Raw genomic sequence first — 230,686 nt, 5'->3', positions numbered from 1 at the left:
CTGATAGGCGGCGGTGTACAAGCCGAAGAAGATGACCTTCAGCGATGGCTTCAGGTACTTGGCGGCGATGACCAGGAACACGGAACCGGCCACCTGCTCACCAGCGGTCTGCAGTACGCGGGCGATGATTACGGTCCAGATGTTCGCGGTGAAGAAGAAGTTCGCCACGAAACCGAACAGGGAACCGACCAACAGGGTCACGAGACCGGCGACAACCAGTCTCTTCAGGGAAACGAAATCGCCGAGCGAGCCGTAGATGAAGCAGACGATACCGAGCACCAGTGATGGGAATGCGGTGATCAGCGAAGCCTGGGCGGGAGCGCCTACATCTTCACCAACCTGGGTGAACACCAGGTTGAAGCCCTGCAGGCACAGGGTGCCGAGGATGAAGGTGATCAGCAGCAGGATCAAGGCCTTGATGGCCATCTTGTTGCTGGTTTCCGGATCGGACCAGGGATCGGCAACCGCGGTGGTAGTGGTTTGTGTCATTATTTGTTCTTCCTTCTTCTTTCTCTCTTTTGCGGGAAGTCTCAAACGTGCCACTTAGGCGTTCTTGGCGAGCGTGGTGATGCGGGTCATGAATTCGTCAAGGAAGCGCGGCACGTCGACGTCGATGGCGGCCTGCATGGTTTTGACCGGATCGTTCATGCGCGTGTTGTCGCCGATGGTGCGACCTCGGGTTGGACCTTCGACATCCACCTTCATGTTGATGGGCAGCGTGGTGACCAATGTGGGGTCGACGGCCACGCCGACGGCGAGCGGATCGTGCAGGCCGCAGCCACCGAGGTGTGGCGATGTGGTCTCATAGGCCTTGATATAGAAGTCGGTCATGTCGGCAAGGAAGTTACCGGCCTTGGTGCCAAGGTCACGCCAGGTCTGGGTTTCCTTGTAGGTCAGCAGGGTCTGCAGCGTGACGTCAAGGCCGACCATCGTGGCCGGAGCGCCGGAACGGAACAGTTCGTTCGCGGCTTCCGGATCCTGGGAGATGTTGGCTTCCTCCCAGCCGTTCACATTGCCGCATACGGTCAACGCGCCGCCCATGAGTACGATCTTGCCGATTTCATCCTTGATTTCGGGCGCCTTCTTCAAGGCAGCAGCAATGTTGGTCATTGGGCCGGTGGGCACGTAGATCAAATCCTTGCCGTAGGTCTTGACCGCATCGATGATGAAATCCACCGCGGATTCGGCTTCCGGTTCACGGTCCGAATCCGGGATATCCACATCGCCGATGCCGTTCTTACCGTGAATGAACGCGGAAATGTCAAGTACTTCGAAGGAATCAGTGGTGCTGGAATGTGGCAAACCTTTGTACACCTTGACCTCCGGGTGACCAAGCAGGTCAGTGATAGCCAGAGAGTTACGCACACCCTGTTCGAGCAATACGTTGCCATAGGTGCCGGTGATGCCGATGAGTTCGACTTCCGGACTGCCGAGCGCATAGGAAATGGCAAGGGCGTCGTCCACACCGGTGTCAAGATCCAGAATGAGTTTCTTTGTCATGGGAGTGCCTTTCCCTGTGTTGCCATCAATAGTCGATTGGCTATTGATTTACCTCGTTAATATTAACGGGAATGTGGCAAACCTCGTGAGCATGGGCGTGGCACAATCATGTAACTTGATCAACGAAAAGAAGCCTGACTCCCTATGCATATGGGAGCCAGGCTTCCTATCTGTGATGCAGCCGCTGATGCGAATGTGCTATGCGGCTAGATCATTCAGGCCTTCTTCACCTCGACAGCGAGCTCGGCGCCTTCTTTGACTTCCAAGGAGGTGGCGAGGGTTTCGTGAGCGATGAGGTCCTTGAACTGTTCGGCCTTGGCCACGTCGGCGGCCGGCACGGTGAGCGTCAGAGCGATACGGTCGGAGATTTCCAGACCGGCGTCCTTACGGGCATCCTGCACGGCACGGATGGCGTCGCGGGCGTAGCCTTCGGCCACGAGATCGTCGTTCAGCGCGGTGTCAAGGATCACGAAACCACCGGTCGGCAGAGCTGCGGACACGGAAGCGGCAGCCTCCGCGGCGTTCTCCTCTTCCACGCGGTTGATGAGCTCATATTCGCCTTCAACCAGAGCCACGTCACCGTTCGGAGTCTCCACCACCGGAGCGCCGGAGGCATCCACATGCCAAGCGCCGGTCTTGGATGCCTTGATGGCGAACTGCACCTGCTTGCCGAGGCGCGGACCTGCAGCACGGGCGTTGACCTTCAGCTGGTGCACGATCTTCAGGCCCTGGGAGCCGGCGTCCTCCATCGTGCAGAACTCGATGTCCTTCACGTTGAGCTCGGACTTCAACACCTCAGCGTACGGCTTGACGTCATCCACATCCTCGACCACCACGGTGAGCTTGGACAGCGGCTGGCGCACGCGAATCTGGGAGGCCTTGCGCAGGGACAGGGTACCGGAGACGACCTCGCGCACCTTCTCCATGGCGTTGACCAGCTTCGGATCGTCGACCAACACGCGGCCGAGTTCGGTGGTTTCGCCGGTCTTCTCATCCACGACGAACGGCCAATCAGCCAGATGCACGGACTCACCGCCCGTGAGACCACGCCACACGGATTCGGCTTCCATTGGGGCAAGCGGGGCGAGCACGCGCATGAACACCTCGAGCACGGTGTACAGCGTGTTGAATGCGTTCGCGTCCTCGCTCCAGAAGCGGTCACGAGTGTTGCGGATGTACCAGTTGGTGAGCACGTCGATGAAGTCGGAGGCTGCATCGCAGGCATCGGAGATGGCGAACTCGTTGAGCGACTTCTCCACCTTCTCCACCAGGCGACGGGTACGTGCCAGCAGGTAGCGGTCCATCTCCGGCAAACCGGCGACTTCGTCAGCGTTGAGGTGACGAGCATCGAAGCCCTTGCCGCCGTTGGCTGCGTTGGCGTACAGCGTGAAGAAGTAGTAGGAGCTCCACACCGGCAGCATGACCTGGCGGACCGTGTCACGGATGCCTTCGGCGGTGACGATCAGGTTACCGCCACGAAGAATCGGTGAAGACATGAGGAACCAGCGCATGGCGTCGGAACCGTACTTGTCGAACACACCGTTCACGTCCGGGTAGTTGCGCAAATGCTTGGACATCTTCTGGCCGTCGGAGCCGAGCACGATGCCGTGGCAGATCACGTTCTTGAAGGCCGGGCGGTCGAACAGTGCGGTGGCCATGACGTGCAGCAGGTAGAACCAACCGCGGGTCTGGCCGATGTATTCGACGATGTAGTCGGCCGGGAAGTGCTGTTCGAACTTCTCCTTGTTCTCGAACGGGTAGTGGAACTGCGCGAACGACATGGAACCGGATTCGAACCAGCAGTCAAGCACATCCGGGATGCGATGCATCGTGGACTTGCCGGTCGGATCGTCCGGGTTCGGGCGGGTCAGGTTGTCGATCCACGGACGGTGCATGTTGATGTTGCCGTCCTTGTCACGCGGGTAGTCGCCGAAGTCGTTCTTCAACTCTTCGAGCGAGCCGTAGACGTCCACACGCGGGTACTTCGGGTCGTCGGAGACCCACACCGGGATCGGGGAGCCCCAGAAGCGGTTGCGGGAGATGGACCAGTCGCGGGCGTTGGCGAGCCACTTGCCGAACTGGCCGTCCTTCACGTTCTCCGGAATCCAGTTGATCTGCTGGTTGAGCTCCAGCAGGCGCGGCTTGATCTTGGTCACGGAAACGAACCAGGAGCTCACCGGCTTGTAGATCAGCGGGGTGGCGCAGCGCCAGCAGTGCGGGTAGGAGTGCACGTAGCTCTTCTCCTGGAAGAGGATGGCGCGCTTGTCTTCGTCGATCTGGGCGAGCGGGCCGTCACCGGCACGCAGGTTCCTGAGGATCGGCAGGTTGGCGTCGAATACGAACATGCCTTCGTATTCCGGGCACTGGGAGGTGAAACGGCAGCCGGCATCGAGCACGTCGGTGCTCTTGATGCCCTTGGCGTTGAGCGTGTTCATATCGTCTTCGCCGTAAGGAGCCTGGTGCACAAGACCGGTACCTTCAACGGTGTCGACGTAGTCGGCGGTGAAGATGGTGTAGCCGTTCGGACCAGGCACGTTGCCTTCGGTCTCGGCCTTTTCACCGGCGAAGTACGGGAAGACGGGCCAGTAGCGGCGACCAGCCAGTTCGGAGCCCTTGAGCTCGCGCACGACTTCGTAGTTCTCGCCGAGTTCCTTGGTGTAGTGGCCCAGCAGGTCCTTGCCGAGATAGAACTTCTTGCCGGCGAACTTGCCTTCGGTGGGCTGGACTTCCACGTAATCGATGTCGGCGCCGACCACGATGGCGAAGTTGGTGGGCACGGTCCACGGGGTGGTGGTCCAGAAGACGGCATAGGCGTCCTCGTCGCGCAGCTTCACGGCCACGGAGACGGTGGTGTCCTGACGGTCCTGGTAGACGTCGGCATCCATGCGGAGTTCGTGCGCGGAAAGCGGCGTGCGATCCTTCGGGCAGTACGGCAGCACGCGGTAGCCCTGGTAGGCCAGGCCCTTGTCGTACAGCTGCTTGAAGGCCCACATCACGGATTCCATGTACGGAATGTTCAGGGTCTTGTAACCGTGCTCGAAGTCCACCCAGCGGGCCTGACGGTGCACGTAGTCCTGCCATTCATGCGTGTACTTCAGCACGGATGCACGGCAGGCATCGTTGAACTTATCGATGCCCATCTTCTCAATCTGATCGACGGAGTCGATGCCGAGTTCCTTCTGTGCTTCGAGCTCTGCAGGCAGACCGTGAGTATCCCAACCGAAGACGCGGTTGACTTTGCGGCCCTTCATGGTCTGGTAGCGCGGGATCACGTCCTTGGCGTAGCCGGTCAGCAGGTGGCCGTAGTGCGGCAGGCCGTTGGCGAACGGCGGACCGTCGAAGAACACGAATTCGTTCTGGCTGTGGTCGCCGGAGGGGTTGCGCTCCACGGACTTCTGGAAGGTATCGTCCTTATCCCAGTAGTCGAGAACGGTTTCCTCCATGTTGGGGAAGCTGGGGTTCGGCGCCACGTGTGCGGTTTCGCCGCCCTCGTTCGCCTTGGGATATACGTTTTCGCTCACCGTAAATCTCCTAGTAATACTGTGCTGGTCCTTGCAGGAACGGTATTGACTGAGATTCCGGGAATTCATGTGCACCAACTGAGTGCGATATACTCATCGCCTCGCTGTTGGAACTCATTATATTCCCCGGAACGGCTCTACATGCCATTCCTACCTACGAGGACGATGATGGGCGCTATGTTCGCGCTCCGCACCGCGGTACCACCTCGCTTATCGTCACGCTTCGCATGCCTGATTTCGATGGATTCGAAACCGTAACGGCTTTGCGATTCGTGCGATCGCTTGCGTTCGGCTGTCTCGGGCCGATCCCGTCGGTTCTACTGAGCGGCTGCGGCCATATATCAGGCCAAGAACCGCTGTTCTTCCGAAGGCTCCCCGCTGATAACGGATCAACGCCTAACAACGGTGCACATCGTAGCACGCCGCTGGGTCAAAGACTCACGCCGTTTCACTCGCCTACAGTCGTGCGCATTCCTAACCGAGGTGCATCTTCATGGAACTACCCCTCAGTCGGCTTCGCCGCCAGCTCCCCTGACAAGGGGAGCCAAGAAAAACACATAAATGAACAGGGAAGCCTCTCAACCAGATGCTGAGAGGCTCCCCTGTTGCATACGTTACCGAAAGCAGTCCGTCTTACTCAAGCTCCACGGCACCGGTATACAGCTGGTAATACTCGCCCTTCTGCGCGATGAGCTCATCGTGCGAACCGCGCTCGATGATGTTGCCATGGTCGAGCACCATGATCACATCAGAGTTGCGCACAGTGGAGAGACGATGGGCGATCACGAAGACCGTGCGGCCCTTCATCAAGGCGTCCATGCCGGCCTGCACCACTTCCTCGGTACGGGTATCGATCGAAGAAGTAGCTTCGTCGAGAATCAGAGCCGGGGAATCGGCCACGGCGGCACGTGCGATGGAGATGAGCTGGCGCTGGCCTTGGGAAAGACCGGAGCCGTCACCTTCAAGCACGGTCTGGTAGCCCTGCGGCAGCATGCGTATGAAGCCGTCCGCGTTCACCAGCTTGGCGGCCTCGATGCATTCCTCATCGGTGGCGCTCAGGCGGCCGTAGCGGATGTTGTCCATCACGGTACCGGTGAACAGGTTCACGTCCTGCAGCACAATGCCGAGCGAACGGCGCAGATCAGGCTTACGAATGTTCTTCACATCGATGCCGTCGTACAGGATCTGGCCTTCCTGAATGTCGTAGAAGCGATTGATCAGGTTGGTCACCGTGGTCTTGCCGGCACCGGTGGCACCGACGAGCGCCATCTTCTGGCCGGGCTTGGCGAACCAGGTGATGTCGTGCAGCACCGGCTTGTCCGGGTTGTAGCCGAAGGTCACGTTGGTGAAACGCACATCGCCCTGCAGCAGCGTCAAGCGGCCGTCCGATGAGGTGATCGCCTGCTCCTTGGCCTTCAATGCCACTTCGCGGGCGGCGCCATGCAGTTTTTCTGCGGCCTTCAGCGAACGCGTGCCGTCGTCGCCTTCCTCACGCTTCCATGCCCAGTGGCCGGTCTCATGATCGACTTCGGTCATGGTTCGACCGTCCTCGCCCAGCGCCACGTTGACCAAGGTCACCGTACCGTTGTCCGATTCAATCGGTTCATCCATCAGCGCGAAGATACGGGATGCACCGGCGAGCGCCATCATCACCATGTTGAGCTGCATGGATACCTGGCCAAGCGGGTTGATGAACGAACGGGACAGGGTCAGCAAGGAGATCAGCGTGCCGAGGGTCAGCGGACCGAAACCGTTCAGGCCCACGTTGCCCACGCCGGCGAGCGCCATGGCACCGCCCACGATGGCGAGCAGGATGTAGAGGATGTAGCCCATGTTGCCCACCACCGGCATCGTGACGTTGCCCCAGGTGTTGGCTTCGGCGGCTGCCTCGAACAGTTCCTCGTTTTTTTCATCGAAGGTCTTCTGCGTGGCTTCCTCATGGTTGAAGACCTTGATGACCTTCTGTCCGTTCACGGATTCCTCCACGAACGCGTTCACGTCGCCCAGCCAATGCTGTTGCTTGACGAAGTAGCGGCCCGCACGGCCGACGATCGCCTTGACGATGAAGAACAGCATCACGGTGAACAGCAGTACGAACACGGTGATCGGAATGGAGAGCCACAGCATCGAGATCACGGCGGCGACCGCGGAGATGCCGGCGGCGAACATCTGCGGGAAGGACTGCGAGATGGCCTGGCGCAGCGTATCCGTGTCGTTGGTGTAGCGGCTCATGATGTCGCCATGCTCATTGGTGTCGAAGTAACGGATCGGCAGACGCTGTTGGTGGGCGAACATGTCGTCACGAATCTTCTTTAGCGTGCCTTGTTCCACGGTCACGATCAGCCACTGCCAGAGCCAGCTGGCCACGATACCGGCCACATACAGGCAGCCCATCAGAGTGATGGCTTCAAGCAGCGGGCCCCAGTTCGGATTCTTGGCGCCGACCATCGGCAGGATGTAGGTGTCGATCAGCGACTGGAGAAACAGCGCGGAGCCGGCCTGGGCGGCGGCACCTACGAGGATGCATGCCACGATGGCCACCACGCGCCATTTGTATTGCATGATGTAGCCGAAGATGCGCTTGGTGGTGCCAGGAGCCGGCTTGCCCATGGCGGGTTTACGGTTCTTGAAACTCTGCTTGTCGCTCATCGTGCCTCTCCTTCCTCAGCTGCGTTCTTCATGCGTTCGGCTTCTTCGGCCGCGGCCTGTTCGATTTCGGCCTGGCCTGCTGCGGTGTTCTTGGTTTGGGATTCGTAGATGGAACGGTATTCATCGCAGGTCTCGAGCAGTTCGTTGTGCGTACCGCGAGCCATGATGCGGCCTTCATCCATGACCAGAATCATGTCGGATTCCTGCACCGAGGCCACGCGCTGGGCGATGATAATCTTGGTGGTGTCCGGAATCTCATGGTGGAAGGCTTCACGAATCAGCTTGTCGGTCTTGGTATCGACTGCGGAGGTGGAGTCATCCAGAATCAGGATCTTCGGTTTCTTGAGCAGCGCACGGGCGATGCACAGGCGCTGGCGCTGGCCGCCGGATACGTTGGTACCACCTTGTTCGATGTAGGTGTCGTACTTATCCGGGAATTCCTGAATGAAGCCGTCCGCCTGAGCGAGCTGGCATGCGTGGCGAATCTCCTCGTCGGTGGCATCCGGGTTGCCCCAGCGCAGATTCTCAGCGATGGTGCCGGAGAACAGCACGTTCTTCTGCAGTACCATGGCCACTTGATCGCGCAGGACTTCGAGATCGTAGTCGCGCACATCGCGGCCACCGACCTTGAGCGAACCGGCGGAGACATCGTAGAGGCGGGGAACCAGCTGCACCAGCGAGGACTTGGCGGAACCAGTGCCACCGACGATGCCCACCGTGGCTCCTGAAGGAATGGTCAGGTTGATGTCGTCGAGTACTGGCTTTTCGGAGCTATCGGAGTAACGGAAGGTGACGTCATCGAATTCGATGGAGCCATCCGCAACGCTCTTGACCGGGTTCTCCGGGTCCACCACGGTGCTCTTTTCCTGCAGCACCTGGCAGATTCGCTCGGCGGAGGCCTGGGAGATGATGAACATGACGAAGATCATCGACAGCATCATCATGGCCATCAGAATCTGCATGGCGTAGGTCACGAGAGCGGTGAGGTCACCGGTAGTCAGGCCCATTGCAGCGTTGTTGCCGGACGCCACGATCTGCTGAGCGCCCATCCAAGAAATCAGGATCATCGAAGCGTAGATGCAGAACATCATGATCGGGCTGTTGAAGCTCATGATGCGCTCGGCCAGCGTGAAGTCCTTGAAAATGCGCTTGGAGATGCGGTCGAACTTGTGGATTTCGAAGGATTCGCGGTTGTAGGACTTCACCACGCGGATGCCCTGCAGGTTCTCGTCGACCACGTTGTTCAGCGCATCGTAGGTATGGAACACGCGCTCGAACACCGGGTGCACCAGCACCGCGAGACCACACAGGCCGATGGCCAGGATCGGGATGCAGGCAAGGAACACCATGGAAATCGATGGGCTGATGCGGAACGAGAAGATCCATGCCACAACCACCATAATCGGGGCGCGCACACCCATGCGGACCATCATGCCGTAGGCCATCTGCAGGTTGGTCACATCAGTGGTCAAACGGGTGATGATGGAGCCGGTGGAGAATCGGTCGATGTTGGTGAAGCTGAAGCGCTGCACCTGTTCGAACTGGTCGCGACGCAGGTTCTTGGCGAAGCCGGCTGCGGCGATGGCGGCGTACTTTCCGGCCAGGAAGCCGCAGGCCAGAGAGACCAGCGAGCATACTAGCAGAATCAGGCCGAATTTGATGATGGCCGGCATGCTGCCGCCGGTGATGCCCTGGTCGATCAAGGTGGCCATCACCGTAGGAATCACGATTTCCAGAATGGCTTCGATGAACACAAACAGCGGGGCCAGCAGGCTTTCCTTGGTGTATTGGCGCATCGATCCCAACAGCGTGCGGATAATGTGCTTCGGGCGCTCGGGTTCGACGGCTTTGCGCGAACGTTCAATGGCCGCTTCAGTGGCAGCTGCGCTGTCTTCCGCCGTCATATCGCCGGCTGAGGCACTGCGCTTGGTTGCGGTATCGCTCATTTGCTCTCCTCCTTCATATCGTGTTCGTATTCTCGTTGTGCGGCATCGATGTTCGCTCGCATGCGTCTGACGCCATCGCGCAGTGCTGCTTGCTCTTCCGCGGACAGCCCCTCGACCAGCAGACGCTCCACACGCTCCCCATTGGCTTTGAGATCGGCCACAATGGAATCGGCCTTGTCGGTGAGCACGATGCGTTTGAGTCTGGCATCATGGGCCACCGGCTCACGCACGATCAACCCCTTCTTCTCCATCAGCGTCAACACACGGGACGCGGTGGATCGGGTGATGCAGAATTTCTGCTCGATGGTGTGCTGGTAGATATCGCGGCCGCGATTGCGTGCCAGGAAGATGATGATATGGGCATTGCCGCCGGTGGCGATACGCGCGGATTCCGGCATGCTTTCTCCCAAATATCGGTCCACGGCCTTGCTCAGTGAGCGCATTTCGATGCTGAGGGCATGATGATCCATGGTTCTTCCCCCATTCGATTGCCTAATTGTTTTCGATACTTACGTCGCATGTGCAACTGTTGTATATGCAACGAAACAGTGTAATGCGCACCACATACAACAGTTGCACATGCAACAATCAGCGTGTCGCACGACGCAAAAAAGCTCCCCTCTTTGAGGGGAGCCAAATCGCGCATTCCTTACTTATGCAGTTCGGCGTAGCCGTCGAGCAGGAATTTGGTGACGTCCTTGCCGGCCTCGCCCATCAAGGTAGGCAGCGAGTTGATCGGCATGGAGTTCAGGAACATACGCATCATGGCGTTATCGGTGAGCTTTGGCAGTTCGCCCTTTTCACCTGCAGCAGCCAAGTCCTCGACCACCTTGGAGCCCACCGGGTCGGCGGACCATTCGCCGAAGGTGGACCATTCGGTCAGCGGCTGGGTCTTGCCGTCGCCGTCGAGTTTCACGCTCACCGTTGCGGCAATGTCGCGGGAGCTCACGCCGACTTCGATGCCATACTCGCCGGTCTCCACATGCCAGTCGTTGAACTTCTCGGACCAGTAGGCGAACGCGCGCTCGTCGAGGTCGATGGTCACGGTCTCGGATTCGCCGGCCTTGAGGAACACCTTGGCAAAGCCCTTGAGCTCATGCACCGGGCGGGCAACATCGGCCTTGCCCGGAGCCACGTAGACCTGCACGGTTTCGGCGGCGTCCACATCGGAGGTGTTGGTCACGGTTGCGGTCACGGTTGCAGTATTATCGCCGGTCTTGGTGGCCTTCACATCGGAGATTTCGAACGTGGCGTAGCTCAGGCCGTAGCCGAACGGGTAATCGACCGCCTTGTTATAGGTGTCGTAGTAGCGATAGCCCACGAATACACCTTCGCCGTAGTCCACATGGCCTTCCTCGCCTGGCCAGTTGAGCATACTCGGGTCATCGTTGATATCCAGCGGGATGGACTGGGCGAGCTTGCCGGAGGGGCTCACTTTGCCGAAGATCACGTCGGCGAGCGCCGGGCCGCCGGCCTGGCCGAGCAGCCAGGATTCCAGAATGCCCTTGGCGTACTGGGCCCAGGGGTGCACGGAGACCACGGAACCGTTGGAGAGCACCACGGCCACGTTCGGGTTCACTTCGGCGACCTGGCGCAGCAGCTCAATTTGCTTGGCCGGCATGTCGAGGTTCTCGCGATCGAAGCCTTCGGATTCGGCGGCTTCCGGAAGCCCCAAGAACATAAGCACCTTGTCGGCGGTTTTGGCTGCCTTAATGGCTTCGGCTTCCAGTGCCGGATCGGCAGGCTCGAGGTCGAGCGTGAAGCCAGGGGCGAAGCTGGCTGCGATGCCGCGCTCGGCAAGGGTGTCGAGGAAGCTGGTCATCTTGGTGGGTGTGATATGCGAGGAGCCGCCGCCCTGGTAACGCGGAGTGCGAGCGAACTCGCCGATGACGGCGATCTTCTCGCCCGCGCTCGGGTCGAGCGGCAGGATGGCCTCATCGTTCTTGAGCAGCACCATGGATTCCACGGCGGCCTGGTGAGCGGTTTCATCGTGCGCGTCCACGTCGAAGCGGTAGCCTTCGATGCTCATGGCGGCACGGGCCTTGTTGGTCAGGTCGATCATGCCCTGAGCCATGCGGTCAAGCTGAGCCGGGCAGATACGGCCGTCGCGAGCGGCATACACCACGTGATCGTCGGTGTAGCTCGGCGGCATTTCGAGGTTCAGTCCGGCGTTCAGAGAGGCCACGCGGTCATGGTCGGCACCCCAGTCGGACATGACGATGCCTTCGAAGCCCCATTCGTTGCGCAGCACGTCGGTCAACAGCCAGTGGTTCTGGGCGGAGTGCACGCCGTTGATGCGGTTGTAGGAGCACATGATGGTCCACGGCTGGGCGGTTTTGACGATGTGCTCGAATGCCGGCAGGTAAATCTCACGCAGGGCACGCTGGCTGATGCGAGCGTCCACGCGCAGACGGTCGGTCTCCTGATTGTTAGCAGCGAAATGCTTCAGGGAAGCGCCCACGCCCTTGGACTGCACGCCGGCGACGATGCCGACCGCTTCATGGCCGGCCAGATACGGGTCTTCGGACCAGTATTCGAAGCAACGGCCGCCGAGCGGATTGCGCTTGATGTTGACGCCGGGGCCCAGGATTACGGCCACCTTCTCCTGAATGCATTCCTCGGCCATGGCCTCGCCGACCTGATGGATGAGTTCCGGGTTCCACGAGCTGGACAGACCGGCGGCCGGCGGGAAGCAGGTGGCCGGCACGGAGTCGTCAAGATCGGTTTCGCCGGTGCTGGAGGCCAGGGATTTCCTCAGGCCGTGAGGGCCGTCGGTGATCATGTAGCCGGGGATGCCTTTGGATTCGACACCCTGCAGATGCCATGCGTCGCCGCCCGAGGTGAGGGATGCTTTTTCTTCGAGGGTCAGGTCCTTGACGGAAGGGTATGTCTGCTCGCTCATGGGAACCTCTTTCTTTGAGTTGTGCGATCTCAGTCGGTCTGTGCGGTTCGGAGCCAAGCACCGTCATGCGACGCTTCATCATCCGTGGAATTCATCTGCGAATTCAGCAGTGAATCCCCAGCCATGAATTCCAGGTCGTTTTCTCTCGACCAACCGGTTGGTAGGTAGATTATCAAATTCAGAATCACAACACGCCATAATCATTTGAAAACACTACTAACCGACCGTAAGGTTACCTTCATGAGCAGCACCTCCCCTAACACGCAGACAGATGACCGTCGCAACGCCATCATCGAAGCCACCGTCGAATCCTTCGGCAAACTTGGCTACTACGGCACCTCCCTGCAGCGCATCGCCACAGAAGTGGGACTCACCAAAGCCGGCGTATTGCATTACGTGGGCAGCAAAGAGGGGTTGCTCGAGCTAGTACTTGGCGAGGTATACGACAAGGAAACCATTGCTCTTACCGCTGGCATGGTGACCGAGGACCGACCTCTGATACCTGATATGCTGCGCCGCGTGGTGGCCGTCAACGCGAAGCGCCCCTCGTTGGTGCACATGTTCTCCACGTTGAGCGCCGAGGCATTGGATTCCGGCCACCCCGCGCACGCTTATTTCGCCGACCGCGAGCGGCAGACCGTGGCCAATGCGCAAAACATCAATTGGTCTGTGCCGAACGGCGTAAACGTCGAGCATGTCTTGCAGGCCGCCTTTTCGATGATGGACGGCATCCAGCTGCGTTGGCTGCGCTCCCCCGGACAGGACCTCAACGTCATGTGGACGGATTGCGAGGAGGTGCTGTTCCCGCTGCCGATTTGGAATGGGTATCGCTGACTGCGACGCCTAGCCACTGTTCGCAATCGTACGATTGCACGACATCCCGCGTTGCCACTCAGAGCATCCAACCGGCATGCCAAACGTGGGTGAGATCCCACGGGTCAGGATGTGCGATGGGTGAATCGCCGCGCAGCCGATAGCTCCAGTAAATCTGGCCGGCGGAAGCATCCCATGCTTTGCGCTGTATGGCGGCAACCTGACGATAGATGGCGTCACTCCACCTCCTTGAACCGGTCCTTCCGAGCCGATTCACCAGATTATTGGCCACGCACCACTCCCCTACAATCACCGGCGTATACCGGGCGGCAAGACGGATGCGCAGCTCGCTCCAACGCACGAACAATTGATAAAAGTCCATCATCCTCCGCTCGGGAATCATGCGAAGCAGTGGGAATTGCTCAGCCACGACCAAGTAGATATGCGTATCGAGCATGACACCTTGCATGCCTTCGCGTATAAACCAGTCCCGCCAACGGCCTAGCCGGAAGCCGTCATGGAACACGATGATTTGACCCTCCGTCAGAACCGGACGCAACCGACGATACGCTTCGCGATAGAAACGCTTGAGGAACGCCATCGGAATTGGCCCACTTCCCCGCGCTTCGGACCGGTCTTTCGCCTGCCTGCTCGACGGCGACATCACATAGGTGAGCCAATCAATCGGCTCGTTCAATACCTCGATGCCGAACAACGCCTCGCGATCGTGGTATCGCTTGGCCAGACAGGTCAACACCTCCAACGCATAGGCGACCGCACGTGGACTGTGATGCCAGCGCACCACACCAGTGAGTCCACCGTTATCGAATCCGTTCTGCGAGCCGGGCACCGTGTGCAAGTCAATCAGAATCCCGAGCCCCGTTTGTTCGGCCCAATCAAACGCCTTGTCCAGATATTCGACGCAGCCCGGGTGGCCTGGAATATCACCGAATACGAAATACGGCACAGGGATGCGCACCAGATTGCAGCCATGCGCGGCAATATTGCGAAAATCAGCTTCCGTAATGTACGTGTCGCGATGGCGCCGCAACAAAGCCTCGAGCTCGGCCGGTTCCATGGCCCGGTGCAGCCACATTTCGTCCGTTTCGCCACTCGGCTCGAATAACTTCGGCTTCATCCACCGTTCCAGCACCAGCCAATTGCCGAGGTTCACTCCATTGATTCGCTCGACTATTCCCATGCTGTTATTCATACATCATTATTTCGATACGGGATACCAGGAATTTCTTCAGCCGGTCAAGGGTGCCAGTTTTCGGAAACAACCTCGCCCATCAACATAATGGAGGCCCCCGTTCGAGGGCCTCCGAAACATCGCGTCAGATTACCGACGGAAGAGGCAGTGGCTTTCCGACGCCCCTGCGCACTATGCCACGGTGAACGTGGTGCGCTTCAGGTCTTCACGACGGGACGAGTGGCCGATGAGCAGTTCGAATTCACCGGGCTCAACAATGCGGTTGGCCTCGGAGTCCACGATGGTGCAGTCAGCGACAGGAATCTCGAAGGTGACGGTCTTGGTTTCGCCGGGCTCGAGTGTCACGCGCTGGAAGGCCTTCAGTTCGCGGTCGGTCCAGCTGTAGGAGGTCACGATGTCGCCGATGTAGGCCTGCACGACTTCAGTGCCGGCAACATCACCTGTGTTGGTCAGGGTGATTTCAGCGTGTACGGTATCAGATTCAGTGAAGGTACCGTCCGTGTTGGTTGCGCCGCCGGTGATGACCGGCTCACCATATTCGAAGGTGGTATAGCTCAGACCCTCGCCGAATGCGAAAGCCGGATCCTGTGTGAGGTCGGCGTAACGGTCGCCATGCTGACCGCGCACCTGATTGTAGTAGACCGGCAGCTGGCCGGCGTGACGCGGGAATGTGACAGGCAGGCGACCGGACGGGTTGGTCAGGCCGAAGATGATTTCGGCGATGGCCTGACCGCCCTTCATGCCTGGATTTGCGGCCCACAGAATCGAGCCGGTGCCGGTTTCAGGGTCGCTTACACGCTTGGCGAACACGCCATTTTCACCCACGATGGATGCGGGCAAAATCTGCGGCTTGGAGCTCACCAGTACGGTGACCATCGGCTTGCCGGTTTCCTTGGCCACGGCTGCGAGCGCATCGAGCAGCGCGTTCTGGCCGCCGAGCAGTTCGAGGGTGGCGGTGGAGCAGGTTTCACCAGTGAGCTGCACGGTATCGCCCACTACAGCCACAATCAGGTCGGATTGGCGAGCGTTGGCCACGGCTTCGTCGAGCATCGCCTGATCGACTGCGGCGGAGACACCGATCTTCGGACGGGGCTGCCCATCCGGATAGAGTTCGCCAGCCGGATCGGTGACGAGGTCAACGATGTTGGCACCGCGAGAGTACACGACTTCAGTGTTTTCGCCGGCAAACTGCTTGATGCCGTCGAGCACGGTGGCGATCATCTCACGAGGCTGGCCGTCAGGCATCCAGGAGACCTGGCCGGAGTTGCCGGTCCAGTCGCCGAGCTGATTCTGCGCGTCATCGGCAAGCGGGCCGACCACGGCGATGCGCTTGGCCTTGTTGGCAGCGAACGGCAGGTTGCCGTCGTTGCGCAGCAGAGCCACGGCTTCGCGAGCCAGTTCAAGGTTGATCCGCTGGTGTTCTTCGGAGCCGATGACAGTCTTAATGCGTTCGGCATCAGGCAGACGTGGATCTTCGAACAGACCAAGGCGGAACTTTAGAGCCAGAATACGGGCGACGGCTTCGTCAATCAGGGATTCGTCCAGAAGTCCGGTCTTCACCGCTTCGATGGCACCCTCGTAGAACTGCGGGGTGGTCATGACCAAATCGTTGCCGGCCTTGACCGCGTCCGCTGCAGCGTGCACATAATCCGGCTTGACCTTCTGCTCCCAGACGGAGCGGCCGACATTATCCCAGTCGGTGATCAGCGTGCCGTTGTACTTCCATGCACCGCGCAGCTTGTCGGTCAGCAGCCACTTGTTGAAGGTGACCGGCACACCGTCGATGGATTCGTAACCAAGCATGAAGGTACCGCAGCCTTCCTTGGCCACACGTTCAAATGGCGGCAGGAACCATGATTCAAGCTTGCGGTGGGAAAGGTCAGCTTCGGAAGCGTCGCGTCCGCCCTGGGTTTCGGAGTAGCCAGCGAAATGCTTGGCGCAAGCCAAGATCGCATCCTTCGGCAGCTTCTCGCCGGCCTTGGCACCTCCCTGGTAGCCCTTGACCATGGCGGAGGCGAGCTCGCCGATCAGCATCGGGTCTTCGCCGAAGGTTTCATCCACACGGCCCCAGCGGGTGTCGCGTGCGATACACAGCACCGGAGAGAAGGTCCAGTGCACACCGGTGCAGGAGACTTCCTCAGCGGTGGCGCGGCCTGCTTGACGCACCTTTTCGGCGTCCCAGCTCAGTGCCATGCCGAGCTGCGAGGGGAAGATCGTGGCACCGGGCCAGAAGGAGTAACCGTGGATGCAGTCATCACCGATGACCAGCGGGATGCCGAGGCGGGTTTTCTCATTGACGGTTTTGACCGCGCGCGGCAGATCCTCCGGGCTGGTGTGCAGGATGGAACCGACGTGCTTGTTGACGATGAGGTCGTCCAGGTCGCCGCCACGGGCGTCAAGCTGCATCATCTGGCCGACCTTCTCCTCCAGCGTCATGCGGGAGAGCAGGTCTGCGATGCGTTCGGATGCAGGCAGTTCAGGGTTCTTGTAAGGCAGGGGTGTTGCGGTTGCGGTGTTTGCGGTCATGGCGGTTTCGCTTTCCTCGATGAAATCGAACATCTTTAATTACCAATTGGTAGTTTACCGTGGCCTGCGTCGCAACACGCGGAAAACAGCGATGGTTTTACCCTAAGGGGCAGTAACTGCGCGCAGCAATGCAACACCTGCGCAGTTACTGCCGGTTTCCGAACCAAAACAAGCAGTAACTGCGCGGCCTATTCGTTCACACGCGCAGTTACAGTCTGTTTTTCCGGCAAAACAGGCAGTAACTGCGCGACCGGGATACGGACGAAGCGCAGCCGGGTACAGTCGAGGGGCAGCTGGAGGCAGCTAGCCTCAGCGATAGCCATCCCACAATGGCGACGGGAACAGCAAGGGCTCGAATTCGGCCCATTCCTCGTTCAGATCAATGGCAGGTTCGCGCAGCCAACGCAGTTGGATGCCATCCATGACCTCCAACGCTTTGCGCACAGTGGGTCGAATCTCATCAAATGAGGAGAATGACGGAGGAATGCGCCAGTCGAAACCGGAATAATATTTCCAAATCGAATTCTGACGATCGGCGAACTCCTTATGCAGCGGATGATCGGGGTTGAAGGTTTCCACCTGCAGCACGGAGAACAGTTGCACCAACATACGCCGCTGGGAGTTGTAGTGAACCAGATAGCGCAAATAGGCCGGCAGGCGAAGGTCATCGGCCGTGGAGCCCGGCAAACCAGAAGCCTTGAAGTCGCTGACATTGCCACCCACATTGTAGTTATCGAGGTACACCATCGAAAGCATATTGTCCTTGCTGCCAATATATCGCAGCACGCCCTGCTTGGTGACGCCTACTGCATCCGCCACATCCTGCACCGAAATGCCGTTGTATCCACGCTCGGAGATCAGGCGCACTGCGGCGTCGAGAATCTCACGTTTGCGTTCAAGCGGCGATTTACGGACTCGTTTGTGATTGGAAGTGGTTTCTGCGGCCATAGCTGCCTAGTGTATCCCACTTCATTACCAAGCGGTAACAAAGGGCTCCCACTGCGGGATGCGATGGGAGCCACCGGCCATGAATCGCCGCGGATTCGATCACGCGGTGCGAAGTAGCGGCTCAGCCACGGCTTGAATCACTGAAACCGGCATATGCGAATCATCGAAGTCATGACGCGGATGGCTGCTGGCGTGGCTTTCCAACGTATGCAAAGCACCCAATGCACCGGCACCGTTCTCGCGAATGAGCGAGTATGCGCGTTCCTTAGTGAGGTAGTCGATCTGTGCATCGTAGAGCACACGGAAGGCGTCTTCGATGGCCGGATCATCTGCGATAGCCAATGCACCCGAAATCACGACTTCCGCGGCAATCGGCACATTGGCGACGGTGACCGACAGGCCGAACGTGTCCGCATCATACGAGATCCGCGCTTCGACAGGCTCGCCGTCCACAGTAACCGCAAGATCGGTTCGTGCCACGCCTTGGAAGGTAATAGTCCACGTACGGCATTCGGGAACAGCCGCGGTATTGCCCGACACCGGTGCGATGACAAACCTGGACAGGTCAGCGGTTTCGCCGGCAATGGCTGTATTTTCCCCTCCCCCATGCCAGGTAAAGGTCATGGATGTGGAGGCCAAAGCCGATGTGTCCGGACGGGCCTGATTGGAGCCATCGTCCTCCTTGAGCGTAAACGCGCCAGAAGCACCGGGGAATATCAATACCTCGAGATGCACCGGATTATCGACGGAGTTCTCGCGGCCGTTCAGTTCATCCAGTTGCTGCAGCGGCACGATACCGCCTGCCTTGGCGAACACCGGCATGCTGTCGAGCCCGCGCCATACCTCGAATTTACGACCGTTGGCCGAACGAGATTCATAGCGGCGTCCGGTGAAGAAATCGAACCATGTGCCCCGCGGCAACCAGACGTCCGCTTTTGCCATCTGCACATCGCGATCGGCGGGCGTCACGATAGGCGCCACAATCAGCTCGGTTCCGAAGCGGAATTCCTGCTCCACGCCATAGGCGTTCACGTTTTCCGGCGACTGCCAGTACATCGGTTCAACCAGCGGACGGCCTTCGACGGCGGCTCGCCAATTCATCGTGTACAGGTATGGCAGCAGCATGTGGCGAAGCCGCAGCGCCATATCCATCGCCGCTTCCGTCTGTGCGTGGAAGTTCCACGGTTCCTTGCCATTGAATGGCGAATCAGTAGAGTGCAGTCGGTTGATAGGGCTGAACGTGCCGAGCTGATACCAGCGCGCCTCAAGTTCCTCATCGCGGTAGCCGAACATGTGGCCGCCAATGTCGTGACTCCACCAGCCATACCCGATGTTGGATGCAGTCGAAGTAAAGTAGGGCTGGAATTTGAGCGATTCCCATGTGACCACCGTGTCGCCGGAGAAACCGACCGGATAACGATGCGAGCCCGGGCCTGCATAACGCGAGAAGGTGAGCGGCCAATGGCCGTCGCGTCCTGAATCGAGGTAATGCATGTGGTTGAGCATCCATAATGGGTCGAGACCCTTCTGACGGGTCACACCGCCTTGCTGCCAGTCAAGCCACCAGAAATCAGTACCCATGGCTTCGAGCCTGTGATGGAGTTGGAAGTAGGCATTCATGAAGCGCGGGCTGGTCAGATCGAATTCCACCGGCTCTTCGCTTTTAGGGTCAAGCCCCATGGATTCGGCCACTTCGTCGTATCCATCTTCGAAGGCACGAATACCGTCACGCGGGTGGACGTTGAGTGTGGTTTTGAGGCCGTGCTCGTGTAGCGTGCGCTGGAATCGTTCTGGATCGGGGAAGAATTTGCGGTTCCATGTGTATCCGGTCCAACCGGATCCATATTTGGGGTCCACGTCATCCACGAGATGCCAATCCATGTCGATGACGGCGGTGGTGAACGGCAAGCCTTCCTGTTCGAAGCGGTCCACCAGCTCCAGATATTCGGCCTCGGTGTAGCGATGGTAGCGACTCCACCAGTTGCCGAGGGCGAAGCGCGGCAATAGCGGAGTTGGGCCGGTCAAGCGGTAGAAGTCCTGCACGGCTTCGATGAACCGATGACCGTAGCCGAAGAAGTACAGATCGATGCCATCGTTGTCACGTGGGACGACCCAAGTACCGAATGGATTGGTCTCGCCCTTGACTTCGGCAGCTTCGGCACCGTCCACGATGATGTTGGAGGCGGAGTCGTCGATGACCGCCCATCCGTCATGGGAGATCACGCCAAGGCCAAGTTCCGTCTCGCCATTCACTTCATCCAACGTTCGGGCGGTGCTCCTGAGATTGCCACGCTGCACATCGCCGTAATGCCAAGTGTTCATCTGGGAGTTGGCCACGCCTTTGACCACGATGCTCAGGCCTTCCTTGCTGAAGGGCTGCATGTCATAGGTCAGGCGCAAAGCCGGCGTATCGACAATCAGCAACCCATCGCGAACAGTCTGAGTAAACCGCGGAGTCTCACCGGCGAAATCGCGGTCCACAACCATCTGCGTAGCATGGTCTTCGAAGTGACCATCCCCCTGCCATTCGAGGCGGATGAGTGATTCGGTAAGCACGCCGACGCGCCAGCGGTCGCCTTGAATCACCGACGCCGGATTCATGCCGGGGTTGGTTGCCAGTTGCGGGAAAGTCATGCCGTGCTCCTTTGCGTGGGGTGCCACCTGTCGTTCATGACAACGATATCATCAGCAGCCACCAAACCAGAGTCGAAGCATGAATTCCCAGACGAAAAGCAACCTGCCCGGCAGTCACGATACGGCAGATGCCTAATAACGCAAGACTCCCCTCATCATGTGCGATTGAGGGGAGTCTGCTAGGCCAACCGAAATCAATCAGTCAAGCACGAAGGTGTTGAAGGAGCGCGGGGCGAGCGTCGCCTTGAGGCCGCGGGATGCGTTGGCCGGGTCGGCGAACTCGAACGGCATCTCGTTCTCCAGCGCGTTCTGGGCCACGACGACCACCGTGCCGTCCGGGTTGCGGAAGGCGATGGCCATGGAGTTGAAGTGACCGGTGGTGCCGAGCACCTTGGCACCCGGGCGCACGTACTTGGAGAAGTGACGCATCACGTAGTATTCGGGGTTGCGACGCACTTCGTGGGTGTCGGCGGTGATGGTGAACAGAGAGTTCTGCCACCATCCCCAAGTGGAATCCTGATCATCCAAGATCATGTTCCAGTAGGTGTATGCGGTGGCACCGTTGCGGAAGTAGTGGTTGATCAGGTGGAACACGTATTCGGCGTATTCCCAGGTGTTCTGACCGTCACCGCACTCGGATTCGGACTGGATGAGCTCGATCTCCGGCCAGGATTCGTGGGTGCGGGCGATGCAGTTCTGGCCGGCCCACTGGTAGGCGATGCCCTTGATGTAATGGCGGGCGCCGTCATCGAAGAGGATGTTGTCCACGAAACGGTTGTAGTTGTTCAAGGCCATGCCATAGCCACCGCCGGTCCACTTCATGTCTTCCGGACCGTTCAGGGTGCCCAGCCAGATGTCGGTGTCGAGGCCGGCTTCATCGAAGGCAGGGCCGAGGTAGTCGCGGATGAAGACCTTGAGGGCTTCGGCGTCCCACAGGGCGCTCGGGAACTTCTGGTCGGCGAACACCTCGTTCTGCACGTGCAGCTGGTTCACGGTGATGCCGTGTTCGGCGTAGGCCTGGATGTACTTGACCAGGTACTTGGCGTAGGCCTTGAGGTTTTCTGGGGTCTGGATGAGACGGCCGTAGTTGTAGGCCTTCGGGCGCTTCATCCAAGTCGGCGGGGACCACGGGCTGGAGAACAGACGCATATCCGGCTGCCATTCCTGAGCACGGTGGATGTAAGGGATCAGGGTCTCCTCGTCACGTTCGACGGAGAAGTGCTCCATGTCGTAGTCGCCTTCGACCTCGTCGTAGCTGTACCAGTGGTCGGCGAAGTCGTTGGCGGCCACAGGCGCGCGGTTGAACGTGAAGTTCATCTCTTCAGGGTCGAAGAGTTCCTTGATGATCTGATCGCGTTCGGCTTCGGTCACGGTCTGCAGCGGTAGCCAGCCGAGTTCGTTGAAGCAGCCGCCGAAACCACGCAGCGACTGGTATTCATTGCCGTCGAGCTGCAGGTCCGGGGCCGCGGTGGCTCCGGTTGCCGCGATTTCAGCCGAACGGTCCACAAGCTTGGCGCCTGGGGTGGTGGCGATCCATGTGGTCATGATGGATTTCCTTTCTTGGGATGGTTGCGCGGTTGCTCCAGCCGCGTTGCTCTTCATTGAGTTATGCATCTTCGTTGTCAGGCGATTTCTTTATCTAACAACTACTAGATATATAATAGTGCAAGATATGACTTGGAAACACCGACATATATCAATTATTGTGAATATCTTATGAGTTATTTATCTACTTTCTAGTAGTTACTGAATACCACATACGCTGTCGTACACAGCAAAAAGGCTCTCCCTCGAGAGAAGGAGAGCCAAAATCACCATCATCAATCAATGATGACAGCCAGGTTCCAACGCGGAATCGTCAGCTCCTCGCCAACCTGCACATTCTTGCCTGGGCGCACGGCGAGCGAGACGGACGCCGCCTCATCAATCGTGCCATCCGCCCCGATAATCTCAGGCGCCACGACCACCGAACCGGCCACCGGGCTTGGGAACGTGACCTCATCGGCTGAATAGTTGAGCAGGTAGGTCACGGTTTCACTGGCCTTATTCACACCCTGGCGCACGGTGACGGTACCAGCGAGCGGCAAGCCGACCGGCTTGAGACCAGCATGTTCCACGGCCTCGCGAACCACGGCACGCATCGTATCGGCATCCAGCAGGGTGCCGATCCATTCGGCGCTGCCTTGGCCGAATTGGTGACGGGTCACCGCCGCGTAGGATTCCCACGCATAGTGACCGTAGCGGGCGAGCACTTCGGTGTTGGCGGCGGCATCCACTTTCAGCAGTTCGATCAGCGCCTCGGCCTGAGTCTCCGCGGTGCCGGCGAGCGCGGCATCATCCGCGAATTGCACGGCCACTCGGTTCTTCGGGCGGGTGAACTGGTTGTAGGTCAGGCCAAACACGTCCGTGAGGTTGTGCGGTGCGCGATCATCCCAAACCGTGACCTCATCATCGGTGACGAACGATCGCATTGTGGAGAACAGATGGCCGCCGTTCGCCACGAAATCACGCAGGCGCACGATGGTTTCCTCCGGCGTGCAGTAGAGTGCCGGGGTCACGATCATGGCGTACTGCGCAAGACGTTCGGCGGGCGCGTCCACCGGCAGAAAGTCGCATTCCACGTTGAGTTGGAAGAAGGCATCGTAGACGCGGCGCACAATATCGTTGTAGTTGACGCCCACACCATCCGGGAAGCCGGTTTCCACACGGAACCATTCCAGCGCGGAGAGGGCCTCGTTGGAGACCATGATGGCCACCTTGTTGCGCTTGGCGAGATGTACCAGACGTCCGCCTATGGCAATGTCCGCAACCTCGCGACCGAATACGCCGGCCTCTTCGTAGGTGGGGTTTGGCTCCATGTCGTGGCTCAGCAGACCCTTCCAATAGGTTTCGAAGGAGTTATGGATGGAATGCCAATGCCAGTATTCCACCATGTCCGCGCCGGAAGCCAGGTGGGAGTACGCTTGCAAACGCAGCTGACCGGGGAATGGCACCCAGCCGTGCTGACCTTGAGCCTCGGTTTCCAAGACCAGGTAGTTGGCGCCATTCTTGGTAGAGCGGGTCACGTCGCCGCCGAAGGCGATTTCGGTGCCGGTGAGCTCGTCCTCGGTGGGGTGGTAGATGTCCGCGCCGGTGATGTCCACGGCCTTGGAGGCCTTGAAATGGTCGACGGCCGGCTGGATGCCGTAGGAATAGCCACGCCATTCGAAGTCGAAGTTCTGGGTGACGAACTGATCCTCACGAGCGTATTCGCGCACGATATCCGCCTGCCATGCGAGGAATTCGGCCACCTGCTCACGGCGGAAACGGTCGAATTCCCCGCGCAACGACTGGTTGATCGTGTTGGTCACATCCGGGAAATCCTCCCAAGCATCCACGCGATTAGACCAGTAGTCGAGCCCAAAGTGAGCGTTCAACGCATCCAAATCATCATGGAACTTGCCGCGCAGGTACTTGATGAACAATGCCTGCATATCAGGGCTCACGGAATCGTAATACTTGGTTTCGTTATCCACCTGATAGCCGATGACCGCCGGATGGTCGGCTACATGCTCGATCAAGCGGCGGATCACGCGCTCGCCATAATAACGGTAGGAAGGGTTGACGATATCCATGATCTGGCGCGGACCGTATTTGCCCGGTCCCGCTGGGGTATCGGCCAGCACATCCGGATGCATCTTGACCAGCCATGCGGGCACCGCGTACGTAGGTGTGCCGACGATCACGCTGATGCCGTGGCGATGGGCGGCTTCCAGCGCACGGTCCACATGGCTGAAGTCGAATACTCCCGGCTGCGGCTCGCACGTGCTCCACGTGGATTCGGCAATGCGAATCACATTGATGCCTGCAGCATCCATCATGCGCATATCGGTTTCGATGCGGTCTTTGCCGGCGGGCATGTATTCGTCGTAGTAGGCTGCACCGAACAGGATGCGGTCAACGCTGGTCTTGCTCATCGTAAGGTCACTCCCCTGCTGTGTCTGGGTTAGGCTGATTGCCGATTTATTGAAGTTGTTGTCGAGTTTTCATTGGTCTGCCCCTCAGCCGGCTCTGCCGTCAGCCTCCCTGTCAACAAGAGGAGTTGGAAGGAACCGAGAGCGCTCATATGGAAACGGCCGGCCCACTGGATTTGATTCAAGCGGACCGGCCGCAGCCGAGAGGGTTTTGCATGATGTCGCGCACCGCGCGAGGCTTACTTGACGCCCTTAATCATCATGATGAACACGCAGCCGAGCAGTGCGAACACGATGGAGATCGGGAAGGCGGCGGCGTAGCCGAGGGTCATGGTGATCACGGACATGAGCACCGGGCCGAGCATCTGGCCCAAGGTGGTGGCGAGGTTCAGCACACCGAGGTCCTTACCGGCCTCTTCCTTGTTCGGCAGCACGTCGACGTTCAGGGCCTGATCGACGGAGGAGTAGACGCCGTAGCCGAGACCTGCGATGCCGGCGTAGAGGAACATGCCCAGCGTGGTCGGCATAATCCACGGCATGGCCATACCGATGGCGAACAGCACGGAGGCGGCAACGACCGGAATCTTACGGCGGCCGATGAGGTCGGAGATCGGGCCGGCAACCACGGAGCCGCCGAGGGAGACGACCATGGTGATCACGGACATGGTGGCCATTGCGGCACCGGCGGCGGTGTCATCGAGGCCGATGTACTTCTGGAAGATGAGCAGCTGGTAGACGGTGATCATCTGGTAGCTCAGCAGCATACAGATACGGCCGGCGAACGCCTTGTAGAAGTCGTGAGCGGTGGAGAACTTTGGCGGGATGAAGCTGCGGAGCACATCGGAGGCCTTGCCCTCGTCCTTGGGCAGGAAGTCTGCGGAGGATTCCTTCGGCACGATGATCACGGCGACGATGCCGCCGAGGAACATCAGGACGCCGGCGAGGATGAAGCCCGGGAACGGCTTCAGGATGAAAGCAGAGCCGATGAGGGTGCCGATCGGGGCGCCGCAGGTCTGGCCGGCACCGAAGAAGGCGGACATGGTGCCGCGCACGTTCATCGGGATACGGTCGGAGATCATGGCGACCAGCGGGGCGATCATGGCGTTCAGGCCGAACATGCACAGGCAGTAGATGATGGTGATGGCCACGGCGTTGGTCACCATGCCGGTCAGGAACAGGGTTACGCCGCCGAGGATGGCGCCCAGCACGATGAACGGAGTGCGACGGCCCCACTTGGAGCGGGAGCGGTCGGACAGGGTGCCGAACAGCAGGTTGGAGACCAGGGATGCGACTGCGGTGCAGGCGTTGATCACACCGGTCAGTCCTTCAACGTCCGGGCCGAAGATGGACTGCAGATGCTTGGTAAGCAGCACGGCGGAAACGATGGCCAGACCGCTCATCCACAGCAGGCCGAAGACCAGGAAGCCGGCGCCGAAACGAATCAGCGTGACCTTGTCCATCTGCTTGCCGGTTTCGGGAGACAGCGACGGATCCTTATCCGCCGCTTCGATGTTCGCATTGAAAGCCGCCAGACGCTCGTCTGCGGGGATTGCGGTTGAAGCACTCATCCTTGAACCTCGTGTTTCTTATTCGCCATTGTCTGCTTTGACATGTATCTAACATGCATTAGATATGCCATTAGCATAAAGCCGAACGCATTCTTTGTCAAATTGTTATATAACAACTATTAGATACACTAAATCGCTTATATTTCAACGTTTTACAGCCACCAACAGCTCATTGCGACACGCGGGAACATTTTTATCTAGTTATGACTATGCAAAGCCGCGAACAGCGTAAACCCGTGCCGCCAACGACGTTGTCGGCGGCATGCAGCATATCAGGAATCACAGCATCAGCGATAGTTGTCCCACAGGGGCGAGGGGAAAATCATCGCCTCGAAGTTCAGCCACTCGTCATAAAGGTCCACCGGAGGCTGGCGCATCCAGCGCAGCTGCACGCCATCCATGGCTTCAATGCATAGACGGACTATCGGTTTCATGGAGTCCTCCCACGAACCCAATTGCGGAGGAATAACCCATGGATAGCGCGAATAGTGATCCCACACCGCTTCCGGGCGGTTTTCGAAGTATTCGAACAGCGGATGCTCCGGGCTGAACGCCTCGGACTCCAGGTTCATATACAGGCGCACCATTTCACGTCGCTGGGCATTGTAACGAACCAGGTAGCGCAGATACGAGGGGAACAGCAAACGCTCCGGATCGCTGCCGGGCAACCCCGATGCCATGAAATCATCCGGAGTTCCGTAGGTGTCGTAGCTGTCGGTGATCAGCATCGACAGCAGACCTTCCTTGTTGCCGATGTAATGCAGCAGACCAGGCTGGCTCATGTCCACCGCATCGGCCACGTCTTTCAGGGACGTGCCATAATAGCCCTTCTCCCCCACCAGACGCACTGCGACCTGCGCAATCTCATTGCGTCGCTCTTCAGGGCTTTTGCGCACTCGCTTCTGCTTCGCTGCTACCATGCGAGCTATTATATCGAATGTTCATTCGATAAGATGCATTCCTCATCTCCTATACGTACTTTTCGCGCGAAAAGTACGTTTCCGGCCCAAATCTGGTCACTCTACCGCACTTTTCGCGCGAATCGGACGCAAAAGGACCAGTTTGAGCCCTCGTAGCGTACTTGTCGCGCGAAAAGTACGAATAGCACGCTACAGACGCACGAGTTCACCGCCGTCCGCCGCCTGTTTGACGGCGTTCAGCACTTCCAACGTCTTAATCGCGTCCTCGGGAGTGACCAGCGGTTCTTCCTCCCCGCGAATCACGCGTTCAAAATGCTTCAACTGCAAGCGGTGTGGCAATCCTTCGCGCACGCCCTGCACCTCGCAGACGAACGGCTTGGTCCAATCGCTCACGCCGCCGGCATGCGAGAACAGATGCAGTCGCGGTAGTGAAAGCGAGGCTTTGGTGCCCATGATGTAGTAGGCGTCGGTGTCGTATGGTGCAAAGAACGGGTTCTCACGCGCGGTGGATTCCCAGTTCCACGGACTGGCCGCTGAATCCGACAAAGTGATGGTGCCCAATGCACCGTTGGCGAATCGTACGGTGGCCACGGCGGAATCCTCTACTTCAAAGCCACGCGCGGAATTCGCGGACATGCCCTGAATCTCCACCGGCTCTCCGATGAGATAACGCATGAGGTCCACATCGTGCACCATGTTCACCAGAATCGGGCCGGCGCCTTTCTGCCTGCGCCACGGAATGTCATAGTAGGTGTCCGGCTTGTACAGGTTGTACAAGATCGCCACGGTCACGATTTTGCCGAGGGCTTCGGATTCGATGATCTCCTTGGCACGACGCACCTTGGGATTATGGCGGCGATGCTGGCCGACCAGCACGGGTACGCCGGAGGCACGCGCTTCGGCCGCGAACGCGCGGGCGTCATCCAAATCATCGCTGATTGGCTTCTCCACCAGGGTCGGAATGCCGCGTTTTACGGTTTCGCGCGCCATCGGCACGTGCAGATGGTTCGGCGAGGCGATCACTACGCCATCCAGCGCAGTGCAATCCAGCATCTCCTGGTAATCGGCGAACCACGGCACGCCGGCATCCTTGGCCACCTGCTCAGTGGCCGGCATCGGATCTGCGATGGCCACCAATCGCGCGTCGGCATCGTCCTGAATATAGCGGATATGATCGCGGCCCATGGCTCCAGCGCCAATAACAGCCAGTCGAAGTTGTTCTGTCATTATTTACTCCTTGATTGGTTACTTCTTTGCCGGCATCATCGTGCCGGCCTTCTTGACTCGGGCGGCAAGAAACAGCACGATCACCAGGCCAAATACAGTGACGCCTGCCGCCGCATAGAATGCGATGCGGTAGCCATACGCTTCGGAGTGCAGCCCGGTGGCCAGACGCGGGCCGATCCATGCGCCAAGCGCATAGCCGAGGAACATGATGCCGTAGTTGACGCCGAGATGCTTGGTGCCGAACGTTTCTCCGGTCAGCGGCGGGTAAATCACCAACAGCGCACCGAAGGCGAAACCGAGCACAATCACGCAAATCACGAAGAACACGGCATTGTAGGCGAACGACATCGCGATCATGGCGAGCGCAGTGACCATCAACATCAGCGACAGGCATTTGAATGCGCCGAATTTGTCGTACAGCGCACCGAATGTCAAGCGTCCCAGGAAGTTGGAGATGGTGGAGATGGATACGGCCATCGCTCCGAATGCGGCGGCGGTCATCGTGCCCACGGCCCCCACATGCTCCTGCGAGATGGAGGAGACGGCACCCACCAGCATGGTGCCGGAGGATGCGGCCATCGCGTAGACGGCGAGCAACACGTAGAAGCGCGGCGAAGCGAGCATGGCTTTGAAATCGAAACTGCCGTCATCGCCGGTAGCGGCAGCGATGCCTGTGGGCTTGTCGGCGACTGGAGGCTCCCAGCCCTTCGGTCGGTAATCGGCAGGTGCCGGATGAACGAACAGCGAGCCCAAGGTGATGGTCACCCAGAAGGTGACGCCGAGAATCTTCAGCGCATTGGAGACGCCGAACGCGCTGGATAGGGCGTTGGCCACCGGGGCGAGTGTGGCCGGGCCGATGGCGGCAGCGGCCAAAAGGATGCCGGACGCTTTGCCTCGAATATCCGGGAACCAACGTTGCGCCGTGGTGAGGGCCGGGTTGTAGACCAGACCATTGCCGACAGCCGCAATCAATCCATGGCAGATATACAGCATTGGCAGGCTGTCTGCGATGCCGGTCAGGAACCAGCCAAGACCGAAGACGAAACCGCCGACGAGCATGACCGTGCGCGGACCGAATTTATCGGAGATACGCCCGGAGAAGATGCCTGTGACGGCCATCACCGTCTGGAAAATGGAGTATGAGAGGCTGACTTCGGCGGGCGTCCACCCGTGTTGTTCGGACAGTGGATTGAGGAAGACGCTGAACAGGGCGATGGATGCCACGAAGAACATGACCACGAATGCGGCGGACAATACGCCGTATCGGTTGGGTTCATGTTTGGCAGCCGCATTGGAGCCGGAAACTGCGGTAAGGGAAGTCATGAATGATCCTTTCTGCACTGTGATGGAACTGCGATCCAAGCGCTGAATTTGGCCGATTACAGCAGTCCGCGCTGCTTCAGTGAATTGATGGCGAACTGGCGGCGACCGCCCGGCTTGGGCGTGAGGTCTCCCATCATGAGATGGAATCCGCCATCCACGCTGATTTCGTCGCCGTTGACGAAATCGGAGCGCTTGGAGGCAAGGAAGGCCACTGCATTGGCGATATCCTGCACTTCTCCGATACGACGGGAGGCGATCAGACGTTCGCGTTCCTCGGTCACCTTGGGGTCGGCGTAGAAAGAGGCGCTCATCGGGGTCTTCACAAAGCATGGGCATACGCAGTTGGAACGGATGCCGAACGGCCCCCATTCGGCGGCGATCATCTTGGAGAGCATGCCAAGGCCGGCTTTGGCGCACGAATACGCGCCGGAGAAGGTTTCCGGCGAATGCGAAGCCACCGTGGAAATGTGCACGATACGGCCGGTCTTATGCTCCAGCATCACTTTGCCGAAGGCTTGCGAAAGGATGAATGCGCCGGTCAGGTTCACATTGATGACGTCTTTCCAATCGGAAAGCGGCAGGTCCTCCAGCGGAGCGAAACGCAGAATGCCGACCGTGTTGACGAGCACGTCCACAGTGCCGAAATCCTTGACGACTTTATCTTTAAGAATCTCCACATCATCGGCATCGGAGACATCGCAACCATAGCCGCGCGCTTCAACACCATATTCGTCGGCAAGTTGAACCGCATATGCCGCGGTATGTTCTTCGCTGATATCGACCAATGCCAGTCGGGCTCCGGCGTGAGCCAGCTCAGCGGCGATGGCGGTGCCCATGCCACCAACCGCTCCGGTGACTACGCATACGTCACCGAATAATCCCAACCAACTATTGTCTTTGCGCTCATCCATGAGCGAACCTCCTATGCTCGCTGTTCGCGGTACCACACACATCGCTGTGCGCTTATGCACCAGGCTCGGCCGCATCCCCGTTGATGCCGCCGGGCTTGGTAGCTGCGATGCTAAACTTTGCCCCGAGGGTAAGGTCAAATTCACGAGGATGACAAAGGAGTGTCATCGATGCGCGAGGATGATGAGCTGCTGACCATCGGTGAGGTCTCCAAGCTTGATGGCACGAGTGCCAAAGCATTGCGCTATTACGATGCACACGGTATTTTGACGCCGTTCGTAACCGATTCGCGCACTGGCTACCGGTATTACACGCCCGATCAGATGCTGGAAATGGATGTGATTCGGCTGTGCTTGGATGCCGGAGTTCCCCTAGATTTGATTGAATCATTCCGCGAAGCCGATGGATCGCTTGATTGGCGAGCGTTGATGGAAACCGGACGCGAGCGTGTGGCGCGGGAAGTGACTCGCTTACGCACGCTGGAGACAAGTCTGAATGATTATTTAGGTGAAGTGACGCGTAAGGCACGTACGCCCGATGACGGCATCGTGCGTTCCGATCTGCCGGCCACATGGATGCTGGGCAAATCATGGCCTTATTTTGGCGACGTTTTTCAACTCAAGCCGTATCTGCGGGCGATGACCGCGTTACGCGCGGCCGTGCGGGATTCCGGTTTGCCGCGTCTGTTGCGGCGAGGCATTCTGGTGGACTTGTTGGAGCATAAGGCATACGCATACCAGCAGTTCGAGCCAAAGATTGCAGACGGCTCGTCTACTGGCAGCAAGCCCGCGGACGCTGATTTCGGCTTCGATGCCGCTCTGACCGTTTTCCATCCGGATGGCGGACCGGCAGAAGGCCAAGTTATCGAGCGGGAATCCTTAACCGCATGCTTCGATGAAGCGCTGGCGATGGCCATGCAATTCGATTCCAATGAATGGCGGCATGTCACCATTTGCGAAATCTGGGGCAGTCATACCACTGAAGGCTCGATGCGCGTAAGAATGACCCGGCACCATTGCGACGCCGGGCGCATGTAGTAATCATGCTTCGCATGATACCGCATGATATAAGCCTCTCCCTTCGCCATTGCTAGCACAATGGCAGCTCCCTCATCAGAGGGAGGCTCGTTTCCATCGGCTCCCTCTGATGAGGGAGCTGGCCGCCACAGGCGGACTGAGGGAGAGACCGCAATCGAAGATTGCTTAATAATCATCAGCCTCAGGCTGATTCCTACTCCTGGAATACGTCCGGGTGATTCGGGTCGCCGGGGATGTCCGCGAGCAAACCTTCGAGCCCCAGGAATTCCTTCCAGAATTCGAGTGGCTGACCGTATGGGGAAGCCTGACGGCCATGAGCCTGAATGTTGGCCTTGGCCTCGAACACCTCCTCTTCGGTGATGCCATCGAAGTAGCTTTCGAGGCGTTCGCGGTTCTCCGGAACATAGAACAGGGAAGCCACGATTTCGGTCAGACGCTCCGCACGCTCGATCGGCAGTGAATCCCAGTGGCGCAGCTCCACAAAGTTCTTCAATCGCACATCATTGAAATGCGTGGAGATGATGTGGTTAATCTCGTATGGGTTCAATTCACGATCCGGATACACGTCGCCGGCATTCTCACGGAAGGCCGGGCGGTGCAGTTCCTTCGGGCTGGCACCGGAGGCCACTGCTTCGGGCGTATGAGTCAGATCGGCGAACATCAGCGGCGTGGAAAGCACGTCAATCGCATAATCCTCCCAGCCGAAGCGTGGGTCGAACAGTCCTGGAATCACATTCGTGCGCTGGAAGTCAAGGTAATCCCACATGCGCTGACGAAGTAGCGGCCATGGGTTCGTCTCGCCTTCGAAATAGGGGGTGTTGCGGAAGAAGTACGCCAGAATCGGGCCAATCACCGTACCCAGACGCATCTTCTCGATGGCGTCGTGCTCATCCACGAAGTCGATGCTGACCTGTGTGGATGCGGAGCAGCGCATCATGCATGGACCGAACTGTCCGACGCGGCCGAGGTAGTCGGTCATCGCATCGTAGCGATCCTTGGGGTTCACTGGCACATCCGCGAAGCTGGACTTGGGCTGGTAGCCGTAGTTGACCAAGCGGAAGTCGAGGTCCTTGAGAATCGGATCGGCTTCACGACGGAACTTAGTGTACAGCGTGATCAAATCGCTGGGCTTCTTCAGGATGCCGATTGAAGTCTCCACCTGGCCACCGGGCTCCAGGGAAACCGAGACTCCGGGGCGCGCGAGGCCTACGAGATGGCCGTTCTCCCAGTATTCTTTTGCTTCGTCATAGTAGGGAGCAAGCCGTTTGAGCAGCGTCTCGATGCCGTTCGGTTCGTAATAGCTGACGGCCGTATCGCTGCCGTTATGCACAGGCAGATGCTCGATTTCCACACCGAATCCACCGGTGCCGCGCTGGGCGCGACCGCTTTCGAAGAACTTCAGCAGGCTTTCGACATGCTTGGGGTTCGGCTTGGCGAGCAAATGCGCATAACTAATCCTCGGAGTAACCATAAACGGTATCGTATGCGAGCCAGTCCTCGGCCGCGCCCGAATGCCCGCCAATCGGCTATATAAAAAACCGATAGCCGGCGATTGCCTCGCATGTCACAAAGCCATGCCACAAAGCCAAACTGCAAAGCGCACATTACCGATATGGAGTGTTTGGACGGCAGGTGACGTATTCAGACCGTAAGCTTGGCCGAACGGCCTTGAGTGTGTCGGAATGCGTTACCTGCCGTCCAAACACGGTTACGTTACCGTACCATTTTCACATCAGTCAGCGGATGTAAAGCCCTGCGGCTCCCCAGCTTCCGAGAACTTGGCCAGATGCGCCTTCTTTGCGGCTGCGATCATCAGCTTGATGCGGTTGAGCTGATTGGCTTCGGAGGCACCAGGATCGTAATCGATGGACACGATGTTGGCTTCCGGATGCAGTCGACGAATCTTGCCGAACATGCCGCGGCCGGTCACATGGTTCGGCAGGCAGGCGAATGGCTGCGCGCAAATTACGTTCGGGCACCCTTGTTCGATAAGTTCCAGTATCTCGGCCGTAAGCAGCCAGCCTTCGCCGGCCTGCACACCGATGGAGGTGACTTCGCCGGCCTTCTGGACCAGTTCAGGCATTGGATCGTCCTGCTTGAACTTACCGTGAGACAGTGCAATGGCCTTCTTGATCGGCGCATTGTACATGTCGAGCCCCCAGCGCATCAGCGCATAGAGCTGCTGGTTGCCGCCCATGCCAAGGTTCTTCTCGTTCCAGTCGGTGATGTAGGGGCGTGTGGTCATGAATTCCATGATGCCGGGCACCACGGCCTCGCAATCCTGGGATTCGATGACATCCACCACATGGTTGTTCGCATCCGGCTGGTACTTGACGAGGATCTCACCCACCACGCCGACGCGCACCTTGCGCGGAATATCCTTCAGGGGCAGCGCGTCGAAGCTCTTCACGATCTCCTTGGCGAGCGTGCCGTAGGGCAGATATCCCTTCTTCAGCCACGGGGTCTTGGCCGCGGTCTTGGAGAAGCCGTGATGCTCGATGGTTTCACGGATGATAGTGTCCCACTGCTCATAGAGACGGTTGGCCGCACCCTTCTCCACCTCGTATGGACGCACACGGTAGAGGCACTTCATCAGCAGATCGCCCAGAATCAATGCTTTGATGGCGCGATGCAGCATCGGCACCGTGGCCTTGAAGCCCGGATTATCCTCCAAGCCTTGCGTGGAGATGGCGATGACCGGGATCTGCGGGTATCCGGCGTCGATCAGGGCCTTGCGAATCAGGCCGAAATAGTTGGTCGCGCGGCACATGCCGCCGGTTTGGGTGATGGCCAGAGCCACGTGATCGGGATCGTACTTACCTTCCAGAATCGCATCGATAAGCTGCCCAATCACCATGATGGCCGGATAGCAGGCGTCATTGTTCACGTATTTCAGGCCGGTTTCCACATCGCCGCGGCTGGCGTGCTTCAACACGTCGAACTTGTATCCGCCGGAGCGGATGACCGCTTCCACCAATGAAAGGTGGATCGGGCTCATCTGCGGAGCGACAATGGTATAGTCCCGCTTCATGTTCTTCAGGAACTTCTGGCGATGGGCGTAGCGGCTCATCGTGGCGTTGTTATGCGCGTTCTTCTTGGTGGTCTTGCCCTGCTTGGAATCCGGCTGATCAACGGTGCCGTTCGAGCCCGCGAGCACGTTCTTGGCGTTCACTGCGGCATCGAGGTCACGCTGCGCGGCCTTCTTGGAAGCCTCGCGCATAGCCTTGGTGAGCTTCGGATTGGCTGCCATTGTGGTGTCGAGCAGTACCTGACGGCCGGGGGTCGGCGCCTTAGAACCGGTTTTACGGAAGCCCATCGGCTTGGGGCCGGCTGCCGGTTGTGCTTCGGACTGTTCCGCCTTGACTTTGGCTTCGGCGGCTTCGACTGCGGCCTGCGCTTCGGCAAGCGCTGCCTTGGCGGCGGCCAAATCGGCTTCGGCCTTGGCCTTGGCGGCTTCACGAGCCTTGGCTTGTGCCGCATCTTCAGCCTGAAGAGCTTCTGCCTTGTCAGCCGCCTGCTGGTTTGCGGCTTGGGCTGCAGCGGCTTCACGAGCCTTATTGGCTTCACGCTCCTCGACTGCGGCCTTCAGCGAACGCAGTCGAATCTTTGCGGCACCAAGGTTGGAGACCTCATCGATCTTGAGCAGCGTATACACATCGGCCTTATCGGCGAGGATTTCAGCCACCTGATCGGTGGTGATGGCGTCGAGGCCGCAGCCGAACGAGTTGAGCTGCACAAGTTCGAGTCCCGGGTAAGAGGCAACGAAGTGTGCGGCCGCATACAGACGGGAGTGGTATGCCCACTGGTTGGTGACACGCAATGGCATCTTGGTCACCGTACGGTCGCCGACATGGCGGAAGCCAGCCGCATTCTTGGAGCGTGGGTCCTGCTCACCTTCGGCAAGGAAGGCAGTAAGGTTGAGCTTCTCCCCCGGCTGCAGTTCACAGATGGAATCCTCGGAAAGCACCACCATGCCGAGCGAGCAGATGGTCTCCGGGATGCCGTGGTTGATTTCAGGGTCGATGTGGTACGGACGGCCGGCGAGCACGATGCCCCGGCAGCCGTGCTCCTTCATATAGGCGAGCGCGGCAAGACCTTCCTGCTGCACGTCGTGCTTGAACACCTTGTCTTCGGCGTAGGCGGCCTTGACTGCGGTTTCGGCCTCCTCACGGGTCACGTTGGCCCATGCAAATTCCTCGACGATGCGGTCGACCATCAGCTCATGGTTGGCAAGGTTGAAGTACGGGTGCATGTAGCGCACGCTTGGGTCGCGCAGTTCGGGCATGTTCGCACCGACGACCAGTGGATAGTTGGCCACCACCGGGCAGTTGTAATGGTTGTCGGTGTTGGGGACCAGATTCTCCTCGTAGCTCACGCAGGGGTAGAAGATGGTTTTGACGCCCTTGTTGAGCAGCCACTTGATGTGGCCGTGCACCAGCTTGGCCGGGTAGCAGATGTTCTCGGACGCAATGGATTCGATGCCGGTTTCGAACAGCTCATGGGAGCTGCGACCGGAAATCATCACCTTGAAACCGAGGGAGGTCAGCAGCGTGAACCAGAACGGGTAGTTCTCATACATGTTGAGCGCACGCGGAATGCCGATTTCGCCACGGGTGGCCTTCTTATCGGTCAGGCGGCGGTAGGCGAAGCAACGCTTGTACTTGTAGTCATAGAGGTTCGGGCGGTCGGAGCGCTTCTTCTTGGCGTCGCCGCCGCGTTCGCAACGGTTGCCGGTTACGAAGCGGGAGCCGTCGGAGAACGTGGTGATGGTGAGCTTGCAGTGGTTCTGGCACAGCTTGCACACGTCACGTTCGGTGGTCATCGACATGTTGTCGAGTGCTTCGCCGGTCAGGATGGAGCTGGCGGTATGGGCCACGCCATCGATGACGACCGTATGCGCTTCCGAGGCGTTTGCTTCAGCAGAGCCGGTCTTCTTGAAGCCTTCGGCTTTGGATTCGCCGGCTGGCTGCGGTTTTTCTTCGGTGCCGTCAGCTTTGACCACTGTATCCAGATGATCGGCTTCGTCCTGATAATGCATGCGGGCAGTCAGAGCCGCGCCGAACGCGCCCATCAGGCCAGCGATGTTCGGGCGGGTGACTTCACGCTCAGTCAGCAGTTCGAAGGCGCGGAGCACGGCGTCATTCAGGAATGTGCCGCCCTGCACCACCACGGTGTCGCCGAGTTCGCCGGAATCACGCAGTTTGATGACCTTGTACAAGGCGTTGCGCACCACGGAATAGCACAGACCGGCCGCGATGTCTTCAATCGAAGCGCCTTCCTTCTGTGCCTGCTTGACCGAGGAGTTCATGAACACGGTGCAACGGGAGCCCAAGTCCACCGGATGGGTGGAGGCGAGTGCCTTCTGCGTGAATTCCTGAATCGTCAAGCCCATCGACATGGCGAAGGTCTGCAGGAATGAACCGCAACCGGAGGAACAGGCCTCGTTGACGGCGATGGAATCAATGACGCCATCGGTGATGGCGAGGTACTTCATATCCTGGCCGCCGATGTCGATGACGGCGGTGACGCCGGGGCTGACCATTTCGGCACCGCGGTAGTGGGCCATGGTTTCCACCACGCCCTCATCCAAATGCAGACCGGTGGTGATGAGTCCTTCGCCGTAGCCTGTGGCGCAGGAACGTGCGATCCAAGCGCCTTCAGGCAGTTCGGATTGAATCTTCTTGACGATGTTGATGGCTGCGGTCAGCGGGCTGCCTTCATTGTTGGCATAACTGGACCAGACGATTTCGCGATCGTCATTGACCAATGTGGCCTTAATGGTGGTGGAGCCTGCATCGATGCCGAGGAAGTGCGGACCGTGCGCACCTTCAAGCGTGCCGATGTGGATGTGTTCCTTATGGTGGCGCTTGTTGAACGCCTCACGGTCCGCCTCCGTGGGGAACAACGGCGGCATGGTGGGCGTATTGGAGGGCAGGTTTTCAAGCTCTTCCAAACGCTTCAAAATCTCAGCGCAGCTGTGCGCTTCGAAATGGTGGCCTTCATCGTCGGCATCGATATCCGCCTGCAATGCGGCACCATAGGCCACGTACAGGTGGGCGTTGGTGGGCACGATGAATTCGTCCACCTTGCCTTCGAGCGCACGCTGGAATGCGGCGCGCAACTCGGACATAAAGAACAGCGGGCCACCGAGGAAGATCACGGTGCCGTGAATCGGGCGGCCGGAGGCAAGACCGGCGATGGTCTGCGTGGCCACTGCGGTGAAGATGGAGGCGGCGAGGTCCGGCTTGGCGGCACCATCGTTGATGAGTGGCTGCAAATCGGTTTTGGCGAACACGCCGCAGCGGGATGCGATCGGGTACAGATTCTCGTAACTCTTGGCCATCTCGTTGAGGCCTGCGGCATCCGTGTCCAGCAACGTGGACATCTGGTCGATGAACGCGCCGGTGCCACCAGCACAGGAACCGTTCATGCGCTGCTCGGGAGTCGGCTTCAAGTAAGTAATCTTGGCATCTTCGCCACCAAGTTCGATGATGACGTCCGCCTGCGGATATTCCTTATCGATGGCTTCGGTTTCGGCGATGACCTCTTGAATGAACGGCACATGCATGTTGTCCGCCAAGGCCAGACCACCGGAGCCGGTGATGGCCAAACGAATCGGCTCATCGCCACGGCCAAGTTCTTCAAGCTTCTTATGAATGTCTACGAGCAGACCGGCCACGGTGGCACGCACGTTCGCATGGTGACGGCGATAATCGGAGAACAGGGTGGATTTGAGGGAGTCGGATTGATCGAGCACCACTGCTTTGACGGTGGTGGATCCAATATCCAATCCCACGCGCAACGGTTTGATGTTTTCTGATACGGCTGCTGCGGCCACATTCGTGTCCGACGCGGTATTCGCATTCGCCTGCGTATCTGCGTGGGCAATGCGGGCGTCGTCCGCGGTCACGTTCGATGCGGTATCAACCATGTGTTCCTCTTAGCTTCGGCCTCCGGGATAACTGCCTGCACAAGCCGCAAGGGAACCAACGACCGCCTCGGACGGCTGGCAGGCACCCTGCGGACGGCTTCGCCCGGCTACTTCTTCGGGTTAGCTTAGTCTGACCACCTGCCCAACATGGCACTCTTCATCGTGATTTCGCTCACGGAAAGCATGTTTCCCAACACTTTTCAAGATATTGCCTGTGTCGTGCACATAATATTCATAACCGCAATGCTTCTCGTCTGGGCATCTCGGCACGCGTTTGTATGTTCACGCATTTACCAATCCCTCGAGAACATACAAACGAATTCATAAACCTCGTTTCAGGACGCCTGCGAACCCTCGCCGGCCTCACGGTCCTTCAGGTAGATCTCGGGAATGTCGCGTTCCTGGTCATGAAGCTTGGCCCAGATGACCGGCTTGCCGGCTTCGAGGGACTTCGGTACATCGAGAATACGCTGGTTGGCGGAACCGCGGAACTGCAGCAGGGAGTTTTTCTGATTCTTCAAGTATCGGCCGTCCACGAGGATGTCGATGAGGCGCAGGAGCTCGAGCTTGTCAGGCGTCTCGCCGGGGCGCATGAGCTCCTCCCATGTGTATCCGGTCCAGCACCAGATGTCTTTGGCATGGCCGAATTCTTGGCGGATGCGCTGTGCGAGCGGCACCAGCACGGGGGTGTTGAGCAGTGGCTCGCCGCCAAGGAACGTGATGCCCTGCACCCATGGGGCTTTGAGATCCTCGATGATCTTGTCTTCGAGCTTCTGGGTGTATTCATGCCCGGCTTGGAAGTCCCAGATGGAGGCGTTGAAGCAGTCCACGCAATGGAACGGACAACCGGAGACATACAGGGAGTTACGCACGCCTTCGCCATCGGTGACGATGAAGGTCTTGTAGTCGGCGATCATGCGCTTGGACATACGCCGCCCATCCCATTGGCCGGCTTTCGGATCATTGGCTAGCCCATGCGAGGGGACGGAGGGTCCTCGACCGGTCTCTCCTGCCGCAAAGTCATGGCGCTTGATTTCGCGCATCATGGATATCCTCCATTTTCCCGCTTCCGCCTAACCGTAACGTTGAGCTGGAAGCCAAGTGAGGGTCTCCCCGATGTGTTGCAAGACCGTAAGCTCGGCCGAACGGCCTTGAGTGTGTCGAACAACATATCGGGGAGACCCTCACGCCCCACGCTAACGATTACTTAGCTTCTTCGAACCACTCGCGCGTGGTGCCGTCGTTCAAGGTCACGCGACCGGTTTCGCCGCTCATGTGCTTGACGCGGTGGGCAATCTCCTCGTGACGACCGTGCACCATCGGGCGCTGGACCGGGCTGCCAAGGTAGCCGCAGGTGCGCTTGGTCACGTTGCACTTGTCCGGATCGGAGTTGCCGCACTCCGGGCACTTGAAGCCTTCCTCAGTGGGCTCGAAGTCACCTTGGAAGCCACATACGAAGCAATGGTCGATCGGGGTGTTGGTGCCGAGGTAGCCGATGCCGATGTTGTAGGCGTAATCCCACACGGCTTCGAGAGCCTTCGGGTTGTCCTGCAGGCACGGGTACTCGCAGTAGTTGATGAAACCACCGGAAGCGTAGTACGGGAAGTCCTTCTCGTAGTTGAGCTTCTCCATCGGGGTCGGCTGCAGCCACACTGGGTAGTGGAAGGAGTTGGTGTAGAAGTCGTGATCGGTCACGCCTTCGATGCGGCCGAACTTCTCGCGATCCATGCGGTTGAAGCGGTCGGTCAGGGACTCAGCCGGAGTGGAGTACACGGAGTAGTGGTAACCCTCGGCCTTGCTCCACTGCTTGCACAGCTCGTTCATGCGCTTGACGATGGAGAGTGCGAATTCCTTGCCTTCCGGATCCCATCCGTGATCGCGAATCCAGTTCTTGCCGTAGAAGACCGCGGTGGTTTCGGCGAGACCGATGTAACCGAGGGATACGGTGGCACGCTCGTTCTTGAACAGCTGGTCCACGTTGTCGTTGGCACCGAGACGGCCGAACGCGCCGAAGCGGAACAGGGTCGGAGCATTGACCGGAGTGGCTTCCTTGCAGCGCATGATGCGGAACTGCAGGGCCTGATGCGCCACTTCCATACGTTCGTTGAACAGCTTCCAGAAACGTTCCTTGTCGCCATGGGATTCAATGGCGATGCGCGGCACGTTCACGGTCACCACACCGAGGTTCATACGGCCATCTTCCTCATCCTTGCCGGTTTCAGGGTTGATCCAGCCCTGCAGGAAGGAACGGCAACCCATCGGGGCCTTGAAGGAGCCGGTAATCTTGATGATGTTCTCGTAGAACACCACATCCGGGTACATGCGCTTGGTGGCGGATTCCAAGGCAAGCTGCTTCAGGTCGTAGTTCGGGTCGCTCGGGTCGCAGTTCACACCACGCTTGATAGTGAACACCAGCTTCGGGAAGATAGCGGTGTGATGTTCCTTGCCGAGGCCACGGATGCGGTTCAGCAGGATGGCGCGCTGAATCTCACGAGAGAACCAATCGGTACCGAGACCGAAGCCCACGGTGACGAACGGGGTCTGGCCGTTGGAGACGCGGTTGGAGTTGATCTGGTACTCCATGGTCTGCATGGCGTCGTAGATAGCCTTGCGGGTACGAATCTTGGCGAGAATCTCACGCTCCTGCTCAAGCTCGTCTACATCAGTGTGGAACGGAACGTCCATCGGCAGCGGCGCACGGTTGCCGAAGTGCAGCTTGGAGGGCTCGTTCTTCTTGGCGTTCTCCACCTGGCGGCGGGCGAACTCGACCGGCATGCCGTCCGGAATGGTTTCGCGAGCTTCCTCAAGGAACTTCTCGTAATCCTTCTTGGCGTACTGGGCAAGGTGCTCATCGGCGCGGTTAGCGGTCTGGCCACCGTACTGGCTGGAGGCCACATCCTTCATAATCTGGGTGATCTGGGTGGCTGCGATGGCGATGGACTTCGGGGAGGCCATCGGAGCGTTACCCAAAGTGAAGCCATTGGCCAGCATGTCCCAGAAATTCGGCAGGGAGCAGTTGGACTGTGCGGTGAATGGCGAGTAATCGGCGTCGTGGAAGTGGATATCGCCCTTCATGTGCGCGTTGGAGACGGCCGGCGGCAGCATGTTGAATGCGGCGGCCTTGGAGACGGCACCGGCCAGTAGGTCGCGCTGGGTGGCGTAGACGTTGGAATCCTTGTTGGCGTTCTCATGAATCAACGAAGGATCGTGATTCATGAAGCGGGCCACAGCCTCGTTCACGTCGGTTGCTTTGGCACGCTGGATATCCTTGTCCAGACGGTAGTTCGTGTAGGCACGAGCCACGTCATACAGGTGAGCGCCGATAAGGGCGTGCTCCACCAGGTTCTGGATATCCTCAATCTTGGCGGGACCTGCGTAACGTTCCTTGATCTCGCCTTCGACCTGGTTGGCGAAGCCGCGAATCATGGCTTCCTCTTCCGGGCCGACTTCTTTGTCCAGATCTTTGAAAGCGGACTTGACCGCAGAGATGATGTTGATCGGATCAAAATCGACCACACGACCATCACGCTTCTCCACGAGCACCACGCCACCACGGACAGCGCCTCTCGCCTCATGCTTGGTGGCGGTCTCTTCCATCACCTGTGCGCCCATCGGGCACCCCTTTCATCTCTAAACACACAACTCACAGACACTCGTTTTTGGCCGCGCTTACGCCAGCCAAGCAGAATTACATGGGTGTCGTTTTCTTGAACCTCTAGAACAATACGGCAACCCCACCCCTATATCTAGTACCCCGTAGAGGCGTGTTGGACTATTTATAGTGGTTTTCGGCTATTTTCCGCCAAAACTACAAGTGTGTGATTACCGTGACAGTTTTCATCTGGCGTGTCATCCACAGACTTATCCACCGCATTGACATTCCTCCATAAATTCGTCGACAACGTATCTGCAGTATCGCATGACTTTTCAGGCAGGGTAAATTTTTTCCCTCTTCGTTTTTCGCACTTATAGTGGAGAGCATGACTACAGCAATGGGGTATTCTCACACAGGCGCGGCACCTACCGCCGCTTCACTGGCAGCTGCCGGTTTTGGCCCGAGGCAAGCTGCCGGCACAGGGCAGACAAACGGCACCATTAATCTGCCGGACGGTCCGCGTCCAGCGGACCAGTTGCCGGCACGCGCCGCTGAAACCACCGCACAGAATCCATGGCCGGTGAGTGTGCTCAGCCAAAAGTTCTATGGCGCGGTGGAACGGTGGCCTTCGGCCTGGGTCACCGGACAGATTACGCAAATCAATACACGTCGAGCCGGTTCAGCATATATCACCTTGCGCGACGACTTCGAAGACATTGCCATGGAGGTCAATGGCTTCGGCCGATTTGCCCAAGCAGCCAGCGAATTCGTGCAGGGCGATCGCGTGGTTATTCATGGCAAACCGAATCTGTGGATGAAGCGCACGTCACTGTCGCTGCGCGGCGACACTATTTTGCGCGTTGGAGCAGGCGGAAGCCTCAAGGCCATGATCGACGAATTGCGTAAGAGGCTCAAAGGCGAAGGTCTGTTTGATGCTGATCATAAGCTGCCGCTGCCTGAGTTCCCGAAGACCATCGGTCTAATCTGCGCACCACAAGCCCGTGCCGAAGGCGATGTGATTACCAATGTGAATTTGCGTTGGCCAGCCGTTTCATTCAAAGTCGTTCACGTTCATGTGCAAGGCGAGCAATGCCCAGCAGACGTGGTGCAAGCCATTCAGCAGCTTGATGCCGATCCGCAAGTAGACGTCATCATCGTGGCACGCGGTGGTGGTTCCTTCGAGGATTTGATGGGCTTCTCGGATGAACGTGTGGTACGTGCGGCTTATGCCTGCACCACACCGCTCATCTCCTCCATCGGGCATGAAGATGACTGGACACTGCTTGATTTGGTGGCCGACCTACGCGCCTCCACACCTACCGATGCAGCCAAGCGCGTTGTTCCTGACGTCTTCGAGCAATCGCAGCTCATCGAAGGCGCCATCGACCGCATACGTCTGCGTATGCGCTCACGCGTAGAAAATGAAATCCGGCTGGTCGAAGGTTATGCCAACCGGCCAAGCCTCACCCAGCCACACACCATGCTGGAACCACATCAGCGACTGATTGACGACTCGTTGCAGCGGCTCGACATCGGACTTCGACGCATTGTGGACGACGCTCAGCTCACCATTGAGAAGGCTCACGCCTCGCTGACGGCGTTGAGCCCGCAATCCACATTGAATCGTGGCTATGCCGTGGTTCAATCCACTGACGGCCATGTAGTGGATGACGCCAGTACCGTCAACGCCGGCGACAATTTCACCGTGACGTTGAAGAAGGGCGTCATCACCGCAACTGCCACATCAGCAACCGAATAATCATCACCAGCACATTATTGACATAACACTTATATAAAAGGAGAACAGCATGACCGACAAGAACACCACCCCGGCTTCGTCCTTGACCGACGAGGAGCGCAAGCTCATCGCACAGATGCCCTATGAGGAGGCTCGAGACAAGCTCATTCAGGCTGTGCAGGCACTGGAAACCGGCGGATTGAACCTCGACCAGTCAATGCGTCAATGGGAAATCGGCGAAGCGCTGGCCCAGCGCGCACAAGGCCTGCTCAATGACGTACGCGCCAAGCTCGACCAGGCACAAGCTAACCAGGCCGCCAACGAAGCCACCGCGGGAACTCAATCCAATCTGGATTGAGTTCCCCGTCGCGGCACAGCCGCTCCCCTCGCCTACAGGCAGTCCACCGGACTACCCGTTACACGGCTCAGCCCAATCCAATCTGGACTAAGTTCCCCGTCGCGGCACAGCCGCTCCCCTCGCCTACAGGCAGTCCACCGGACTGTCCGCTACACGGCTCAGCCCAATCCAACTTAGACTGAGTCCTCCTCGGCGAGGGGAGCTGGCAGCACAGCTGACTGAGGGGAGCTGCATCTGTGGGGTCCTTTGCATGCACAAAGAACCCCACAGGTGCAGCCGTCAATCGACGGAGCCCTCTACTTCTTCAATGGAACGTAAATCACATTGTCGATGAGTTCGCGGTAGTGCTTGACAATCTGAGCACGCCGGGTCTTCAGGCTCGGGGTCAGCATGCCGTTGGCCTCGGTGAACTCGTCCGGCAAAATCTCGAACTTGCGAATCGACTCGGCACGGGATACACCCTCATTGGCGGCGTTCACCGCACGTTCCACCTCGGCATGCACAATGGCGTTCTTGGCCAGCGCAGCCAAATCCGGCTCGGGCTTGGCACCTTGCGCTTCAAGCCATGCGTTCGCATCCGCGAAGTCCAACGTGACCAAAGCAGCCACGAACGGCTTCTTATCACCAATCACCAGGCACTGGTTCACCACCGGAGAGGTCATCACCGAAGCCTCCAACAGGCCCGGAGAGACATTCTTGCCACCAGCGGTGATAATCAGATCCTTCTTGCGGCCGGTGATGGAGATGAAACCATCCTCGTTGATATCACCCAAATCGCCGGTATGCAGCCAACCATCGGTAATCTGCTGGGCGGTGACCTCCGGATTGTTGTGATACCCCTTGCACACCAGTGGCCCCTTGACCACCAGTTCGCCATCCTCGGCGATACCGGCGGTGATGCCACACATCGGCATGCCAATGGTTCCGATGCGGTTATCCTCAGGCAAGCTCACACACACCGGACCGCAGGTTTCGGTCATACCATAGCCTTCCAGCACCGGCATGCCAATGCCGTTGAAGAAGTGTGAGAGCTCAGAATCCATTGGAGCGCCACCGGTGATGGCGAAGTCGGCATTCGGACCGAAAATGGTGCGGATCTTCTTGTACACCACCTGCTCGTAGAAGGCATGAGCAATGCGTCCGAAAAGTGGCAGCTTCTCCCCTTGCTGCTCGGCACGGGACCATGCGCGCGCATTCTCAGCGGCACGGGCAAACATCTTGCCCGCAAAACCGGTGCCGGCACGCTGGGAAGCGGCGTTGTAGACCTTCTCGTACACACGCGGCACAGCAAGCAGCAGCGTCGGCCCAAAGGTTTCAAAATCCTTGACCATGGTCTTCATATTGGAGCTCAATGCGAGCGTAATGGTGCCGCCGAAGCTGAAGAATTCCATGAATCGCGCGAACACGTGGCTCAACGGCAGGAAGAGCAGCAGTCGGCGATCCGGCCAAGCGCCAGCGCGAGGCATGTATTGCAAGGCGGAGAGCACCAGGAACGCGAAGTTGCGATGCGTAAGCTCCACGCCCTTCGGAGTGCCTGTGGAACCGGAGGTGTACACGATGGTGGCCAGGTCATCGCCATGGGAAGCATTCTTGTATTCCCAGAATTCGGCATCGGTCACTGATTCGCCATATGCCTTGATGGCATCCAGACCACCAGCTTCAATAACAAACACATTGCGTAGCGTCGGCACTTCATCGCGTACGGATTCGATCTTGTCGCGCTGCCCATCATCCTCGGCAATGGCGATGGTCACTTGGGAATCATTGAAAATCCAGCTGACCTGACTGGCGGAATTCGTCTCATACACCGGCACGGTGAGCGCGCCGATAGACATAATCGCAAGATCCAGTGCGGTCCATTCCCAACGAGTGTGGGAGACGATAGACACTGAATCCCCCTTATGTACGCCGAGCCCAATTAGACCTTTGGCCAAATCAATGACCATGCGGCGGAATTCTTCGGCGCTATACGGATGCCAAGCGCCATCTTCGCCCTTGTACTCGATCATCGATCCTTGAGGGTCGCGCTCAGCACGGCGATCGAGTAGATCGAACAGATTGATGTCGCTGTCAATCGGCTCCTTGACCGGGTTGGTGAACTGCTTGACGATTGTGGTGTCATTGTGTGCCACATCAGCGATATTTTCAGTCATATTCACTATGTAACTCCACGGCTGTTACAAATGGCCACATCCTCTCGACATCCAGCAGTCGAAAGAATGTGGCCATCACATCACCACGAGAAGATCGAATTTATTGATCGGCGGCGGCGGTCTCAATGCAGCGAATGGCGTTCAGCGTGCGAGGGTATCCAATGAACGGCATCACAGACGAAGCGACCTTCAATAGGAACGCCTTGCCGTTGCCGATACGCATGTTGGCTTTCGCATGGGCAATGAGCTGCGGCTCCACGCCGCCCTGCGCCGCCAGGTAGCAGTAGGTGATCATTTCACGTTCGCGCAAATCGAGTCCGCCACGCGTGTAGTAATCACCGAAACAATTGGCGGCCAGCCAACGATTTATCTGCGGATATTCCGGATTGCCAGATGTAGCGAAACCCTTCATGCCTTTGCCGAAGATATCAACCTGAGCTTGCTCACCGGCAGTGACACGGCTTGCAAAGTCCGGCTCAGTGGTTGCCTGGGGTTTGAGCGGCAACGCGACACCGCGTTGAGTCAGCACCTCATTGGTAACGTCGAAGAACGGAAACACACGGCCGATACCAAGATAGGCAACCGCCTGATACACGATTTCCTTGGCCTCGCTAGGAGTTACGCCCATATCCAAGGCTGCGCCCAGCATTACACGGAATTGATCAACGCCCTGGCACCCCAGCAGAGTGGCGAGAATCGCAATGAATCGAGTCCGGTCATCCAACGGATCCTCACCGTCGGGCGCACCACCGTTAACCACCTCATCGAACGCGAAGTTATCGAATCGCTCGGTGAATTCCGGATCGGTTTGCGGCAGAGAAGGAACATCATCATTGGGGAACATGCGAGCGAGATATTCGCTGGCGGCATGAGTCAGGTGAGGTTCATAAGCGTTATCTGTTTCATCGGCTTGCATATCGGTGGTTTGCGCAGTCATCAGAAGTTCCTTTCCATGAAATCCCTTCCATGGAACCGCGCAATAGCTCAGCAATCAAATACCTTTTATCTGTAACGCTCCATACATCACACGCATGGCCAAACGTAAACTGCCCCGATCCGGGACTCAACCCGAATCGAGGCAGTACGTAAGCCTATGCCGTCCACTGAAGCACGGCAATGCACAAGTCAGAATTGAATGTAATCGATTTCCGTATGTTCTCCGGTTTCCAGATATTTGGCCACATCATCCGGACCGGCAAACACCATATTTACCGCCTGCGCCACCATCAGATTCACGCGATCCATCGGGGTCAGGCCTTCATAATAGCCATAGACCGGCATACCCAGCGCGTGAGCATAACCGATTTCGAACATGGTTCCCGCATCCTCGTCCATGAGGTTGGCGATAACCGCTTTGGCGGAGTTGATGCCATGAATATCGTCGTTGAAGCAGCCTTCCGGACCGACTTCTTCGATCTGGCTGACGAATCGTGGCTTGAACAGCTTCTTGCCGTGATCTTCCAGCACCTTTTCCAGACGCTCCATGCTTGCGGTCTGCTCAGGGTCGAAGAACGGGCCAGCCACGTAAAAGTCATATTCCTTTTCGCTCATGGTTCACAGTCATAGCGCAGCACCACTCGCTTTCCAGCAAATAGTTCATTTTTTGAACACTGTTTCATATGGTGAACAAATCAGCCTATTTGCTGGAAAACCGTGGATAATGCCGCACCATACCGCTCAGCCGCGATTCACAATCTGCATGGCACGACCATCTTCCATCAGATGGAATCCGTGCTTCTGGTAGAACGGCGCGTTCTTGCTTTCCTCAGGCATCACTTCAAGGAATAGGTAATCGTGATACTTGGCCTTGACCAACTCAACCAGATGGCCGCCGATGCCATGGCCGTGATAGGCGGGGTCGACCAGCACCCAATGCATATACGCCACCATCTCGGTATCATCCAGCACACGAACCAATCCGGCCAGATGATCGCCATCCCATGCGCTGATCACCGTATCGGAATGCTGCAGTGCCTTGAACAGTCGCTCAGGATAATTCGCCGACTCCCAACCAACCGAGCGGAACAAAGCCTGAACTTGATCTTGGGTAAAACGCTTTTCTTCGGTGTATTCAATAGCCATGGCCGCTTATGTTAGCCTTCACATTCCAGTCAACCGGCCATGATTTCGCATATTGGCAAACGAAGTGCCCGAGATCGGATTCGAACCGACGACACCCGCTTTAGGAGAGCGGTGCTCTATCCACTGAGCTACTCGGGCAACGACGTTTCATTGTACACGGACTTAAGCCCAGCCGGCAATTCGTACAAATCGTGCCGGTTTGGTGCGAACCAGAACCGATATTCCCCGAATTCACCAAACCGCACAGATGCGACCGCTACAGTGGCAACTCGCAGATATTCGTTCAAAGGAAGGGCATGATGGCACGAGCGACATCCGCCAACAAACGCAACGCGTACCGCGGCAAGCGCACGGCGGCTGCCGCAAAGTCGCGCCCATCAGCGAAGCCCTATACCAAAGAACAGCTCAAGCCGCATAAGAAGCATCGTTTCCTCGGATTCCTCGCCTGCGTATTCGCTCTTCTGACGCTGTTCGCCACGGCAGCCCGAGCCCTTCCGGCCGATTTGCAGGAACTGCCATATGTTCCCATCCTGATATCCGCAACCCCATGGTTCATGCTGTTGGGATTGATCGCACTGCTGCTGGCCATTGTGTCGCGCAAAATACTGGCCGCGTTGATTGCCATTGCCGCAGTGGCCCTCAACGGCTATTGGCAGTACCCGTTCTTCTACTCGACCACGCCGCTCCCCCAAGCAGCGCACAATGCGGTGGCATACAACGAGGCAAACACCTCGGACGCTTTCGCCAGAGTCATGACCTTCAACGTTTACAAAGGCCAAGCCGACGCGCAATCCATCGTCGAAACCGTGCGCGATCAGCGCGTCGAAGTGCTCGCACTGCAGGAGACCACCGACGGATTCGTCAAAAAACTCAAGGACGCCGGCATCGAACGCTATCTGCCGTATTCGAATATCTCATCTTCCGATGGCGTATACGGCAATGGCCTATGGTCCGCCACGCCGCTCGCCCAGCCGGTGGATGACGAAGTGAATTCCAGCGCTTCCTTCATGCCGGCCGGCACGGTGGATATGGGCGGAAACTCGATTCGATTCGTCTCCGTGCACACCACTGCGCCCGTGCCCGGCTACTGGCGGCAGTGGAAACGTTCACTGGACGAGCTCGGCCTCATGCAATCACACACCGACAACCGGTACATTTTCATGGGTGACTTCAACGCCACCTACGACCATGCGCCATTCCGCGAATTCCTTGGCACCAGATTCTATGATGCCGCACGAATCTCCGGGCATGGATTCACGTTCTCCTGGCCGACAAACCGACCGGGACTGCCGATGTTCGCCGGCATCGACCATGTAGTAGTCGATCAAGGCATGACGGCCGGCCAGTGCAAGGTGGTGAAAATCGCCGGGTCAGACCATGCGGCACTGCTGGTTACTGTGGATGTGATGCAGTCTTAGAAACCGAGACGAGTGCGACCGAACTGGTCGAGCCAGCGCAGAATGGCACCTTCACGCAATGCCCACGGGCAAATCTCAACTTCCTGAATGTTGAGCGCTTTCATGATCTCGTCGGCCACCACGGCACCACCCACGATCTGCATCGTGCGCTCCGGCGTGATGCCCGGCAACGCCACACGCTGCTCCGGTGCGATCGCAGCCAGACGAGGAATCCAATCCTCCAACTGTTCACGCGTCATAATCGACGTATCCTCGCGACCCGGCTGGCGCACCACGGCACCGCATAGGCGGGCAAGCGAGCGGAAGGTCTTCGAAGTGCCCACTGCATGGTTCGGATGCTTGGACTGCGGGAACACCTTGACCATCGGTTCAAGAATCTTACGCACGTTCTTGCGCACGTCCTCCAACTCATCCGGAGTCGCCATGCCAGAAGGCAGGAATTCGGTGGTCACGCGTCCTGCGCCAGCCGGCACGGACAGCGCCACAGTCGGCTCCTCATCGGAGCCCATGGCCACTTCCAGGGAACCGCCGCCGATATCCAGCACCAGCAGACGGCCCGCATCCCAGCCATACCAACGACGTGCGGCCAGGAAGGTCAGTCGAGCCTCATCAGTGCCGGACAGCACGGTCACGCCCTGACCTATCATTTCCTCGATCTTGTGAATCACCTTGTTGCCGTTAGGCGCCTCACGCAACGCGGACGTAGCCATGACCAGTAGCTGGGTGATGTCATATTCCTCAGCAAGCTTCATGCAATCGGACACCGCTTCGAGAATCGCTTCGACGCCGGCCTTCTTGATCGACCCATCTTCCTTGAGGTACTTCATCAAGCGCACGGTGGACTTGGTGCTGGCTTCCGGATCAGGGCGTGCGCCCGGTGCCGCATCCACAATCAGCATATGAATGGTATTCGAACCGATATCGAGCACACCGAGTCGGGTGGTATGCGCACGAAGATTGACCATGATTCCTGCTCTCATTCCCACTGTGACGCACCGGCATCAATCAGCCGGCAATCGCAGCAATTCCTATTGCCTTGGCGCTCGACCTGCACGCGCCCAGTTCCATCACCGCATACCGGGCACGCCGTCGGCGCAAACGTGATTACTGTACACCAATGCGGCGCATCACAGCGATTCCACGAATTTGCCCAAACGCTCAAGACCTTCGCTCAACGCTTCACGAGATGCCGCATAACTCAAACGCACATGCGTATCGGCGGTTGCGGCACCGAAATCGCGGCCTGGCGTCAATGCCACATGGGCTTCATCCAGCGCGCGTTCGCAGAAGGTCCATGCGTCCAAGCCGGTGCGGGAAATGTTGAAGTAGGCATAGAATGCGCCGTTCGGCTCCACTTCAACCGGCAGGCCGATGCGCTGCAGTCCATCAATCACGATGCGGCGGCGGGCCAACAGCTCCTGACGACGCGCCTCACATTCGGCAAGGCTTTCCGGCGTGAAGCATGCGAGCGCCGCATGCTGGGTGGGCGTATGGGCGCAGAGGTAATAATTGGTGGCCAAATCATCCACAGCCTCCAGCACGGTTGGATCGTCCGGCAGAATCGCCCATCCCAAACGCCAACCGGTCATGCCGAAGAACTTGGAGAAGCTGTTGCACACGATGGCACCCGGGTCGCAGGCCAGCACGGACTTCACCTCCGTACCATCCGGCTCACGGTCAGCCAAGTCCAGATAGGTTTCGTCCACGATGCGCCACGCGCCGCGAGAAGCCGCCAGCTGGCATACATCGTTCAGCACGTTGAAATCAATGGTGGTGCCGGTGGGGTTGGATGGCGAAGTAATCATGACCGCCTTGGTGCGCTCGGTCCAATACTGCGAGCACAGTTCGGCGTTCAGATGGAACCGAGTTGCGGCCGAGGTTGGCACATCAATCACATTGCCTTCGAACGAGCGCACAAGCTCGCGGTTGCACGGGTACGAAGGGTCGGCTACCATCACATCGTCGCCGGGATCCACGGTGAGTGCGGTTGCCAGCAACAGTGCCGCCGAACCTCCAGCCGTCACGCAGATGCGCTTGGGGTCAATCTCAAGATCATGGCGTTCGCGATAGAAATCGGCAATGGCCTGGCGCAGCTCCGGCAAGCCCATCGCAGCGGTATACGGCAGCGCACGACCGTCATATTGTTCACGCATGGCGTCGCGCACAGCAGGCGGCGCACCAAAGTCCGGCTCGCCAAGGCTGAGCTTGATGACGCTGATGCCGGAGGCAATCATCTTATCGGCTTTTTCACCAAATACCATGGCACGGAATGGATTCGCTTCACGCGCGCGACGAGACATAACCGGCGTGACAGACTGCAACACTACTTCATTAACCATATTTAGGTTCTATCCGTCTGTTGGGACAACGGTATCTCGCTTAGAAGGGGTTGATTCTCACCTCACGGAACATCTATCTGCCTTACGAGGGGTTGCTCATCAAGTACCATTCACCGCAAAATGGCGAAATGACGGTACGGAATCTCCATGAATACTTGCAATACCATGGATTAGGAACCCCTCGTAAAGCAGATAGATGTTTCCAAAACCACGAATCAACCCCTCCTAAGCGAGATATCCATCCAAGATGCCGAATTCACATTGAAAAACCACGCGCATTTATAATTTCATCAGAACATGCATCCAATAACCCCATATTCAAGGAGGAATAATGAGCCGATGGAACGGCAAGCGCGCCGAATTCGAGGCGAGTGGAGCGAAAATCAATGTGGCTATTCTGGGAGCCGGCAATATTGCGCACACTATGGCCGACACCTTGACGCAAATGGCCGAAACCCCAATGTATTCCTCATGGATTCACCCGTATGCGGTGGCGGCCCGCAGTTTGGACCGCGCTCAGGCTTTTGCCGACCAGTGGCATCTGGATAAGGCATACGGCTCTTATGAGGAGCTTGCCGAGGACCCGAATGTGGATTTGGTGTATATCGCCACCCCGCATAGCCTGCACGCCGAGCACGCCATCCTGTGCATGAAGGCCGGCAAGAATGTGTTAGTGGAAAAATCGTTCACCGCGAACACTGAACAGGCACGCCAGACCCTTGATGTGGCCAAAGAAACCGGCATGCTGTGCACAGAGGCGATTTGGACGCGTTATATGCCCAGCCGCAAACTCATCAACGAGGTTATCGATTCCGGCGAAATCGGCGAGGTGAAGTCCGCGAGCGCGAACCTCTGCTATCCCGTGTGGAAGGTGCCGCGCATGACCGATCCCGCTTGCGCTGGCGGTGCTCTGCTCGATGTTGGCGTTTATCCGCTGAACTTCCTCGATATGGCGATCGGTGCCAACCATGGCCGCACGGTTGAACGCATAGCCACATCGATGGTGCCGTACGAGACCGGTGTGGACGCTCAGAATTCCACCACGTTGTATTACAACGACGGCACTATGGGCGTGGCAAGCAGCTCAATGCTGGTTTCCTCGGACCGTGGCGGCTATATATGGGGTACCGAAGGCTATCTGGAAGTCACCAATATCAATAACCCTGAGGCCATTGATATCTACGACAATGACCATAAGCCTGTTCGCAGCATTGCAGTGCCGCCGCAGCTGACCGGCTACGAGTACGAGGTGGCGGATGCGGCGAACGCGCTGCTCGACGGCAAGATCGAGTGTGAGGCGATGCCTCATGCGGATACGATTCGCATCATGGAATTGATGGATCAGATTCGTGGCGAGTGGGGCTTGAAGTTCCCGTTTGAGGCGTAGCCGTTTTCCCGGCTCCTCTTGTCAGGGGAGCCGGCGGCGAAACCATCTGTGGAGAGTCCAACGAATATGAATTCTCCACAGTGACTAAACTGGCCGACTATGGGAAATCTTACGATTCGCAGGGCCACGGCGGCCGATATGCCACGCATCAACGACCTGTTGTTCCAGGTGGCTGAAGTGCATCATCACGGCCGCCCCGACCTGTTCAAAGGTGGCGCCAAGAAGTACACAGACGATGAGCTCGCAGCCATTCTCGCCGACGACAAGACTCCAGTGTTCGTGGCCGCCAACGCTGAGGGCACAGTGCTGGGCTACGCGTTCTGCGTATTCCAGCAGCATCACAACAACCATGTGCTGACGGATGTCAAAACCCTGTACATTGATGACCTGTGCGTGGATGAGCAGGCTCGCGGCGAGCATGTAGGCTCCACACTCTACCGTTATGTGCTGGATTTCGCGCGTAAGTCCGGCTGCTATAACGTGACGCTGAACGTGTGGTCCTGCAACCCCAGTGCCAAGCAATTCTACGAGCGCATGGGATTGACGCCTTACAAAATCGGCATGGAGCAGATTCTGTGAGGCGTCTCAGCCCAGCAGATCGAGCAGATCGTCGCGGGTCAGCGAGGCGATTGACGGCGAACCGGATGCACTGGCACCAAAAGCACCGGTTTCATCGGCATCGAGCGACGCATCAGTGAACTGTCGAGCCAGTTCGCTCTTGGTGTGCTGAAGCTCAAGAATGCGCTCCTCGATGGTGTCCTTGGCCACCACCTGATACACGTTCACATCTTCAGTCTGCCCGATGCGATGCGCGCGATCGGTGGCCTGGTCCTGGGCCGCGGCGTTCCACCACGGATCGGCATGAATCACCACACTGGCACCGGTCAGGTTCAGACCGGTGTTGCCGGCCTTCAGCGAGATCAGGAACGCCGGCGTATCGTCCGCGTTGAAACGGTCCACCAGTGCCAGACGCTGCTTCTTCGGCGTAGAGCCGGTAATCGTGTAGTAGTGCAGCCCTTGCTGGTCGAATCGTGCGGCGATCAGTTCGAGGAAACTGGTGAACTGCGAGAAGATCAGCGCCTTTTTGCCTTCGTTCACACAGGTTTCCACGAGCTCGGCAATGGCCGCCAACTTGGCCGACTGGTCCTTGGCATCGGCATATACGAGCCGTGGATCGCAGCAGATCTGCCGCAAACGGGTCAGTTCGGCGAGAATGCGAATCTTCGACGTGTTGAAATCCGCTTCCTCGCTATGTTCCAGCTGCATACGCAACCGCTGCTCGTGTGCGGCATACAGTTTGCGCTGCTCGCCTTCCAACTGTACGGTCAGCGTATTCTCCAGCTTGTCCGGCAAATCGGTGAGTACTTGTTTCTTCAACCTGCGTTTGATGAACACACCCACCAATGCCTGCAATTTATGCGCAACGCGCGCCGCCTCAGGGTTGACTTCAGCGGCGGCACGCCCCTCAGCGGTCGTGCTGTCCGCGGCGCGCGCGTTGGCGATGGGCAGCTCGTAGCGTTCACGGAACCGCTTATAGGAGCCTAATAATCCCGGCATGAGGAAGTCGAAAATGCTCCATAGCTCGGAAAGCCGGTTTTCGATAGGGGTGCCGGTCAACGCGAATCGATGATCGGCGGCCACTGATTTGACCGCTTTGGCGATTTTCGTGGTGTGATTCTTGATGTACTGGGCTTCATCCAACGCCATGATGGCACAGCACCGGGCACCGTCAGTGCCGCTCCCCTGGTCGATGCTGCCTGAATCATCCGCCGTATATTCCTCCACGTCACGACGAAGTAAATCATACGAGGTGATCAGCACGGTAGGCTCGTCCGCATGGAATGCTCGGGCGATGGCGTTACGGCGTTCGGTTTTGGTACCGGCCACCACTACCGCATTGAAGCTGGGCGCGAATTTCGCAAACTCGGCGGCCCAGTTGTACACCAGAGAAGCCGGGCAGACAATCAGTGAAGGCTTCAGCTGTGCAGTGGCTTCCGCTTGCGCAGCTCGCTGATATCTGGAAAGTATCAGGGCAATGAGCTGCACTGATTTGCCCAAGCCCATCTCATCGGCAAGAATGCCGCCAAAACCTTTGTCGCACAACGTGCTCAGCCAACGGAAACCATCTGTCTGATATGGGCGCAGTATTGACTTGAGATTATCCGGCACCTCATAGGAGTTCGGATCGATGACCGCCAAGTCATCAATGTATTGAGTGAAGGACGCATCCTTGACCACGTCCGAGCCATCATCGGGCAGTTCGCCGTCCAGCAGGAACGCCTGGTTGCCAGGCAATTCGATGGTTCCTGCATCAAGCTGCTTCTCACTCAGATCCAAATCGGACGCCAGTTTGTCCAACGTGCTTAGGTCAGCACCATCGAGGCGGACCAGCGTACCATCCTTCAACTGGTGGAAACGTTGCTTGCGTCGATATGATGCCAACAATGCACCGACCTCATCCGGCGGCACTTCGTCCGCAATCGGCGAGATTTCCACCAGATTGCCTTTGATGGACAGTCCCACTTTGACGCTGGGTGCTTTGGGGGCCACCAGTCGATCAAACGCTGGTGTGGTGAATACGCTACCGACCTCGTGCAAGGCCTGCAGGCCTTCATCGAACAGACGCACGATTTGTGTGGTGTTGTCTCGATCGATGGTGGCAGCCCCGGACTGCTTCGCCCGCGTTCGAGCGGCGGCGCGTGCGGCGGATGCACGAGCCGTTTTGGTTCTGAATCCTCGCGCCGAGCTTTCCGATGCGGTCACCGCCGCACCAGCTTTGCCGATTCCGGGCATGTCAAAGAATTCACGCACTACATCCATAGCCAGATGTTCGGCATCAAAATCACGACCGACAACGGCTTGCGCCGGAGCACTGCCATCAGCGTTCATCGTCGGCCCGGCTGGCACCAGCGGCACTACGACATCACCGTAGCGAGCTTTAATCTCACATTCCACGCCGTATTCGGTACGGTCAAGATAGAATTCACTGCGACATTCAACGGGATTCAGCTCAGCCAGTTCGCGCGGGATATCATGGCCGTCGAGCAGCCCGGAAGCAATCAGTTCCGGCAGCAGAGTTCTGGCGAACAACGCCATGTCGTCGCCGGCAATGACCTGTCCCTCGCTTTGCGGAGCGAACAGTTCGCCGATGAGCCCACGGATGGAGGCCAACGATTTCGGGCAGCGTACAAAGCGGCATCCCGCTGCGCTTTTGCGCTGTGATTGGCGCATCATCGGGGAAGTGAATGCCGTCGGCTGTGTAGCGGCTAGCAATAACCATGACTGACTGCCGGCATCTACCACGGTTTCAATGCCGGGTTCGCCTTTGAGCAGATATCCTGCGTCTGAGCCATACACGCGATAATCCCGGCGCATAATGCGCATGGTCAGTTCCGGGTCGCCACCATCCACTGGCACTGATGCGGGTTGGCCTGCAAACCAGGTGTCCAGCACCAGCTGTACGCCCTTGCCTTCGCGCAGCGACAGCAGTGAGGCGGCCTCCTGCTCGGAGAGCGTAAGGCGTCGGTCAATGGCGATGTGCCCATAATAACGGCCCTGCTGTTCCGCAGCATGGCGTACAGCGAGCGCCGAACTCAAGAATTCGTAGAGCGGCTCGGACTCGGCGTCCAACATTTCCGGCGTATGCGTGAATGCCAGTTTTTTGCCATACTCCACGTATTCCCCATGCTGCATAGCCAACACGAATTGGGGGATCGCTTTCATCACATAGTTGGAGCCGTCCATTATCGAGCCTATTTTGAACTCCACGCTCCACGTGCCATCGATAAAGCTCAATATGGGCGTAAGTTGCACTTCTCCCGGCTCAACGGTTTGCGGAAGGCCTTGATATCCGCTGCGGCTTTGGGTGTTACGGCGCGAAGCCAAGCCGGTACGGCTCGCTGATTTCACATTGCCGAAACGCTGCAAAATAGCGGTACGGCGGCGTTCTTTGGCTTGGGTTTGACGCTTGTCGAGCCGTTGCATGTAGTCAAGCATGGCTTTTGAGGGGCGCACGGCTCCGGCATGGTAGCCGTCAAAGCGTTGCGGATCATCACAGAACGCGAGTGCGATTGCTACCATGTGCTTGCACATGCCATAGCCTCGCCCATATGCCGGGCACGTGCATGAGCCGCCGGTAAGCTCACCGTTGTCAAGCGAAAACAGCACTTCGACGCGGTATCGGCTGGAGGGACTGGTCGTGCCGCGCATCGTGGCGTTGAGCTGCGCGTATCCGATACGCTCATTGCCGCTGTAGGTGGGTCCAATCATCATGATGCCGGCATTATTCGCAATGGTACGGGCACGTTGCATCACCGCACGGGATGTGGAGGTCTCAACATCACGGCGCAATGCGTCAATCGGGAGGGGATGCTGCTGTGCGCCAACGGCAGCCGTTGAGCGCGTAGCGCTAGCATCGTCGTCATCGAACCACACTGCATGCGTGGCATTGCGGGCGAAATCCTTATATTGCTCGTATGGGACCGGAATATCATCGGCGGTGAGCTGATCGCCAGAGCCGAACACCGCGGATTCGTCATCGTCGGTGAGATGCCCTGCTTGGGGATTGCGCCTGCGTTGAATCCATCGGCGTGCGGAATCATCGAATTCGTCGCCCAGCGCATCGTCATAGGCGAATTCGTCAGAGGCGCCTGAATCGTCAAACCCATCGGAGACATGCCCGAATACACCGTATCCATGTGCCATGAACGCATCTCCTTTCCCGTACAATCCGCATTCCCGCGATGAAGAAGTCGCCGATTATCGCAAGAAGCCCAACATTCCTATCCTAGACGAATCCGCGGTAGCCTTGGCAGTATGGATGCAGAACATGCAGATTCAGCCAAACGCAAGACGTATGCGGGCAATAGCGCTTTGGAAATCTTCGAAGTGCTGTGGCGGCACAGCTATTTCGGGCATGGTTTATCCGTACGCGAAATTCTCGATGAACTGGCGAAATTGCATCATGTGGATGATCCCAGCGAACTGCCGACCGCGAAAACCGTACGCAATCAGCTGCGCAAGTTGACCACCAGCGAATTTCTCGGCCGGCGTATCGGATACCTGACCGAAGCTGATGTCGCCGGTATCGAATGCAAGAACCCGCAACCCGGCTGGTATGTGGATGCGTTCCTTTCCCCGGCTGAAATGCGCTTGCTGGCGGACAGCCTGACGCTCTCCCGCATCAGCCTCGATACACTGGATGAGCTCATCGGCAAAATCCGTGAACTTGCCGGAGCGGCCGGTGATTCCATTGATTACTTGGACCATGTGACCACCTACACGCATATCAACAGCGAGTTCCTCTCCACCATTGATCAGCTGAATCAGGCCATTGAAGACAATCACGCGGTCACTTTCCAGTATTGCGATTACGGTCCGGACGGCACCATGGTGCCGCACACGAGTCACACTAGCGGGCGAGCCGGCACCTACACGGTGGACCCGTATCAAATGGTGTACAAAAATGGTCGATATTACCTGATCTGCCACCTGCATGGTGAAGACAATCTGCGCATTTTCGTGGTCAATCGCATTGCGGACGTGAGCACCCAAGGCCCTAATGGGCCAATTCCCATCGAGCAGCCCGCTCCAGCCGACTTTGATGCCGTGGAATTCATGCGGCATCGTCCCTATCCCGTGGCCGACGATCCGGTGCGCATTCGCATGGCCATTCGCGATAAATCGATGCTCAACAACGTGTTCGAATGGTTCGATGATCCGCAGATCAAGCATTCACGCGACGGCGAACAGTTCGAAGTCATCGTGAATGCGCCCGAGCGCGCTGTGTTCTGGTGGGCGTTGCAGTATTCCTGGGATGGGCGCGTGGCCATCATCGAACCGGAATCACTGCGTAACCGGCTCTATGATGCCGGAGTCCGCATGGCCACCATCTACAAGCCCGCGCCATAGACCACCATTTTGGCTCCCCTTGTCAGGGGAGCTGGCAGCGCAGCTGACTGAGGGGTAGGCATATGTTGCATGCAATAAATCGCGCGCCATAACCTGAAAACCGTATGCGACCGTGCTGTACCACCCATTAAGCTTAGAAATCAGTGATTACTTCACGTTACGCGAAAGAACACGCGCACAATATAAGGAGCAATACATGAGCGAAGAGCGCACTGCATGGGGCTGGGGTCTGGCCAGCATTGATGCTGCCGGCAACACCCTGGATGTCTGGTATCCGGAACTGACACTCGGCGAGGCACCGGCCGAAGCCGATCGCCCGAACCATAACTTCGGCACTCTGGTATACGACGAGCCTGATGCCCGCGGCATCCGCCGCATTCCGGTTTTCACCGTCAGCCAGCTTGATGAACCGATCAACTCCGCCGCCGATGCCTACCTGAAGCTGCACCTGCTGAGCATGCGCATGGCTCAGCCGAATACGCTGAATCTGGACGGCATCTTCGCCCAGCTCAACAATGTGGTATGGACCAACTACGGCCCGTTCGCCGTCGAGGACTTTACCCTGCGCAAGGCCGATGTGGAGCGTGCCGCCACCGATGCCGCTCTGGCTTTCGCCACGCAGGCCGGTCTTCCTGCCGCTGCCCCAGCCACCACCGTCAACGTGTTCGGCGTCGACAAGTTCCCGCGCATGATCGATTATGTTGTGCCCACCGGCGTTCGCATCGGTGACGCCGACCGTGTGCGTCTGGGCGCCTACCTATCCGCCGGCACCACCGTGATGCACGCCGGCTTCGTGAACTTCAACGCCGGCACCCTCGGCGTTTCCATGGTCGAAGGCCGCGTCTCCCAGGGCGTTGTGGTCGGCAATGGTTCCGATATCGGCGGCGGCGCCTCCATCATGGGCACCCTCTCCGGCGGCGGCAAGCTACGCAACTCCATCGGCGAGCATTCCCTGCTGGGCGCCAACGCCGGCATCGGTATTTCCTTGGGCGACAACTGCGTGGTCGAAGCCGGCCTATACGTCACCGCCGGCACCAAGGTGACCATTTGGGATAAGGCCAAGGCTGCAGCCGGCGAGCCGCTCGAGGTAGTCAAGGGCGCGGATCTTTCCGGCAAGGACAATATCCTCTTCATCCGCAACTCGGTGAATGGCCGTATCGAAGCCCGCTATCGCAAGGTGGGCATTGAACTCAACGCCAAGCTCCACAAGAACTGAGCAGATAATCATAAAAACACATACGAAGATGCCTCACTTGATACTTCAGCGAGGCATCTTCGTATGTCACTCGAGGTTTTGCTTCACTGAGCGCATATCCACCGGGGCAAAACCTCGGCTCAATAGGCACATTGCCTCAGTAAGCTCTCTTAACGCGGCACATCCACAACAGACTCGAAGATTTGACTCACTAAACACCCACCCAGTGGGGCAAATCCTCGGGCTAATCGATATTCCCCCACGCAACGCACCACATATTGAGCAAATATCATCCATATCCTAGAAGCATGCCAAATCACTGTTAGCGTTCGTCGAGCGGCACATAGTTGCGCTCGACGGGGCCGGTGTAGACCTGGCGCGGGCGGCCGATCTTGGTGTTTGGATCGGCGAGCATCTCACGGTACTGGGCAATCCAGCCGGGAATGCGGCCCAGAGCAAACAGCGTGGTGAACATGGCCGGGTCGAAGCCGATGGCGCGGTAAATCAACCCAGTGTAGAAATCCACATTCGGATACAGATTACGGGATACGAAATATTCGTCGCTTAGCGCGATACGTTCCAGTTCCACGGCCACATCAAACAATGCGCGCTCGTCAGCCGGTAGCTTGGAGGTATCCTCACGTTCCATGATCTTTTCCAAGTACTGCTTGGCGATGGCAGCACGCGGATCGTAGGACTTGTAGACGCGGTGTCCGAGGCCGGAGATCTTCTGACCGTTCTTCTTGGCCTCTTCCACGAACTCCGTAACCGTCTTGCCGGAGTCGCGAATTGCCTTCAACTGGCGCAGTACAGCTTCGTTCGCACCACCATGCAGCGGTCCGGAGAGCGCATTCACACCGGCGGCCACGGCGGAATACAAATTGGCGTGCGCTGAGCCAGCGATGCGCACCACGGAGGTTGAGCAGTTCTGTTCATGGTCGGCATGAATAATCAGCAATCGTCCAAGCGCATGCACATACAGTGGGTCGGATTCGAATGGCTCGTAGGGTACGGCGAAGCACATGCGCAGGAAATCATCTACATAACCGCGTGCATAATCCGGGTAGAGCATCGGCTCATCGCGGCGACGGCGGAAGATGTAGGAGACAATCGTGCGCACCTTGGCCATGATGATGATTGCAGCCTCATCGAGTTGGTCGGAATCGGAAATATCCGTGGTATCCGGGTAGAACGTGGCGAGCGCGTTGATGGCGGAGGCGAGCACGCTCATCGGATGCGCGGTACGGGGGAACGAACCCATGAACGTACGGAAGTCCTCACCCACCATCGTGCGGTGGTTGATGTCGGAGACGAATTTCTCGTATTGTTCCTTGCTGGGCAGCTCGCCGTGACGCAACAGCCAAGCAACTTCAAGGAAATCGGACTGATCGCAGAGTTGTTCAATCGGATAGCCACGATAACGCAGAATCGAATGCTTGCCATCGATGTAGGTGATTTTCGACTCGCACTGTGCGGTGGTCAAAAAGCCGGGGTCAAGCGTCACCCAGCCGTCGTTGCGCAACTTTGAGACGACGATGCCGTCCGCACCCGCCGTCGCCTTCACCACAGGCAAGGTGTATTTGCTGTCATCCACATTCAGCTGGGCTGTTGCCATACTTGTTGCTCCCTATTACATACGAGCTGATACCGATGGATATGCCATTCGGTTCAAAAGTATGGCTCACTATATGGCACGAGTGTTTCAATGCAAGTTGCTGTCTCAAAAACGCATATTATTACGCCGCAATAATAAAAAAACTCCACGGTGTGGCAAACAACACTATGACCATTCCGCTAAAACCGCAGAAATAAGCCATTTTTCGTTTACCACACCGTGGAGGAATCGCCACACCGTGGGTGGGCGATGCAGTATAAGGCTGCTTAGGCAATCACAGGTTGGTGCGATCGGTGAAGATGATCGGGCCGTTTTCGGTGATGGCGATGGTGTGCTCGGAATGAGCGCCACGGGAACCGTCTTCGGAGCGCAGCGTCCAGCCGTCCTTCGGATCCTGGTAGATCTCATCAGTGGTCTTCAGGAACCACGGTTCGATGGCGATGACCAGACCTTCACGCAGCTTGTAGCCGTGGTGAGCCTTGCCGTCATTCGGCACATGCGGGTCGCCGTGCATGATGTGGCCCACACCATGACCGCCGAATTCGAGGTTGATCGGGTAACCGTAGGTACGGGCAACGTCGCCGATGGTGCTGGAGATGTCACCAAGGCGGTTGCCCGGCTTGGCCACGTCGATGGCGGCGGCCAGCGCCTCTTCGGTGCACTTGATGAGTCGCAGGTCTTCCGGATCAGGATCCTTGCCGACCACGAAGCTCACTGCGGAGTCGGCAACCCAGCCGTCCACGGAGATGGCGAGGTCGAGAGAGACCAAATCGCCGTCCTTCAGGTTGTAGTCGTACGGAATGCCATGCAGCACGGCATCGTTGACGGACGTGCAGATGTAGTGGGCGAACGGACCGGTGCCGAAATCAGGAGCGTAATCCACGTAGCAGGATTCCGCACCCTTGCGATCGACAATCTTCTTGTGAACGAATTCGTCGATTTCCAGCAGATTGGTGCCGACCTTGGTGGTTTCCTGCAGTTCCTTCAAAATGCCGCCGACAAAACGGCCGGCAGGCTTCATTTCCTCGATTTCACGAGGGGTTTTCAGTTCGATCATGCCTGCCAGCCTACTCACAGCGCCCTACTTGCGCGGTTTTCCAAAGGTGAACGCGCGAATCATGGCCGTGATGCCCATCACTATCATCGCGCAACCGCCGAAGATAATCATGAAAACCGTGGAGCTTAACGGGCTCATCAGCACCACGAAACCGGCGATGATGGAGATAATGGCGTAGGCGATGGCCCAACCGGAGCGTGGGATGCGCCAGGATTCCACCAGCGCCATCACGCCTTCCATAATCCACCCGAAGCCCACCATCAAAGTGACGAGCAAGGCCAGAGTCTGGCCGGTCAAACCGTAATTGCGCACGACCACTACACCACCGAAGGTAAGCAGTATGCCTATGAGCACGTCCAGCACGCGCCAACCTCCTGGTAAGGCCGGCACCACCAAAGCGCTGACAATGCGCACCACGCCAGAAATCACAAAGTAGATGCCCAGTAGCAGTGCAGCCAACGCCAATGTTTTATTCGGCGAAATCAGCAGTGCAGCACCGAGGGCAATGGCGGCGACGCCTACTACGCCGTAAATCACGCGGATGGTGGACTTGGCGCGCTGCGGCAGCCATTCCTCGATCAGACGGAACGGGTTGAAGTCGCCGGCATACCAATTTGGCTGACCAGCAAAAGGATCGAAGTCCTGACCATCATCGGTATTGTTGGGCGTGGATGCATTGGGTTGGCCGTAGCCGCTATAAGGCTGCTGACCGTATGGTCCGTACTGACCATACGGCTGCCCGTTGGGATTGGTGGCATACGGACCGTAGTACGGGTTCTGGTTGGTCTGATTCGCGTTATTCTGCGGCGGGTATTGACCGCCGTGATTGGTGTCGTATGCGCCGTACTGAGGCTGCCCCGACTGCGAGGCATCCGGGTTCTGGTTGTTGAAATTCGGGTCGCTCATCATGGCTCCTTTCACTTCATGTTCCAGTCACCAATTTTAGACAAACTGCCTAATTCACACCATATGCACAGGTAGTCATGGTGTCTAATTATTGAGTTGCGAACTACGAAATAAGCCCACAGCCCAATACAGTGAGACGAACCCGCCACATCATGGTCTAGGCTGGAGGGCATGACTAACGAAACCGCAACAACGAAGTCGGGCATCGACCCATCATCGTTCTCATCCACCATCAAGCCGGTCAATGATCTGTTCCGTTATGTAAACGGACCGTGGATCGACACCTACCGGTTACCGGACGACCGTTCTCGCTACGGCTCTTTCGATAAGCTCGCCGAGGATGCCGAGAACCAAGTACGCGAGATCTTGGAGGATAGCGACTCCCCCGCCGCCAAATCTCAGGCGCTGTATCGTTCGTACCTCAACACTGAAGCCATTGAGGAAGCTGGACTTGACCCGATTCGCGACGAATTGGATCTGATTGATTCCGCCATCGATAAAGCCGCACTCACCCGCGTGCTCGGCACCATCAACCCTGCCGGCGGACCGGACCTGTTTGGCCTGGCCGTATATGGCGACCCTGGTAATCCCGATCTGAACATTGCACACATCGAACAGGGCGGCATCATGCTTCCCGACGAGGCCTACTACCGCGAAGATCATTACGCCCCCGTGCGTGAGGCATATGTGGCGATGGTGGCCGCGCAACTGGTAAACGCCGGTTATGCGCCCGCCGCCGAATCCAATGGCGGCGATGAACTGCCGCTATCCGCCGAAGACAGCAGCGACGAGGCACCGACAGTGACGCCGAGTGAAGCCGCACTGGCCATGGCCCGCCACTTCCTTGAAGTGGAGACCAAAATCGCCGCCAACCATTGGGATAATGTGGCCACTCGCGACTCGGTGAAAACGTACAACCCCACCGATTACGCTGACCTCGCCGCAACGCTGAGGAACTTCGATTTGGACTCCTGGATCGGCGCATGGCAATCCGCATATGATGCGACCACCGCCGCGAAGGTCCAGCCCATCGATTTCAAGTCCGTGTTCGCCCGCACGATCGTGCACGAGCCGAGCTTCCTAACCGGTCTTGACCAGTTCTGGGCTGATGCCGACTTGGCTGATCTCAAGCTTTGGGCCCGCGTACATGCCATCGTCGGCTCCGCCAGCATGCTTTCCCGTGTGTTCGACGCCACCAACTTCGACTTCTTCGGTAAGGTGCTTTCCGGCGCCAAGAAGCAGCGTGACCGCTGGAAGCGCGGCGTGAGCCTGGTCAACGGTATCTGCGGTGAAGACGTAGGTCAGGAATATGTGCGCCGCCACTTCCCGGAAAGCTCCAAGAAGCGTATGGAACAGCTTGTGGCGAACTTGATCGACGCCTATCGCGTGTCCATCACGAACTCCGATTGGCTGGGCGAGACCACCAAGGCCAAGGCTCTCGAAAAGCTTTCCAAGTTCACACCGAAGATCGGCTACACCAACCATTGGCGCGACTACTCCGCATTGGACGTTTCCGCTGATGCCGTGCTCGCCGACAACGCCAAGGCAGCCAACCTCTATGAGACCGGCTATCAGCTGGCTAAGGTGGGCAAGCCCGCCGACAAGGACGAATGGCTGATGAACCCGCAAACGGTGAACGCTTACTACGAGCCAAGCATGAACGTCATCGTGTTCCCGGCAGCCATCCTGCAACCTCCGTTCTTCGACCCCGAAGCCGATGACGCTGCTAATTATGGCGGCATCGGTGCCGTAATCGGCCACGAGATCGGCCACGGTTTCGACGATCAGGGCTCCCAGTACGATGGCGACGGCAAGCTCAACAACTGGTGGACCGACGAGGACCGCAAGAACTTCGAAGAACGCACCAAGGCGCTTATCGAGCAGTACAACGGTTTTGTGCCGCTGCAGCTGGCCGAAAAGTACGCCGATGAGCCGGATAAGGCTCCGCACGTCAACGGCGCTTTGACCATCGGCGAGAACATCGGCGACTTGGGCGGTGTGAACATCGCACTCAAGGCCTATGCGTTCGCACTCGGCAAGGCCGCAGGCACCATCACCAACGATGGCGACGAAAATGGCTCTCCAGCCGCCATCAAGGCGCTGCTGGACACTGCTCCCGAAATCGACTGCTTCACCGGATTGCAGCGTTTCTTCCTGAGCTATGCCTCCATCTGGCGCACCAAGAACCGCGATGAGCTGGCCGAGCAGTACCTGCAAATTGACCCGCACTCCCCCGCCGAATTCCGCACCAATGGCATCGTCAGCAATGTGGACCTGTTCTACGATGCGTTCGGCGTGCATGAGGACGACGCCATGTGGCTCGCACCTGAGCACCGCGTACACATCTGGTAGCACTATCGGTATTCTGCGGTGACTATCGCACTGAATCCAGTAACTGGTGGGGCGTAAATCCAAGGTTGATTTACGCCCCACCACCGTATTTCCTTATATTCCAGGGCTATTTTCAAAATCATCGTCAACTGGCGCATCCTGCCGCTGATTCGGTTCCTCCTCCGAACGAGTTTGGAGTGTGACGCCTTGAGCCGCGGTGTTTTCAGTTTTATTCTCCTGATTAGCACGCGGCACCTTGGTCAACGTGGTCGTCGCGTAGTTGAAATCGTGGCCGATGTTGCTGGCCTCGAGCACCATCCGACTGCGCGTCTCACCTTGCTCAGTTTTCCATTGTTCAGTGGTCAGCGTTCCAAGAACGATGAGCTTGTCCCCTTTGCGGATGGATTTGTGAGTGTTTACCGCCAACGCCCGAAAAGCTTTGACCGGAATCCAGCATGAGCCGAGATCCTTCCACTCCCCTGTAGACATGTCAAGACGCGATCTGTTCGATCCAACACGGAAATTCAGCACGGAAAAATTCGGCGTTTCCTTCAGTATGGGATCGGTCGCCACGAAACCGGTTATTGTAACCGTTGCCTGTTGTATTGCCATGATCAGTCCTTTCATTCATCACAATGCCGTGGACCGCCAAATCATCCGCTGTCATCATCGATCGGCGAATTTGGCGGTATCTCCACTGTGAGGCACAGCGGTTCAATAGCACAAGGGCGACTGGCAAATGTGGATACTGTGACGGGGTTTGCAGCGCTGTGGATAACTTTCGGTTATCCACAAGAACACAACAAAAACAAAAAAACGCCACCCTGCAGATAAGCAGGATGGCGTTCGTCACAGGCAGCTCAGCGCAAGCCTTTACAGACGCTCGAGCAGGGTCTTCACCGCTTCGTCGGCCGGCACGGCGACCTTGTTGTCACCATTGCGGTCACGAATCTCAATCGTGCCGTCGTTGACGAAGTCGCGGCCCACCACGGCGATGGTCGGCACACCGATGAGCTCGGCGTCCTTGAACTTCACGCCCGGAGAAACCTTCTTACGGTCATCGTAGATGACCTCGACACCGTTGGCTTCGAGCTCCTCGACCAGCTTCTCGGCACCGTCGAACGCCTTGGCGTCCTTACCGGTGGCCACCACATGCACCTGGGCCGGGGCGATCACGGACGGCCAGGCAAGGCCGGCCTCATCGTGATGCGTTTCGGCAACGCATGCGAGCACACGGGAAACGCCGATGCCATAGCAGCCCATCCACACCGGCACGGCCTTGCCGTTCTGGTCCAGAACCTTGAGGTCCAAAGCCTTGGAGTACTTCAGACCCAGCTGGAAGACCTGGCCGATCTCCACGCCGCGCTCGAAGCTCAGCGGGCCGGAGCCGTCCGGGCTCATGTCGCCGTGGCGAACCTCGACGGCCTCCACTACGCCGCTGGCCTCAAAGTCACGGCCGTACACCAGGTTGTAGTAATCGACCTCGTGCTCATCGGCACCGGTGAACCATGCGGAGCCCTTGACTACGTGGGCGTCCACGAAGTAACGCAGCGGTTCCTTGACGCCGGCAGCCTCAGCCTGCGGGCCAAGCACCATCGGTCCAATGTAGCCCGGCACAAGTTCGGGATGCTTCTTCAGGTCCTCTTCGGTAGCCTCTTCCAGCTCGGACGGAGCAAACTGCGCTTCGAGACGCTTCATATCGACCGTACGGTCTCCCGGCACACCGACGACAATCAGCTCGCGCCACGGTTCGTCATGCTCCTCATCCTCAGGATGCTTGACGGCGATGACCACGTTCTTAAGGATGTCGGAAGCGGCCCATTCGCGGCCATCGGTACGCGGATGGTCAGCATTCGCACGCTCAATCATCTTGTCGATGGTCTTGGCATCCGGCGTGCTTTCTTTAGTGGCGGCCGGAGTGTTGGAAGCGTCGATTTCCGGCAGTTCCGGAGTATGCAGAGCTTCGACGTTCCAAGCCTTGCCGGAAGGAGCCAGCGCGAAGGTATCCTCGCCAATAGGCATCGGAGCCAAGAACTCTTCGGATGCGGAGCCACCCATCGGGCCGGACATGGCGAACACCGGCACATACTTGAGGCCGATGCGCTGGAACACGCGCTCATAGGCGCCACGCTCATCCATGTATGCCTTACGCATGCCCTCTTCGTCCACGTTGAACGAATAGGCATCCTTCATCACGAATTCGCGGCCGCGGATCAGGCCGGCGCGCGGGCGGAATTCATCACGGTACTTGGTCTGGATCTGGTACAGGGTGACCGGCAAATCCTTGTAAGAGGAGTACATGTCCTTGACCAGGAGGGTGAACATCTCCTCATGGGTGGGAGCCAGCAGATAGTCGGCCTGATGACGGTCCTTCAGACGGAAGATGTTGTCGCCGTATTCCTCCCAGCGATGAGTGGCCTCATACGGTTCACGCGGCAGCAGAGCCGGGAAGTGCACTTCCTGGGCGCCGATGCCGGCCATCTCTTCACGGATAATGGCCTCAATCTTATTGAGCACGCGAAGGCCGAGCGGCAGCCAAGTCCAGATGCCGGGGGCGGCCTTGCGGATGTAGCCGGCACGCTGCAGCAGCTTCGCGGAATCAACGTCCGCGTCCGCCGGATCTTCGCGCAACGTGCGCAGGAACAAAGTAGACATACGAAGGGTATTGGAAGTCATAGGTTCCAAGATATTCGCGTGAACCGACAAGCCCGAATAGTCGCAACATTTACGCTTCACCATGCACTGCACCAAAATACAAATTTCGCACTGTTTTTTGTGGACTTCCCTATCTTGGCTTTCCCTATCCGCCATGCGAGAATTGTGGGTACGAAGGGGCAGGAGGGCACGATGACGCAGCCAACCGGGCATTGGGGAAACAAGCAGCAGGCACAATCACAAGTGCAGCCGCAACAGGTGCGGCCACAGCCGCGAATGCAATCGGCGCCGCCGGCATGGCAGCAGCACAATACACCATCGATGCAATCGATGCCGCAGTATTCACCATTCCAGCCGAATCCATATGTGCAGCCGAATCAGCCCAGTCAGCCGAATCAGCCCAGTCAGCCGAATCAACCCAAGCATTCCAGCATCCAAGTATTACTGCTGGTTCTTGGCGTAGCTCTCGTAACCATTGCCGTATTCGCATTTGCTTCGTTTGCCTATGGTTTGCTCGGCGACATCGGCCGCGCAGTATGCATCGGCGTCGTCGGCATCGCGGCACTGGTCATCGGCATGCTGCTCACCAAGCGTCTGCGCGTCACCGCTGAAGGTCTGACCTGGGCTGGTCTTGCGGCTCTTTCCATCGATGCCGTGCTCATTAGCGACATACCACCGATAGCACAGGCGATTCCCGAAGGTTATTTCTCAGGCATCATCATTCTTTGCATTACCGCTCTGGCGTATGCCCTGCGTGCGATGGCAACGCATATTCCGGAACGAAACACTCAGCCAATAGCGTCGCCCACATCGTCATTGTCGCTCAGAGCCACCACGCTGTACGCCATGTGCGCATTGCCGTTCGCATTCATGTCATTCATTTCAGCCATGCCCATCCCCAATCATGATGTGCAATGGGTGCTAGGGCTTTCCGTCGGCGCACTGGCATCCATAACGTTCGCCGCCATTGTGCGTGTTCCGCAGCAGGCCCGCTATGCCGATTTCGAATGGATGGCATCGATTATTGCGGCAATGGTTGCATTGGGCGTTGTTTCCGTATTTGGCTACACATCCATCGATGGCGCCGATCCGTTGTGGCTCACCGCTATCGCCGGTTTCATTCCTCCGGTGTTATGGACGGCGATTCTCGTCATACTGCATAAGAAGCCTGCCATTCACACAGGCAAGTTACTGCATCCGGCACATCGCATAGCGCCTGTGCTGGGATTCTTCTGGTCGTTGACGATTGCCGTGGAATCATTGTTACGCCACATCTTAAGCGATGTGATGAGCAACGACCAGGCTGCACGCACGATTGCTGACTTTGCTGCGATTGCCATTGCTGGTTTCGCTCTTATCGCTGCCACGTTGCTCATGCGTCGCAGCACAGCCATCAGCTCGCAGGAACGCATATCCGCCGCTGTTATGGGATCGTGGATGCTGCTGATTCTTATCGCCGGCGACTTTACGCACGGCAGCCCGTTGCCGATGGTGGCTTCCCTCGTGGGATATGTCATGATGCTCGCGATATGCGTTGTGTTCTGGATTATCGCAGCGCAAACGGCATATCAGCCGGCCACTGCCGTGCCGATCGTTCCACGCCCTGCGAGCACACAGACAGCACAGTTCGCATCATCGACATTTGCGCCATCGCCGTTCATTCCAGTACGAAGTACACAACCGCACCCGGAATCATTGCGCCCTCGTCCTTATCCCCCAGCGCCGGAACCAACGTTCCCGCAACCGCAAATCCGCACCATTCCACAACCGGTTGTCGCACAGCAACCACATGTCTCTTCAACATTGCAGACCTTGAAATTGCTTACCGCTGCACAAATCGTCGTGACCTGCTTTACCGCGGTCACTGGCATCGTGCTGCTGTTCCTGGCATGGACCGATCCGCAACCGTATGCGCCGGTGGATCTTATCGCCATGGTGTCGGGTGCGGCTACGCTGATTGTCGGCGTTCGTTGGCTGCAGGTCAAACCGACCGCACGCAGTTGGCCGACATTATGGCCGGCTTTGACGTTGCTTATGGTGCCATCGTTGCTGATCAGCTGCGTGGAGCCGCCTTCGCTGCCGCGTATGCTTGCCCTGTTTGCCATGTCACTGTGCGCATTGCTGCTGGGTGCCGCGTTGGGGCTGCAGGCGCCGCTGATCTATGGGACCGTGATTCTTGTCGTGCATCTGCTGATTGTGGTGTGGCCGTGGCTTGCCGAGTTCTCCCGCCATTATTGGTGGGCGTGGCTGCTCACCGGTGGCGTGATTCTCATTGCCGCCGCGGCACGGTATGAGGCGAGCCTCAAATCCGTGCGCACGTTGGCTTCGCGTATCAGTGATTTGCGCTAGTCGTTGCGATATCCCTTAGCGATGGACTCACCATCGCCCGGCGATAATCGTGCCGCATTCCGGACATCGCCCATCGGTACCGCTGAGTCGGTCATTGATGATGCGATACCAGTCACGTTCAATGAGTGCTGCATGGCATTGCGGATTCGGGCAATACGTGGTGTCACCTTCACGATTATGCACATTACCGGTGTATACGTAGTGCAATCCTTCGTTAAGTGCGATTTCGCGCGCCCGGGTCAGCGTTGCATGCGGAGTTGGTGGAACATCCTGCATTTTCCAAGCCGGATGGAATGCGGAGAAATGCAATGGCACATCAAGGCCGAGATGTTCACGAATCCATGTGCATTCGGCGTGCAGTTGGGCGTCGTCATCGTTGAGCCCAGGAATCAGCAATGTGGTGAGTTCCACCCATACATGATTGCCGTCTGGCGTGCGCGCCTCGTTCACCGCATAATCGATGGTGTCGAGTACATCCTGCAAATGCGTGCCGGTCACCTTCCAGTAGAAATCCTCGGTGAAGCCTTTCAGGTCGATGTTCGCCGCATCCATCGCCGCATAGAAATCCGGTCGCGCCTCGGCACTCATGTATCCAGCGGTAACCGCAATCGGATGAATGCCTCGTGCACGACAGGCTTCAGCCGTATCAATCGCATATTCGGCGAACACAATCGGATCATTGTAGGTGAACGCCACCGAATCGATGTCACGGTCCGCCGCCACTTGTGCAATCTTCTCCGGACTGGCCTCCACACCAAGCCTGTCGAAGTCACGGGCTTTGGAGATATCCCAGTTCTGGCAGAATCGACATCCGGAATTGCAGCCAGCCGTGCCGAAACTCAGCACACTGGAGCCTGGGTGGAAATGGTTGAGTGGCTTTTTCTCCACCGGGTCGATTGCGAATCCCGAGCTGCGACCGTAGGTATCCGAAACGATGACGCCATCATGATTCGATCGGACGAAGCAGAATCCACGCTGGCCGGGCTTCAGCACACAGCGGCGTGGGCAAAGTTCGCAGCGAGCGCGACGAGTGCCGTCATTGAATTTGGTTTGCCAGCGTCCGATGGCGGCAGGCGTCACTGTGGCGAGTCCTGCATCTGGTTCTGATGTCACTGCACTCTGCCCCGAGCGAGAAACCACCCTAGTGCTCGGCATATGCGGTCACCTCATATCGCTCACATTCGATTTCCCCATTATTCCAGTCAAGAGATGCTTGGATGCCGGCTTTAGCCAACAAATGCGAGACGAAATCATGCGGAGCCGGCAATTGCTCCCAGACTTGCGGCAGGAAGGTGGCGCTGCGGCCGTGTTGGTCAGTCAGGATAAGGCCATCCTTGCCGGGTTGCAATGCTTGCTCAAGTGCTGCTCGCGAGCGCACCGGCATCGGCATCGGCTTGCCCAGCACCGAGACTTCCACCTCAAGCAGTGGATATTCTTCCGGTGAGACAGGGAGAAATCGCGGATCGTGCGCAGCTGCGTCAACGGCATGGTCGGATACATCCTTGCCAAGCGAGCGATAGGTTTTCAACGTACCGATGCACCCGCGCAATTGGTCATGTTCGGTTAGCGTCACGAAGCTGGCACCGGGCTCATCCAGCCAAGGATTTTGCTCGATGATGGCGTCTGGCGTATTTCCCGGCTCGTTATCAATGCCAAGATGCTGGCGAATTGCCGCACGGGCGAGGTTCAGCAGCACACCACCGCGGTCTTCCGGTGTAGCGATGCCGGTATTCCGTGCAGTTTCATCGCCAATACCAGTATTCGTATTCTGCCACATGGCAAACGATGCATATCCAACCACAGGTTCATCCGGATCGTTCATATCCGAGCGCGGCTTGCCGGCGAGCGATACGACGCCGTCATCGCCGGAGGTACTGCGGCCAAGAAGTCGAAGGTCGAACTGTTCGGCTGCGAATGTGCGACAGGCTTCCCCCTCCTCATTAGATGTTTCACGTATCGTTTCACACTGTGCTGACTTGAGCCCATGTACCAGCACATCGAGCAACCCGTTAATCGGATATGCTCCACACGCTCTACGCGGATGAATCGGCATTCTCGAATGTGCGATGTTGCCTATCGTCTCATCATCCAATTGCCGCGCATAAGCCTCAGGATGATAATGCGACAAATCGGAGCTGATGATGATTACGGTTTCCGGGCCACCCCACAGCGCGCGCAGCACGTCACCTACTTCTTCAGGGCTTGCGTCCCCTGCATTCAGCGGCACAATGGTCAGATCCGGACCGAACACCGTCTGCAGAAACGGAACCTGCACCTCTACCGCATGTTCCTGCGCATGAGTGGGGTCATTAACGATGAGCACACTTGATGCCTTGCGCTCCGCATCCACATCCACCGGCACCGCACCCAACGGGGTTTCAAAGGCCACCGCATGCGAGCAGGCAACACCCCGAACAGGCACACGATGAGTCGGGCCTACAATCACCGCACGCTTTACCGTTCCACGCCCGCGTTCCAGCAATGCGTAGGCAAGCGCAGCAGTCGTACCGGAATAGACATATCCGGCATGCGGCACAATCACCGCTTTCGGCACTCCTGCAGGCAGCTGCGGCTCCAACTGTTTGAGCAGCGAGCGTCCATAATCGAGTTGCGTGTTAATCAGCTGCTTGAGCCGCGTTCTATCCGCCGGGTAGAACGCACCGGCCACCGCTGCCGGGCGCACATATCCTTGCCCAGTTGTGCCACCTTTATTGCCACGAACGTCACTGTTCTCATGGAATATATCGAAATGCACCATAACGACCACCCCCTACGCACCATGGTAGTCGTCGCAAATCATTCAGAACAAAGCTTCCTGGGCGAAGTCGTCGTCGGTATCGTCAAGTGCAGTGGAGGATGGTTTGAATGCGGTGGAGCCTTCCTGGGCGAGCTGATCAGCAGCTGCAGCAGAAGCTTCGCGTAAGGCACCATCGAGGACAACGGCATCCGGCGAAACCAGGAACATGCGCTCATTGACGCCGGCCAGATAAAGCCCGCCCAGCGATTCCACACGGGATAATGCCACGTATCCCATGCCGGGTGCGAAGGTCCGTCGCAGGTCCATGACCGCACGGTCAAGCGTCATGCCCTGGGACTTGTGAATGGTGATGCCCCATGCGCAACGCAACGGCACTTGCGAAACCGAAGCAAGCACAGTTTCGCCATCCATCATTTCCCAAGTGGCTGGCCTCATCGTCACAATATTGCCGTTCTCGAATTCCACAATCGGCCAGCCGCCCTTGGCCTCCGGAGCGAACGCGCGCACCGTGCCGAGCGAACCGTTGACGAACTGGCGATCGGCGTCGTTGCGCAGGGCCATGACCGCAGCACCGACTTTCAGCACCAGATGCTCCGGGGCAAGCATGTTTTTCTTAAGCCTGCTTACCAGATTCACCGGGCCTGCAGTTTCGGCGAAGAATTCATGTCTTTCATTTGGAATCTGCCGCAATCGCAAATCGTTCAGCCCATCGGCCTGGCGATTCACCGGGAACAAGTGCACTGCCACTTTGCCGGGTTCGGGCATGACTCCCAAACGAGTCACCAATACGTCACGGTCGTTTTGGGTTACGTTGCTTTCGCGGATATCGGTGAGCACGGTGAGCAAATCACCGGTATCTTGCCTGTGCTGTTCAGTCAGATAGCAGATGGCGGGGTTCAGTTCATCCCAAACCAGTGATTCGGTGACGAATCCTTCCGGATTCTTTCCAGCCTTGGCATACTGCTCACGGGATGCCACGAATTCCGGCGTCGGCGCAATCACATCATTGTTGCGACCGGACACCGAAACCGGTGGCAGTTGGAAGAAGTCACCGGACAGCACCACTTGGATGCCTCCGAAGGGCCTTGGATCCCGGCGAACGGCACGGCAAACCTGATCGACCATGTCGAACAGCCATGCGTGCAGCATGGACACCTCATCGATGACGAGGATGTCAGTGGCCTGAATCTTGCGTTTGCGACGGGTTTTGATGAGCTTCAACAGATTGGAGGTCAGGCTTGTGGCTACACCAATACCACTCCACGAATGAATGGTCTGCCCATTGATATGTGTGGAAGCTATGCCTGTGGATGCGGTGACGGCCACATCAGCGCCGTCAGCCCTGGCCTGCCGAATGAACTCGTTGAGCATGTAGGTCTTGCCGGCACCTGGAGCACCGGTAAGAAAAACATTGGCGCCAGCATTCAAAATGGCTAAGGCTTCGCTTTGACGCATAATCTCTCTTATTCCGGCTACTTATTCAGCAGGCTAGTGGCCACGATTTCAGCGGAAATCGCCTTAGCCTGAGCATCATCCGGGCCAGGGACCGGAGCCATGAACGCCTTGCGGTAGTAGCGCAGCTCATCGAGAGATTCGATGATGTCTGCGAGCGCACGGTGACCGCCGTTCTTCGGCGGGCGATTCTCGTACACGGCAGGATACCAACGGCGGGCGAGCTCCTTCAGCGTGCTCACGTCCACGCTGCGGTAGTGCAGGTGGCTCATCAGGTTCGGCATATAGTGGTCGAGGAACTTCTTGTCGGAGCCGATGGTGTTGCCGGCGAGTAGCGGCTTCACGCCTTCCGGAGTGAAACGCAGCACATAATCCGTGACCTTCTTCTCGGCTTCTTCGAGGCTCAGGCCGTTTTCCCACTCGTTGATTAGGCCGGAGCGGGTGTGCATGTTGCGCACGAAGTCGTTCATATGGTCCACAGCCTTCTGGCTCGGCTTAATGACGAAGTCGACGCCTTCATCCAACACGTTCAGGTCAAAATCAGTGGGGACCACGGACACCTCGACCAACTCGTCGCCGCCGAAGATATCCAGTCCAGTCATTTCGCAATCAATCCAGATCAGGCGCGAATCCTTGGCGCTGTATGTCTCTGCATCATGGCTATCGACCATGCCCATGCCTCTTTTCTTCATTTCACCCATTAATTAAGAACAGTTCAGACTATACCGCGACGCCTACATACTGCTTCCCGGTTTTCTTATTGCCTACTTTTCGCACGAAAAGTACTAAAAAGCTCCTTCTAAGCCCCATTTTGCGTACGATTCGCGCGAAAAGTGCAGGGAAAGCCCCCATATATGCGAAAAGGGCCCGCATAAGCGAGCCCTTTCGGCAGTAATCAGTCCTGACCCAAGTCAGGAATCAGATCAGTTGTGGAAGCCGGAGTAGTTCGGAGCCTCCGCGGTCATCACGATGTCGTGCGGGTGGGATTCGCGCAGACCAGCGTCAGTGATGCGGATGAACTGGCCACGTTCCGGCATTTCGGCAATGTTGTGGGCGCCGATGTAGAACATGGACTGGTGCAGGCCACCGAGCATCTGGTAGAGCACGGCGTTCAGCGGTCCGCGGTACGGCACTTCACCTTCCACGCCTTCCGGCACGACCTTGTCGCTGGAGGTCACGTCGGCCTGGAAGTAACGATCCTTGGAGTAGGACTTCTTGCCACGCGGAGCCATGGCGCCGAGGGAGCCCATGCCGCGGTACAGCTTGTACTGCTTGCCGTGCAGGAGCACCTTCTCGCCCGGGGCTTCCTCACAACCTGCAAGGGCGCCACCGAGCATCACGGAGGATGCACCGGCGACCAAAGCCTTGGCGATATCACCGGAGTAGTGGATGCCACCGTCGGCGATGCACGGCACGCCAGCGGCACGGCAGGCCTGAGCGGCCTCGTACACGGCGGTGAGCTGCGGCACGCCAACACCGGCGACCACGCGGGTGGTGCAGATGGAGCCTGGGCCGATACCGACCTTCACGGCATCAGCGCCAGCGTCGATCATGGCCTGGGCGCCGGAACGGGTGCCGACGTTGCCGCCGATGATCTGAACGTTGTCGAATGCGGAGTCGTGCTTCAGACGGGAAATCATGTCGAGAGCCAGGCGAGCCTCGCCGTTGGCGGTGTCGACCACGAGCACATCAACGCCGGCTTCCATCAGAGCGGAAGCGCGCTGCCAAGCGTCACCGAGGAAGCCGACGCCGGCGGCCACGCGCAGGCGGCCCTGCTCATCCTTGGTGGCATCCGGGTACTGCTCGGTCTTGACGAAGTCCTTCACAGTAATCAGGCCGGTCAGGTGACCTTCGGAGTCGACCAGCGGCAGCTTCTCGACCTTGTGCTGGGCGAGCAGACGGTGGGCGTCATCCTTGGAAATGTTGGACGGACCGGTGACCAGGTTCTCCTTGGTCATCACATCCTTGACCTTCAGGGTGTCGTAGTCCTCGGAGGCGATGAAGCGCATGTCACGGTTGGTGATGATGCCGACGAGCTTGTTTTCCTTGTCGACAACCGGCAGACCGGAGATGTGGAACTTGCCGCAGAGCTTGTCGAGATCAGCCAGGGTGACTTCCGGGCTGACGGTCAGCGGGTCGGTGATCATACCGGACTCAGAGCGCTTGACCACATCGACCTGAGCGGCCTGATCGTCGATGGAGAGGTTGCGGTGGAGCACACCAATGCCGCCGTTACGAGCCATGGCAATGGCCATCTCGGACTCGGTCACGGTATCCATGGCTGCGGAAAGCACCGGGGCCTTCATCGTGATCTTGCGGGTCAGATGGGTGCTGGTATCCACCTCGGAAGGAATGACATCCGTCTCGTTCGGCAGCAGCAGCACATCGTCATAGGCAAGACCGAGCTTGGCGAAAATCGGGGGAAGGGGGGCGTACGCCGATTGGGCGTTCAATTCATCAAGGTTTGTAGCCATGTAAACACTATATGAACATGCGCTGACCTAACGCGACACACTCCTGTTAGCGGTCACAATATTGCCAAGATTAACCCATGTAAGCCCGGGCTACTTGCGTGATTCCATACTCTGGCCCGAGTTTTGATCCGCACTTTGGCGATTCACCTGGCCATGCTGTTCACCAGACTCAGCCTCAATCGTCGGCTTTCCCGGCTTCCCAGACGGCATCGCCGCATGCTGCGCGCCTTCGCGTGCCGCTTCCATGGCACGATTCTCCGCCTGCATTTCAGGAATGCGATGTTTGAGATACGGATACATGGTGGCCACGGTCAGCACCACCACTGCCACCGCCATGCCAATCAACACATATCGCGCCCTGAAGAACAGAATCATCAACGAGCCGAAAGCAATAAGCGCAGCCCAGCCCCATAGAATCGTCACGGCGCCACGCACCGAGTGACCAATGCGCAGCATACGGTGATGCAAATGCATGCGGTCGGGGTGCATTGGCGACTGCCCCTTGGCCAGTCGTCGCACAATTGCCAGGCACATATCCAGCACCGGTAGGAACAGCACCAGAATCGGCAACAGAATCGGCATAAACACCGGCAGATAGATACTGGGGTGAATGGATGCTGGATCAAGACGACCGGTCATCACAATCGAAGCGCAGGTAATGAGATACCCCAGCAACATCGAGCCGGAATCACCCATGAACAATTTGGCGGGATGCCAATTATGCAGAATGAAGCCCACGCAGATGCCGACCATCATCACATCAATCAACGTGGCCAGCGACGCATAGCTGGGCGAATAGCGCGCGATGATATAGGAGTAAATCGCGAATGCGATGCCGCCAATGGCCACAATGCCGGAAGCCAAGCCGTCAAGGCCGTCCACAAAATTCACGGCATTGATGGATGCCACAATCAGGAATGCGGTGATCGCCATCGACAAGCTAGGCGAAGCGGTAATCAGCGACCCACCGAGCGGCAGGGAGATGATCTGCAGACCACCCCACGCTACAAACACTGAGATGAGCAGCTGACCGGCGAGCTTGAGCATCCAGTCCAAATCCCACAAATCATCGGCCATACCGAGCAGGCTGATCATAATTCCACCGGCCAGAATCACCCACATCTGGTAATTTCCGGTAAACAATCCAGACAAAAACATCGTTTTACTGGCGAAAATGGTGGCCACCGTAAAACCAATGAGCATGGCGAGGCCACCCATGCGAGGCGTCGGAATCGTATGCACATCGCGTGCACGCACCTCACCCACGGCCCCGATTTCAATGGCCACATGGCGAATCAGCGGCGTCACCAGCCAAGTCACGCCGCCCGCAATAGCCGCAATCAGCAGATAGATTCTCACGCGCCCAGTCCTCCGCCGTTCAGGTGAAGAGCCTTGCGAATCACGCTTTGCGCAATGACTCCCTCACGCAGGATTTCAATGCCGTCACGCCCATACGGGTCGGCCTTCACCACAGTGCTGGACACGTGCCCTGGGGTAGGGCCGCCGTCCAGATACAAATCAACATCATCGCCGAATGCCCGCTTGGCTTCTTCGACGCTTTGCGCGCTTTCCTCGCCCGAACGGTTCGCGCTGGATGCGGCAAGCGGACCAGTGGCGCGCAGAATATCGAGGCACAGCATCGAATTGGGAATACGAATGCCTTGGGTTCCCGGCCGCCCATCGCCGGTATCAGCCAAAGTGGCCAGCGTGCAGTCTGGACGGGCCACGGCGATCGGCGAGAACGCACCAGGCAGGAAAGCCGCGGACAGACGGTTCAGCGGCGACGGCAAATCAAGTCCAAGTTCATCAAGCTGATCAATGGACGCCAGCAGCACCTGCAATGCCTTATACCTCGGGCGATGCTTCAGTTCATACACGCGGCTGATGGCTTCACGGTTGCGCGGATCGCAGGCCACACCATACACGGTATCCGTAGGAATAACGACCAGTCCACCTTCACGCACAACACGCGAGGCCAATGCCAGCGACTCATCCGTGACTTTCAATGTTTGCGTGGACACCATGTTCCTACCATCTCCGTTCACTACCGTATGCAACAATCTACCATTGCATCATCGAACCACGACGTGCGTCAAGCATACGCACCCTGGCGCCTTATATGTTCCCAGCCCTAGCGCTCCATCACACGGTCAGTAAATCGCCGCCACTCCCCTACGTCTATACAATGGACTCGATTTTTGTTTCTCAAGGCAGATAAAGGAGTGACGCTGTGAGCATTGAATCCTCGAACGAATTGCCTCCCGTCGAGCCACGCATGCCGCGTGCCAGCGAACGTGAGGAAATGCTGGCCGGTAAACTGTACAATCCCGCCGACCCTGAGCTTGTTGCCCTGCGCGACAAGGCAGCCGACCTCTGCACGCGGTTCAACGCCACTTCTCGTGCCGACCATGCCACCCGTAACGCAATACTTGACGAACTGCTGCCTGGCCATGGCAAGGGACTGGATGTGCTCGGCCCAATCTTCTTTGATTATGGCTGCAACACCACTATCGGCGAGCGCGTATTCGCCAACTTCAACTTCACCGTGCTCGATTGCAATCCGGTGACCATCGGCGACGACGTGCTCTTCGGCCCGAATGTTTCCCTGCTACCGCCGATGCATCCGCTGCGCTGGCAGGATCGCAATGTGCGTCAGGCTGCGGATGGTTCGATGTATGACTATGAATATGGCAAGCCGATTGTGATTGGCTCGAACTGCTGGTTCGGCGGCAACGTAACGGTAATTGGCGGTGTGACAATCGGTGAGGGCTGCGTGATCGGCGCTGGATCTGTGGTGACGCGCGATATTCCGCCGCACACAGTAGCCGTGGGCAATCCCGCACGCCCAATCAAGGAAATCACCGACAAGGATGCATCCGTTCTGCAGTATTACGCGCAGTGAGCGTTCATATTCAACGATAATTGTGGGATGCAATTGCATTTTTGGCATAAATGCAATTGCATCCCACTGCTATAACGCGATACTTATTGGCACTCATCTAAAGAATGGCGGATTTCCAATGATTTCTCTAGTGAGCGTGTGGGACGTATATGCAAAAACGCTCGGATTGCGGCTGCATCCCGTTACTCCGTGGGATACAACCGCAATCCAGGCGATAATGCGCTTGCGTCCCATAAAAACCCGCACATAATACAAACGTGGAGCCAGCCGAGAACCGCTACCTCTGCGCAAACAGGTACCGGTCGCGACCAGTCCAATCCTTGCCGGTGGAGGCGTTGACGAATCCGGTGGCCCGTGCATAGGCCACGAGTCGGTCGCCTTGGCTGATGTCGTGCTCCATAACCAGTGCACCTCCAGGTTTGAGCAGGCGGAAAGCCCGTTCGATGATGCGTTCGGGAATCAATGTGCCATCCGCAGAACCGCCATATAACGCCAATTCCGGATCCCAATCGCGTACTTCAGGCTGCTCGGGAATATCAGTTTCGGGAATGTACGGCGGATTGGTGATCACCATATCCACCGTGCCATCAAGCTGAGCCAAAGTAGTCAATGACGTGGCGTCGCCGATTTCCAGCTGATAATTCGAGGCGATAGAAGGACACAGCTTCGCCGTACGCACCAGATTCTTCTGCGTCCACTCGGCGGTCCGCGGCGAGAGCTCCACAGCCCACACCTGACTACCCGGTACTTCGGTGACCACGGCAAGGCCAATCGCACCGGAACCGGCACATAGGTCGACTACACGCGGATGCATGAGCCCATGCTGGGTCATCCAATCAAGTCCGGCCTGCACTACGGTTTCGGTTTCCGGACGTGGGATGAACACACCGGGACCCACTTCCAAATCCAAATATCTGAACGGCGCATGGCCCACGATATATTGCAACGGCTCACGTTTGGCACGGCGTTCAATCATCGCTTGGAATCGAGCATCGTCAAAGTCGACCGGCTCCCCCATCAACAGCGACTTGTCAATATCGCGCAACTCAACGCCTGCAGCCTCTGCCAGCAGCAGCTTCGCATCATGCTCGGGCGTTTCAATGCCCGCGTCACGCAGTCGAGCCGCCGCCTCATGAATCACATCGCTGGTGGTCACAACCGGTTCCTTCCCGAATATGGAACTACGTTATTCGGCAAGGTTTTGGCTGACATATGTGATGTCCGACCGTAAGGACTTGGCCTGAGCGGCCCGGAGCGTGTCGGGCATCATATATGTCAGCCAAAACCGCACATCGATTACTTCTGATTGGCCAGACGCTCGGCTTCGTCAGCTTGGATGTCCGAATCGATGACAGCTTGCAGATCACCATCGAGCACGGCATCCAGATTGTATGCCTTGTAATTGGTGCGGTGATCGACGATACGATTCTCCGGGAAGTTATAGGTGCGGATTCGCTCGGAGCGGTCCAGTGAACGCACTTGGGAGTGGCGCATATCGGCCGCTTCGGCGGCTTCCTGCTCATGTTTCATGGCGAGCAGGCGGCTCTTCAGCACACGCAGGGCGGCAGCACGGTTCTGGATCTGCGACTTCTCATCCTGCATGCTTACCACAATGCCGGTGGGAATGTGGGTCATACGCACGGCGGAATACGTGGTGTTCACCGACTGACCACCAGGGCCGGAGCTCATGAAGATATCGATCTTCAGGTCCTTCGGATCGATTTCGATCTCATCGTCGTCTTCATCGGCTTCCGGGAACACGATCACGCCAGCGGCGGAGGTCTGGATACGGCCTTGCGATTCGGTGACCGGCACGCGCTGCACTCGATGCACGCCACCTTCATACTTCATCGACGCCCATACACCGTCTTCCGGAGCAGGGGTTCCCTTGGCGCGGATGGCAATCTGCACATCCTTGACACCACCAAGTTCGGTGGTGTTCTCGGACTGAATGTTCACGGTCCAGCCACGCTTTTCGGCGTAACGGGTATACATGCGCAACAGGTCGCCGGCGAACAGTGCGGCTTCCTCACCACCGGTACCGGCCTTGATCTCCATGATGGTGTCGCGCGCATCGTCAGGGTCTCGAGGAATCAATGCGGTGCGCAACTTCTCTTCAGCAGCAGGCAACTCACCTTCCAAGCGCTTGGCTTCCTCGGCGAAGTCTGCGTCTTCACTGGCCATTTCCTGAGCGGCTTCAAGATCGTCCCTGATCTGCAGCCATGCTTTGTAGGCGCTCACAATAGAGCCGAGTTCGGCATGACGACGACCCAGCTTGCGCAACTTATCGGGATTGGACACGATTTCGGGGCTGGCCATCTGTTCTTCGATGGACTGGTACTCCTCGAGTGCGGTTGCCGCCGCCGGGAACTGTTCGTCTGCCATAACGTTTCTTTCCAAAGTCAACAATCAACTAACAATAATCAGTCAGCAATTACTGCTCAACGGTTTTCAGATGCGTATAGATACAAAAACGCCAGTCCTTGGAAAGCATGCCGAAGCATGCCAAACCCATCGGACTGGCGTAAAGTATGCTACTTGCTCTTCTTGCCGTAGCGCTTCTCGAAGCGAGCAACACGACCACCGGTGTCGAGAATCTTCTGCTTGCCGGTGTAGAACGGGTGGCACTGAGAGCACACGTCAACGAACATGTGATCTTCCTTGCCAGCGGTGCGGGTCACGAAGGTGTTGCCGCAAGAGCAAGTCACCTCAACGGGGTGATAATCAGGATGAATACCCTGCTTCATTGTACGTCTCCTATGGATTCGGGGGACCCGGGTCGCAATGCCCCTATGGCATAGCGTGAACCGGAACCTGACAGATAATACTCGCGTACATGGACGTGCGCCAGTCACATGTGCGATAAGTGAAAATGAGTGGGGCCGCAGGGGCTTGAACCCTGGACCGGGCGATTATGAGTCGCATGCTCTAACCGACTGAGCTACGGCCCCACATTGGTTTGCATCGGCAAAAGCCAACTTGGATAGTGTAGCACAAGCCCGCTGCCCAACAGTCATTACGCTTTGGAATCCGTTTCGATGTACGCCAGCGGATTCTCGATAAAGCGTCGTAGACCCATTTCCGCCGCACCATATAACGACGGATGTTCCGCCACCGGCGGCACCGACACATGAATCTTCACATTCGGATATCCCAGAATCTCGGAACGAAGTCGGCCTTCCAGAATATTGCTCAGTTCATCACCGAAGTGCGTCCATAGACCACCGAGCAACACAGTATCCACATCCATCATGTTTACAGCCGAAGCGATGGCGGAAACCAATGCGTCCGCAGCCTGCTCCACCACTTTGGATACGACCGGGTCGCCCATGCGCCAGCGACGCAGGAACTCCGCGATGCCCTCGGCAGACGTAGCGTCCTCATCTTGGGCGATTCCCGCGGACTCCACCAACGCGCGGCGGCCGGCAAACGCCTCCAGACACCCATGACGGCCGCAACGGCACAGCGGCCCGTTCATGGATACCGACAAATGGCCTATTTCCCCGGCAAATCCGTGCGAACCGGTGACCACGGCGCCATCGCGCACCACAGCGCCGCCAATACCGATGTCAGTCGAAAGATAGATGAACGAATCCATGCGATCGACGACGTTCAGGAAATCCGCCCTTTCGGTGGCATAGCCCGGAATCTGGGCGATAGCAGCCATTTTCGCCTCATTGCCCGCCACCACATCGAGCCTACGGACCACATTGAATCGGGTCAGGTTCACATTTTCCCAGCCAAGGTTACGAGCCACGAGCAGCCACATGTCATCCGTGACAATACCCGGCAACGCGAGCCCCGCGCCCACCACCTTGCAACCGCGGCGCTTGAGTCGGCGTTCAATGGGAAAAGTCATCGCATCGAGCTTGGCGAATATCTCATAAGGATCAGTGCCGGTCATATCCTCGCTGACCCATTCCTGACCCAAGGTATCGCCGTTGAGGTCAAGGGCAAGGCATCCGTAACCATCAGTGTTGATCTGCAAACCTATGCCGGCCACGCTGCCGCCGCGAATCCTCAATGGCGTGCTCGGGCGTCCATATGCGGTAGACACCACCGGTTCACCTTCATAGATGATATTGCCATCGAGCAACATGGACGACAGCAACGACATTGTCGCTTTAGTCAGACCGGTCTCCTTGGCCAAATCAGCACGGCTCATCGGATGATCGGCCCGCAACAGGGCATCAAGCGTCACCGAGAGATTATGGTTGCGCAAATCTTCCTGATTGATTCTGCGTAGATTCGCCATCGTTACCTCACCTCTTTGTCGCCCGCTGATAGAACCGCCCGTGAGCGTTCACAGTTACTTGTCCAATATGTATTATGCGCCATCGAGCACATTCGAGACCGCACCATTGCGTGTTCCCGTTTGCATTCAAGCGTTGCAATACAGTATAGTTTAATCGTCTAACTTATTGATCAGGACGCGCCGAATACAAGCGCTTCAGCCTCATCGAGGAGGATTTTATGGCAACTACATTGGTCGCCGGCGTTGATACGTCAACCCAATCAACAAAAGTTCGTGTTACGGACGCCGCAACCGGCAAACTCGTTCGCTTCGGCCAAGCCAAGCATCCGGACGGCACCTCGGTCAACCCGGAATTCTGGTGGAAGGCATTCCAGGAGGCCGCCGAACAGGCCGGCGGGCTGGACGACGTGGCAGCTCTGGCCGTGGGCGGCCAGCAGCATGGCATGGTAATTCTGGACAAGCAGGGCAACGTTATCCGTGACGCCATGCTGTGGAACGACATCAGCTCTGCGCCACAGGCTGCAGCACTGATTGAAAAGCTCGGCGAGGCACCGGCCGAGGACGGCGAACCTGAAGACGTGGTCGCCCGCGGCAAGCAGCGTTGGGTCAAGGCTGTCGGCTCCTCCCCCGTGGCCTCCTACACCCTCACCAAGGTGGCTTGGGTGGCCGAAAACGAGCCGGAGAACGCCAAGAAGATCGCAGCCGTCTGTCTGCCACATGACTGGCTGAGCTGGCGCATCGCCGGTTATGGCCCGGTGGCCGAAGGAGAGGACGCCCATCTCGAGGCTCTGTTCACCGACCGTTCCGACGCTTCCGGCACCATTTATTACGATGCCGCTCACAACGAGTACCGCCGTGACTTGATTGCCATGGTGCTTGCCGCCGCCGAAGGCGAGGAAGCCGCCAAAGCCCATGCCGACGCCATCGTGCTGCCCACTGTGCTTGGCCCGACCGAGGCCGCAGCAGTCAAGGCTTCTCCAGCCATCGCCGGTAAGAATGTTGAAGGCGGATGCATTCTCGGCCCCGGCGGCGGCGATAACGCCATGGCCTCCCTTGGCTTGGGCATGGCCGTCGGTGATGTCTCTATTTCTCTGGGTACTTCCGGCGTCGCTGCTGCCATCGCCGAGAACCCGGTCTATGACCTGACTGGTGCCGTATCCGGCTTCGCCGACTGCACTGGCCATTATCTGCCGCTGGCTTGCACTATCAATGGCTCTCGCATCCTGGACGCCGGCCGCGCAGCCCTCGGCGTGGACTACGACGAGCTGGCCAATCTGGCCTTCAAGTCCGAGCCGGGTGCCGGCGGCATCACGCTGGTGCCATACTTCGACGGCGAGCGCACGCCGAACCGCCCGGACGCCACCGCCTCCCTGACCGGCCTGACCCTGCACAACACCACCAAGGAGAATCTGGCCCGCGCATTCGTAGAGGGTCTGCTGTGCTCCCAGCGCGATTGCCTCGAGCTGATTCGTTCGCTCGGCGCCCAGATCAGCCGCATTCTGCTGATTGGCGGTGGAGCGAAATCCGTGGCCATCCGCACGCTGGCACCCTCCATTCTCGGCATGGAGGTTACCCGCCCGGCCACCGACGAGTACGTGGCCATCGGCGCTGCCCGTCAAGCTGCTTGGGTACTTTCCGGCGAGGCTGAGCCGCCGACCTGGGAGCTCAATATCGAAGGCGTGGAAACCGGCGAACCGACCGAGGCCGTGTACGAGGCCTACGCGAAGGCTCGCGGCTGATCACAGCGTTGCATGCGGCCTTCCCTGCAAGATAAACTGAACACGCTACCGCCGTGGTGGGCAACCGTTAACAGCTCGGTTGCCCGCCACGGCGGTTTTGCGTTCGGCTGCTAGTCACTTGGCGTCGTCACAATCCATCAAACTCGCTATAATCAATGCGTTTGAATAAGTCTGGAGATTCTTATGAATAATCGCTCCCGTATGATGTTGTACGCCCTGACCTCCGTGGCTTGTGTGGTTTGGATCTATCAGTCCGTGAAGGAATCCATGTTGGACGGCACCATCATCAGCACATCTAACATCATCTTCCTCATATGCATCGGCATCGCCGCCATCTACTGCGCCGCCAACGCATTGATTATCTGGTGGCGTCAACCAGGCAAGGATGATGACGAAGAATCCGCAACAGACACCGAGGAAGACGAGGAATCCACGGAGGCATCCAAAGACTCCAAGACGGATTCTTCCACTGCAGAGCATTCTTCTCACATCGACAATAAGTAACTATTCACCATAAAACGGCAGGTACCCCATATGGCGGCCTGACGCTTTACTAGCATCGTTTTCAGGCACAACACGGCATAGAAACATAGAAGTCTGTGTACCTTACACAAGGAGCATCAATGGAAGCAACCGCAACCATGTCAATCATCATTAGCATCGTATTGGGCGTTATCTGCATTCCCTGCGGCCTGTTCCTGGGGCTTATCCCAATGAAGGCCGATCAGGTCACCGCCAAGCAATCCAAAGCATCGCAGATGATGTGCTTCGTCATCGCCCTGGTGTTCATTGGCCTGCTGGTCGCCGGCCGTGACCTCGAAACCTGGGGCATCGTCATCGGATTGGTCATCGGCTTCGCCATCGGTAAGATTCCGGCGCTGCACACCTGGGCCGTGAACAAGTGGCCTTTCCTTGAGCCCAAGAAGCCCGCTGCCAAGCCGAAGCGCGTCAAGAAGACCAACAAGAAGTAATCGTCTTCCTTCATACCTTTCAATAACCAATAACCGGCGCTATGTATGCGGCCCGACGAAGACCCCGCATACATAGCGCCGTTTCTATTGCTTTAATCCTCACTATGTATGCGATGCACTGGTTCCACCGCATACATAGTGAGGATTGCGGGCTCACAGACCGCATGCAAGGGCGCGCATGCACGGAAAAAGGGACGTCACATTCATGACGTCCCTTTCGGAGGAGGAGGGAACCAAGCAAGTTCCTATCCCCGTAGTAGCCGGGCGCACACCCCGGCTACCAGGTGCAACATCAGCCCTTCTTCTTCTTGGAGAGCAGATCGTAGGCCACAGCAGCGATCACGACGAGACCCTTGATGGTCTTCACCCAGGCGGCATCCACGCCCATGATGGACAGGCCCTGGTTCAGAACACCCATGATGAGTGCGCCAACCATAGCGCCCGGGATGGTACCAATACCACCGGTAACGGCCGTGCCACCGATGAAGCAGGCGGCGATGGCGTCCATCTCGAACTCCATACCGGTCTGGGCGGAAGCGGAAGCCAGGCGGGAGAGGGTGATAATGGAGGCGATGGAGACCAGGAAGCCCATGTTTAGGAAGATCTCGAAGTCGACCTTCTTGGTGTCGATACCGGAGAGGATGGCGGCCTTGCGGTTGCCACCAACGGCGTAGACATTACAGCCGAAGACCATGCGGTTCAGGACGAAGTAGTACACGCACACCAGCACACCGATGATCACGAGCACGATCGGGATACCACCCTGGGTGGCGTTGCCGGACATAGCCAGCAGGTAGGTCACGTAGCCAATGGCGAGGGCGGCGACCACGCACTTCAAGATCACAAAGCTCATCGGCTGGGCCGGCAGACCGTTCTTGACGGCCTTGGCGCGCTTGGTCAGCTGGCTCCAAATCACGAGCACGATGGCGGCGATACCGACGATCAGTGCGGTCAATGCGAATGGTCCAACGAAGATGGTCGGGATGTAATCCTTGGAGATGGAGCGGAATGCGGCGTTGGAAACCGGGATGGATTCGCCGGCGACGACGGTGGCGAGACCGCGGAAGATGAGCATGCCGCCCAAGGTGGTCACGAAGCCAGGGACTCCGACGTAGGCGACCCAGAAGCCATGCCATGCGCCAATGGCCAGACCGATGACAATCATCAGAAGGATGGCGGCCCACCACGGAACGCCATGTTTCATGGCCAGTGCGCCGACGCCGCCGATGAAGGCCACCACGGAGCCCACGGACAAATCGATGTGGGTTGCGATGATGATCATCAACATACCGATGGCAGCGATAAGCACGTATGCGTTCTGCTGGAACAGTGCCACCACGTTATTCGGGTTCAGCAGACGTCCACCAGTCAGGATCTGGAAGACGACGATCACCAGCACGAGGGCCAGGTAGATGCCGTAGGAGCGCATGTTGCCCAGCAACAGGGACTTGAGGCTCTGTTCCTCTCCGCCCTTCTTTGCGGCGGGGGTTGCGGTTGCAGTAGACATTTTCAGCAATTTCCTTTCAAAGAACGTTATTCCGGGCGCGCGGTCAGGCGAACACCTGATCCTTGGGCAGCGGGGTTGCGGAGGTCATGTAGCGCATGAGCTCTTCCTGGTTGGTGGTCTTGGCGTTGAAGACACCGGTGATCTGGCCTGCGCTCATCGTGTAAATGCGGTCGCAGATACCAAGCAGCTCGGGCAGTTCGGAGCTGATGACCACCACGGCGGAACCGGAGTCGGCGAGCTGGTCGATGATTTCGTAGATGTCGTACTTGGCACCGACGTCGATACCTCGTGTGGGCTCATCCAGAATCAAGACCTTCGGATCGGTGGCCATCCACTTGGCCAGCACGACCTTCTGCTGATTACCACCGGAAAGGTTGCCTGCCGGCATTTCGATGGTTGGGGCCTTGGTGCGGAATTCCTTGCGGTATTTCTCCGCGACCTGCTTTTCCTTGGTTTCGTTGACCACCCCGAACTTGTTGGAGAGTTCTTTGAGGCTTGCGAGGGATGTGTTCTCACGAATGGTCTTCATGAGGTTCAGACCGTAGACCTTACGATCCTCGGTGGCGTATGCGACGCCGTGATCGATGGCCGAACGCACGGTCGGGAAGTGGACTTCCTTGCCTTCCACGAAGATCTTGCCGGAAGCGTTCACACCGTATTGGCGGCCGAACACGCTCATCGCTGTCTCGGTGCGGCCCGCACCGATCAGGCCCGCCAGGCCGACAATCTCGCCTGCACGAACGTTGAAGCTCACGTTCTTGGCGACCAGTCGGGCCTCATCGAGCGGATGGTGCATCTTCCAGTCCTCGATGCGGAACATCTCCTTGCCGATGTGGCTCTCGTGCACCGGGTAGCGGTTGGTGAGCGGGCGGCCGACCATGTCTCGAATCAGCACATCCTGGTCGAGCGGATGTGCGGCGTCGATGTCGATGTGGCTGATGGTGTGGCCGTCTCGAATCACCTGCACGGCATCTGCGGAGTAGGCGATTTCGTTGAGCTTGTGGGAGATGATGATGGCGGTGATGCCCTGTTCTCGGCGCAGACCGTCAATCAGGTCGAGGAGGTTCTTGGAATCCTCGTCGTTCAGTGCTGCGGTCGGCTCATCGAGGATGAGCAGCTTCACGTTCTTGGTCAGGGCCTTGGCGATTTCGACGAGCTGCTGCTTGCCGACGCCGATGTTGGAGATCAGGGTGTCCGGATTCTCGTCCAGTCCGACCTTCTTCATCACGTCGTAGGCGATGCGGCGCTGTTCGTCGGCATCGATCGCGATGCCCTTCTTCTTTTGGTTACCCAGGAAGATGTTCTCCTGAATGGACATATAGGGAACCAGTGCGAGCTCCTGGTGGATGATCACGATGCCCTTTTCCTCAGAATCGCGAATCGTCTTGAACTTGCAGGTCTCGCCATTGTAGATGATGTCGCCCTCGTAGGTACCGTACGGGTACACACCGGAGAGCACGTTCATCAGTGTTGATTTTCCAGCGCCGTTCTCACCGCAAATCGAGAATATCTGGCCCCTTTTGACCGTGATATTCACGTCGTTCAATGCGGTGACCGGGCCGAAGCGCTTGACGATATGACGCATCTCCAAAATCACGTCATCGTTTGTAGCCACAGTTACCTCCTCCGATAATTTCGTCACTGTGCATGATGAAGGCGCCGTACCGCAACATTGCAGTGCGGCGCCTCCTATCTATTTGATTCGCTTGTTACTGGTCAGTTGGTTAGTGTGCGATCACAGACCAGCGTCGGCAGCGGAGATGTAGCCACCATCAACGAGGACTTCCTTCAGGTTGTCCTTGTCCACGGTAACCGGGGTCAGCAGCTGAGACGGAACATCCTTGACACCGTTGTTGAAGGTGTCGGGAGCCTTCGGCTCCTTGCCGTCGACCAGAGCCTTGATCATTTCAGCGGTGGCCTTGGCGAGCTCACGGGTGTCCTTGTAGACGGTCATGGACTGCTTGCCCTGAACGATGGCCTGGACGTTAGCCTTCTCAGCATCCTGGCCGGTGATGATCGGGTAGTAGTCCCAGCCAGCGGCTTCCACGGTGTTGTAGGTACCGGTTGCCTCGGCGTCGTTCTGTGCAAGGACCGCGTCGAGCTTGGTGCCGTCGTTGTAGAAGGAGTTGATACGGTTCTCCATCTCGTTCTGGGCCTTCTGACGATCCCAGTTGTCGATGCCGATGGACTGCCAATCATCTGCGGAGGCCGGAACCTTGCCGGACTTGGACTGCAGCACGCCGGACTTGAAGTACGGTCCGAGCACGTCCCAGGCACCCTTGAAGTAGTAGCCTGCGTTGTTATCGGTCGGGGAACCGGCCATCAGCTAGACGTTGAACGGACCCTTCTGTCCATCCTTCAGGCCGAGCTTCTGCTCGATGTACTCGCCCTGCATACGGCCGACATCCTCGAGGGAGAAGGTGGTGTAGTAGTCAACGGCGTCGGTGTTCATGACCAGACGATCGTAGGCGATGACCTTGCCACCGTTGGCGGCGACCTGCTCTGCGGCTGCACCGGTTGCGGTGCCATCGATGGATGCGATGACCACGTAGTTCATACCGTTGTTGGCCATGTTCTGAATCTGAGAAGTCTGCAAATCGGTCTTACCATCCGCGTACTGCAGGGTGACGTCATAGCCATAGCCCTCGAGCTGCTTCTTCAGGTTCTCGCCGTCGATCTTCCAACGCTCGAGCATCTGCTCAGGCATGGAGATACCGACCTTGACGGTGTCCGAGCCGCTGCCACCGGCAGTGGTGGCGCCACGGGATCCGCCGCAGGCGGCCAGCGGGACAAGCATGGCGGTTGCAGCAATAACGCCCAGAGCCTTGGTCCACTTGTTCATGGGATATTCCTTTCGTCACTGAATAGGAACTTTTGATTTCCTCTTCCTTGGTTCCGGCAACTCTGCCGAACCTGATAAAAATATACCATATAGTTTTTCGATTTAACAATTACCAATTGGTGACTTTCCTTGAAATGACGCCATTTTTGACAGATTTGATTCATTCGGCTAACTAATTGTGAGCGATAACAATGACAGAACATCAACGTTTTTAGTTCAAGAAAGTATATATCTCATCGATGAGAAAAACGCGACACGCCGATACTCAGTCAACTCTAAGATTTGCCAGAAGTGCAACATTCTCAAGCAAAAGAACACATCATTCAATCAAAAACGCACATATTTATTTCGCATGTACGCGAATCGCATCACCTTCAAATAAAAAAGCCACCCTGCCCATAAGCAGAGTGGCATTGTCAGGCCGAGCACAAAGCGCGACCATACGATATCCGCATAACCGTCAGTCCGACTCCCCTAGCTCAAAAAGCGCCAGGAACTTCGGCCGCCAGGCATACCGTGTGGAAACCAGCACCAATCCCGCGGCCGTCAGCACGGCGCCGAGCGGCGCAGCCACAGGGGCGACGAACAGTAGCGCGGCGTAAGCCACAGCTAGCAGTGCCAGCGAGAATAACAGCATTCGATGTGCGTGCATAGCAGTATCTCCATTGACGTTGCGCAAGTACGCAGAGTGGATGTGATTATTTAGTTTAATGATTTAACCATATACCCGTTACGTTACGAACGCAAATCAAAAAACACTTCGCTTCGACCCAAGACTTCACTCCCCGGAATCACCACGTTAAGCTCGCATACCTTGAACACTGCAACTTCCACCGCTATGCGCATTGCACGCTTATGGCGGAAACACTTTCGCATAATCAGCAACGTTTAATGTTCCACCTGAGCTCTTTGCTCGGGCGTCCAATCCTCAGGTACTTGGCCAATCACGTGGCATGGATTGCCCACGGCAATGGAATCCGCGGGAATATCGTGGGTCACCACAGCCCCCGCACCGATGATGGTGTTGTCGCCAATGGTTACGCCCGGGCAGATCACCGCATTGCCACCAATCCAGACGTTATCGCCGATGGTCACATCTTCGTTATGCTGCCAGCCCTCAAGTCTTGGTTTGCGCGCGATGGCATGGTTCGGCGTATAGATGCTCACCCGCGGCCCAATCAGGCAGTCTGAGCCGATGGAAATCGGGCCACCGCCCACAATCAGGAAGTCCATATTGATGAACGTGCGGTCACCGATTTTCAGACCTAATCCGTAATCCAAGCGAATCGGCGGCCGAAAGTCCACGCCCTTCCCCGCTTCCGGCACCAGTTCGCGGAACAAACGCTCGGCTTCAGCGGTGTCCTCGAAATAAATACGATTGATGCGATCACTGATTTCCTGCGATTCACGCGTCAATTCGGGCAAAATCTTCGATTTGCGATATTGCAACCAGTCATCGGCAAATAAAGCCCTTACATCCGGATAATCGCGCTTGAGCTGTTCGAGATCGTGTGCCATGACGTTACCTCTGCATTCATGTTTCATGGTGATTGATGCGCCTGTGCGCACATACCAGAATGCCGCTCGGTGCGCCATTGCCCCGAGCGGCATTCCAGTGGAAGGAGAAGAAAGAAAAAGGAAGGTGGATAAACTGCCCTCAGGCATGTGCGCACCTGAGAACAAGCATGGATAGCAGCGATGGATACTCAAGGCGCGAGGTTCACCAAGCGCGCCCCGCGCCTCGAGTAATCATCAGTCAGTCATCGGTTCACTTGACTTCAGCCAGAGCGTCGATGATGTAGTTGTTGATGGTGGCCTTGACGGACTCCAGGTGATCGGACTTGGTAGCGGCGATCAGCTCGGACTGCGGCTTGTCGAGGCTGTAGGCTTCGAGGTCGGCCAGGGTCACGTTGCCGTCCTCGATCTCCTTGCCGATGCCGGAATCGTAGGAGCTGTAGCGCTCGGCCATGAGATCCTGGATGAAGCCATCCTGGTTCATCTTGTCGGCGACCAGCAGGCCTGCGGCGTAGGAATCCATACCTGCAACGTGAGAACGGAACAGATCCTCAGCGTAGAAGGAGGTACGGCGCGGCTTGGCGTCGAAGTTCAGACCACCGCGCGGGCCGATGGAGCCGGCCTGCAGGACTTCCCACATCACGGCGACGGTCTCGTACAGGTCGGTCGGGAACTCATCCATATCCCAGCCGATGAGCTTGTCGCCCTGGTTGGCGTCGAGAGAGCCCAGGAAGCCGGACTCGCGAGCAACGCGAATCTCGTGCTGGTAGGTGTGCCCGGCCAGGTTGGCGTGGTTGCCTTCGAGGTTCAGCTTGAAGACGTCGGTCAGGTCGTGCTCGCGCAGGAAGTTGATGGCGGTGGCTGCATCGAAGTCGTACTGGTGCAGGGTCGGCTCCTTCGGCTTCGGCTCAATCAGGAACTGAGCGTCAAAGCCGATTTCCTTGGCGTAGTCAGCGCACAGGTGGAAGAACTGAGCGATGTGATCGGTCTCACGCTTCATCTCGGTGTTCCACAGGTTCTCGTAGCCTTCACGGCCACCCCAGAACACGTAGTTCTCAGCACCGAGGCGCTTGCCGATTTCGAGGCTCTTCTTCAGCTGGCCGCCGGCGTAGGCGTAGATGTCAGCGAACGGAGAGGTTGCAGCACCGGAGACGAAGCGCGGGTTGGTGAACAGGGAGGAAGTGTTCCACAGGAGCTTGACGCCGGTGGCCTTCATGTTCTCTTCGATCTTGTCGACAACCTTGTCCAGGTTGGCGTCGGTCTCACGCAGGGTGTCGCCTTCAGGGGCGATGTCGCGATCGTGGAAGCAGAAGTACTCAACGCCGAGCTTCTGGAACAGTTCGAAGGCGTAATCAACCTTGGCCAGAGCCTGATCCATCGGATCGGTGTACTTGTAGTACGGACGGTGAGCGGTGCCGGTGCCGAACGGATCGACAAGTTCCTGGTTGAAGGTGTGCCACCAAGCGACGCCGAAGCGCAGCCAATCCTTCATCTTCTTGCCGGCAACGACCTTGTCAGCATCGTAGTAATGGAAAGCGAGGCCTTCCTTCGGTCCCTTCTCGCGACCGACGTACTCGACCTTGTCAACATCCCACAGACCCATTTGGGCGCTCCTTTGCAGTAGTGGTTCAACGGATTACGGGATAAATAATAAAACGAATGAACTATGTTTGTCAAATGATTGAATTAATACGTACTCGTACAGCGTGTTGCCTGTAATTGCAGCGGTTTTCACACCGGCAGACAAACTCGACTGCTCGCAATCAAATAAAAATGCGGCGGATTATTCCCCTGATAATCCGCCGCTGGATGGAGCCTTCCCCCATACTGTTGTCACGTTATGCGCAAATCCGGTTCAGAAAGCGGTCGAGCATACTGGTGTTACGGCGAGATACCGCATCCTCCCAACCAAGACCGGTGTCCTTGGCCCGCCCATAGAAGAAACGCACCAGGCCCACGAAATCAGGCGTGTACCCGGAATCTCGGAACAGTTCGACGGCCTCCACCCCTGCGGCTTCCGAATCGGGGCGGCGAGCCTCATACAATGGTATGGCGCACGACCTCCACATTCCACGATTGTGGGCAATGCGATTGACTATCATGCCTCCCCTCGCCCCGTCATATTGAGATGCCGCGCGCGGGTCGAACACCGAATAGAGCTCGCCGTGCAGCAGGTCTTCCACCATCAGACGGCCGCTTGCCGCATGCGCATCACGAATCCAGAAAATCGAAGCGAAATTGGTGTCATTCACCTCGCGTAAATCCTGCACCGCATGTTCATCAATACCATCTTTCCCGCAGTCGGCGTGAAGGTATTCCCCGATGGCCAGAAATGGCGAGATGCCACGGTTGGCGTCATACTCCAATTCAATGCGCAGATCTTCCGATTCATCACCGGTTATTCCTGAGGCGCTTACCAGGCAATCGAATGAGAACCAGTCTTGAAACGACCAGTCCAGCAATTGAAGCACATACTGGGAGTGGGGTTTGAACGGGTTGAGATTCACCTTCCGAAAGAATTCACGCCGCGCTTCGGCATACACGGCAAGATTGCGGCGCTTGAAGATGTCAGCAACATCCCTCGAGCTCAGCATCGCCGGCAAATCGGAATCCCCGATTGCAACGCTCGTCATAGTCATCACAGCCTCCTTGCTAGTGGACGGCGGGCTTCATTGCCCGCCGTGAGGCACACTGTAGGAGTCTGCCGGCAACGCCCGCAAGTCACATTCGCGAATCAGTGGATAAGTGGATAAGTCAACGCACCGTGGACGGTGAACGGTGCATAACCTACCTGCCCACCGGTGGATAATGAGGCATATGCCATGGTTATCCACCGCAACAGCCATTACTTATCCACAGAGGACTTGTAGATGCTGCGGCTTCGGCGTGTCTTCATTACGAGTGGTTTGACACCAAATTGCTGCCAAACCCGCTACGCAAATCGGCAACCAGCATTCAGATGATTTCAGATGATAATACCGTTGCAATGATCCACTTCATGCTGGATGATCTGCGCGGTCCAACCGGTAAACGTGGCATGACGAGCATGGAATCGGCGATCCTCAAAATCGACTTCGATACGACGGTAGCGCATCGTGCGGCGTTCGCCGGTCAGGGACAGGCAACCCTCTTCGGTCTCGAAAGCCCCGTCGCAGGACGTGATGTTCGGGTTGTACATTACCGAAATACGACCGCCAAGATCTTCATCCACAAAAGCGATGATGCGCTTGTTCACGCCAATCATGTTAGCGGCCATGCCCACACAACGAGAGCGATTGGCCTCCAATGTATCCACAAGATCGCGCGCCGTGTTCTCATCCCCCGGACCGGCAGGCTCTCCCGGCATGCGCAGGAATGAGCGTGATGTCATAATCGGTCGCTGCATGTCAATCTCTTTTTCTTCTATTTCAGTGCTTTTCTCAGCAGAATAGCAAAACGGCTCTGGCGAACAGTCGCACAGAGCCGTTAGCAGTGGTTTACTAGCGTCAGCGCAGGGCCAGGTTGGCGGCGCCAATCAGGCCGGCATCCTGACCGGCGGTTGCAGCCACGATCTCGGCATGGCCGCGATAGGCGCTGCCTTCCAGGAAACGTGCGTAGTTGTAGCGAGCCGGCTCGAGCAGGATGTCGCCGACGGCCACTACGCCGCCACCGATCACGAACAAATCCGGGTCGAGCACGGCGGAAACGGCGGCCATCGTGCGGCCGAGCCATTCGCCGATCTTGCCGAAGGCGTACAGGCCGAGCTCGTCGCCTTCCTGGGCGGCCTGGGAAACCATCGGGCCTTCCAGCTTGGTCACGTCCCCACCGCACAGCTCCAGCAGTCGCTTGGCATCCTGCGGACGACGGCGCACAGCGGACTTAGCGAAGTTCTCCAAGGAAGTGCCGGAAGTGTAGCGCTCGGCGCAACCACGCAGACCGCAACCGCAGTGATCACCATCCGGGACCATTGGCAGGTGGCCGATTTCAGCTGCCATACCGAAGGAACCGCGGTACAGCTCGCCATTGATCACGATGGCGCCGCCGAGGCCGGTGCCCACGGTCAGAGCCACCATGTTCCGGCTGCCCTGACCGGCACCATGAACATATTCACCCCAACCGGCACAATTGGCATCGTTCTCCACAACCACCGGCACGGCGTGATCAATCAGCGCGCCAACGTGCTCGGACAGGTTGTAGTCGATCCAAGCCGGAATGTTAGCGGCAAAGGTCAAGGTCTTGCGGTCGGCGCCAACATTGCCGGCAGCGGAGATGCCAATGGCCTGAATGTCGGTATGGCCTGCGGCAACGGCTTCGTTGTACACATTGGCGATGTGTTGGTTGATGGCGTCCGCATCCATTGGCGTGGGCACGCGCCAACGCTGAACGATGTTATCGTTTTCATCGCACACGGCGGCGGCGATTTTGGTTCCTCCGATATCCACGGCAAGTGTGGTCATAACTCGCTCCTTGAGTATGAATATGTCAGTTGAGATACTGAAATCATAACGAAATGGGATGACTTAACTACCAATAGGTACATAAATTGTTCGCTGCGAAACATGTTTTGCACCGCAATCGTTGTCATGACATTTCCAAGCGATATAAGGATTGTTAGCGCAAACGTTGGCATCCGTAGGAACATTACGTCAATCGTTCTATTGGCGTGTCGGCAGCAGCAAGGAATCAAGCCGCGATATCAGATAGATGACAATCAAACGAAAAACAAAAAAGCTCCCGAATCCATCGGAAGCTTGGTGGCGACCCCGGCCGGACTTGAACCGGTGACCTCCGCCGTGACAGGGCGGCGCTCTAACCAACTGAGCTACGGGGCCGTTGTGTTTCTCAATGAAGCACGAGAGGTTATATTACATGGAACATGAACGTTCTGTCATCTTCGGCGTGTCGCAAACAAGTAGGCGGCAGAACAACACAGGGTCACGAGCCAAACGACATGCCACAATACATGCCTGAAAAATAGCCTGAATGTATGCTGAACCCCAGAACCCTCTACAAGGGCAACGTTACAGGCAAAGGAGACGATCATGCGTGAACTCAATTGGGCTACGCTAGGATGCGGTGTCATCGCCAACCAGCTCGAACAAGCATTGGAGGGTGAAGGTCGCAAACTCTATTCGGTGGCGAACCGAACCCATGACAAAGGCGTGGCATTTGCCGAAAAGTACGGCATCGGCAAGGTGTACGACACCATCGACGATGTGTTCGCCGACCCGGATGTGGACGTCATCTATATTTCCACGCCGCACAACACGCATATCAATTTCCTACGTAAGGCATTGAGCGCCGGCAAGCATGTGCTGTGCGAAAAATCCATCACTTTGAACAGCGAGGAACTCAATGAGGCCGTAGCCCTCGCCGCCGCCAATAATGTGGTGCTCGCCGAAGCCATGACCCTGTATCATATGCCGCTGTATAAGAAGCTCAACGAAATCATCGCTTCCGGCAAACTCGGCGATCTGAAGCTTATTCAGATGAACTTCGGCTCCTACAAGGAGTACGACATGGCCAACCGCTTCTTCAACCGCAACCTTGCCGGCGGCGCCATGCTCGACATCGGCGTCTATGCGCTCTCCTTCGTGCGCTGGTTCATGAGCTCCACTCCAAATCAGATTCTTTCGCAGGTTAAACTCGCCCCGACCGGAGTCGACGAACAGGCCGGCATCCTACTGACCAACGCGGACGGCCAGATGGCTACGGTTACCCTGTCGCTTCACGCCAAGCAGCCCAAGCGCGGACTGCTGTCCTTCGATAAGGGCTATGTGGAAGTCTACGACTATCCTCGTGGCGAACGCGCCACCATCACCTATGTGGAGGACGGTCACACTGAGGTCATCGAGGCCGGCGAAACCGCCAAGGCATTGGCCTATGAGGTGACGGATATGGAAGCCGCCATCGCGGGCGACCGCTCTATCATGCACTTGGATTACACGCGCGACGTGATGGATATGATGACCCTGATTCGCCGCGCCCAGTGGGGTTTGAGCTACCCGGAGGAAGAGCAGGAATAGTAGCCCGTTAAATCCGCACTGCAACGTGCCTAGCGGTACTTAACGCCTTAACACACGGGCTACATCACGGTTTTCAACCAAGCCGCAACCACTATGATGGCGATGAATCCGATGGATATCAACGTGTAGCGCACGAACACACTGCGTTCGCGTTTCGCGCGCACCATATCCAATCCCCATCCCTCGGAGGCGACTTGCGATTCGGCTCTCGCACGTCGGGCGATATCCTGTTCGATGCGCTCACGATACCTGGGCATGGTCACGGGCCCCGGCAAGGCGATGGTCCCCAACGAGCGCAATGCCCGAACGAACGTCTGCGATGCTCCGTACACCATCGCGATGGTGCCACCTGCATACAGGTACGAATCGTGCGAGAGCCAACCAATCATCAATAGACCGAGCAGACCGGAGCCAAGCAGCGCCCACCCCATCCACCTGAGCGCCCGAATCTTACCTTCAGACGGATGTACGGCGAACACGAAACACCAAATCGCCAAAACGGCGAACGGCAATGCCGAGAACGCAAACGCTACCAACAGTCCCGACGCCGAACCAAGACCACCGAGCAGCCACATCACCACCAGCATGGCAATGAAAGCCACCGCCGCGCACAACAGCATCACGCCCAGAACAACGACCTTGCGCCGCTCCGACGATGGCCTGACCGGCGGAGTGGCCCACCACCATTCGACCGTTCCCAGTTGCGGCCCCCGCTTTAGATAGGCAATGGCGATGGGGTCGCCGGTATCGGCATCGCGTATCACGCTCGCAGCTCTACGCCACCCCAGCGTATAGGTGAGCGCCACACAAGCCAATGCGAGCGCCGCACATGCAAGCCACGGATATGCTCGGCTTAGCATGGTGAGGTTGCTGACGCCCTTCAGTGATTCATATACTTCGCCATTGAATACATAGATCTGCAACCGGTCGCCCACATGGTAGGCATATTGTGAATGCGTACGGTGACGGAACGGATATTCAACGCCGTTCACCTCGACCATAACCGAATTCTTGGCTGTGTCCACCCTGGCTACCGTACCGGTCACCTGCTCACTGACCGCCGGGCCACCGCTGCGATCCGTACCGGCGACAACTGCTGCAATCAGCGCAACCAGGAATATCGTCAGCCACACGAATGCCTTGAATCGGATCCTGGCAACAGCAGCCCGCTCTGTATCCAGCACAACAGTTGACGATGCACCACCATTGGTCTGACTTGCATCCTCAACATCATCAAACGATCGTTGAAACGAGGCACTCATAACGCCATTGTGTCATCTCTCGTCAAGCGCAGCCGGGGATTTGAGTGAACAGCAAATGAACCATCAAGCCACTTCGGTCAGTTCGGGCGGGCGACGCGTGGAATAACGGAACATCAGCGCCGCGAGCAGCACACCGACCACTGCCATGCCACCAATCGCCCACATGCTTTGAGCGAATGCATGCACATATGCGGCAGTCGCGCTCTCCCCCGCCGACCCTCGGGCCGCGGCGAATTCGGTGATCAACGCGCTGGCTACAGCCGTACCCATCGCACCGGCCATTTGCTGCACCGTGTTCATCACCGCCGAACCATCAGCGTTCAACTGACGCGGCAGCTGGTTCAGGGCATGGGTTTGATCAGGTACCAGTACGAATCCGGAGAATGCCATGAACACCGCGTATATCACAGCGATCACCCACACATTATCGGTGAACACAATGAAGATTGCGTCCATCACCGTGACCACGGCAAATCCAATCACAATGAATTTCGGCGGGAAATGACCCTTCAACGAGCCGCCAATCACCGGTGCCGAAATAGCGCCGACTACAGCGCCTGGCAGCAATGTCAGCGCCGCGACAAGGCTTCCCATACCAAATCCACGCTGCAGCAGAATCGGCAGCAGGAAGTTCAGCCCGAGAACGCCTCCTGAAGCCATGAGAAGAATCAGCATACCCAGCGAGAATCCCGGGTAGGCGAATACGCGAACCTGCACCAACGGTCTGCTCATCTTCAACTGCGCCGCCACGAACACAGCCAGCACCGCTATGCTGGCCACCAATGTCAACCAGAAGCGCCAGTCACCCTGCCAGCTGGCGAAGAAGCTGACAGACACGATCAGACCCGCCAATCCGAAAGCCACCAGGATCATTGACGGCACGCTGATATTCGCCTGCTCTTTATCTCCGGCATGCCGAATTTCCGGCACCGTGATCATACCCAGCAGGAAGGAAAGCACCAGGAACGGCAGCATCGTGTAGAAAATCCAATGCCAGTTGAGGTATTCCATGACTATGCCGCCGAACACCGGACCGATGGCCGGCGCCGCACAGGTCACCAGGCTTACGATGCCAAGCATCGCGCCACGTTGTTCAAGTGGCGCTTTTTCCAGAATGATGTTGGTAATCAGAGGCAGTGAGATGCCGGTGCCCAGTGCCATCACCAAACGTGCGGCGAGCAGTAGAGGAAAGTTCGTCGCGAACGCGCCAAGTACCGTGCCTGCTGCGAAAATAACTACTGCTGCGATAAACAACGCTTTCGTGGCAAATCGGCGCACCATGAACGGCGAAGCTGGAATCGCCACCGAAAGCAGCAGAAGGTAACCGGTGGTGAGCCATTGCACCACGGATGCATCAATCGCGAACTCCTGCATCAATGTGGAGTAGGCGATGTTCAGTGAGGTCTCCGAAAGGATGCCCAGAAAAGTCAGAATCGCCAATGAAACCACCGCAATAACCAGCCTTGATTGAACAGGCTGTTTGCCGCCATTGGGCAGTCGATCGGATGACTGGGCAGACGCACTGCGTTCGTTCATAGGACTCCGTTCGCCTTGGACTGTTGCATATCAAACAACATGGTTATCCTATAGACGAATGTTTCACGAAACTGCATAGGCGCTCGTTGCCGCTGATGCGACGAGCTAACACCCCGTGGTGCACCAAGATTGGCGCATCACACCAGCGGCTCGCAGGCGTGCAACTCGCAGATAATACCGGTTTCCTGCCGGATCCATTCAGCGGCCTGAAGCGCCGCGATATTCCATAGGGCGTGTGGGATGCCGCCGAAATCCGGTTGCGCGGACCAGAACGTCAGGTCATCGGGGAATGCGGTGAGCGCCGTACCCTCTTGGGCCGGCATGACCGTGCGATACAGGCGTTTGGCAAGCGTTGCCACGAATTCGTTGGCTGCGGCGAACGTGTCATTGAGATGTTGTTCGGCCACGACCGGCGGACCGACGATCTCCCATGATTCCACGTCAGAGGCATCCCATTGCGCGGATTCTCCATCTACCTTGCGTTCCAGTGTGACGAACAGCTTGGCGAACTCCCCCGAAGTCAGTCCGGTGACTCGCCTGCGCGTGGCCAGTTCAATTGGTGTCATTGCGTCATTCACCTCAATTCCAACAACAAGTGTGGGACGCAACCGCATTTTTCGCCAATGTGCAGTTGCGGGCCACGGCCTTTACCTATCTCCTATAGTAGGGCAGCACACAAATGGCTTAATTCCGCCATTCTTACCAATGATGGTGCGGAATACAACGGGTAGATAACGGGATACAACTACAAAATAGGCCGTTATGCGGTTCCGTCCCTCGATTTTCCAGCAAGTACTGCCACTACACACTGTCCAATGGCAAATGCGATGAACAACGTGAGCGGCGCAACCCATCCGCCAGACAGCTCAGCAAGCGATCCAAAAGTAAGCGGCCCAAGCGAAGCAATCAAGTAGCCAAGGGATTGCGCCAGACCGGATAGCGCAACCGTGTCTTGCGGATTGCGGCCTCGCAAAGCAATCAGCGTTAGCGCCACTACCAGCGAGGCCCCTTGGCCGACGCCACCGATCACACTCCACAACAGCGAATATTGCGGTGCTGACAGCCATCCAAAGCCGGCGATAACCATCGGAACGCTGGCCGTGAGTGCCGCACATATCTGATTGCCACGTACATGCATGAGTACAGGAATCAGCAGACCGGAAAAGATGCCGAGCGACTGGAAGACGAACAATTGCACGCCGGCCTGGGATTCGGTGAAGCCGGCGGCCTCGGAGAGGGACGGCAGCCAGTTCGACATGGTGTAGAACGCCGATGATTGCAGGCCCATGAATAGCGTGACCCACCACGTCATCGGACGCCGCCATAGTGGGAGCGCATCCGAAGTGAGCGAGGCGGCTGTCGTCGCCATCGAAGAAGAAGGAGACGGAGCTAAGAACAGCGCAGTACCGTCACCCGTGTTCCTTCGTTCATCGAACACCACGCGAATCGCCCATAGCGCGGCAACGACGAGCGGCGGCACAGCCCACACTGCGAGGGCTGGACGCCAACCGCCAAGTTGGGTAGCAAGTGGTGCGGCAGTGAGTCCGGCGATGGCAGATCCGGCAGTGATGCAACCGGAATATATGCCGGTGGCTACTGCCACGTGCCCGGCATAGTCCCGTTTGGCAATCACCGGCACGAGTACATTGCCGGCAGCGATACCAGCACCGACGGCGAATGTGCCAAGCCATACCCACGCCGGTCCACCGAATGACCGGAGTACGTCACCGACGGCAAGTACAAGCAGCGCGATGAGGATGGTGCGGTTGGCACCGAACCGTTTCGTCACGAATCGAACCAAGGGACTGACAGCGGCGAATGCCCACAATGGCATCGCGCCAAGCATGCCGAGTACGCTTTCACCCCAGTCAAGATCGTTGCCGATACGCGCCAGTACCGGCCCGACCCCGGCGATGGCGGGCCTCAGATTCAGCGCCACCAGGAAGATCAACGCCGCCAGCAATGGAGGCGTCGCCGCAGCCCCACCGTTAACCGGCATCCCAGTTAACGAGCCAGCAAACGAATCATGTTCTTCAGTTGTTCTTCGACCCATTCCTCATATTGTAGGAAACCGGCGCGCAAGCCGCGTCATTCCAGCCCTTCCGATACCATGGTTGCGGTAGTTTGACGGGGATTCGATCGTAATATGGGCAAGCATTGCATCGCTTGGGCCAGTACGCCGAAAACCATGGGAGCGACTGCGGCCAATGCGCCGACCGCCCGTCCAAACAACACGACAAGACTAGAAACGGCGAAATTCCAACCTTTCTAAGGAGCAACTGCAACTCATGGCAGAATTCGTATTCCAGATGATCAAGGCACGCAAGGCTTTCGGCGACCGCGTGATTCTTGACGACGTGACCCTGAGCTTCCTGCCGGGCGCGAAGATCGGCGTGGTGGGCCCCAACGGTATGGGTAAGTCCACCCTGCTCAAGATCATGGCCGGCCTGGAAACCGTGAGCAACGGTGAGGCCACGCTGACCCCGGGCTACACGGTGGGCATCCTGCAGCAGGAGCCGCCGCTGGATGACACCAAGACCGTGGGCGAGAACATCAAGATGGCGTTCGGCCCGATTGCCGAAAAGGTTGCCCGGTTCAACGAGATCGGCGAGGAGATGGCCAACCCGGATGCTGACTTCGACTCCCTGATGGAGGAGATGGGCAAGCTCCAAACCGAGATCGACGCCGCCAACGGCTGGGATCTCGACTCCCAGCTCGAGCAGGCCATGGACGCCTTGCAGTGCCCCGATCCGGACACCCCGGTGAACGTCTGCTCCGGTGGTGAACGCCGCCGTGTGGCACTGTGCAAGCTGCTGCTCGAAGCTCCCGATCTGCTGCTGCTCGACGAGCCCACCAACCACTTGGATGCCGAATCCATCCTGTGGCTGGAGCAGTTCCTGCACCAGTACAAGGGTGCCGTCATCGCCGTCACCCACGATCGTTACTTCATGGACAACGTGGCCGAATGGATCTGCGAGGTCGACCGCGGCCATCTGTACCCGTACAAGGGCAACTACTCCACCTACCTGGAGACCAAGGCCAAGCGTATGGAGATCCAGGGCGCCAAGGATGCCAAGCTGGCCAAGCGCCTGAAGGACGAACTCGATTGGGTACGTTCCTCCCCCAAGGCCCGTCAGGCCAAGAACAAGGCCCGTCTGGAGCGCTACGACCAGATGGAGCAGGAGGCACGCAACAACAAGAAGCTGGACTTCTCCGAAATTCAGATTCCAGCTGGCCCGCGTCTGGGTTCCCTGGTGCTGGAGGCCAATCACATCCACAAGGCCTTCGGCGACCGCGTGCTCATCGACGATCTTTCCTTCACCTTGCCGCGTAACGGCATCGTGGGCGTGATCGGCCCGAACGGCGTGGGTAAGTCCACCCTGTTCAAGACCATCGTCGGTCTGGAACCGCTCACCAGCGGCGAGTTGAAGATCGGCGACACCGTCAAGATCAGCTACGTCGACCAGAACCGTGAAGGCCTCGACCCGAACAAGAACTTGTGGGAAGCCGTCTCCGGCGGTCTCGACTACATTGAGGTGGCCGGCGTGGAAGTGCCGACCCGTGCCTACGTGGCCAGCTTCGGCTTCAAGGGCTCCGACCAGCAGAAGCTCACTGGCGTGCTCTCCGGTGGTGAACGCAACCGTCTGAATTTGGCCCTGACCCTGAAGCAGGGCGGCAACCTGCTGCTCCTCGACGAGCCCACCAACGATTTGGACGTCGAGACGCTGGAAAGCCTTGAAAACGCGCTGCTCGGTTTCCCGGGCTGCGCCGTGGTGATCTCCCACGACCGTTGGTTCCTCGACCGCGTAGCCACCCACATCCTCGCTTGGGAAGGCGACGATGAGAATCCGGCCAAGTGGTACTGGTTCGAAGGTAACTTCCAGGCCTATCAGGAGAATCGTGTGGCTCGACTCGGCGAGGACGCGGCCCGCCCGCACCGCCTGCACAAGAAGCTCGTGCGCGGCTGATTCATTGCTCCGCTGAAGCGATAGAAGACCGTCACCATATACGGTGGCGGTCTTTTGTCATTGTAGAAGGATGCAGAATCCGCAAACGATACAGGTCCACATCTACGCCCGAATGATGGACCATGCTCACATCTAACCGGTAATTAACCTTCCTCACAGGCTCGTTACATCATGCTGCCATGACTCTTAACTCCCAGTGCGTAAACTGCCAAACAGTATTGAACGAAGACCGTCACATGAATCGAGGAAGTCATGGCTCAGCCCACCACTGTTACCCCACTGGATCGTTTGGTGAAAGTGCTGCGGTTGGGTGAACCCTCCGCATACCGAAATCACACCTATATCAATGGCGAAAGCATGTTCTTCCCCACCGGCCGCGTCTACGGCGGTCAGGTCATCGCCCAGTCGGTGATTGCCGCATCCAAAACCGTGCCGGCATCCCGCTTGCCGCATTCCATCCATGGTTATTTCATTGCGGCCGGTGATATTCGCCAGGATCTGCTCTTTGACGTCGAAACGCTGCGCGACGGCCGATCATTCTCCGCACGCCGGGTGAACGTCACCCAGGCTGAGGGACCAATCTTAACCGCCATCGCATCCTTCCAGGAGACCGGTCAGGAGGGCGTGGAATTCGCCGACCCCATGCCTGAAAACCTGCCTGATCCCGAATCGCTGACCTCCGCAAAGAAACTGATGGAACCATTCGCCGAGAAGTCGCCGTTCGCCAATTACTATGCGGAAAAATCACCCTTTGATATTCGCCACATCACGCCGACGGTGATGCTTCGCGCCGATAAGAAATCCGCTGAGCATGATTCCGGCAAGCAAATGGTGTGGATGCGTGCCGACGGTCACGCCGACGTACCGCAGGTGATGCACCGCGCACTGCTCGCTCTTGGCTGCGATCAGCTCATGATGGAACCGGTGCTTCGCCGCGCGGGCCTGTCGATTTCCACACCGGGCATCTCCTACGCCTCCATCGACCATTCGATGTGGTGGTACCGCGACATCGACATCAATGAATGGCATCTGTATGTGCAGGATACGCCGATTGCCGCGCACGGCCGTGGACTAGGCAATGCCAAGGTGTACTCGCAGGATGGCGAATTGGTGGCCGTAATCGCCCAGGAGGCCATGGTCCGCGTACCTCAGAAGTAACACCTTATCAGACGTACGCTGAGCGAGCGTCAGTGTACGTCTGATAAGGCTTGCAGCTACTGCTACTGCTTGCGGTAGGCCGGGGAGACTTCCTGACGGCGTTTGGCCTCGGCAATCTTAGGGTTCTCTGGGCCTTCGTTCGGCGGCAGTTGGCAAAGCCATTCTCCGATGATGCCGATAATCATATCGGCGATGCAGATCACGGCGGATATCGCACATTGGATAATCGCATCATGGTAGAACGGCGCTTCGAAATGGCTTGCGCTCATCAGAATCTGCCCCACATACCATCCGGCGAGCGTGGCACCAGCCAAGCCCAATGCCTTGGAAAGCACCAAAGTATTCACGGCGATGCTCGGATTGATGAAACTGTGCGGGCGCTTCTTGGGGTCGGTATTAGCATATTTGTGCACTTGCAATGCCAATACCAGCACAATCACACCCAGCACCGCAAGCAAGCCGGCCACCACCCACGGGGTGCCGATCAGAGACAATCCGGACTGCTCGCCATACGAGGCAAGGCCCATGCCGGCAAGCAGGCCCAGTACGGCACCAATCACGTACTGCCACCATGGTGTTCGGCGTACTTTCACGTCATTCTCCTTGTGCGTTGTGGGTTATATGCCGCATAGGCTCATTTACCCATGATCCAGTTATCCGACAGCATGCCGACCTGCCCGGCATCCGGCGCCATGGCCAGAAGGAACGATACCGGCTCCGATCCCAGCGTGGCATCGGCGTCCATATCCATCCAGGGAGCCAGCACGGAAGCATGGTTCCTGGCGGATGGCCATGGCACTCGACAGTCCGGCGTATCCGAGGTAACGCCATCCATATCCACAAGATCGAGATCAATCAGGCCTTCATGCGCGGCTTCGACACTGCCGAGCGCGGCAATCAAATCGGCTGCCGGCAATTTGGTCTCTATCTGAATAACCGCACTCAGCGCATCCGGACCATCAAAATGACTGACATGATACAGCGGCGAGATGCCCTGCACCTGGTTTCCGGGAATGCTATCAACAGAGACGATGGCTTCGCGGAACAGTTGCTCGGCGTCGCGGACGGTGGAATCCATGGAAATCACGGCTTTGCGGGAGACCGGAGCAGCGTCTTGGCGATTCTTTTCGAGAGCGGCATGCTTCGCTCCAGCATCGTCAACCGCATTGGCGGCATGCCCTGCGAGCATCCAATCCTCACTGTCCAGTTGCACGGCATCGCGATCCGCCGCAACCGCCAGCAAATCGGACGCCAATCCACCATGGGCACCGGCGAGTCGGGCCGTAGGATTCAAAGCCACCCAAGGTGCCAGCACGAATGCACGCTGCCATGCGCGCGGATGAGGCAACGACAGATCCGGGTCCGCACTGGTAATGCCATCAAAGTCGATGATGTCAAGGTCCAGCGGACGCGAATCCCAGTGATTCTCACGATTGCGGCCGTGTGCGCGCTCAATGCCCTGCAATGCGGCCAATAGTTCGTGACTGTCCAATGTGGTCTCGAGTTCCACGACCGCATTCAGAAAATCAGGCGTGTCATCGGCCATACCCCATGCAGCCGTACGGTACAACGGTGAAATACCGACGACTTGCGTGCCCGACAATCCGTCCATTTCACGTACCGACGCGCGTAAGGTGGATTCCACATCACCGATATTGCCACCCAACGCCACCACCGCATGATGCACCGCCGGCTGTTCAGTGGACCGCGCGGCAGCTGACTGCACAGCGACCTGAATATCGGATTGGGTCTTATGCTCCGGCACCACGGCACCCTGGGCATCACGGACGCGGGTGATGGATACCGCCACGTCCGTGAACGGCACCGTAATGGGCGCATGCGGCTTATGCACGGTGACATCAACCTTCGCAATCGGCTTGATCGCAAGGATTCGTTCGGCGATACGCTGGGCAAGCTTCTCAATCAAGTCCACATGCTCGCCCTCGATGACCGCCACGATGTCTTTGGCCACGCGCCCATAGTCGACAGTATCGCCCAAGGCATCGGACCGTCCGGCCGCAAAAAGGTCGAGATACAGCGTGGCATCCACGATGAACGGTTGCGCACGCTGATGCTCGAAGTCGAGTACGCCATGAGTACCGTTGGCGCTCACACCTGTAAGTCGAATTATGTCCATGATTGATTCCTTGTTTGCATTGACCGCCGTTGGATTCAGGGATGCGATGCCCCATACAACTCTACTGTGCGCTCTGTGCGCTGTATTGGCGCCAAGCGTTACCGGCGATGACGGCGGCACGGCTCTTGGCCACGTCGTGCACGCGTACGGCCCATGCACCATGTTCGGCACTCAAAGCGGACAATGCGGCAGTCACATCATCGCGCTGAGCCATTGTAGGCTCGGTAATACCGTTGTCGGCCAGCATGGCGGAAATGAAGCGCTTGCGAGATTGCCCGATCAGCACCGGGTATCCGGTGGCACGGAAGGTCTCAAGTCCGGCCAGCAGTGGCAGATTATGTTCGATGCCCGGCTTGGAGAAGCCCAGACCCGGGTCGATGATGATGCGTTCGGGCTTAATGCCGGCCGCCAGCACGTCATCGACCTGGCGCATCAGCTCATCATGCACATCGGTCAGCACGCCATGCTCATAGACGGATGTGTCCTGATCGGGATTGGCACCCTTGGAGCCGGCCAGCCAGCCACGCCAATGCTGCACGATGTACAGGCAATCATGGTCGGCCACCACATGCGGCAGCTCTCGATCCAAGGTTCCACCGGAGACATCGTTGATGATCTGCGCGCCGCCTTCCAAAGCCGCGGCGGCCACTGAAGCACGCGTGGTATCGATAGACAGTACCGCGCCCGCCGGGACCAATGCATGAACCGCGCCGGTGATGCGCTTGAGCTCATCTTCTTCGGACACGCGCTTGGCACCGGGACGCGTGGATTCGGCGCCGATATCAATGATGTCAGCGCCGGCTGCCATCATGTCGCGACCGTGCTGGGCGGCCTTGTCAGGGTCAAGCCATAGGCCACCGTCCGAGAAGGAATCCTCGGTGATGTTGAGCACGCCCATCACCAGCGTCTGCGACGCATCATGCAGCTGTTGCAAATCAGTCATTGTTGTATTCCCCTTCTATTGGTATTCAGTCTCCCCCACCCAGCTTCGCCGGGAGCCCCCCTCGTCAGAGGGGGCCGAGAATGACTACTTGTCCAAAATGAGGCTCATGGCCTCGGCTCGAGTAGCGGGATTGCGCAGCAGACCACGAACCGCGGAGGTCACCGTGCGGGCGGAGGACTTCTTGATGCCACGCATCGACATACACAGATGCTCGCATTCAGTTACCACAATCACGCCTCGCGCACCGGCGTAATCCACCAACGCATCGGCAATCTGCTGGGTCAGGCGCTCCTGCACCTGTGGACGACGGGCATAGACCTCCACCAGACGGGCCAATTTGCTCAGACCCATCACGCCATCCTTGGCTGGGATGTATCCCACATGAGCCACACCATGGAACGGCAGCAGATGGTGTTCGCATACGGAATACAGCTCGATATCCTTGACCAGCACCAGCTCGTCGGTGTCCACATCAAAATGCTTTTCCAGCACATCAGCCGGCGAGGCATGAAGGCCTGCGAACAATTCGCGGCCAGCTCGTGCAATACGGTCCGGCGTCTCCACCAGACCTTCGCGATCCGGGTCCTCACCAATCGATTTCAGGAACAGGCGAACGGCCTTGCGCACGCCTTCCTCATCGTAGGTGCCTACTTGCTCCTCAGTCATCTGCTCTCCTCACATGTCTCCAAGTACCGGTTCGTACCGGTCAATTGAGCAAGCCCGTGGACTGACCATGCAATAGAGCACGGTCAGTCCACGGGCTTCTTGCACACCGGCGATCACTCTCCAGGCTTGATGCCTGCCGAACGCTTCAGACTCTCAGGAATCTCCACCGGCGGCTTATCGGAATCAGGGCGACGCTCATTGGAGAGCCACACCTCACGTTCCGGAGCCTTCTTAATCGGCGCGAAGATCTGAGCGAGTTCCTTTTCGTCCAGTGTTTCCTTGACGAGCAGCTGGCGAACCAGTTCGTCAAGAATCTCACGGTTGTCGTTGATGATATTCCACGCCTCGGTATGGGCGGTCTCCACCAGCTTCAGGACCTCCTCATCAATCACTTCGGCAGTGCGATCGGAATACTTGCGCGGAGCCAAACCATCCATCACTGTGGTCTGATCGTCGTCATCAGCCCACTTGATGGCACCGAGCTTATCGGAGAAGCCGTATTCGACCACCATGGTACGGGCGATCTTCGTGGCCTTCTCGATATCGTTCGAGGCACCGGTGGTCGGATCGTGGAAGACGATTTCCTCGGCGGTGCGGCCACCCATCGCGTAGGCCATCTGATCGAGCAGCTGGTTGCGGGACTGCGAATAACGATCGGCAGTCGGCATCACGGCGGTGTAGCCGAGCGCACGACCACGCGGCAGAATCGTCACCTTGGTCACCGGGTCGGTGTTGCGCAGAGCAGCCGCCACCAGAGCATGGCCGCCCTCGTGGTATGCGGTGTTACGCAGCTCTTCAAGAGCCATGCCCTTGGACTTACGGCGCGGACCGGCCTGAACGCGGTCGATGGCCTCGTCGATGGCACGGTTGTCGATGAGCTGGGCACCGGCACGAGCGCACAACAATGCAGCTTCGTTCAGCACGTTGGCCAGATCGGCACCGGTGAAGCCAGGTGTGCGCACCGCCACCATGTGCAGATCGACATCCGGCACGAACGGCTTGCCCTTGGCGTGCACCTTAAGGATTGCCTCACGGCCTTCCAGATCAGGCGCGGCCACGCCCACCTGACGGTCGAAACGACCCGGGCGCAGCAGTGCGGGATCCAGCACGTCGGGGCGGTTGGTTGCGGCGATGATGATCAGGTTGGTGTCATTGTCGAAGCCATCCATCTCCACAAGCAGCTGGTTCAGCGTCTGTTCGCGTTCGTCATGGCCGCCGCCCATGCCGGAACCACGCTTGCGGCCGACGGCATCGATCTCATCAATGAAGATGATGGCCGGAGCGTTCTTCTTGGCTTCATCGAACAGGTCACGAACACGGGAGGCACCGAGGCCGACGAACATTTCGACGAAGTCCGAGCCGGCCATCGCGTAGAACGGTACGCCAGCCTCACCTGCAATGGCTCGAGCCAACAGGGTCTTACCGGTTCCAGGAGGGCCGTACAGCAGCACGCCACGCGGAATGCGAGCGCCCAGCGCCTTGTACTTGGCCGGATCCTTCAGGAAGTCCTTGATCTCCTCGACTTCGGCAAGCGCCTCATCTTCGCCGGCCACATCGGAGAACTTGGTGGTAGGCGTCTGGCCCTCGAGCAACTTGCCGTTGTTTTTCTTGCCACCCATGCCGAGCATGCCGCCGGCACCGCCCATACGGCTCATCAGCCACCAGAACAGCGCGAAGAAGATGATGAACGGCAGAATCGAAGTGACCAGATAGCTCAGCATGCTGGTCTGTTCGATGTTGGAGGTCCAACCCTTTTCCAGATCGCCGTCTTCCACGGCCTTGGCCACCTGCGCGCCCTGTGCGAAGGTGTAGTAGAACTGCACGTCCTTGCCGTAGTTGGTGACCTTGCCGGTGTCCGGATTCTTCTTGGAGAAGTCATCCTTGAGCTCGAGACGCACCACCTGCTTGTTGTCGGTGATCTCGGCGTAGGTGGCCTTGCCCTCCTTCAACAACGCAAAGCCATCCTTGGTGTCGATGGTCTTGGTTGCTCCGGTGGAGAACATCTGGAACATCAGCACGGCCATGACCACAAGCACCGCGCCCCACAGCCACGGAGACTGCCAGACCGGACGGTTCTCGTTGTTGCCACCGTTCTTCTTGTTGCCATCGTCACCACGCTTGAACGGGTTGGTGAATGGGTTGCCGTTATTACGGTTATTAGGGTTCGGATTGTTTCCGTTGCCCTGCCCAGGTCCCTGGGGGAAGCTCATGCTTATTCTCCTTGGTAAACGGACGGCTTCAGCACCGCGATCGATTCGAGGTTGCGGTAGCGTTCGTCATAGTCGAGGCCGAAGCCCACAACGAATTCGTCCGGGATTTCATATCCCGGGTACTTCACATCTACGTCGACTTCTCGGCGGGAAGGCTTGTTCAGCAGTGCAAACACTTCCACCGAGGCCGCGCCGCGACGTTTCAGTTCCTCAACGAGCCATGCGAGCGTACGTCCTGAATCGATAATATCTTCCACGATAAGAATGTGCCGGCCGCGAACATCGGCAGACAGATCCTGACGTACCGTCACGGTGCCGCTTGACTTGGTACCGGCACCGTAGCTGGACAAGCTCATAAAATCGATTTGCACAGGGATGCTCAGGGCCTCAGTGAATGCCACCAACGTGTTCACGGCACCCTTCAACACCGCGACGACCAGCGGATCCTTATCTCGATAGTCCTCGCTTACCAGCGCGGCCATCTCATGGATTTTGGCATCAATCTGTTCTCTGCTGACCAGCTCGTGGTCAATATCTTCCTTAACGTCAGCGATTCGCATGCGCTCTATCTTGGCACACGCGAATGACGTGTTTCTTGCGGTTCGCTGAATATCCTCTGGGAAGATTCACAGCTGACTGCCCATGCCAATTCACCATCAATTGGTCTATGGCTTCGATTTGAATCGCACTGGCTTCCACCGAGGCCTGGTTCAAGGCATGCGCCACTACGCGAAGCCGCATCGCGCGTGGCTCGCGTCCCAATGTTCTCGCGTCAATCGCGACAATTACACCACGGTCTGAGTCATTCTCGCCGATGATGGTCACGCTGCAGGCGGCAATGCGTTCGGCCTGGCTATCAAGATACGCCTTATCCGCCTGAATCAGACGCGCATTGCCGGCCAGATGGCGAATGACATCGCTGCCGGTGAACCGTTCGATGGCCGGCAGCAAATCATGGCGGATGCGCGAGCGGAGCGGATAGTTGCCCGGCAACGGTCCTTCAGCACTATCTCCATTCGTAGGGTCATCCCAATAAGCCAGATGCAGGTCCTCCTCGCAGATACCTGTGGTCTCGTCACGTGTGAGGTCGAGCAGCGGGCGTACGAACAACACCTGCTCACGCACTGTGGTTGCGGGCATTCCAGCAACCATATCCAGTCCATAACCACGTAAGAGCCCCAGTAACACGGTTTCCGCCTGATCATCCATCGTATGGGCAAGCAATACGCAAGCGGCATGCGCATCGCATGAAACGGCGCATAATTCCCGGTATCGCGCCTCTCTTGCCGCGGCCTCTACCCCTTTGCCCGAATCACGAACATCGGCACGGCGAACCAGCACCGGATCAAGACCGAGGTTCCGGCAGCCTGCCGCCGCACGCTCGGCCACCGCACCGGAACCATCCTGCAATTGATGATCGACGATAACGGCACCGCAACGCAGCCCCAATGATGCACATACGATCTGTGCCACCGCAGCCAGAGCCATGGAATCCCGTCCGCCCGAACATGCGACCAACACCAAGGGTGCATCCGGCAGCGGCTTATGCTCACCATGCTGTGAAAACTGCGGCGACTGCCGCTCCAAACCAATATCGGCCAAGGCGGCACGCACTGCGCCGACGGCCTTCCGCAGCCGGGATGAATACGCCATATCAGTCCTTATTGATTCCCTACCGATCACAAATCGGCGAGTTTCGTAATGAAACTATTGATCGCATTGCGGGCGGCCTCATAATCATCAGGATTATTCACCACTACTGCAAAAGCCAGCGCTCCCCCGCCCAGACGGGAGACATTGCCGGCCATGGACGTCACATGCGCCAAACTGCCTGTTTTGACACGAATAAGGCCAGCAACCTTATCGTCGGTGTATCGGTCTGCCGCAGTGCCAATCAGACCGGTGATCGATAATCCCTCCGCAGCCGGCGCGCCAATGCCAGTCTTCAGATTGCGCTGTTGCACCGATATCAACGTGCGCACGGTCAGTTGCGAACCATCTGACAATCCCGAACAATCCGCCATGGTCAGCCCTGTCGTATCGATGCCAAGCGCTTGCAGAGTTGCATGCACCGCTTGCGTGCCGCCTTCGGGACTATTGGGCACGTTTTGTTTGGCGAGCGCGGTCAGACGACCGAACTCTTCAGCCAATGTATTGTCCGAATGGCGCAACGTATAGGCGAGAATCTCGGACAGCGTCGCGCTGCTTACCGAGGCCACCGGACTGGTACCGCTTGGAGCCGCGGCAGCGACGGGATCGCCGTTCACCGTGATGCCGTTGTCTTGCAGCAGCTGCGCGAATCGTTGTGCAACGTCAATTGCCGTGTGCTGGGAAAGTTCGGGATACCCGGCTGAATCGTCAGGATTGCTTGGTGCCGGGAAGACATCAGAGTATTGCCGTCCACCATCAATGGCCATCGAGGACACCGGCGTGTAGTACATCGTGTAATCCGCTAATACCGATTCACCGTCAGACAGCCCCCGAGGAATGCGATTCTCACCGAATAGGGTGTCATCATAATTGAGTCCGACGGTATCAATGCCTCGCTGAGCGAGTGCGGAGGCTGTGGCCTGAGCCAACGTGGCAAGACCGGCACGACCGTTGATATGGTTCAGATCGGAAGCTCCGGCGGACAATAGCATGTCGCCATTGCCTTTGAGCGTCACCACATTGCTCTCGCCGTCCGTTGAGATGAACGTCTGCGTATCGAGTGTGGAAGCCATATTCAACGTGGCGGAAGCTGCCAGCGCAGTCAGGGTCTTCATCGTGGACGCCGGTTCGCGTGGCGTATCCGCTTCATGCTCGGCAGCGGTATGGCCTTGCGCGTCCTGAATGATCACTGAAACGTCCTGTCCCACCCCCTCAGCGGAAAGCAGTTCGTTCATAAGGCTTGTAGCTTGGCCGGTATTGATTGATTTATTAAGATCGACCTGCGAGGCGATGGCTTCACCGGTTTTCGCGGTAGCAGGCTTGGCGAAAGTGACATCGGGAACCGGTTTCATGGTCAGCATGCCTGGAACGACGTCGGCGATATCCGCAACGCAATACCCGGCGAATAATGCGACGGTAAGCAGTGAGGAGACCGCTACCGTGACGCGCCGACTGGCTCTGCTGCGTCTTGACGTGCACCCATTGTTCTGTGACTTCGCCACGACCATTCCTTGTTTCTCCCGATGCGCCGGTTAATGCTGAAGTGAGGCGAATGAATCAAGAGTCTCAACAATCGATAGCATTCGCGCATCCAACAGCTTACCGCCCAGCCAAGTCCCCAACGCCAACATGCCGATGCCATTGACGAGTGCAACAGGAATCAATATCCAGAACATAGAGCCGATTACACCGACGATAGCCAGTATCGAAGCAACCACACCGGTAGGGAGCAACAGTGCGAATGTGCCAATCAGGTAGATGAAGGGAAAGAAACCTTGCGCCACGGCACGCCCTTGTGGAGAGGAGAACGGCTTATCCATGGAAGCCACCGGGTAGAGGAACACAGTGGAGGTCACCTCCGCAAGTCCGATACCACACAAGGCCACGGCGATGCCCAAGGCCCAGAACAGCAGGGCGAATGTGCGCCGCACAGGATGCGTCCAGTCTCCGGTGATGGCGAGCAGTGCGCAACCCATAACCAGCAGATACACCAGTGCAATACCCACGTAAATGCGCACACGGCCGATTCTGTCTTTGACGCCGGGGACCCCGGCGATGGCCTCCATAGTGAATCCTCGCCCATCGTAGGCGATTCCATTGCTTTCCGCGATAGCCAACAACCACCCGGCAGTAATCAGGGATGGCCAGATGGCCAGGCTCTCCCCATGCGCCTGTACCGCAAAAATCACTACGAAAAACAGCGGCATGACGAACAGCATCGCTTGGCGCGGATCACGCTTCAGGTAGGTGATCAGTCGCGCCGATACCGCTCCGGAAACGGAATCCGGCATATGTTGAAACGCGCCAAGCCCAGCAATGGTCATCGTACGTGATGCGGCACCCGTAATCCGGCGTTCATGATGCAAACACCACAGGCAACCCGCAAAACATACCGTCCAAGTGGCCGCCAGAACCAGCAGATGACCAGCCAATGCCGGCAGATTGGCTCGTGCGGCATCGAATGGCAGCTGGAACGCTGCTCCAAACGGCGTCCAACTCGCAATATCAGCCACAATACGAAGCCCCGCACCACGTTCGTCAGGTGTGGCATCGTGTATGGCATCGGAGTTCACGATGATGTTCGGCAGTTGGCACAGCAGCACGAATCCCAACACGGTGACCATGTAGAACATGGCTTTGCCGCGTTTCGAGGTGACCAGAGACCCCAACAGCGCGAACAACAATTTGGACAGACTAATGATGGTGAACACAGCGAATATCGCCGATATCAGCGATGTGATAACGACCGCAGCACCCATACGGCGGTAGGACAGCGTCCACACCATGAACGAGAGCATACCGGTGATGGCAGGCAGACCACACATCCCGGAAAGCAGTAGGCCGACTTGCAGCTGGCGGTCGGGGATGCCATACAACGCGAATTTCTTGAGGCTCATACTGGAACCGTCGCCGAACACCATGAATTGCGTGAATATCGTGGCTAGCATGATCACGGTACCGGCAATGACCACGAACCCTCGGGTAACGGCGAACGTTCCATAATCAGACGGAAGAACCCCACCGGCTGGCATGCCATCCAAACTGCCGATGGACCACGCGGCCATCGCCGTGCCCACCACCGTGATCACGGCAACAATCAACGCAAGAATATACGCAACAGTCTGCCATACGGATTTGCGCAAAGTGGCCCAGGTCAACGCCCATCTCAAGCGCGCTATGGTCAATGCGATGTTCATGAGCCGGCCTTTCCGCCGTCCAGCCAAGACAAATGCGCGGCTTCATGGCGCCCACCCACCAGCTGTAGGAATCGGTCTTCCAGGTCTTCGCCTGCCGCCACTTGTTCCACCGTGCCGGCGGCACACACCTGACCGTTGTTCACCACCGCCACATGGGTGCACATCTTCTCCACCAAGGCCATGACATGCGAGGAAATAATCACCGTGCCGCCGGTTTGAGCGTATTCGATAAGAATGTCTTTGAGGTTGGCGCTGGAGACCGGATCCACGGATTCGAACGGCTCGTCCAACACCAGAATGCGCGGGGAATGAATCATAGCCGATGCCAAACAGATCTTCTTGGTCATGCCAGCCGAATAATCAGCGACCATAGTGCTGGCCGCGGCTTTGAGATCGAATGCGGCAAGCAGATCCTGTGCACGGGCCGTGGCCTCGGCGCATTTCATACCACGCAGCATGCCCGCGTATACGAGTAATTGCAGTCCGGTCAATCGGTCGAAAATCTGATCGGGCTGCGGCATGACTCCGATGACGCGTTTGGCGGCATTGATATCCTGCCAAACATTAGTCCCGAGAATCATGGCAAGGCCGGCATCCGGCTTCAATAATCCGGTGACCATATTGAGGGTGGTGGTTTTGCCGGCACCATTCGGGCCTACAAGGCCATAGAACGAACCTACTGGAATATCAAGCGATAAGCCATTGACGGCGATCTTGCCGCCAAAGCGTTTGAAAAGGCCGCGAATAGACACGGCAGCTCCGGGATTCGGCGAAAACCCAACATTCCCCTGCATGTTGTCTATGCTCATAAATCCACTCTAGCCTATGCGAGCGGGCACGCCGAGCTTTGACGAAAAGACACCGCCGTTTTCCGGCCCGAACCTGATGTCAGGCCGAAAAACAACGCTTGCTATCCCTTATGCGTAATCGGCTTCCACTGGGCTTTGGCGAAGATGGCCTGGAAGGAAATCGGCACGTAGCTCAACATGTAAATCGGGAAGCTTAACACATAGGCGAGCAGCTCCTTGTTGGACGCACCGATTTGGTCGCGCTCAACGATGATGGTCAGGGCGGCGAGCGCCATCAGACCAAGCACGGAGGTGATGATGCCGTTCGACCATCCCACCAAGGATTGCCATTGGCTGGTCCAGCTCACAAAACCGAACGCCGCGAACAACGCACCCATGATGATGCGTACCACGCCGAGCACGGTGAACGGGCAGAGCATCAGTGTGAAGTCGATGCAGGAGAAATCACGTTCACGCACCGCACGCTTGAGCAATGCGGGCCCATAGTAGCGGAATACCTGCAGGAAGCCTTTGCTCCAGCGCAGACGCTGACGCCAGCTTTGCGCGAAGGTCACCGGCTGCTCATCGTAAAGGATCGCGTTACCGCAGTATCCGATGCGATCGCCGTGCAGAATCGAATCCATCGTGAACTCAAGATCTTCGGTCAACAGGTGGAACTTCCATCCCCTGTTGCGCTTCATGACGTCACGGGAGAACATGAATCCAGTACCACCCACATGGCATGAGGATCCCAGAATCATGCGGGAGTTGGAAAGGAATCGCGACTCGCGGATGAACCAGAGTGCGGAGCCGGAAGACACCCAGTTATCAGCCAGGTTCACCGAGTTGCGGTAACTGGTCAGAATCTTGAATCCGGCGCTAAAGCCCTTGTTCATCTCCTCGAAGTAGTGCTTGTCGAGCTTGTTGTCGGCGTCGAACACGAAGTAAGCGGCGTAATCGTCGGCTACACCGGTTTCCAACATATGGTTCAGCAGATAGGTCAGCGCATACCCCTTGCCGATCTGCTCCATATTGTGGCGCTCCAGCACATGGCAGCCCCGGGCGCGGACCACCTCAGCGGTGTTATCGGTGCAGTTGTCGGCCACCAGCCAGATGTCGATCAGCGAGGACGGGTAGGTCTGCGCGTGAATCGAATCGATGAGATTGCCGATGACGTTCTCCTCGTTTCTTGCGGAGATCAGCACGGCATACCGATTGGTCATCGGCGCGTCGGGGAATCGCACGGGCTTGGCGAACAGGGACATCACAATGCATACGCCCTGATACACCATGCCGGCACCGCCCACGATGAACAGCAGCACGTCAAGCACGGAGAGCAGCGTCATCAGCGCCACCCCGCTCTCGGGTTGCTGTTGGAGGAGGGCTTCGCCTCGTCCGATTTGCTCACGTCAGCTCCGTTCGCATGGTTGTCTGTATTGTCAGTCGATTCAGTGGCTGGCAGCGCCTTGGTCTGATCGACTTCGCTTTCCTCAGGTTTGCCGGTGTCAGGCTCCTCAGCACCCCGTAAACCAGGCTTCACCATACCTGAAACGCTGCCGGATAGCACATGCTTCGGAATAGCCACGGTCGCCGAATCATCATCCTCAGGCAGCAACGGGCCTCCCTGCTCGAAGGCATACAGTTCCTGCTGCAGCCTGCGCAGTTCCTCATCCATCGGCACTTTCTTGGTCGAGCCTTTGGCGGCGCGTGGCACGTGCTCGCCGATTGGGTGCAGCACATGTTCGCCGAACGCCTCGGAGGCCTCCACGATCTTGGATTTCTTTTCGGGCACCGGGTCATACATCAGCGGGGAATCAACCAACTCATATCGTCTGGTGTAGGCGCGGAAAATCACCTGAATGGAGGCCGTGACCGGCAAGGCGAGGAATGCGCCAAGCGCTCCGAACAGCGAACCGAACGCCAGCACGGCGAGGAAGGCCAACGCCGCATTGATATCCATCGTGCGCTGGGAGATTCTCGGGGAAAGGATCAGGTTCTCGATCTGCTGGTAGATGATGATGAACACCAGCACGGCGAGCGCATACGTCCATCCCCGATTGCCCCAGGCGAACAGCACCGGCAGAGCGCCGCCGATATAGGTGCCCACTGTCGGAATGAACTGGGAGACGACGCCGCAGAACAGGGCCAGCGGCAGCCAGTACGGCACTTGCAGCACCTCAAGGAAGATTGCAGTGCAGGCCGCGTTGATCAATGCCAGAATCGAGCGGGAGAACAGGAAGGACGAAATCTGGTCCTGCGCCACGGTCCAGACCAGCAGGAATCGACGCTGCGTATTGGGGGCGAGCCAACGGCAGAACGAACGACGCAGTTTCGGACCGGCTGCGGAAATGTAATACGTGGTCATAATCACGGTCATCAGATTCAGCAGGAAGCCCATCAGCCCGCTCACCGTGCTCATGGCGGTGCCGGCAAAGTCGGTCACCCAGGATGTCTGGATGTTATTGAGTATCTCCGAACCAAGGCTATTGATCTCCGGCAGTTCGAACGTGCTGTATTGGCCGATGAATTCGCGGATCTGCTCATACATGGTCGGCAGGCCGCTGATCATGGCGATGACCTGCGAGACGAACATGTTGCCGAACAGGGTGAGCAGCACGCAGATGATGATGGCAAGGCCGACCATTCCTGTAGCCGAAGCCACGCCGCGCTTCCAGCCGTGTTCCACCAAAGCCAGTACCAATGGTTCGATGGCCAGCGCGATGAACAGGGAGATGATGATATCAAGTACCAGATAGGAGATGCTGCCCCAGGAACGCCAGCAGAAGCTGAACACCACAATGGCTATGGCCACGTAGAGTAGTGCGCGCCCGAACCATTCCGGAGGCCTGCGAGGATCACCTTTCGCAGGGAACAGAGACCCCAAATCGATGCGATTTTCCTCCCCGCTGGGTGTTCCGGGTTGTGCATTGGCGGCACTGGTGGTGTTGCCGGCGCCTGATTCATAAGTTTTGCGCGCGCTTTCGCTCATGGCTCCCCATTGTAGCGAGAGGCTCGATGTTGCCGAAGCATCATTCGGCTGAGCGCAGCATCCACACGAATCGAACTCTGGACTGAGTACACCCGCTTTTCTATCCTTGGAACCATGCTTACCGTTTCGATCATCATCCCAGCGTGGAACGAATCCGAACGTATTCGCGATTGTCTGCTCAACGCCACGCGCCAGACCGTGATGCCGTATGAGGTGTTGGTGGTGGACAATCGTTCCACCGACAACACCTGCGAGATCGTCGAACAGTTCATCGCCGAACACCCTGAGGCCCCGGTCAAGCTGCTGCATCAGGACGATGAGCAGGGGCTGATCCCCACACGCAACTATGGTCTGAACCATGCCACCGGCGATGTGCTCGGTCGTTTCGACGCCGATTGCATGATTCGTCCGGATTGGGTGGAAGTGGTCAGCGGTATTTTCACCGAGGATCCCGAGGCGATGGGGGCCACGGGTCCGGTGATGTATTACGACATGCCGTCACGTCATTTCGGTTTGCGCGGTGACAATTCACTGCGCAAGCGTATCTATCGTGCGGATGGTGGTCAACCTCTGCTATTCGGCTCGAATATGGCGTTGCGTGCCTCCGCATGGCGTCAGATCGCCGATGAGGTATGCCGCGATAAGGCCGATATGATGCATGAGGATATCGATATCTCACTGCATCTGATGGGCAAGGACCTGAAAACCGTGTATTCACCGCGCATGATCGCCGCGATGAGCGCTCGACGCATGGATACATCGTTGAGCTCGTTCCTTAACTACATGCGTCGTTTCAAGAACACGTTCAACGCGCATCCGCAGCATTGGCGCAGGCACAAGCCGGAGATTCTGTTCACCGCCATGTATCCGGCGATGCATCTGTTCTACCCGGTGTGGCAGAAGGTGCTGAATACCGCCGATATCAACCCAGCCGAGGCGGCATGGATCAATGAGCAGATGGAGCTTGCCGAGGCGCAGGGCAAGAAGCTCTATGCCGAAACGCCCACGGATGAGGAGTGGGACGCAAAGCACGAGTAGTTTTCCTTGCCTCCCTCTGACGAGGGAGGTGTCATCGTTGTGCGATGACGAAGGTAGAGACGACCAGAACGTGATGCCCGATCATCTCTACCTCATCCGGCTTCGCCGGGAGCCCCCTCATCAGAGGGGGCCTATGCACTGAATCACATCAGCGACTTGTAGATGGCGAGAATGTCTTCCTCGGTGGCCTTGCGCGGGTTGCCCGGGGTGCACACATCGTTGAAGGCGTCGTGGGCCAGCGGGGCAAGATCGGCCTCAGTGGCACCGACCTCGGAAATCTTGGTCGGGTTCTTCAGGTCGACGGTCAGCTTGTGGACAGCCTGCACAGCCTCTTCGCGGACCTTCTCGAGGTCGCCGGTGTAGGCATCCTCGACACCGAAGGCATCGGCGATGTCGCGGTACTTCTCACCGGTGAAGTCCTTGTTGTATTCCATGACCGGGGCCAGCAGAATGCCGTTGGCAACACCGTGGGCCACGCCGAGGCGGCCGCCCAGCGGGTGAGCCATGCCGTGCACCAGGCCAAGGCCGACGTTGGAGTAGGCCATGCCGGTGATGTAGGAGGCATATGCCATCTGTTCGCCGGCCGGAATATCGCCGTCTGCCGACTTGGCAAGGTTCTTGGCAATCATGCGGATGGTCTGCATGGACAGGCAGTCGGACAGGCTCCAAGCGCCCGGGGTGATGTAGCCCTCGATGGCATGGGTCAGAGCATCCAGACCGGTGGCGACCTTCAGTCCGCGCGGCATGGAGTCGGTCAGATCCGGGTCGACGAAAGCGACGATCGGGATGTCGTGCGGGTCGACGGCCACGAACTTGCGCTTGTTGGCGGTGTCGGTGATCACGTAGTTGATGGTGGTCTCGGACGCGGTGCCCGCGGTGGTCGGCACGCCGAAGATCGGGACGGACGGGTTCTTGGTGTCGGCGACGCCTTCAAGGGAAAGCACGTCGGAGAACTCCGGGTTGGCGGTGATGATGCCGATGCCCTTGCAGGTATCCTGCGGGGATCCGCCGCCCAGACCAATCAGGAAGTCAGCACCGGATGCGGCGAACTTCTCAACGCCGTCCTTGATGCACTCGACCGGCGGATTCGGCTTGACATTGGAGAAGACCTCGTATGGAAGTCCTGCCTCGTCCAGAACCTTGGTGACCTTTTCGGCGGTACCGGTTTCCAACAGAACCGGATCAGTGACGATAAACGCCTTGGTGAAGCCGTGCTGCTTTGCAACGGTGGGGATTTCCTTGATGGCGCCGCGGCCGAAATATGCAGTCTGGTTGAAAATCATCCGATAGACCATAGGTGCTCTCCTTTTGAGCTCGTACCTGTTCCAGTCGCTCATTCGTTGAACGACCTAACAATTGTTAGCGTACTACGTTTGTGAACGTTAACCTGAAAACACGCTGAGAGGAAAAGAAGACTAGGATACAAGCGTAGTTGGGGTTTGTATGTATCTAAACAGCAAAAGAGGTGGAAAATGGCCAACGGCAAGGCTATGACCGTAGCCGAAATGGTGGGATTATTCGTTCAACAGAGTGCACCGGTGCGTGTCAATGCATTTGACGGCTCGCATTTCGGGCCTGCCGACGCGGATCTCACGGTAAACATCACCAGCCCGAATTGCATGTATCAGCTACTCGCACATCCGAATGAGATCGGCGTGGTCCGCGCATATGTGCTCGGCGACTTCGACGTGGAGGGCATCGACTACGCCGACCCCTACCCTGCCATGCGCAAACTGATTTCCCTAGCCAAGTACGTAAAGCCAATCACACCGGTGTCATTCGCACGGGTTTCAGCGGGTATTCTGAGCCATGGATTCAAGAAGCCGCCGGTGCCTTCCACCGAGGGGCCGAGCAAGTTCGCCCGCATCAAGCAGGGACTGATGCCGCATACGGAAAAGGCCGACTCCGAGACCGTAAGCTTCCATTACGATATGTCCAATGAGTTCTACGCCGACTTCCTGGGCCCTTCCATGACCTACACCTGCGCAGTATTTGACAGCGAGAACATGAGTCTGGAGGATGCGCAGGCCAATAAGCTGCGCCTGATTCTCGACAAACTCGGGCTCCAGCCCGGAGAACGTCTGCTTGATATTGGCTGCGGCTGGGGTTCGATGGTCATTACCGCAGCACGCCGCGGTATCAAGGCCTTGGGAGTCACTCTGTCCAAAGAGCAGGCCGCATATGCGAACGAATGGATTGCTCGCGAAGGGCTGCAGGACTTGGCCGAAGTGCGCGTACAGGATTATCGAGAAGTCCCCGAGCGTGATTTCGACGGTATTTGCTCCATCGGCATGATGGAACATGTAGGAACCAAGAACTATCAGAGCTACTTTGAGGAGATGTTCAGGCTCCTGAAGCCGATGGGTCGCCTGCTGAACCATCAGATCACCATCAGCCATGACAAACCGAACGGCAAGCCAGGCACCGACGAATTCCTTGATCGGTATATCTTCCCGGACGGCGATCTCGGAGCGCCCGGATTCATTGAATCCTGCATTCACGACGCCGGATTCAACGTGGTGCATCAGGAGAACCTGCGCCAGCATTACGCGCTGACCCTGCACCACTGGAATAAGAACCTTTCCGAACACTGGGATGACGCGGTCAAGCAGGTTGGCTTCGAACGCGCCAAGGTCTGGGGCCTATACATGGCCGCCTGCGCATTGAACTTTGAGCTCGACGGCATCCAGATCCACCAGTTCCTCGCGGTCAAGCCCGACCGTGTCGGCCACCCGGACGGCAAGTGGTACCCGCTGCGCCCCTGGTGGAAGGCCTGATAACACAAAAGCCCCGCTTTCAAAGCGGGGCTTTATTAGTTGTGGCTCCGAACGGCGTCGATCCGTTGACCTAGCGATTTTCAGTCGCTCGCTCTACCAACTGAGCTACAGAGCCATTGAATAGTCCACTTGCAAGCAAGTGGCCATCCAAGCGACCCCGGCCGGACTTGAACCGGTGACCTCCGCCGTGACAGGGCGGCGCTCTAACCAACTGAGCTACGGGGCCGTGTTGTTTCTGTCTTGCGACAGGCAACAGATAGATATATTACTGAAAATCGGAACTTACGCAAACTACGGCGTGTCTGGCTAATTTCCAACGATTTACGACATTCTTCAAATACAACACATCCATCTATCGCATCACCAGCGCATCACCAGTCGGCACGGCATAGCGGGTGGCACAATGGTCAGATAGTGATTCAGTAGCTGATTCAAGCCCTGCAGGGCATAAACCTCTCTTCGACGAAAGGCCAAGCAATACCATGACCGACACCCAAGCCCCCACCGAGCCGACAAACGAGAGTCTCGACACGGCACATGCCATCGAAGAACAAACAACGCCAGCCCATCCGATTCACAAGGTGCTCTCATTCGTCCGCCGCTCGGCACGACTTGACACCCGCCTGCAGCGCGCATGGGACAACTACGCGGACACGTATCTGCTGGACATCGCAGCCGGCAACGCCCGACTCGACGTGCGTGAGGGCTTCTCGTTGACCAAGGCATATATTCAGTCCACTTGGGGCAACAGCAATCCCCTGATCGTGGAAATCGGCACCGGACAAGGCGAGAATGTGGTCGCCGCGGCCGCCGCTCATCCGGAAACCAACTTTCTGGCGCTCGAAGTATACGACCCGGGCGTAGCGCATACCCTGCTGCTGGCCGGCAAGCAGCAACTCACCAACATTCGCATCGCCCAGGTCAACGCTGCGGAACTGTTCAAGGTCACCGAACCGGGAAGCATCGCCGAGGTCTGGACTTTCTTCCCCGACCCGTGGCCGAAGAAAAAGCATCACAAGCGCCGCATCGTGCAGCCGGAGCTCGCCGGCAACATTCACGATGCACTGGTGGATGGCGGTGTATGGCGCATTGCCACCGACATTGAGGATTACGCCCTGCATGTGCATGAGGTGATGGACCACCTTGACGGCTGGAAGAACATCGGCACCATCAACTCGAGCCTGCCACTGGAGCATGTCGGCAAAGGCAACGCCGATTTGGCCGCCGACATGCCGCACGCGGATTTTACCGAATCAGAGCGATTCGTCGGGCGAGTACTGACCAACTTCGAGAAGAAGGGACTGGATGCCGGGCGAGTCATCCATGATTTCACTTATCAGGCAGTTGCGCTCAATGCAGTGAAATAATCACAGGGCAGGCGCGGGACGGAAAAGCATCACGGCCATTTATGCGTTTCCATCCCGCATGCTCAAATTAACCCCAACAACCGAATTGGCATAATATCAACGTTTCCTGCCCATACACCGTGGGATGCGACTGCGATATCGAGCTATTTGTGGTTGCATCCCGCAGACAAGTGGGACGCAACCACAAAAAACGCCTCAGTGCGAATCCATCCCGCAAAACCTAGCAATTCCAACGCGACACGCCGAAACGGCGTGAGATTTGCGCGAAATACAGAGGCTCACTATAGTAAGACGAGTTGTCCGCCCCCATCGTCTAACGGTTAGGACACCAGACTTTCAATCTGACAACGAGAGTTCGACTCTCTCTGGGGGTACTTCAACAAAAACCTCGGCCAATCGGTCGAGGTTTTTTCGTATGTTCATACGCGGTTACGCATGATGTAGCCGCTCATTCCAAAGATCATGCTTTAGCTCACTAAAGTGGGTAACTGGCGATTCGAATATCAGGCCTCATTATCAGCCGAATTCACCGAACCGTCAGGAGAAGGGACGAGCGTATGGAATGGCTGGAAGGCAACCACACTGAAGTTCTCAGGGCCATCAGGGGAAAAGACGTCGAAATACGGCATGACATGCGTACCACAAGGCGCTCAGCTGTCATCTTCATACTCCTCGTATGCGGAGGAATTCTCCTGCTCATCAGAGCGGCAGGATCCCTATGGGTATCCAATCATGGCGACTTACCTGTATGGACGCCTGAAGCGCTTGATCTGCCGGCTCTGGTTTGCGGGATCGCATTGATTCTGGTGTCCGGGCTGCCACTGGCCATTGCGGTTGCATTCTCACGCGACCAACATTCATGGCAACGTCTGCGCCAGGAGCTCAAGTCCGATTCATTTGTCGGTATCGCAGCGGAACAAATCCATCCAGGCCTTGTGGCGTATGCCGATGTGCGAGGCAATGATGATGACATATCCACGTATCCGGTGAAATACGTCATTTGGCAGATCAACTCGACACCTCGAACGGTACACATACCGGCATATATCGACGATACGCAATGGAAGGCGCTGAACGGTCAGCCTGACCCGCGGCCGAAATGGGAGCAACGACATTTCATGGCCATGCTCGACCTTGACGTTGTACATGAGCATATCGCCGTAACCGGTATGACTCCCATACCCGTAGTTTTTGTGGAGCGCGCATGGGACAGGCACCAAGACGATCACACTAGCGTACAAGGAGCCTCTATGAAAGCTATCAAGGATACTCTTCTCGTAGACGACGACAATCACACGGCTGCATAGCGACAGGCCGTACGCCCCTACTTTGCCTGGCCTGCCGCACAACCAACAACCGCACCGGCGACCAAGGTCTAGGTCTATTCATATCTTCGTATGTTGGGCTGCGGCCATGATGCCCAACATGTTCATCGCCTGCACCCACTGCCAGAAAGTGAATCACAGCGGGAGGCACACGATTATTCATGGCACATGAATCACAAATCACTCCTGGTCCTATGTCTCGCCACAGTCATGGCGGCATACGCATACGGGCATTGAAGGCCGCGTTCCCGCTCACGGTGCCGATCTGCATGGGATTCCTCTTCCTCGGCGCCTCCTATGGCATGCTGATGGGTACCAAAGGCTTCTCATTCGTGTGGCCCATGTGCATGAGCGCGTTCATCTTCGCCGGTTCGATGGAATTCGTGACCGTGAATCTTCTGCTTTCCGCGTTCAATCCGCTGGCCGCTTTTCTGCTGGCACTTATGGTGAACGCTCGTCATTTGTTCTACGGCCTGTCAATGTTGGGCAAGTTCAAGGGTCTTGGCTGGAAACGCCCGTACCTGATTTATGGCATGTGCGACGAAACGTTTGCCATCAATTCCTCCGCACGCATTCCTCAAGACGTAGACCGAGGCTGGTTCTATTTATGGGTCACGCTGTTCAATCAGGCGTATTGGGTGTCCGGAGCCACCATCGGAGGTCTTATCGGCTCGCATCTGCAATTCAACACCGACGGCCTTGACTTCGTGCTTACCGCACTGTTCTTGGTGATTTTCCTGGACCAGTGGCTGGGCGGCAAGCATCGCGAGCGCCTTTCCGCGGTAATCGGCGTATTGGCCTCCGTGGCATGCCTCGCGATTTTCGGCGCTGACGATTTCATGATCCCCTCGCTCATCGCCATGCTGGTGCTGTTCATGGTGCTGCGACCTTATTTGGATACGTTGAAGTCTGGTTCTCAAAGCGATACCGACGGCAATACCATCGACCACACGGAGGTTCGTTGATTATGACCATGGCCATCTGGCAAGGAGTGATCACCGTTGCGGTGGTGGCATTCGGCACTATCCTCACACGATTCCTGCCATTCCTGGTATTCCCGGAATCCAAGGAACCGCCACGCGTCATCGAGTACCTTGGCGCTGTACTGCCGTATGCCATGACCGGCCTGCTGGTGGTGTACGCACTGCGCAATACGCCGATCCTCACCGGCTCACATGGTATTCCTGAGCTTATTGCCTGCGTTGTGATTGTGCTGCTGCACTGGTGGAAACGCAATATGCTGCTTTCGATTGCAGCCGGCACGATCGTGTACATGCTACTGGTGCAGTTGGTGTTCTAGAGACGAAAAAAGGCTCCCCTCACAGGGAGCCTTACCGATATCCGAGCCTTGGGCCATCAGTCCTTCAGCTGCTTTTCCACCCAGTCGACGATATAGGGTGCGACCTCTTCGATCTGATCGATTGCGACTTCGAACTCGTGTGGACCGCCATACCAGGGGTCGACCAGATCGATCTGGTCCTCGCGCCCCGGCTTCGGCTTGGGCAGATTCGGATCGAAGCTGCGGTACATATGCACTTCAGCACGTTTGCCGGCCGGCAGCATTCGCAGCAGGGCGCGCATGTGCGAAGCCGTCATCGGAAGGAACAGATCGGTGCGGTTGATCTCGTCGCGGGAGATGCGGTGAGCGAAATGGTCACGCGGAATCTCATCGCCATACCCACGTTCGCGCAGCACACGCACGGCGCGCGGATCGATCGGATGGCTCCACTCCTCGTCCGACACGCCGCTGGATTCCACTTTCACCTTATCGCCGAGACCACGTTCGTCAAAAAAGTGACGCAAGATGATCTCGCCCATTGGGGAACGGCAGATGTTACCCGTGCAAACGGTCATTACGGTATAGGGATGGGTGGTGTTGCTCATCAATACTCAATCTTCTCGCATGCGGCCCCGCAATTCACAATCCCGCGAGATCTCATCATCGCATATGGAATGCGGGGCTGGGCACTACTTGGTCTTCGTCAGAATACGGAACTGGTAGGATGCGATGCCGCACGAAGGATCGGCCGGCTTCAGTCGCTCCCCCACTTCCGTCTCCTGCCATAGACCCGCTTCCACAAGGGCGTTCATGTCAGGCGCATAGGAATCGGCATCAACCTCGGCATCCAGCACCGTCACATAAGCCTTATTGGCGAACGGCAGGGCTTCGGCAAACAACTGCGCGCCGCCGATCACCCAGATTTCGGAGCGATCCAGGCCATCATCCGGAATCGCCTCCTGGCGGGCCAGGTCAAGCGCATCATCAAGGCTGGTGACCACTGTCGCCCCAGGGGCGCTGTACAGCGGGTCCCGGGAAACGACGATGTTGTCTCGGTTCGGCAGCGGCCGGTATTTCAATCCCAATGACTCCCAAGTCTTGCGGCCCATAATCACCGGATGGGATACGGTCAGCTCCTTGAAATGCTTCATATCTTCGGCGCAATGCCACGGCATTCCACCGTTAAAGCCAATGGCTCCCGGGCGACCTTCCTTGTCGCGGGCCTCGGCCCAAATCATATTCACCGAGAAGGTCTTGGGAAAGTCGTCTCCCCAGTCCTCCTCGCTCGCAGACAGCCCGGCAGACCCGGGCTCGGGTTCGTGATAGCCGCTACGGCTACTGTCATGCTCCATTTCGCTTTACTCCTCCTGGATTCAACGGAACTGGGCCTTAGTGTAGTTGATGTGTCAGACGGCCCCGCCGCGATAAGCAGGGCCGAACGTGACACGCCGATATCGGACTAGACCGCAACAGGCGCCTTGATGGTGGGGTGATGCTGGTAGCCGACGATGGTGAAATCCTCATAACTGTAATCGAACAGTGAATCGGCCTTGCGGATTTCGATCTGCGGATACGGATACGGGTCGCGACTCAGCTGCTCAAGCACCTGGTCGATATGGTTGTCATAGATATGGCAGTCGCCACCGGTCCACACGAACTCTCCGGGTTCCAGGCCCGCCTGCTGGGCCATCATCAAGGTCAGCAGCGAATAGGACGCCACATTGAACGGCACACCAAGGAACATATCGCATGAGCGCTGGTAGAGCTGGCAGGAAAGCTTGCCGTCGGCCACATAGAACTGGAACAGCGCATGGCATGGGGGCAGCGCCATCTGTTCCACCTCCGCCGGATTCCATGCGGAGACCACCATGCGGCGCGAGTCGGGATGATGCTTGATCAGATCCATCACATTGGCGATCTGATCGATGGTGCGGTTCGGATCCTCGGGCGTCGGCGCAGGCCATGAACGCCACTGAGCTCCATAGACCGGGCCCAGATCGCCGTTCTCATCCGCCCACTCATCCCAGATATGCACGTTGTGCTCCTGCAGCCAACGCACATTGGTGGAGCCTTTCAGGAACCACAGCAGTTCGTATGCCAATCCCTTGAAGAACACCGTCTTGGTGGTGAGCAGCGGGAAATAGCTGGAGATGTCAAATCGCATCTGCTGGCCGAATAGGGAAATCGTGCCGGTGCCGGTACGGTCGGACTTCAACGTGCCTTCGGTCAGAATCTTACGGACCAGGTCCTCGTAAGGCATCGGGATGTCGGTCTTGGGGCGGGCGGGGATACGCGCGCGAATCTCCGCGAGCTGTTCTTGAGTCAAAGCCATAGTCCAACAGTGTAGCTGGGGCATAATAGAAACCGTCAGCATTGAGCCTAAGGAGGCAAATATGGGTAAGCGACTGTGGGTGGAGCGCAACAAGGATGGTTCATGGGATGCGTTCAGTGACGACGGCGCGCACATCAAGTTCGGTAAGGACCGCGGACAGTTCACGCCGGGAGACCTGATGAAGGTGGCTTTGGCCGGCTGCGCCGCGCTCTCCAGCCAATTCGCCATCGAACATACGCTCGGCGAGGGCAAGGGCGCCAAGATCGTGGTTGACGGCTCCTACGACCCCGAGAACGACGCTTACACCGGCTTTGAAGAGCAGGTTGTAGTGGACGCATCCGACGCCGGTCTTTCCGATGAAGATGCCGAAAAGCTCAAGGAACGCATCACTCGTCACATCGACAAGGGCTGCACGGTGAAGCACACTTATGTGCAGGAGACCCCTGTGCGCATGAACGTGACCATCAAGCGTTAATTCAACTGTTACTCATATCACCAAACAAAAAACCGCGTTCAGTTGCAATTGATGTTGAAACTGAACGCGGTTTTTCTCGAAATAAAGCTATTGCTCGAGAATTTACCGCGCTGAGACGGACTCAGTGCGGTAAATTCTCGGGCAATAGTGTTTCGTTGCCCTATCGCAGCCTACTGGCGCTCGGGATCAATGGTCTTCTCGATCTCCTTGGCGACTTCCGGTTCAGCCTTGGCCACCGGAACCTCCTCGACGCCTGCAATCTCCTCCAGCGACTTGGTAGGCACTTCAGCCGGCGAGCTCGGAACCGTGTCAAGACGGGATTCTGCGGCTTCAACGTACTTGCGCGGCACCACATACACCGGGCCCACGGCATGCTGCAGCAGCCCTTGGCTGGTGGATCCCAGCAACAGACCGGTGAAGCCACCACGCCCACGGGAGCCGACCACCACGACATCATGATCGTAGCTGGCCTTGGTCAGGGCGCTCACGGCAGGGCCGGATACGATGCGCTTGTTGATCTTCAGGTTCGGGTGGGATTCCTGCAACGGCTTGATGCGCACTTCCAGATCGTCCTCGTAGGACTTCAACACATCATCCTCACCATCGATGCCCTTCAGGTTCGGCACGGCGGACAGCACGTCGAGCTCGGCGCCCCAGCATGTGGCGAAATCGGCGGCAATCTCCAATGCCTTCAGACCCCACTTGGACTCATCGGAACCGACAGCTACCTTGGTGATGGTGTTGTTCAGATGCATCAAGTTGCCATCATCATCGGTGTACGGCACCACCACGATCGGGCAGTAGGCGTACGCCGGCAATGAGGACGACGTGGTGCCGAGCAGACGCTCTGCCAGACCGCCTTTGCCTCGGTTGCCGATGACGATCAGGTTGTAGTTGCGGGAAAGCTCCACGAACACGGATGCCGGGTCCCCGGTGACAATCAAAGTGGCGGCCTCGACGCCCTGTTCATCGGCGATGGCCTTGGCCTTGGATAGAATCTCCTGCGCATCGGAATGGGCGGCGTTGTCATCCCCCATCGCCGTATAGGTGGCATCGAACGATACGGCGGCATAGCTGGGCAGGGAATACGCGCAGACGATCTGCAGCGTGAGCCCGGCATGCTTGGCATAATTCGCGGCCCACCATGTTGCCTTATAGCTGGCATGGGACCCGTCAACACCGACGAGAATGGCCTTGTCGTTAATCATGACGACCTCCTTGAAGTTATTACGGCATCAGCACCGCATACCTTCAACAATACCCCGCAATACTCAAGTTAGCCGGTAATAAAAACGCGGGAAAAATCACAATCGTCACCGTCACCAACCGCGACGGTACCTGTAGCGATAACAAATAAGGCTCTGCAAAGCCTCATCTCGAGATTTCGCAGAGCCTTATGAAGAACAATCAGACCGTTATATCACGGAATGCGCACCACAGTGGTGAGCTTGCTTGCCAAAATGCCCGCTAGCGCGACATTGCTACCATTCCAGCCACCATGAATGGCCTTGCCGCCACCAACATACAAGGCGACGTGATCGTAATGAAGACCACCATTAGCGCCATTCGTATATTTGTAAATCAAAATATCACCTGGCTGGAGCGAACCATCAGTGACCACATAACCGCCCGGCACATTGACGTAATCCTCAGGCCAACCGTGGAAATTAATGCCACGAGCAGCAAGCGCCTTGGTCACCAGTGCGGTGCAGTCCATCGATCCGCCGATCAACGAATATGCACGATCAATAGAGGCTGCGGCACCAGCGCTGGCGCTGGATCCTGAATCAGAATAGCTGCTTAACGCGGAACGGGAATTATTACGGCTTGCCGCTGCGTCGGACTGGGACTGAGACTGAGCTTGTTCAGCAGCAGCCTTCTGAGCTGCCTCTTCCTGCGCTTTCTTCTGAGCCTCTGCATCCTTCTCAGCCTGAGATTTGGTCTGAGGAACGTTGAGGCTTTCCACATCTCCCCAGCTGGCGTCATCGGCCACATCCGTGGAAGTGGCTTCAGCGGCGAAGTTCTTGCGCACCTGTGTGTATGCAGGGAAGGACTTGGTGGAGGTGATGGTCTCCTGAACTGAGGCAGCCGAAGCTGCAGGAGCAAAAGCAAATAAGCATGCAGCTGCGGCGCACACTGCCACCACAGAAGAAATCACGGAATTAGTCTTCATAGAACCCTCACCTTACACTGCACCGTTCAACAAATCACGCTGACAGTGGAATCCAAAGCTATGAGATAATGCACATTCCACGGCGTGTCGTGCTTTGTCCGCCATCAGCCGGACGCAAACCGACTTCATGGCAATCAGCACGATGAATGGATGAATGTACTGGATATCAGTAGTGAATGAACTGAAGTTTGCTGGCCTGATCAGCGGAGAAGGAGCGGCTGGAAATAACACCCAATCCCTTAACGTTGGATTCGGAAACCTCAATCGAACCGTCCGCGTTGATTTTCTCTATCACGGCCACATGCCCGTAATATGCAGCGGCACCTTCTTGCCCCGGCTGGAACACCACGACATCGCCGACATGACGAGGGGTGCCATCCACCCAATATCCAAGAGCGCTGGCAGAAGAAGCCCAGGTAGTGGCATTGCCGAACTTACTGCCGGTAGGCAATCCCATCTGCGCGCGGCGCTCATAGGCATACCATGTGCATTGACCCCAAGGGTACGTATTGCCGTTGGCACCGGTATCATGATTCGGATTGAACCCATTCGGCACCACGTTGGCATCCTGATCGAGCAATACGGAGACCACCGCATTCTTTGCCGCATTGCGGTTCATCAGCTTGGTATCCAGGGCGCCATCGGAATTGCTCAAGCCCCAATCACCCTCGACATCGGACTGGGTAGCCACCGACGAGGTGAGATCGGCACGAGCTTCAGAACGTGATGCAGCGCTTAGGTCACTCACCCGCTTGATTTGCGTGGTGGTCGTGGCGTTATCGGCGACAGTCAGATCTTCATCGGTGTTAGCAAAAGCCATGGCACCGGCTGCGGTACCCACCAGAGCGGCAAGCGATGCAGAGGCGAGAATATGACTACGACGCTCGGCGGCACGAGCAGCCTGACGGATTGAGCGACGGGTTTGCGGAGCGATTTCATTGATCTTTGCAGCCACCGCCGGGTCCAACCCCAATACGGCGGCATCGTCGCCTGCGGACTGCACAGCACGAACAGAGCGAATGGAATGCGTCCCCTTACCAGAGGAGAACAGTGCCTTCGCTAAGCTAAACTTCTGGCGCGTAACCTTGGCCGCTTTATGCGAAGCATGCTTCATACCTAATAAACTCCTTGGTTTGGTTGACAACAGTACGTCATGATCAGGTACTGCTGTACCGACACTGACATTTACTCTACAACGAACATGCGTCATTGGAGCACACAATGACGCACATACGGGCGTGTCAAACCGGTTCGACACCTTATTTTTTGACAAACCGTCAATCCGGTAACCGATCAGGTTCTGGCGTTATTCCTACATGTTGACTACCCTATTCTCCGTGACTACGACAGTAAAGATTCCTGATTCAATAAAGCCCGAAGACGGCCGTTTCGGTTCCGGCCCCAGCAAAGTACGCCCAGAGCAGATCGCCGCATTGGATGCAGGCGCCACTACCCTGCTCGGTACTTCTCACCGCCAGCTTCCGGTAAAGCAGCTGGTTGGCTCAATTCGCGAGGGATTGCACGACTTCTTCAAGTTGCCGGACGGCTATGAAATCGCCTTGGGTAACGGCGGCGCCAGCGCATTTTGGGAGATCGCATGCGCCTCCCTGATCACTCGACGTGCCGCATTCGGCACCTACGGTTCTTTCAGCGCGAAGTTCGCCGCCTCCGCAGCCAATGCGCCCTTCCTTGAAGAGCCTGCGATTTTCTCTTCGGAACCTGGGACGTATCGTCTTCCCGAGCTCACTGAGGGTGTGGACACGTATTGCTGGGCGCATAATGAAACCTCCACGGGTGTGGCCGCCCCGATTCATCGCGTCCCCGGTAGTCAGGAGGCTGGCGCACTGACCGTAATCGACGGTACAAGTGCAGCAGGCGCGCTGCCCATTGATATCAGCCAGACTGACGTGTATTACTTCTCCCCGCAAAAGGCATTCGGTTCGGACGGCGGCCTGTGGGTGGCCGTGCTCTCCCCCGCCGCCATCGAACGAGCGGCAGGCGTGGAGTCCAGCGCGCATCTCGATGGCGCGCGTCGATGGGTGCCGCCGTTCCTCTCGCTGACCAAGGCATTGGAGAATTCCCGCAAGGATCAGACGCTGAACACGCCTTCCGTGGCGAATCTCATCATGATGGAGAACCAGGTTCGCTGGCTGAATGACAACGGCGGTCTTGATTGGGCCACCACCCGCTGCGCCAAGTCCGCATCGCTGCTGTATTCATGGGCCGAACGTTCCGATTACGCGCAACCGTTCGTCTCCGATCCCGCCGCACGCTCCCATGCAGTGGTCACCATTGATCTGGATGAACGAGTCCAGGCCAATCAGGTGCTGGCGCTGCTGCGTGAAAACGGCATTGTGGATTGCGCCGGCTACCGTAAGCTCGGCCGCAACCAGCTGCGCGTCGGCGTGTTCCCCTCGGTGGAACCATCTGATGTGGTGAATCTGACCAAGTGCATCGACTACGTGGTCGAGCATTTGTAGACATTCGTCAGCACGGCATCCGGAACATTCGCGACATAGTAAAGGAAGTAGTAAAGAGGAGCGTTTGACGTTCCTCTTTACTACAGTCATAGACTATGAAGTTTGCGCCCATCATCGATCCCGCCATTCGCAAACCCGCGCCGAAACCGGTGCGGGTCGATTTGCGTAAGGTTTTCGGCATCGGTACCGGCCTATGGGCCGTGGCGCTTGTCATCGCTCTCATCGCACTGACCGTTCACCACGGCACGGAATCATTCGTCGTGATCTGCGCTTCGGGCGTGATTATCGGTCTTCTGCTGCTGATCTGGGAGTTCTTCGACCGCTGGGATTACCGGCGACTTGGTCTGTAGATTCTTTCTTATTGCGCAAGCGGCAACGTCAGACTGAACGTACTGCCCTGACCGGCGGCGCTCCACACCGAAACATCACCGTGATGGGTCAATGCCACATGCTTGACGATGGCCAGGCCGAGGCCCACGCCATCGGCCGTGCGCTCGTTCTGTGAGGCACCGCGATAGAACCGCTCGAAAATACGATCCTGATCCTGCTTCGCAATGCCCGCACCTTGATCGATTACACGAATCACCGCTTGCTTGCCATCTTTGGATACCGATGCGGAAACACTGACCACACCATTGTCCTTGGAATATCCGATGGCGTTCTCCACCAGCTTGGTCACAGCGCTGTCGATTTGATCGGCCAGCCCATTAATGACCAAGGCATCATCGCCTTTAAGATGCAACCGCACGCCAGCCTGCTCGGCTTCCGGCTCAAGACGCTTGACCGTGGCACGCAACTGTTCCATAACATTGAGCCGGTTGGCGGAGGATGGCGTAATCGGCTCCTGTGCGCGAATCAGCAGCAGCAAATCGGAGACCATATGATTGAGTTTGTTGCAGCTGGAGCGCACGAGCCTTGCATCCTTGGCAATCTGCTCACTATCGAAATCACCGTGCTCGAGCGAGTCGGCCAGTTGGGATAACGCCTGCGTGGGCTTCAATAGCTGTTCGGATACATTGGTGATGAATGAATCGCGAACCTGGCCGAAGCGCACGACTTCGCTGACATCAGTGACCAGTACGATGACGAATTTCTCGCTGATGCGCGCCACCGTGACCTTCAGCCAATTCGGGCGACTCACCGATTGTGCGGTCACGTGATCGTTGCCGCCGCGATCCACCGAATAGCGATCCGGGGTCGACGTGGTCAGGTCAAATTGACGCTTGCCACCGGATTTTCTTGCCTCGTGAACGGCCTTGAGCACTTTGGCGTCGATGATGGCGTCTTCCTCCACCACACCAAGTTGATAGGCGGCCGGACTCGATCGCACCACCGAGTCATGCTCATCCACCACAATCGACGTGCCGGGCAACATGGACAGCAGAGCCGCCGTATCATCAGACAAATCATCGACATCATTTTCATCGCGATGGGCAAACGACAGCGTTACCCGATGCGTGGCGATTCCCACAGACACAACAGCAATCGCAACCAGCAGAACAACGGACAACGCGATAAGCGCAATCAGCGCTGCAATCGGCATCTGTATCATGCATTACATTCTTCCACACGCCGAAGTTCATTGCTGTTCATCGCTGCGGCGCGCCGCTAATATGAATAACGAGTAAACGACCCAATGAACAGTTGAACAACTTGAGGTTGCGTTTAACTACGTTGATGTAGTGCGCATGAGTTGGAATAATAAACTGGTACAGGTTGCAACAAGCAAGCATGAAAGGCTAGAGAAATGCGCGTTATTTTCAACGAGGAGCTGAAGCAGGTTGCTGACGACCTCGACCATATGGCGCAAGATGTCCGTAAGGCAATCAACGGTGCCGGCGAAGCCCTGCTGAAGCAGGACGTTGAGGCCGCGCAAACCGTGATTGACGGCGACATCGAGATTGACGCCCTTGAATCCTCCGTTATCGATCAGTGCGTGAAGCTGCTCGCCAAGCAGAACCCGGTGGCGACGGATCTTCGCGTGGTGGTCTCTACCCTGCGTCTGGCTTCCACCTTCGAGCGTATGGGCGATCTTGCCCGCCACGTTGCCGAAGCCGCCCGCCGCACCTACCCGGCTTCTCCGCTGCCGGAATCCGCTCAGCCGGTGTTCGCTGAGATGATCGACTTCCTCAACCACACCGCCGACGATTTGGTCAACCTGCTGGACAACCGCGATGAGAAGCATGCTGAGAGCATCATTCTGAACGATGACAAGCTTGACGATCTGCATCACAAGACCTTCGAGCTGGCTCTCTCCGATGATGTGACCCGTCAGCAGACGGTGGACATCGTGTTGCTGGGTCGCTTCCTGGAGCGTCTCGGTGATCACGCCGTCTCCGTGGCACGTCGCGTGGCCTACATCGTCTCCGGCTTCGATCCTTCTAAGAAGCCGACCCGTGACGAGGGTACCGATATCGACTGATAATTCAAGACCTATCCCCTAGGGGATGCCCGAAACGGCGATCCGGTTACGACTGGACGCCGTTTTCTTTTGCTTGATTTCAGAATCCGTGTCGGCGCGGTGCATGAAAAAAGGGACTGCACATGAACGTGCAGTCCCTTAATGTCTTAGCAGCGCCAGGGCGCCTCAGATCACTTCTGGCCCTGAGCGGCGACGGCAGCGGCACCGGCAGCGGCAGCTTCCGGATCCAGGTACTCGCCACGCGGCTTGATCGGCTTGAAGTTCTCGTCCAGCTCGTACAGCAGCGGGATAGCAGTCGGGATGTTGACCTTGGCGATCTCTTCCTCGGACAGGTTATCCAGCATCTTGACGATGGCACGCAGGGAGTTGCCGTGAGCGGCAATCAGAACGGTCTTGCCAGCCTTCAGCTCCGGCTCGATGGCGGACTTGAAGTACGGCTCAACGCGCTTGACCACATCGGCCAGGCATTCGGCTTCCGGAACCGGGTCGCCGACGTAACGCGGGTCGTGGTTCTGGGCGTACTCATCGTTCGGATCAATCTCGGGCGGCGGGGTGGCGTAGGAACGACGCCACAGCATGAACTTCTCGTCACCGTACTCTTCACGGATCTCGGTCTTGTTCTTGCCCTGCAGAGCGCCATAGTGACGCTCGTTAAGACGCCAGTTACGCTCAACCGGAATCCACAGACGATCTGCGGCATCCAGCGCGATGTTGGCGGTGTTGATGGCGCGACGCAGCAGGGAGGTGAACACGATGTCCGGAAGGACGTTCTTCTCCTTGAGCAGCTCGCCACCACGCTTGGCTTCAGCTTCACCCTGTTCGGTCAGCGGAACGTCGACCCAGCCGGTGAACTGGTTGGTTTTATTCCATGCGCTCTGTCCATGACGGAGCAGTACTAGTTTGTAAGACATACGGCCAGTCTACCGCCCGAAGCCGCCAAATGCGAGCATTCATCTTACTTGCCGCACACGTTTCGCGCGAATATTACGGAAACTTAAGCAAATTTGCCCTTTTATAGCACTTTTCGCACGGACCAGGCATTATGGCGCACGGTCGCATAACAGTCGTTACTACAGCATGGCTGAGAGAACCACTACCACGGCAAACAACAGCGTCTGGAAGCCGGCATCACTTAAAGCCGTGCGGAACTGATGTTTCGGCACGCTGGAGACCATGCGAATCGGCACCGCGATACCGGAAATCAGCAGGATACCTCCCCACGGCATCCACAGGTACATGCATAGGAACAATCCCAAAGCCCACGCTAAGATGCAGCAGATCATAAGCATGATGGTCGCGCGCTTCTCCCCCAGCCTCACAGCCAACGTACGCTTGCTATGCGCGCGGTCGGATTCGATATCGCGCAGATTGTTGACCATCAGCAACATTGCGGCATTAAGCCCGCAACAGATGGCAGCGGCTACGCCGAGCGTATCGATGGTGCTGCTTAGTGCATATTCGGTGCCCAGTACCGCGGCAAGCCCGAAGAACAGGAATACCGCGGCTTCGCCAAGTCCAGCATAGCCATATGGATGCCTGCCTCCGGTGTAGAACCAGCCGGCAATCAGACTCAAAGCACCTACGGCCAGCAGCCACCATGCTTGCGAAATGATAACCGCTACCAGACCGCAGACGGCGGTGAGCACCGCTGCAATGCCGGCAGCTGCCAGCACATGCTTCGGAGGTACTCCGGAAGCAACGAGTCGCTGCGGCTTGGCACCACGGCCGTTCGCCTGAGACCATCCTTTCGATTCCGCCATATTCCGCCCATCATCGGTGCCACGCACGCCATCGGAATAATCGTTGGCAAAGTTGACCGCGATTTGCAGGAACAAGGCAACGAGCATGCACAGTATGGCTACTGGCCAGAAATGGGCTTGTAATGGCTCGGCAATGGTTCGGTTGGCAGCACAATCGGCCGGCTCTGGATAGATCTCGATACAGGTGCCGAGTTGGTTGATGATGCGCGACGCCAATGCCGCGCCCACCAGTACCGGTGCGATGGAGGCGGGCAGAGTCTTGGGACGCAAACCGCTGAGCCATAAACGTAGATTCATATTTCCCTACACTAGCTTTCTTAGTAACCCTACAGAACAACTCAGCCCTCACGGAACGTATGCCGAACTTGCGTTCACGCGCATTCCGTGAGGGCTGGATTTTTACGAGATACGAGACTCAGGCGACCAAAGGCTTGACCAGCGGGAAGGTGATGGTTTCGCGAATCGTGGCACCGGTCAGCGCGATGAGCAGTCGGTCGATGCCCATGCCCATGCCGCCTGCCGGAGGCATGCCCACGCCGAGGGCCTCGAGGAAGTCCTCATCGATATCGCAGGCTTCTTCATCGCCGGCGAGCGCATCCTTGGCCTGGGCTACGAAGCGTTCGCGCTGCACAACCGGGTCGTTGAGCTCGGAGTAGCCGGTGGCTAGCTCGAAGCCACGCACGTAGAGGTCCCACTTCTCCACAACGCCTGGCTTGGTGCGGTGGCCCTTGACCAGCGGGGATGTTTCGACCGGGAAGTCACGCACGAAGGTGGGCTCGTAGAGCTTGTCCTCGTAGAAGTGCTCCCAGAGGTGTTCGACCAGCTTGCCATGGTTTTCGACCTCGTCGCGCTCCACACCGAGCTTGTCGGCGATGGCTCCAAGGTGTTCCACGGAAGTTCCGGGATGCTCAGGACCGCCGTTCGGCACGATTTCCTCGCCGAGGGCTTCGGAGAGGGAGTCATACATGCTGATGGTCTTCCACTCGCCGCCGAAATCGTATTCAGTGCCGTCGAGCAGCGTGACCTTATGGGAGCCGTAGACGTCCATGGCGGTCTTCTGCACGAGTTCCTTGACCAGCTGGCCGATGGAATCATAGGTGCCGTAAGCCTGGTAAGCCTCGACCATGGTAAACTCCGGAGCGTGCGTGGCGTCGACGCCCTCATTGCGGAAGTCGCGGTTGATCTCGAACACGCGGTCGATGCCACCCACCAGGCAGCGCTTCAGGAACAGTTCCGGAGCGATGCGCAGGTAGAGGTCCAGGTCGAAGGCGTTCATATGCGTGGTGAACGGGCGGGCCGCGGCGCCTCCGTGCAAGGTCTGCAGCATCGGGGTTTCGACCTCGAGGAAGTCGTGGCTGGCGAAGGTGCTGCGCAGGGAGGCAACAGCCTTGGAACGATTGCGCACCATGTTGCGGGTCTTTTCGTCCGCGATCATGGCGATGTAAGGCTTGCGGGTGCGGGTGTCTTCGTTCAGCTCCTTGTGCAGAGCCGGCAGTGGCTGCAGCGCCTTGGAAGCGATGGCCCACTCGGTGGCGAACACGGACAGCTCACCGGTCTTGGAGGCGATGACGCGGCCCTTCAGATAGAGGTGATCGCCGAGATCGACCAGCTGCTTGAACTGCTTCAGGGAATCGGCACCGATCTCCTTCTTGGAGATCATGCCCTGAATCTTCGTGCCATCGCCCGCGGCCAGCTGCACGAAGCACAGGCCGCCGGCGTTACGCAGGAACAGCACACGACCGGCGATGCCGACCATATCCTCGGTTTCCTGACCAGCTTCGAGCTTGCCGTCATACTTGGCTCGCACGGCTTCGATGGTGCTGGTCACGTCCAAATGCACCGGGTAGGGGGCGATGCCGGCGTCCAGCATCATGGCGCGCTTGGCCACGCGCATCTGCACCTGCTCCGGGTGGGCCAGCGGGCCAAATTCCTTGTTGGATGGGTCCACAGCCTCGTCCAGCGTGGCGCCGGACTTGATCTTTTCGGTAATGGTGGCGTCCTGCTTGAGCAGCATTTCCGCACGTTCAACGGTGGTCATCTGCGGGACCGCCGGGGTTTCGTTCTCGGTATTTTCAGTGTTTTCTACAACTTCAGCCATGGTTCATCAGTGTACGCAAGGCCGGCGATTATATAAGTAAAGCTTCTGACCCGCCTACCGGCGGCCGGTGACACTATTGTCTCGAGGCATGCGTGCAGCGCACAAGCCATAAAAGGAACGTAAGCGGAACATACATGCAATGCGACTTGCACGACACGCCGATTTTGCACTCAAACCAAAATCCTGTAATATCTACGTCTGTTGTCAAAACGGGCTGTAGCGCAGCTTGGTAGCGCGCTTCGTTCGGGACGAAGAGGCCGCGGGTTCAAATCCCGCCAGCCCGACAACTCAAAGGGCCATCGGTGCAAGCCGGTGGCCCTTTTGCTATGTGCTGCACCTGTCACACGGTGCCGCACAGCAGCACTATCATCAGAGGAATCACATCATGAAGAAAAGTTTGCTCGCCCTCGCCTCCGGCGCATTCATCCTCGGCGCTGCCGAATTTGTGATGATGGGCATCCTGCCGCAGGCTGCAGAGGCCACCCACGTTTCCATCCCGACCGCCGGCAACTACATTTCCGCCTACGCCATCGGTGTGTGCATCGGTACGCTGATTCTGGTATTCGGACGCAAAGTTCCACCACGCAACCTGATTGTGCTGTTCATGGTGATTGCGCTTGTCGGCAATACGATGTCTGCTTTTGCCCCAAACGCCGCGATTCTCATCGTGGCTCGATTCATCTCCGGCCTGCCGCATGGTGCGTTCTTCGGCACCGCTACGTTAATCGCCAAAACCCTGGCCGATAAGGGCAAGGAAGCTCAGGCCGTTTCCATCATGGTCACCGGTCAGACCGTGGCCAATATGCTCGGTGTACCGGCAGGCACGCTGCTGGCCGAATACCTGAACTGGCGGCTCGCCTTTGGCGTGCTCGCCGCATGGGCCGCCATGACCATTGTGCTTACCATCACGATGATTCCATATGTGGCTCCAATCAAGGATGCCGGCATTGCAGGTCAGTTCAAGTTCCTTACCCGCCGAGGCCCATGGGTGATTCTGGCCGCCGTATTCACCGGCAACGCAGGTGTGTTCTGCTGGTGGAGCTACGTCTCCCCCTGGCTGCAGAAAACCGGCGGCTGGGCATCCGCATTCGTACCGTTCCTGATGATGCTCGCCGGCTTCGGCATGGTGGTCGGCGGCCTGATCGGCGGACGCATCACCGACCGTTGGCGCCACGCCGGCACGGCGGCACTCGGACAGACCATTTCCGGAATCGGTTTGCTTATGGTACTGCTGTTGCCTGGTAATCATTTCACCACCGCACTGCTCACGTTCTGGATCGCCTTCGGCTTGTTCTTCATTTCCGCTCCGCAGCAGTTGCTGATGACTGAAGCCGGTCAGGGTGGTGGTGAGCTAATCGCCGGAGCCGCAGTGCAGGTGGCGTTCAATTTCGGCAACGCGGTCGGCTCCATTGTCGGCGGTGCTATGCTGACCACGTTCTCCATGAATTACCGCTACACCGGACTGGGCGGTCTGCCATTGGCAATTTTGTCGGTCGGTTTACTCACGTTCTACTCCTGGCGCTGCGAATCCGACACCCAAGCCGCCCAGCGTCTGCACGAGATCAATGTTGACTGACGGTTTTTCAACGTTGACTGTAGGTTTTTGAACGAATTTCGTTAGAAATCCGACAGTCAACGTTCAAAAACCTACAGCGGTTGTTGAAAAACCGTCAGTCAGTGTGCAATATCCGACAGTCAACAAGAGTCAGTGAGTGATGCGCAAAGACTGAGAGCGAATTCACAGCCATTTAGCTGCATGTATCGGCCTCCTTGCCCATAGACTGATACAAGATTCTGTTCAAGGAGGTACATGGTGGTTGACGAAGACGCGCTGCTCGAACAATTCGCTGCACAGTTTGCGCATGGTCCTGGAGATCTGGACGATACTGCGGGTCTGCCGAGCGATAGCGAAGACACCACCGATGAAGATACCGCACCGTTCGATACCGATGCCTTTCTCAAGGGTTTGGACGATATATTCAATCGCCATGCCGCCGCCAGCGAGGCTGGACCATATTTGGAGCAAGCGGCCATCGACGCCGAGAACGCCGGTGACGAAGCCGGCCTCTTGACCGTGCTCAACGAGACGATGGGGTTCAATCGTTCGCAAGGAAAGCACAGAGAAAATCAGTGGATTGTGCAGCGAGCCATCGAACTTGCACTACGCATGGGATTGGAGGGATCCGAAACCTGGGCCACCACCTTAATCAATTGCGCCACGGCCATGCGTGCGGCAAAGCAATACGACCAAGCCGAAGACCTGTATGCGCAGGCGCTGGCATGTGCGCAAAAAGTCTACCCGGCCAACGACCGACGCCTCGCTGCGCTGCACAATAACCTGTCCATGCTCTACAGCGAAACCAACCGCCTACCGCTAGCAGAACAAGAACTGCAGCAAGCCCTGACCATTATCGAAGCATCCAGCGTAAATCCGCAAGCCGATATCGATGTGGCCTCCTCTCACACCAATCTCGCTTTGGTGCTGCTTCAAGAGGGCAAGCTTGAAGATGCGCATACGCATGCGGCCCAGGCATTGACCATCTACGCCACCGGCAAGCTCACGCATTCGGCGCATTATGCGTCCGCTTTGGCTGGTTTCGCGCAAGTGCTGTATGCCGAGCAGCGTTATGGCGAAGCCGCGGTTCACTATCGCAAGGCATTGGCGGTCATCGCCGAATGCTACGGCACGGATACGGATTATTATCGCATCACCACCGAGAATCTACGCGAAGCTGAAGCCAAGATTGGCACTGCGGATGATCGTTCCGCTCCGGCGAATGCGGACACCGTCGCGACCGGCAGCGACGCTCTGCGACAGGCAGACGATGCTCCGCTGCCGACAACGGATTCCGAGAGCGAGCAATCTTCTCCCTGTCCGGTATCCGGCCTCAAATTGGCCCGCGAATTCTGGATGCAGGTCGGCAAGCCGATGATTGCACATCGGTATCCGCAGTACGTCGCCCGCATCGCAGCCGGCCTGGTAGGCCATGGTTCGGAGTGCTATGGCTTTGACGACCAATACTCCCAAGACCATGATTTCGGCCCGCGATTCTGCCTATGGCTGTCCGATGAGGATTATGCCGCGATTGGTGAGCAACTGCAGTCCGATTATGAGGCACTGCCACGTGACTTTACGGTGGATGAGCAAGATGCTGTGCACTTCACCGGAAATGCTCAAGAGCCCTCGGTAGATGCATCCGCATCCAAGGACCATGCTGCACAGCACTTCTCCCCCGCCACACCGCGGGCACAAGGCGCAAACCGCCGCGATGGCGTATTCCGCATCGGTGATTTCTTCACATCCATCACCGGATATGCCGAGGCTCCCGCTCAGGACGCGCCGCACGAATGGCTGATGCTGGATGAGGCCACATTGGCTACTGCCACCAATGGTCAAATATTCCAAGACCCTACTGGCGAGTTTTCCGCCGTGCGTCAGGGTTTCAAGGATATGCCTGAGGATGTGAGGCTGTCGCTGATTTCCAAGCGTCTGGGCATGATCGCGCAAGCAGGGCAATACAATCTGCCGCGTTCCTTGAAACGTGGTGATGGTGCGGCAGCCTGGCTGTCCATCAATGAGTTCGTCCAGGCTACGGCATCAATGGTGTTCCTAATCAACAAGCCGCTGATTGTTGGGTATGCGCCGTATTACAAGTGGCAGTTCGCCGCGTTACGCAAGCTATCCGGCTCGATGTTCGCTTTACTGCCGGATGTTTGTGAGCAGTTGGAAACCGTAATGCGTCTAAGTTCGGCAGCATGCTTCGGCGGCGCTGGATTTGGCGAAGGAGGCAAGGGGGCCGCTCCTGCCGCCGAGACGATTGCCGATACGGTGGAACATATCGCCGCCGAAATCGTCAAAGAATTGCAACGCGAAGGATTGACCTCGTCCAACGAAACGTTCCTCGAATGGCAACGGCCATATGTGGAGGAGCATATCGAATCGCGCAACCCCGCGCTGAGGAGTCTGGCATGACCATGAACCACGATGACGAGCTGCGCGAATCCATTGTGCGGCATGAATGGAATCAGTTTCAGAACACCAATAACGAGGGCGGACGTGCGGCTTGCCAAGGCAACTGGCCGGTGTTCCATCAGATGCGTTCGGCGCAGTTCCTAACATGGCCGCATGATTTGCTGTCTTCCTATGCGGCGGATCTGGATGCGGCAGACAAGGTCGGCCGCAATCTCGTCACCGAGAAATACGGTCGTATGATGGCAGCCACCGCGCCCGACGAGTTCCGAAAGAACATCGAGCCGTATATTCCAAGACTTTCCGCGGACCGCATCGCACGGCAGGAACAGGTCATCAAACAGCAAGTGGCGTGGGCCGCCGATTTTCGCTCCCGATACCCAAAACTCGGCCAAGCCATGCGCGTGCTCACCACCAATGAAGACACGCCGCAAGCCACCTCGTTCGAAACCTATCTGCGCGGCGAACTCGGCACCTATTCGGATGCCACGTTTGATCTTTATGCAACCATGATCAACGAGCGCGCGAGCGCCAATCCCCCGCTCAACATCACCGAGGAAACCCTGCTGCACACGGTGAGACTTGGCGGCTTCGAGAGTCTTGAAGAGGCGGAAGCCGTGCAAGCGGCATAAGGAAACGTAAATCACCACCAGCCGAACAAGCCCCAGAACGCCATGGAGAGCAGCGTGAAGGCCGCAGCTGCGAGCACCAGCCAACACGTCGCACGCTGCACACCGGTAATGCCATGACGCACCGACCACATGGTCTTCCCGCTCCACGCAAGAATGATCACCACGACAACGGCAATCACCTGCAAAGCATGCCAGCCGACGTCGAATAGTCCCGGCGCTGGGGTCATGGCGAATACCGCGGCGGCACCTACTGCGGCAAGATAGACATACAGCAACATGGAGGAAACGAGTAAGCTCAATCCCAAGCCCCAACATGGCTCGCCCACACTGACCGCCGCCGTCCTCTGAGCATGCGATGGCGGTACCGCATACAGAGCCGCGCGTTTCCCTCGCATGTGCACGATGCCGGTATCCCGCTCGAGCCATGCCGCACGCACAGTCGCAATGAGACCCAGCAGTAATGCCATTCCCAGCAATATCGGACCTGCAAGCATCACGCCCACCAGCACTCCCAATGATCCGATGATGCCGGAATTGGTCCGACGAGGTGCCTCATATTGCTGGCTCGGCGCAGCACCTGCCACCTGAGGTGTGGACCAACCGCTCACAGACGCACCGGCCGATACGCCATTCACCCAGTTTTCCAATGCTTGCGTATATCCATCAGCCAACGGCAACCCCGGAACAAACAGCCCTTTGCCGGCTCGCATCTGATGATTGCCTGCGAAATACCGTACGGTCACTGCATTGTTCCCGTTACTCGCGGCCACACGCATAATGCGCTGCGCGCCCTGTTCAATCGGCATGGCGGTGTCGTATACACCGTAGCTTACGAGCACTGGCATGGTGAGGGATTTCAGGTAATAATCGGCATCAAAGTCGGCGTATTGCAGTCCGAATGGTCGGTAATCCAAAGACAGCAGCTTCATCGTGTCTTCGATGACCGGCTTTGGCGCTCCGGCTTCATGCGCGTACGTGCTCATAGCCATGGCCATCTGTTCACGACCTTTGAACACCGGCGCGGAAGTGAGTGCCGCAAACGCGATATCGTGACGTTCGGAGGCCAGAATCGTGGCGATCCACGTGCCTTCGGATTCGGCATAGATGCCGGTATGGGATTGGTCTACGCCATCAATGCCATGTAATACGTCCAATGCTTTACCATATTCGCTGGCGAATCGCGGATAATCACGATGGAATATCGTATAGTTTTCGTTGCTTTTAGCCGGCACCAGGGTCACGATGCCTGCGGAGGCCATCGCATTGGCGATATCACCGAAGTCCTCGGCCCCGCTGGTTCCCGATCCGTGAATGAACAAGCATGCCGGGCGCGGCCCGGGCGCATTGACTGGCTCGCGCAGCACCGCAGGAAGCGATACGCCGCCACCGATGTCAATGGAAAGCTGGGTTTCGCGAGTTTTATATTGACCCTCATGAGCGATGGATGCTTGTGCCGGCAGGATTGCGGGGCTGGCAGATGCCACAGCGATGTGACCGGTATAGGGCTTGTTGTCCCACCTCGGCATCATGCCCCACCCCAATAGCGCGCAAATCAGCAGCAGAATCAATGCGATGCCTCCGACATGCGCCACCCGTTTCATTGCAATCCTTTCCGCTTGCGCAACGCAACATAGGTGTACTCGCAGTACTGCCCAGTTGCAACACAGATCAAGGCTCCTCTCACCGAGAGGAGCCCATATAGGAAATCACTGTTCGCCGGTCTGCTTTTTTCTGCTGCCCATAACGGCCCAGATGATGGCCACGATCACCAGCACCACACCAACGCCGCCGCAAATGATGGCCGTCAGCACGCGCGGGTCGATGTAGAAGCTTTCGATAAGCAGCCCGGGGAATGACCAGCCGAATAGCAGGCCAATCACACCGATCACCATGCCAAGGGTCCCGAAGATAATGGTCGGAACGCTGGCCTTGCGCTTGGGATGCTGTATCTCGGCGGCTGTTACCGGAGCGGCAGCGGCCACTGCTGGAGCAGGTGCATCCGATTTATCGTGGGAATCATGCTGGTCAGTGGTATCGGCATTGTCCGGCGCAACGTCCGGAGACTGCGATGGCGCAGCTGTCTGCTGGGCGAACGCTTCCATCAGTGGCACGTTCAAATCCGGCTTGACTGAAGTTTCAGGCGCAGGCTCAGCAGATTGCGTAGTGACTGCCGTGGCTTCCGTGGTATCCGCTCCCGCATTGTCCGGCTCCTCCACATCGGCTACCGACTGCAATGCGATGGTATCCGCTTCCGGCTGCTCATCATCGTGAGGCTCAGCTGCCTGAAAATCAATCACCTGAGTCTGTTGACCATCGTCTGCCGTGGGCAGCACTTGGGTCTGGCTGTCATCAGCCACGGATGCAAACACCTTGGTATCGCTCACTTCCGGTTCCGTTGATTTCGGCTTCGTGGGAATGGTCTGCGTCTGAGACATATCCTCAACGGACTGGAATTCCTTGGTTGCATTGATATCGTCAGTCATTGTTCGCCTCCTTGCTGGCGTTGCCGGAATCATTGCCGGAGTTATCGGGCTGCTGATTCCAAGGCGCGTAATCACTTTCCTCGTCCAGATACTGCTGACGTTCAACATTGCCGCTCTCAGTGCCGTACTTGTCGGCAAATGTCTGGAAGCTATCTCCCTCCCAGTCGGACGCGTACACCACGTTGACGCGGCCCTCCACGGTGTAGGGCACGGCGATCAGCAGCTCGGGGCCGGATTCAGGCATCAAGTCAGGCTGATTACCCATCCATTCATAGTTCTTTCCACCTATCGGTGCAGAGGGAAATGGCGAACTGCCATCCAAGCTGAAGTTGAAGCTACCCGACGTGTCATATACCAGCGCGTATTTGCCGCCGACACTGGTTGGACCGACCATGTACCCGTACTGTCCCTCGCCGAAGCCGTATGTGCAACCGTCCGGCAGAATGATATGCACCTGAGCGCTTCTCGCGGCCACCTTGATAGTGCCCGCTGGGCAATTGCTGGTGATGGTTTTGCCGTTATGTGTTTTCACCTGATGCGGCGCATGCGTGTCACCCCATGCGGACAGGTCGAGGATGGCCTTGCTTTGGTCATAGTTGTCACCGGTGAATGCCACGCCCTTCTCAAGTTTCTTGAATGTGCGATCACTGGAATCAGCCGCAAACGTGCGATCGGTCTGCACTTCGTTCATGTCATATGCGTTTTCGGAACCATAGTGCTTCGTCAGTTCGATGTTCTGCACCGGGTTCTGCCTATCGGCAAGCGTGTAGTGGTACCAATAGGCCGAATAGGTGCTGCACACCATGATCATGCATGCCGCGCAGAATCCAGCGAGAAGACCTAGCGGAATCAGGCCTCCGGTTCGCCGGCCTTTCATGCCCAGCACTACGACTACGAGTCCCATCAGCACGCACAGCGCGGAAATCCATACGGTTCCCCAACGCACAATGGATTCGATGCCCAAATCGTTGAACCATATCCATCCCATCAGCGCAGCGAAAGAGATGCAGGAAATACCGAGAATGCTCAGCACCACGATTGGGCCGGCCGGTTTGCGGCGCTTGGACTTGTGGGGCACAATGTCTGGCGTGGCAGAGGTGAAGGTCGTTGAAGGCCTTGCAGCAGTGCCAGTGGCGTTCCCCTGCATGAAGTTCTGTGAAACACCTTGTGAAACATAGTGAGGTGCTGGTTGCGCTGCAAACGGTCCGGGAGCCGGCTGCGGCTGGCTCATCATTGGATTCGGCACACCAGCTGCCATACCGGGATTGACACCTTGCGCATACGATGCCGGCGAACCATACGGAGCAGCCGGCGCATATGATGGCATACCGTTCGGCACAACATGAGGATTTACAGGGTCAGCACCGAACCCATACGGCGGGTAAGGCGCAGCTGGATTCGGTCCAGCAGCACCGCGCGCCTGTCCGCCGCGAGCACCGAAACCGTATCCCTCACGCTGCCGGATGCCGCTTTTCGCGAGCCACCACAGGGCGATCGCCGCCACCACGATACTCACCCAGCCAGCGCCTGGAATCAACAACGCCACAGCAAGGAATACAAAGCATCCCAAGCAGTTCCAGTCCCATCGGCCGGCGATCAGCTCCTCAGCGAGGATGCGCCCGTCGCGCACGTCCGGCATGAGGAACCAGCCGAATGCATAGAGCGCAGCACCGAAGCCGAAGAACAGTGTCGCGATGATGACCAGCGCACGCACCAGAGTAGGGCTCCAGCCAAGTCGGGCGGCGATGCCACTGCATACGCCACCGATCCATCGGTCATCGCCTCGCATCAAGCCGCTCGACCGAATCCATGAGAAAATGCGCCGTGGGGCATTGCCTTTGCCATTGCCATTGCCAGCGATGTTGCCATTGCCGGCGCTATTGCTGTGGTCATACTCGCCACGCAGCGGTTGGTATTGATTCATATTCGGATTGCTCATGGTTCCATTACAGCGCTTGACCAGTGCCATACTCCCCGGAAAGCACCCTGATTCATCCCTGAACATAGGCTCAAAACCCGGTGATGACTCCCTAGGCGCGGCACAATAGAACCATGACTTCACCCACACTGCTAGCTTCCGAGCCATTGTTGCCCGCACGTATGCCGCTGTTGCGCCCTAAACGTGGCCGTTGGCTTACCGGCGTATGCCAAGGTATTGCATTGCACCTTGGCATTTCCGTAGCATGGGTGCGCTTGGCATTCATCGTATTGACGATGCTCTACGGTGCCGGCATTGTCGGCTATGTGTTCTTGTGGATTTTCGTACCAGCGGGCAATCCGATTGCAGTCGCTGCGGCACAATCCAGTACAGTGCCCATCAATCAGGCTCCTCTGGCTCACGGCAATCGTCCTGTGGATGCACAAGGTTCGGCAATTCCCCCGGAAGATATTGTCGGCAGCGCGGAATCCTTGGCGGACGCCATAAAACGGGCACCGAAACCGGCATTGGTGGCGTTGAGCGGATTTGCTCTGATGACTATAGGTCTGCTGTTGCTCAGCGCCGGCGTGGATAATGCGATTATCCTGCCGCTGCTGCTGGTATTCGGCGGCATCGCTCTGGCCTGGATGAATCTTGCGCCGCGAGGCATGCAGGTGTTTTCGATGCTGGGTGGGCTTGCACTGATTTTCATTGGCTGGGCCTTGTATGTGTCCAATGTGTCGTTCATCGGCTGGGGCACCTCACCCCGCCGCATTATGGCATCCGGATTGGTGATGATTGCGGCAATGGTGACTGCCGTGCTTCCCTGGGCCAATACGATGCTGCGGCAGCTGACCCATGAGCAATCGCTTAAGGAGCGCGAGGAGGAGCGCGCGGATATGGCCGCGCATCTGCATGATGGCGTGCTGCAGACGTTGGCGTTGATTCAGTTGCATTCCAAAGAACCGGATACCGTGTTCACATTGGCGCGCGCGCAGGAACGCGAATTGCGCGAGTGGCTGTATCAGGAGCGAGCCACTTCAGATCGTTCGGTCAGCGCCGGCTTGAAGGCGATTGCCGCTGAGGTGGAGGACGGGCACGGCAAGCCCATCGAGGTGGTGACCGTGGGAGACGCTCGCCCAAGCGCGCAGACCGATGCGTTGCTGGACGCCACACGTCAGGCACTGGTGAATGCGGTGACACATGGCGGGGAGCCGATTTCCCTCTATTGCGAGGCCAATGCAACCCTGGTGGAAGTGTTCGTGCGCGATCATGGCAATGGATTCGATATCCGTACGATCCCGAAGGACCGTCTTGGCATTCGTGAATCGATCATCGGCCGAGTCGAGCGGCGCGGCGGTACAGTGGAAATCGTGTCCAGAGCGGGATGGGGAACCGAGGTGCGCATGCATATGCCGATAGCACCTACTGCTTCACAGCAAGGAGAGAAGCAATGAGCGAAGAGAACAGAACGAAGATTCGTGTTGCTGTGGTGGATGACCATGAGATGTTCCGCGCCGGCGTAATCGCCACGCTGCAGAACACGTTCGATATCGTGGGCCAAGCAGCGGATGTGCCCGGTTCGGTGGCCATGATTGCGCAGGTGAAACCGCAAGTGGTGTTACTGGATGTGCATGTGCCGGGTGGTGAAGGCGGCGGCGGCGCTGAGATTCTGCTGAAGTCCCGTCCGTACTCCCCCGATACCGTGTTTTTGGCATTATCCGTCTCCGACGCACCGCAGGATGTGGGTTCGGTGATTCGCGCCGGCGCGCGAGGGTATGTGACGAAGACCATTACCGGCGCTGATTTGATTTCTTCAATCAAGCAAGTGCATGAGGGATACGCTGTGTTCTCGCCGAAATTGGCTGGGTTTGTGCTGTCTGCATTCCAAGGTGGTTCGTTTGGCAGTGCTTCCGATGCGCCAGTGCATGACGAGGAATTGGACCGTTTGTCTGCTCGCGAGCAGGAGGTGATGCGGCTGATCGCCCGCGGATACACCTATAAAGAGGTGGCCGCTGAGCTGTTTATTTCGATTAAAACCGTGGAAACGCATGTGAGCTCGGTGCTGAGAAAGCTTCAGCTTTCCAACCGCACCGAGCTCACGCGCTGGGCCGCCGATAGGCGGATTGTATAGATCAGACTGTTTTAGGTCTCTCCCTCAGTCCGCTACGCGGCCAGCTCCCTCATCAGAGGGAGCCGAGGAGGAGTCACTTGGCGTCGCGGAAACCGTTCGGGTTCTTGGTCTGCCAGTTCAGGGAGGACTTGGCCATATCGTCGATGGTCAGCTCGGCCTTCCAATCCAGCTCACGGGCTGCCTTGGATGCGTCGGCGTAGCAGGCGGCGATGTCGCCGGGGCGACGCGGCTTGATTACGTACGGAATCGCGTGGCCGGCTGCCTTCTCGTAGGCCTTGATGACCTCGAGCACAGAGTAGCCGTGGCCGGTGCCCAGGTTGTAGGTGAATACACCCGGCTTCTCGATGTGGTCGATAACGGCCACGTGACCCTTGGCCAGATCGACGACGTGGATGTAGTCGCGCACGCCGGTGCCGTCAGGGGTGTCGTAATCGTCGCCGAAGACCTGCACGGCCTTGAGCTCGCCGATGGCGACCTTGGCCACATATGGGGTCAGGTTGGCCGGGATGCCCTTCGGATCCTCGCCCAGCAGGCCGGACTCGTGAGCGCCGACCGGGTTGAAGTAACGCAGCAATACGATAGTCCACTCCGGATCGGCCACGTGCACGTCGCGCAGGATTTGCTCCTGGAACAGCTTGGAGGTGCCATACGGGTTGGTGGTGCCGCCGGTCGGGGTCTCCTCGGTGATCGGCAGTTCCTTCGGAGTGCCGTACACGGTTGCAGAAGACGAGAAGATGATCTTCTTGACGTTGTGGGCGCGCATCACCTTGAGCAGCACCAGCGTGGAGTACAGGTTGTTGTCGTAGTACTCGATCGGCTTGGCGACGGATTCGCCCACGGCCTTGAGACCTGCGAAATGGATGACCCAGTCGATCGGGTTCTCATCGAAGATCTTGTTCATCAGCGCTTCGTCGCGCACGTCACCGTCGTAACGCTTGATCTTCTTGCCGGTGATCTGCTCGACGCGGTCGAGAGCGATTGGAGACGAGTTGCCGTAGTTGTCTACGGACACCACATCGTATCCCTTGTTCAACAGCTCAACGTCAGTGTGGGTGGCAATGAAGCCCGCGCCGCCCGTAACCAGAACAGTGGTCATGTCTTCTCCTTGAAGAATGTGCACTTCTGTTTCCTGAATGTGCACTTTTGTTCTTTCATGACTGAGTTTACTGCATTTGACGACAAAATCAAGCGCAGTAAGCGGTTCTCATGTGCTTTTTGTTCACAAAAGAGAACATTGGCTCCCCTTCATCAAGAAGAGGAGCCAATGCGTCAGGTCAGGCGTTGCGCCAGGCGATGCCGCTGCCTTCGAGGTCGAAGGTCTCGCTGCTGCCGTCCGCGAGGGTGACCGTGGTGGTCTGCGGTTGGTCGGTGTTGTTGATCACACAGTAGAGGCCACGCTCGGGGAAGTGCGCGACTTCGCACTCCGGGTTCGAGGAGCTCCATGCCGCGTACTTGTCTTCGTTATGGGACGCCCAGAAGAGGATGCGTTCCAGCAGGCGCGCGTTGGCGGCCGAGTATGGCAGTCCGGACACGTACACACCACGGCCGTCACCGTATTCGTTGACCGCGAGCTGCACCTGACCGTTGTCGGCGCGGAGTAGGGTCACCTTCTCGTTGATCGGATAGGTGTTGAGCACCGGCTCGCCAAAGTCGATGCCACCCAACGGCTCGATACCCTGACCGCCGCCGCAGCCGGACAATGGAATCCGGTAGCCGGCCTTCTCCCAGGCCTCGCGGGCCTCGGGGTCGACCGGCACGTCGGCAGTGATGAAGTGGTCCGGGGTGACCGGCGGGAAGTACTTGTCCACGGACAGGGTCTGGTAGCGCTCCTCGTCCACGCCCAGCACGTCGGCCAGCTGGAAGAAGCGGCCAGCCTGGAAGCGCGGCAGGGAGCTCGGCTCGCCCACACCAACCAGGGCACCGCCGCCGCGCACCCAGGCGCGCAGCGTCTCGGCCAGCTTCGGGTTGGCCCACACGTCGCCGCCGGTGAAGGCGGTATCCACCGGGCCGCCGGTGACGATCACGTCGATGTCATCCGCCACGCCATACTCGAGCACGTCATCGAAGCTGATGAAACGCACGTTCACACGCATGCCGGACAGGGACTCCAGGATCCCGTAGTAGGAGTAGGTCTGCTTGTTCGGCAATGCGTGGGCCACGGTGAACGCCATCCAGGAGCGCATCTTGCCCCAGGAGTTCAGAATGGCCACGTTGAGCTCGCCTTCAGCAGCCTTGCCGTCCGTGCGGTCGTGGATGTCGCGGAACTCATCGGCGATATGGGTCACCGTATCCACGAACTTCGGGAACTTGGCCGCCAGGGACAGGTAGCCGCCGTAACCCATGCGGGAGATCGGGGACCTGAGGATCGCGCGACGAGCCTTGCGCCAGTTATCAAGGCCTTCGATGCTCGGATCGTTGCCCTCGTAGAAGGTGTCCGGGAAGAAGTACGGCAGGAAACGTCCCTCGGTGTAGCGCACGCCCGGAATATCGGCGATCATGCGGGTCGTGGTGCCATCACCGATGGAACCGACCACGGCATCCAGACCCAGCTTCTCGAAGCCATCCTTATAGGGCTCGGTACCGATCCACTGGTCGCCAAGGAACATCATCGCTTCCTTGCCCGCGGCATGGGACATATCAGCAAGTTGCTTGACGTTCCTGCGCACGAAGCCCGACAGGAAGTCGATCCAGTCGCGCTGCGCCTTGCGCGGCACACGCCACGCGCTGTTGTAGGCGCCGCCGTCCACGAAGTCCTCCGGGCGCAGACGGTAGCCGTACTCCCTCTCGAAATCATCGAGAGCGGCCGGGCTCACCGTGCAGGCGCAACCGAACCAGTCCACGATCTTCTCGCGGTGCTTCGGATCGAACAGCAGGGTGAACTGGTAGAAGAACGTGGTAAAACGCACCACATCCACCTGCGGATTGTCCTTCAACCACTGCTCGAACGTGTCGAACACGAACTTGCGGGTCGCCGGATGGTAAATGTCGAACGGAATCTCGTGTTCCTTATCACCCCAGTTGTTGGTCAGGTGGTTGTACATTTCCACCGGATCCCAAATGATATAGGCCAGGAAGCTCACCGTGTACTCATGCCACGGGGTGATTCCGCTTATATGTACGGTGTCGGTATCAGCATCCAGTGTCCAGTGTTCCGTCGGGACCACTTCGCCGGTGGTACGGTCCACAACCTCCCAGTACCGGTGCGGGTCCGCATCACGGTTCGGCTTCAACTGCTCGGCGAAGAAGCCGTCCATCAGCGGAACATCCACAGTGTCCGACTCGGCAAGAACGCGGTCGGTCAGCAGATACACCTGCGGCGTCTCATCCATATGCAGCGTGATCCACTCGTTATGGGCACGAGTCGGGAAATACGCGCTGTAGATCTTCTTTCCCAGAGCAAGCACGGCATCATCCAGATGCGTGCCATCGGAATTACGGATTGCATCCGCGCCCCACAGCTCGGCAAGCTCCTTGGTCTTCTCAGCGAAGTTCTCCTCGCTAGGCAAGGTAAAACGCCCAGTGCTGGTCATAGTCTCTCCTTTGAGGACATTGATTATATTCGGATAATTAAATTGTAAACAATATATGCATATAAAACAAGAATCCGACGCCACCGTCGGGCGTCCAGGATCCTGACTGCATAAATCCTTGAGAGTAGCCCCACGGCAACGCCGGAAGAGCGAAATCGAACATCACCGGAGTCTTCCCCAATCGGTGGTCGCGTTGGCGATTCCATCGCAACGTGGAATCAGGAAGCCTCCAAGTGAGTTATCAGTGTGCTACTTGATAGCTGAAAAAGCCGCCCGGCACCGGAAGGAGTAGCACGAGGCACCGGGCGGCGGGAATTATTAACCCCCTACAAGAACGGACCTCGCTACGATCGGACCCAATCCGACCTTCGCTCAGCTACCGCCTCGCTCAGGCTGACGCTGCAGACAGCCCACCGGGCTGTCTGCAGCGTCAGCCCTTGACCGCACCAGCGGCGAGGCCAGCCTGCCAGTAGCGCTGGAGGCCAAGGAAGAGCACGATCACCGGCAGCACACCGAGCAAGGCACCCATCATCAGAGCGCCACGATCGGTGAAGGTTGCAAGGGAGACCATGCCGTACAGACCCAAGGTCACCGGCTTCAGGGTGTCGGAAGAGACCATCATCAACGGCAGCAGGAAGTTGTTCCACGTGGCCACGAACAGGAACAGGAAAATCGTGACCATTGCCGGAGCCAGAATCCTCAGCACGATGGTGAAGAAGATTCGGGCCTCGCTGGCGCCATCGATACGAGCCGCCTCAAGCAGTTCGTTCGGCACCGAGGTCTGCGCGTACACGCGGCCCAGGAAGAAGCCGAACGGCGAGACGCAGCACGGGATGATGATGGAGAGCATCGTGTTGGTCAGATGCATTGCATGGAAAATGGAGTACTGCGGAATGGTGAGCAGTGCAGCCGGCATCAACATGCAGCCCATAATGACGCCAATGGCGAGGTTCTTGCCCTTGAAGTTGAACTTCGCGGTGGCATAGCCTGCCATCACAGCCACAAGCGTACCGACCAGAGCCGAGACGCCCGAGTAGATCAGGGAGTTCAGCACCCAGCGCCAGAACTGGCCACGGGTCCATCCGATCAACGTGCCATAGTTCTTGGCAATGGCCGCAGGCAAATCACTCAACCCCACAGCGAACCACAGGCCATTGCTGCCGGTCATCTGGCTCGGGGTCTTGGTCGAAGCGATGATAGCCCAATAAATCGGGAACAGGAAGTAAATCAGTGCAAAGACCAGAACAACGATGGTGATGGTCTTGACCAGCGCGGAAGGCTGCATGGAACGAGGCAAATCGTTGGCATGCTTGTCGCGAATCTTGTCAGCCTTCTTACGAGCGCGTGCTGCCGCGCGTGATTCTTTGTCAATAGCTTCTACGGTGCTCATTCTGCGTTCACCTTCCTTTCAACGAGCGTGTAGACCACGGCGAGTACGCCAGCGATCAAGGCCATAACAATAGCCACAGCGGAGGCAGGCCCATCACCGCCTGGGGTCAACGTGCCCTGCGAAGTGTTGAGGGCCATCATCATCGGCGTGTATGACTTCGAAATACTCGGATCGGAAATCGACATCACCTGGGGCTCGTTGAACAGCTGGATAGTGCCGACGATGGAGAGCAACATGGCGAGTAGTGCAGCCGCACGCACGTTCGGCAGCTTGATCTTCATGGCGATCTGGAAGCCATTGGCGCCATCAATGCGGGCTGCCTCGTACAGGTCATGCGGAATGGCCTGCAGTGCGGCGAGGAAGATCAGCATGTTATAGCCGGTGAAGGTCCAGGTCGTGATGTTGGCCATAGAGCCGAGGACCACATTATCGCCGAAGAAGTTCACTTTGATGCCGATGGCGGCAAGGCCCTTAACGATAGGGGAAATCTGACCGTTGTAGAGGTACACCCAGATGATGGATGCAACCACGCCCGGGATAGCGTAGGGCAGGAAGTAGCTCAAGCGGAATGCGGTAATGTGCTTCACGATGTAGGAGTCGATGAGCATCGCCAAAGCAAGTGCCGCGATAATCATGACCGGGACCTGAACCACGGTGTAGAGCACGACCCTGCCCACGCCAGCCCAGAAGGCACCGGAAGTAACAACGTACTGGAAGTTTTGGAATCCGACGAACTTATTGACCAGTTCGCCGCCGCCGTATGCGCCACCACCTGTGGTGACCTGACGGAAGAAGCTGGAATAAATAGCCCAAATGATGGGCAGAATGAAGACCAGAGCGAACAGGATGCCGAACGGTGCCATGAAGGCCCAGCCGGTGCGGTTCTCACGCTTGGCGGCGTCAGATGCCTTGGGATTGGCGGCACGCCTGGCGACCCCCGTCTTCGCCGTTTTTGTTGTTGCAGTCATAGGGAAAACCTGTCTTCCAAAAGAACAGTGAAAATACAAGCAATGTATGCCCGGATCGATGCAGTCAGAGATAAACGAACCGGACTGGAGCAAAAGGAAAGGCCGGAGTGTTGAGCTCCGGCCTTTCGATGTGTGGTTGAGGATATTAGCGGCTGGAAGGGACCCTAGCCGTTAATGTCACTCGGAAACAGACAGGCCGAGGTTCTTCAGCGTATCCACAGAAGTGGTCTGCGCGTCGGAGAAGATGTCCGCAACCTTGCCGGAGCCGTCGGTGGCCTTGGCAGCGGTTTCGTTCATCTTGGCGGCGACTGCGGAGAAGCCAGGCATGTAGGTGAAGTCACCCATGTTGTTGTTGGCGGTCTTGAATTCCTTCATGATGTCCTGACCACCGAAGAAGGTGGACCACTCGGAAGGAGTCTTGGCATCTTCAGTGGTAGCAGCCGGCACGAGGCCCTGGGAAACCAGATCCGGAACCTGGGTGTTGAACCAATCCAGGAACTCCATGGCTTCCTTCGGGTGCTTGGAGTTCTTCAGCACGGCCACAGCGGAACCACCGTCAGGGCCGGTCTTGCCAGCGTTGTCGAACCAGTCGCCAAGCTGAGCGACCTGCCACTCACCGGAGCCGGTGCCACCGGAAGAGGTCATGAACAGCGGGGCTTCCCAAGCGGCAGCCACGGTACCAATCAGCTGACCATCCTTGATGGAAGCATCGAAGGACGGATCCCAACGCGGGTTGGTGGTTGCGGCCTTGGCATCGAGCAGCTGCTGGTAGAAGTCAGCAACAGCCTTGGAGCCGTCGGTCTCGGTGTTGACGACCCAGGAGTCGCCCTTCACCTTGTACCAGCCACCGGAAGCGCCAGCCAGACCGGAGATCATGTTGCCAGCCTCATCAGGCTGGTAGGACATGATGTACTTGCCAGCGGCGGCGGCCTTCTTGGCAGCCTCGATGAACTCGCTCTGGCTCTGCGGAACCTCGGTGATGCCGAGCTTCTCGAACTCAGCCTTGTTGTAGAAGTAAACCAGCGGGCCGGTGTCCTGCGGCAGGCCGTAGGCCTTGCCGTTCACCTGCACCAGGCTGTACGGGCCGGAAGCGAAGTCGTTCTTGTACTGTTCGGCGTACTGGGTCACGTCCTGAAGCAGACCCTTGGTGAAGACCTCAGGCAGCTCAGCATAACCGACCTGAGCCAGATCCGGAGCCTCGCCGGACTTGACGTCGGTCTCAAGCTTCTTAATCATTTCAGAGGCCTTGCCATCGAACTTGGTGGCCTTGACCTGAATGTCCGGGTGCTCCTTGTTCCACTTGGCAACGATGTCGTTGACCAGCGTCATGCCCTCGGAATCCGGAAGACGGTGCATGTAGGTGATGGTGACCTTGCCGCCGTCGCTGCTGGAATCACCAGTGTTGGCAGTGTCGCTACCGCAGCCGGCAAGGCCCATGCCCATGGCGGCTACCGCAGCCAGTGCGGCTACCAGACGCTTGTTATGCGATACCATATCTCTACTCCTTCGTTATATGGTCTCATCACTTCCCTGTGACGAACAATTGCCAATCTATGCCCTTCAAGGAAAATTGTCAACTTTGCTAACAATTTCTGCGCGCCCCCAACAAAAACGTTGTATTCCGTTGGTTTATCGCACATTAGTTCCGTTAACTATAGTGACAACTCCGGCATCTTGACTTTTGCACGCTTGGTCGTGTGACCGGTTACATATTATCACGCATTCACACTTCCGCGACACCGGCATGTATCTAAATCATGAAGAAATCGTGAAGGCGCATCGTCTCTCGTCAAGATCGAAGTATTCCATACTCCATTGGTCGATCTGAGCATCGGCAACCCACTTCGGCATTCCGCGCCGAGACAAGAAAAGGGTTTCAGGCAATTGCCCGAAACCCTTGGTGGCGGACAGAGCGAGATTCGAACTCGCGGAGGGTTGCCCCTCAACGGTTTTCAAGACCGTCTCTTTAGACCGCTCAGACATCTGTCCTTTGTGCGCGTTTCAGAGTACCCTCGAAGCGCACGATGTTTAATTATACATACGGTAGGGAGAATCCACCGCGGCGGTGCAACATTATCCGTTACGGCTTCGCCGGCTTCTCTCCCTCCGGCCCTTCAATCCACCTCCCTCATCAGAGGGAGGCAATAGCTATTGGAACAGGCCTGATGAAATCAGGCCTCCCACTTGGTGGGCTCGATGACTTCCTTGCCGCCCATGTACGGACGCATGGCCTTCGGAATCTCGATGGAGCCATCCTTCTGCTGGTGGTTCTCGAGAATGGCGACCAGCCAACGGGTGGTGGCCAGCGTGCCGTTGAGGGTGGAGACCGGGCGGGTGTTGCCGTCTTCCATACGCTCACGGATGTTCAGACGACGAGCCTGGTACTCGGTGCAGTTGGAGGTGGAGGTCAGCTCACGGTAGCGGCCCTGAGTCGGCACCCAAGCCTCGCAGTCGAACTTACGGGCAGCGGAGGAGCCGAGATCGCCGGCAGCGGTATCGATGATGCGGTACGGAACCTCGACCTTGGCGAGCATCTCCTGCTCCATGGCCAGCAGGTGCTCATGCTCCTTGTAGGAGTCCTCCTGCTTGGCGTAAACGAACATTTCCACCTTGTCGAACTGGTGGACGCGGATGATGCCGGAAGTGTCCTTACCGGCGGCACCGGCCTCGCGGCGGTAGCAGGAGCTCCAGCCGCAGTAGCGCAGCGGACCGTTGCCGAGGTCGAGAATCTCGTTCTCGTGCATACCGGCCAGAGCAACCTCAGAGGTACCGACCAGGTACTGGTCATCAGGCTCGCGCAGACGGTAGATCTCGTCGGCGTGGGAATTCAGGAAGCCGGTGCCGCGCATGACCTCAGGACGCACCAGGGTCGGGGTGATGGCCAGCACGAAACCGTGTTCCTCGGCCTGATCCACAGCCATGGTCAGCATGGCGATCTGCATACGGGCCACAGCACCACGCAGGAAGTAGAAGCGGGAGCCGCCGACCTTCACGCCACGGCGCATATCGATGCCGGCCACCTCGGTGCCGAGGGTCAGATGATCCTTCGGCTCGAAGCCTTCAGCGGCGAAGTCACGGATCTGGCCAACCTTCTTGACCACCACGTAATCGTCCTCGCCGCCTTCCGGAGCTTCCGGCTCCACGATGTTGGAGAGCTTCCACATGGCGGTGGTGTATTCCTCGGCTGCGGAATCAGCCTTGGACTTGTATTCAGCAACCTTCTGGGAAAGTTCCTTGGTCTCGGCGATCAGCTTGGCCTTTTCGTCGGCTGGAGCCGCTGCGACCTTCTTGCCGATTTCCTTCTGCTGCGCGCGGGCCTCTTCGAAAGCCTTCAGCGCTTCACGGCGTGCGGTATCAGAAGAAAGCACCTCATCGACGAGTTCCACGGACTCGCCACGCTTGCGCTGGGATTCCTTGACAATATCAGTGTGTTCACGGATGAATTGAATATCAAGCATGCGCCTAACACTACCGCCGTAAGCCGACACACAGAAGACTCTTTGCCGCATTAATCTCACTAACCGTGCAGGAAATGTTCACGAACGGCATGGCGATAGCCGGAACAGCTCTTCTGCCACTACAAATAGGAATCATGCCTCAGTCCACGCTTACAGTGCTTATCATCATTGCCGCAGTGCTGCTTATCGCAGCCATTACGCTCGGTATTCGCACCGCGCGGCGCCGCAGGCTTGCCGCCACACTGGAAAAGCGCAGGGATGACGAGGTGCAATATGCCTTTATCATTAATCCTTCCAAGCCTCAGGCAGCCACCCAACGCCTGCACATCCAGGAATTCTGCCGTGCCAAAGGCTTGAATCGCATTCGTTTCTACGATACACAGCTTGACAAGGACGGCCGCGCCTGCGCATTGGAAGCGTTAGAGGATGGCGCGGATGTAGTCATCGCCGTGGGCGGCGACGGTACGGTGCGCACGGTGGCGAGCGCGGTCTCCGGCACCGGACATGCGCTCGGCATCATTCCGATCGGCACCGGCAATCTGTTCGCCCGTAATATGGGCATCCCTGTGGATGATATCGATGCGGCGCTGACCGTGGCCACCTCCCACGGTTCCCGCCTAGTGGATATGGGACGGCTCCGACTGCTTGACCATCCCGAAGATGATCACGGCCACGCGTTCCTCATCATCGCCGGCATCGGTTTCGATGCGGCCATGATCGACGACACCGACCCCGCGCTGAAGGCCAACATCAGCTGGCTGGCCTACTTCGTGGGCGGCATCAAGAACCTGTTCGCACCGAAGTTCCGCGGCAACCTGACCATCACCAGCGCCGACGGCTCCACGCATTCCATCAAGAATCTCGATTTCCGCACGATTATGGCCGGCAACTGCGGCCAGATCCCGGTGTTCTCGCTGATGCCCGCCGCATCATACGATGACGGCATCCTTGATTTCGAAATCATCGACACCACCGGAGGCATTCTGGGCTGGGCGAACCTATTCGGCGACGTGGTGCATCAGACCATCACCGGCAAGCCGGAACAGAACCCCCTCTCCACGAACTCCACCGTGGAGCAGGTGCAGGGCATCACCGCGGAAATCACGCTGGAGAAGCCGGCCAAGGCCCAGGTGGATGGCGATATGCTGCCAGAGACCAAGCACATCCGTTTCTCCGTGGACCAGCGAGCGCTCATCGTGCGCGTGCCGGATACCTCCACGCTGAAGACCGCCCAGGTTGCGGCGGCGAACGCTACGTCCGATTTCGCTGAGACCACCAGCATTCTAGAGCCGGTGAAATAATTTCCGCATACGTCGGTTGGCGACACAACTCTTCTCAGAAAGAGGAGCCAAAGAGCAGGACTACCGCTGAGCGTCGGCGGTGACTCGGGCGACGTGCATGGCCAAGTAGGCCACCTCGTCTTCGCTGACGTCCGCATCCAAACGCAGCTCCAATAATCGTCCGATGGTTGAAGCGCAACGCAGCGCCTCAGGGTAAGCGTCGCGAATGGCTTTCACTATGGGCGCCGGCTCGTCTACAAGCTGTTTGTTCTGGTGGATGCGAATGAACAGATACCGCAGATGGGTGATGAAACGCCCCACATTCACTGATTCACGATCGAGCTTCAGGTTGTATGCGTGCTCGATGATGTCGAGCATCTGCTGAATCACGCCGGTCATCGTATAGGTATATGTCAGGTCTCCAGTGGCGAATCCGGCATTCACCAGATGCATGGCAAGCGATGTCTCCTCACCGGCCGGCAACGGTTGCGGCAACTTGGCATTGATGGCCTTGAGCAGCACACAGCCTTGTTGGTATTCCTTGGGATAGAGATTGCTGATTTCACCGATCAACGGATATTCGACTGCAATACCGCGCTTTTGTCTTGCAATGGCACCGGCAATGTGGTCGGAAAGGGCCATAACCAGCGTAGTACTGCCAATCTCGCGCTCCCCTAGCCCGGCCTGCCTCATGGCATCCACCACGATGCGAATGATTTCCGGGTCGATGTCCGACAGCATCTGCGCCAGATGATCGGGATCGCGCCCGTCCGCCGGCACGAAGGTGCGCACGATTTTCGATTCGTCCACCGATTGCCCGGTTTTGGCTTGGAATCCCAGACCTCGGCCTGTAAGGATCACCTCACCGCCGTTGCCGTCTTTGGCGAGCACGACGTTGTTGTTGAAGACTCTCAATATTTCCATGACGCACCTCCCCTCACTGGTTATTTTGGCAATTTGTCTTACCGATTATTCAATTGCTGCGCGGACGCTCTGCACTAGCGTTCTACATCGATGATAGGTTCACCTGCTGCCGCCACGCGCGACTCGCTACGCTGCGCATCGGCAGTAGCGAGCAATGGCACCACTGAAGTCATCGCCATCGTATTGACCACGGTCACTATCACCACTGGATTATGACCTGAACGAATGATTGCCGCAAAATCCACTTGCAACAACACGTCACCGGCGGCAACATGATCCCCTTTCGCAATCTGCAGAGCGAATCCTTCCCCGTCCATATCCACTGTGTCGAGCCCGATATGCACCAGTACTTCAACGCCTTCGTCAGTTTTGACGCCGAATGCGTGACCGGTTTTGGCCACGGTTTTTATCGTGCCGCTTATCGGCGCATGCACTGCTTCGACACCCGCTGAATTATCAGGTATGATTCCCACGCCCTCGCCAAGCGCTTTGGATGCGAATACCGGGTCGCCGACCGCATCCAAACCAACCACAGTGCCAGCGATTGGAGCGAAGACGGCATTGGGAGATTCCGCATGCCACAGTGGATCAACGAAATCAGCAGAGGCAGCATCCTCGCGAGCGCTTTGCGGCATACGGTAGTCGAATAGCACCGTCAGCACCATGGCAACAACGAATGCGATGGCAATGGACAGCGCGTATACCCATGCACGATTGAACACGGGAATGGTCAGCAGCGAAGAGAACGCAAACGCCGTGGTTGTGACCCCGTGAATCACCTGGCCGGATGGCAGCACGGAAGGAAACAGCCAACTCAGCACCGCACTGGAGAACCCTCCTGCAGCGCAACCTGCCAGCAGCCAGCGGTAGGTGCGGCGGTGCTGCAGATGGATGCCATACAGGCTCAGCTCGGAAACACCGCCTAGGAGACCGGCCAACAATGCGCTCAGCGAGGTCTGGCGCATCGCAGAGTCATGCTCGCGAATAGCGAGTACAAGCACACCTGCCGTAACGCCGAAGCAGGCGAAATTCCATACACCCATCGGACCTTGCACAAAGTCATAGCCCAGCGTCTGAATGTTCATCAGCATCAAAGCATTGAGCGGCCAATGCAAACCGAGCGGCACCAGGAACGGATAAAGCATCGGAATCAGGAGTGCAAACAGGAACGGCACATGCGTGTTCAGCCAAGCAGTGCCGGTGCTCAGCTCATCGCCAAGCCACACGCCCAAAGGTCCAACGAACAGTATGGAAAGCAGATAAACCACTACAAGCGAACAGAATGGTACGAACACCAGCTGCACACTGTCTGGAATCACGCGTTTTAATCCGTGGTAAATCAAACCCAGCAGCGCAACCATCAGCAGCGGCACGAACACGCTGCCGCTGTAATCATTAATGGGAATAGTGACGCCGAATACGCTGATGCCACCACTGAGTCCAGCAATTCGTGGCGCCATCAAGGCGGCCATGATTGCACCGCCGAGCCAAGGATCTACATTGAGCTTTCGTGCGGCGTTCGTGGCAATCATGATGGGCAGTATCACGAACATGACTTCCCAAATGGCCTTGAGAGCACGCCATCCGTCGGCAGTATCGCCGTCTGGGGTGAAACCGAGCGCCACAGCCACATTGGCGAGCGCGATAATCATCGACGCCCCCAGGAGCACGCCGAGAAGCGGGCGGAAGGCGTCGGAAACGTAGTCGAGGATGGCGCCGGCCCATGCTCGCGGCGTGCGAGGAAATGCCCTATGCGATGCAGAGGATTGTGGAGGCTCTTGGCTTGCTGTGTTGGAGGACGCGGAAGCAGCAGGCTTTGCGGTGCCCATGGGTGTTGCGGGCTCCTCGGATGTGCCAAGCGCAGTTGGTGCAACCGATTTCATCGCACCCATCATGCGCTCATACACTGAGGCGACAGCACCTCCAATAATGATTTGATAACGGTTGCCGCCTCGTGGGAACGCACCCAATACTCCCGGCACAGATTCCAAACGGCGCAGATCGACTACGGACGCGTCAACCAGCGTGACATGCAAACGGGTGGCGCAGTGTGTGAATTCCTGGATATTGTTTGCGCCCCCAAGAGCATCAAGGATATGCGAGGCCAATGATGCCGGTGTGTCAACTGCATTCTTCAAGGCCCCTCCTATTCCATGGCTGGTGTCATTGTCCCGCATCAGCTCCGCATTGTCTATCCGACGGACAACAAACGTTTGCAGTAATCACCTGATTTTCGGAGTGTCGCGGTCGGAAAAGTCGTATTCTGTTCTTCACACGTTGCGTAGCAGGGTTGTTACTTGGAAACGAGGCAAGACCTGGAGCGATATGGAATTTGCATATCCGTATGCGGCTTTGCCGTACTGGATGTGCGCGTTCCACATTGTTCCAGGTCTTTTTTGTTTTCCGGTGGCACAACGAGGTACTTCCTGCACGCGGCACATGGGGTGCAACCGAATGCACTCCGTCAATGGCGATGAAAGGAACGACAGCAATGACGACGGCAAACACCACAGCCGCATCAACGAACGTGGCAGCGGACGCCACTGAGGCACTCGAGAACGGTGCCAATGCAATGACGAACATTGCAACCAATACGATTGAGACCATCGAAGCCGCGGAATCTCGCGGATTCTCCTCGCGCTTCCCGCTGAACAGCTCATTCATCTTCACGTTCGGCGCCCTTGGCGGCATGTTGTTCGGCTTCGACACCGGCATCATCTCCGGCGCTTCCCCGCTGATCGAATCGGACTTCGGCCTGAGCGTCTCCCAGACCGGCTTCATCACCTCCTCCGTGCTCATCGGCTCCTGCGCCGGCGCATTGTCCATCGGCGCGCTGTCCGACAAGTTCGGCCGCAAGAAGCTGCTCATCGTCTCCGCCATCCTGTTCCTCATCGGCTCAGGCATGTGCGCCACCGCCACCGGCTTCCTGATGATGGTCGCCGCCCGCATCATCCTGGGCCTCGCCGTGGGCGCCGCCTCCGCACTGACCCCGGCCTACCTGGCCGAGCTTGCGCCGAAGGAGCGCCGCGGTTCGCTCTCCACGCTGTTCCAGCTCATGATCACGTTCGGCATTTTGCTGGCCTACGCCTCCAACCTCGGCTTCCTCGGCCACAATCTGCTGGGCGCACGCGATTGGCGTTGGATGCTCGGCTCCGCACTGGTGCCGGCCGCCCTGCTGCTGATCGGCGGCATCATGCTGCCGGAGTCCCCGCGTTACTTGGTGAACAAGGGTGACGAGCGCAACGCGTTCAAGGTGCTGACCCTGATTCGCAAGGACGTCGACCAGGCGCAGGTGCAGCTGGAGCTTGACGAAATCAAGGCCGTCGCAGCCCAAGACACCAAGGGCGGCGTGCGCGAGCTGTTCCGCATCGCCCGCCCGGCCCTGATCGCCGCCATCGGCATCATGCTTTTCCAGCAGCTTGTCGGCATCAACTCCGTGATCTACTTCCTGCCGCAGGTGTTCATCAAGGGCTTCGGCTTCCCTGAAGCGGATGCCATCTGGGTGTCCGTGGGCATCGGCGTGGTGAACTTTGTCTCCACCATCGTGGCCACGATGATCATGGACAAGTTCCCGCGCAAGGGCATGCTGATCTTCGGCTCCATCGTGATGACCGTCTCCCTGGCCATCCTCGCCGTGATGAACTTCGTAGGCGACGTTGCCGTGCTCGCTGTGCCGACCATGATTCTGATCGCCTTCTACATCCTTGGCTTCGCCATCTCCTGGGGCCCGATCGCTTGGGTGCTGATCGGTGAGATCTTCCCGCTGTCCGTGCGCGGCATCGGCTCCTCCTTCGGTTCCGCGGCCAACTGGCTGGGCAACTTTATCGTCTCCCAGTTCTTCCTTGTGCTGCTGGACGCCTTCGGCAACAACGTGGGTGGCCCGTTCGCCATCTTCGGCGTGTTCGCGGCCCTGTCCATCCCGTTCGTGCTGCGCTTCGTGCCTGAGACCAAGGGCAAGTCGCTGGAGGAGATCGAGAAGGAGATTTCCCACCGCTGATCGCAGCTGGCTTCCTCGCCTGATGGCCGGTATCGCCCCGATTTTTCCGGGACACGATACCGGCCATTGGTTTTGCAGAGGAAGTTAGCACTTCTCGGCGGCATGTCACCGCCTCTTTTTTCGCCATTCGCACAGAAGTTGACAACTCTTAACATAGCTTCGCCCAAAACGTTGAAATCCGTGGCACAATAGGGAAGCATGGTAGCAAAAAATGCGGGCTTACCCGCCACCCCAGCAGATCTGATCAACGTCGATGAGGTCATCGGCAAGTACTATGACCTTGTCCCCGATCCGTCCGTTCCGGAGCAGCGTGTCATCTTCGGCACCTCCGGCCACCGCGGATCGTCCCTGAAGACCTCGTTCAACGAGGCTCACATCATCGCCATCTCCCAGGCCATCGCCGAATACCGCAAGAAGGCCGGTGTCACCGGCCCGCTGTACCTCGGCTCCGACACCCACGCGCTCTCCGGCCCGGCCAAGAAGACCGCCATCGAAGTGCTCGTGGCCAACGGTGTACACGTTCGCATCGATTCCCGCGATGACTTCGTGCCGACCCCTGTGGTTTCTCAGGCCATCCTGACCCACAACCGTGCGGCCGACGGCACCCAGCGCTTTGAGGGCGAAGGCCTTGCCGACGGCATCGTCGTCACCCCGTCCCACAACCCGCCGACCGACGGCGGCTTCAAGTACGACCCTGTCACTGGCGGCCCGGCCCCGGCTGAGACCACCAACGCCATCGCCGCTCGCGCCAATGAGCTGCTCGGCGACTACAAGAACATCAAGCGCGTGCCTTACGAGGAAGCCATCAAGTCCGAGTACGTCGAGGGCTTCGACTTCCGCGAGCACTACGTTGACGATCTGAAGAACGTCATCGACTTCGATGTGATCCGCAACTCCGGCGTGCGCCTCGGCATCGACCCGCTCGGCGGCGCCTCCGTGAACTACTGGCCGCTCATCAACGAGAAGTACGGTCTGAACATTGGCGTCGTGCGCCCTGAGGTCGATCCGACCTGGCGCTTCATGACCATCGATCACGATGGCAAGATCCGCATGGATCCGTCCTCCCCGTACGCCATGAAGGGCCTGGTCGATGAGCTCAACGCCGGCGCTTGGGACAAGTACGATCTGGTTGGCGGCACCGACCCGGATGCCGATCGTCACGGCATCGTCTGCCCGAACTGGGGCGTGATGAACCCGAACCACTACATCGCCGTGGTCGTGGAATACCTGTTCGGCGGCAACCGTCCGGATTGGCCTGCTGGCGCCGGCATCGGCAAGACGCTGGTCTCCTCCTCCCTGATCGACCGCGTGGCCGCTTCCATCAACGCCAAGCTGGTCGAGGTTCCGGTCGGCTTCAAGTGGTTCGTCGAGCCGCTGTTCACCGGCGAGGTCGCTTTCGGCGGCGAGGAGAGCTCCGGCATGAGCTTCCTGCGTCGTGACGGCCGCGTGTGGACCACCGATAAGGATGGTCTGATTCCTGACCTGCTGGCCGCTGAGATCACCGCCAAGACCGGCAAGAACCCGGCCGAGCTGCACAAGGATCAGGTTGCCCGCTTCGGTGAATCCTGGTACAAGCGCGTCGACACCCCGACCACCCTTGAGCAGAAGCAGAAGTTCGCCAAGCTCACCGGTGATGACGTGACCGCCACCCAGCTTGCCGGCGAAGACATCACCGCCAAGCTCACCGAGGCTCCGGGCAACCACGCCAAGATCGGTGGTCTGAAGGTCACCACCAAGGACAACTGGTTTGCTGCCCGTCCTTCCGGCACCGAGAACATCTACAAGGTGTACGCGGAGTCCTTCGAGAGCCCTGAAGCCCTCGATAAGGTACTCGACGAGGCCAAGCTCGTTGTCGACAAGGCTCTGAGCGAGTGATGTCCCGCTGAATCCTAGATAGCGCTAGGGCGCTGGATTGCGATTATGCAACCCAGCGCCCTTATTCTTTGCATTGATGCCGTCATGCCGCTCTTGGCATCCCACTCGTGGTACAAAATCGCAATCTGCCGCCTCATTCACTGTCGTACCATGATTCTTTGCCACAATCGCACAGCAAACCGTTATCGCCAACAATTGTGACAAATAGAACCGCCATTCCTTCATAGGGGCATTCAAGACGGTTTGGTACAACATGCCAATATCGTTCAATTCAGCTATTTGTACCGCTTATTAAGCTCGCACACGATTGATATCGGAGTAAAACCACCAGTCGCGAAAGACCTCCAACGAACATATTTAACCGCGGTTGCGGACGCGCAATGCAGTATCAGCCAGCTGCTCGACCGTTTTCGGCATTACAAAGAATTCAAACCTCGCGCCACGCGATGCAAGCGCACGCGCCACGTTGAATGCGAATTCCGCACGCGCATCCGCATTGACCAGACTGGACGCCGTAGCTACAAACACAATCCACTGATGGCCTCGCAGCTTATCACGCTTTTCCTGATCACGTCGCCATTGCACTTTGTCAGTACGATGATGGTCCCCGTCGTATTCGACCGCAACCTTGTACTCCGGCCATGCCATATCCAGCGTTATCGCAGCAGTGGACCTGAATGCTATACCCGGCACTTCATAATTCAATACCGGTTGAGATATGCCATGTGACCGTAACGCAAGACGTCCTTCAGATTCCTTTGGAGAATCGGAGCCTGGCGAGATAAGCGTCAAAGCGCGCCTACACGCCAAACGTCCCTTGAACCCTGCCAAATCATCCACAAATCGTTGCAAATCAGCATAAATCGCAGAACCGATGCGTCCCTTTGCCAGTGCAGGTTGCCGCGCGATTCCACTAATAATGGAATCACCAAGCACAATCAATGAGTCCAAAGAAACATGAGTAGCAAGTTGGGCCCATACATGAAAAAGATCTAAAGCAAATACATAGTGGTTTATTGCCACCTTCTCGGCCACAGAAGTGTGTTTCCAAATATGCGGATGGATAGATAATCCGCGGATACGAACACGTTGTTCCAATGAATCGGAAACGGTGTGGAGTTCGAACGAATCAAGATCGCAATCGGACGGAAGCGGAATTGACTGCAGAATCAATGACGTGGTCATGCCAAACAGCAGTCTTTTGCCTAATCGCCGAGCGGCCTCAGCGCAACGACGTACCATGTCATGCTTACGCTGCTCAAGACCGCCTCGCATGCCGCCCTCATTGCGCAGCCAAAGCACCTCGTAATCCTCAGGAAAATCATCGTTGATCATACTGTTCATGTCGTCACAATAACGATTGCGAACGCTTGTGCAAAGCCAATCCGGAGTATGTGGTTCTAGCTTGCCGAGTTATCCACATTAATGGTGAAGAAATCATGAAGAACTTAATGCCGTATCGAACAAATGCGGGAATAATTATGACACTCAGGAATGGGTGCCTGTCACAAAATGGCAAAATGGGCTTTTCTGAACTGACGTACCACGCAACCTGGTCACAACAGCCCACAGCCGCTTTGCTGATTGCATCGTGACAACATAAATGGCGAATTTATGACAACGCTTGTTATAACTCATGGCACGAAATAACGAAAAGAGCAAGAACGCCAAATTGTACCGCGAAGCAATGTATGCAATACCGCAAATTGGGTTAAATTGAGAGACCGCAGCACACCTGCAACTTCCGACGCCCTATGCGATAGTGTGGGCACATGACTATTACCTTGTCCACAGACGGAAGCGCACTGGGCAATCCTAATGCTGAGCCATTAAATGGACGGTCCAGTGGACTGCCCATAGGCGAAGTGAGCGGTCGCGCTACAAGCGCCCGAGAAGGGGCCATTAGGATTGCCCAGAAGAAGGAGAGCCACAAATGACTATTACCGTGTCCACAGACGGAAGCGCACTGGGCAATCCTAATGGCCCAATGGGGTGGGCATGGGCCGACCATGCGAAGAATGCAGGCGGCACTCTTGGCCACGAGCATGACGAGCATGGATACGATGCAGGCGGTGCCACGAACGGCACCAATCAGATCGGCGAATTGTGCGCGGTGCTTGAAGCATTGCGAGCGCATCCCGGTTCCGAGCCACTGCTCATCGAATCCGATTCGCAGTATGCGATCAACTGCTCCACCACTTGGGTGAAAGGCTGGAAGCGCAACGGCTGGAAGAATTCACAGAAGAAGCCGGTTAAGAACGTGGAACTGATCAAGGCAATCGACGCCGAGATTTCACGTCGACCAGGGCCTGTGAATTTCAAATGGGTCAAAGGGCATGCCAGCAATGCAGGCAATGAATTGGTGGACGAACTGGCGCGCACCTATGCCGGGGATTGCCGGTCCGGCGCGCGCGACGGCTATCTGCCGATTGAGGGATGGCAGTCGCTGCTGAACTCCGAATATGCACACGGCACCGATGTGCCACCGGATGTGCAGCTTGTTCTCGACGGTAAGGCGGATGCCGCTGATTTGCGCAAGCCCATGCCGAGCACAGCCGGTTCCGCTGCGGCAACGTCCAAGCAATCGCTCGCCGATATGCTAGCCGAGCCCGAGGGCGTACCGGACTTTGACTTTAGCGAGGATGCTGACGATACCGATAACAGTGCTCATGCGCAGTCACAGGAGCGCACGACCGCAGTAGCCACTTCTGGTCTTTCTGCACCGGCTGCGCCTACAGCCCCGACGCCCGGCTCCCCCAGTGGATTGACCGTCTCCGGCAATCTGACCTTCTCCCCTGCTCCGAAGACCAGCCCGTACTACAACGGGCAGCCAATGCCGATTTCCGGCACCATTGCGATTGAGGGATATGTAGACGGCGATGGCAACCTCACCATTACCAATGTGCCGTTCTTCCGCAAGTAGGCCAATACGATAGTCCACCATCCTATGCGTATGCGTGCGGCTATGCGACGAATCTCACATCACACAGCCGCACGCATACGCATAGGAAACGGACACGAGGGCACAAATTCGCTCACCCGCGTTAGGATAAGAGAGAAGGCTTTACACCGTTAATGCATACGGTTGAACCCAAGGAAAACAAAGGAGAACACCCATGGATAAGGCTCAGCAGGACGCACTGAAGAAGGCCGCCGGCATCGAAGCCGCCAAGCTCATTCAGGATGGCATGATTGCAGGCCTCGGCACCGGATCCACCGTGAAGTTCCTGGTGGACGAGCTCGGTCGCCGTCATCAGGAGGAAGGTCTGGAGTTCACCGGCGTGACCACTTCCCGCCGCACCCAGGCTCAGGCTGAGAGCTACGGCATCAAGATCGTGGATATCGACGATGTGGATCACATCGATATCACCATCGATGGCGCTGACGAAGTGGATAAGAACTTCAACGGCATCAAGGGCGGCGGCGCTGCCCTGTTGTGGGAGAAGATCGTGGCCACCAACTCCAACCAGATCGTCTGGATTGTGGATGAGTCCAAGGTTGTGGACACCATCGGCAAGTTCCCGCTGCCGGTCGAGGTGATTCCGTTCGGTGCCGGCCACGTCATCAAGAAGTTCGAAGCCAAGGGCTACAAGCCGGTGCTGCGTCTCGACGCCGACGGCAAGGAAGTGCGCACCGACGAGAACAATTTCGTGGTTGACCTGCACCTCGAACGCATCGATCACCCGCAGGAGCTGGCCGAGGACCTCATCACCACCGTCGGTGTGGTGGAGCATGGCCTGTTCCTCAACATGGTGGACAAGGTCATCGTCGGCGACCCGAACGGTCCGCGCGTGATGACCAACTCCAACAAGTGAGTCGCTGCGGGCGCGATACCCGCTGACAGCTGACGTCACGTCAAGAGCCGCATCTGTACAACGCAGGTGCGGCTCTTCGCATATCAAGCGAAGCTTGATAGCAATAAAGAAACCCCGCAACCGTAGTGATTGCGGGGTTTTCAATGCCTTGATTGCTAAGTAAGACTACTTGCGCTGGTGGCGGGTCTTACGCAGCAGTTTGCGGTGCTTCTTCTTGCTCATCCGCTTGCGGCGCTTCTTGATGACAGAACCCATCTGAAGCCTCCATTTCGATTAATCGTAAAAGTTGCAACTCGCACTATAATACACGTCTTTCCAGACAGAGGAAATTCGTGTGGCGTACATGCAAGCTTTACCTGAGTGTACAGCAAAGGTTTACAGCGGGAACTTCTGGTAGAAACGCTCCAGCGCCTGCTTGTTGCCGCTGGCCTGGAACACCACCGTGTCGTTCTGCCAGACGGCAATGGCCTTCTTGGCATCGGACGGATCAGACTTCACCGTGTAGGAGCCGGTGGCGTCTCCGGAAACCTTCACGTTGCCGGAAGCCAGCTCCTCACCGGTCTGAGCCGCAGCCAAGGTATCGTACTGGGTCTTGGCATTATCGGCAGTCGACCACTGAGCCACAATCAGGGTAATATCCTTGGCATTGTCGCCGGTGGAATAGGTCACCGTGTATTCCTCGAGCGGCGAGGCGCTGCTCCACGAGGTTGAGGCTTCAGCCTTCGTACGAGCGAAGTTCAGTACGCTATCCGGCATGGCCTTGAGCAGCTCGCTGGCATCATCCGGCAATGCGGTGGGATCGATGGTGGGCTTGGTCGGCTCGGTGTCCGTATTCTGCTGCTGTGCCGTTTGCGTGGTGCTGGTGTCTGATTTGTTGACGATAGCCCAGCCCGGCCATATGAATGCCGAAAGCACCGCCAAAATGATAACCACAGCGGCGGCGACCACCACTGCGATCAGCTTACCGTGGGATTGCGTAGTCGAAACATTCTCGGAGTTAGTCATGCCCTTGATTCTCTCACAGCCGTGTGACGCTGCTCAATAAATAGCAAGACAGGGAAAAATTTTACCGCCGCCGAAATTCGGCGTTAGGGTGGAAGCATGGCGAAATCAACTGTGCAATACGTTTGTTCCGAATGCGGCTGGAACGGCTCGAAGTGGTATGGCAAATGCCCTGAGTGCGGGCAGTGGGGCACCGTGGAGGAATTTCACGAGGCACGGCCCGTTGCCGGCTCGAAAACCGCCGCGCCAGGGCGCACATCACGTACACAGTCGATTGTCGTGTCTGACTCTTCCCGGTCAGCGGCAAAACCAATCACCGAGATAGGCACGGAAACTGTGGAACGGCTGTCCACCGGGTTCAGCGAGTTCGATCGTGTGCTCGGCGGTGGCGTGGTGCCCGGTTCGGTGACGCTGATCGCCGGCGAACCAGGTATCGGCAAATCTACGCTGCTGTTGCAGACAGCCGGCAATGTGGCCCGTTCAGAGGCAGGTATCAGCGATTCCGCAGGTTCTGGCACGGTGTTGTATATTTCCGGCGAGGAATCGCAGGCACAGGTCAGGCTTCGCGCATCACGCATCAACGCCGTGGAGCCGAACCTGCTGTTGGCTTCCACCACTGATCTCTCCACCGTTTTGGGATTGATCGAACAAACCAAGCCTGCATTGGCGATTGTGGATTCCGCACAGACCATCGTGTCCCAGGAGGTCGATGGTATCTCCGGAGGTTCCACACAGGTGCGCGAGGTGGCGAGCGCGCTGATTGATACCGCCAAAACTTTGGACATCCCCGTGTTCCTGGTGGGTCATGTGACCAAGGATGGTTCGATTGCCGGCCCACGCACTTTGGAGCATCTGGTTGATGTGGTGTGCCAGTTTGAAGGCGATAGCGAGACGGCACTGCGTATGCTGCGTGCGATCAAGAATCGTTTTGGGCCAACCGATGAGGTGGGTTGCTTTGATATGAGCGGCGAGGGCATTGAGGAAGTCACTAATCCCTCCGGCCTGTTCCTATCCGGAGGCGGACCCAGTAGCGCGGAATCATCTCCCGTGGAAGGCACATGTGTAACGTTCACACTCGATGGTCATCGCAGCCTGCCAATCGAGGTGCAGGCGTTGGTTACCAAATCCGTGTTGCCCACGCCTCGTCGTGCGGTCAATGGTGTGGATCCCAGTCGTATCGCCATGCTCACGGCCGTGTTGTATCGTCATAGCAAGCTCAATCTGCTAGCCAATGATCTCTACGTATCGACTATTGCCGGCGGGCAAGCCAGGGAACCCGGCTCCGACTTGGCGATTGTAAGCGCGTTGGCGAGCGCCGCGACGGCAAAACCCATTGCGCGAACAACCTGCGCAATAGGTGAGATTTCCTTGACCGGTCAGGTAAGACCGGCGCCACGCATGGAGTACCGGCTACGAGAAGCCGCTCGATTGGGCTTCACCACAGCCGTTATTCCTCCGCTGCGCAAGCCGGTGCATATTGAGGGGCTTCGGTTGATTGAAGCGGGAACACTGACCGATGCGTTGGAGGCATTAGGAATCAAGAAATAGTCAAGTTCGTAACAGGTCTCGTCATCAATCGACTGGTTTTGCACGAATCGTACGACAACGGCTCCCCTCATTGAGGGGAGCCGGGCTTCTGCTAGTAATACAGAATCATGTCTGCTATGCGGTCAGGCGTTTGGTCTCCTCGACATTGCGCTTGAGTTCAGCCGTGAGTTCATCGACGCCGTCGAATTTGACCTGTGGACGCAGGAAGCCCGTGAATTCCACGCGCACCTTGTGCCCATAAAGGTCAATCCAGTCATCAGTGATGCAGTAGGATTCCACGACGCGTTCATGGAGACCGGTTTTCTCGCTGAACGTTGGCTTGGTACCAATGGAAATGGCTGCCGGCCAACGCATTGGCTGCTTGGCGGACGCCTCATCAGATTCTGTATGTTCGGAAGGCTCGCAGTCGGCAGTTTTCGGACCCAAATCTACCAACCAACCGGCGTATACACCGTCCACAGGAATGTAGCCTTCAATATCAGAACCAAGGTTCGCAGTCGGGAATCCAATCGTACGACCACGTTCCTCACCATGCACCACTTCGCCTTCAATGGCATGCGGCGCACCCAGAATGGCATTGGCTTCCTGAATGCGGCCATGGGCCAAGAGATAGCGCACATTCGTGGAACTCCACGCACGCATCGCCTTTGCCTGGTGCTTCTTGCTCCACGCACGGCGTTCGGCCTTGGTGGCGCCAGCCAGCGGGTCGGCAGGCTCACCCCACTCGGCCGGCATTTCCGGTTTGAAATCACGCGGAATGCGTACCTCGCCCGGGCCGCGATCATCCACCACATCCAATTCGAACACACCAGCACCGGCGGCAAGGTTGGAGATATGCTTGATATCCCCGGCCCGATCCTTGCCCATGGCGGCATCCTGCCCCAGCACCAATGTGCGCATGCCAAGCTTGCCGACCAGTCGCCCGAGGAAGAAAATGTACGACTTTGAAGCGAACGCCAACGTGTAGCGCACTACCAGCACATGGTCCACACCGAATTGTTCGATGCGCTGCAAGCGCTCATGCACACTGGTCAGTGCTTCCGCATCGATATTGGCCTCAGTAGGCTCCTGACCGTCATGCTTGGCGGCCCACCCATGCACGAAAGCCGGGCGAGGATCGAAGAGAATCACCACGGAGAACGCATCATGCTTCTTAGCGAGTTCCACTACGCGCTTGACAACGGCCTGATGGCCGAGATGCATGCCGTCGAACGCGCCGAGCGTCACCACGGCCTTCTTATCGTTATCGAACGAAGGCCAAGTGACTTCGCCCTGCTCGTCCGGAGTCAGATAGGTGATTTCCATACGTGCAATTCCTTTTCAAGTCCGCAACTAACCGCGTCTACTCTACGCGAGGGGGAATACGGTGGCGGGTTTGGCCTGATGCCCATTCGCGCGCTCGATAATCGCCACCACATCATGCGTTTCAGGCACGATGGCTGCAGTCGGCACGCTGACAGTTCGCTCAATGCGACGCCCGAAGCGTAGTTCTGCGGCCTCCTCAGCTGTGATGTCCAATGATGGCATGGCACCTCGTGCCGCTTGTTCCATGGTCAAGGCATGATTCAGCAGCCACGCACGCCGATCTTCACCGGAAAGCTCGTCGGGGGTGTCCAGCACGCACTTGCAGCGGGTCATACGTTCGCCTTCGCGATTCGTGAACGTTTTCAGTTCCGTATGAGCGGTGATCGTATGCGTGCGAGTTTCACTCATGGCAACGTCACTCATCAATCCGCTGGTATCATCCGGCAGAGCAAACCTGCCGACTCGTGTGCGTCGCAAACGAATCAGATGTCCACCGACACCGAGCTCGGCACCTAAATCGCGGGCCAGTGCGCGAATATATGTGCCGGATGAGCAGCTGACACGAACATCGACGTCCAGCACCGGAATACTGCCGTTGCTCTCCGCCGTATCATTGTTCGGCTTGTCTTCCAGAAGCGCTTCCCCAGCGCGCTCCCCTGGCACATAGCCTCGGCGAACAGCCAGTACCGTGAATTCGCTGATGGTCACCGGCCGGGCCTTAAGCTCCACGTCCTTGCCTTCGCGAGCCAAATCATAGGCTCGTTTGCCGTCGATTTTGATAGCGGAGAACGTGTTCGGCACCTGCTCGATATCACCAGTGAAGCGATCGGCAATAATCTCACGGATTATTGATTCAGTAATATCCTGCACACTGGCAGAAGCAGCCATACGCACCAATTCGCCTTCGGCATCATCAGTGGTAGTACCCAGGCCAAGGCGAATCGTAGCCACATAGGTTTTATCGTGCGCCACAATCGCATTCAACAGTCGTGTGGCATGGCCGAATGCAATCACCAACGCGCCGGTGGCCATGGGATCAAGTGTGCCCGCATGACCGACTTTTTTGATATGCAACGCGCCTCGTACTGCGGCCACTGCATCAAAACTGGTCACACCTTGTGGCTTGTCGATAATGAGCAGGCCGCTCGAAGCTACTTGTGGCACCGTTATGCTTCCTCCATCAGGCTTAGCGTACGTTTGCTGAGGCTTCACGCCGCCTCATCTCAGAAAACGTACGCTGAGTGGCAGTCAGCGTACGTTTTGTGAGAAAAAATAGGGAAAGAGAGAAGAAGACTACTCTTCCTCTTCGGTTTCCTCGTCGTCCGATTCGTCGTCATGCTTATATGGGTCGGCATCGCCGGCGTACTGGGCGGTGGCACGTGCCTTGGCGAGTTCCTCGTCGCGCTTGCGGGCCAATGCCAGGATGTCTTCGATTTCGTGAGCCTCGCCGGGCACTTCGTCGAACACGAACTGCAGCTGCGGAGTCAGTCGCAGACCTGCCTTGTGGCCGACCAGAGAGCGCAGATGGCCTTTGGCCTGATCAAGGGCCTGCTGAGCGCGTTTGCGTTCGCCGGCTTCCTTGCCTTCGTGGCCGAGCTGGGTCCAGTAGATCTTGGCGATCTGCAGATCGTTGGTTACACGCACTTCGGTGACGGTGATGTTGGTCAGTCGCTTATCATGCAGCTCGCGCTCGATGGAGGATGCTACGACGCGCTGAATCAACGCTGCAATGCGTGCGGCACGGGGATTGGTTCCTGCCATAAGTATTTCCTTTCAATAATTTGGCCCCCTCTGATCGGGGAGGGCTGCCGAACGTAGACCAAGACTGTGCGGAGCCTATGTAAGACCCCTTTCCCAGCTAGTCTGCGGCTGACAGCCCCCTCGTCAGAGGGGGCCTATACGCATATCATGAACTACTTGCGTTCAACCTCGCGCATCTCGAAGGTCTCGATGATATCGCCAAGTTCGATGTCGTTGAAGGTGCCGAGGTTGATACCGGCCTCGTAGCCTTCCTTGACGGACTGAACATCGTCCTTGAAGCGACGCAGCGAGGAGATCTCGAGATCGTTGACGGTGGCAACGCCATTGCGCAGAATACGGCACTTCGTACCACGCTTGACCTCGCCGTCCTGCACCATGACGCCGGCGATGTTGCCGAACTTGGAGGAGCGGAAGATCTCGCGGATCTCGGAGTGAGAGGTGACGACCTCTTCGTATTCCGGCTTGAGCATGCCCTTGAGGGATGCCTCGATGTCTTCGATCGCGCGGTAGATGACCGAGTAGTACTTGATCTCCACGCCCTCGCGCTCGGCGAGGTCGGCGACCTGACGGTTCGGGCGCACGTTGAAGCCGATGATGACGGCCTTGTCGACCGTGGCGAGGTTGACATCGTTCTGGGTGATCGCGCCGACGCCGCGGTGGATGACCTGAATGCCGACCTCGTCGGACACCTCGATCTTCATCAAGGAATCTTCCAGCGCCTCGACGGAACCGGAGGAATCGCCCTTGATGACGATGTTGAGCATGTCGATCTCGGACTCGGCGAACTTCTTCTTGAAGTCCTCGAGGGAAACGACCTTGCGGCGCTTGGCCAGCTGGGCGGCGCGCTCGGTGGCCTGACGCTTCTCGGCGATCTGGCGGGCTGCACGATCATCGGAGGCAACGAGGAAGAGGTCGCCTGCAGTAGGCACGGAGGTCAGACCAAGCACCTGGACAGGCGTAGACGGACCGGCTTCCTTCATGTTCTGACCATTCTCGTCCAGCATGGCGCGCACACGACCATAGGATGTGCCAGCCACAATGGCGTCGCCCACGTGCAGGGTGCCCTGCTGCACCAGCACAGTTGCCACAGCACCACGGCCCTTATCGAGTCGGGCTTCGACGGTGGCACCACGGGCATCCATATGCGGGTTGGCCCTGAGGTCAAGCTCAGCGTCGGCAGTGAGCAGCACCGCCTCGAGGAGCTTGTCCACGTTGATGTTCTGCTTGGCGGAGATGTCGACGAACATGGTGTCGCCGCCGTACTCTTCCGGAACCAGACCGAACTCGGTGAGCTGACCGCGGACCTTTTCCGGATTGGCACCCGGCACATCGATCTTGTTGACAGCCACGACAATCGGCACCTTGGCGGCCTGAGCGTGGTTGATGGCCTCAACGGTTTGAGGCATCACACCATCGTCGGCGGCGACCACAAGGATCGCGACGTCGGTGAGCTCGGCACCACGGGCACGCATGGCGGTGAATGCCTCGTGGCCTGGGGTATCAAGGAAGGTGATCTTACGCTTTTCGCCATCCAGCGTGACGGTGACCTGGTATGCACCGATGCGCTGGGTGATGCCGCCGGCCTCACGTGCGATGACGTTGGTCTTGCGGATGGTATCCAGCAGTCGGGTCTTACCGTGATCGACGTGGCCCATGACGGTCACGACCGGCGGACGAGGCTCAAGGTCCTCGTCATCCTGCAGCTCTTCCTCATCAAGGTTGATGTCGAACTGCTGGAGCAGCTCCTTGTCTTCCTCTTCTGCGGAGACGAGCTGGATCTTCCAACCGATCTCATCGCCCAGAATCTGGAAGGTCTCCTCGTCGAGGGACTGCGTGGCGGTCGCCATCTGGCCCAAGTGGAAGAGCACGGTGACCAATGCGGCCTGGTTGACGTTGATCTTCTCGGCCAAATCCGCCAAAGAGGCACCCTGACGCAAACGGACGACCTGACCATTGCCATTGGGGATGCGAACGCCGCCGATGGTCGGTGCTTTCAGCTCCTCATACTCATGACGCTTTGCCAGACGGTTCTTACGAGCCTTGGAAGACTTGCCGCCCTGACGGCCGAATGCACCTGCAGCGCCGCCGCGACCGCCGCGACCGCCACCGCGTGCGGGACCGTTATTCGGCGCACCGCCGCCCTGGAAGTTATTACCACCGGCACCGCCGCGGAATCCACCGCGTGCACCGCCCTGAGCGCCACCTTGAGCACCAGCGCCCTGGCCCGGACGGTTATGACCCCACTGGCCCGGACGAGGACCACCCTGGCCTGGACGACCACCACGGAATCCACGGCCCTGACCCTGGCCTTGGCCCGGACGACCTGGACGGCCGTTGCGACCACCTTCAGCGGTCGGACGAGCCATCGGATGCGGACGCGGAATATCACCCGGAGTAGGGGCATGCATGCCCTGCTTGCGGGAGAACGGGTTGTTGCCTGGACGCGGGCCCTGAGCGTGGGGGCGCGGAATGGCATTGGAAGCGGCATTCGAGCCACCGTTGCCGTTGGCGTTGCCATGCGGAGCCGGACGTGCGGAAGCATTACGGTTGTTCTGATGCTGGCCAGGCTGACCGGCGTTCGGACGACCCTGGCCCGGACGTGCCGGACGAGCGCCTTCTCGGTTCTCATGCTGGCCGCCATGACGTGCCGGAGACGGAGCGGAGGGACGAGCGCCACCCTGCGGGCGAGCATTGCCCTGGCCCGGACGTGCGGGGCGAGCTCCCGGAGTCGGAGCTGCATGATGATTCTGAGCAGCCGGAGCGGCCGGCTTATGTCCATTCTGTGCGCTCTTTGCGCTGCGTGCTGCTGCAGCCGGATTGACGCTCGGCGCAACCGGCTTGTGCGGTGCGACAGCTGCGGGCTTGGCGCTGCCCTTATCGCCGCTCTTATCGTTGTCTTTGGCGAATGCAGCCCTCAGACGACGAGCCACCGGCGGCTCAATGGTGGAAGAAGCGGACTTGACGAATTCTCCCATGTCCTTGAGCTTCTCAAGAACAGTCTTGCTGTCGACGTGCAAGTCCTTGGCCAATTCATAAACGCGTGGTTTCCCCACTAATTACTCCTATTCTGTGACCACGCGTGCGAGAGCGTGGTCAGTTGGTGATGACGGCAAGCCTACCCTGTCTCATCGTTCGACCATGTTCGTGTTACCTCGCTTTTGTGCGGGCGATTTTACGCACACTGCGACAACCCACATACGCCAATCAAGCATACTCATAGCGCTGGATAGCATAAGAAAGGCCGCGAGCCGTGCCCGTATCGGTGCGACTCCGCGGCCTATTCGAGGTTTATGCTGCGATTAGTCTTGCTGCTCGGCAGCCTCAGCGGCTTCTCGAGCCGCCTTCTCGGCGGCGACCTTCTTGGCATGGGCCTCAGCGGATTCGATGCCGATCTTCCAACCGGTCAGCTTGGCAGCCAAACGAGCGTTCTGCCCCTCCTTGCCGATGGCCAGGGACAGCTGATCATCATGGATGAAGGCGATGGCGGTCTTGTTCTTCTCGCTGATCACCTGCACGCCGGTGGCCACTGCCGGAGAGAGCGCGGCGGCCACAAACTTCGCCGGATCATCGGAGTAATCGACGATATCGATCTTCTCCGGTCCGAGGTTCTCCATCACCGCACGCACACGGGAACCGCCAGGTCCGATCAGCGCGCCCTTCGGGTTCACGCCTTCGGTATTGGCCTTGACCGCGATCTTGGTGCGAGCGCCGGCCTCACGGGCGATAGCCATGATGGACACGGCGCCGGAGACCAGCTCCGGGACCTCGCGTTCGAACAGCTTGCGCACCAGCTCCGGGTGGGAGCGGGAGACGACGATTTCCGGGCCGCGAACACCGCGGGCCACGTTCACCACGTACACGCGGATGCGCTCACCATGGCGGTAACGTTCGCCGGGCACCTGCTCACGGCGAGGCAGCAAAGCTTCGACATCACCCATGGCCACGTGCACATTGGAGGAGTCGGAGACATCCTGCTGCACGATACCGGTGATCAGCTTGCCCTTCTGGCCGGAGAAGGCGCCGAAGATCTTCTCGTCCTCTGCCTTGCGGAACAGCTGGGTGATGACCTGGCGTGCGGTGGCGGCGGCAAGACGTCCGAAATCGTGCGGGGTGTCATCATATTCCTCACCCAGCTTCGGGGCGGGGTGCGGATCGTCTTCGGTGGGTTCCACCGGAATCTCGTCGGCGGCCCACACAGTGAAGTTGCCGGAACGCTCGTCCAGCTCCACGCGCGCATGCTTGGCCGCGTGCGGGGTCTTGAGGTAGGCGAGGCGAAGGGCTTCAGCCAGCGCCTCATCAAGAGTCTCCGGTTCGATTCCTTGCTCGGCTGCGAGCTTGTGCATTCCTGTCAGGTCCAGTTCCATCGATCCGTACCTCCTATGAAGTTATGTGGCGCATGGCCTTGAATGGTCACAGTTTGCTACTAGTCTAGGTTTCCATGCAGACACACTCCCCTTGCTTCGATTCGGCCACGTGCACCACAGCCATTCGAGAAAACGAATCCGGGAGTGATTTCAACAGCTGGTTCGCCTCACGCATCAATGGCATGCGATTCCACGGCAAACGACTGCTGGCCGTACTATGTGCCGGCTCCATGCTGGTTGCATTGTCCGCATGCGCAATGCCCCGTCTGGCTGGACGAGCCGAAGCCGAACGCCAGATGAGCCCATGCGAGAAGGCGCTAACCACAGCCACGGCCAGCAGCGCGTTGCCCCAAGGCGCACCACAGCTGCAGTATTACGTAACCGAGCTCACCGCTCCCCTGGCCTGGATCGACGTTGCCGGTCAGTGCACCGACCGGTTTGCCGAAGGCACGCTGCGCAACGCACAATCCAAAACAGTGGTTTCGCTGCTGGCCGATAAGTATGGGCAAGCAGCTCCTGAGGTGACTCCGGCCCGTCTTGATGGCGTCACCTCGATGACAATCAGCGCATCCGCCTTGGACGCTATGGCTCTGGCCGAAGACCGAGCTGGCTTCGCGTTGGAGGTACTCGCCGCACAGGGGCAGACCGCAGGCGCCACGCTTGAGCTCAGTGATATGCATAAGGCCGCCGCCCAGCAGTTGGTGTCTTTGGCCGATTCCGCAAGCCAATCCTCGAAATCTCGTATCGACCCTCGTCAGAAGGTGTATGCAATCGATAATCTGCTGGCGAACCCGGTAGCTATTGCAGATAAGTCCAGCGGGCAGAATGTACCGACTGCGGCAGCCATTGAAATGGATTGCGCCCGTGCCGAAATCGAAGCAGTGACCGGCACCCCATCGAAACCGGATACCGATACCTCGATGATCCTGGCCGCACTCGCCGCCAAACATGCCTACACCGCCATGCAAATCGGCTACCCGAGCAGCGACATAGCATTGTTCGAGTAATAATTACTGTTGATTCGTTCGTTTGTTCGCGCATATAACGAGTCCTGCGCGGACATAAGGATGTTGGGCGAACTTTATGGCAGCCTGTGGCCCGCCGCACTATACAGATCCCACCAAATCTGACGATCGAGTGTGATATCAGCTCCCGAGCAGATTCGCTCCAACCGCTGCACGGATGTTGTGCCAGCAATAATCTGAATATTCGCCGGATGTCTCAAAATCCATGCTGCAGCAATAGCCTCCTTGTTGCTCCCATATATGTCGGCTGCATCGGCAAGCGCACCATTAAGCTGACGGAAATGTGGATTATCCACAAATGGCCCATATTCAGTGCCTGATTGGAACGGGCTCCATGCTTGAATGGTCATGCCTTTCAACCGAGAATACGGCAAAATGCCACCGGTCTTATCTGCTGCCGCTATGCCATCCGTATTCATGTACACTTCAGCATCAATCATCTGTGTATGCATGAGTCCGAATTGCAGCTGGTCAATTTCCAGCCTCTGTCCGAGGGCAGCCTGAAGCATTTCGATTTGCCATGGGCCCATATTGCTGACGCCAAAGCATCGGACCTTCCCGCTGGAGAGCAATCGGCTGCACACTTGTGCCAGTTCGTCGAGTTCGACCAGCGCATCTATACGATGCAACAGCACCGAATCAACGTAATCCGTCCGCAATGCTTTCAATTCAGCATCCAACGAACTTACCAGTTGTTTGGCCGAATAATCGTATCGGGCTACACCTCGTCGATCGTGATCGAACACTATGCCGAATTTCGTCTGGATTTGGATGCGATTACGCTCTATGCCCGCAGCATGCCATGCCTTGCCGAAGATTTCGGAACTGGCATGGTTACGATGAACCTGAAACCCATAAATATCGGCCGTGTCGAAATAATCGATGCCCAGGCCGATTGCATGCGTTACCAAATCCACTGCTTGCGCATCCGTAAGCGCATCCATACGCATCACGCCAAGCGCAACACGAGAAGCTTGCACCCCAGTCGTACCGATTAGCTGTGTTTTCATTGGGAATACACTCATTCCTGGTCGTCGTTGACCATTCATATTTCAGTTTGCCAAGTCCTCGGCCATTACCGAATATTCGTTGCTCTTGAATGCAAAGACGCAGACTGTTATTGCGCGAATGTCGTTGAACCGCGATGCTCTATCACGTAATCCGTTGATATTGCACGTGTTGGTCCGGTGTCTCCGCCAATGCGCTCAATCAACATGTCAACCGCATAATCCGCGTATCGATTCAACTGCGAATTCACCGTCGTCAGCGCAGGATCGGAATGTCTGCCTTCTTCAATGTCGTCGAATCCACTGATCTGCACATCGTCCGGAACACGCCAGCCGTATTCCTTAAACGCATGCAGAGCACCCAACGCCAGTGCATCATTCAAGCAAATCACAGCACGGGTCGAAGCGTCACGGAAGGCTGGGACGTCGAGCAAGCGTTTAGCTCCCCAAACACCCCAGTTCACATCCCAACGCCCTCCTTCGACAACCACATCCGTATTCACCGGAAGGCCGGCATCGGCAAATGCCTGATAATACCCTTGCGTGCGCAGTACTCGGGTTCCTTCTTTCAAGTCAAGGACCTCATTCAGACGTCTTTCCTTTACCAAGTCGTCCGGAGCCCCGATGAGTCCAATGCACTGTACACCCTGACGTATGAATGCCGTCGTAATCTCATCAACCGGCTGACGGTTGGGCATGGTGACGCTATCGACCAGACCGTAGGATAACGACTCGCCGGTGAGAACCACAGGATATCGTTGCTGGAGCAAGCGACCATGCTTGAGCAATGGGCGATCCGCATAGTAAATCCACCCATCGGCATTAACGCAATACGTCTCATCGATAATGCTTGATAAACCATCGTCACCATATGTGTCGATGACCACGCTGTAGCCACGTTTACGGGCGGATTTGATGATTTCGCCGGCATACATGGAAGTCCATGGCTGTTCAAACGCCATCAATGCCAGACCAATGATATTCGTCGTACCTGTTTTCAGCGAGCGCGCCGAATAATTCACGGTGTAGCCCAGCCGTTCTATGGCATCCTGGACCCGCTTGCGTGTTTCCGGCCGCATACTACCGGCATTGTTGATGACGTTCGACACCGTTTTAATCGAAACATGCGCCTCAGTGGCCACGTCATTAATCGTGATTCGTTTCATTGTGCTGTCTTTCGTCATATACGGTCGATGCAGCCGAAGCCTATCAGGCTATTTCAACGATATTAACCGAATGCGGTTCCATCCGAACGGACAGACCTGGCTTATACTCCCCTAGCTTATGTTGTACAACACCGACTTCCGTATGATCAATATCGTTAAAAGATTCCTCCGACGAGCCGTTCAGCGTGTATACGGTCACTGTTTTGCCGATCCACGCGTCATCTACCGCCAATTGCAGGGAATGCGGATTCGTCTTGTCTCGCGATGCGACGGCGATCGCGATGGCGTGCCGATCCGCCCAAGTCGTTGCCAATACATCAAGCGCTGGAACCATTGTTGAACGTCCTTGTGTATCCTCCACCGCAATCATGTCGTCGCCATCATTCCAAGTATCGAGCACCGTATCGCCCAAATGATTGGCATATAAGTCAAACACAAAGTAGGTTGGGCGGAGCACAATGCCTTTGGGATGCGTGAAGATGCAGCCGCGCGTATTCACCAAAGGCGAGAAGCACGCCATACCGACAGCATCACAATTGCGATGCAGCATATTCAGGACACTGGCCGAAAATACCGCATCGGCCATGGTGTACAGACTATTGATGTCATTGCCATTGCGTGGGGTCAGATACTCGTCTTCGGTAATTCCCTGCTCCACCGTCACTGCCTTCGGATGGTACCACTCGCGTAAATTCCATTCATCGAATGCAATGCGAATTGTATTCTGGAGCCCCAGCGCCTCCAACAAGCCACGAACCTTGACGATATTGGCATCGAGGCCCGCCGTCATTGCCATGACCTGGTTGAATTTCGATGCATTGTTGGTTTCATGGATGACGTCCCAGTATTGGTGGATGGAAATCCAATCAAGGTAGTCACCACAGTTGCGCAGCAGATTAAGGTTCCAATCAATATCCGGCAAAGCTGCAGCACTCAGTTCAACGGTCGGGTCAACATGCTTGATCATTTTCGCCGATTCACGAACCAGGTGCCCCCATTCCTCACGTGTTTTCGCACCGATTTCCCATGAGCCCCAGTTCTCGTTACCGATGCTCCAATACTTCACGTTAAAAGGCTGGGCATTGCCATTGGCGGCACGCATCTTCGCATACCGTCCTTTACCGGCCAGATTGCAGTACTCGACCCAGTCACTCATCTCTTCGGCGGTTCCGGTACCGGCATTCGTGCAGATATATGGCTCGCAGCCAAACGCTTTGCATAGCTTGATGTATTCGTCCGTACCGAATGTATTGGGTTCTTCCACACGCCAAGTCTTATCGAACGTAGGTTCACGGTCCGCGCCCACTCCATCCAGCCAATGGTACGAAGACACAAAGCAACCGCCAGGCCAACGCATGATCGGCACGTTGAGTTTCCTCACAGCTTCAATGACATCCTCGCGCAATCCATCCGCATTCGCCAGGGGCGAACCAGGGTCAAATACCCCGCCATAGATTTGGCGGTGAAAGTGCTCAAGGAATTGCCCGTATAGCATCCGATCACGAATGCCGATTACCCGATGAACGTTAATCGTCGTTTTCATGCTTTTCTCCTTTGAAAGGCTTGTTGTCTATGAGATGCCGATGCCGGTCACGCCTTTACAGCGCCAGCGGCCAGACCACCGACCCAGTATCGCTGTAGAAGCAGGAACGATATGACCAGAGGGACGATGGATACAAATGCACCGCTTGTCACCAGGTTCCATATCTGCTCGGCACCAGAGCCGGCACTCGAGCGTGCCTGCCATTGGGTAAGGCCCACTGTGATGGGGAAGAGTTTCGGATCGGATAGCACCACCTGAGGCAGGAAGAAGTTATTCCAGCATCCGACGACCGATAGCAGGAACACGGTGGTAATCGCCGGTGTCATTATCGGCAATGAAATCTGCAGGAAGGTTCGCAGCTCGCCGGCGCCATCCACACGTGCGGCCTCCATCATCTCATCGGGCAATGAGCTCATGCAGTAGATACGCATAAGATACGTTCCAAACGGGGAAAGCAACGATGGCAGCAACACCGCCCACACCGTATTCGTCATGCCGATGTTCGACATCAGGATAAAGGTCGGAATGACCAATGCCGTAGCCGGAATCATAAGCGCGCCTAATACAATATTGAAGTACACGTCACGGCCTTTGAACTTATATTTGGCGAAACCATAACCGGCCATTACCGAAATGGTGGTTGCACCGACACCGCCCACCAAGGCGTAGAAGAACGAATTGAGAATCCAACGCCAATAGATGCCGCTCTGGTAGGTAGACAATTGGACAAGGTTGTCTCCCAAGGCAAACGTACGGTCGAACCACATCGGACCGGCGCTGCCAAGGAACAATCCTGAATTCGACTTGGTGGCAGCCACCAAGAGCCACCACACCGGAGCTAGGAAGTAGATGATGGCAATTACAAGAATCAGGTGCGGCAGAACACGCGATCCCGTCTTGATATGTTGAGCGGTCATTGTTCGCGCGGTATTTGCCGCGCGTCGACTTGTCTTGTTCATAATCACTCCCCCAATCCCGACTGCTTACGGGTAATTCGCATGAAAATGACACTGATGATGACCACGATGAGTCCAAGCGCAAACGACACTGTCGCAGAATAGTTCACCTGGTTATAGTTGAACGCCAGTGTGTAGGCATACATATTGGGCGTATATTCCGGAGGAATAACCGACTGCGCATTATTGCGCAGCACCATGGGCTCTGTATAGAACTGCAGCGTACCGATAAGCGCAAAAATGGTTGCCATCACCAGCGAGCTGGAGACCATCGGCGTTTTGATTCTCAGCGCAATCTGCAGTTCGGAGGCACCATCAATACGCGCGGACTCATACAGTTCATGCGGAATGGATTGCAAAGCGGAATAGATGATCACCATGTAGTAACCGGTCCACTGCCAAGTCACCACATTGACCAAACTGCCGAACAGTCCCTGAGGTGAAAGGAATGCAGGTGCCTGCATGCCAAACAGCTCGAAGATAGAAGCAAATGGTCCCATGTCTTTCGAATACAGGAAGCCCCACATAAGAGCACCGATAACGCCTGGCACCGCATAAGGAAGGAAAATCGCCAGTCTTGATCCTGCTGCGAATTTGGTGCGCATCGCATCGATGATCAGGGCGAAAATCAGTGCGAGGATAATCTGAATCGGCACCATCACCGCGGTATACAGAAGCACTCGCCCCATGCCTTGTAAAAAGATCGGATCTTTGAATGCACGCGCGTAGTTACTGATGCCGGTGAACACCGTGCCACGGACCTGCGTATACGAATATAGCGATACGTAGAACGCGTACACCATCGGAACGATAAGGAAGACCACGAACACCACTGCGAATGGCGCCGTGAAGAACCAGCCCCACAGATTTGCTCGTTGTGCAGCCTGCCCTGTAACACGACGAGTGGTTTTGCTTGTATTGGTAGACATATCAGTCTCACTTTCAGCCAAGTAGAGAGGCCGGGAGGACAGGGAAGGAGGAACCGTCCTCCCGGCCACCGTCATGGCTACTTCTTGACAGTGAAGCCCTGCTGCGTGGCGTAATTGTCAAGTGTCTTCTGCAGATCGCTCATGGTGCTGGAAACATCCGCGCCATCGCGCACGATCTTGGTGAATGCCTTGGTCTGCTCGTCATACGCATAGGTCTGGAAGGGCAGGAAGCTGTATCCCTTATAGCCTTGTGCAATCGGAGCAAGCACATCATTGACCTTCTGGTTGTTCAGGAACGGCTCCTCGTAGTTGATGAAATCATCAGCCTCCAGTTTCGAATTCATCACCGGGAAATTACCGGAATCCTTGACCGCAACCTCTTGGTTCGCTTCGGAATCCCACAGACCTATCGCAACCTTTGCCGCGGCCTCAGTATGCTTGGCCTGATCGGTCACTGCCAGCGTGGAGCCGCCTTGGTTGACCATCGGAGTGGACGAATCCCACTTTGGAGCATCCGCCACTTGCCATACGGCGCCTTCCTGTGCGCCGCTGACACCCTTGACATAGCCAATCAGCCACGATGCATTGACCACCGTCGCATACGAACCGTCCACGATCTTGGTATACCAATCGTTGCTGTAGCAATCATCCGTGGTAACAATGCCCTCTTTGACCAGACGCTGCCAATACGACATCACATCCGTGACTTCCTTTGAAGTCAAATCGATACCTACATCTTCGGGCTTGCTGACATCGTAGTCATACACTTTGGCGTTCTTCTGCGCAAACAACGCCACATTCATTGCAGTGCCGTTTGGCGCATAGTTACCGATGTGTCCGGGGAATCCTTTGGCTTTCAGTTCCTTGCCGGCCTGCTCATATTCATCCCAGGTCGTGGGAACTTTCACACCGTATTTATCGAAGATGTCCTTGCGATACATCATTGCAAAGGGGCCTGCATCACTCGGAATCGCGTATACGGAGTCTCCACCGCCGAGCGTCACATCCCGCCAACTGCCTTCCGTATACTTGCTCTTCTCCTTGGAAGCTCCGAACTGAGACAGATCGACAAGATGCTTCTCCGCGCCAGAGACATACGACGGTAGAATCTCAGCTTCCACCTGCATGACATCGGGAGCACCGCTTTTGGCCTTAAGCGCGGTATTGAATTTCTTGTACGCCTCGGAACCATTGCCGACATTCGTCCAGCAAACCTGGACATCGTCATGAGCCTCGTTGAAATTGTCTACGACCTTTTCAACCGCAGGATACCAAGCCCAAAGCGTGACTTTCTCCACGCCCTTCTTTTTTATAGTGTTCTGGCACTGGGCATCATCATTCGCTTTGGGATCATTGTTGATACCGGAAGCTCCAGCTGCTCCACCAGGCGCACCGCAGGCCGCCATAGAGAGCACCGTCGCTCCCGCAACCATGAACGCCATGAACTTCGTTGTCTTCTTCATCAATACTCCTTTGTATTGCATATTGTTCTGTTTGTTTGCATTATTAAGTCCGACCTCTGCCGTAAGAACAACGTTGTACTTTTTCGACATGGCGAAAGAACTAGGTTTTCATTGCCGGAGCCCTTTCACTGATCAGCCCACGTGCACGGCGGTCCAAGAGACCGGCGGCAATGTCACATGAACTGTGTTCGACATGGAATCCAAAGTGACACTTTCGTTGTTATGAAGCACTACGCGATTTTGCTCATTGCGAGTATTCGCGGCAAACATATCGCTCTCATGCAAGGTCTGAGCCTTGGCGACGCCCCCGCATCCCTCCGGCAACTTGATTTCAAAATCACTGGCCACATCCATCGAGCGGTTCGTTGCAAAAACAGTAATAGAACCATCTGAGCCACGCACTGCGACGGAATTGACGGAGGGCACTGTGCCATACTTGGCGGTTTCATAGGTGCCGGAAGAAAGCTTGGGTTCAAGCACCATGCCGCCTTTGGCATAGTGAGCGGTCAACGCAAATGGATAAAACGTCGTCTGTTTCCATGCAGGCCCGCCTGGCTCCGTCATAATCGGAGCGATGACATTGACCAACTGAGCCAAACTTGCCGCATGTACCCGATCGGCATTCTTCAACAGCGTGATCAGAAGATCGCCAAGCACCACGGCATCAGCCACCGAATAGACATCTTCGAGCAGTTTGGGAGCTTCCGGCCAGTTGCCGATGCCCTCCGGGCTCTTACTCGGCTCTTCGTTGATGTACCAGACATTCCATTCGTCGAAGGAGATGAATACATCATGATCGCTTTTTAGACGAGCCTTGGTTGCATCAATAATCGCCGCCACATCTTTGATAAAACTATCCATATCCACTCCGGAAGCCAGAAAACTTGCCATATCCCGAGTACCGTCCGGCTGGGATTCGGGATGATAGTAAGCGTGGCAGGATATGAAATCGACATTTTCGTAAGTTTTCTCGAGAACAGTTTCTTCCCACTTCCCGAAGGTGTCCATGTCGTGATGGGAGGAGCCGCACACCACAAGCTCCACATCAGGGTCAATCATGCGCATACCTGCAGCTACCGAAGCGGCAAGTGTGCCATAATCTTCAGCATTCTTATGCCCCGTCTGCCAGGGACCATCCATCTCGTTGCCCAAGCACCACATCTTGATACCAAACGGATTGTCAGCTCCGTTGGCGCGACGACGTTCGGACAGTTCAGTGCCGTTAGGAACATTGGCATATTCAAGCAAATCCAAAGCATTCTCAAGCCCGCGGGTGCCGAGGTTTACGGCTTCCATGAGCTCATTGCCGCCCACAGCCTGCAGCCACTCGACCATCTCATGCAAACCGAACTGATTGGTTTCCGTGGAATGCCATGCCAAGTCGAGACGACGAGGACGCGCTGTCTTTGGGCCTACGCCGTCCTCCCATCGGTATCCGGATACGAAATTTCCACCTGGGTAGCGAATAGTCGTGACTCCAAGTTCACGGACCAAATCGATAACGTCTTTGCGGAAACCTTCGTCATCAGCTTCCGGGTGCCCTGGCTCGTAAATTCCGCTGTAGACGCACCGGCCCAGATGCTCCACAAAGGAGCCGAAAAGACGATTATTCACCGGCGCTATCTCAAAATCATTATCCACAACGAGCCGCGCAGATTCCGGACCTGAATTGGACTGTTGCATCGGTCTGCTCCTTTACCTTGAGTCCGTTAATACAACGTTGTACTTATTGCAGAAGCAAGGAATCCGATTATGGTTCCTTGTTTTGGATTACTGATAAATACAACGTTGTACTTGCGATAGATTCATCGTACAGCACAAAGTCATTTCGCACAACATCAATGATCCAATCCGCGATTCTGCGTGTTGCACATAGCCGCACTGTTTTCCAGACCAAACAAAAAGGGCTTCAGGCATAGAACCTGAAACCCTTGACGGCGGATGAAGCGAGATTCGAACTCGCGGAGGCTTTCACCTCACACGCTTTCGAGGCGTGCTCCTTAGACCGCTCGGACATTCATCCATATTGCTTGCAAAAAGCAACTTGTTTATTATGCCATACTTTGCCGACGAGGCAAGTCGGGTTTGTCGCGCGCTACGGCGCATCACGAAATCTGCTCGTGCACCGAGGCATTGACCCACTGGTTCTGTTCGACGTTGTAGCCGGAGAAGATGCCGATGTCCAGCATGCAGTCGCGATAATCGCGACCGTGGGCGATGGTGATGTAGTTGTCGTCGACCATGCGGTTATGGGTTGGGTCCAAACCGATCCAACGACCGCCTTGGTAGACTTCCACCCACGCGTGTGTGGCACCCTCTCCCCCGAGCAGGCCGGCGATGTAGCGGGCGGTGAGCCCGACATGACGGCATACGGAGAGCATCACATGGGCATAATCCTGACAGACGCCCTTGCGCTGGGCGAGCGCCTGTTCGGCAGTGGTGCGAATCGTTGTGGATCCAGGCGTATAGACGAAAGCCTTGTAGACTTCGTCCATTACTTCAACGGCACGCTGAACCGGAGTCGCATCGTCCGGCAGCTTGGCCAGACGCCGGCTGCACAGATCAATCATCGCCTCCACGCACGGACCGGGAATGGTCAGCGCGGAGTTGAATCGATACAGCGGCTTGTAGATTTCCTTTTTGATATGGGCGTTATCCACAAACGCGATGCCGGTCACCGAATAGCTGAATACGTCATGCGGTTCCGGGATGAAGCCGGTCATCACCACGGAATCGAAGGAATCGATTGTAGTATCGAGTTCAACGTCCGGCTGAAGTTTGACTTCCACATCAATCACTTGCTGGCGCGGACCTGTGGCGGGAATGCAGCGGAGCTGGAACCGGTGATCGGTAACAGGAGAGCTGAAGGAAAGTTTCATCTCATAGTCGAATACGAGTTTTTTCACAAATTCTCCTGCAGTATCAAAGGCATCATGCCAACTATGGTCGCCATGAGATCCGCGCAAACGGCATCATGACCCAGCTCTGTGGTTCAGAGAGCCATAGACGCCGATCGGCAAATCCCATACCGGCTGTGTGTCATATCACCATAGCATTGCAACGCGTCAGAAGCGCTTGGCGTCCATATTCATGGAGCTCAGGGAGCCCATGTCCTTGATGGCCAGAGCACTGACGCGGCCGGAGTAATCATCCAGGTACTTCTTGAGCAGTGTAGCCACCTGGTCGTATCCGCGCGCAGGCAGCTGGCCGACCAGCCAGCTCAGGCCGTCGGCGAAGCAGCTCGGCAACGGCATGCCATCCAGCACCATGGAGTAGGAGGCAAGCTTGCGCAATGGAGCCTCCATCTCCTCCATCGATAGGCCGAATCGCGTATACAGGTCGATGCGTTCCAGATACTTGCCGATGAACACGAAGGCCTTCAGCGTAGGATCAACCGGCGAGTTTTCGATACCGCCCCAGAAGGCGAGCATGTCGTCGGCGATGTCGCGCTGGTTGTAGATATCGTCCGCATCGGCGGCCTTCTTGGCCGCGTCGGTGATGTTGGTCATCGCCAATTCCACATACTGCAGCAGACGGGAACTCAGTTCCGGGCGCAGAATCACCGCATTATTGAAGGCAGCGGTGACCGCGGAGCGCACGGAATCCGGATTGGTGCCGTCATAGAGGAAGCTCTTGACGAACTCGTCGAAGTCCTCGAAGTCCTCCGGCAGATCGAGCGCATGGGCGAACGGGCGGAAAGCGTCCACATCGGTGTCCATCACACGATCGTAGAACGGGAAGAACTGGTTCAACGTGGTGAAAGCGCGCTCGGTGTAACGCCCCAGCCAATACAGATTGTCGGCCTTGGAAGCAGTCACCAAAGACAGCGAATGATGACGGGACTGGCTCAACAGGTTCGCGATCTGCACCTCGGCACCAAGCTCATGCTCCACACCGGTCTCGGGTGCCAATACCCACGTATCCTTGAAACCACCGCCTTGCGAGGAGTTGACGATCATCTGACCGGGCACCGACGAGTAACGGGTCAGGCCGGAATACCAGACGTGCGTGTTCTTGCCGGTCACTACAAAGGCACGCAGATCGCACTTGCGCGGCGACATTTCACCGGTCTGGGGATCGACCACATCGATGTCGCGGAACTGAATGACCTCCTGTGCAATGAATCGACGCGGGTCTTCCTTGATACGATCGGCGAGTTCCTCGCGTGCGGAAGCATCCAGGGAAGAGCCGAATACCACGCCGTAGCCGCCGGCCTCAGCCACATCCTTGATAACCAGCTCGCCCATGCGATCGAGGACCTCCTTGCGATCGGCCTCGAACATCGGCATATAGGTGGGTGCGTTGTGCAGAATCGGCTCCTCGCCGAGGTAGTACTTAATCATCTGCGGCACGAAGTAGTAGATGGCCTTATCATCCGCGGCACCGTTGCCGGGCGCGTTGACGATGGCCACGTTACCGGCACGGTAAGCGGATAGGATTCCCGGCACGCCGATCACCGAATCGGGGTTGAAGGCGAACGGATCCAAGTACTCGTCGGACAGACGGCGGTACACCACGCCCACACGGTGACGTTTGCCGGCATAGTCCAGGAAGAACACCTTGTTGTCCACAACCTCAAGGTCTTCCGGGAAGGCGAGCGCGGCACCTGTTTTCTCAGCCAGATAGGCATGTTCGAAGAATGCGGAATTGTATCGACCTGGGGTCAGCACTACGGCGATGCCCTCGGTGGAGACGAAATCCATGGCCTTGCGCAGCAGACGTGGATATTCGCGATTGTCTCGAATGTGCACATCGCGGAATAGTCGCGGAGATATGCGGCGTTCGATATCGCGCACAAACAGCGGGTAACTGGCACCGGACGGAATACGCAGGTTATCTTCAAGCACCCACCAGCGGCCGTCCTCGCCCTGCACCAAATCCTCGCCGGCGATATGCGCGAAGATGCCTCCGGGAGGGGTGACGCCATTCACCTGCGGGAAGTAGCCGGCCGACGTGTACACATACTCCTCCGGCACCACGCCATCATGGATGATCGACTTATCCGAATAAATGTCTTTCAGGTAGGCGTTCAACGCATTGACACGTTGCTTCAAGCCCTTCTCAAGCTCATCGAATTCATCGGATTCGATGATGCGCGGTACAGGATCGTAGGGGAACAGACGGTCGTGGTATTCGTTGTTCTTGTAAATGCCGAAACGCACGCCGTTTCGAGACAGCTCACGGTTGATCGCTTCGCGGCGGTTCACTAGTTCATGGGCCAGCTTATGTGCGGCTGATTCAATCATCGTGCCATGCTCCTTGCTGTTGCGGCTTTGGCGCGCGCTCACGCCTACCCACCGCGACCGGGTTTGATGGTTACAACCTAGAACCGGACCGTTTCGGCAAATGTGCTGGCGTGTTACGGGCAGGTCAATTGGTGCACCGCTTCAGTTGGCACACTGCTCTCGATAAGATGGTGGGCTATGACTCGACTTCGCATTGATTTGGCTTATGATGGCGGCGGATTCTTCGGCTGGGCTCGCCAGCCTGAATTGCGCACGGTCCAAGGCACGATTGAGGATGCGCTGCATAAGGTGCTGCGAGTGCCGGCTGATGACGCCGATGAACCATTGCGTCTGACTGTGGCCGGCCGCACGGATACCGGTGTGCATGCATCGCATCAGGTGGCGCATTTGGATGTCAGCGATGATGTGTTGGCCCGTTGCATGGGCCATATGAATGTTTCGGTTTGCGAAGCGCTGGCACGGCGTTTGAAGGCGGTGCTGCCCACGGACATTGTGATTCATCGGGTATCCGTGGCACCTGATGGTTTTGATGCGCGCTTTTCCGCTTTGGAACGTACGTATGTGTACCGCGTGGCCGATCGTTCAAGTGAAGTCGACCCACGGCTGCGCGGTTGCGTGCTGCGCGTGGATGAAGCGCTGGATATTGATGTGATGAATCAGGCTGCAGCAATGACGATTGGGTTGCATGATTTTGGCTCGTTCGCCACACCGAATCCGGGAGGCACCACGATTCGTGAGGTGAAAACCGCGTATTGGCGGCGGATTCCAGCCGCTCCCCTGGTGCCGGACGGTTTGTCGATGGACGAAGCATATCGGACGCCTTCGTTGGAGTCCGGTTTGTTGGTGTTTACGATTGTGGCGGATGCCTTCGCCCGCAATATGGTGCGGTCGCTGGTCGGTTCGTGTGTCAAAGTTGGTTCCGGCCGCAAATCATTGGATTGGTTCGCCGGGAAGATGGCCAAACCAGCGCGCGAAGGATCGAGCGGCCCGATTGCTCCGCAAGGTTTGACTTTGGAGCATGTTGCCTATCCCGCTGATGACCAGCTGGCCTCGCGTGCGGAAGCGATTCGAGCGGTGCGTACATTGCCATAAATAGAATCCAGATACGAAGAGAGGGTTGGAATCACTTGGATTCCAACCCTCTCTCTTGTCAGCTATGCGCTAGTGACGCTCGATGCTCACTCGGCGTTCTCGGCCGGAGCCTCAGCAGCTGCGGTCTCCTCAGCGGGAGCCTCGGTGGCCTCGGTAGCAGCGGCTTCAGCGGCCGGAGCTTCGTCGGCAACCTTGGTGGCAGCTTCGGCTTCCTTCACGACGGCCTTCTTGGCAACCGGCTCGGTCACGAGCTCGATCACAGCGGCCGGGGAGGAATCGCCAACGCGCGGAGCGATCTTGACGATACGGGTGTAGCCACCCTCACGCTGCTCCATCTGCTCGGCAATCTGGGTGAACAGCACGTGCACCACGGACTTGTTGCGGATGACGCGCATCACGCGACGGCGGGAGTGCAGATCACCGCGCTTGGCGAAGGTGATCAGGCGCTCAGCCAGCGGACGAAGACGCTTGGCCTTCGGCAGCGTGGTGGTGATGCGGCCGTTCTGGAACAGGCTGGTCGCCATGTTTGCCAGCATGAGGCGCTCGTGCGCAGGGCTGGAAGCCAGACGCGGGCCCTTCTTAGGTGTAGGCATGGGTTTACTCCTTATTGTCCGTCAGGCTTGCAGGTGGGCATATGCCCGAACATCCGCAAGCCTCCACGAACGGTTTGTCAAAAGAGGCAGATCACTCGTCTTCCGGCGAGAAGAAAGTGCCACCTTCGAGATTATTGGTGTCGAAGGCCATCGGCGAGGACTTGAGGCTCAGACCCAGGGCCTGCAGCTTCTCCTTGACCTCATCGATCGACTTCATACCGAAATTGCGGATGTCGAGCAGGTCCTGCTCGGTGTGGGAGACAAGCTCACCGATGGTGTGGATGCCCTCACGCTTGAGGCAGTTGTAGGAACGCTGCGTCAGGTTGAGGTCCTCAATCGGAACGGCCATCTCAGGGTTGGTCTCTTCGGCCACCGGGGCCGGGCCAACCTCAACACCTTCGGCCTGAGTGTTGAGCTCACGGCACAGGCCGAAGAGCTCCACCAGGGTCGAACCGGCGGAAGCCACCGCATCACGCGGGGAGATGGCGGGCTTGGTCTCCACGTCCAGAATGAGCTTGTCGAAGTCCGTGCGCTGTTCCACACGGGTGGCCTCGACCTTGTAGCTCACCTTGAGCACCGGGGAGTAGATGGAATCGACCGGGATACGGCCGATTTCACCGTTGTCCTGCTTGTTCATCTGGGCCGGCACATAGCCACGGCCACGCTCGACAGTGAACTCAATTTCGAGTTCGCCATCTTCAGCGAGGGTTGCGATGTGCTGATCCGGGTTGGCAATGGTGACGCCGGCCGGCGGGGTGATATCCCCAGCAGTAGCCTCGCCCTTGCCGCTCTTGCGCAGGTACATGACCACAGGCTCGTCGTATTCGCTGGTGAGCACAATGCCCTTGATGTTGAGCAGAATCTCGGTGACGTCTTCCTGAACGCCCGGCAGAGTGGTGAACTCGTGCAGAGCGCCGGAGATACGCACGGAGGTGACAGCCGCACCAGGGATGGAGCTCAGCAGCGTGCGACGCAGCGAGTTGCCGAGCGTATAGCCGAAGCCAGGCTCGAGCGGCTCGATGGTGAAGCGGGAGCGCTGCGGATTCAGGGATTCCTCGGTCAGAGTCGGACGCTGTGCAATAAGCACTGTGGTTATCCTTTCAGCTTGAACTCGGTGGTGCACTCACCGGTTAAGCGGTTTTGGATTGATTTGGTATTGCTGAGTGCTCAGACGCGACGACGCTTCGGAGGACGAACGCCGTTGTGGGCTTGCGGGGTGACGTCGGTGATGGAACCAACCTCGAGGCCCGCGGACTGCAGGGAGCGGATAGCGGTTTCACGACCGGAACCCGGGCCCTTGACGAACACATCGACCTTCTTGACACCGTGCTCCATGGCCTTGCGAGCAGCGGACTCGGCAGCCATACCAGCAGCGTACGGCGTGGACTTACGGGAGCCCTTGAAGCCGACATCGCCACCGGAGGCCCAGGACACCACAGCGCCGGACGGATCGGTGATCGAGATGATCGTGTTGTTGAAAGTGGACTTGATGTGAGCCTGGCCGACCGGGACCGACTTGCGATCGCGACGACGAGGCTTACGAGCGGCTTGCTTTGGAGCTGCCATTGACCCTCGTTTCCTAGTAACGAACTTTGTTGTTTACGTCCGAGCGATGGGATGGCATTCATCCCGTGGCTCGGATCATGCCACGCTTACTTGGTGGCCTTCTTCTTTCCGGCGACCGTGCGCTTCGGGCCCTTACGGGTGCGAGCGTTGGTCTTGGTGCGCTGACCGCGCACAGGAAGTCCCTTACGGTGACGCTGGCCTTGGTAGCAGTTGATCTGAATCTTGCGACGAATATCCGCATCGATTTCACGACGCAGATCACCCTCGATCTTATAGTTGGCCTCGAGGTAGTCACGCAGCGTGATTAGCTGCTCGTCGGTAAGATCCTTGACGCGGATGTCCGGGTTGATACCGGTCGCGGCAAGCGTTTCCTTGGCACGAGTGCGACCCACACCGAAAATGTAGGTGAGGGCGATCTCGATGCGCTTCTCATTGGGGATGTCGACTCCGGCAAGACGTGCCATTGCGATTCCTTCTTGTTGCCGTAGGTCTTGCACCCGCTCGTCCGGTTACCCGGCACGGGCCTACGTACCCGTGGTTCAGTGTCGTTCCCTTGCGGGAAGCACTGTGAGTGAGTGCCTTATTTACTTGTGCCGCTGGAGAATCTGCTCTCAGCCCTGACGCTGCTTGTGGCGCGGGTTGGTGCAGATCACCATGACGCGGCCGTGACGACGAATCACGCGGCAGTTCTCGCAGATTCGCTTCACACTAGGGCTGACCTTCATGGTTATCCTTTACTTGTACCTTTACTTATAGCGGTACGTAATACGTCCGCGGTTCAGGTCATAGGGGCTCATTTCAAGCACCACACGATCCTGCGGCAGAATACGAATGTAGTTCTTACGCATCTTGCCGGAGATGGTGGCGAGCACGATGTGCTTGTTTTCGAGCTCAACGCGGAACATCGCGTTCGGCAGTGCCTCCACTACCTGACCTTCGACTTCAATCACACCGTCTTTTGCCATATGCCTCTGGTTTCCTATCGTTGGACGAATTACTACGGGTGCATACGAAGACACACCAAATGTCAAATATATACAGGGGCATATACAGCAGTACCTCTATGCAACACTCGGCGTGTCGCATAGAGGTACTGGACAAATCTGTGGTAATTGGCGCCCGCCAGTTACTCAGTGACTCACTTCAGATCGGAAATGATGCGCTGGCTGATTTCGCTGATCTCACCAACACCATTTTCGAGAACCAGCAGACCGCGGGACTTGTAGATGTCGAGCAGCGGAGCGGTTTCCTTCTCGTATGTCTCAAGACGCTTGGCGATGGCTTCCGGGGTGTCATCGGCGCGGCCCTGCTCGGCGGCGCGCTTCTTCATGCGCTCCAGCAGCACTTCGCGGTCGGCTTCGAGAGCCACGACGTGATCAAGCGGGGTGCCAAGCTCTTCAAGCATCTGGTCGAGGGCCTCAACCTGAGCGGCGTTACGCGGGTAACCGTCAAGAATCCAGCCATCCTTGCAATCATCCTTGGCCAGACGATCCTTGACGATCTTGTTGGTCAGGGAATCCGGAACCAGCTCGCCCTTGTCGGTGTAGCTCATCGCTTCAAGACCCAGCTCGGTCTTGTTCTTGATGTTATAGCGGAAGATGTCACCGGTGGAAATGGTCGGAATACCGAAATGCTCGGCGAGCAGAGCAGCCTGAGTGCCTTTGCCGACGCCCTGAGGGCCCATGATGAGCAGACGCATGGTGGTCTCCTTTGTGATTTGAGTTATTGATACGGTTATGGCTCCCCTATCGAGGGAGCCATTCAGCATTCAGTTATAAGCGAGAAACGGATCGCTCCGTCAGTCGACAGCCCACCGGGCTGGCGCCTGCCAAGCGGGCGTCAGCCTTCCTTGTGATCCACGTTCTCCAGCAGGAAGCCGGTGTACTGGAACTGTTCGGTCTGGGCCTTGGCCTGACGCAGCGTATCAAGACCGACGCCGGCGATAATCAGAATCGTGGTACCACCGAACGGCAACTGGGCATTGAGGCCCAGCGCCATAATCAGCACGGTTGGAATCAGGGCCACGAACAGCAGGTAGACAGCGCCCACGGTGTTGAGACGGTTCATCACGTAGGTCAGGTAGCGGCTGGTGGCGTTGCCGGCGCGGATGCCGGGGATGAAGCCACCGTACTGCTTCATGTTGTCTGCCGTCTCATCCGGGTTGAAGGTGATGGATGTGTAGAAGAAGCAGAAGAACACGATCATCAGTGCGTACAGTGCGATGTACCACACGGACGTGGTGTTGGCCAGGTTGTTGTTGATCCACTTGACCCAGGACTGATCGGACTTACCGAACTGGGCGATCAACGTCGGGATGGCCAGGATGGAGGAGGCGAAAATCGGTGGGATAACGCCGGACATGTTGATCTTCAGCGGCAGGTAGGTGGAGGAGCCACCGTACATCTTGCGGCCGATCATGCGGCGGGTGTACTGCACCGGCACGCGGCGCTGGCACAGTTCCACAAAGTCGACGAAGATCAGGATGACCACGAGCACGGAAACCACGATGGCGAACTTGCCCCAGTTGCCGTCAGTGCCATTGGTGCCGTAACCGATCTCCCACAGCTGCGGCAGGAAGCCGGAGCAGATGGACATGAAGATCAAGATGGACATGCCCTGACCGATGCCCTTATCGGTTACGAGTTCGGCCATCCACATGATGAAGCCGGTGCCACCGGTCATAATCAGGACCATGACGACCAGGTTCCACACGGAACCATCCGGAATCACCTGATCGCACTGGTAGTTGAAGAGAGCGCCGGAACGAGCGGTGACCAGAATGGTGGTGGACTGCAGCACTGCCAGACCGATGGTGAGGTATCGGGTGTACTGGGTGAGCTTGGCCTCGCCGGACTGGCCTTCCTTATGAAGGGCTTCGAATCGAGGAATCACCACGCGCAACAGCTGCACCACAATGGATGCGGTGATGTATGGCATCACGCCCAGTGCGAAAATGGACAGCTGAAGCATGGCGCCGCCGGAGAAGAGGTTCACCAATCCGATGAAGTTCTCCTGAGTGGAGCTGCCGATCTTGGCCATGCACTCGTTCACGATGTTGTAATCCACACCAGGAGTTGGAATGAACGATCCAATACGATAAATAATGATGATGAACAGGACGAAGAGAATCTTCTTCCTGAGTTCCTTGGTCTTCAGGGCCTGGATTAGTGTCCTCACCTGGATTTCCTCCCTATAGTGCGAATCAAACGCACAAAAATACACAAACTATCGAACGAGCATAGTCGAACGTGCCTACTTAAGACACCCTTGTCTCGAGTTTCTTTCGTTCGATGGCAACGATAAACCCCCGTCCACCAATCGGCGGGCGGGGGTTTATCTATGTCTTAGCCTTGCTTAGGCTCCCCGAAAAACGCTCAGTCTTCGGAGATGGAGCCGCCAGCAGCTTCGATCTTGGACTTGGCGGAAGCCGATGCCTTCACACCCTTGAGGTTGAAAGCAACGGTGGTCTCGCCTTCGCCCAGAACCTTCACCGGGGCGTTGCCGCGAACGGCACCCTTGGCGACCAGGTCGGCTGCGGTCACGTCGCCGCCCTCGGGGAAGATCTCCACGAGCTTGGCGATGTTGATGACCTGAGCCTCAACCTTGAACGGGTTCTTGAAGCCACGGAGCTTCGGCAGGCGCATGTACAGCGGCAGCTGGCCACCTTCGAAGCCAGGACGCACATGGTTGCGCTTGGTCTGGCCCTTGGCGCCACGACCGGCGGTCTTGCCCTTGGAGCCTTCACCGCGGCCCACGCGGGTGCGGTCCTTGTTGGCGCCCGGAGCAGGCTTCAGGTCGTGCATCTGCAGGATTTCGTTATCTGCCATAATCAGTCAACCTCCTCAACGGTGACCAGGTGACGCACGGCGTTCACCAGACCACGGTTGGCCGGGGTGTCCGGGCGGACAACGGTCTTGCCGATCTTGTTCAGACCGAGGGTCTTGGCGGTAGCACGCTGAGCCGGGGTACGGTTCACGAGGCCGTGGTGCAGGGTAATCTTCAGGTTCTTAGCCATGATAATCACTCACCGTCCTTCTCTTCGGCAGCCTTGGCAGCAGCCTCTTCGCGAGCCTTGCGAGCCTCGGCGATGCCGGCGGCACGGGCACGCAGCAGGGCGTCAGGAGCGACTTCGTTGAGGGACAGGCCACGGCGAGCGGCGATCTCCTCCGGCTCCTCGAGCTGCTTGAGGGCGTCCACAGTAGCGCGAACAACGTTCACGGCGGTGGCGGAGCCCATGGACTTGGACAGCACGTCGGTGATGCCGGCGCATTCCATGACGGCGCGCACGGAGCCACCAGCGATTACGCCGGTACCCGGGGCAGCCGGACGCAGCAGAACGGTGCCTGCAGCATCGTGGCCCTGAACCGGGTGGGTGATGGTGCCGCGGACGCGAGGCACAGAGAACATGTGCTTCTTGGCGTCGAGCTGGCCCTTGGCGATGGCGGCCGGGACCTCACGGGACTTGCCGTAGCCGACACCCACGGTGCCGTTACCATCGCCGACCACCACGAGGGCGGCAAAGCTGAAGGTACGACCACCCTTGTGGGTCTTGGACACACGGTTGATGGTCACCACGCGATCGAGCAGTTCGTCGCCGCGGTTTTCCTCACGACGGTTACGACGCTCGCCACGACGGCCTTCACCGCGCTGGCCACGACGACCCTTACGGTCCTCGTTGTTGGATTCGGTCGCCACAGTGTTCTGAGTTTCTTCAGCCACTTGGGTTTCCTTTGCTTCGTTGTCGCTCACAGTGCAAGACCTCCCTCGCGGGCGCCTTCAGCCACAGCTGCGACGCGACCGGTGTACTTGTTGCCACCGCGGTCGAACACGACCTCGGTGATGCCGGCGGCCTTGGCCTTGTCGGCAATCAGCTCACCGACCTTCTTTGCAGCCTCAACCTTGGTGCCCTGGAAGCCGGCGAAATCGGCCTGCAGGGTGGAGGCGGACACCAGGGTAATGCCCTTGGTATCGTCGACCACCTGGGCAACCATGTGGCGGTTGGAGCGGGTGACCACCAGGCGCGGACGCTCGGCGGTACCGGAGATGCGCTTGCGGATACGTGCGTGACGGCGCTTGAGGGCGACCTTCTTGCCCTTTCCGAGAATTGCAACGCTCATATCACTTACCAGCCTTTCCAGCCTTGCGCAGGATGCGCTCATCGGCGTACTTGACGCCCTTGCCCTTGTAGGGTTCCGGAGCGCGCAGCTTGCGGATGTTGGCGGCAACCTGGCCCACGGCCTGCTTGTCAGTGCCCTCGACAACCACATGAGTGGGGTCGGTGACCTTCAGAGTGATGCCTTCAGGCGGGTTAACGGTGATGGTGTGGGAGTAGCCGAGGAAGAACTCGATGCCCTGGCCCTTGGCGACGGCGCGGTAACCGGTGCCGACGATCTCAAGAGTCTTGGAGTAGCCATCGTGCACACCCTTGACCATGCTGGCCATGATGGAGCGAGCCAGACCGTGCTTGGCACGGGTCGGACGCAGGTCATCAGCCGGGGTGACGACGATCTCGTTGCCTTCGACAGCAGCGGAGATGCCTTCCGGAATCACGTAGGAATCAGAGCCCTTAGCACCCTTGGCCGAGAAGTTCTGACCTTCAATCTTGACTTCAACGCCAGCAGGAATGGCGATGGGGAGCTTACCAATATGCGATGCCATGTTTCAGCTCTCCTTTCTCACCACACGAAGGCGACAATCTCGCCGCCAATGCCTCGGTCGAGGCATTCCTTCTGAGTCAGCAGTCCCGAAGAAGTCGAGATGATGGCGATACCCAGGCCACCGAGCGGCATCGGCAGGGAGTCGGACTTAGCGTAACGACGCAGGCCCGGCTTGGAGATGCGCTTGATGCCCTGAATGGAACGCTCACCGTTCGGACCGTACTTGAGGGTGACCTCAAGAGTCTGGCCGACCTTGGCTTCCTTGGCGGTGAAGTCCTGGATGTAGCCTTCACGCTTCAGGATCTCGGCGATGTTCGCCTTGAACTTGGAGTACGGCATATCCACGGTTTCGTGCTTTGCCGCGCTCGCGTTACGCAGACGCGTCAGCATGTCTGCGATCGGATCTGTCATTGTCATTTTGGGCTTCATGCCCTTTCTCGCCGTGGTTTCCGCCGCTGTTCCGCCCTCACGGGCGGAACTGGCCGCGGACCTTCAGCGTCGATGTTTACCAACTGGACTTCGTAACTCCGGGCAGCTCGCCGCGGTGAGCCTTCTCACGAAGGCAGATGCGGCACAGGCCGAACTTGCGGTAGACGGAGTGGGGACGACCGCAGACCTGGCAGCGCGTGTAAGCGCGGACCTTGAACTTCGGCTTGCCGGCCGCCTTGTTCTTAAGAGCGGTTTTTGCCATATCAGTTCTCCTTGAAGGGGAAGCCCAGCTGCTTGAGCAGTGCGTAAGCTTCCTTGTCGTCCTTGGTGGAGGTCACCACAGTGATGTCCATACCGCGCACGTGATCGATCGAATCCGGATCAATCTCGTGGAACATGGACTGCTCGGTGAGACCAAAGTTGTAGTTGCCCTGGCCATCGAACTGGTGACCGTTGATACCGCGGAAGTCGCGGATACGAGGCAGCGCGAGGGTCAGCAGACGATCCAGGAACTCCCACATACGGTCGCCGCGCAGGGTGACGTATGCACCAATGGCCTGGCCTTCACGCAGATGGAACTGAGCGACGGACTTCTTGGCCTTGGTGATCTTCGGCTTCTGGCCGGTGATCAGGGTGAGGTCCTTGACGGCACCTTCGATGAGCTTGGAGTCGCGTGCTGCGGCGCCAACGCCCATGGAGACGACGACCTTCTGGACGCGAGCAACCTGCATCGGGTTGGAGTACTTGAACTCCTTCTCGAGCTCAGGGATGATCTGCTCGTTGTACTTGACCTTCAAGCGCGGGGTGGCCGGCGCTTCGACAGTGGTATCGGTCATGCCAGCTCCTTTCCGGACTTCTTGGCGACGCGCACGCGCACGGTCTTGACCTTGCCGTCACGCGCCTCTTCCTTGATGGTGACACCCACGCGGGTAGGCTGCTTGGTCTCCGGGTCGATGACCATCACGTTAGAGCGATGAATCGGAGCCTCGGTGGCCACGATGCCGGCCTGCTGACCCTGCTGGGTGGCACGCACGTGCTTCTTGACGATCTGAACGCCTTCAACGATCAGGCGGTCGTTGGAGAGCACCTGCTTGACGGTGCCTTCCTTACCACGGTCCTTGCCGCGGATGACTTTGACCAGATCGCCGCTCTTGATCTTGGCTACCATGTCAGATCACCTCCGGGGCGAGGGACACGATCTTCATGAACTTGTGCTCACGCAGTTCACGACCAACCGGTCCGAAGATACGAGTGCCCTTCGGTTCACGGCCGGAGCCGAGAATGACGGCGGCGTTCTCGTCGAACTTGATGTAGGAACCGTCCGCACGACGGGATTCCTTGACAGTACGGACGACGACAGCCTTAACCACATCGCCCTTCTTGACCGACCCGCCAGGAATGGCGTCCTTGACGGAGGCGACGATCACGTCGCCGATGCCGGCATAGCGTCGCTTCGATCCGCCGAGCACTCGGATGGCGAGGAGTTCCTTCGCACCCGTGTTGTCGGCGACATGAAGCCGCGTTTCCTGCTGAATCATTGATTCTCCTTAGCCGAGCTGGTTCTCCCCATTTACCGGGGCACCATGGTTTCCCGCAGTGCCCCGGTAAATGGCGAGCCTTGCCGAACTTTACTTACTTGGCGCGCTCGATAATGCTTTCGAGACGCCAGCGCTTGGTCTTGCTCAGAGGCCGAGTCTCCATAATACTCACGAGGTCGCCAATGTGGGCGTCGTTGTGTTCATCATGGGCCTTGACCTTGCTGGTGGAACGAACGACCTTGCCGTACAGGGGGTGGGTCGAACGCTGCTCGAGCTCGACGGTAATCGTCTTGTCCATCTTGTCGGACACGACGTAGCCGCGGCGAACCTTACGGAAGTTACGCTCTTCAGCCATAATCACTTCTCCTTGGATTCGGTAGCGGCCGGCTCCTGGCTGATGCCAAGCTCACGCTCACGAAGCACAGTGTACATGCGAGCAATGTCACGCTTGACTGCCTTGAGACGGGCGGTGTTGTCGAGCTGACCGGTCGCGTGCTGGAAGCGCAGGTTGAACAGCTCTTCCTTGGACTTCTTGAGGAAGTCTTCAATCTCCGCGTTGGTCTTCTCGTTCAGATTCTTGATGGAGTATTCAGCGGTACCGTATGCCATCAGATGTCACCACCTTCACGTGCGATAATGCGGCACTTCATCGGGAGCTTGTCGATGGCGCGACGCAGAGCTTCCTTGGCGATGTCGTCGGACACGCCACCGATTTCGAACATCACGCGGCCAGGGCGAATGTTCGCAATCCAGAACTCCGGAGCACCCTTACCGGAACCCATTCGGGCGCCGAGTGCGTGCTTGGTCAGCGGACGATCCGGGAAAATCGTGATCCACACGCGGCCACCACGCTTGATGTAGCGGGTCATGGCGATACGTGCAGCTTCGATCTGACGGTTGGTCACGTAAGCCGGGGCAAGAGCCTGGATGCCGAAATCACCGAAGTTGATCTCGTTGCCGCCCTTGGACATGCCAGAACGCACGGGGCGGTGCTGCTTGCGGTACTTAGTCCTCTTGGGGATAAGCATTCTTGCTCACTCCTTCGTTTCTGCTGCAGGAGCGGCCTCAGCAGCGGGAGCCTCAGCCTTGGCTGCGGACTGCTGCTGGGCGGCGGAACGGTTGCCACGGCGCGGACGGCGATCGCCGCGACGGCCCGGGCGGTTGTTCTGCTGAGCCTGCTGCTCTTCGAACTCGGATTCGGTCATGTCGCCCTTGTAGATCCACACCTTAACGCCGATGCGGCCGTAGGTGGTACGAGCCTCAAAGAAGCCGTAATCGATGAGGGCGCGGAGGGTCTGCAGCGGAACGCGGCCCTCACGGTAGAACTCGGAACGGCTCATTTCCGCACCGCCGAGGCGGCCGGAGAGCTTGATGCGGATACCCTTGGCACCAGCGTGCATGGCGTCCTGCTGAGCCTTGCGCATTGCACGGCGGAAGGTGACGCGGTTGGTCAGCTGCTCTGCGATGCCCTGAGCGACGAGCTGGGCGTCCAGCGCGGCGTTCTTGACTTCGAAGATGTTGAGCTGAACCTGCTTGCCGGTCATCTTCTCGAGCTTGGCGCGGACCTTCTCGGCCTCAGCGCCGCGGCGGCCAATCACGATGCCCGGGCGGGCGGTGTGAATGTCCACGCGAACGCGGTCGCGGGTGCGCTCGATCACGATCTTGCTCACGCCAGCGCGCTCGAGGTCCTTGTTCATCTCCTTGCGGATCTGATCATCTTCCAGGACGAAGTCGCGGTAGCGCTCGCCGGCCTTGTTGGAGTCGGAGAACCACTTGGAACGGTGGTTCTCGGTGATGCCCAGACGGTAGCCAAACGGATTGATCTTCTGACCCATCTTTAGCGGGCTCCTTCCTTGTTAGCCACGACGACCGTGATGTGGGAGGTGCGCTTGTTGATGCGAGCAGCGCGGCCCTGGGCACGAGCGCGGAAGCGCTTGAGGGTCACACCTTCGTCAACGTAGGTCTCCTTGATGTACAGGTCGTTCTCGCGGAACGGCTCGCCGGCCTTGTCGGCCTTCACGCGAGCGTTGGCGATGGCGCTCTCCAGGGTCTTGCGAACCGGCAGGGCTGCAGACTGGGGGGCGAACTTCAAAATGGTGACGGCTTCGGTCGCCTTCTTGCCGCGGATGAGGTCGACCATGCGGCGAGCCTTGCGCGGCGTCACGCGGACGTGACGAGCGATTGCTTTAGCTTCCATGTTCTATTCCTTATCCTTTAGCGGCGGGCCTTCTTGTCGTCCTTCACGTGACCCTTGAAGGTCTTCGTGGGGGCGAACTCACCCAGCTTGTGACCAACCATGGCTTCGGTGACGAACACCGGCACATGCTTGCGACCATCGTGAACGGCGAAGGTGTGTCCGATGAAATCAGGGGTGATCATCGAACGACGGGACCAAGTCTTGATGACGTTCTTGGTGCCCTTCTCGTTCTGCTCGTCGACTTTCTTCTGCAAGTGGGCGTCGACGAAGGGGCCCTTCTTGATGCTACGAGTCATCTTCTCGATACTCCCTTACTTGCGGTTCTTGCCAGACGGACGACGACGAACAATCATCTTGTTCGAAGCCTTCTTCGGACGACGAGTACGAACCTCGCCCTTGCCCCACGGGGAAACCGGCGGCTTACCACCGCGGGTACGACCGCCGTGCGGGTGGTCGACCGGGTTCATAGACTCACCACGGGTGATCGGACGGTGGCCGATCCAGCGGGCGCGGCCAGCCTTGCCGAGCTGGATGTTGGCGTGGTCCTCATTGCCGACCTCACCCACGGTTGCGCGGCAGCGAGCGTCGACGTTGCGGATTTCGCCGGACGGCATACGCAGCTGGGCGTAAGCGCCATCCTTAGCGACGAGCTGGACGGAGGCACCGGCGGAACGAGCGATCTTGGCGCCGCCCAGCGGCTTCAGCTCGATAGCGTGGACCACGGTACCGGTCGGGATGTTGGCCAGCGGCAGGTTGTTGCCCGGCTTGATATCAGCCTGAGCGCCGGTCTCGATGACGTCGCCCTGCTTGATGCCCTTCGGTGCGATGATGTAGCGCTTCTCGCCGTCTGCGAAGTGCAGGAGGGCGATGCGAGCGGAACGGTTCGGATCGTATTCGATCTCAGCAACCTTGGCGGGCACGCCGTCCTTGTCCCAACGCTTGAAGTCGATGAGACGGTACTGGCGCTTGTGACCGCCGCCGCGATGGCGGGAGGTGATACGGCCGTAAGAGTTACGACCGCCGGTCTTGGACTTCTTGCGAACCAGCGACTTCTCAGGCGTGGAGCGCGTCAGATCGGAGAAATCCGAGACGGACGCGTTGCGGCGGCCTGCAGTCGTCGGCTTGTAAACGCGGATAGCCATAATGTAGTTCTTCCTTTAACTTTTCTCGGCTAGCCTTCAGTTGCCAAAGATGTCGATCGTCTGGCCCTCGGCAACGGTCACGATAGCGCGCTTCTGGGAAGCACGCTGGCCGAAACCGGTGCGGGTGCGCTGCTTCTTGCCAGCGCGGTTGAGGGTGTTGACGTTCGTCACCTTGACCTTGAAGATCTCTTCAATTGCCTGCTTGATCTGAACCTTGTTCGCATCCTTGGCCACCACGAAGGTGTACTGGCCACGGTCGGAAGCGGCGTAGCTCTTCTCGGAGACGACGGGCTTCAGGATCACGTCGTGTGCGGGCTTGTGAATAGCGACCATCTAAATCAGGCCTCCTTCGGCTCGGTCTTGGCAGCCACGAAAGCCTCGAAGGCTTCCTTGGTGAAGACCACGTACTGGGCGGTAACCACGTCGTACGTGTTGAGCTGATCGACGAAAATCGGGTGAACGGTCGGGATGTTACGCACGGACAGCCACTCGTTGATGTTGTCGCGAGTGAAGACGACCGTGGCGAACTTGTCCGAAGTGACCGGGGTCAAAGCGGCAAGAGCGGCCTTGGTGGACGGGGTATCGGTGATGCCGAAGTCCACAACGGCAACGCGGCCGGCGTTGGCGCGATCGGAAAGCACGTAACGCAGAGCGGCGGCCTTCATCTTCTTCGGGGTGCGCTGAGAGTAGTCGCGCGGCTGCGGACCGAACACGGTGCCGCCGTGGTACCACTGCGGGGCGCGGATGGAGCCCTGGCGAGCACGACCGGTGCCCTTCTGCTTCCAAGGCTTCTTGCCGCCGCCGGAAACCATGCCACGGGTCTTGGTGGCGTGGGTGCCCTGGCGAGCAGCAGCGAGCTGAGCGATAACGACCTGGTGGATCAGCGGGACGTGAGCCTGCACGTCTTCAGCGGAAACGCCGAAGATCTCAGCAGGAGCTTCAACGGTACCAGCGGCCTGGCCCTTGGCGTCAGTGACGTTCAGAGTAACGTTTGCCATGGTTTATCAGGCTCCCTTCACTGCCGAACGGACGAGAACGATGCCGCCCTTCGGGCCCGGAATGGCGCCCTTGATGGCGAGAATGCCGTTCTCCACGTCGGCGGAGACAACAGTCAGGTTCTGGGTGGTGGCGGTCACATGACCCATGCGGCCAGCCATACGCTTGCCCTTGAGGATGCGGCTCGGGGTAGCGCATGCGCCCACAGAGCCGGGACGGCGCTCGTTCTTGTGAGAGCCGTGGGAACGACGGTAGGACTTGAAGCCCCAACGCTTGATGGTGCCGGCGAAGCCCTTACCCTTGGAGGTGCCGGTAACATCGACTTCTGCACCCTCGGCGAACACTTCGGCGGTCAGCTCCTGGCCGGCCTCGAACTGATCGACATCGTCGGTACGCACCTCAACGAGGTGACGACGAGGGGTGACACCAGCCTTGGCGAAGTGGCCGGCGAGCGGCTTGGTCACCTTGGTCGGGTCGATGGCGCCGTAGCCGAGCTGAACAGCCTTGTAGCCGTCGGTCTCCTCGGTCTTGACAGCGGTCACCACATTGGTGGACACGTCGACGAGAGTAACGGGCACGAAGAAGCCGTTCTCATCCCACACCTGGGACATGCCGAGCTTCTTGCCCAGCAGAGCCTTGCGATTAGACATAATGCTTCCTCCTCCCTTCACAGCTTGATCTCGATGTTGACGTCTGCAGGCAGATCGATGTGCATCAGAGAATCCACGGCCTTCGGGGTCGGGTCCACGATGTCAATGAGGCGCTTGTGAGTGCGCATCTCGAAGTGCTCGCGAGAATCCTTGTACTTGTGAGGAGAACGAATAACAACAAAAACGTTCTTCTCAGTCGGCAGCGGAACGGGGCCAACCACAGTTGCGCCCGCGTTCGTCACCGTTTCGACGATTTTCTTCGCCGATTGGTCGATGACCTCATGGTCATAGGACTTAAGCCTGATGCGGATTTTCTGTCCCGCCATTGCCGTCCGCCCTTTCTAGCGATATTCGTTGTACTGTTTACCAACCTGCTTCTTCAGGGCACCGGCGCGCATGGCCTCCCTTGGACATACGTCCTCTGGCGGTCATCCGACATCAGTGCGCGGCTTCTGGTCTTCACCCTGCGGTGGTTTCCAGCCCGCGCTCGCTTTTTTTAATTCCAATTTGCGAGCCCAAATCAGGCAACTTGTTTATTGAACCATTGAGGCGGGACTAAATCCCACATCCATCATTTCGGCGTGTTGCCCCGCTCGCTATCGCAGTCAACATGATCTGCGGCATCCACCAAACGTGACGGAAGTCACCTGTGGATTTATAGGCCAATGATTGTAAGCACCGCCTCGCAGGCATTAGGGTGATGAGCGTGACACAATCACTGGCCAAGAACATACGTCCCATTACCGAACATGGCGCCAATGTGCTTTACCAGCATGGCACATTGGCCTTGCTGGTTCCGGGTCTGCTGGAAGGCACGACCACCATCGGCGAATTGCTCAAGCACGGAGACACCGGCATCGGCACCGGAGAAGGTCTGGACGGTGAGCTCATCATTCTCGATGGCGTGGCCTATAAGGTTGGCCAGTCCGGCATCGCCGAGAAGGTCCCGGACGATTTCACGATGCCATTCGCCAATTCTCACCGAGCTGCCTTCCAATATCAATGCGAACGCGATGATATCGGGCTCGAGGAGCTCAACAATAAGATCGTCGAGGCGAACGGTCGCGCCAATACGTTCTTTTCGGTGATTGTGCATGGCACATTCAGTTTCATGAAGACCCGTGCCGTTATCAAGCAGCAGGCGCCCTATCCCACGTTGCTCGAAGTAGCCGATCGGCAGGCCGTCTTCCTTCGCCACGATGTGACCGGCACCATGCTCGGCTACTTCTCCCCCGTGATGTTCCACGGCGCCGCCGTGGCCGGCTTCCATGAGCATTTTCTCTCTGACGATCATACGTTCGGCGGCCATGTGCTCGACGCCGTACTAAGCCATGGCAAAATCTACAGTCAGGTATTCGATACGTTGGTCACTCATCTTCCAGTGGATGATCCTGAATACCGTAATCACGATTTCAGCCAAGACAATATCGCCGAGGCAATCACCAGCGCCGAAGGCGATACGCACGCAGACTGAACCGTACTCTGGCACTCCAATCACCTTGTCCCATAGCTCTTGTTCTTCAGATGCTTGGATTGATACCTTATATATATATGAGCGATCGATCTTCCATGCACCGCCCGCAATTCACTCGGCCGGAGCCTCAGCCACAACGAGCACGGCGCACCATGGTTCGTGATTGGATTCCCGACCAGCCAGGTGCGTGGGTGATGGCTTTGGCACCCGCACTCGCAGGCGCGGTATGCGGTTCGGCATGGTCGGCAACCAAGCCTGATGCCGCGCCAAGCGCAGCCGGTTGGTGGGTGTTGGCCTGCTGGGCATTGTGCTATTGCGTGGAATTCACTGCTGCGCGTTGGCTGAAATCGCACTGCGCCGCACGCTACTTGTCTCCGGCTATCGGCTATTGCGTCGCACTCGCAGTGGTAGGACTGCCTTTCTTGGTGATGCACTTCGATGTGCTCGTATGGGCTCCTATATACGTGGCATTGGCAGCGGTCGCGTGCGCCGGCGCCTGGTTCCGCCGAGAACGCTCGCTTTGGGCCAATGCCGCAGCAGTGATTGCAGCCAGTTTGATGGCGACAATCACGCTTCACTATGCCGCGAACTCGCCGAGTCTTCCACAGGCGTCGCTTCCTGGCCTGGTGCTGGTACTGTGCTTTGCCGCAACTCAGTTCGGCTCGGTGTTGTTTGTCAAAACGATGATTCGCGAACGCGGCAAGCTCCCCTATGTTGTCGCGTCTTGGATTTGGCATGTCGCTTTGCTGGCTTGGTGGATTGCGGCGGCAGACCGTAGCTGGTATCTGGTGGCGTTAGGCGTGATTTTGCTCGTCCGTGCGATTGCACTGCCGCTGATCGCATGCAAACGCACTGTCAAGCCCGTAGTCGTTGGCATTACGGAATGCTTCACTAGTCTGATTGCTTTTGGTTGCATTATTGCCAATGTGCTGATTGCTCTGTGAGCAGCATCGGTTCCTAAATATGAAAAAAGCCCATCCGGAATGGATGGGCTTTTTTCATGACCTATAGGCGGTCAGCCGCGAATTTGCACTCAGACGCGCTCGGAGGCTTCCTCCGTGGCGGCCTCGCCTTCGCGCTCCACGCGAATCTGGTGGCCTTCGGCCTGGGAGACGCCGTAGTAGGCGGCGATGGCGATGTCCTTCATGTCGTTGATCAGCGGGATGCGCGGGTTGGCCGGAGTGCACTGATCCTCGTAGGCACGCATGCCGATCTGGTCGAGCACGCTCCAGAAGTAGTCCTCATCCACACCGCAATCCTTGAAGCTCTTGTTCATACCGAGCTTGTTGTCGCGGTAGTCCTCGACTGCCTTCGCCAAATTCTCGACGGCTTCGGCCGGGGTCTTGCCGGTGTCGATGCCGAGGTTGCGGGCGATGTCCTGGTAACGCTCCGGGGCGATGTACTTGTTGTACTTCGGCCAAGAAGTAGGCTCCTCCGGAATCTGACCGTTGTAACGAATCACGTACGGCAGCAGGATGGAGTTGGTGCGGCCGTGGGCGATGTGGCACAGGGCACCGATGGTGTGGGCCATGCCATGGCACATGCCGAGGAATGCGGAACCGAATGCCATGCCGGCCATCGTGGCGGCGTTGTGCATCTTCTCCTGGGCTTCGGTCTTGGCCAGACCCGGCTCGCCGTTGACGGACTCAGCCAGGTTGTCCCAGATGAGCTTGGCTGCGTGCAGCGCCATGCCGTCGGTGAAGTCGTTGGCGTAAACGGACACGTAGGCCTCGAAGCTGTGGGTCAAGGCGTCGAAACCGGCGTCGGAGGCCAGCTTGCGCGGCTGAGTACGAGCCAGCACCGGGTCGACGATAGCCACGGACGGGGTCAGGGCATAGTCGGTGATTGGGTACTTGTAGCCGGTCTTGTGATCGGTGATCACGGCAAACGGGGTGACTTCGGAGCCGGTGCCGGAGGAGGTCGGGATGCACACGAGCTTGGCCTTCTTGCCCAGCGGCGGAATCTTGAAGGCACGCTTGCGGATATCGAAGAACTTCTCACGCACATCGGAGAAGGCGATTTCCGGGTGTTCGTAGAGCAGCCACATAATCTTGGATGCGTCCATCGGGGAGCCACCGCCGACTGCGATGATGGTATCCGGCTCGAACTCCTCGCGCATCATCTCGGCGCCCTTTTCGACGGTCTCGACGGAAGGCTCCGGCTCGACGTAGTCGATGATGCGGAAGGTCACGCGGTTGGAGCGTGCACGCAGCTGGTCGATGATCTTGTCGACGATGCCGAGCTGTTCCATGACCTTATCGCACACGATGACGGCCTTCTCGATGCCGTACATGTCGCGCAGGTACTTGATGGCGTTCGGCTCGAAGTAGGTCTTCGGCGGGATCTTGAACCACTGCATGTTGTTGTTCCTCCGAGCAATGCGCTTGATGTTGACGAGGTTCACGGCCTGAACGTTGCCGGAAACCGAGTTGCCGCCGTAGGAGCCGCAGCCCAGGGTCAGGGACGGGGCGATGGCGTTGTAGATATCGCCGATGCCACCGAGGGAGGAAGGCTGGTTCCAGATGATGCGGCAGGCGTGCATGCGAACGCCATACTCACGCACGAGCTCCTGGTTGTTGGTGTGAATGGCGGCGGTGTGGCCGGCACCGAGTTTGAGCATCTGCTCGCACATCTCGAAGGCCTGCTCCTTATTGTCGGCCTTCAGGACGGCCTGCACCGGGGCGAGCTTCTCGTGGGTCAGCGGCTCGTTGTCGGAGACTTCCTTGCACTCGGCGGCCAGAATGGTGGCATCTGCCGGGATTTCGAAGCCGGCTGCCTTGGCGATGAACTGCGGGGACTTGCCCGGCACCACGGAGTTGAGCTTCGGGGTCTGGCCGCTTCCGGCGGTGCAGCCAAACATGTACTGCTCGAGCTTGGCCTTCTCCTCGGCATTGACGAAGTATGCCTTGCGGGTCTTCAGCTCCTTGATGAGCTGCGCGTAGACATCCTTGTGGGCGATGATGGCCTGCTCGGTGGCGCAGATCATGCCGTAATCGAAGTGCTTGGAGAGCACCAGATCGTTGGCGGCGCGCACGATGTCCACATCGGAATCGACGTAGGCCGGAGCGTTGCCGGCGCCCACGCCGAGGGCGGGCTTGCCGGAGGAGTAGGCGGCCTTGACCATGCCCGGACCACCGGTAGCCAGAATGGTTGCCACACCCGGGTGCTTCATCAGAGCACCGGTGGCTTCGATGGACGGGTGCTCAATCCACTGGATACAGTTTTCAGGAGCACCGGCGGCGATGGCGGCGTCGCGCACGATCTTGGCGGCTTCGACGGAGCACTTCTGTGCACCCGGGTGGAAGCCGAAGACGATCGGGCAACGGGTCTTCAGAGCAATCAGGGACTTGAAAATCGCGGTGGAGGTCGGGTTGGTGACCGGGGTGACGCCGGCTACGACGCCGACCGGCTCGGCCACTTCGTCGATACCCATCACGTCGTCTTCGCGAATGATGCCCACGGTCTTCTGCCCGGCGAGGTAGTTGGTGACGTGCTCGCAGGCGAAGATGTTCTTGGTGGCCTTGTCTTCCACGAGGCCACGGCCGGTCTCGTCCACGGCCATCTTGGCCAGCACGAGGTGCTTGTTCAGAGCGGCGATGGACGCCTTGGCGACAATGCGATCGACCTGCTTCTGGTCCAGATTCTCGAAGGCGACCAGTGCCTTCTGCGCCCTCTCAACCAGCGCGTTGACCTCAGCCTCGGCTGCGGCCTGCTTCTCTTCCGGGGTCGGCTTGGTGGCTTCGACCTTCTTTGCTTCTGCCAATTCGGGTCCTCCTCGATCTAACTTGGGGTGTTTGGCAAAGTGTTCTGTTGTGTCACAGTCGCTGTGACCTGAGTCACAATATACCGGAGCCTTTTACTCACTGCATACGCACAAAATCAACGGCGTTTCACGTGCTATATTGTTTGTTAATTGTTGGTATTTGATATTTTTAGTTAACAAAAATTAACATTTTAGCCATTATTGAGATGTTTTGTGCATTTTTTGAGATTTATAACATGCTTAAACCACCAAAAACAATGAGCCTTTTTGCAAAGTACTTACTAAAAGTTATAAAATCAGTTAGAATTATTTAAAGCCCTTTTAGATAAGTTCTCTCAAACTCATAGAGCACAACGTATTGATTGCGCCACGCACCATCCAATAGAAAACTTAACATCTCAAGTACAATCGCATACATCACACCAATGGAGGTTGATCATGAGAGCGATGCCATCTACCGCGCTAAAAGCTCATAATCGTAATGCCATGACACAATACCTATATACCCATAGGCAAGCCACCAAGCAAGAACTGGAACGTGAACTTGGACTAAGTCTCCCCACTATCACCCAAAATCTCCGTTATTTGGAGGAAGATGGTCTTATAGGCAAAGGGGACCTTCAAGATTCAACGGGAGGCCGTAAAGCACAGAGTTATGACTTCAACGCAGATCACCGCACCTCCATTGGCGTGGTAATGAGAACCAATGAACTGCAAATATGCGCAATAGATCTTTATGGCGAGGTGGTCGAAGAGGCCTGTCACACGATTCCATATCGGGATAACAGCACCTATTACCAACGTATGGGCGATATTATCAACAACTTCGCACAACGTGCGGAAAAGAAGCACGGTAAGGTATTGGGAGTTTCGTTCGCTATACAGGGTATCGTTTCCCCCGATGGCTCCACCATCACTTTCGGCACTCTTATGGGAAACACAGGGCTGACGCTAGACACGATTTGTCAATCCATCCATTATCCATGCATGATGATTCATGATTCGGATGCTTCAGCCATGGCCGAGCTTTGGTTCGATCACTCACTTACTGATGCCGTATGCGTCTATCTCGAACGACGCCCTGGCGGAGCCGTAATCGTCAATGGCAAGTTGTATCAGGGACCCAACCAATGCAACGGCACCATCGAGCATATGACACTGGTGCCAGGAGGCAGAGAATGTTATTGCGGCCAACATGGATGCATGGATACATACTGTTCTCCCGAAACTCTGCCAGAAGACTATGAAAGCATACCCGGATTCTTTAGCGTTCTCGAACAAGGAGAGCAGCACCATCGCGAACGCATGGACAACTGGCTTAATTATGTAGCGCAAGCCATTGTAAACGCTCGTTCAATCATCGCCGGCGATGTCATCATTGGTGGCGAAGCCGCAAAACATCTTACCGACGACGACATCGAGACGTTAAAAGCAAAGGTTACGCACCATAGCCCTTTCGGCACTGAACATTTCACACTGAGAAAAAGCTATTGTGCGGATAATCAAAACATCATCGGAGCCGCACTGCGTTTCGTGGAGATCTACCTCAACGACATTTGTGGCACCGCAGAAAGCAAATAGTCTGTTGCTCACATGGCATGAATGCCATGTGAGCAACAGATATAAAACGGTCCGAGAATCACATTCGCGATGTTCTCGGACCAGACACAGATATAACAGATATACGAGCGCTAGATAATCTGACAGAATTCGATGGTTTCTGCGTTCGGACCGTAAATATTGAAATAACGGATGCCCTTATCCCAGAACGAGGGAATGGACTGAATCGTCTCATCCTTCAGCTCAAGACCTAAAGCTTTAGCATTTTCAAATGCCGCCTCGATATCCGGTGTATCCAAGGCCCAATGGTTGATAGCGCCAGTGGTCATCGGAGCGGGATCGCCCTCCCAAGTCTCAATGGTTAGGTGTCCGTAGCGGAGGAATGCACAACGATTTTCGCCATTGTGGAATACTCCCGCAAGCTCAAAACCAATCTTTTGAGTATAAAACTCAATGGTCTCGTCCAAATCCTTTGCAGGCATTCCCGAATGTTGGAAATCCGTAGTGAATGCGGTCATTGGCTTATCCATCATGTTCTCCTTTGAACTTGATTTTTATTCCTATCTACAATAAGACATGTTTCCCGAAGATATGTTCATCTTAGAAATATGTAGTAAAAAAGTTCGGCCGCCGGGAAAAAGGGAAAACCGGCGGCCAAGTATGAGTGGTTACCTGCCGACCTTGACGACAGCCTTGGAGACGCCCTTAATCTTGCCATCAAGGAAGTCTTGAACCTCTTCGAGCTCCAACTCATGGCTGATCAGCGGGGCGACGTTCATCTTGCCTGATTCAAGCAGACTGATGGCGTCCTTGAATGTGAGCGGGTTGATGAAGGAGCCTTGAATGGTCAGCTGCTTCTTATAGATGTCATAGGTGTTCATCTCGAAGTGTGCTTCCTGCGGACCGACACCGAACATCAATACCTGCGCACCCTTCTTGGCGGCCGCAACAGCCTGAGCCTGGGTCTGCGGCAAGCCGACGGCTTCGATAATCACGTCATAAGCATCAGTCGGAACATCCTCGCGAGTGGTGTTGAAGACATTCTTAACACCGAAGAGTTCCTGGTTACGTCTGAGCTTTTCATCGAAGATACCGGCCAGGTCCACTTGGTGCACACCGTAAGCTTGCACAATTTGGGCGAATAGTTGGCCCATAAAGCCATCACCAATAATTAATGCTTTCTGATAGGGACGTAGCTTCAGCAGATCTACACCATGCACCGCGCAAGAAATGGGCTCGATGGCAGCGGCGTCTTTGAGGGAGACATTGTCTGGCAGCTTGTAGACTACAGTCGCAGGTGCGGTGAATTGTTCGGCAAGACCGCCGTCGCGAGTAACGCCGACTGCTGAGAGATGGTCGCACAGCTCAGGGCGTTGAGTCAGGCAATACTCGCATTGCCCGCAGTAAATATTCGGATCGACAGCCACACGATCACCTACTTTGACGCCTGTGACCTCAGCGCCGACGGCGGCGACAACGCCGGAATTTTCATGACCAAGTACGATCGGCGGTACAGCAGCGGCGGAGCCTGGACGGCCAGCATACAGATCGTGGTCGGTACCGCACACACCAGCGTATGCAGTGTTGATTAGCACTTCGCTCGGCTTGATTTCCGGAGTGGGCAGTTCTTGAATTTCAAATTCTTTGACGCCGGTAAGCACGAGAGCCTTCATAACAGGTCCTTTCGGTACAAAAATACCCCATGCAACTACGTTGTTCAGAGGCAGCTGACGCAATCCGCTTCGTTTTTGGATTGTTACCGTTTAGCATACCATTTAAAAACCATTTACACAAATCGTTTTTCTAAAAGTTTTAAAATAAAGTAGGGCGAAAAGAAGCTGGGTCAAGCATCCAATCGCCCTACAACCACTAATGCCGTCCTACAGGAGGTTCCATGGCGATAAACCGCTGCCGTACGTTAAAATCATCACAGCGGATATCGCCAGTACCGTCACCACTGCAGCCACGGCAGGCCATGGGGAGTCACTCCGCATCATTGCAACACGCTTCCTAGTCAACCGTAATCTGAATTTTCACGTCCTCGGGACGGGCCTCAGCCACACGATCAAATGCGTCTTTCGCGTGATCCATATCAAATACATCAGAAATAAACGGCTTAAGATTAATCTTGCCTGCGGCAACCAAATCAATGGCTTTCTGATAGACGTTGGCATAGCGGAACACGTTTTCGATTCGTGTTTCTCGAGCCTGGACCTCAGTAATATCCATAGGCACTACACCATCGGCCGGGATGCCAACAATCACCGTCACATTGCCCGGAGCACCCAACTTCCACAAGTTGTTATATGCCTTCAGATTACCGGAACATTCAAAGACACGGTCAGCACCCCAACCATCAGTCTCCTCGGCAATGCGCTGCAGCAGATCTTCCTTCTTGATATCCACAGGAATCACACCAGGAATCTTGCCGGCGAGCTCCAACTTCACATCGGAAATATCGGAAACAAGTACTTTTGAGCACCCCCCTGCCATTGCGGCAGCGGCAACCATGAGTCCAATAGTTCCGGCACCTACTACCACAGCGACATCACCCGGCTTTATAGCCGCCTTTGTGGCGGACCACATTCCGACAGCTAGAGGCTCAAGAAGGGCTCCCTCCCCATAGCTCACGTTTTCGGGGAGCTTATAAGTGAATGCGGCTGGATGAATGACCTCTTCACAGAGGCAACCATCCACTGGTGGCGTCGCAAAGAAACGGACTGCAGGATCGATGTTATACAGGCCTAATTTAACAGCCTTGGAATTCATATCAGGAATTCCTGGCTCCATAGCCACTCGGTCGCCTACCTTGAAACCAGTGACCCCCGGGCCAACCTCAAGAACCGTGCCTGACGCCTCATGCCCTAAAATCATGGGCTGTTCAACAATATACTTGCCCACGCGCCCATGGGTGTAATAATGCAGATCCGACCCGCAGATACCCACCGTATGAGGAGCGATGCGAAGCTCACCAGGACCAGGTGCAGATACATCCGGCACTTGACGAACATTAATAACATCCTTACGCTCTAGGACCACTGCCTTCATAATTTCCTCCTTGGAATTATCTATCGACGTCCTCGTCGTATCTTTAAGCCTATGAGGTTGAATATGCCCTTTTCTGTACTGAGGTACCCAACATATGTACTTTCATGACATGCACAGAAAACAAAGGTCATCGAAATATAGATTTTTCTTCCAAAGAATCACCACCAGCATCCGCCTCCATCACAAAGACGCAGATACAGCTCCTTCCATTCCTTCTATCTATGCCTGCGCCGATATTCCGAAGGAGTCATACCAGTTTCCTGACGAAATCTACGATTAAAATTCGCCGTATTGACGTATCCGCATTCGGCTTGAATACGCGAAATACCATAGTTCGTGGAATCAAGTAATCTGCAGGCCTTGGCGACTCGCAATCTTCGTACCATGTCCGAAAAGCTCACACCGGCAGACTGTTTAAAGAATCGAGAAAAAGCCGGACCACTCATGGATATTTCACGAGCAACCGTTTGCAGTGATACATCCTCGGATAAATGCTCTTCGATGTATGAGAGCACTGTGTTAATACGCCGCTCACTGTTTGATGCCACATTGCAGTCATATCCGGGAGTCACCACGCAAGACCATTCATCTGTAGGAGCATCCGCAAAAACCTGCAATAAGTTCAACAGGACAATCAACTTATCAAACCCGACGCATCGTCCCATCTTTTCCAAGAGTCGCGCCGCCTTTGCCGCTGATTGTCCATCAAGCGCAATTGCCCGCTCAGACCGGCGAAGCAAGCCATACAACCGCGAGGCTTCCGGGAAAACACGTATCAACGCGTTCAAGCGATTAGGATGAACTTGGCAAAGCACATCCCGTTCAGCCAATGCCTGTCCTGCATCTAAATTTGAAATCCAATTGTGCGGAAGATTCGGTCCGAGCATGAACACTTGCCCCTCATGGAAAGGCACCATGGCATCCCCCGCCATCATGAAGCCACTCCCCTCTCGGATGAGATGAATCTCAATTTCTGGGTGATGATGCCAACGGGCCAACATCGAAGGATACCCGTGTTCAGACCAACGAATTGCCTCATCGCATTCTGACACAATGATTTCCAGTGATCCTTGTTCCTTACCGCTCATCATAAGACTTCACCACTAATCACGATGCTGCCTTCTATACTCGGAAGGAGTGGACGCGGGTGTTTTTTGAACGGCTAGGCGGCCAAAAAACACCCGCATCCCAACCGATTTATTAGAATACGCGAATCAAATTATGTCCGATGGACAACTCTTCAAAAGGCCCCGGCGTCGGAACTCTTTTACGCGCAATACCATTGATATCCCTATCAATTACTAAAGGAGTTCCATCGGGATTTTCATAACGCTGCCTGACCAGACGAGGAACACCGAGCACATCCGTGTCGATAATTCGAGTATCGACATCCAATGGGGCATTCAACGTCAATTCACACCAAACGGTTCCATCATCCTTTGTGACAACATGCACATGAGGATCGGTCTCTGACATCAGATTATGGATTTCCCTGTCGTATGATTCTGTTCCGTTAAGGTAAACGTTGCCGTCGATATATGCCGGCTGGGGCACTTGTTCAAACAGCTCGAGATCTCCAATGCCCAAGGAATGCACCTTGGCAACATACTCCGCTTCGCTGGCGGGAGCCCCATCATACACGTCAGTGCCACGCGTATCCGTACCATTAATGACCTGTGCCGCAGCAAAGATGTTCTGTATGATACGATCATCGTTGCCATATACGCATGCGGTACCTAACACCCTAGTCGAATGGGGCAAATGGTACGGGGTAAAGCGATTAGTAACCGCGATTTTACGGGTGGAACCGCAGAACAGGTTATGCACATATGCGGTTCCCTGAGCGGCATTATCGAAATTGTAAGACGAGGCGAACACATTATTGTCGATTAGACAAGGCCCATGAGTCACCTCGATCATGAAATCGCGTACATTCCGATGATAGACATTCGACGTCACACGAGTGCCTTGGGCCTGCCAATCGAGCCACGTGCCTAAAATGCAATCATGAATGTTGTTGTTGCGAATGATCACATCAATGGCGGCATGCAGTTTTATTCCCGCGATTTCATGGCCAAAGTATTCATATTTCGTCCCAATATCATGAATGTCGTTATGTTCGATTAGAGAATTGATGCATCCAAGATGACCGACAACACCGTTCTGCCCGCAATCATGAATGATGTTGTTTCGGACGACATGTGAGCCGACACGCTCCTTGTCCCATCCATAGTGGCGCGCCCTGAATACGGTCTCAAGCTGACATTGGTATCCCGGCTTAAGACCCTCATAGTAGGCTTCGTTGTTCCCGGTTGAATATTCTTTTCCGAGACTGATCGCACTGCACTTGGCGTCATGCAAATGGTTGTCTTCGATAATCCAGCCTTTTGCCCAATGAGGCCCCACCATGCCTGGCTGATCAGCGGTGGGAGGGGCCCATTGACATGCAGCGTGCGCCATCTCAAAACCACGAACTGTGATGTAATCAATGCCGGTGTGAATCGGCATGAAGCATGCCGCCCGTACATTGATCTCCACCAGAGACCTATTCGGATCGGCATCTGCGAAATTAGCCCAGATGATCGTGGTGTCTTTTGTCACCTCAGCGTACCACTGCAGACGAGTACGTTCGACATCGGGAATGCGCAGAGGAAACTTCACCCAGTCAGGACCGGGGCCAAACTGACGAGGAACAGCAGTACATACATCGTCATAAGTCCGAGCTTGGAACAATGAACGGCCGTCAAGATAAACGTCTCCCAAGCTGAGCTTCCAGTCATTGGGCTGTTCAAGCCAATCACCTTCCAAGGGGATATCAAACGGATTGTAATTGCCGAACAGCGCATTTGGGATTTCAGCTTTCCATACCGTGCCTTGATCATGCACCCAAGCATCAATAATCTCCGATCCTTTGATGACCGGATGCTCACCTTCGGCGGCTTCATACACGATACGAGAATGGATGTCCGCACCGCCATTCTTCGGTGCCACCCACTCTCGATACACACCATCATGAACTATGACACGATCCCCTGGAAGCGCGATATCAGCGGCTTGCTGTATCGACGAAAAGGGGCGCTCCAAAGAACCGTCGCCGTCCTGACTCACTTGCGCCCGGACGTGAATCTCCCGATTCGTGACTATTGCATTGGTCATGATAATCCTCCTTTGGATTTTTATGCTCAGTTGGTGCAGCGCCGCACCGACTGAAAGTTGTTACTTGACAAGTATTCATTAAAAGATAATAATTGTCAATACATCTGCAACACAGATGTCGTTTCTAGATCAGAGAAGATACTACGAACGATGCTCAAGGAGGAGTATATGAAAACCGCAACAAAAGCAATAGCATCATTGGCTTCACTGGCGATGTTGACATCTTTGGCGGCATGCGGTAATACGCCTGGTTCGGCCTCATCTAATGGCAACGCAACGGCGTGGGGTATCAGTGACGCCAACTTCGCCCCGGCCAAAGAATCATTTGAACTATGGAACAAGAATCATTCCGATCAACAAATCAGTACCGAATACTTCGCCAATGATGCCCTCAAGGAAAAGATGCGAACAGCGATCGGATCCGGTAACGCGCCGACCTTTGTCTACAGTTGGGGTGGTGCTTCGCTTAAAGATTATGCGGATTCTGGAGCAATCGTGGATTTGACTGACGAACTTGCAGACACGGTAAACGATCGGGTATTCGAATCCGTAGCGCAAGGCGGCTATATCGGCGACAAACTGTACGCAACACCGCTCCTTGGCGCACAACCAGTGGTGTTGTACTTTAATAAATCGGTTTTGAACGACGCAGGAGTAAGCGAAGCACCCCAGACATGGACCGAGCTTCTGGATGCAGTCGCAAAAATCAAAGCATCCGGAAAAACTCCAATAGCATTGGCAGGAGGCAGCAAATGGCCATACCTGATGTGGGCCGCTTATTTGGTTGATCGCATCGGCGGCCCAGAGGTGTTCCAAGGCGTTATGGATGGTAAGGCCGACGCATGGAGCGATCCCGCTGTCTCCCAAGCGATGGAAATGATCCAGGATCTTGTCAAAGCCGGGGCATTCGGAGATATCTATACCTCTCTGACCTCAGACGATCGCAAAGATACCTCCATGCTGGTCAACGGAACCGTAGGCATGGAACTAATGGGCTCTTGGGTTTACCCCGATCTGCAGTCACTATCTACTGATTTCGCGGCTAATGACCTCGGATTTGCGCCATTCCCGGCGGTCGAAGGAGGCAAGGGCGATATCAACGATTTGACCGGCAATCTCGCCAATTACTGGTCTGTGTCCGCCAAGGCCAACGCCAAGCAACGGGAAACCGCCATCGCATATCTAAAGGATCAGACATACACTGACGCCATGGTCGACAAGATGCTGGACATCGGCGCAGTACCGCCCGTAAAAGATATCGAGCAAAAGGTCAAGGACGCAGACACCAAAGTCGGTTTCTACACCTGGGTCTATGAAGCCATGAGCAGTGCACCCGCATTCCAGCTTTCTTGGGATCAAGCCATTCCGGCAGCGCAAGCTGAAGCGGTACTCAACAACTTGGAACAGGTGTTCTTGCTCACACAGACGCCAGATCAATTCGTGGATGCAATGAACGCGACACTCAAATAATTCTCTACACCCCTTTTGAGCCGGGGCGGCTGACCGTAATCATACAAGGCCGCCCCCCATAATTCGAATCGGCCAATGTCCCGGTACGAATCCTGATATCTGCATCAATTTCGGAGATGATAAGCATGGCAATTGCACATAAAGGCAAGGACTCAGCCAAGCCGCTGCATATAGGCCCTTCCAAATGGTATGCGGCACCCGCACTGCTCCTATTTGGATTGTTTGCTCTTCTGCCCTTAGTCGGCGTAGTGATTTTATCGTTTATGACTTGGGACGGCCTAGGCGCGGTGTCATTCAATGGAATCGACAACTGGGCTCGTATGCTCGCCGATCCCCTTGTTCTCAATGGACTCAGACTCACCTTGATTCTGACCATTGTTTCTTGGGCGGTGCAAACTCCCATCTGCATACTACTTGGAGTCTTTATGGCTGGGACGCAGAGATACAGAGCATTCCTAGCCGTCTTCTATTTTCTACCGCTTCTATTCAGCTCAACTGCCGTAGCTATCGCATGGAAGAATCTTCTCGACCCTTCATTCGGCATAGGAAAAGCTTTCGGCGTCAGCTGGATGGCTCACAACTGGCTTGGCGATCCAAAGACCGCTCTA

The 230,686-nt window shown here is 57.4% G+C and carries 189 protein-coding genes, 9 tRNA genes and 1 pseudogene (2 of these 199 cut by a window edge); 48 read left to right on the top strand and 151 right to left on the bottom strand.

What is annotated here, in order from left to right:
• The 7 genes from CSQ86_RS03065 to CSQ86_RS03030 all read right to left on the bottom strand — a co-directional run.
• Positions 1-489, bottom strand: partial view of an MFS transporter gene (locus CSQ86_RS03065; protein WP_100493600.1) — the 5' end (the start) only. Its footprint begins 921 nt before the window's first position; only the first 489 of its 1,410 coding nucleotides appear in the window; it begins with the start codon at positions 487-489; its stop codon lies beyond the left edge, outside the window.
• A 54-nt stretch (positions 490-543) separates the two neighbouring features.
• Positions 544-1,500, bottom strand: a complete 957-nt coding sequence (locus tag CSQ86_RS03060) for a nucleoside hydrolase (protein WP_100493599.1) — start codon at positions 1,498-1,500, stop codon at positions 544-546.
• Positions 1,501-1,715: 215 nt separating this feature from the next.
• Positions 1,716-5,021: a mupirocin-resistant isoleucine--tRNA ligase gene (ileS, locus tag CSQ86_RS03055; RefSeq protein WP_100493598.1), complete on the bottom strand. Its 3,306-nt coding sequence runs from the start codon at positions 5,019-5,021 to the stop codon at positions 1,716-1,718.
• A gap of 633 nt (positions 5,022-5,654) precedes the next feature.
• Positions 5,655-7,670, bottom strand: coding sequence for an ABC transporter ATP-binding protein (locus CSQ86_RS03045; protein WP_100493597.1), 2,016 nt, complete (start codon positions 7,668-7,670; stop codon positions 5,655-5,657).
• The gene (locus CSQ86_RS03040) at positions 7,667-9,574 is read right to left on the bottom strand and encodes an ABC transporter ATP-binding protein (RefSeq protein WP_100493765.1); all 1,908 of its coding nucleotides are present in this window, start codon (positions 9,572-9,574) and stop codon (positions 7,667-7,669) included. The genes CSQ86_RS03045 and CSQ86_RS03040 overlap by 4 nt, the downstream gene beginning before the upstream one ends.
• A 38-nt stretch (positions 9,575-9,612) precedes the next feature.
• Positions 9,613-10,086 carry a MarR family winged helix-turn-helix transcriptional regulator gene (locus tag CSQ86_RS03035; RefSeq protein ID WP_100493596.1) on the bottom strand — a complete coding sequence of 158 codons (474 nt, stop codon included), beginning with the start codon at positions 10,084-10,086 and terminating at the stop codon, positions 9,613-9,615.
• Positions 10,087-10,265: 179 nt separating this feature from the next.
• Entirely contained in the window at positions 10,266-12,518 is a 2,253-nt protein-coding gene (locus CSQ86_RS03030; RefSeq protein ID WP_100493595.1) for an exo-alpha-(1->6)-L-arabinopyranosidase, read from the bottom strand.
• 240 nt (positions 12,519-12,758) lie between these two features.
• Here CSQ86_RS03030 and CSQ86_RS03025 point away from each other — a divergent pair, with 240 nt between their 5' ends.
• A complete protein-coding gene (locus tag CSQ86_RS03025) occupies positions 12,759-13,352 on the top strand; it encodes a TetR/AcrR family transcriptional regulator (protein ID WP_100493594.1) in 594 nt (197 codons plus the stop codon).
• A gap of 58 nt (positions 13,353-13,410) precedes the next feature.
• Here the strand turns inward: CSQ86_RS03025 and CSQ86_RS03020 are convergent, their stop codons facing one another.
• The 11 genes from CSQ86_RS03020 to CSQ86_RS02970 all read right to left on the bottom strand — a co-directional run bounded on the left by CSQ86_RS03020 (position 13,411) and on the right by CSQ86_RS02970 (position 30,554).
• Complete coding sequence (locus tag CSQ86_RS03020; RefSeq protein ID WP_100493593.1) at positions 13,411-14,544, bottom strand: glycoside hydrolase family 5 protein; 1,134 nt, start codon at positions 14,542-14,544, stop codon at positions 13,411-13,413.
• A 171-nt stretch (positions 14,545-14,715) separates the two neighbouring features.
• Positions 14,716-17,070 (bottom strand): glycoside hydrolase family 3 N-terminal domain-containing protein, encoded by a 2,355-nt coding sequence (locus CSQ86_RS03015; RefSeq protein WP_100493764.1) that lies wholly within the window; start codon positions 17,068-17,070, stop codon positions 14,716-14,718.
• Between the two features lie 309 nt (positions 17,071-17,379).
• The gene (locus CSQ86_RS03010) at positions 17,380-18,018 is read right to left on the bottom strand and encodes a TetR/AcrR family transcriptional regulator (protein WP_100493592.1); all 639 of its coding nucleotides are present in this window, start codon (positions 18,016-18,018) and stop codon (positions 17,380-17,382) included.
• A 99-nt stretch (positions 18,019-18,117) separates the two neighbouring features.
• Positions 18,118-20,652, bottom strand: a complete 2,535-nt coding sequence (locus tag CSQ86_RS03005; protein WP_100493591.1) for a glycoside hydrolase family 31 protein — start codon at positions 20,650-20,652, stop codon at positions 18,118-18,120.
• A 198-nt stretch (positions 20,653-20,850) separates the two neighbouring features.
• Complete coding sequence (locus tag CSQ86_RS03000; RefSeq protein WP_100493590.1) at positions 20,851-22,197, bottom strand: glycoside hydrolase family 30 protein; 1,347 nt, start codon at positions 22,195-22,197, stop codon at positions 20,851-20,853.
• A 275-nt stretch (positions 22,198-22,472) separates the two neighbouring features.
• Positions 22,473-24,608 carry a beta-galactosidase gene (locus CSQ86_RS02995; RefSeq protein ID WP_100493589.1) on the bottom strand — a complete coding sequence of 712 codons (2,136 nt, stop codon included), beginning with the start codon at positions 24,606-24,608 and terminating at the stop codon, positions 22,473-22,475.
• 236 nt (positions 24,609-24,844) lie between these two features.
• Positions 24,845-26,173 (bottom strand): MFS transporter, encoded by a 1,329-nt coding sequence (locus tag CSQ86_RS02990; protein ID WP_100493588.1) that lies wholly within the window; start codon positions 26,171-26,173, stop codon positions 24,845-24,847.
• A gap of 287 nt (positions 26,174-26,460) precedes the next feature.
• The gene (locus tag CSQ86_RS02985; protein WP_100493587.1) at positions 26,461-27,093 is read right to left on the bottom strand and encodes a TetR/AcrR family transcriptional regulator; all 633 of its coding nucleotides are present in this window, start codon (positions 27,091-27,093) and stop codon (positions 26,461-26,463) included.
• Between the two features lie 189 nt (positions 27,094-27,282).
• Complete coding sequence (locus CSQ86_RS02980) at positions 27,283-28,320, bottom strand: Gfo/Idh/MocA family protein (RefSeq protein WP_100493586.1); 1,038 nt, start codon at positions 28,318-28,320, stop codon at positions 27,283-27,285.
• Between the two features lie 18 nt (positions 28,321-28,338).
• Positions 28,339-29,643: an L-lactate MFS transporter gene (locus tag CSQ86_RS02975; protein ID WP_100493585.1), complete on the bottom strand. Its 1,305-nt coding sequence runs from the start codon at positions 29,641-29,643 to the stop codon at positions 28,339-28,341.
• Between the two features lie 56 nt (positions 29,644-29,699).
• Entirely contained in the window at positions 29,700-30,554 is an 855-nt protein-coding gene (locus CSQ86_RS02970) for an SDR family NAD(P)-dependent oxidoreductase (RefSeq protein ID WP_100493584.1), read from the bottom strand.
• A 168-nt stretch (positions 30,555-30,722) separates the two neighbouring features.
• Here CSQ86_RS02970 and CSQ86_RS02965 point away from each other — a divergent pair, with 168 nt between their 5' ends.
• Complete coding sequence (locus CSQ86_RS02965; protein WP_100493583.1) at positions 30,723-31,589, top strand: MerR family transcriptional regulator; 867 nt, start codon at positions 30,723-30,725, stop codon at positions 31,587-31,589.
• Between the two features lie 193 nt (positions 31,590-31,782).
• Here the strand turns inward: CSQ86_RS02965 and CSQ86_RS02960 are convergent, their stop codons facing one another.
• The 4 genes from CSQ86_RS02960 to nrdD all read right to left on the bottom strand — a co-directional run bounded on the left by CSQ86_RS02960 (position 31,783) and on the right by nrdD (position 42,132).
• Positions 31,783-33,060 carry a glutamate-cysteine ligase family protein gene (locus CSQ86_RS02960; RefSeq protein WP_100493582.1) on the bottom strand — a complete coding sequence of 426 codons (1,278 nt, stop codon included), beginning with the start codon at positions 33,058-33,060 and terminating at the stop codon, positions 31,783-31,785.
• A gap of 261 nt (positions 33,061-33,321) precedes the next feature.
• A complete protein-coding gene (locus tag CSQ86_RS02955; RefSeq protein ID WP_243387579.1) occupies positions 33,322-38,520 on the bottom strand; it encodes an acyl-CoA dehydratase activase-related protein in 5,199 nt (1,732 codons plus the stop codon).
• 335 nt (positions 38,521-38,855) lie between these two features.
• Positions 38,856-39,566: an anaerobic ribonucleoside-triphosphate reductase activating protein gene (gene nrdG, locus CSQ86_RS02950; RefSeq protein ID WP_100493581.1), complete on the bottom strand. Its 711-nt coding sequence runs from the start codon at positions 39,564-39,566 to the stop codon at positions 38,856-38,858.
• 157 nt (positions 39,567-39,723) lie between these two features.
• A complete protein-coding gene (gene nrdD / locus CSQ86_RS02945) occupies positions 39,724-42,132 on the bottom strand; it encodes an anaerobic ribonucleoside-triphosphate reductase (RefSeq protein WP_100493580.1) in 2,409 nt (802 codons plus the stop codon).
• A gap of 368 nt (positions 42,133-42,500) precedes the next feature.
• Between nrdD and xseA the strand changes: the two genes are divergently transcribed.
• Positions 42,501-43,874 carry an exodeoxyribonuclease VII large subunit gene (xseA, locus tag CSQ86_RS02940; protein WP_100493579.1) on the top strand — a complete coding sequence of 458 codons (1,374 nt, stop codon included), beginning with the start codon at positions 42,501-42,503 and terminating at the stop codon, positions 43,872-43,874.
• A 49-nt stretch (positions 43,875-43,923) separates the two neighbouring features.
• Positions 43,924-44,211, top strand: coding sequence for an exodeoxyribonuclease VII small subunit (locus tag CSQ86_RS02935; protein WP_100493578.1), 288 nt, complete (start codon positions 43,924-43,926; stop codon positions 44,209-44,211).
• 296 nt (positions 44,212-44,507) lie between these two features.
• Here CSQ86_RS02935 and CSQ86_RS02930 read toward each other — a convergent pair whose 3' ends face one another.
• The 5 genes from CSQ86_RS02930 to CSQ86_RS02910 all read right to left on the bottom strand — a co-directional run bounded on the left by CSQ86_RS02930 (position 44,508) and on the right by CSQ86_RS02910 (position 48,584).
• A complete protein-coding gene (locus CSQ86_RS02930; protein ID WP_165773710.1) occupies positions 44,508-46,364 on the bottom strand; it encodes an AMP-dependent synthetase/ligase in 1,857 nt (618 codons plus the stop codon).
• A 100-nt stretch (positions 46,365-46,464) separates the two neighbouring features.
• Positions 46,465-47,208, bottom strand: coding sequence for a carboxymuconolactone decarboxylase family protein (locus tag CSQ86_RS02925; RefSeq protein WP_100493762.1), 744 nt, complete (start codon positions 47,206-47,208; stop codon positions 46,465-46,467).
• Between the two features lie 281 nt (positions 47,209-47,489).
• Positions 47,490-47,915 (bottom strand): nucleoside 2-deoxyribosyltransferase, encoded by a 426-nt coding sequence (locus tag CSQ86_RS02920; RefSeq protein ID WP_100493576.1) that lies wholly within the window; start codon positions 47,913-47,915, stop codon positions 47,490-47,492.
• A 126-nt stretch (positions 47,916-48,041) separates the two neighbouring features.
• Positions 48,042-48,446 (bottom strand): GNAT family N-acetyltransferase, encoded by a 405-nt coding sequence (locus tag CSQ86_RS02915; RefSeq protein ID WP_100493575.1) that lies wholly within the window; start codon positions 48,444-48,446, stop codon positions 48,042-48,044.
• A 65-nt stretch (positions 48,447-48,511) separates the two neighbouring features.
• A tRNA-Arg gene (locus CSQ86_RS02910) sits at positions 48,512-48,584 on the bottom strand.
• Between the two features lie 161 nt (positions 48,585-48,745).
• On the opposite strand from CSQ86_RS02910, the gene CSQ86_RS02905 reads away from it, so the two are divergent.
• Positions 48,746-49,864 carry an endonuclease/exonuclease/phosphatase family protein gene (locus CSQ86_RS02905; protein WP_100493574.1) on the top strand — a complete coding sequence of 373 codons (1,119 nt, stop codon included), beginning with the start codon at positions 48,746-48,748 and terminating at the stop codon, positions 49,862-49,864.
• On the opposite strand, the gene CSQ86_RS02900 is transcribed toward CSQ86_RS02905, so the two are convergent.
• Together CSQ86_RS02900 and CSQ86_RS02895 are read right to left on the bottom strand one after the other, a co-directional pair.
• Complete coding sequence (locus CSQ86_RS02900; protein ID WP_100493573.1) at positions 49,861-50,829, bottom strand: Ppx/GppA phosphatase family protein; 969 nt, start codon at positions 50,827-50,829, stop codon at positions 49,861-49,863. The two genes, CSQ86_RS02905 and CSQ86_RS02900, sit on opposite strands and share 4 nt — an antisense overlap.
• A gap of 162 nt (positions 50,830-50,991) precedes the next feature.
• Entirely contained in the window at positions 50,992-52,164 is a 1,173-nt protein-coding gene (locus tag CSQ86_RS02895) for an aminotransferase class I/II-fold pyridoxal phosphate-dependent enzyme (RefSeq protein WP_207761549.1), read from the bottom strand.
• A gap of 370 nt (positions 52,165-52,534) precedes the next feature.
• On the opposite strand from CSQ86_RS02895, the gene CSQ86_RS02890 reads away from it, so the two are divergent.
• Positions 52,535-53,590 (top strand): Gfo/Idh/MocA family protein, encoded by a 1,056-nt coding sequence (locus CSQ86_RS02890; protein ID WP_100493571.1) that lies wholly within the window; start codon positions 52,535-52,537, stop codon positions 53,588-53,590.
• A 99-nt stretch (positions 53,591-53,689) separates the two neighbouring features.
• Positions 53,690-54,169 carry a GNAT family N-acetyltransferase gene (locus CSQ86_RS02885; protein WP_100493570.1) on the top strand — a complete coding sequence of 160 codons (480 nt, stop codon included), beginning with the start codon at positions 53,690-53,692 and terminating at the stop codon, positions 54,167-54,169.
• 6 nt (positions 54,170-54,175) lie between these two features.
• On the opposite strand, the gene CSQ86_RS02880 is transcribed toward CSQ86_RS02885, so the two are convergent.
• Positions 54,176-58,294: a DEAD/DEAH box helicase gene (locus CSQ86_RS02880; protein ID WP_100493569.1), complete on the bottom strand. Its 4,119-nt coding sequence runs from the start codon at positions 58,292-58,294 to the stop codon at positions 54,176-54,178.
• Positions 58,295-58,405: 111 nt separating this feature from the next.
• On the opposite strand from CSQ86_RS02880, the gene CSQ86_RS02875 reads away from it, so the two are divergent.
• Entirely contained in the window at positions 58,406-59,500 is a 1,095-nt protein-coding gene (locus CSQ86_RS02875; RefSeq protein WP_100493568.1) for a helix-turn-helix transcriptional regulator, read from the top strand.
• Between the two features lie 196 nt (positions 59,501-59,696).
• Positions 59,697-60,716 (top strand): 2,3,4,5-tetrahydropyridine-2,6-dicarboxylate N-succinyltransferase, encoded by a 1,020-nt coding sequence (gene dapD, locus CSQ86_RS02870; protein WP_100493567.1) that lies wholly within the window; start codon positions 59,697-59,699, stop codon positions 60,714-60,716.
• 301 nt (positions 60,717-61,017) lie between these two features.
• On the opposite strand, the gene CSQ86_RS02865 is transcribed toward dapD, so the two are convergent.
• The 3 genes from CSQ86_RS02865 to CSQ86_RS02855 all read right to left on the bottom strand — a co-directional run bounded on the left by CSQ86_RS02865 (position 61,018) and on the right by CSQ86_RS02855 (position 64,273).
• Positions 61,018-62,310 carry a citrate synthase gene (locus CSQ86_RS02865; RefSeq protein ID WP_100493566.1) on the bottom strand — a complete coding sequence of 431 codons (1,293 nt, stop codon included), beginning with the start codon at positions 62,308-62,310 and terminating at the stop codon, positions 61,018-61,020.
• Positions 62,311-62,584: 274 nt separating this feature from the next.
• Entirely contained in the window at positions 62,585-63,367 is a 783-nt protein-coding gene (gene map / locus CSQ86_RS02860; RefSeq protein WP_033891369.1) for a type I methionyl aminopeptidase, read from the bottom strand.
• Positions 63,368-63,391: 24 nt separating this feature from the next.
• Positions 63,392-64,273 (bottom strand): HdeD family acid-resistance protein, encoded by an 882-nt coding sequence (locus tag CSQ86_RS02855; RefSeq protein ID WP_100493565.1) that lies wholly within the window; start codon positions 64,271-64,273, stop codon positions 63,392-63,394.
• 171 nt (positions 64,274-64,444) lie between these two features.
• Here CSQ86_RS02855 and CSQ86_RS02850 point away from each other — a divergent pair, with 171 nt between their 5' ends.
• Entirely contained in the window at positions 64,445-66,625 is a 2,181-nt protein-coding gene (locus tag CSQ86_RS02850) for a M13 family metallopeptidase (RefSeq protein WP_100493564.1), read from the top strand.
• A 93-nt stretch (positions 66,626-66,718) separates the two neighbouring features.
• On the opposite strand, the gene CSQ86_RS02845 is transcribed toward CSQ86_RS02850, so the two are convergent.
• Positions 66,719-67,216 (bottom strand): single-stranded DNA-binding protein, encoded by a 498-nt coding sequence (locus CSQ86_RS02845; RefSeq protein ID WP_100493563.1) that lies wholly within the window; start codon positions 67,214-67,216, stop codon positions 66,719-66,721.
• A gap of 261 nt (positions 67,217-67,477) precedes the next feature.
• Positions 67,478-69,280: a proline--tRNA ligase gene (locus tag CSQ86_RS02840; RefSeq protein WP_165773709.1), complete on the bottom strand. Its 1,803-nt coding sequence runs from the start codon at positions 69,278-69,280 to the stop codon at positions 67,478-67,480.
• A 171-nt stretch (positions 69,281-69,451) separates the two neighbouring features.
• On the opposite strand from CSQ86_RS02840, the gene CSQ86_RS09885 reads away from it, so the two are divergent.
• The gene (locus tag CSQ86_RS09885; protein WP_243387577.1) at positions 69,452-71,608 is read left to right on the top strand and encodes an SCO7613 C-terminal domain-containing membrane protein; all 2,157 of its coding nucleotides are present in this window, start codon (positions 69,452-69,454) and stop codon (positions 71,606-71,608) included.
• A 27-nt stretch (positions 71,609-71,635) separates the two neighbouring features.
• On the opposite strand, the gene amrS is transcribed toward CSQ86_RS09885, so the two are convergent.
• The 7 genes from amrS to CSQ86_RS02800 all read right to left on the bottom strand — a co-directional run bounded on the left by amrS (position 71,636) and on the right by CSQ86_RS02800 (position 80,316).
• Entirely contained in the window at positions 71,636-72,721 is a 1,086-nt protein-coding gene (amrS, locus tag CSQ86_RS02830; protein WP_243387575.1) for an AmmeMemoRadiSam system radical SAM enzyme, read from the bottom strand.
• A gap of 28 nt (positions 72,722-72,749) precedes the next feature.
• Positions 72,750-74,366, bottom strand: a complete 1,617-nt coding sequence (gene amrB, locus CSQ86_RS02825) for an AmmeMemoRadiSam system protein B (RefSeq protein ID WP_100493561.1) — start codon at positions 74,364-74,366, stop codon at positions 72,750-72,752.
• A 42-nt stretch (positions 74,367-74,408) separates the two neighbouring features.
• On the bottom strand, positions 74,409-75,821 hold the full coding sequence (locus CSQ86_RS02820) for a DEAD/DEAH box helicase (protein WP_100493560.1): 1,413 nt from the start codon (positions 75,819-75,821) through the stop codon (positions 74,409-74,411).
• 17 nt (positions 75,822-75,838) lie between these two features.
• The gene (orn, locus tag CSQ86_RS02815) at positions 75,839-76,489 is read right to left on the bottom strand and encodes an oligoribonuclease (RefSeq protein WP_100493760.1); all 651 of its coding nucleotides are present in this window, start codon (positions 76,487-76,489) and stop codon (positions 75,839-75,841) included.
• A gap of 252 nt (positions 76,490-76,741) precedes the next feature.
• Positions 76,742-78,292 carry an IMP dehydrogenase gene (gene guaB, locus CSQ86_RS02810; protein WP_033891953.1) on the bottom strand — a complete coding sequence of 517 codons (1,551 nt, stop codon included), beginning with the start codon at positions 78,290-78,292 and terminating at the stop codon, positions 76,742-76,744.
• A 90-nt stretch (positions 78,293-78,382) separates the two neighbouring features.
• Entirely contained in the window at positions 78,383-79,651 is a 1,269-nt protein-coding gene (locus tag CSQ86_RS02805; protein ID WP_243387573.1) for an MraY family glycosyltransferase, read from the bottom strand.
• Entirely contained in the window at positions 79,648-80,316 is a 669-nt protein-coding gene (locus CSQ86_RS02800) for an L-threonylcarbamoyladenylate synthase (RefSeq protein WP_100493559.1), read from the bottom strand. Before CSQ86_RS02800 ends, CSQ86_RS02805 begins: the two co-directional genes overlap by 4 nt.
• 251 nt (positions 80,317-80,567) lie before the next feature.
• On the opposite strand from CSQ86_RS02800, the gene CSQ86_RS02795 reads away from it, so the two are divergent.
• A complete protein-coding gene (locus tag CSQ86_RS02795) occupies positions 80,568-81,194 on the top strand; it encodes a sugar O-acetyltransferase (protein WP_100493759.1) in 627 nt (208 codons plus the stop codon).
• A gap of 277 nt (positions 81,195-81,471) precedes the next feature.
• On the opposite strand, the gene prmC is transcribed toward CSQ86_RS02795, so the two are convergent.
• From prmC to CSQ86_RS02770, 5 genes are all read right to left on the bottom strand, one after another.
• Positions 81,472-82,350, bottom strand: coding sequence for a peptide chain release factor N(5)-glutamine methyltransferase (gene prmC / locus CSQ86_RS02790; RefSeq protein WP_100493558.1), 879 nt, complete (start codon positions 82,348-82,350; stop codon positions 81,472-81,474).
• Positions 82,351-82,490: 140 nt separating this feature from the next.
• On the bottom strand, positions 82,491-83,579 hold the full coding sequence (prfA, locus tag CSQ86_RS02785; protein ID WP_100493557.1) for a peptide chain release factor 1: 1,089 nt from the start codon (positions 83,577-83,579) through the stop codon (positions 82,491-82,493).
• A gap of 149 nt (positions 83,580-83,728) precedes the next feature.
• Entirely contained in the window at positions 83,729-83,941 is a 213-nt protein-coding gene (gene rpmE, locus CSQ86_RS02780; RefSeq protein WP_044089693.1) for a 50S ribosomal protein L31, read from the bottom strand.
• A gap of 130 nt (positions 83,942-84,071) precedes the next feature.
• A tRNA-Ile gene (locus CSQ86_RS02775) sits at positions 84,072-84,145 on the bottom strand.
• Positions 84,146-84,210: 65 nt separating this feature from the next.
• A complete protein-coding gene (locus CSQ86_RS02770) occupies positions 84,211-85,449 on the bottom strand; it encodes an ROK family transcriptional regulator (RefSeq protein WP_100493556.1) in 1,239 nt (412 codons plus the stop codon).
• A gap of 218 nt (positions 85,450-85,667) precedes the next feature.
• On the opposite strand from CSQ86_RS02770, the gene CSQ86_RS02765 reads away from it, so the two are divergent.
• The 3 genes from CSQ86_RS02765 to CSQ86_RS02755 all read left to right on the top strand — a co-directional run bounded on the left by CSQ86_RS02765 (position 85,668) and on the right by CSQ86_RS02755 (position 88,159).
• On the top strand, positions 85,668-87,188 hold the full coding sequence (locus tag CSQ86_RS02765) for a xylulokinase (RefSeq protein WP_100493555.1): 1,521 nt from the start codon (positions 85,668-85,670) through the stop codon (positions 87,186-87,188).
• A gap of 183 nt (positions 87,189-87,371) precedes the next feature.
• Complete coding sequence (locus CSQ86_RS02760) at positions 87,372-87,692, top strand: hypothetical protein (protein ID WP_240542297.1); 321 nt, start codon at positions 87,372-87,374, stop codon at positions 87,690-87,692.
• Positions 87,693-87,811: 119 nt separating this feature from the next.
• Complete coding sequence (locus tag CSQ86_RS02755; protein WP_100493554.1) at positions 87,812-88,159, top strand: hypothetical protein; 348 nt, start codon at positions 87,812-87,814, stop codon at positions 88,157-88,159.
• Between the two features lie 292 nt (positions 88,160-88,451).
• Here the strand turns inward: CSQ86_RS02755 and mmsB are convergent, their stop codons facing one another.
• From mmsB to CSQ86_RS02705, 10 genes and pseudogenes are all read right to left on the bottom strand, one after another.
• Entirely contained in the window at positions 88,452-89,666 is a 1,215-nt protein-coding gene (gene mmsB, locus CSQ86_RS02750) for a multiple monosaccharide ABC transporter permease (RefSeq protein WP_100493553.1), read from the bottom strand.
• A 43-nt stretch (positions 89,667-89,709) separates the two neighbouring features.
• On the bottom strand, positions 89,710-91,251 hold the full coding sequence (locus tag CSQ86_RS02745) for a sugar ABC transporter ATP-binding protein (RefSeq protein WP_217625224.1): 1,542 nt from the start codon (positions 91,249-91,251) through the stop codon (positions 89,710-89,712).
• A 150-nt stretch (positions 91,252-91,401) separates the two neighbouring features.
• Positions 91,402-92,508, bottom strand: a pseudogene (locus tag CSQ86_RS02740) (substrate-binding domain-containing protein).
• A 460-nt stretch (positions 92,509-92,968) separates the two neighbouring features.
• Positions 92,969-93,160: a hypothetical protein gene (locus CSQ86_RS02735; RefSeq protein ID WP_100493551.1), complete on the bottom strand. Its 192-nt coding sequence runs from the start codon at positions 93,158-93,160 to the stop codon at positions 92,969-92,971.
• A 236-nt stretch (positions 93,161-93,396) separates the two neighbouring features.
• On the bottom strand, positions 93,397-94,026 hold the full coding sequence (locus CSQ86_RS02730) for a sugar O-acetyltransferase (RefSeq protein WP_100493758.1): 630 nt from the start codon (positions 94,024-94,026) through the stop codon (positions 93,397-93,399).
• Positions 94,027-94,276: 250 nt separating this feature from the next.
• Entirely contained in the window at positions 94,277-95,626 is a 1,350-nt protein-coding gene (xylA, locus tag CSQ86_RS02725) for a xylose isomerase (protein ID WP_100493550.1), read from the bottom strand.
• A 235-nt stretch (positions 95,627-95,861) separates the two neighbouring features.
• A complete protein-coding gene (locus tag CSQ86_RS02720; protein ID WP_165773708.1) occupies positions 95,862-96,662 on the bottom strand; it encodes a hypothetical protein in 801 nt (266 codons plus the stop codon).
• 326 nt (positions 96,663-96,988) lie between these two features.
• A complete protein-coding gene (locus CSQ86_RS02715; RefSeq protein WP_100493549.1) occupies positions 96,989-97,408 on the bottom strand; it encodes a peptide deformylase in 420 nt (139 codons plus the stop codon).
• A 100-nt stretch (positions 97,409-97,508) separates the two neighbouring features.
• The gene (locus CSQ86_RS02710; RefSeq protein ID WP_100493548.1) at positions 97,509-98,459 is read right to left on the bottom strand and encodes an ROK family glucokinase; all 951 of its coding nucleotides are present in this window, start codon (positions 98,457-98,459) and stop codon (positions 97,509-97,511) included.
• A 298-nt stretch (positions 98,460-98,757) separates the two neighbouring features.
• Positions 98,758-98,834, bottom strand: a tRNA-Asp gene (locus CSQ86_RS02705).
• A 210-nt stretch (positions 98,835-99,044) separates the two neighbouring features.
• On the opposite strand from CSQ86_RS02705, the gene CSQ86_RS02700 reads away from it, so the two are divergent.
• Positions 99,045-100,028: a Gfo/Idh/MocA family protein gene (locus CSQ86_RS02700; RefSeq protein ID WP_100493547.1), complete on the top strand. Its 984-nt coding sequence runs from the start codon at positions 99,045-99,047 to the stop codon at positions 100,026-100,028.
• A gap of 59 nt (positions 100,029-100,087) precedes the next feature.
• On the opposite strand, the gene CSQ86_RS02695 is transcribed toward CSQ86_RS02700, so the two are convergent.
• The 4 genes from CSQ86_RS02695 to CSQ86_RS02680 form a co-directional block, all read right to left on the bottom strand.
• Complete coding sequence (locus CSQ86_RS02695) at positions 100,088-101,290, bottom strand: hypothetical protein (RefSeq protein WP_100493546.1); 1,203 nt, start codon at positions 101,288-101,290, stop codon at positions 100,088-100,090.
• 63 nt (positions 101,291-101,353) lie between these two features.
• Entirely contained in the window at positions 101,354-102,826 is a 1,473-nt protein-coding gene (locus CSQ86_RS02690) for a DHA2 family efflux MFS transporter permease subunit (RefSeq protein ID WP_100493545.1), read from the bottom strand.
• A 137-nt stretch (positions 102,827-102,963) separates the two neighbouring features.
• Positions 102,964-103,392, bottom strand: coding sequence for a hypothetical protein (locus CSQ86_RS02685; RefSeq protein WP_100493544.1), 429 nt, complete (start codon positions 103,390-103,392; stop codon positions 102,964-102,966).
• Between the two features lie 194 nt (positions 103,393-103,586).
• Positions 103,587-104,879, bottom strand: a complete 1,293-nt coding sequence (locus CSQ86_RS02680; RefSeq protein WP_240542226.1) for an MFS transporter — start codon at positions 104,877-104,879, stop codon at positions 103,587-103,589.
• A 235-nt stretch (positions 104,880-105,114) separates the two neighbouring features.
• Between CSQ86_RS02680 and ettA the strand changes: the two genes are divergently transcribed.
• Together ettA and CSQ86_RS02670 are read left to right on the top strand one after the other, a co-directional pair.
• Positions 105,115-106,794, top strand: a complete 1,680-nt coding sequence (ettA, locus tag CSQ86_RS02675) for an energy-dependent translational throttle protein EttA (protein WP_100493542.1) — start codon at positions 105,115-105,117, stop codon at positions 106,792-106,794.
• Between the two features lie 252 nt (positions 106,795-107,046).
• A complete protein-coding gene (locus tag CSQ86_RS02670; protein ID WP_100493541.1) occupies positions 107,047-107,952 on the top strand; it encodes an acyl-CoA thioesterase in 906 nt (301 codons plus the stop codon).
• Between the two features lie 62 nt (positions 107,953-108,014).
• Here CSQ86_RS02670 and CSQ86_RS02665 read toward each other — a convergent pair whose 3' ends face one another.
• From CSQ86_RS02665 to CSQ86_RS02610, 12 genes are all read right to left on the bottom strand, one after another.
• Entirely contained in the window at positions 108,015-108,545 is a 531-nt protein-coding gene (locus CSQ86_RS02665) for a DUF3180 domain-containing protein (protein WP_100493540.1), read from the bottom strand.
• 41 nt (positions 108,546-108,586) lie between these two features.
• Positions 108,587-110,089 (bottom strand): 2-amino-4-hydroxy-6-hydroxymethyldihydropteridine diphosphokinase, encoded by a 1,503-nt coding sequence (gene folK / locus CSQ86_RS02660; RefSeq protein ID WP_100493539.1) that lies wholly within the window; start codon positions 110,087-110,089, stop codon positions 108,587-108,589.
• Between the two features lie 61 nt (positions 110,090-110,150).
• On the bottom strand, positions 110,151-111,032 hold the full coding sequence (folP, locus tag CSQ86_RS02655; protein ID WP_100493538.1) for a dihydropteroate synthase: 882 nt from the start codon (positions 111,030-111,032) through the stop codon (positions 110,151-110,153).
• 84 nt (positions 111,033-111,116) lie between these two features.
• A complete protein-coding gene (folE, locus tag CSQ86_RS02650; protein WP_100493537.1) occupies positions 111,117-111,698 on the bottom strand; it encodes a GTP cyclohydrolase I FolE in 582 nt (193 codons plus the stop codon).
• 113 nt (positions 111,699-111,811) lie between these two features.
• Positions 111,812-113,908 carry an ATP-dependent zinc metalloprotease FtsH gene (gene ftsH / locus CSQ86_RS02645; protein ID WP_100493536.1) on the bottom strand — a complete coding sequence of 699 codons (2,097 nt, stop codon included), beginning with the start codon at positions 113,906-113,908 and terminating at the stop codon, positions 111,812-111,814.
• A gap of 2 nt (positions 113,909-113,910) precedes the next feature.
• Positions 113,911-114,468 carry a hypoxanthine phosphoribosyltransferase gene (gene hpt, locus CSQ86_RS02640; protein WP_100493535.1) on the bottom strand — a complete coding sequence of 186 codons (558 nt, stop codon included), beginning with the start codon at positions 114,466-114,468 and terminating at the stop codon, positions 113,911-113,913.
• Positions 114,455-115,561, bottom strand: coding sequence for a tRNA lysidine(34) synthetase TilS (gene tilS / locus CSQ86_RS02635; protein WP_100493534.1), 1,107 nt, complete (start codon positions 115,559-115,561; stop codon positions 114,455-114,457). Before tilS ends, hpt begins: the two co-directional genes overlap by 14 nt.
• Positions 115,562-115,587: 26 nt before the next feature.
• Entirely contained in the window at positions 115,588-117,066 is a 1,479-nt protein-coding gene (dacB, locus tag CSQ86_RS02630) for a D-alanyl-D-alanine carboxypeptidase/D-alanyl-D-alanine endopeptidase (protein WP_100493533.1), read from the bottom strand.
• A gap of 24 nt (positions 117,067-117,090) precedes the next feature.
• On the bottom strand, positions 117,091-118,755 hold the full coding sequence (locus CSQ86_RS02625; protein WP_100493532.1) for an ABC transporter permease: 1,665 nt from the start codon (positions 118,753-118,755) through the stop codon (positions 117,091-117,093).
• On the bottom strand, positions 118,752-119,564 hold the full coding sequence (locus CSQ86_RS02620) for an ABC transporter ATP-binding protein (RefSeq protein ID WP_100493531.1): 813 nt from the start codon (positions 119,562-119,564) through the stop codon (positions 118,752-118,754). Before CSQ86_RS02620 ends, CSQ86_RS02625 begins: the two co-directional genes overlap by 4 nt.
• A 101-nt stretch (positions 119,565-119,665) precedes the next feature.
• Positions 119,666-120,889 (bottom strand): glycosyltransferase family 2 protein, encoded by a 1,224-nt coding sequence (locus CSQ86_RS02615; RefSeq protein WP_100493756.1) that lies wholly within the window; start codon positions 120,887-120,889, stop codon positions 119,666-119,668.
• Entirely contained in the window at positions 120,889-122,532 is a 1,644-nt protein-coding gene (locus CSQ86_RS02610) for an AI-2E family transporter (RefSeq protein ID WP_100493530.1), read from the bottom strand. The genes CSQ86_RS02615 and CSQ86_RS02610 overlap by 1 nt, the downstream gene beginning before the upstream one ends.
• A gap of 114 nt (positions 122,533-122,646) precedes the next feature.
• Here CSQ86_RS02610 and CSQ86_RS02605 point away from each other — a divergent pair, with 114 nt between their 5' ends.
• Positions 122,647-123,570, top strand: coding sequence for a glycosyltransferase family 2 protein (locus tag CSQ86_RS02605; RefSeq protein WP_100493529.1), 924 nt, complete (start codon positions 122,647-122,649; stop codon positions 123,568-123,570).
• Positions 123,571-123,713: 143 nt separating this feature from the next.
• On the opposite strand, the gene fucO is transcribed toward CSQ86_RS02605, so the two are convergent.
• On the bottom strand, positions 123,714-124,865 hold the full coding sequence (gene fucO / locus CSQ86_RS02600) for a lactaldehyde reductase (protein WP_100493528.1): 1,152 nt from the start codon (positions 124,863-124,865) through the stop codon (positions 123,714-123,716).
• 177 nt (positions 124,866-125,042) lie between these two features.
• Here fucO and CSQ86_RS02595 point away from each other — a divergent pair, with 177 nt between their 5' ends.
• Positions 125,043-126,347, top strand: a complete 1,305-nt coding sequence (locus CSQ86_RS02595; protein WP_100493527.1) for a class I SAM-dependent methyltransferase — start codon at positions 125,043-125,045, stop codon at positions 126,345-126,347.
• Between the two features lie 42 nt (positions 126,348-126,389).
• Here the strand turns inward: CSQ86_RS02595 and CSQ86_RS02590 are convergent.
• Positions 126,390-126,462, bottom strand: a tRNA-Phe gene (locus CSQ86_RS02590).
• Positions 126,463-126,499: 37 nt separating this feature from the next.
• Positions 126,500-126,573, bottom strand: a tRNA-Asp gene (locus CSQ86_RS02585).
• Between the two features lie 256 nt (positions 126,574-126,829).
• Between CSQ86_RS02585 and trmB the strand changes: the two genes are divergently transcribed.
• The 5 genes from trmB (at position 126,830) to CSQ86_RS02560 (ending at position 130,339) form a co-directional block, all read left to right on the top strand.
• Positions 126,830-127,714, top strand: a complete 885-nt coding sequence (trmB, locus tag CSQ86_RS02580) for a tRNA (guanosine(46)-N7)-methyltransferase TrmB (protein ID WP_100493526.1) — start codon at positions 126,830-126,832, stop codon at positions 127,712-127,714.
• A 302-nt stretch (positions 127,715-128,016) separates the two neighbouring features.
• Positions 128,017-128,088: transfer RNA gene (locus CSQ86_RS02575), tRNA-Glu, on the top strand.
• Between the two features lie 183 nt (positions 128,089-128,271).
• The gene (locus CSQ86_RS02570; protein ID WP_100493525.1) at positions 128,272-129,021 is read left to right on the top strand and encodes a hypothetical protein; all 750 of its coding nucleotides are present in this window, start codon (positions 128,272-128,274) and stop codon (positions 129,019-129,021) included.
• 212 nt (positions 129,022-129,233) lie between these two features.
• Positions 129,234-130,004: an AzlC family ABC transporter permease gene (locus CSQ86_RS02565; RefSeq protein ID WP_100493524.1), complete on the top strand. Its 771-nt coding sequence runs from the start codon at positions 129,234-129,236 to the stop codon at positions 130,002-130,004.
• A 2-nt stretch (positions 130,005-130,006) separates the two neighbouring features.
• On the top strand, positions 130,007-130,339 hold the full coding sequence (locus CSQ86_RS02560; protein ID WP_100493523.1) for a branched-chain amino acid transporter permease: 333 nt from the start codon (positions 130,007-130,009) through the stop codon (positions 130,337-130,339).
• A 56-nt stretch (positions 130,340-130,395) separates the two neighbouring features.
• Here CSQ86_RS02560 and CSQ86_RS02555 read toward each other — a convergent pair whose 3' ends face one another.
• The 3 genes from CSQ86_RS02555 to CSQ86_RS02545 all read right to left on the bottom strand — a co-directional run bounded on the left by CSQ86_RS02555 (position 130,396) and on the right by CSQ86_RS02545 (position 132,578).
• A complete protein-coding gene (locus CSQ86_RS02555; protein WP_100493522.1) occupies positions 130,396-130,923 on the bottom strand; it encodes a low molecular weight protein-tyrosine-phosphatase in 528 nt (175 codons plus the stop codon).
• 84 nt (positions 130,924-131,007) lie between these two features.
• Positions 131,008-131,670: a dihydrofolate reductase gene (locus CSQ86_RS02550; protein ID WP_100493521.1), complete on the bottom strand. Its 663-nt coding sequence runs from the start codon at positions 131,668-131,670 to the stop codon at positions 131,008-131,010.
• A gap of 107 nt (positions 131,671-131,777) precedes the next feature.
• Entirely contained in the window at positions 131,778-132,578 is an 801-nt protein-coding gene (locus CSQ86_RS02545) for a thymidylate synthase (protein WP_207761548.1), read from the bottom strand.
• A 133-nt stretch (positions 132,579-132,711) separates the two neighbouring features.
• On the opposite strand from CSQ86_RS02545, the gene CSQ86_RS02540 reads away from it, so the two are divergent.
• Positions 132,712-133,125, top strand: a complete 414-nt coding sequence (locus CSQ86_RS02540) for an OsmC family protein (protein ID WP_100493519.1) — start codon at positions 132,712-132,714, stop codon at positions 133,123-133,125.
• A 170-nt stretch (positions 133,126-133,295) separates the two neighbouring features.
• Here CSQ86_RS02540 and CSQ86_RS02535 read toward each other — a convergent pair whose 3' ends face one another.
• The 3 genes from CSQ86_RS02535 to CSQ86_RS02525 form a co-directional block, all read right to left on the bottom strand.
• Entirely contained in the window at positions 133,296-134,333 is a 1,038-nt protein-coding gene (locus tag CSQ86_RS02535) for a universal stress protein (protein ID WP_100493518.1), read from the bottom strand.
• A gap of 212 nt (positions 134,334-134,545) precedes the next feature.
• Positions 134,546-135,298, bottom strand: a complete 753-nt coding sequence (locus CSQ86_RS02530) for an NlpC/P60 family protein (RefSeq protein ID WP_100493517.1) — start codon at positions 135,296-135,298, stop codon at positions 134,546-134,548.
• Positions 135,299-135,464: 166 nt separating this feature from the next.
• Entirely contained in the window at positions 135,465-136,412 is a 948-nt protein-coding gene (locus CSQ86_RS02525; protein ID WP_100493516.1) for a CHAP domain-containing protein, read from the bottom strand.
• Between the two features lie 223 nt (positions 136,413-136,635).
• Here CSQ86_RS02525 and serC point away from each other — a divergent pair, with 223 nt between their 5' ends.
• On the top strand, positions 136,636-137,778 hold the full coding sequence (gene serC, locus CSQ86_RS02520; RefSeq protein WP_100493755.1) for a phosphoserine transaminase: 1,143 nt from the start codon (positions 136,636-136,638) through the stop codon (positions 137,776-137,778).
• 95 nt (positions 137,779-137,873) lie between these two features.
• Positions 137,874-138,128: a DUF2530 domain-containing protein gene (locus CSQ86_RS02515; RefSeq protein ID WP_100493515.1), complete on the top strand. Its 255-nt coding sequence runs from the start codon at positions 137,874-137,876 to the stop codon at positions 138,126-138,128.
• A gap of 8 nt (positions 138,129-138,136) precedes the next feature.
• On the opposite strand, the gene CSQ86_RS02510 is transcribed toward CSQ86_RS02515, so the two are convergent.
• Positions 138,137-139,330 (bottom strand): sensor histidine kinase, encoded by a 1,194-nt coding sequence (locus CSQ86_RS02510; protein WP_100493514.1) that lies wholly within the window; start codon positions 139,328-139,330, stop codon positions 138,137-138,139.
• Positions 139,331-139,525: 195 nt separating this feature from the next.
• Between CSQ86_RS02510 and phoU the strand changes: the two genes are divergently transcribed.
• Positions 139,526-140,200, top strand: a complete 675-nt coding sequence (gene phoU / locus CSQ86_RS02505) for a phosphate signaling complex protein PhoU (RefSeq protein ID WP_100493513.1) — start codon at positions 139,526-139,528, stop codon at positions 140,198-140,200.
• A gap of 170 nt (positions 140,201-140,370) precedes the next feature.
• On the opposite strand, the gene CSQ86_RS02500 is transcribed toward phoU, so the two are convergent.
• The 3 genes from CSQ86_RS02500 to lysS form a co-directional block, all read right to left on the bottom strand.
• Complete coding sequence (locus tag CSQ86_RS02500) at positions 140,371-141,111, bottom strand: phosphoglyceromutase (RefSeq protein ID WP_100493512.1); 741 nt, start codon at positions 141,109-141,111, stop codon at positions 140,371-140,373.
• Between the two features lie 159 nt (positions 141,112-141,270).
• Positions 141,271-142,257 carry a 1,4-dihydroxy-2-naphthoate octaprenyltransferase gene (menA, locus tag CSQ86_RS02495; RefSeq protein WP_100493511.1) on the bottom strand — a complete coding sequence of 329 codons (987 nt, stop codon included), beginning with the start codon at positions 142,255-142,257 and terminating at the stop codon, positions 141,271-141,273.
• Between the two features lie 118 nt (positions 142,258-142,375).
• Entirely contained in the window at positions 142,376-144,058 is a 1,683-nt protein-coding gene (gene lysS, locus CSQ86_RS02490; RefSeq protein WP_100493510.1) for a lysine--tRNA ligase, read from the bottom strand.
• A gap of 210 nt (positions 144,059-144,268) precedes the next feature.
• On the opposite strand from lysS, the gene CSQ86_RS02485 reads away from it, so the two are divergent.
• The 4 genes from CSQ86_RS02485 (at position 144,269) to CSQ86_RS02470 (ending at position 148,660) form a co-directional block, all read left to right on the top strand.
• Positions 144,269-144,342 (top strand) — tRNA-Pro (locus CSQ86_RS02485).
• Between the two features lie 101 nt (positions 144,343-144,443).
• Positions 144,444-145,634, top strand: coding sequence for an MFS transporter (locus CSQ86_RS02480; RefSeq protein ID WP_100493509.1), 1,191 nt, complete (start codon positions 144,444-144,446; stop codon positions 145,632-145,634).
• A gap of 234 nt (positions 145,635-145,868) precedes the next feature.
• Positions 145,869-148,031, top strand: a complete 2,163-nt coding sequence (locus CSQ86_RS02475; RefSeq protein WP_100493508.1) for a DUF4037 domain-containing protein — start codon at positions 145,869-145,871, stop codon at positions 148,029-148,031.
• Entirely contained in the window at positions 148,028-148,660 is a 633-nt protein-coding gene (locus tag CSQ86_RS02470) for a DUF4125 family protein (RefSeq protein WP_100493507.1), read from the top strand. Before CSQ86_RS02475 ends, CSQ86_RS02470 begins: the two co-directional genes overlap by 4 nt.
• A gap of 11 nt (positions 148,661-148,671) precedes the next feature.
• Here the strand turns inward: CSQ86_RS02470 and CSQ86_RS02465 are convergent, their stop codons facing one another.
• The 3 genes from CSQ86_RS02465 to CSQ86_RS02455 all read right to left on the bottom strand — a co-directional run bounded on the left by CSQ86_RS02465 (position 148,672) and on the right by CSQ86_RS02455 (position 153,082).
• Positions 148,672-150,261 (bottom strand): alpha/beta hydrolase family protein, encoded by a 1,590-nt coding sequence (locus CSQ86_RS02465; protein WP_100493506.1) that lies wholly within the window; start codon positions 150,259-150,261, stop codon positions 148,672-148,674.
• Between the two features lie 105 nt (positions 150,262-150,366).
• A complete protein-coding gene (locus tag CSQ86_RS02460) occupies positions 150,367-151,143 on the bottom strand; it encodes a hypothetical protein (protein ID WP_100493505.1) in 777 nt (258 codons plus the stop codon).
• On the bottom strand, positions 151,136-153,082 hold the full coding sequence (locus tag CSQ86_RS02455; RefSeq protein ID WP_240542232.1) for a PspC domain-containing protein: 1,947 nt from the start codon (positions 153,080-153,082) through the stop codon (positions 151,136-151,138). The genes CSQ86_RS02460 and CSQ86_RS02455 overlap by 8 nt, the downstream gene beginning before the upstream one ends.
• A gap of 113 nt (positions 153,083-153,195) precedes the next feature.
• Here CSQ86_RS02455 and CSQ86_RS02450 point away from each other — a divergent pair, with 113 nt between their 5' ends.
• Together CSQ86_RS02450 and CSQ86_RS02445 are read left to right on the top strand one after the other, a co-directional pair.
• Complete coding sequence (locus CSQ86_RS02450) at positions 153,196-154,518, top strand: ATP-binding protein (protein ID WP_100493503.1); 1,323 nt, start codon at positions 153,196-153,198, stop codon at positions 154,516-154,518.
• Positions 154,515-155,195, top strand: coding sequence for a LuxR C-terminal-related transcriptional regulator (locus CSQ86_RS02445; protein WP_100493502.1), 681 nt, complete (start codon positions 154,515-154,517; stop codon positions 155,193-155,195). Before CSQ86_RS02450 ends, CSQ86_RS02445 begins: the two co-directional genes overlap by 4 nt.
• A gap of 73 nt (positions 155,196-155,268) precedes the next feature.
• On the opposite strand, the gene galE is transcribed toward CSQ86_RS02445, so the two are convergent.
• The 7 genes from galE to serS all read right to left on the bottom strand — a co-directional run bounded on the left by galE (position 155,269) and on the right by serS (position 164,541).
• Positions 155,269-156,291, bottom strand: coding sequence for a UDP-glucose 4-epimerase GalE (gene galE, locus CSQ86_RS02440; RefSeq protein WP_100493501.1), 1,023 nt, complete (start codon positions 156,289-156,291; stop codon positions 155,269-155,271).
• A 178-nt stretch (positions 156,292-156,469) separates the two neighbouring features.
• Positions 156,470-158,725, bottom strand: a complete 2,256-nt coding sequence (gene gnpA / locus CSQ86_RS02435) for a 1,3-beta-galactosyl-N-acetylhexosamine phosphorylase (RefSeq protein WP_100493500.1) — start codon at positions 158,723-158,725, stop codon at positions 156,470-156,472.
• Between the two features lie 430 nt (positions 158,726-159,155).
• Positions 159,156-160,115: a carbohydrate ABC transporter permease gene (locus CSQ86_RS02430; RefSeq protein ID WP_100493499.1), complete on the bottom strand. Its 960-nt coding sequence runs from the start codon at positions 160,113-160,115 to the stop codon at positions 159,156-159,158.
• Entirely contained in the window at positions 160,112-161,083 is a 972-nt protein-coding gene (locus tag CSQ86_RS02425; protein ID WP_100493498.1) for a carbohydrate ABC transporter permease, read from the bottom strand. Before CSQ86_RS02425 ends, CSQ86_RS02430 begins: the two co-directional genes overlap by 4 nt.
• Before the next feature lie 177 nt (positions 161,084-161,260).
• Entirely contained in the window at positions 161,261-162,577 is a 1,317-nt protein-coding gene (locus CSQ86_RS02420; RefSeq protein ID WP_100493497.1) for an ABC transporter substrate-binding protein, read from the bottom strand.
• A gap of 407 nt (positions 162,578-162,984) precedes the next feature.
• A tRNA-Ser gene (locus tag CSQ86_RS02415) sits at positions 162,985-163,072 on the bottom strand.
• A gap of 182 nt (positions 163,073-163,254) precedes the next feature.
• Positions 163,255-164,541, bottom strand: coding sequence for a serine--tRNA ligase (gene serS / locus CSQ86_RS02410; RefSeq protein ID WP_033889884.1), 1,287 nt, complete (start codon positions 164,539-164,541; stop codon positions 163,255-163,257).
• Positions 164,542-164,675: 134 nt separating this feature from the next.
• On the opposite strand from serS, the gene CSQ86_RS02405 reads away from it, so the two are divergent.
• Complete coding sequence (locus CSQ86_RS02405; RefSeq protein WP_165773706.1) at positions 164,676-165,842, top strand: diacylglycerol/lipid kinase family protein; 1,167 nt, start codon at positions 164,676-164,678, stop codon at positions 165,840-165,842.
• Positions 165,843-165,902: 60 nt separating this feature from the next.
• Here CSQ86_RS02405 and CSQ86_RS02400 read toward each other — a convergent pair whose 3' ends face one another.
• The gene (locus CSQ86_RS02400; RefSeq protein ID WP_100493495.1) at positions 165,903-166,745 is read right to left on the bottom strand and encodes a PRD domain-containing protein; all 843 of its coding nucleotides are present in this window, start codon (positions 166,743-166,745) and stop codon (positions 165,903-165,905) included.
• A gap of 74 nt (positions 166,746-166,819) precedes the next feature.
• The gene (locus CSQ86_RS02395) at positions 166,820-168,883 is read right to left on the bottom strand and encodes a glucose PTS transporter subunit IIA (RefSeq protein WP_100493494.1); all 2,064 of its coding nucleotides are present in this window, start codon (positions 168,881-168,883) and stop codon (positions 166,820-166,822) included.
• A 335-nt stretch (positions 168,884-169,218) separates the two neighbouring features.
• On the opposite strand from CSQ86_RS02395, the gene CSQ86_RS02390 reads away from it, so the two are divergent.
• Both CSQ86_RS02390 and pgm read left to right on the top strand, forming a co-directional pair.
• Positions 169,219-170,742: a sugar porter family MFS transporter gene (locus CSQ86_RS02390; protein ID WP_420838140.1), complete on the top strand. Its 1,524-nt coding sequence runs from the start codon at positions 169,219-169,221 to the stop codon at positions 170,740-170,742.
• 198 nt (positions 170,743-170,940) lie between these two features.
• Positions 170,941-172,617 carry a phosphoglucomutase (alpha-D-glucose-1,6-bisphosphate-dependent) gene (pgm, locus tag CSQ86_RS02385; protein ID WP_100493492.1) on the top strand — a complete coding sequence of 559 codons (1,677 nt, stop codon included), beginning with the start codon at positions 170,941-170,943 and terminating at the stop codon, positions 172,615-172,617.
• A gap of 357 nt (positions 172,618-172,974) precedes the next feature.
• On the opposite strand, the gene CSQ86_RS02380 is transcribed toward pgm, so the two are convergent.
• Positions 172,975-173,952, bottom strand: a complete 978-nt coding sequence (locus tag CSQ86_RS02380; RefSeq protein ID WP_423734801.1) for a hypothetical protein — start codon at positions 173,950-173,952, stop codon at positions 172,975-172,977.
• A gap of 652 nt (positions 173,953-174,604) precedes the next feature.
• On the opposite strand from CSQ86_RS02380, the gene CSQ86_RS02375 reads away from it, so the two are divergent.
• Entirely contained in the window at positions 174,605-175,540 is a 936-nt protein-coding gene (locus CSQ86_RS02375; RefSeq protein WP_243387596.1) for a ribonuclease H family protein, read from the top strand.
• A gap of 193 nt (positions 175,541-175,733) precedes the next feature.
• Positions 175,734-176,432: a ribose-5-phosphate isomerase RpiA gene (rpiA, locus tag CSQ86_RS02370; protein ID WP_100493490.1), complete on the top strand. Its 699-nt coding sequence runs from the start codon at positions 175,734-175,736 to the stop codon at positions 176,430-176,432.
• A 165-nt stretch (positions 176,433-176,597) separates the two neighbouring features.
• On the opposite strand, the gene CSQ86_RS02365 is transcribed toward rpiA, so the two are convergent.
• Positions 176,598-176,687: a 30S ribosomal protein bS22 gene (locus CSQ86_RS02365; protein WP_004268639.1), complete on the bottom strand. Its 90-nt coding sequence runs from the start codon at positions 176,685-176,687 to the stop codon at positions 176,598-176,600.
• A 120-nt stretch (positions 176,688-176,807) separates the two neighbouring features.
• A complete protein-coding gene (locus CSQ86_RS02360; protein WP_165773705.1) occupies positions 176,808-177,437 on the bottom strand; it encodes a hypothetical protein in 630 nt (209 codons plus the stop codon).
• 96 nt (positions 177,438-177,533) lie between these two features.
• Between CSQ86_RS02360 and radA the strand changes: the two genes are divergently transcribed.
• Positions 177,534-178,982, top strand: coding sequence for a DNA repair protein RadA (gene radA, locus CSQ86_RS02355; protein WP_100493489.1), 1,449 nt, complete (start codon positions 177,534-177,536; stop codon positions 178,980-178,982).
• A 114-nt stretch (positions 178,983-179,096) separates the two neighbouring features.
• Here radA and ribF read toward each other — a convergent pair whose 3' ends face one another.
• The 5 genes from ribF to nusA all read right to left on the bottom strand — a co-directional run bounded on the left by ribF (position 179,097) and on the right by nusA (position 186,412).
• Positions 179,097-180,287, bottom strand: coding sequence for a bifunctional riboflavin kinase/FMN adenylyltransferase (ribF, locus tag CSQ86_RS02350; protein WP_100493488.1), 1,191 nt, complete (start codon positions 180,285-180,287; stop codon positions 179,097-179,099).
• Positions 180,288-180,329: 42 nt separating this feature from the next.
• Positions 180,330-181,451 carry a tRNA pseudouridine(55) synthase TruB gene (gene truB, locus CSQ86_RS02345; RefSeq protein WP_100493487.1) on the bottom strand — a complete coding sequence of 374 codons (1,122 nt, stop codon included), beginning with the start codon at positions 181,449-181,451 and terminating at the stop codon, positions 180,330-180,332.
• 129 nt (positions 181,452-181,580) lie between these two features.
• On the bottom strand, positions 181,581-182,048 hold the full coding sequence (rbfA, locus tag CSQ86_RS02340) for a 30S ribosome-binding factor RbfA (RefSeq protein ID WP_100493486.1): 468 nt from the start codon (positions 182,046-182,048) through the stop codon (positions 181,581-181,583).
• Between the two features lie 152 nt (positions 182,049-182,200).
• A complete protein-coding gene (gene infB, locus CSQ86_RS02335) occupies positions 182,201-185,101 on the bottom strand; it encodes a translation initiation factor IF-2 (protein WP_100493485.1) in 2,901 nt (966 codons plus the stop codon).
• A gap of 246 nt (positions 185,102-185,347) precedes the next feature.
• Positions 185,348-186,412: a transcription termination factor NusA gene (gene nusA, locus CSQ86_RS02330; protein WP_100493484.1), complete on the bottom strand. Its 1,065-nt coding sequence runs from the start codon at positions 186,410-186,412 to the stop codon at positions 185,348-185,350.
• Positions 186,413-186,708: 296 nt separating this feature from the next.
• On the opposite strand from nusA, the gene CSQ86_RS02325 reads away from it, so the two are divergent.
• A complete protein-coding gene (locus tag CSQ86_RS02325; RefSeq protein ID WP_165773728.1) occupies positions 186,709-187,419 on the top strand; it encodes a hypothetical protein in 711 nt (236 codons plus the stop codon).
• A 74-nt stretch (positions 187,420-187,493) separates the two neighbouring features.
• On the opposite strand, the gene CSQ86_RS02320 is transcribed toward CSQ86_RS02325, so the two are convergent.
• From CSQ86_RS02320 to CSQ86_RS02275, 10 genes are all read right to left on the bottom strand, one after another.
• Positions 187,494-188,447, bottom strand: a complete 954-nt coding sequence (locus tag CSQ86_RS02320; RefSeq protein WP_100493483.1) for an aldo/keto reductase — start codon at positions 188,445-188,447, stop codon at positions 187,494-187,496.
• Positions 188,448-188,554: 107 nt separating this feature from the next.
• A complete protein-coding gene (locus tag CSQ86_RS02315; protein ID WP_100493482.1) occupies positions 188,555-189,628 on the bottom strand; it encodes a LacI family DNA-binding transcriptional regulator in 1,074 nt (357 codons plus the stop codon).
• A 25-nt stretch (positions 189,629-189,653) separates the two neighbouring features.
• Complete coding sequence (locus tag CSQ86_RS02310) at positions 189,654-191,153, bottom strand: alpha-L-arabinofuranosidase C-terminal domain-containing protein (RefSeq protein ID WP_100493481.1); 1,500 nt, start codon at positions 191,151-191,153, stop codon at positions 189,654-189,656.
• Between the two features lie 47 nt (positions 191,154-191,200).
• Positions 191,201-192,070 (bottom strand): carbohydrate ABC transporter permease, encoded by an 870-nt coding sequence (locus CSQ86_RS02305; protein ID WP_100493480.1) that lies wholly within the window; start codon positions 192,068-192,070, stop codon positions 191,201-191,203.
• Positions 192,071-192,114: 44 nt separating this feature from the next.
• Complete coding sequence (locus CSQ86_RS02300; RefSeq protein ID WP_100493751.1) at positions 192,115-193,038, bottom strand: carbohydrate ABC transporter permease; 924 nt, start codon at positions 193,036-193,038, stop codon at positions 192,115-192,117.
• A gap of 77 nt (positions 193,039-193,115) precedes the next feature.
• A complete protein-coding gene (locus CSQ86_RS02295; RefSeq protein WP_100493479.1) occupies positions 193,116-194,501 on the bottom strand; it encodes an ABC transporter substrate-binding protein in 1,386 nt (461 codons plus the stop codon).
• A 132-nt stretch (positions 194,502-194,633) separates the two neighbouring features.
• Complete coding sequence (gene arfA / locus CSQ86_RS02290; protein ID WP_100493478.1) at positions 194,634-196,184, bottom strand: arabinosylfuranosidase ArfA; 1,551 nt, start codon at positions 196,182-196,184, stop codon at positions 194,634-194,636.
• Positions 196,185-196,439: 255 nt separating this feature from the next.
• Positions 196,440-196,524, bottom strand: a tRNA-Ser gene (locus CSQ86_RS02285).
• 82 nt (positions 196,525-196,606) lie between these two features.
• Complete coding sequence (locus tag CSQ86_RS02280) at positions 196,607-197,407, bottom strand: transglutaminase family protein (protein ID WP_100493477.1); 801 nt, start codon at positions 197,405-197,407, stop codon at positions 196,607-196,609.
• 159 nt (positions 197,408-197,566) lie between these two features.
• Entirely contained in the window at positions 197,567-199,747 is a 2,181-nt protein-coding gene (locus CSQ86_RS02275; RefSeq protein WP_100493476.1) for a circularly permuted type 2 ATP-grasp protein, read from the bottom strand.
• Between the two features lie 177 nt (positions 199,748-199,924).
• Here CSQ86_RS02275 and truA point away from each other — a divergent pair, with 177 nt between their 5' ends.
• Positions 199,925-200,839 (top strand): tRNA pseudouridine(38-40) synthase TruA, encoded by a 915-nt coding sequence (gene truA, locus CSQ86_RS02270; protein WP_100493475.1) that lies wholly within the window; start codon positions 199,925-199,927, stop codon positions 200,837-200,839.
• Between the two features lie 86 nt (positions 200,840-200,925).
• On the opposite strand, the gene rplQ is transcribed toward truA, so the two are convergent.
• The 29 genes from rplQ to rpsJ all read right to left on the bottom strand — a co-directional run bounded on the left by rplQ (position 200,926) and on the right by rpsJ (position 215,933).
• On the bottom strand, positions 200,926-201,432 hold the full coding sequence (gene rplQ / locus CSQ86_RS02265; RefSeq protein WP_100493474.1) for a 50S ribosomal protein L17: 507 nt from the start codon (positions 201,430-201,432) through the stop codon (positions 200,926-200,928).
• A 91-nt stretch (positions 201,433-201,523) separates the two neighbouring features.
• Complete coding sequence (locus CSQ86_RS02260) at positions 201,524-202,519, bottom strand: DNA-directed RNA polymerase subunit alpha (RefSeq protein WP_033890500.1); 996 nt, start codon at positions 202,517-202,519, stop codon at positions 201,524-201,526.
• An 80-nt stretch (positions 202,520-202,599) separates the two neighbouring features.
• Positions 202,600-202,998 (bottom strand): 30S ribosomal protein S11, encoded by a 399-nt coding sequence (rpsK, locus tag CSQ86_RS02255; RefSeq protein WP_003829907.1) that lies wholly within the window; start codon positions 202,996-202,998, stop codon positions 202,600-202,602.
• 86 nt (positions 202,999-203,084) lie between these two features.
• Complete coding sequence (gene rpsM, locus CSQ86_RS02250) at positions 203,085-203,462, bottom strand: 30S ribosomal protein S13 (RefSeq protein ID WP_014484255.1); 378 nt, start codon at positions 203,460-203,462, stop codon at positions 203,085-203,087.
• Between the two features lie 147 nt (positions 203,463-203,609).
• Positions 203,610-203,723 carry a 50S ribosomal protein L36 gene (rpmJ, locus tag CSQ86_RS02245; protein WP_003814578.1) on the bottom strand — a complete coding sequence of 38 codons (114 nt, stop codon included), beginning with the start codon at positions 203,721-203,723 and terminating at the stop codon, positions 203,610-203,612.
• A 21-nt stretch (positions 203,724-203,744) separates the two neighbouring features.
• Positions 203,745-203,963 (bottom strand): translation initiation factor IF-1, encoded by a 219-nt coding sequence (gene infA / locus CSQ86_RS02240; protein ID WP_003808114.1) that lies wholly within the window; start codon positions 203,961-203,963, stop codon positions 203,745-203,747.
• Positions 203,964-204,136: 173 nt separating this feature from the next.
• A complete protein-coding gene (locus tag CSQ86_RS02235) occupies positions 204,137-204,697 on the bottom strand; it encodes an adenylate kinase (protein WP_100493473.1) in 561 nt (186 codons plus the stop codon).
• 140 nt (positions 204,698-204,837) lie between these two features.
• Positions 204,838-206,175: a preprotein translocase subunit SecY gene (secY, locus tag CSQ86_RS02230; RefSeq protein ID WP_100493472.1), complete on the bottom strand. Its 1,338-nt coding sequence runs from the start codon at positions 206,173-206,175 to the stop codon at positions 204,838-204,840.
• 197 nt (positions 206,176-206,372) lie between these two features.
• Complete coding sequence (gene rplO / locus CSQ86_RS02225) at positions 206,373-206,825, bottom strand: 50S ribosomal protein L15 (protein WP_100493471.1); 453 nt, start codon at positions 206,823-206,825, stop codon at positions 206,373-206,375.
• A gap of 2 nt (positions 206,826-206,827) precedes the next feature.
• Positions 206,828-207,013 (bottom strand): 50S ribosomal protein L30, encoded by a 186-nt coding sequence (rpmD, locus tag CSQ86_RS02220; RefSeq protein ID WP_033890761.1) that lies wholly within the window; start codon positions 207,011-207,013, stop codon positions 206,828-206,830.
• A gap of 5 nt (positions 207,014-207,018) precedes the next feature.
• Positions 207,019-207,747, bottom strand: a complete 729-nt coding sequence (gene rpsE, locus CSQ86_RS02215) for a 30S ribosomal protein S5 (RefSeq protein ID WP_100493470.1) — start codon at positions 207,745-207,747, stop codon at positions 207,019-207,021.
• Positions 207,744-208,115, bottom strand: a complete 372-nt coding sequence (gene rplR / locus CSQ86_RS02210) for a 50S ribosomal protein L18 (protein ID WP_033890505.1) — start codon at positions 208,113-208,115, stop codon at positions 207,744-207,746. Before rplR ends, rpsE begins: the two co-directional genes overlap by 4 nt.
• A gap of 1 nt (position 208,116) precedes the next feature.
• Positions 208,117-208,656: a 50S ribosomal protein L6 gene (gene rplF / locus CSQ86_RS02205; protein ID WP_100493469.1), complete on the bottom strand. Its 540-nt coding sequence runs from the start codon at positions 208,654-208,656 to the stop codon at positions 208,117-208,119.
• 17 nt (positions 208,657-208,673) lie between these two features.
• Positions 208,674-209,072 (bottom strand): 30S ribosomal protein S8, encoded by a 399-nt coding sequence (rpsH, locus tag CSQ86_RS02200; protein WP_100493749.1) that lies wholly within the window; start codon positions 209,070-209,072, stop codon positions 208,674-208,676.
• Between the two features lie 88 nt (positions 209,073-209,160).
• Positions 209,161-209,346, bottom strand: a complete 186-nt coding sequence (locus tag CSQ86_RS02190; RefSeq protein ID WP_003814530.1) for a type Z 30S ribosomal protein S14 — start codon at positions 209,344-209,346, stop codon at positions 209,161-209,163.
• A 1-nt stretch (position 209,347) separates the two neighbouring features.
• Complete coding sequence (gene rplE / locus CSQ86_RS02185; RefSeq protein WP_100493468.1) at positions 209,348-209,920, bottom strand: 50S ribosomal protein L5; 573 nt, start codon at positions 209,918-209,920, stop codon at positions 209,348-209,350.
• Positions 209,917-210,252: a 50S ribosomal protein L24 gene (gene rplX, locus CSQ86_RS02180; RefSeq protein ID WP_033890508.1), complete on the bottom strand. Its 336-nt coding sequence runs from the start codon at positions 210,250-210,252 to the stop codon at positions 209,917-209,919. Before rplX ends, rplE begins: the two co-directional genes overlap by 4 nt.
• Before the next feature lies 1 nt (position 210,253).
• The gene (gene rplN, locus CSQ86_RS02175; protein ID WP_003829893.1) at positions 210,254-210,622 is read right to left on the bottom strand and encodes a 50S ribosomal protein L14; all 369 of its coding nucleotides are present in this window, start codon (positions 210,620-210,622) and stop codon (positions 210,254-210,256) included.
• Between the two features lie 94 nt (positions 210,623-210,716).
• Positions 210,717-210,977, bottom strand: coding sequence for a 30S ribosomal protein S17 (gene rpsQ / locus CSQ86_RS02170; protein ID WP_007055338.1), 261 nt, complete (start codon positions 210,975-210,977; stop codon positions 210,717-210,719).
• A 2-nt stretch (positions 210,978-210,979) separates the two neighbouring features.
• Positions 210,980-211,231, bottom strand: a complete 252-nt coding sequence (rpmC, locus tag CSQ86_RS02165) for a 50S ribosomal protein L29 (protein ID WP_100493467.1) — start codon at positions 211,229-211,231, stop codon at positions 210,980-210,982.
• Positions 211,231-211,650, bottom strand: coding sequence for a 50S ribosomal protein L16 (gene rplP, locus CSQ86_RS02160; protein WP_033890511.1), 420 nt, complete (start codon positions 211,648-211,650; stop codon positions 211,231-211,233). The genes rpmC and rplP overlap by 1 nt, the downstream gene beginning before the upstream one ends.
• Before the next feature lie 6 nt (positions 211,651-211,656).
• Positions 211,657-212,457: a 30S ribosomal protein S3 gene (gene rpsC, locus CSQ86_RS02155; protein ID WP_033890513.1), complete on the bottom strand. Its 801-nt coding sequence runs from the start codon at positions 212,455-212,457 to the stop codon at positions 211,657-211,659.
• Between the two features lie 2 nt (positions 212,458-212,459).
• Positions 212,460-212,819, bottom strand: a complete 360-nt coding sequence (gene rplV / locus CSQ86_RS02150; protein WP_100493466.1) for a 50S ribosomal protein L22 — start codon at positions 212,817-212,819, stop codon at positions 212,460-212,462.
• A 17-nt stretch (positions 212,820-212,836) separates the two neighbouring features.
• Positions 212,837-213,115 (bottom strand): 30S ribosomal protein S19, encoded by a 279-nt coding sequence (gene rpsS / locus CSQ86_RS02145; RefSeq protein ID WP_003814508.1) that lies wholly within the window; start codon positions 213,113-213,115, stop codon positions 212,837-212,839.
• Between the two features lie 15 nt (positions 213,116-213,130).
• The gene (gene rplB / locus CSQ86_RS02140) at positions 213,131-213,961 is read right to left on the bottom strand and encodes a 50S ribosomal protein L2 (RefSeq protein ID WP_100493465.1); all 831 of its coding nucleotides are present in this window, start codon (positions 213,959-213,961) and stop codon (positions 213,131-213,133) included.
• A 36-nt stretch (positions 213,962-213,997) separates the two neighbouring features.
• The gene (gene rplW / locus CSQ86_RS02135) at positions 213,998-214,294 is read right to left on the bottom strand and encodes a 50S ribosomal protein L23 (protein ID WP_100493464.1); all 297 of its coding nucleotides are present in this window, start codon (positions 214,292-214,294) and stop codon (positions 213,998-214,000) included.
• A 5-nt stretch (positions 214,295-214,299) separates the two neighbouring features.
• Positions 214,300-214,959: a 50S ribosomal protein L4 gene (gene rplD, locus CSQ86_RS02130; RefSeq protein ID WP_100493463.1), complete on the bottom strand. Its 660-nt coding sequence runs from the start codon at positions 214,957-214,959 to the stop codon at positions 214,300-214,302.
• A 6-nt stretch (positions 214,960-214,965) separates the two neighbouring features.
• Positions 214,966-215,607 (bottom strand): 50S ribosomal protein L3, encoded by a 642-nt coding sequence (gene rplC / locus CSQ86_RS02125; RefSeq protein ID WP_100493462.1) that lies wholly within the window; start codon positions 215,605-215,607, stop codon positions 214,966-214,968.
• 17 nt (positions 215,608-215,624) lie between these two features.
• A complete protein-coding gene (gene rpsJ, locus CSQ86_RS02120) occupies positions 215,625-215,933 on the bottom strand; it encodes a 30S ribosomal protein S10 (RefSeq protein ID WP_003808013.1) in 309 nt (102 codons plus the stop codon).
• Between the two features lie 374 nt (positions 215,934-216,307).
• Here rpsJ and budA point away from each other — a divergent pair, with 374 nt between their 5' ends.
• Positions 216,308-217,081 (top strand): acetolactate decarboxylase, encoded by a 774-nt coding sequence (budA, locus tag CSQ86_RS02115; protein ID WP_423734793.1) that lies wholly within the window; start codon positions 216,308-216,310, stop codon positions 217,079-217,081.
• Between the two features lie 77 nt (positions 217,082-217,158).
• Entirely contained in the window at positions 217,159-218,025 is an 867-nt protein-coding gene (locus CSQ86_RS02110) for a YwiC-like family protein (protein ID WP_341476013.1), read from the top strand.
• An 89-nt stretch (positions 218,026-218,114) separates the two neighbouring features.
• Here the strand turns inward: CSQ86_RS02110 and adhE are convergent, their stop codons facing one another.
• Positions 218,115-220,844 carry a bifunctional acetaldehyde-CoA/alcohol dehydrogenase gene (adhE, locus tag CSQ86_RS02105; protein WP_100493460.1) on the bottom strand — a complete coding sequence of 910 codons (2,730 nt, stop codon included), beginning with the start codon at positions 220,842-220,844 and terminating at the stop codon, positions 218,115-218,117.
• Between the two features lie 438 nt (positions 220,845-221,282).
• Between adhE and CSQ86_RS02100 the strand changes: the two genes are divergently transcribed.
• Positions 221,283-222,425: an ROK family transcriptional regulator gene (locus CSQ86_RS02100; RefSeq protein ID WP_100493459.1), complete on the top strand. Its 1,143-nt coding sequence runs from the start codon at positions 221,283-221,285 to the stop codon at positions 222,423-222,425.
• A gap of 110 nt (positions 222,426-222,535) precedes the next feature.
• Here the strand turns inward: CSQ86_RS02100 and CSQ86_RS02095 are convergent, their stop codons facing one another.
• The 5 genes from CSQ86_RS02095 to CSQ86_RS02075 form a co-directional block, all read right to left on the bottom strand.
• The gene (locus CSQ86_RS02095; RefSeq protein WP_100493458.1) at positions 222,536-222,934 is read right to left on the bottom strand and encodes a VOC family protein; all 399 of its coding nucleotides are present in this window, start codon (positions 222,932-222,934) and stop codon (positions 222,536-222,538) included.
• A 138-nt stretch (positions 222,935-223,072) separates the two neighbouring features.
• A complete protein-coding gene (locus CSQ86_RS02090) occupies positions 223,073-224,077 on the bottom strand; it encodes a zinc-dependent alcohol dehydrogenase family protein (RefSeq protein ID WP_100493457.1) in 1,005 nt (334 codons plus the stop codon).
• 337 nt (positions 224,078-224,414) lie between these two features.
• Positions 224,415-225,452, bottom strand: a complete 1,038-nt coding sequence (locus CSQ86_RS02085; RefSeq protein ID WP_100493456.1) for an NAD(P)-dependent alcohol dehydrogenase — start codon at positions 225,450-225,452, stop codon at positions 224,415-224,417.
• Positions 225,453-225,667: 215 nt separating this feature from the next.
• A complete protein-coding gene (locus CSQ86_RS02080; RefSeq protein ID WP_100493455.1) occupies positions 225,668-226,543 on the bottom strand; it encodes a helix-turn-helix domain-containing protein in 876 nt (291 codons plus the stop codon).
• 109 nt (positions 226,544-226,652) lie between these two features.
• Complete coding sequence (locus CSQ86_RS02075; protein WP_100493454.1) at positions 226,653-228,608, bottom strand: right-handed parallel beta-helix repeat-containing protein; 1,956 nt, start codon at positions 228,606-228,608, stop codon at positions 226,653-226,655.
• Between the two features lie 168 nt (positions 228,609-228,776).
• On the opposite strand from CSQ86_RS02075, the gene CSQ86_RS02070 reads away from it, so the two are divergent.
• Both CSQ86_RS02070 and CSQ86_RS02065 read left to right on the top strand, forming a co-directional pair.
• Positions 228,777-230,078, top strand: coding sequence for an extracellular solute-binding protein (locus tag CSQ86_RS02070; RefSeq protein ID WP_165773704.1), 1,302 nt, complete (start codon positions 228,777-228,779; stop codon positions 230,076-230,078).
• Positions 230,079-230,203: 125 nt separating this feature from the next.
• Positions 230,204-230,686: the 5' portion of a carbohydrate ABC transporter permease gene (locus tag CSQ86_RS02065; protein WP_207761541.1), read on the top strand. 426 nt of this gene lie beyond the right edge of the window; 483 of the gene's 909 nt are visible here — the first part of the coding sequence; the start codon lies at positions 230,204-230,206; its stop codon lies off the right edge, out of view.

It is taken from the genome of Bifidobacterium felsineum (assembly GCF_002802915.1).
In the GTDB taxonomy this organism is placed as follows: domain Bacteria; phylum Actinomycetota; class Actinomycetes; order Actinomycetales; family Bifidobacteriaceae; genus Bifidobacterium; species Bifidobacterium felsineum.
Note: the sequence above shows the minus strand (reverse complement) of the source record. Positions and strands in the feature narration are given on the sequence as shown.

Bases quoted from the DNA above. Each gene is read 5' to 3' on its own strand.
- CSQ86_RS02720 (WP_165773708.1), bottom strand. From the start codon at position 96,662: ATGACTATGACGAGCGTTGCAATCGGGGATTCCGATTTGCCGGCGATG.
- folE (WP_100493537.1), bottom strand. From the start codon at position 111,698: ATGACTGAGGAGCAAGTAGGCACCTACGATGAGGAAGGCGTGCGCAAG.
- CSQ86_RS02470 (WP_100493507.1), top strand. From the start codon at position 148,028: ATGACCATGAACCACGATGACGAGCTGCGCGAATCCATTGTGCGGCAT.
- CSQ86_RS02820 (WP_100493560.1), bottom strand. From the start codon at position 75,821: ATGCGTCAAAGCGAAGCCTTAGCCATTTTGAATGCTGGCGCCAATGTT.
- CSQ86_RS02100 (WP_100493459.1), top strand. From the start codon at position 221,283: ATGAGAGCGATGCCATCTACCGCGCTAAAAGCTCATAATCGTAATGCC.
- infA (WP_003808114.1), bottom strand. From the start codon at position 203,963: ATGGCAAAAGACGGTGTGATTGAAGTCGAAGGTCAGGTAGTGGAGGCA.
- CSQ86_RS02865 (WP_100493566.1), bottom strand. From the start codon at position 62,310: ATGGCAACAGCCCAGCTGAATGTGGATGACAGCAAATACACCTTGCCT.
- xseA (WP_100493579.1), top strand. From the start codon at position 42,501: ATGACTACAGCAATGGGGTATTCTCACACAGGCGCGGCACCTACCGCC.
- CSQ86_RS03005 (WP_100493591.1), bottom strand. From the start codon at position 20,652: ATGACTTTCCCGCAACTGGCAACCAACCCCGGCATGAATCCGGCGTCG.
- CSQ86_RS03000 (WP_100493590.1), bottom strand. From the start codon at position 22,197: ATGACCACATGGATCGCCACCACCCCAGGCGCCAAGCTTGTGGACCGT.
- rpsK (WP_003829907.1), bottom strand. From the start codon at position 202,998: ATGGCAGCTCCAAAGCAAGCCGCTCGTAAGCCTCGTCGTCGCGATCGC.
- CSQ86_RS02745 (WP_217625224.1), bottom strand. From the start codon at position 91,251: ATGCGTCATATCGTCAAGCGCTTCGGCCCGGTCACCGCATTGAACGAC.
- CSQ86_RS02875 (WP_100493568.1), top strand. From the start codon at position 58,406: ATGGATGCAGAACATGCAGATTCAGCCAAACGCAAGACGTATGCGGGC.
- CSQ86_RS02545 (WP_207761548.1), bottom strand. From the start codon at position 132,578: ATGCCTTACGAGGACCTGGTCCGTAAGATTCTGACCGAAGGCACGTTG.
- CSQ86_RS02070 (WP_165773704.1), top strand. From the start codon at position 228,777: ATGAAAACCGCAACAAAAGCAATAGCATCATTGGCTTCACTGGCGATG.
- CSQ86_RS02500 (WP_100493512.1), bottom strand. From the start codon at position 141,111: ATGTCTTACAAACTAGTACTGCTCCGTCATGGACAGAGCGCATGGAAT.
- rpmD (WP_033890761.1), bottom strand. From the start codon at position 207,013: ATGGCTAAGAACCTGAAGATTACCCTGCACCACGGCCTCGTGAACCGT.
- CSQ86_RS02625 (WP_100493532.1), bottom strand. From the start codon at position 118,755: ATGAACATCGCATTGACCATAGCGCGCTTGAGATGGGCGTTGACCTGG.
- CSQ86_RS02885 (WP_100493570.1), top strand. From the start codon at position 53,690: ATGGGAAATCTTACGATTCGCAGGGCCACGGCGGCCGATATGCCACGC.
- rplD (WP_100493463.1), bottom strand. From the start codon at position 214,959: ATGGCAAACGTTACTCTGAACGTCACTGACGCCAAGGGCCAGGCCGCT.
- CSQ86_RS02080 (WP_100493455.1), bottom strand. From the start codon at position 226,543: ATGATGAGCGGTAAGGAACAAGGATCACTGGAAATCATTGTGTCAGAA.
- CSQ86_RS02095 (WP_100493458.1), bottom strand. From the start codon at position 222,934: ATGGATAAGCCAATGACCGCATTCACTACGGATTTCCAACATTCGGGA.
- CSQ86_RS02090 (WP_100493457.1), bottom strand. From the start codon at position 224,077: ATGAAGGCTCTCGTGCTTACCGGCGTCAAAGAATTTGAAATTCAAGAA.
- CSQ86_RS02920 (WP_100493576.1), bottom strand. From the start codon at position 47,915: ATGAGCGAAAAGGAATATGACTTTTACGTGGCTGGCCCGTTCTTCGAC.
- CSQ86_RS02535 (WP_100493518.1), bottom strand. From the start codon at position 134,333: ATGATTAACGACAAGGCCATTCTCGTCGGTGTTGACGGGTCCCATGCC.
- CSQ86_RS03025 (WP_100493594.1), top strand. From the start codon at position 12,759: ATGAGCAGCACCTCCCCTAACACGCAGACAGATGACCGTCGCAACGCC.
- rplO (WP_100493471.1), bottom strand. From the start codon at position 206,825: ATGGCAGATAACGAAATCCTGCAGATGCACGACCTGAAGCCTGCTCCG.
- CSQ86_RS02990 (WP_100493588.1), bottom strand. From the start codon at position 26,173: ATGAGTGCTTCAACCGCAATCCCCGCAGACGAGCGTCTGGCGGCTTTC.
- CSQ86_RS02610 (WP_100493530.1), bottom strand. From the start codon at position 122,532: ATGAGCGAAAGCGCGCGCAAAACTTATGAATCAGGCGCCGGCAACACC.
- CSQ86_RS02295 (WP_100493479.1), bottom strand. From the start codon at position 194,501: ATGAAGAAGACAACGAAGTTCATGGCGTTCATGGTTGCGGGAGCGACG.
- CSQ86_RS02970 (WP_100493584.1), bottom strand. From the start codon at position 30,554: ATGGATGAGCGCAAAGACAATAGTTGGTTGGGATTATTCGGTGACGTA.
- dapD (WP_100493567.1), top strand. From the start codon at position 59,697: ATGAGCGAAGAGCGCACTGCATGGGGCTGGGGTCTGGCCAGCATTGAT.
- CSQ86_RS03020 (WP_100493593.1), bottom strand. From the start codon at position 14,544: ATGAATAACAGCATGGGAATAGTCGAGCGAATCAATGGAGTGAACCTC.
- CSQ86_RS03035 (WP_100493596.1), bottom strand. From the start codon at position 10,086: ATGGATCATCATGCCCTCAGCATCGAAATGCGCTCACTGAGCAAGGCC.
- CSQ86_RS03030 (WP_100493595.1), bottom strand. From the start codon at position 12,518: ATGAGCGAGCAGACATACCCTTCCGTCAAGGACCTGACCCTCGAAGAA.
- CSQ86_RS02235 (WP_100493473.1), bottom strand. From the start codon at position 204,697: ATGCGTCTGCTCATCATGGGCCCTCAGGGCGTCGGCAAAGGCACTCAG.
- rpsS (WP_003814508.1), bottom strand. From the start codon at position 213,115: ATGACTCGTAGCATCAAGAAGGGCCCCTTCGTCGACGCCCACTTGCAG.
- CSQ86_RS02685 (WP_100493544.1), bottom strand. From the start codon at position 103,392: ATGACACCAATTGAACTGGCCACGCGCAGGCGAGTCACCGGACTGACT.
- CSQ86_RS02390 (WP_420838140.1), top strand. From the start codon at position 169,219: ATGAAAGGAACGACAGCAATGACGACGGCAAACACCACAGCCGCATCA.
- amrB (WP_100493561.1), bottom strand. From the start codon at position 74,366: ATGGTGCATTTCGATATATTCCATGAGAACAGTGACGTTCGTGGCAAT.
- ribF (WP_100493488.1), bottom strand. From the start codon at position 180,287: ATGGAAATCACCTATCTGACTCCGGACGAGCAGGGCGAAGTCACTTGG.
- CSQ86_RS02960 (WP_100493582.1), bottom strand. From the start codon at position 33,060: ATGGTTACTCCGAGGATTAGTTATGCGCATTTGCTCGCCAAGCCGAAC.
- CSQ86_RS02305 (WP_100493480.1), bottom strand. From the start codon at position 192,070: ATGACCGCTCAACATATCAAGACGGGATCGCGTGTTCTGCCGCACCTG.
- CSQ86_RS02845 (WP_100493563.1), bottom strand. From the start codon at position 67,216: ATGGCAATACAACAGGCAACGGTTACAATAACCGGTTTCGTGGCGACC.
- rplE (WP_100493468.1), bottom strand. From the start codon at position 209,920: ATGACCGATACCACTGTCGAAGCGCCGGCCACCCCGCGCTTGAAGGTC.
- fucO (WP_100493528.1), bottom strand. From the start codon at position 124,865: ATGGTCTATCGGATGATTTTCAACCAGACTGCATATTTCGGCCGCGGC.
- CSQ86_RS02430 (WP_100493499.1), bottom strand. From the start codon at position 160,115: ATGAGCACCGTAGAAGCTATTGACAAAGAATCACGCGCGGCAGCACGC.
- rpmJ (WP_003814578.1), bottom strand. From the start codon at position 203,723: ATGAAGGTCAGCCCTAGTGTGAAGCGAATCTGCGAGAACTGCCGCGTG.
- CSQ86_RS02975 (WP_100493585.1), bottom strand. From the start codon at position 29,643: ATGACTTCCCTTACCGCAGTTTCCGGCTCCAATGCGGCTGCCAAACAT.
- rpiA (WP_100493490.1), top strand. From the start codon at position 175,734: ATGGATAAGGCTCAGCAGGACGCACTGAAGAAGGCCGCCGGCATCGAA.
- rplQ (WP_100493474.1), bottom strand. From the start codon at position 201,432: ATGCCTACACCTAAGAAGGGCCCGCGTCTGGCTTCCAGCCCTGCGCAC.
- CSQ86_RS02900 (WP_100493573.1), bottom strand. From the start codon at position 50,829: ATGGTCAATCTTCGTGCGCATACCACCCGACTCGGTGTGCTCGATATC.
- rpsC (WP_033890513.1), bottom strand. From the start codon at position 212,457: ATGGGTCAGAAGATCAATCCGTTTGGCTACCGTCTGGGCATCACCGAG.
- prfA (WP_100493557.1), bottom strand. From the start codon at position 83,579: ATGGCAGACGAACAGTTCCCGGCGGCGGCAACCGCACTCGAGGAGTAC.
- CSQ86_RS02325 (WP_165773728.1), top strand. From the start codon at position 186,709: ATGAGCCCATGCGAGAAGGCGCTAACCACAGCCACGGCCAGCAGCGCG.
- CSQ86_RS02455 (WP_240542232.1), bottom strand. From the start codon at position 153,082: ATGAGCAATCCGAATATGAATCAATACCAACCGCTGCGTGGCGAGTAT.
- CSQ86_RS02315 (WP_100493482.1), bottom strand. From the start codon at position 189,628: ATGACGAAAGACAGCACAATGAAACGAATCACGATTAATGACGTGGCC.
- rplW (WP_100493464.1), bottom strand. From the start codon at position 214,294: ATGGTCGCTATTCACAAGCCCGCACACGACGTGATCCTGAAGCCCGTC.
- hpt (WP_100493535.1), bottom strand. From the start codon at position 114,468: ATGCGAATCGCTGACGTTAAGGAAGATATTGACCACGAGCTGGTCAGC.
- menA (WP_100493511.1), bottom strand. From the start codon at position 142,257: ATGAATCTACGTTTATGGCTCAGCGGTTTGCGTCCCAAGACTCTGCCC.
- CSQ86_RS02310 (WP_100493481.1), bottom strand. From the start codon at position 191,153: ATGAAAACGACGATTAACGTTCATCGGGTAATCGGCATTCGTGATCGG.
- CSQ86_RS02445 (WP_100493502.1), top strand. From the start codon at position 154,515: ATGAGCGAAGAGAACAGAACGAAGATTCGTGTTGCTGTGGTGGATGAC.
- phoU (WP_100493513.1), top strand. From the start codon at position 139,526: ATGCGCGTTATTTTCAACGAGGAGCTGAAGCAGGTTGCTGACGACCTC.
- radA (WP_100493489.1), top strand. From the start codon at position 177,534: ATGGCGAAATCAACTGTGCAATACGTTTGTTCCGAATGCGGCTGGAAC.
- arfA (WP_100493478.1), bottom strand. From the start codon at position 196,184: ATGCAACAGTCCAATTCAGGTCCGGAATCTGCGCGGCTCGTTGTGGAT.
- CSQ86_RS02465 (WP_100493506.1), bottom strand. From the start codon at position 150,261: ATGAAACGGGTGGCGCATGTCGGAGGCATCGCATTGATTCTGCTGCTG.
- gnpA (WP_100493500.1), bottom strand. From the start codon at position 158,725: ATGACCAGCACTGGGCGTTTTACCTTGCCTAGCGAGGAGAACTTCGCT.
- ettA (WP_100493542.1), top strand. From the start codon at position 105,115: ATGGCAGAATTCGTATTCCAGATGATCAAGGCACGCAAGGCTTTCGGC.
- ftsH (WP_100493536.1), bottom strand. From the start codon at position 113,908: ATGAGCTTCCCCCAGGGACCTGGGCAGGGCAACGGAAACAATCCGAAC.
- CSQ86_RS02365 (WP_004268639.1), bottom strand. From the start codon at position 176,687: ATGGGTTCTGTCATCAAGAAGCGCCGCAAGCGGATGAGCAAGAAGAAG.
- rpsJ (WP_003808013.1), bottom strand. From the start codon at position 215,933: ATGGCGGGACAGAAAATCCGCATCAGGCTTAAGTCCTATGACCATGAG.
- orn (WP_100493760.1), bottom strand. From the start codon at position 76,489: ATGGTCGATAGCCATGATGCAGAGACATACAGCGCCAAGGATTCGCGC.
- CSQ86_RS02565 (WP_100493524.1), top strand. From the start codon at position 129,234: ATGTCTCGCCACAGTCATGGCGGCATACGCATACGGGCATTGAAGGCC.
- CSQ86_RS02905 (WP_100493574.1), top strand. From the start codon at position 48,746: ATGGCACGAGCGACATCCGCCAACAAACGCAACGCGTACCGCGGCAAG.
- CSQ86_RS02400 (WP_100493495.1), bottom strand. From the start codon at position 166,745: ATGGAAATATTGAGAGTCTTCAACAACAACGTCGTGCTCGCCAAAGAC.
- CSQ86_RS02840 (WP_165773709.1), bottom strand. From the start codon at position 69,280: ATGACTTCCAATACCCTTCGTATGTCTACTTTGTTCCTGCGCACGTTG.
- CSQ86_RS02405 (WP_165773706.1), top strand. From the start codon at position 164,676: ATGCCTCAGTCCACGCTTACAGTGCTTATCATCATTGCCGCAGTGCTG.
- rpsH (WP_100493749.1), bottom strand. From the start codon at position 209,072: ATGACAATGACAGATCCGATCGCAGACATGCTGACGCGTCTGCGTAAC.
- budA (WP_423734793.1), top strand. From the start codon at position 216,308: ATGAGCGTGACACAATCACTGGCCAAGAACATACGTCCCATTACCGAA.
- CSQ86_RS02360 (WP_165773705.1), bottom strand. From the start codon at position 177,437: ATGACTAACTCCGAGAATGTTTCGACTACGCAATCCCACGGTAAGCTG.
- CSQ86_RS02450 (WP_100493503.1), top strand. From the start codon at position 153,196: ATGACTTCACCCACACTGCTAGCTTCCGAGCCATTGTTGCCCGCACGT.
- CSQ86_RS02915 (WP_100493575.1), bottom strand. From the start codon at position 48,446: ATGGCTATTGAATACACCGAAGAAAAGCGTTTTACCCAAGATCAAGTT.
- CSQ86_RS09885 (WP_243387577.1), top strand. From the start codon at position 69,452: ATGACGCAGCCAACCGGGCATTGGGGAAACAAGCAGCAGGCACAATCA.
- CSQ86_RS02110 (WP_341476013.1), top strand. From the start codon at position 217,159: ATGAGCGATCGATCTTCCATGCACCGCCCGCAATTCACTCGGCCGGAG.
- CSQ86_RS02615 (WP_100493756.1), bottom strand. From the start codon at position 120,889: ATGACGCTGCTCTCCGTGCTTGACGTGCTGCTGTTCATCGTGGGCGGT.
- lysS (WP_100493510.1), bottom strand. From the start codon at position 144,058: ATGGCTGAAGTTGTAGAAAACACTGAAAATACCGAGAACGAAACCCCG.
- guaB (WP_033891953.1), bottom strand. From the start codon at position 78,292: ATGGCTACAAACCTTGATGAATTGAACGCCCAATCGGCGTACGCCCCC.
- CSQ86_RS02475 (WP_100493508.1), top strand. From the start codon at position 145,869: ATGGTGGTTGACGAAGACGCGCTGCTCGAACAATTCGCTGCACAGTTT.
- CSQ86_RS02715 (WP_100493549.1), bottom strand. From the start codon at position 97,408: ATGCAGCGACCGATTATGACATCACGCTCATTCCTGCGCATGCCGGGA.
- truA (WP_100493475.1), top strand. From the start codon at position 199,925: ATGACTCGACTTCGCATTGATTTGGCTTATGATGGCGGCGGATTCTTC.
- rpsM (WP_014484255.1), bottom strand. From the start codon at position 203,462: ATGGCACGTCTTGCCGGAGTCGACATCCCCAATGAGAAGCGCATCGAG.
- galE (WP_100493501.1), bottom strand. From the start codon at position 156,291: ATGACCACTGTTCTGGTTACGGGCGGCGCGGGCTTCATTGCCACCCAC.
- rplV (WP_100493466.1), bottom strand. From the start codon at position 212,819: ATGGAAGCTAAAGCAATCGCTCGTCACGTCCGCGTGACGCCGCGCAAG.
- CSQ86_RS02890 (WP_100493571.1), top strand. From the start codon at position 52,535: ATGAGCCGATGGAACGGCAAGCGCGCCGAATTCGAGGCGAGTGGAGCG.
- CSQ86_RS02300 (WP_100493751.1), bottom strand. From the start codon at position 193,038: ATGTCTACCAATACAAGCAAAACCACTCGTCGTGTTACAGGGCAGGCT.
- CSQ86_RS02700 (WP_100493547.1), top strand. From the start codon at position 99,045: ATGCGTGAACTCAATTGGGCTACGCTAGGATGCGGTGTCATCGCCAAC.
- serS (WP_033889884.1), bottom strand. From the start codon at position 164,541: ATGCTTGATATTCAATTCATCCGTGAACACACTGATATTGTCAAGGAA.
- nrdD (WP_100493580.1), bottom strand. From the start codon at position 42,132: ATGGGCGCACAGGTGATGGAAGAGACCGCCACCAAGCATGAGGCGAGA.
- CSQ86_RS03010 (WP_100493592.1), bottom strand. From the start codon at position 18,018: ATGGCCGCAGAAACCACTTCCAATCACAAACGAGTCCGTAAATCGCCG.
- nrdG (WP_100493581.1), bottom strand. From the start codon at position 39,566: ATGATGCGCGAAATCAAGCGCCATGACTTTGCGGCAGGAGAGACCGGT.
- CSQ86_RS02425 (WP_100493498.1), bottom strand. From the start codon at position 161,083: ATGACTGCAACAACAAAAACGGCGAAGACGGGGGTCGCCAGGCGTGCC.
- CSQ86_RS02620 (WP_100493531.1), bottom strand. From the start codon at position 119,564: ATGAGCATAGACAACATGCAGGGGAATGTTGGGTTTTCGCCGAATCCC.
- CSQ86_RS02555 (WP_100493522.1), bottom strand. From the start codon at position 130,923: ATGAGCAACACCACCCATCCCTATACCGTAATGACCGTTTGCACGGGT.
- rplN (WP_003829893.1), bottom strand. From the start codon at position 210,622: ATGATTCAGCAGGAAACGCGGCTTCATGTCGCCGACAACACGGGTGCG.
- folK (WP_100493539.1), bottom strand. From the start codon at position 110,089: ATGGACATAATTCGACTTACAGGTGTGAGCGCCAACGGTACTCATGGC.
- CSQ86_RS02570 (WP_100493525.1), top strand. From the start codon at position 128,272: ATGGAATGGCTGGAAGGCAACCACACTGAAGTTCTCAGGGCCATCAGG.
- CSQ86_RS02710 (WP_100493548.1), bottom strand. From the start codon at position 98,459: ATGACCACACTTGCCGTGGATATCGGAGGAACCAAAATCGCCGCCGCC.
- CSQ86_RS02595 (WP_100493527.1), top strand. From the start codon at position 125,043: ATGGCCAACGGCAAGGCTATGACCGTAGCCGAAATGGTGGGATTATTC.
- CSQ86_RS02980 (WP_100493586.1), bottom strand. From the start codon at position 28,320: ATGACAGAACAACTTCGACTGGCTGTTATTGGCGCTGGAGCCATGGGC.
- CSQ86_RS02735 (WP_100493551.1), bottom strand. From the start codon at position 93,160: ATGCACGCACATCGAATGCTGTTATTCTCGCTGGCACTGCTAGCTGTG.
- rplX (WP_033890508.1), bottom strand. From the start codon at position 210,252: ATGGTAGCCAAGATCAAGAGCGGCGATCTGGTCAAAGTCATCCGCGGC.
- CSQ86_RS02955 (WP_243387579.1), bottom strand. From the start codon at position 38,520: ATGGTTGATACCGCATCGAACGTGACCGCGGACGACGCCCGCATTGCC.
- tilS (WP_100493534.1), bottom strand. From the start codon at position 115,561: ATGGCGTATTCATCCCGGCTGCGGAAGGCCGTCGGCGCAGTGCGTGCC.
- CSQ86_RS02460 (WP_100493505.1), bottom strand. From the start codon at position 151,143: ATGACTGACGATATCAATGCAACCAAGGAATTCCAGTCCGTTGAGGAT.
- CSQ86_RS02695 (WP_100493546.1), bottom strand. From the start codon at position 101,290: ATGAGTGCCTCGTTTCAACGATCGTTTGATGATGTTGAGGATGCAAGT.
- rplP (WP_033890511.1), bottom strand. From the start codon at position 211,650: ATGCTTATCCCCAAGAGGACTAAGTACCGCAAGCAGCACCGCCCCGTG.
- CSQ86_RS02895 (WP_207761549.1), bottom strand. From the start codon at position 52,164: ATGTCTCGTCGCGCGCGTGAAGCGAATCCATTCCGTGCCATGGTATTT.
- CSQ86_RS03060 (WP_100493599.1), bottom strand. From the start codon at position 1,500: ATGACAAAGAAACTCATTCTGGATCTTGACACCGGTGTGGACGACGCC.
- pgm (WP_100493492.1), top strand. From the start codon at position 170,941: ATGGTAGCAAAAAATGCGGGCTTACCCGCCACCCCAGCAGATCTGATC.
- CSQ86_RS02765 (WP_100493555.1), top strand. From the start codon at position 85,668: ATGGCAACTACATTGGTCGCCGGCGTTGATACGTCAACCCAATCAACA.
- CSQ86_RS03040 (WP_100493765.1), bottom strand. From the start codon at position 9,574: ATGACGGCGGAAGACAGCGCAGCTGCCACTGAAGCGGCCATTGAACGT.
- xylA (WP_100493550.1), bottom strand. From the start codon at position 95,626: ATGGGTCTGTGGGATGTTGACAAGGTCGAGTACGTCGGTCGCGAGAAG.
- CSQ86_RS02755 (WP_100493554.1), top strand. From the start codon at position 87,812: ATGGAAGCAACCGCAACCATGTCAATCATCATTAGCATCGTATTGGGC.
- CSQ86_RS02420 (WP_100493497.1), bottom strand. From the start codon at position 162,577: ATGGTATCGCATAACAAGCGTCTGGTAGCCGCACTGGCTGCGGTAGCC.
- CSQ86_RS02320 (WP_100493483.1), bottom strand. From the start codon at position 188,447: ATGAAAACACAGCTAATCGGTACGACTGGGGTGCAAGCTTCTCGTGTT.
- CSQ86_RS02375 (WP_243387596.1), top strand. From the start codon at position 174,605: ATGGGGTGGGCATGGGCCGACCATGCGAAGAATGCAGGCGGCACTCTT.
- rplR (WP_033890505.1), bottom strand. From the start codon at position 208,115: ATGAGCGTTGCAATTCTCGGAAAGGGCAAGAAGGTCGCCCTCAAGCGC.
- CSQ86_RS02800 (WP_100493559.1), bottom strand. From the start codon at position 80,316: ATGGTGTCCACGCAAACATTGAAAGTCACGGATGAGTCGCTGGCATTG.
- map (WP_033891369.1), bottom strand. From the start codon at position 63,367: ATGATCGAACTGAAAACCCCTCGTGAAATCGAGGAAATGAAGCCTGCC.
- CSQ86_RS02850 (WP_100493564.1), top strand. From the start codon at position 64,445: ATGACTAACGAAACCGCAACAACGAAGTCGGGCATCGACCCATCATCG.
- CSQ86_RS02540 (WP_100493519.1), top strand. From the start codon at position 132,712: ATGGGTAAGCGACTGTGGGTGGAGCGCAACAAGGATGGTTCATGGGAT.
- CSQ86_RS02770 (WP_100493556.1), bottom strand. From the start codon at position 85,449: ATGGCGAATCTACGCAGAATCAATCAGGAAGATTTGCGCAACCATAAT.
- rpmE (WP_044089693.1), bottom strand. From the start codon at position 83,941: ATGAAGCAGGGTATTCATCCTGATTATCACCCCGTTGAGGTGACTTGC.
- CSQ86_RS02965 (WP_100493583.1), top strand. From the start codon at position 30,723: ATGCGCGAGGATGATGAGCTGCTGACCATCGGTGAGGTCTCCAAGCTT.
- mmsB (WP_100493553.1), bottom strand. From the start codon at position 89,666: ATGTCTACTGCAACCGCAACCCCCGCCGCAAAGAAGGGCGGAGAGGAA.
- rbfA (WP_100493486.1), bottom strand. From the start codon at position 182,048: ATGGCAGGAACCAATCCCCGTGCCGCACGCATTGCAGCGTTGATTCAG.
- CSQ86_RS03015 (WP_100493764.1), bottom strand. From the start codon at position 17,070: ATGACCGCAAACACCGCAACCGCAACACCCCTGCCTTACAAGAACCCT.
- CSQ86_RS02075 (WP_100493454.1), bottom strand. From the start codon at position 228,608: ATGACCAATGCAATAGTCACGAATCGGGAGATTCACGTCCGGGCGCAA.
- CSQ86_RS02855 (WP_100493565.1), bottom strand. From the start codon at position 64,273: ATGAGCGACCCGAATTTCAACAACCAGAACCCGGATGCCTCGCAGTCG.
- rpsQ (WP_007055338.1), bottom strand. From the start codon at position 210,977: ATGGCTGAAGAGCGTAACTTCCGTAAGGTTCGCCGCGGCTACGTCGTG.
- CSQ86_RS02085 (WP_100493456.1), bottom strand. From the start codon at position 225,452: ATGAAGGCAGTGGTCCTAGAGCGTAAGGATGTTATTAATGTTCGTCAA.
- CSQ86_RS02670 (WP_100493541.1), top strand. From the start codon at position 107,047: ATGGCTCAGCCCACCACTGTTACCCCACTGGATCGTTTGGTGAAAGTG.
- CSQ86_RS02795 (WP_100493759.1), top strand. From the start codon at position 80,568: ATGCCGCGTGCCAGCGAACGTGAGGAAATGCTGGCCGGTAAACTGTAC.
- CSQ86_RS02480 (WP_100493509.1), top strand. From the start codon at position 144,444: ATGAAGAAAAGTTTGCTCGCCCTCGCCTCCGGCGCATTCATCCTCGGC.
- dacB (WP_100493533.1), bottom strand. From the start codon at position 117,066: ATGGTCGTGGCGAAGTCACAGAACAATGGGTGCACGTCAAGACGCAGC.
- CSQ86_RS02380 (WP_423734801.1), bottom strand. From the start codon at position 173,952: ATGATCAACGATGATTTTCCTGAGGATTACGAGGTGCTTTGGCTGCGC.
- CSQ86_RS02730 (WP_100493758.1), bottom strand. From the start codon at position 94,026: ATGGCACACGATCTCGAACAGCTCAAGCGCGATTATCCGGATGTAAGG.
- CSQ86_RS02515 (WP_100493515.1), top strand. From the start codon at position 137,874: ATGAAGTTTGCGCCCATCATCGATCCCGCCATTCGCAAACCCGCGCCG.
- CSQ86_RS02190 (WP_003814530.1), bottom strand. From the start codon at position 209,346: ATGGCAAAAACCGCTCTTAAGAACAAGGCGGCCGGCAAGCCGAAGTTC.
- rplC (WP_100493462.1), bottom strand. From the start codon at position 215,607: ATGTCTAATCGCAAGGCTCTGCTGGGCAAGAAGCTCGGCATGTCCCAG.
- CSQ86_RS02935 (WP_100493578.1), top strand. From the start codon at position 43,924: ATGACCGACAAGAACACCACCCCGGCTTCGTCCTTGACCGACGAGGAG.
- CSQ86_RS02680 (WP_240542226.1), bottom strand. From the start codon at position 104,879: ATGGGTCGAAGAACAACTGAAGAACATGATTCGTTTGCTGGCTCGTTA.
- CSQ86_RS02925 (WP_100493762.1), bottom strand. From the start codon at position 47,208: ATGTTCCCCAATGATGATGTTCCTTCTCTGCCGCAAACCGATCCGGAA.
- CSQ86_RS03045 (WP_100493597.1), bottom strand. From the start codon at position 7,670: ATGAGCGACAAGCAGAGTTTCAAGAACCGTAAACCCGCCATGGGCAAG.
- rpmC (WP_100493467.1), bottom strand. From the start codon at position 211,231: ATGGCATACGGTACCGCTGAATACTCCATCAAGAATCTGAACGAGAAG.
- CSQ86_RS02985 (WP_100493587.1), bottom strand. From the start codon at position 27,093: ATGGTAGCAGCGAAGCAGAAGCGAGTGCGCAAAAGCCCTGAAGAGCGA.
- trmB (WP_100493526.1), top strand. From the start codon at position 126,830: ATGACCGACACCCAAGCCCCCACCGAGCCGACAAACGAGAGTCTCGAC.
- CSQ86_RS02530 (WP_100493517.1), bottom strand. From the start codon at position 135,298: ATGAAGACTAATTCCGTGATTTCTTCTGTGGTGGCAGTGTGCGCCGCA.
- CSQ86_RS02525 (WP_100493516.1), bottom strand. From the start codon at position 136,412: ATGAAGCATGCTTCGCATAAAGCGGCCAAGGTTACGCGCCAGAAGTTT.
- CSQ86_RS02995 (WP_100493589.1), bottom strand. From the start codon at position 24,608: ATGAGCAAGACCAGCGTTGACCGCATCCTGTTCGGTGCAGCCTACTAC.
- nusA (WP_100493484.1), bottom strand. From the start codon at position 186,412: ATGGAACTGGACCTGACAGGAATGCACAAGCTCGCAGCCGAGCAAGGA.
- CSQ86_RS02550 (WP_100493521.1), bottom strand. From the start codon at position 131,670: ATGGAGCATGACAGTAGCCGTAGCGGCTATCACGAACCCGAGCCCGGG.
- CSQ86_RS02275 (WP_100493476.1), bottom strand. From the start codon at position 199,747: ATGATTGAATCAGCCGCACATAAGCTGGCCCATGAACTAGTGAACCGC.
- CSQ86_RS02760 (WP_240542297.1), top strand. From the start codon at position 87,372: ATGAATAATCGCTCCCGTATGATGTTGTACGCCCTGACCTCCGTGGCT.
- rplF (WP_100493469.1), bottom strand. From the start codon at position 208,656: ATGGCATCGCATATTGGTAAGCTCCCCATCGCCATTCCTGCTGGCGTT.
- CSQ86_RS02560 (WP_100493523.1), top strand. From the start codon at position 130,007: ATGACCATGGCCATCTGGCAAGGAGTGATCACCGTTGCGGTGGTGGCA.
- CSQ86_RS02605 (WP_100493529.1), top strand. From the start codon at position 122,647: ATGCTTACCGTTTCGATCATCATCCCAGCGTGGAACGAATCCGAACGT.
- CSQ86_RS02880 (WP_100493569.1), bottom strand. From the start codon at position 58,294: ATGGCACATGGATACGGTGTATTCGGGCATGTCTCCGATGGGTTTGAC.
- CSQ86_RS02690 (WP_100493545.1), bottom strand. From the start codon at position 102,826: ATGAACGAACGCAGTGCGTCTGCCCAGTCATCCGATCGACTGCCCAAT.
- CSQ86_RS02510 (WP_100493514.1), bottom strand. From the start codon at position 139,330: ATGATACAGATGCCGATTGCAGCGCTGATTGCGCTTATCGCGTTGTCC.
- CSQ86_RS02930 (WP_165773710.1), bottom strand. From the start codon at position 46,364: ATGACTGAAAATATCGCTGATGTGGCACACAATGACACCACAATCGTC.
- folP (WP_100493538.1), bottom strand. From the start codon at position 111,032: ATGACTGATTTGCAACAGCTGCATGATGCGTCGCAGACGCTGGTGATG.
- rplB (WP_100493465.1), bottom strand. From the start codon at position 213,961: ATGGCTATCCGCGTTTACAAGCCGACGACTGCAGGCCGCCGCAACGCG.